Origin of the sequence: Citrobacter sp. CtB7.12, assembly GCF_001297795.1 — a bacterium.
In the GTDB taxonomy this organism is placed as follows: domain Bacteria; phylum Pseudomonadota; class Gammaproteobacteria; order Enterobacterales; family Enterobacteriaceae; genus Citrobacter_A; species Citrobacter_A amalonaticus.
This window is the reverse complement of sequence record NZ_LIFT01000007.1, coordinates 113,647-330,124: the sequence shown is the minus strand read 5'-3', so window position 1 is coordinate 330,124 and position 216,478 is coordinate 113,647. Positions and strand designations below refer to the sequence as shown.

The 216,478-nt window shown below is 54.2% G+C and carries 218 protein-coding genes, 2 tRNA genes, 1 other RNA gene, 3 pseudogenes and 1 other annotated feature (1 of these 225 cut by a window edge); of the genes and pseudogenes, 122 read left to right on the top strand and 102 right to left on the bottom strand.

Annotated elements, in window-relative coordinates; all coding sequences use genetic code 11:
* From AOY24_RS11895 to AOY24_RS25380, 8 genes and pseudogenes are all read left to right on the top strand, one after another.
* A partial coding sequence (locus AOY24_RS11895) for a DMSO/selenate family reductase complex B subunit (RefSeq protein ID WP_072185390.1) occupies nt 1-609 on the top strand: 609 nt, incomplete at its 5' end.
* A gap of 1 nt (nt 610) precedes the next feature.
* The gene (locus AOY24_RS11890) at nt 611-1,468 is read left to right on the top strand and encodes a dimethyl sulfoxide reductase anchor subunit family protein (RefSeq protein WP_054176680.1); all 858 of its coding nucleotides are present in this window, start codon (nt 611-613) and stop codon (nt 1,466-1,468) included.
* Nucleotides 1,469-1,510: 42 nt separating this feature from the next.
* Entirely contained in the window at nt 1,511-2,125 is a 615-nt protein-coding gene (gene dmsD / locus AOY24_RS11885; RefSeq protein WP_043000751.1) for a Tat proofreading chaperone DmsD, read from the top strand.
* A gap of 293 nt (nt 2,126-2,418) precedes the next feature.
* Nucleotides 2,419-3,129: an osmoprotectant ABC transporter permease OsmY gene (gene osmY, locus AOY24_RS11880; RefSeq protein WP_043000752.1), complete on the top strand. Its 711-nt coding sequence runs from the start codon at nt 2,419-2,421 to the stop codon at nt 3,127-3,129.
* Between the two features lie 28 nt (nt 3,130-3,157).
* Nucleotides 3,158-4,060, top strand: a complete 903-nt coding sequence (osmX, locus tag AOY24_RS11875) for an osmoprotectant ABC transporter substrate-binding protein OsmX (RefSeq protein WP_043000753.1) — start codon at nt 3,158-3,160, stop codon at nt 4,058-4,060.
* A 9-nt stretch (nt 4,061-4,069) separates the two neighbouring features.
* Nucleotides 4,070-4,717 carry an osmoprotectant ABC transporter permease OsmW gene (osmW, locus tag AOY24_RS11870; protein ID WP_043000754.1) on the top strand — a complete coding sequence of 216 codons (648 nt, stop codon included), beginning with the start codon at nt 4,070-4,072 and terminating at the stop codon, nt 4,715-4,717.
* Nucleotides 4,717-5,862, top strand: coding sequence for an osmoprotectant ABC transporter ATP-binding protein OsmV (gene osmV, locus AOY24_RS11865; RefSeq protein ID WP_043000755.1), 1,146 nt, complete (start codon nt 4,717-4,719; stop codon nt 5,860-5,862). The genes osmW and osmV overlap by 1 nt, the downstream gene beginning before the upstream one ends.
* 2 nt (nt 5,863-5,864) lie before the next feature.
* Nucleotides 5,865-5,990, top strand: a pseudogene (locus AOY24_RS25380) (hypothetical protein); the annotation flags it as partial.
* On the opposite strand, the gene bioD reads toward AOY24_RS25380, so the two are convergent.
* From bioD to AOY24_RS11850, 3 genes are all read right to left on the bottom strand, one after another.
* Nucleotides 5,946-6,641, bottom strand: coding sequence for a dethiobiotin synthase (gene bioD / locus AOY24_RS11860; protein ID WP_043000756.1), 696 nt, complete (start codon nt 6,639-6,641; stop codon nt 5,946-5,948). The pseudogene AOY24_RS25380 and the gene bioD overlap by 45 nt on opposite strands.
* A gap of 125 nt (nt 6,642-6,766) precedes the next feature.
* Complete coding sequence (gene mlc, locus AOY24_RS11855) at nt 6,767-7,987, bottom strand: sugar metabolism global transcriptional regulator Mlc (RefSeq protein ID WP_043000757.1); 1,221 nt, start codon at nt 7,985-7,987, stop codon at nt 6,767-6,769.
* 128 nt (nt 7,988-8,115) lie between these two features.
* Nucleotides 8,116-9,015 (bottom strand): LysR family transcriptional regulator, encoded by a 900-nt coding sequence (locus tag AOY24_RS11850; RefSeq protein ID WP_044254605.1) that lies wholly within the window; start codon nt 9,013-9,015, stop codon nt 8,116-8,118.
* A 121-nt stretch (nt 9,016-9,136) separates the two neighbouring features.
* On the opposite strand from AOY24_RS11850, the gene AOY24_RS11845 reads away from it, so the two are divergent.
* Nucleotides 9,137-10,390: an MFS transporter gene (locus tag AOY24_RS11845; RefSeq protein ID WP_043000759.1), complete on the top strand. Its 1,254-nt coding sequence runs from the start codon at nt 9,137-9,139 to the stop codon at nt 10,388-10,390.
* Between the two features lie 53 nt (nt 10,391-10,443).
* Here the strand turns inward: AOY24_RS11845 and AOY24_RS25645 are convergent, their stop codons facing one another.
* On the bottom strand, nt 10,444-10,536 hold the full coding sequence (locus AOY24_RS25645) for a KPN_01571 family protein (RefSeq protein ID WP_224267594.1): 93 nt from the start codon (nt 10,534-10,536) through the stop codon (nt 10,444-10,446).
* A 132-nt stretch (nt 10,537-10,668) separates the two neighbouring features.
* On the opposite strand from AOY24_RS25645, the gene AOY24_RS11840 reads away from it, so the two are divergent.
* The 4 genes from AOY24_RS11840 (at nt 10,669) to AOY24_RS11830 (ending at nt 13,730) form a co-directional block, all read left to right on the top strand.
* Nucleotides 10,669-12,153 carry a carboxypeptidase M32 gene (locus tag AOY24_RS11840; RefSeq protein ID WP_054176679.1) on the top strand — a complete coding sequence of 495 codons (1,485 nt, stop codon included), beginning with the start codon at nt 10,669-10,671 and terminating at the stop codon, nt 12,151-12,153.
* A 149-nt stretch (nt 12,154-12,302) separates the two neighbouring features.
* A complete protein-coding gene (asr, locus tag AOY24_RS11835; RefSeq protein WP_043000761.1) occupies nt 12,303-12,629 on the top strand; it encodes an acid resistance repetitive basic protein Asr in 327 nt (108 codons plus the stop codon).
* A gap of 94 nt (nt 12,630-12,723) precedes the next feature.
* Nucleotides 12,724-12,807 carry a hypothetical protein gene (locus AOY24_RS24935; protein ID WP_099434124.1) on the top strand — a complete coding sequence of 28 codons (84 nt, stop codon included), beginning with the start codon at nt 12,724-12,726 and terminating at the stop codon, nt 12,805-12,807.
* Nucleotides 12,808-12,908: 101 nt separating this feature from the next.
* Complete coding sequence (locus AOY24_RS11830) at nt 12,909-13,730, top strand: serine protease (protein ID WP_044254610.1); 822 nt, start codon at nt 12,909-12,911, stop codon at nt 13,728-13,730.
* A 39-nt stretch (nt 13,731-13,769) separates the two neighbouring features.
* Here the strand turns inward: AOY24_RS11830 and mdtI are convergent, their stop codons facing one another.
* Together mdtI and mdtJ are read right to left on the bottom strand one after the other, a co-directional pair.
* Nucleotides 13,770-14,099, bottom strand: coding sequence for a multidrug/spermidine efflux SMR transporter subunit MdtI (gene mdtI, locus AOY24_RS11825; RefSeq protein ID WP_043000763.1), 330 nt, complete (start codon nt 14,097-14,099; stop codon nt 13,770-13,772).
* Nucleotides 14,086-14,448 carry a multidrug/spermidine efflux SMR transporter subunit MdtJ gene (mdtJ, locus tag AOY24_RS11820; RefSeq protein ID WP_043000764.1) on the bottom strand — a complete coding sequence of 121 codons (363 nt, stop codon included), beginning with the start codon at nt 14,446-14,448 and terminating at the stop codon, nt 14,086-14,088. Before mdtJ ends, mdtI begins: the two co-directional genes overlap by 14 nt.
* A 417-nt stretch (nt 14,449-14,865) precedes the next feature.
* On the opposite strand from mdtJ, the gene AOY24_RS11815 reads away from it, so the two are divergent.
* Nucleotides 14,866-15,900 carry an AI-2E family transporter gene (locus tag AOY24_RS11815; protein WP_044265334.1) on the top strand — a complete coding sequence of 345 codons (1,035 nt, stop codon included), beginning with the start codon at nt 14,866-14,868 and terminating at the stop codon, nt 15,898-15,900.
* Nucleotides 15,901-15,948: 48 nt separating this feature from the next.
* Here AOY24_RS11815 and pntB read toward each other — a convergent pair whose 3' ends face one another.
* A complete protein-coding gene (gene pntB, locus AOY24_RS11810) occupies nt 15,949-17,337 on the bottom strand; it encodes a Re/Si-specific NAD(P)(+) transhydrogenase subunit beta (RefSeq protein ID WP_043000766.1) in 1,389 nt (462 codons plus the stop codon).
* A 10-nt stretch (nt 17,338-17,347) separates the two neighbouring features.
* Nucleotides 17,348-18,877, bottom strand: a complete 1,530-nt coding sequence (pntA, locus tag AOY24_RS11805) for a Re/Si-specific NAD(P)(+) transhydrogenase subunit alpha (RefSeq protein WP_044254616.1) — start codon at nt 18,875-18,877, stop codon at nt 17,348-17,350.
* Nucleotides 18,878-19,403: 526 nt separating this feature from the next.
* Here pntA and ydgH point away from each other — a divergent pair.
* The 3 genes from ydgH to folM all read left to right on the top strand — a co-directional run bounded on the left by ydgH (nt 19,404) and on the right by folM (nt 22,698).
* Complete coding sequence (ydgH, locus tag AOY24_RS11800) at nt 19,404-20,348, top strand: DUF1471 family protein YdgH (RefSeq protein ID WP_043000768.1); 945 nt, start codon at nt 19,404-19,406, stop codon at nt 20,346-20,348.
* A 186-nt stretch (nt 20,349-20,534) separates the two neighbouring features.
* Nucleotides 20,535-21,917, top strand: coding sequence for an amino acid permease (locus AOY24_RS11795; protein WP_044265337.1), 1,383 nt, complete (start codon nt 20,535-20,537; stop codon nt 21,915-21,917).
* A gap of 58 nt (nt 21,918-21,975) precedes the next feature.
* On the top strand, nt 21,976-22,698 hold the full coding sequence (folM, locus tag AOY24_RS11790; RefSeq protein ID WP_054176678.1) for a dihydromonapterin reductase: 723 nt from the start codon (nt 21,976-21,978) through the stop codon (nt 22,696-22,698).
* Here the strand turns inward: folM and AOY24_RS11785 are convergent.
* Complete coding sequence (locus AOY24_RS11785) at nt 22,695-23,030, bottom strand: GlpM family protein (RefSeq protein WP_042319174.1); 336 nt, start codon at nt 23,028-23,030, stop codon at nt 22,695-22,697. The genes folM and AOY24_RS11785 overlap by 4 nt on opposite strands.
* 126 nt (nt 23,031-23,156) lie before the next feature.
* Here AOY24_RS11785 and rstA point away from each other — a divergent pair, with 126 nt between their 5' ends.
* The 3 genes from rstA (at nt 23,157) to tus (ending at nt 26,208) form a co-directional block, all read left to right on the top strand.
* A complete protein-coding gene (rstA, locus tag AOY24_RS11780) occupies nt 23,157-23,903 on the top strand; it encodes a two-component system response regulator RstA (RefSeq protein ID WP_043000771.1) in 747 nt (248 codons plus the stop codon).
* Nucleotides 23,904-25,205, top strand: a complete 1,302-nt coding sequence (rstB, locus tag AOY24_RS11775; protein ID WP_054176677.1) for a two-component system sensor histidine kinase RstB — start codon at nt 23,904-23,906, stop codon at nt 25,203-25,205. It begins immediately after the preceding gene.
* A gap of 73 nt (nt 25,206-25,278) precedes the next feature.
* Entirely contained in the window at nt 25,279-26,208 is a 930-nt protein-coding gene (gene tus, locus AOY24_RS11770; protein ID WP_054176676.1) for a DNA replication terminus site-binding protein, read from the top strand.
* Here the strand turns inward: tus and fumC are convergent.
* The gene (fumC, locus tag AOY24_RS11765; protein WP_054176675.1) at nt 26,205-27,608 is read right to left on the bottom strand and encodes a class II fumarate hydratase; all 1,404 of its coding nucleotides are present in this window, start codon (nt 27,606-27,608) and stop codon (nt 26,205-26,207) included. The two genes, tus and fumC, sit on opposite strands and share 4 nt — an antisense overlap.
* Nucleotides 27,609-27,749: 141 nt before the next feature.
* On the bottom strand, nt 27,750-29,396 hold the full coding sequence (fumB, locus tag AOY24_RS11760; RefSeq protein WP_044254633.1) for a class I fumarate hydratase: 1,647 nt from the start codon (nt 29,394-29,396) through the stop codon (nt 27,750-27,752).
* A gap of 217 nt (nt 29,397-29,613) precedes the next feature.
* Between fumB and manA the strand changes: the two genes are divergently transcribed.
* Both manA and AOY24_RS11750 read left to right on the top strand, forming a co-directional pair.
* Nucleotides 29,614-30,789 (top strand): mannose-6-phosphate isomerase, encoded by a 1,176-nt coding sequence (manA, locus tag AOY24_RS11755; protein WP_044254636.1) that lies wholly within the window; start codon nt 29,614-29,616, stop codon nt 30,787-30,789.
* A gap of 101 nt (nt 30,790-30,890) precedes the next feature.
* Nucleotides 30,891-32,372: a YdgA family protein gene (locus AOY24_RS11750; protein ID WP_043000777.1), complete on the top strand. Its 1,482-nt coding sequence runs from the start codon at nt 30,891-30,893 to the stop codon at nt 32,370-32,372.
* Nucleotides 32,373-32,398: 26 nt separating this feature from the next.
* Here AOY24_RS11750 and AOY24_RS11745 read toward each other — a convergent pair whose 3' ends face one another.
* Complete coding sequence (locus AOY24_RS11745) at nt 32,399-33,427, bottom strand: Mal regulon transcriptional regulator MalI (RefSeq protein WP_054176674.1); 1,029 nt, start codon at nt 33,425-33,427, stop codon at nt 32,399-32,401.
* A 176-nt stretch (nt 33,428-33,603) separates the two neighbouring features.
* Here AOY24_RS11745 and malX point away from each other — a divergent pair, with 176 nt between their 5' ends.
* The 3 genes from malX to add all read left to right on the top strand — a co-directional run bounded on the left by malX (nt 33,604) and on the right by add (nt 37,483).
* Nucleotides 33,604-35,196, top strand: a complete 1,593-nt coding sequence (gene malX / locus AOY24_RS11740) for a PTS maltose transporter subunit IICB (protein WP_043000779.1) — start codon at nt 33,604-33,606, stop codon at nt 35,194-35,196.
* Between the two features lie 10 nt (nt 35,197-35,206).
* Nucleotides 35,207-36,379, top strand: coding sequence for a MalY/PatB family protein (locus tag AOY24_RS11735; protein WP_043000780.1), 1,173 nt, complete (start codon nt 35,207-35,209; stop codon nt 36,377-36,379).
* 102 nt (nt 36,380-36,481) lie between these two features.
* Nucleotides 36,482-37,483, top strand: a complete 1,002-nt coding sequence (add, locus tag AOY24_RS11730) for an adenosine deaminase (protein WP_054176673.1) — start codon at nt 36,482-36,484, stop codon at nt 37,481-37,483.
* 40 nt (nt 37,484-37,523) lie between these two features.
* Here the strand turns inward: add and AOY24_RS11725 are convergent, their stop codons facing one another.
* The gene (locus AOY24_RS11725) at nt 37,524-38,564 is read right to left on the bottom strand and encodes an oxidoreductase (protein ID WP_043000782.1); all 1,041 of its coding nucleotides are present in this window, start codon (nt 38,562-38,564) and stop codon (nt 37,524-37,526) included.
* A gap of 240 nt (nt 38,565-38,804) precedes the next feature.
* Here AOY24_RS11725 and blr point away from each other — a divergent pair, with 240 nt between their 5' ends.
* From blr to gstA, 12 genes are all read left to right on the top strand, one after another.
* Nucleotides 38,805-38,930, top strand: coding sequence for a division septum protein Blr (gene blr, locus AOY24_RS11720; protein WP_043001937.1), 126 nt, complete (start codon nt 38,805-38,807; stop codon nt 38,928-38,930).
* Nucleotides 38,931-39,213: 283 nt separating this feature from the next.
* Nucleotides 39,214-39,429, top strand: a complete 216-nt coding sequence (gene ydgT, locus AOY24_RS11715; RefSeq protein WP_043000783.1) for a transcription modulator YdgT — start codon at nt 39,214-39,216, stop codon at nt 39,427-39,429.
* A 78-nt stretch (nt 39,430-39,507) separates the two neighbouring features.
* Nucleotides 39,508-39,948 carry a DUF2569 domain-containing protein gene (locus AOY24_RS11710; RefSeq protein WP_043000784.1) on the top strand — a complete coding sequence of 147 codons (441 nt, stop codon included), beginning with the start codon at nt 39,508-39,510 and terminating at the stop codon, nt 39,946-39,948.
* Between the two features lie 76 nt (nt 39,949-40,024).
* On the top strand, nt 40,025-40,606 hold the full coding sequence (rsxA, locus tag AOY24_RS11705; protein ID WP_003029144.1) for an electron transport complex subunit RsxA: 582 nt from the start codon (nt 40,025-40,027) through the stop codon (nt 40,604-40,606).
* A complete protein-coding gene (gene rsxB, locus AOY24_RS11700) occupies nt 40,606-41,184 on the top strand; it encodes an electron transport complex subunit RsxB (protein ID WP_043000785.1) in 579 nt (192 codons plus the stop codon). Before rsxA ends, rsxB begins: the two co-directional genes overlap by 1 nt.
* On the top strand, nt 41,177-43,420 hold the full coding sequence (gene rsxC, locus AOY24_RS11695; protein ID WP_054176672.1) for an electron transport complex subunit RsxC: 2,244 nt from the start codon (nt 41,177-41,179) through the stop codon (nt 43,418-43,420). Before rsxB ends, rsxC begins: the two co-directional genes overlap by 8 nt.
* Nucleotides 43,421-44,479: an electron transport complex subunit RsxD gene (gene rsxD, locus AOY24_RS11690; protein WP_054176671.1), complete on the top strand. Its 1,059-nt coding sequence runs from the start codon at nt 43,421-43,423 to the stop codon at nt 44,477-44,479.
* Nucleotides 44,480-44,482: 3 nt separating this feature from the next.
* The gene (gene rsxG / locus AOY24_RS11685; RefSeq protein WP_044254656.1) at nt 44,483-45,103 is read left to right on the top strand and encodes an electron transport complex subunit RsxG; all 621 of its coding nucleotides are present in this window, start codon (nt 44,483-44,485) and stop codon (nt 45,101-45,103) included.
* Between the two features lie 3 nt (nt 45,104-45,106).
* Nucleotides 45,107-45,805 (top strand): electron transport complex subunit E, encoded by a 699-nt coding sequence (locus AOY24_RS11680; RefSeq protein WP_043000790.1) that lies wholly within the window; start codon nt 45,107-45,109, stop codon nt 45,803-45,805.
* Nucleotides 45,802-46,437: an endonuclease III gene (nth, locus tag AOY24_RS11675; protein WP_054176670.1), complete on the top strand. Its 636-nt coding sequence runs from the start codon at nt 45,802-45,804 to the stop codon at nt 46,435-46,437. Before AOY24_RS11680 ends, nth begins: the two co-directional genes overlap by 4 nt.
* A 607-nt stretch (nt 46,438-47,044) precedes the next feature.
* Nucleotides 47,045-48,550 (top strand): dipeptide/tripeptide permease DtpA, encoded by a 1,506-nt coding sequence (dtpA, locus tag AOY24_RS11670; protein ID WP_044328051.1) that lies wholly within the window; start codon nt 47,045-47,047, stop codon nt 48,548-48,550.
* A gap of 105 nt (nt 48,551-48,655) precedes the next feature.
* On the top strand, nt 48,656-49,261 hold the full coding sequence (gene gstA / locus AOY24_RS11665) for a glutathione transferase GstA (RefSeq protein WP_054176669.1): 606 nt from the start codon (nt 48,656-48,658) through the stop codon (nt 49,259-49,261).
* Between the two features lie 48 nt (nt 49,262-49,309).
* Here the strand turns inward: gstA and pdxY are convergent, their stop codons facing one another.
* From pdxY to anmK, 5 genes are all read right to left on the bottom strand, one after another.
* Nucleotides 49,310-50,170, bottom strand: coding sequence for a pyridoxal kinase PdxY (pdxY, locus tag AOY24_RS11660; RefSeq protein WP_054176668.1), 861 nt, complete (start codon nt 50,168-50,170; stop codon nt 49,310-49,312).
* Between the two features lie 66 nt (nt 50,171-50,236).
* The gene (tyrS, locus tag AOY24_RS11655; RefSeq protein ID WP_043000795.1) at nt 50,237-51,511 is read right to left on the bottom strand and encodes a tyrosine--tRNA ligase; all 1,275 of its coding nucleotides are present in this window, start codon (nt 51,509-51,511) and stop codon (nt 50,237-50,239) included.
* A gap of 126 nt (nt 51,512-51,637) precedes the next feature.
* Nucleotides 51,638-52,294 (bottom strand): pyridoxamine 5'-phosphate oxidase, encoded by a 657-nt coding sequence (gene pdxH, locus AOY24_RS11650; protein ID WP_043000796.1) that lies wholly within the window; start codon nt 52,292-52,294, stop codon nt 51,638-51,640.
* A gap of 58 nt (nt 52,295-52,352) precedes the next feature.
* Complete coding sequence (mliC, locus tag AOY24_RS11645) at nt 52,353-52,676, bottom strand: C-type lysozyme inhibitor (RefSeq protein ID WP_044254665.1); 324 nt, start codon at nt 52,674-52,676, stop codon at nt 52,353-52,355.
* Nucleotides 52,677-52,768: 92 nt separating this feature from the next.
* Nucleotides 52,769-53,890 carry an anhydro-N-acetylmuramic acid kinase gene (gene anmK / locus AOY24_RS11640; RefSeq protein WP_054176667.1) on the bottom strand — a complete coding sequence of 374 codons (1,122 nt, stop codon included), beginning with the start codon at nt 53,888-53,890 and terminating at the stop codon, nt 52,769-52,771.
* A 271-nt stretch (nt 53,891-54,161) separates the two neighbouring features.
* On the opposite strand from anmK, the gene slyB reads away from it, so the two are divergent.
* Nucleotides 54,162-54,629: an outer membrane lipoprotein SlyB gene (slyB, locus tag AOY24_RS11635; protein WP_043000799.1), complete on the top strand. Its 468-nt coding sequence runs from the start codon at nt 54,162-54,164 to the stop codon at nt 54,627-54,629.
* A gap of 44 nt (nt 54,630-54,673) precedes the next feature.
* Here the strand turns inward: slyB and slyA are convergent, their stop codons facing one another.
* Nucleotides 54,674-55,114, bottom strand: a complete 441-nt coding sequence (gene slyA, locus AOY24_RS11630; RefSeq protein WP_080343305.1) for a transcriptional regulator SlyA — start codon at nt 55,112-55,114, stop codon at nt 54,674-54,676.
* A gap of 222 nt (nt 55,115-55,336) precedes the next feature.
* On the opposite strand from slyA, the gene AOY24_RS11625 reads away from it, so the two are divergent.
* The 3 genes and pseudogenes from AOY24_RS11625 to AOY24_RS11615 all read left to right on the top strand — a co-directional run bounded on the left by AOY24_RS11625 (nt 55,337) and on the right by AOY24_RS11615 (nt 58,480).
* Nucleotides 55,337-55,546: a DUF1656 domain-containing protein gene (locus AOY24_RS11625; RefSeq protein WP_043001939.1), complete on the top strand. Its 210-nt coding sequence runs from the start codon at nt 55,337-55,339 to the stop codon at nt 55,544-55,546.
* A 2-nt stretch (nt 55,547-55,548) separates the two neighbouring features.
* Complete coding sequence (locus AOY24_RS11620) at nt 55,549-56,406, top strand: HlyD family secretion protein (RefSeq protein WP_054176666.1); 858 nt, start codon at nt 55,549-55,551, stop codon at nt 56,404-56,406.
* Nucleotides 56,407-58,480: pseudogene (locus tag AOY24_RS11615) on the top strand (FUSC family protein).
* Here the strand turns inward: AOY24_RS11615 and sodC are convergent.
* From sodC to AOY24_RS11600, 3 genes are all read right to left on the bottom strand, one after another.
* Nucleotides 58,423-58,944, bottom strand: coding sequence for a superoxide dismutase [Cu-Zn] SodC (gene sodC / locus AOY24_RS11610; RefSeq protein WP_043000802.1), 522 nt, complete (start codon nt 58,942-58,944; stop codon nt 58,423-58,425). The pseudogene AOY24_RS11615 and the gene sodC sit on opposite strands and share 58 nt — an antisense overlap.
* A gap of 78 nt (nt 58,945-59,022) precedes the next feature.
* On the bottom strand, nt 59,023-59,919 hold the full coding sequence (locus AOY24_RS11605) for an aldo/keto reductase family oxidoreductase (protein ID WP_043000803.1): 897 nt from the start codon (nt 59,917-59,919) through the stop codon (nt 59,023-59,025).
* A 49-nt stretch (nt 59,920-59,968) separates the two neighbouring features.
* Complete coding sequence (locus AOY24_RS11600; RefSeq protein WP_043000804.1) at nt 59,969-60,208, bottom strand: DUF1289 domain-containing protein; 240 nt, start codon at nt 60,206-60,208, stop codon at nt 59,969-59,971.
* Between the two features lie 101 nt (nt 60,209-60,309).
* Here AOY24_RS11600 and AOY24_RS11595 point away from each other — a divergent pair, with 101 nt between their 5' ends.
* The 5 genes from AOY24_RS11595 to AOY24_RS11575 all read left to right on the top strand — a co-directional run bounded on the left by AOY24_RS11595 (nt 60,310) and on the right by AOY24_RS11575 (nt 68,141).
* Nucleotides 60,310-60,909: a TetR/AcrR family transcriptional regulator gene (locus AOY24_RS11595; RefSeq protein ID WP_054176664.1), complete on the top strand. Its 600-nt coding sequence runs from the start codon at nt 60,310-60,312 to the stop codon at nt 60,907-60,909.
* A 57-nt stretch (nt 60,910-60,966) separates the two neighbouring features.
* A complete protein-coding gene (locus tag AOY24_RS11590; protein ID WP_044265372.1) occupies nt 60,967-62,064 on the top strand; it encodes an alkene reductase in 1,098 nt (365 codons plus the stop codon).
* Nucleotides 62,065-62,162: 98 nt separating this feature from the next.
* The gene (gloA, locus tag AOY24_RS11585) at nt 62,163-62,570 is read left to right on the top strand and encodes a lactoylglutathione lyase (protein WP_043000807.1); all 408 of its coding nucleotides are present in this window, start codon (nt 62,163-62,165) and stop codon (nt 62,568-62,570) included.
* Nucleotides 62,571-62,674: 104 nt separating this feature from the next.
* On the top strand, nt 62,675-63,322 hold the full coding sequence (gene rnt, locus AOY24_RS11580; protein WP_043000808.1) for a ribonuclease T: 648 nt from the start codon (nt 62,675-62,677) through the stop codon (nt 63,320-63,322).
* 145 nt (nt 63,323-63,467) lie between these two features.
* Nucleotides 63,468-68,141 (top strand): ATP-dependent helicase, encoded by a 4,674-nt coding sequence (locus AOY24_RS11575; protein ID WP_054176663.1) that lies wholly within the window; start codon nt 63,468-63,470, stop codon nt 68,139-68,141.
* Nucleotides 68,142-68,206: 65 nt separating this feature from the next.
* Here AOY24_RS11575 and grxD read toward each other — a convergent pair whose 3' ends face one another.
* Nucleotides 68,207-68,554, bottom strand: coding sequence for a monothiol glutaredoxin 4 (grxD, locus tag AOY24_RS11570; protein WP_042319226.1), 348 nt, complete (start codon nt 68,552-68,554; stop codon nt 68,207-68,209).
* A gap of 335 nt (nt 68,555-68,889) precedes the next feature.
* Here grxD and AOY24_RS11565 point away from each other — a divergent pair, with 335 nt between their 5' ends.
* The gene (locus AOY24_RS11565; protein WP_043000810.1) at nt 68,890-69,723 is read left to right on the top strand and encodes a C40 family peptidase; all 834 of its coding nucleotides are present in this window, start codon (nt 68,890-68,892) and stop codon (nt 69,721-69,723) included.
* Between the two features lie 126 nt (nt 69,724-69,849).
* The gene (gene sodB / locus AOY24_RS11560) at nt 69,850-70,431 is read left to right on the top strand and encodes a superoxide dismutase [Fe] (protein WP_043000811.1); all 582 of its coding nucleotides are present in this window, start codon (nt 69,850-69,852) and stop codon (nt 70,429-70,431) included.
* A 46-nt stretch (nt 70,432-70,477) separates the two neighbouring features.
* Here the strand turns inward: sodB and AOY24_RS11555 are convergent, their stop codons facing one another.
* Entirely contained in the window at nt 70,478-71,644 is a 1,167-nt protein-coding gene (locus tag AOY24_RS11555; RefSeq protein ID WP_044265379.1) for an MFS transporter, read from the bottom strand.
* Nucleotides 71,645-71,811: 167 nt separating this feature from the next.
* The gene (locus AOY24_RS24925) at nt 71,812-71,901 is read right to left on the bottom strand and encodes a YnhF family membrane protein (protein WP_086512609.1); all 90 of its coding nucleotides are present in this window, start codon (nt 71,899-71,901) and stop codon (nt 71,812-71,814) included.
* A gap of 293 nt (nt 71,902-72,194) precedes the next feature.
* On the opposite strand from AOY24_RS24925, the gene purR reads away from it, so the two are divergent.
* Nucleotides 72,195-73,220, top strand: a complete 1,026-nt coding sequence (purR, locus tag AOY24_RS11550) for an HTH-type transcriptional repressor PurR (RefSeq protein WP_044265381.1) — start codon at nt 72,195-72,197, stop codon at nt 73,218-73,220.
* Here the strand turns inward: purR and punR are convergent.
* Complete coding sequence (gene punR / locus AOY24_RS11545; RefSeq protein WP_054176662.1) at nt 73,217-74,149, bottom strand: DNA-binding transcriptional activator PunR; 933 nt, start codon at nt 74,147-74,149, stop codon at nt 73,217-73,219. The genes purR and punR overlap by 4 nt on opposite strands.
* Nucleotides 74,150-74,260: 111 nt before the next feature.
* Here punR and punC point away from each other — a divergent pair, with 111 nt between their 5' ends.
* Together punC and cfa are read left to right on the top strand one after the other, a co-directional pair.
* Complete coding sequence (gene punC, locus AOY24_RS11540) at nt 74,261-75,466, top strand: purine nucleoside transporter PunC (RefSeq protein WP_043000815.1); 1,206 nt, start codon at nt 74,261-74,263, stop codon at nt 75,464-75,466.
* A 292-nt stretch (nt 75,467-75,758) separates the two neighbouring features.
* Entirely contained in the window at nt 75,759-76,907 is a 1,149-nt protein-coding gene (cfa, locus tag AOY24_RS11535) for a cyclopropane fatty acyl phospholipid synthase (protein ID WP_054176661.1), read from the top strand.
* 41 nt (nt 76,908-76,948) lie between these two features.
* On the opposite strand, the gene AOY24_RS11530 is transcribed toward cfa, so the two are convergent.
* Nucleotides 76,949-77,590 (bottom strand): riboflavin synthase, encoded by a 642-nt coding sequence (locus tag AOY24_RS11530; RefSeq protein ID WP_043000817.1) that lies wholly within the window; start codon nt 77,588-77,590, stop codon nt 76,949-76,951.
* A 219-nt stretch (nt 77,591-77,809) separates the two neighbouring features.
* On the opposite strand from AOY24_RS11530, the gene mdtK reads away from it, so the two are divergent.
* From mdtK to AOY24_RS11510, 4 genes are all read left to right on the top strand, one after another.
* Nucleotides 77,810-79,183 carry a multidrug efflux MATE transporter MdtK gene (mdtK, locus tag AOY24_RS11525; RefSeq protein ID WP_043001940.1) on the top strand — a complete coding sequence of 458 codons (1,374 nt, stop codon included), beginning with the start codon at nt 77,810-77,812 and terminating at the stop codon, nt 79,181-79,183.
* 151 nt (nt 79,184-79,334) lie between these two features.
* A tRNA-Val gene (locus AOY24_RS11520) sits at nt 79,335-79,411 on the top strand.
* 4 nt (nt 79,412-79,415) lie between these two features.
* A tRNA-Val gene (locus AOY24_RS11515) sits at nt 79,416-79,492 on the top strand.
* A 353-nt stretch (nt 79,493-79,845) separates the two neighbouring features.
* Nucleotides 79,846-80,151: a monooxygenase gene (locus tag AOY24_RS11510; RefSeq protein ID WP_043000818.1), complete on the top strand. Its 306-nt coding sequence runs from the start codon at nt 79,846-79,848 to the stop codon at nt 80,149-80,151.
* A gap of 36 nt (nt 80,152-80,187) precedes the next feature.
* Here the strand turns inward: AOY24_RS11510 and AOY24_RS11505 are convergent, their stop codons facing one another.
* Nucleotides 80,188-80,985 (bottom strand): MBL fold metallo-hydrolase, encoded by a 798-nt coding sequence (locus AOY24_RS11505; RefSeq protein WP_043000819.1) that lies wholly within the window; start codon nt 80,983-80,985, stop codon nt 80,188-80,190.
* A 166-nt stretch (nt 80,986-81,151) separates the two neighbouring features.
* On the opposite strand from AOY24_RS11505, the gene AOY24_RS11500 reads away from it, so the two are divergent.
* Together AOY24_RS11500 and AOY24_RS24920 are read left to right on the top strand one after the other, a co-directional pair.
* A complete protein-coding gene (locus AOY24_RS11500) occupies nt 81,152-82,762 on the top strand; it encodes an FAD-NAD(P)-binding protein (protein WP_054176660.1) in 1,611 nt (536 codons plus the stop codon).
* A gap of 83 nt (nt 82,763-82,845) precedes the next feature.
* On the top strand, nt 82,846-82,986 hold the full coding sequence (locus AOY24_RS24920; protein WP_090050030.1) for a hypothetical protein: 141 nt from the start codon (nt 82,846-82,848) through the stop codon (nt 82,984-82,986).
* A gap of 118 nt (nt 82,987-83,104) precedes the next feature.
* On the opposite strand, the gene AOY24_RS25265 is transcribed toward AOY24_RS24920, so the two are convergent.
* Nucleotides 83,105-83,296, bottom strand: coding sequence for a hypothetical protein (locus AOY24_RS25265; RefSeq protein WP_044254704.1), 192 nt, complete (start codon nt 83,294-83,296; stop codon nt 83,105-83,107).
* Between the two features lie 232 nt (nt 83,297-83,528).
* Between AOY24_RS25265 and AOY24_RS11490 the strand changes: the two genes are divergently transcribed.
* From AOY24_RS11490 to AOY24_RS11475, 4 genes are read left to right on the top strand one after another with little or no spacing between them, the layout of a single operon-like run.
* Nucleotides 83,529-84,362 carry an ABC transporter substrate-binding protein gene (locus tag AOY24_RS11490; protein WP_043000822.1) on the top strand — a complete coding sequence of 278 codons (834 nt, stop codon included), beginning with the start codon at nt 83,529-83,531 and terminating at the stop codon, nt 84,360-84,362.
* A 1-nt stretch (nt 84,363) separates the two neighbouring features.
* Entirely contained in the window at nt 84,364-85,182 is an 819-nt protein-coding gene (locus AOY24_RS11485; protein ID WP_054176659.1) for an amino acid ABC transporter ATP-binding protein, read from the top strand.
* A complete protein-coding gene (locus AOY24_RS11480; protein WP_161804584.1) occupies nt 85,179-85,961 on the top strand; it encodes an amino acid ABC transporter permease in 783 nt (260 codons plus the stop codon). The genes AOY24_RS11485 and AOY24_RS11480 overlap by 4 nt, the downstream gene beginning before the upstream one ends.
* Complete coding sequence (locus AOY24_RS11475; RefSeq protein ID WP_043000825.1) at nt 85,951-86,628, top strand: amino acid ABC transporter permease; 678 nt, start codon at nt 85,951-85,953, stop codon at nt 86,626-86,628. The genes AOY24_RS11480 and AOY24_RS11475 overlap by 11 nt, the downstream gene beginning before the upstream one ends.
* A gap of 4 nt (nt 86,629-86,632) precedes the next feature.
* Here the strand turns inward: AOY24_RS11475 and ydhT are convergent, their stop codons facing one another.
* The 9 genes from ydhT to ttrS form a co-directional block, all read right to left on the bottom strand.
* Nucleotides 86,633-87,442, bottom strand: a complete 810-nt coding sequence (ydhT, locus tag AOY24_RS11470; protein ID WP_043000826.1) for a protein YdhT — start codon at nt 87,440-87,442, stop codon at nt 86,633-86,635.
* 3 nt (nt 87,443-87,445) lie between these two features.
* The gene (gene phsC / locus AOY24_RS11465; RefSeq protein WP_054176657.1) at nt 87,446-88,231 is read right to left on the bottom strand and encodes a thiosulfate reductase cytochrome B subunit; all 786 of its coding nucleotides are present in this window, start codon (nt 88,229-88,231) and stop codon (nt 87,446-87,448) included.
* Nucleotides 88,228-88,896: a 4Fe-4S dicluster domain-containing protein gene (locus tag AOY24_RS11460; RefSeq protein ID WP_044326967.1), complete on the bottom strand. Its 669-nt coding sequence runs from the start codon at nt 88,894-88,896 to the stop codon at nt 88,228-88,230. The genes phsC and AOY24_RS11460 overlap by 4 nt, the downstream gene beginning before the upstream one ends.
* 50 nt (nt 88,897-88,946) lie before the next feature.
* Nucleotides 88,947-89,597, bottom strand: a complete 651-nt coding sequence (locus tag AOY24_RS11455) for a YdhW family putative oxidoreductase system protein (RefSeq protein ID WP_044254721.1) — start codon at nt 89,595-89,597, stop codon at nt 88,947-88,949.
* 9 nt (nt 89,598-89,606) lie between these two features.
* Nucleotides 89,607-91,709: an aldehyde ferredoxin oxidoreductase gene (locus AOY24_RS11450; RefSeq protein WP_043000828.1), complete on the bottom strand. Its 2,103-nt coding sequence runs from the start codon at nt 91,707-91,709 to the stop codon at nt 89,607-89,609.
* A gap of 20 nt (nt 91,710-91,729) precedes the next feature.
* Nucleotides 91,730-92,356 carry a ferredoxin-like protein gene (locus tag AOY24_RS11445; RefSeq protein ID WP_043000829.1) on the bottom strand — a complete coding sequence of 209 codons (627 nt, stop codon included), beginning with the start codon at nt 92,354-92,356 and terminating at the stop codon, nt 91,730-91,732.
* A gap of 446 nt (nt 92,357-92,802) precedes the next feature.
* Nucleotides 92,803-93,012, bottom strand: a complete 210-nt coding sequence (gene fumD / locus AOY24_RS11440; RefSeq protein ID WP_044254724.1) for a fumarate hydratase FumD — start codon at nt 93,010-93,012, stop codon at nt 92,803-92,805.
* Between the two features lie 93 nt (nt 93,013-93,105).
* Nucleotides 93,106-93,708 (bottom strand): tetrathionate respiration response regulator TtrR, encoded by a 603-nt coding sequence (gene ttrR, locus AOY24_RS11435; RefSeq protein ID WP_054176656.1) that lies wholly within the window; start codon nt 93,706-93,708, stop codon nt 93,106-93,108.
* Nucleotides 93,683-95,455, bottom strand: coding sequence for a tetrathionate respiration histidine kinase TtrS (gene ttrS / locus AOY24_RS11430; RefSeq protein WP_200906162.1), 1,773 nt, complete (start codon nt 95,453-95,455; stop codon nt 93,683-93,685). Before ttrS ends, ttrR begins: the two co-directional genes overlap by 26 nt.
* Nucleotides 95,456-95,634: 179 nt before the next feature.
* Between ttrS and ttrB the strand changes: the two genes are divergently transcribed.
* From ttrB to ttrA, 3 genes are read left to right on the top strand one after another with little or no spacing between them, the layout of a single operon-like run.
* Nucleotides 95,635-96,363, top strand: coding sequence for a tetrathionate reductase subunit TtrB (gene ttrB / locus AOY24_RS11425; protein ID WP_054176654.1), 729 nt, complete (start codon nt 95,635-95,637; stop codon nt 96,361-96,363).
* Nucleotides 96,363-97,385 carry a tetrathionate reductase subunit TtrC gene (gene ttrC, locus AOY24_RS11420; protein ID WP_152967198.1) on the top strand — a complete coding sequence of 341 codons (1,023 nt, stop codon included), beginning with the start codon at nt 96,363-96,365 and terminating at the stop codon, nt 97,383-97,385. The genes ttrB and ttrC overlap by 1 nt, the downstream gene beginning before the upstream one ends.
* Nucleotides 97,378-100,443 carry a tetrathionate reductase subunit TtrA gene (gene ttrA, locus AOY24_RS11415; RefSeq protein WP_054176652.1) on the top strand — a complete coding sequence of 1,022 codons (3,066 nt, stop codon included), beginning with the start codon at nt 97,378-97,380 and terminating at the stop codon, nt 100,441-100,443. Before ttrC ends, ttrA begins: the two co-directional genes overlap by 8 nt.
* A gap of 92 nt (nt 100,444-100,535) precedes the next feature.
* Here the strand turns inward: ttrA and AOY24_RS11410 are convergent, their stop codons facing one another.
* Genes AOY24_RS11410 through AOY24_RS11400 form a run of 3 tightly spaced genes read right to left on the bottom strand, consistent with a single transcriptional unit; the run spans nt 100,536 to nt 103,053 of the window.
* Nucleotides 100,536-101,348, bottom strand: a complete 813-nt coding sequence (locus AOY24_RS11410) for a MetQ/NlpA family ABC transporter substrate-binding protein (RefSeq protein ID WP_054176651.1) — start codon at nt 101,346-101,348, stop codon at nt 100,536-100,538.
* A gap of 21 nt (nt 101,349-101,369) precedes the next feature.
* Complete coding sequence (locus AOY24_RS11405; RefSeq protein WP_054176650.1) at nt 101,370-102,038, bottom strand: methionine ABC transporter permease; 669 nt, start codon at nt 102,036-102,038, stop codon at nt 101,370-101,372.
* Nucleotides 102,031-103,053 carry a methionine ABC transporter ATP-binding protein gene (locus AOY24_RS11400; protein ID WP_054176649.1) on the bottom strand — a complete coding sequence of 341 codons (1,023 nt, stop codon included), beginning with the start codon at nt 103,051-103,053 and terminating at the stop codon, nt 102,031-102,033. The genes AOY24_RS11405 and AOY24_RS11400 overlap by 8 nt, the downstream gene beginning before the upstream one ends.
* A 523-nt stretch (nt 103,054-103,576) precedes the next feature.
* On the opposite strand from AOY24_RS11400, the gene pykF reads away from it, so the two are divergent.
* The gene (gene pykF / locus AOY24_RS11395) at nt 103,577-104,989 is read left to right on the top strand and encodes a pyruvate kinase PykF (RefSeq protein ID WP_043000839.1); all 1,413 of its coding nucleotides are present in this window, start codon (nt 103,577-103,579) and stop codon (nt 104,987-104,989) included.
* 308 nt (nt 104,990-105,297) lie between these two features.
* The gene (lpp, locus tag AOY24_RS11390; protein ID WP_001082307.1) at nt 105,298-105,534 is read left to right on the top strand and encodes a murein lipoprotein Lpp; all 237 of its coding nucleotides are present in this window, start codon (nt 105,298-105,300) and stop codon (nt 105,532-105,534) included.
* A 76-nt stretch (nt 105,535-105,610) separates the two neighbouring features.
* Here lpp and AOY24_RS11385 read toward each other — a convergent pair whose 3' ends face one another.
* The 8 genes from AOY24_RS11385 to AOY24_RS11350 all read right to left on the bottom strand — a co-directional run bounded on the left by AOY24_RS11385 (nt 105,611) and on the right by AOY24_RS11350 (nt 113,565).
* Complete coding sequence (locus tag AOY24_RS11385) at nt 105,611-106,606, bottom strand: L,D-transpeptidase family protein (RefSeq protein WP_054176648.1); 996 nt, start codon at nt 106,604-106,606, stop codon at nt 105,611-105,613.
* 97 nt (nt 106,607-106,703) lie between these two features.
* The gene (gene sufE, locus AOY24_RS11380; RefSeq protein ID WP_043000841.1) at nt 106,704-107,120 is read right to left on the bottom strand and encodes a cysteine desulfuration protein SufE; all 417 of its coding nucleotides are present in this window, start codon (nt 107,118-107,120) and stop codon (nt 106,704-106,706) included.
* A 12-nt stretch (nt 107,121-107,132) separates the two neighbouring features.
* A complete protein-coding gene (gene sufS / locus AOY24_RS11375) occupies nt 107,133-108,353 on the bottom strand; it encodes a cysteine desulfurase SufS (RefSeq protein WP_044254740.1) in 1,221 nt (406 codons plus the stop codon).
* Nucleotides 108,350-109,621: a Fe-S cluster assembly protein SufD gene (gene sufD / locus AOY24_RS11370; RefSeq protein ID WP_054176647.1), complete on the bottom strand. Its 1,272-nt coding sequence runs from the start codon at nt 109,619-109,621 to the stop codon at nt 108,350-108,352. The genes sufS and sufD overlap by 4 nt, the downstream gene beginning before the upstream one ends.
* On the bottom strand, nt 109,596-110,342 hold the full coding sequence (sufC, locus tag AOY24_RS11365; RefSeq protein ID WP_043000844.1) for a Fe-S cluster assembly ATPase SufC: 747 nt from the start codon (nt 110,340-110,342) through the stop codon (nt 109,596-109,598). The genes sufD and sufC overlap by 26 nt, the downstream gene beginning before the upstream one ends.
* A 9-nt stretch (nt 110,343-110,351) precedes the next feature.
* Complete coding sequence (gene sufB / locus AOY24_RS11360; RefSeq protein ID WP_054176646.1) at nt 110,352-111,839, bottom strand: Fe-S cluster assembly protein SufB; 1,488 nt, start codon at nt 111,837-111,839, stop codon at nt 110,352-110,354.
* Nucleotides 111,840-111,847: 8 nt separating this feature from the next.
* Entirely contained in the window at nt 111,848-112,216 is a 369-nt protein-coding gene (gene sufA / locus AOY24_RS11355) for a Fe-S cluster assembly scaffold SufA (protein ID WP_043000846.1), read from the bottom strand.
* Between the two features lie 473 nt (nt 112,217-112,689).
* Nucleotides 112,690-113,565 (bottom strand): LysR family transcriptional regulator, encoded by an 876-nt coding sequence (locus tag AOY24_RS11350; RefSeq protein ID WP_054176645.1) that lies wholly within the window; start codon nt 113,563-113,565, stop codon nt 112,690-112,692.
* Between the two features lie 123 nt (nt 113,566-113,688).
* Between AOY24_RS11350 and AOY24_RS11345 the strand changes: the two genes are divergently transcribed.
* Nucleotides 113,689-114,540 carry a Vmh family MBL fold metallo-hydrolase gene (locus tag AOY24_RS11345; protein ID WP_054176644.1) on the top strand — a complete coding sequence of 284 codons (852 nt, stop codon included), beginning with the start codon at nt 113,689-113,691 and terminating at the stop codon, nt 114,538-114,540.
* A gap of 68 nt (nt 114,541-114,608) precedes the next feature.
* Here the strand turns inward: AOY24_RS11345 and AOY24_RS11340 are convergent, their stop codons facing one another.
* From AOY24_RS11340 to AOY24_RS11330, 3 genes are all read right to left on the bottom strand, one after another.
* Nucleotides 114,609-114,797: a YdiH family protein gene (locus tag AOY24_RS11340; protein ID WP_042282711.1), complete on the bottom strand. Its 189-nt coding sequence runs from the start codon at nt 114,795-114,797 to the stop codon at nt 114,609-114,611.
* 99 nt (nt 114,798-114,896) lie between these two features.
* Complete coding sequence (menI, locus tag AOY24_RS11335) at nt 114,897-115,307, bottom strand: 1,4-dihydroxy-2-naphthoyl-CoA hydrolase (RefSeq protein WP_043000849.1); 411 nt, start codon at nt 115,305-115,307, stop codon at nt 114,897-114,899.
* Nucleotides 115,304-118,360, bottom strand: a complete 3,057-nt coding sequence (locus tag AOY24_RS11330) for an FAD-binding and (Fe-S)-binding domain-containing protein (protein ID WP_054176643.1) — start codon at nt 118,358-118,360, stop codon at nt 115,304-115,306. Before AOY24_RS11330 ends, menI begins: the two co-directional genes overlap by 4 nt.
* Before the next feature lie 206 nt (nt 118,361-118,566).
* On the opposite strand from AOY24_RS11330, the gene ydiK reads away from it, so the two are divergent.
* The 9 genes from ydiK (at nt 118,567) to AOY24_RS11290 (ending at nt 127,956) form a co-directional block, all read left to right on the top strand.
* Complete coding sequence (gene ydiK, locus AOY24_RS11325; RefSeq protein ID WP_043000851.1) at nt 118,567-119,679, top strand: AI-2E family transporter YdiK; 1,113 nt, start codon at nt 118,567-118,569, stop codon at nt 119,677-119,679.
* A 186-nt stretch (nt 119,680-119,865) separates the two neighbouring features.
* Nucleotides 119,866-119,973: antisense sRNA RprA (gene rprA, locus AOY24_RS23835), an RNA gene on the top strand.
* Nucleotides 119,974-120,168: 195 nt separating this feature from the next.
* The gene (locus tag AOY24_RS11320) at nt 120,169-120,525 is read left to right on the top strand and encodes a YdiL family protein (protein WP_054176684.1); all 357 of its coding nucleotides are present in this window, start codon (nt 120,169-120,171) and stop codon (nt 120,523-120,525) included.
* Nucleotides 120,526-120,654: 129 nt separating this feature from the next.
* Entirely contained in the window at nt 120,655-121,878 is a 1,224-nt protein-coding gene (locus tag AOY24_RS11315) for an MFS transporter (RefSeq protein ID WP_043000852.1), read from the top strand.
* Nucleotides 121,879-122,124: 246 nt separating this feature from the next.
* Nucleotides 122,125-123,369, top strand: coding sequence for an MFS transporter (locus tag AOY24_RS11310; protein ID WP_043000853.1), 1,245 nt, complete (start codon nt 122,125-122,127; stop codon nt 123,367-123,369).
* 23 nt (nt 123,370-123,392) lie between these two features.
* A complete protein-coding gene (gene ydiB, locus AOY24_RS11305) occupies nt 123,393-124,259 on the top strand; it encodes a quinate/shikimate dehydrogenase (protein WP_044328161.1) in 867 nt (288 codons plus the stop codon).
* A gap of 33 nt (nt 124,260-124,292) precedes the next feature.
* Nucleotides 124,293-125,051, top strand: a complete 759-nt coding sequence (aroD, locus tag AOY24_RS11300; RefSeq protein ID WP_054176642.1) for a type I 3-dehydroquinate dehydratase — start codon at nt 124,293-124,295, stop codon at nt 125,049-125,051.
* A 144-nt stretch (nt 125,052-125,195) separates the two neighbouring features.
* A complete protein-coding gene (locus tag AOY24_RS11295; protein ID WP_044254768.1) occupies nt 125,196-126,791 on the top strand; it encodes an acyl CoA:acetate/3-ketoacid CoA transferase in 1,596 nt (531 codons plus the stop codon).
* Nucleotides 126,792-126,804: 13 nt separating this feature from the next.
* Nucleotides 126,805-127,956, top strand: a complete 1,152-nt coding sequence (locus AOY24_RS11290) for an acyl-CoA dehydrogenase (RefSeq protein ID WP_042319326.1) — start codon at nt 126,805-126,807, stop codon at nt 127,954-127,956.
* 70 nt (nt 127,957-128,026) lie between these two features.
* Here the strand turns inward: AOY24_RS11290 and AOY24_RS11285 are convergent, their stop codons facing one another.
* On the bottom strand, nt 128,027-128,917 hold the full coding sequence (locus AOY24_RS11285) for an AraC family transcriptional regulator (RefSeq protein WP_044328159.1): 891 nt from the start codon (nt 128,915-128,917) through the stop codon (nt 128,027-128,029).
* Between the two features lie 328 nt (nt 128,918-129,245).
* Between AOY24_RS11285 and AOY24_RS11280 the strand changes: the two genes are divergently transcribed.
* From AOY24_RS11280 to fadK, 5 genes are all read left to right on the top strand, one after another.
* A complete protein-coding gene (locus AOY24_RS11280) occupies nt 129,246-130,013 on the top strand; it encodes an electron transfer flavoprotein (protein WP_054176641.1) in 768 nt (255 codons plus the stop codon).
* A gap of 20 nt (nt 130,014-130,033) precedes the next feature.
* Nucleotides 130,034-130,969 (top strand): electron transfer flavoprotein subunit alpha, encoded by a 936-nt coding sequence (locus AOY24_RS11275; RefSeq protein ID WP_054176640.1) that lies wholly within the window; start codon nt 130,034-130,036, stop codon nt 130,967-130,969.
* A gap of 56 nt (nt 130,970-131,025) precedes the next feature.
* The gene (locus tag AOY24_RS11270; RefSeq protein WP_054176639.1) at nt 131,026-132,315 is read left to right on the top strand and encodes an FAD-dependent oxidoreductase; all 1,290 of its coding nucleotides are present in this window, start codon (nt 131,026-131,028) and stop codon (nt 132,313-132,315) included.
* Nucleotides 132,312-132,605 carry a ferredoxin family protein gene (locus AOY24_RS11265; protein ID WP_043000861.1) on the top strand — a complete coding sequence of 98 codons (294 nt, stop codon included), beginning with the start codon at nt 132,312-132,314 and terminating at the stop codon, nt 132,603-132,605. Before AOY24_RS11270 ends, AOY24_RS11265 begins: the two co-directional genes overlap by 4 nt.
* 94 nt (nt 132,606-132,699) lie before the next feature.
* Entirely contained in the window at nt 132,700-134,340 is a 1,641-nt protein-coding gene (fadK, locus tag AOY24_RS11260; RefSeq protein ID WP_043000862.1) for a medium-chain fatty-acid--CoA ligase, read from the top strand.
* A 37-nt stretch (nt 134,341-134,377) separates the two neighbouring features.
* Here the strand turns inward: fadK and ppsA are convergent, their stop codons facing one another.
* Nucleotides 134,378-136,756, bottom strand: a complete 2,379-nt coding sequence (ppsA, locus tag AOY24_RS11255; RefSeq protein ID WP_043000863.1) for a phosphoenolpyruvate synthase — start codon at nt 136,754-136,756, stop codon at nt 134,378-134,380.
* A gap of 333 nt (nt 136,757-137,089) precedes the next feature.
* Here ppsA and ppsR point away from each other — a divergent pair, with 333 nt between their 5' ends.
* The 3 genes from ppsR (at nt 137,090) to hemP (ending at nt 139,451) form a co-directional block, all read left to right on the top strand.
* The gene (gene ppsR, locus AOY24_RS11250) at nt 137,090-137,923 is read left to right on the top strand and encodes a posphoenolpyruvate synthetase regulatory kinase/phosphorylase PpsR (RefSeq protein WP_043000864.1); all 834 of its coding nucleotides are present in this window, start codon (nt 137,090-137,092) and stop codon (nt 137,921-137,923) included.
* 156 nt (nt 137,924-138,079) lie between these two features.
* Nucleotides 138,080-139,126 carry a 3-deoxy-7-phosphoheptulonate synthase AroH gene (aroH, locus tag AOY24_RS11245; RefSeq protein WP_043000865.1) on the top strand — a complete coding sequence of 349 codons (1,047 nt, stop codon included), beginning with the start codon at nt 138,080-138,082 and terminating at the stop codon, nt 139,124-139,126.
* A gap of 142 nt (nt 139,127-139,268) precedes the next feature.
* Nucleotides 139,269-139,451, top strand: coding sequence for a hemin uptake protein HemP (hemP, locus tag AOY24_RS11240; RefSeq protein WP_043000866.1), 183 nt, complete (start codon nt 139,269-139,271; stop codon nt 139,449-139,451).
* 4 nt (nt 139,452-139,455) lie between these two features.
* On the opposite strand, the gene selO is transcribed toward hemP, so the two are convergent.
* From selO to thrS, 14 genes are all read right to left on the bottom strand, one after another.
* Entirely contained in the window at nt 139,456-140,898 is a 1,443-nt protein-coding gene (gene selO / locus AOY24_RS11235) for a protein adenylyltransferase SelO (protein ID WP_054176638.1), read from the bottom strand.
* Nucleotides 140,899-140,959: 61 nt separating this feature from the next.
* A complete protein-coding gene (locus AOY24_RS11230; RefSeq protein WP_043000868.1) occupies nt 140,960-141,673 on the bottom strand; it encodes an EAL domain-containing protein in 714 nt (237 codons plus the stop codon).
* Between the two features lie 222 nt (nt 141,674-141,895).
* A complete protein-coding gene (locus AOY24_RS11225; RefSeq protein WP_043000869.1) occupies nt 141,896-142,360 on the bottom strand; it encodes a C40 family peptidase in 465 nt (154 codons plus the stop codon).
* Between the two features lie 77 nt (nt 142,361-142,437).
* Nucleotides 142,438-143,187 carry a vitamin B12 ABC transporter ATP-binding protein BtuD gene (gene btuD / locus AOY24_RS11220; protein WP_044254789.1) on the bottom strand — a complete coding sequence of 250 codons (750 nt, stop codon included), beginning with the start codon at nt 143,185-143,187 and terminating at the stop codon, nt 142,438-142,440.
* Nucleotides 143,187-143,738, bottom strand: a complete 552-nt coding sequence (locus AOY24_RS11215) for a glutathione peroxidase (protein ID WP_054176637.1) — start codon at nt 143,736-143,738, stop codon at nt 143,187-143,189. The genes btuD and AOY24_RS11215 overlap by 1 nt, the downstream gene beginning before the upstream one ends.
* Nucleotides 143,739-143,801: 63 nt before the next feature.
* Nucleotides 143,802-144,782, bottom strand: coding sequence for a vitamin B12 ABC transporter permease BtuC (btuC, locus tag AOY24_RS11210; RefSeq protein WP_043000872.1), 981 nt, complete (start codon nt 144,780-144,782; stop codon nt 143,802-143,804).
* A 100-nt stretch (nt 144,783-144,882) separates the two neighbouring features.
* Nucleotides 144,883-145,182: an integration host factor subunit alpha gene (gene ihfA / locus AOY24_RS11205; RefSeq protein WP_001229265.1), complete on the bottom strand. Its 300-nt coding sequence runs from the start codon at nt 145,180-145,182 to the stop codon at nt 144,883-144,885.
* 4 nt (nt 145,183-145,186) lie between these two features.
* The gene (gene pheT, locus AOY24_RS11200) at nt 145,187-147,574 is read right to left on the bottom strand and encodes a phenylalanine--tRNA ligase subunit beta (protein ID WP_054176636.1); all 2,388 of its coding nucleotides are present in this window, start codon (nt 147,572-147,574) and stop codon (nt 145,187-145,189) included.
* A 15-nt stretch (nt 147,575-147,589) separates the two neighbouring features.
* Nucleotides 147,590-148,573 (bottom strand): phenylalanine--tRNA ligase subunit alpha, encoded by a 984-nt coding sequence (pheS, locus tag AOY24_RS11195; protein ID WP_044265459.1) that lies wholly within the window; start codon nt 148,571-148,573, stop codon nt 147,590-147,592.
* 62 nt (nt 148,574-148,635) lie between these two features.
* Nucleotides 148,636-148,759, bottom strand: a sequence feature (Phe leader region).
* Nucleotides 148,710-148,754 (bottom strand): pheST operon leader peptide PheM, encoded by a 45-nt coding sequence (gene pheM, locus AOY24_RS24915; protein ID WP_001386830.1) that lies wholly within the window; start codon nt 148,752-148,754, stop codon nt 148,710-148,712. (Overlaps the previous feature by 45 nt.)
* A gap of 120 nt (nt 148,760-148,879) precedes the next feature.
* Entirely contained in the window at nt 148,880-149,236 is a 357-nt protein-coding gene (rplT, locus tag AOY24_RS11190; protein WP_000124850.1) for a 50S ribosomal protein L20, read from the bottom strand.
* 88 nt (nt 149,237-149,324) lie between these two features.
* The gene (gene rpmI / locus AOY24_RS11185) at nt 149,325-149,522 is read right to left on the bottom strand and encodes a 50S ribosomal protein L35 (RefSeq protein WP_003030583.1); all 198 of its coding nucleotides are present in this window, start codon (nt 149,520-149,522) and stop codon (nt 149,325-149,327) included.
* Between the two features lie 95 nt (nt 149,523-149,617).
* Nucleotides 149,618-150,160 carry a translation initiation factor IF-3 gene (infC, locus tag AOY24_RS11180; RefSeq protein ID WP_043000875.1) on the bottom strand — a complete coding sequence of 181 codons (543 nt, stop codon included), beginning with the start codon at nt 150,158-150,160 and terminating at the stop codon, nt 149,618-149,620.
* Between the two features lie 3 nt (nt 150,161-150,163).
* The gene (thrS, locus tag AOY24_RS11175; protein WP_043000876.1) at nt 150,164-152,092 is read right to left on the bottom strand and encodes a threonine--tRNA ligase; all 1,929 of its coding nucleotides are present in this window, start codon (nt 152,090-152,092) and stop codon (nt 150,164-150,166) included.
* 366 nt (nt 152,093-152,458) lie between these two features.
* Between thrS and yniD the strand changes: the two genes are divergently transcribed.
* Nucleotides 152,459-152,566: a small membrane protein YniD gene (gene yniD / locus AOY24_RS24910; RefSeq protein ID WP_086512613.1), complete on the top strand. Its 108-nt coding sequence runs from the start codon at nt 152,459-152,461 to the stop codon at nt 152,564-152,566.
* Nucleotides 152,567-152,689: 123 nt separating this feature from the next.
* Here the strand turns inward: yniD and AOY24_RS11170 are convergent, their stop codons facing one another.
* The gene (locus AOY24_RS11170; RefSeq protein ID WP_043000877.1) at nt 152,690-153,448 is read right to left on the bottom strand and encodes a YdiY family protein; all 759 of its coding nucleotides are present in this window, start codon (nt 153,446-153,448) and stop codon (nt 152,690-152,692) included.
* Between the two features lie 286 nt (nt 153,449-153,734).
* Here AOY24_RS11170 and pfkB point away from each other — a divergent pair, with 286 nt between their 5' ends.
* The 3 genes from pfkB to AOY24_RS11155 all read left to right on the top strand — a co-directional run bounded on the left by pfkB (nt 153,735) and on the right by AOY24_RS11155 (nt 156,024).
* Nucleotides 153,735-154,667: a 6-phosphofructokinase II gene (gene pfkB / locus AOY24_RS11165; RefSeq protein WP_043000878.1), complete on the top strand. Its 933-nt coding sequence runs from the start codon at nt 153,735-153,737 to the stop codon at nt 154,665-154,667.
* 99 nt (nt 154,668-154,766) lie between these two features.
* On the top strand, nt 154,767-155,057 hold the full coding sequence (ghoS, locus tag AOY24_RS11160; RefSeq protein WP_043000879.1) for a type V toxin-antitoxin system endoribonuclease antitoxin GhoS: 291 nt from the start codon (nt 154,767-154,769) through the stop codon (nt 155,055-155,057).
* 106 nt (nt 155,058-155,163) lie between these two features.
* The gene (locus AOY24_RS11155; RefSeq protein ID WP_043000880.1) at nt 155,164-156,024 is read left to right on the top strand and encodes a fructosamine kinase family protein; all 861 of its coding nucleotides are present in this window, start codon (nt 155,164-155,166) and stop codon (nt 156,022-156,024) included.
* Nucleotides 156,025-156,232: 208 nt separating this feature from the next.
* Here AOY24_RS11155 and AOY24_RS11150 read toward each other — a convergent pair whose 3' ends face one another.
* The gene (locus tag AOY24_RS11150) at nt 156,233-156,769 is read right to left on the bottom strand and encodes a YniB family protein (protein WP_043000881.1); all 537 of its coding nucleotides are present in this window, start codon (nt 156,767-156,769) and stop codon (nt 156,233-156,235) included.
* Nucleotides 156,770-156,906: 137 nt separating this feature from the next.
* On the opposite strand from AOY24_RS11150, the gene hxpB reads away from it, so the two are divergent.
* The 4 genes from hxpB (at nt 156,907) to tcyP (ending at nt 160,689) form a co-directional block, all read left to right on the top strand.
* Entirely contained in the window at nt 156,907-157,575 is a 669-nt protein-coding gene (hxpB, locus tag AOY24_RS11145; protein ID WP_043000882.1) for a hexitol phosphatase HxpB, read from the top strand.
* Nucleotides 157,576-157,717: 142 nt separating this feature from the next.
* A complete protein-coding gene (gene kduD / locus AOY24_RS11140; RefSeq protein ID WP_043000883.1) occupies nt 157,718-158,479 on the top strand; it encodes a 2-dehydro-3-deoxy-D-gluconate 5-dehydrogenase KduD in 762 nt (253 codons plus the stop codon).
* A 95-nt stretch (nt 158,480-158,574) separates the two neighbouring features.
* Complete coding sequence (locus AOY24_RS11135) at nt 158,575-159,165, top strand: metal-dependent hydrolase (protein ID WP_043000884.1); 591 nt, start codon at nt 158,575-158,577, stop codon at nt 159,163-159,165.
* A 132-nt stretch (nt 159,166-159,297) separates the two neighbouring features.
* The gene (gene tcyP / locus AOY24_RS11130; RefSeq protein ID WP_054176635.1) at nt 159,298-160,689 is read left to right on the top strand and encodes a cystine/sulfocysteine:cation symporter; all 1,392 of its coding nucleotides are present in this window, start codon (nt 159,298-159,300) and stop codon (nt 160,687-160,689) included.
* A gap of 51 nt (nt 160,690-160,740) precedes the next feature.
* Here the strand turns inward: tcyP and cedA are convergent, their stop codons facing one another.
* Nucleotides 160,741-160,995 carry a cell division activator CedA gene (gene cedA, locus AOY24_RS11125; RefSeq protein WP_071888400.1) on the bottom strand — a complete coding sequence of 85 codons (255 nt, stop codon included), beginning with the start codon at nt 160,993-160,995 and terminating at the stop codon, nt 160,741-160,743.
* A 202-nt stretch (nt 160,996-161,197) separates the two neighbouring features.
* On the opposite strand from cedA, the gene katE reads away from it, so the two are divergent.
* Complete coding sequence (gene katE / locus AOY24_RS11120; RefSeq protein ID WP_054176634.1) at nt 161,198-163,456, top strand: catalase HPII; 2,259 nt, start codon at nt 161,198-161,200, stop codon at nt 163,454-163,456.
* A 52-nt stretch (nt 163,457-163,508) separates the two neighbouring features.
* Here the strand turns inward: katE and chbG are convergent, their stop codons facing one another.
* The 7 genes from chbG to osmE form a co-directional block, all read right to left on the bottom strand.
* Entirely contained in the window at nt 163,509-164,267 is a 759-nt protein-coding gene (chbG, locus tag AOY24_RS11115; protein WP_044327540.1) for a chitin disaccharide deacetylase, read from the bottom strand.
* Between the two features lie 11 nt (nt 164,268-164,278).
* Nucleotides 164,279-165,634, bottom strand: coding sequence for a 6-phospho-beta-glucosidase (locus AOY24_RS11110; RefSeq protein ID WP_043000889.1), 1,356 nt, complete (start codon nt 165,632-165,634; stop codon nt 164,279-164,281).
* A 119-nt stretch (nt 165,635-165,753) separates the two neighbouring features.
* Entirely contained in the window at nt 165,754-166,596 is an 843-nt protein-coding gene (gene chbR, locus AOY24_RS11105) for a transcriptional regulator ChbR (RefSeq protein ID WP_080343308.1), read from the bottom strand.
* 10 nt (nt 166,597-166,606) lie between these two features.
* Entirely contained in the window at nt 166,607-166,954 is a 348-nt protein-coding gene (gene chbA, locus AOY24_RS11100; protein WP_043000891.1) for a PTS N,N'-diacetylchitobiose transporter subunit IIA, read from the bottom strand.
* A gap of 52 nt (nt 166,955-167,006) precedes the next feature.
* Entirely contained in the window at nt 167,007-168,365 is a 1,359-nt protein-coding gene (gene chbC, locus AOY24_RS11095) for a PTS N,N'-diacetylchitobiose transporter subunit IIC (RefSeq protein ID WP_044265468.1), read from the bottom strand.
* 81 nt (nt 168,366-168,446) lie between these two features.
* Complete coding sequence (gene chbB, locus AOY24_RS11090; protein ID WP_042319411.1) at nt 168,447-168,767, bottom strand: PTS N,N'-diacetylchitobiose transporter subunit IIB; 321 nt, start codon at nt 168,765-168,767, stop codon at nt 168,447-168,449.
* A 294-nt stretch (nt 168,768-169,061) separates the two neighbouring features.
* Nucleotides 169,062-169,406, bottom strand: a complete 345-nt coding sequence (osmE, locus tag AOY24_RS11085; RefSeq protein WP_043000893.1) for an osmotically-inducible lipoprotein OsmE — start codon at nt 169,404-169,406, stop codon at nt 169,062-169,064.
* 219 nt (nt 169,407-169,625) lie between these two features.
* Here osmE and nadE point away from each other — a divergent pair, with 219 nt between their 5' ends.
* Both nadE and cho read left to right on the top strand, forming a co-directional pair.
* Entirely contained in the window at nt 169,626-170,453 is an 828-nt protein-coding gene (nadE, locus tag AOY24_RS11080; protein ID WP_044254823.1) for an ammonia-dependent NAD(+) synthetase, read from the top strand.
* 93 nt (nt 170,454-170,546) lie between these two features.
* On the top strand, nt 170,547-171,461 hold the full coding sequence (gene cho, locus AOY24_RS11075) for an excinuclease Cho (RefSeq protein WP_080721763.1): 915 nt from the start codon (nt 170,547-170,549) through the stop codon (nt 171,459-171,461).
* Here cho and ves read toward each other — a convergent pair.
* The 7 genes from ves to AOY24_RS11040 form a co-directional block, all read right to left on the bottom strand.
* Nucleotides 171,421-171,996, bottom strand: coding sequence for an environmental stress-induced protein Ves (gene ves / locus AOY24_RS11070; RefSeq protein WP_043000895.1), 576 nt, complete (start codon nt 171,994-171,996; stop codon nt 171,421-171,423). The two genes, cho and ves, sit on opposite strands and share 41 nt — an antisense overlap.
* A 167-nt stretch (nt 171,997-172,163) precedes the next feature.
* Entirely contained in the window at nt 172,164-172,649 is a 486-nt protein-coding gene (gene spy / locus AOY24_RS11065) for an ATP-independent periplasmic protein-refolding chaperone Spy (RefSeq protein WP_043000896.1), read from the bottom strand.
* A gap of 344 nt (nt 172,650-172,993) precedes the next feature.
* Nucleotides 172,994-173,962, bottom strand: a complete 969-nt coding sequence (gene astE / locus AOY24_RS11060) for a succinylglutamate desuccinylase (protein WP_054176633.1) — start codon at nt 173,960-173,962, stop codon at nt 172,994-172,996.
* Nucleotides 173,955-175,298 carry an N-succinylarginine dihydrolase gene (gene astB / locus AOY24_RS11055; protein ID WP_054176632.1) on the bottom strand — a complete coding sequence of 448 codons (1,344 nt, stop codon included), beginning with the start codon at nt 175,296-175,298 and terminating at the stop codon, nt 173,955-173,957. Before astB ends, astE begins: the two co-directional genes overlap by 8 nt.
* Nucleotides 175,295-176,773: a succinylglutamate-semialdehyde dehydrogenase gene (gene astD, locus AOY24_RS11050; protein WP_054176631.1), complete on the bottom strand. Its 1,479-nt coding sequence runs from the start codon at nt 176,771-176,773 to the stop codon at nt 175,295-175,297. The genes astB and astD overlap by 4 nt, the downstream gene beginning before the upstream one ends.
* Nucleotides 176,770-177,804: an arginine N-succinyltransferase gene (gene astA / locus AOY24_RS11045; protein WP_054176630.1), complete on the bottom strand. Its 1,035-nt coding sequence runs from the start codon at nt 177,802-177,804 to the stop codon at nt 176,770-176,772. Before astA ends, astD begins: the two co-directional genes overlap by 4 nt.
* Nucleotides 177,801-179,021 (bottom strand): aspartate aminotransferase family protein, encoded by a 1,221-nt coding sequence (locus tag AOY24_RS11040; RefSeq protein ID WP_054176629.1) that lies wholly within the window; start codon nt 179,019-179,021, stop codon nt 177,801-177,803. Before AOY24_RS11040 ends, astA begins: the two co-directional genes overlap by 4 nt.
* Nucleotides 179,022-179,466: 445 nt before the next feature.
* Between AOY24_RS11040 and xthA the strand changes: the two genes are divergently transcribed.
* From xthA to AOY24_RS11010, 6 genes are all read left to right on the top strand, one after another.
* A complete protein-coding gene (gene xthA, locus AOY24_RS11035) occupies nt 179,467-180,273 on the top strand; it encodes an exodeoxyribonuclease III (RefSeq protein WP_043001945.1) in 807 nt (268 codons plus the stop codon).
* Nucleotides 180,274-180,282: 9 nt separating this feature from the next.
* Nucleotides 180,283-180,957: a TVP38/TMEM64 family protein gene (locus AOY24_RS11030; protein ID WP_044254837.1), complete on the top strand. Its 675-nt coding sequence runs from the start codon at nt 180,283-180,285 to the stop codon at nt 180,955-180,957.
* A gap of 2 nt (nt 180,958-180,959) precedes the next feature.
* Nucleotides 180,960-182,123, top strand: a complete 1,164-nt coding sequence (locus tag AOY24_RS11025; RefSeq protein WP_044254841.1) for an ABC transporter substrate-binding protein — start codon at nt 180,960-180,962, stop codon at nt 182,121-182,123.
* The gene (locus AOY24_RS11020) at nt 182,096-183,631 is read left to right on the top strand and encodes an ABC transporter permease subunit (protein ID WP_054176628.1); all 1,536 of its coding nucleotides are present in this window, start codon (nt 182,096-182,098) and stop codon (nt 183,629-183,631) included. Before AOY24_RS11025 ends, AOY24_RS11020 begins: the two co-directional genes overlap by 28 nt.
* Nucleotides 183,631-184,263 carry an ATP-binding cassette domain-containing protein gene (locus tag AOY24_RS11015; protein ID WP_044265474.1) on the top strand — a complete coding sequence of 211 codons (633 nt, stop codon included), beginning with the start codon at nt 183,631-183,633 and terminating at the stop codon, nt 184,261-184,263. The genes AOY24_RS11020 and AOY24_RS11015 overlap by 1 nt, the downstream gene beginning before the upstream one ends.
* A gap of 87 nt (nt 184,264-184,350) precedes the next feature.
* Complete coding sequence (locus AOY24_RS11010) at nt 184,351-185,658, top strand: rhodanese-like domain-containing protein (protein WP_054176627.1); 1,308 nt, start codon at nt 184,351-184,353, stop codon at nt 185,656-185,658.
* A 39-nt stretch (nt 185,659-185,697) separates the two neighbouring features.
* Here AOY24_RS11010 and AOY24_RS11005 read toward each other — a convergent pair whose 3' ends face one another.
* Nucleotides 185,698-186,315 (bottom strand): CDP-alcohol phosphatidyltransferase family protein, encoded by a 618-nt coding sequence (locus AOY24_RS11005; RefSeq protein ID WP_054176626.1) that lies wholly within the window; start codon nt 186,313-186,315, stop codon nt 185,698-185,700.
* The gene (locus tag AOY24_RS11000; RefSeq protein WP_044254855.1) at nt 186,308-186,877 is read right to left on the bottom strand and encodes a carboxymuconolactone decarboxylase family protein; all 570 of its coding nucleotides are present in this window, start codon (nt 186,875-186,877) and stop codon (nt 186,308-186,310) included. The genes AOY24_RS11005 and AOY24_RS11000 overlap by 8 nt, the downstream gene beginning before the upstream one ends.
* Before the next feature lie 78 nt (nt 186,878-186,955).
* Between AOY24_RS11000 and AOY24_RS10995 the strand changes: the two genes are divergently transcribed.
* Complete coding sequence (locus AOY24_RS10995; protein WP_044327844.1) at nt 186,956-187,369, top strand: pyrimidine (deoxy)nucleoside triphosphate diphosphatase; 414 nt, start codon at nt 186,956-186,958, stop codon at nt 187,367-187,369.
* Here the strand turns inward: AOY24_RS10995 and AOY24_RS10990 are convergent.
* Nucleotides 187,329-187,589, bottom strand: coding sequence for a YnjH family protein (locus tag AOY24_RS10990; protein ID WP_172961335.1), 261 nt, complete (start codon nt 187,587-187,589; stop codon nt 187,329-187,331). The two genes, AOY24_RS10995 and AOY24_RS10990, sit on opposite strands and share 41 nt — an antisense overlap.
* A 252-nt stretch (nt 187,590-187,841) precedes the next feature.
* On the opposite strand from AOY24_RS10990, the gene gdhA reads away from it, so the two are divergent.
* Nucleotides 187,842-189,185 carry an NADP-specific glutamate dehydrogenase gene (gene gdhA, locus AOY24_RS10985; RefSeq protein ID WP_044254857.1) on the top strand — a complete coding sequence of 448 codons (1,344 nt, stop codon included), beginning with the start codon at nt 187,842-187,844 and terminating at the stop codon, nt 189,183-189,185.
* Between the two features lie 17 nt (nt 189,186-189,202).
* Here the strand turns inward: gdhA and topB are convergent, their stop codons facing one another.
* From topB to AOY24_RS10970, 3 genes are all read right to left on the bottom strand, one after another.
* Nucleotides 189,203-191,149, bottom strand: a complete 1,947-nt coding sequence (gene topB, locus AOY24_RS10980; protein WP_054176625.1) for a DNA topoisomerase III — start codon at nt 191,147-191,149, stop codon at nt 189,203-189,205.
* A 4-nt stretch (nt 191,150-191,153) separates the two neighbouring features.
* Nucleotides 191,154-192,197, bottom strand: a complete 1,044-nt coding sequence (gene selD / locus AOY24_RS10975) for a selenide, water dikinase SelD (protein WP_043000913.1) — start codon at nt 192,195-192,197, stop codon at nt 191,154-191,156.
* Between the two features lie 116 nt (nt 192,198-192,313).
* Complete coding sequence (locus tag AOY24_RS10970) at nt 192,314-192,865, bottom strand: NAD(P)H nitroreductase (RefSeq protein ID WP_043000914.1); 552 nt, start codon at nt 192,863-192,865, stop codon at nt 192,314-192,316.
* 165 nt (nt 192,866-193,030) lie between these two features.
* Between AOY24_RS10970 and sppA the strand changes: the two genes are divergently transcribed.
* Genes sppA through pncA form a run of 3 tightly spaced genes read left to right on the top strand, consistent with a single transcriptional unit; the run spans nt 193,031 to nt 196,611 of the window.
* Nucleotides 193,031-194,887, top strand: a complete 1,857-nt coding sequence (gene sppA, locus AOY24_RS10965) for a signal peptide peptidase SppA (RefSeq protein ID WP_054176624.1) — start codon at nt 193,031-193,033, stop codon at nt 194,885-194,887.
* 55 nt (nt 194,888-194,942) lie between these two features.
* On the top strand, nt 194,943-195,959 hold the full coding sequence (gene ansA, locus AOY24_RS10960; protein WP_043000916.1) for an asparaginase: 1,017 nt from the start codon (nt 194,943-194,945) through the stop codon (nt 195,957-195,959).
* Between the two features lie 10 nt (nt 195,960-195,969).
* Entirely contained in the window at nt 195,970-196,611 is a 642-nt protein-coding gene (gene pncA / locus AOY24_RS10955) for a bifunctional nicotinamidase/pyrazinamidase (RefSeq protein WP_054176623.1), read from the top strand.
* A 31-nt stretch (nt 196,612-196,642) separates the two neighbouring features.
* Here pncA and AOY24_RS24900 read toward each other — a convergent pair whose 3' ends face one another.
* On the bottom strand, nt 196,643-197,074 hold the full coding sequence (locus AOY24_RS24900; RefSeq protein WP_152967197.1) for a hypothetical protein: 432 nt from the start codon (nt 197,072-197,074) through the stop codon (nt 196,643-196,645).
* Between the two features lie 175 nt (nt 197,075-197,249).
* On the opposite strand from AOY24_RS24900, the gene yajD reads away from it, so the two are divergent.
* On the top strand, nt 197,250-197,594 hold the full coding sequence (gene yajD / locus AOY24_RS10945) for an HNH nuclease YajD (protein ID WP_042319478.1): 345 nt from the start codon (nt 197,250-197,252) through the stop codon (nt 197,592-197,594).
* A gap of 54 nt (nt 197,595-197,648) precedes the next feature.
* On the opposite strand, the gene AOY24_RS10940 is transcribed toward yajD, so the two are convergent.
* Together AOY24_RS10940 and msrB are read right to left on the bottom strand one after the other, a co-directional pair.
* Nucleotides 197,649-197,924, bottom strand: coding sequence for a YeaC family protein (locus tag AOY24_RS10940; RefSeq protein ID WP_043000919.1), 276 nt, complete (start codon nt 197,922-197,924; stop codon nt 197,649-197,651).
* Between the two features lie 41 nt (nt 197,925-197,965).
* On the bottom strand, nt 197,966-198,379 hold the full coding sequence (gene msrB / locus AOY24_RS10935; RefSeq protein WP_043000920.1) for a peptide-methionine (R)-S-oxide reductase MsrB: 414 nt from the start codon (nt 198,377-198,379) through the stop codon (nt 197,966-197,968).
* Between the two features lie 343 nt (nt 198,380-198,722).
* Here msrB and gapA point away from each other — a divergent pair, with 343 nt between their 5' ends.
* Together gapA and AOY24_RS10925 are read left to right on the top strand one after the other, a co-directional pair.
* Complete coding sequence (gene gapA, locus AOY24_RS10930; protein ID WP_043000921.1) at nt 198,723-199,718, top strand: glyceraldehyde-3-phosphate dehydrogenase; 996 nt, start codon at nt 198,723-198,725, stop codon at nt 199,716-199,718.
* 85 nt (nt 199,719-199,803) lie between these two features.
* Nucleotides 199,804-200,688 carry a D-hexose-6-phosphate mutarotase gene (locus tag AOY24_RS10925; protein ID WP_054176621.1) on the top strand — a complete coding sequence of 295 codons (885 nt, stop codon included), beginning with the start codon at nt 199,804-199,806 and terminating at the stop codon, nt 200,686-200,688.
* 106 nt (nt 200,689-200,794) lie between these two features.
* Here AOY24_RS10925 and AOY24_RS10920 read toward each other — a convergent pair whose 3' ends face one another.
* Entirely contained in the window at nt 200,795-201,649 is an 855-nt protein-coding gene (locus AOY24_RS10920; RefSeq protein ID WP_054176620.1) for an aldo/keto reductase, read from the bottom strand.
* A gap of 250 nt (nt 201,650-201,899) precedes the next feature.
* Between AOY24_RS10920 and AOY24_RS25370 the strand changes: the two are divergent.
* Both AOY24_RS25370 and AOY24_RS10915 read left to right on the top strand, forming a co-directional pair.
* Nucleotides 201,900-202,266, top strand: a pseudogene (locus tag AOY24_RS25370) (hypothetical protein).
* Complete coding sequence (locus tag AOY24_RS10915) at nt 202,266-202,769, top strand: YbjP/YqhG family protein (protein WP_054176619.1); 504 nt, start codon at nt 202,266-202,268, stop codon at nt 202,767-202,769. The pseudogene AOY24_RS25370 and the gene AOY24_RS10915 overlap by 1 nt, the downstream one beginning before the upstream one ends.
* A 60-nt stretch (nt 202,770-202,829) precedes the next feature.
* Here the strand turns inward: AOY24_RS10915 and AOY24_RS10910 are convergent, their stop codons facing one another.
* Nucleotides 202,830-203,576 carry a MipA/OmpV family protein gene (locus AOY24_RS10910; protein WP_043000925.1) on the bottom strand — a complete coding sequence of 249 codons (747 nt, stop codon included), beginning with the start codon at nt 203,574-203,576 and terminating at the stop codon, nt 202,830-202,832.
* Nucleotides 203,577-204,020: 444 nt separating this feature from the next.
* Between AOY24_RS10910 and yeaG the strand changes: the two genes are divergently transcribed.
* The 4 genes from yeaG (at nt 204,021) to AOY24_RS10890 (ending at nt 209,616) form a co-directional block, all read left to right on the top strand.
* Entirely contained in the window at nt 204,021-205,955 is a 1,935-nt protein-coding gene (gene yeaG, locus AOY24_RS10905) for a protein kinase YeaG (protein ID WP_043000926.1), read from the top strand.
* Between the two features lie 205 nt (nt 205,956-206,160).
* Nucleotides 206,161-207,444 (top strand): YeaH/YhbH family protein, encoded by a 1,284-nt coding sequence (locus AOY24_RS10900; RefSeq protein ID WP_043000927.1) that lies wholly within the window; start codon nt 206,161-206,163, stop codon nt 207,442-207,444.
* 137 nt (nt 207,445-207,581) lie between these two features.
* The gene (dgcJ, locus tag AOY24_RS10895; protein WP_054176682.1) at nt 207,582-209,072 is read left to right on the top strand and encodes a diguanylate cyclase DgcJ; all 1,491 of its coding nucleotides are present in this window, start codon (nt 207,582-207,584) and stop codon (nt 209,070-209,072) included.
* Nucleotides 209,073-209,112: 40 nt separating this feature from the next.
* Nucleotides 209,113-209,616, top strand: a complete 504-nt coding sequence (locus AOY24_RS10890) for a YbaK/prolyl-tRNA synthetase associated domain-containing protein (RefSeq protein ID WP_044328181.1) — start codon at nt 209,113-209,115, stop codon at nt 209,614-209,616.
* A 4-nt stretch (nt 209,617-209,620) separates the two neighbouring features.
* Here AOY24_RS10890 and yoaI read toward each other — a convergent pair whose 3' ends face one another.
* Together yoaI and AOY24_RS24890 are read right to left on the bottom strand one after the other, a co-directional pair.
* A complete protein-coding gene (gene yoaI / locus AOY24_RS24895) occupies nt 209,621-209,725 on the bottom strand; it encodes a small membrane protein YoaI (RefSeq protein WP_086512617.1) in 105 nt (34 codons plus the stop codon).
* Nucleotides 209,726-209,754: 29 nt separating this feature from the next.
* Nucleotides 209,755-209,943 carry a hypothetical protein gene (locus AOY24_RS24890; protein ID WP_104010318.1) on the bottom strand — a complete coding sequence of 63 codons (189 nt, stop codon included), beginning with the start codon at nt 209,941-209,943 and terminating at the stop codon, nt 209,755-209,757.
* On the opposite strand from AOY24_RS24890, the gene AOY24_RS10885 reads away from it, so the two are divergent.
* Nucleotides 209,930-210,376, top strand: coding sequence for a DUF441 domain-containing protein (locus tag AOY24_RS10885; protein ID WP_043000929.1), 447 nt, complete (start codon nt 209,930-209,932; stop codon nt 210,374-210,376). The two genes, AOY24_RS24890 and AOY24_RS10885, sit on opposite strands and share 14 nt — an antisense overlap.
* On the opposite strand, the gene AOY24_RS10880 is transcribed toward AOY24_RS10885, so the two are convergent.
* Nucleotides 210,357-211,151: a helix-turn-helix transcriptional regulator gene (locus tag AOY24_RS10880; protein ID WP_054176618.1), complete on the bottom strand. Its 795-nt coding sequence runs from the start codon at nt 211,149-211,151 to the stop codon at nt 210,357-210,359. The two genes, AOY24_RS10885 and AOY24_RS10880, sit on opposite strands and share 20 nt — an antisense overlap.
* Nucleotides 211,152-211,250: 99 nt before the next feature.
* On the opposite strand from AOY24_RS10880, the gene AOY24_RS10875 reads away from it, so the two are divergent.
* A complete protein-coding gene (locus AOY24_RS10875; RefSeq protein WP_054176617.1) occupies nt 211,251-212,432 on the top strand; it encodes a CynX/NimT family MFS transporter in 1,182 nt (393 codons plus the stop codon).
* A 35-nt stretch (nt 212,433-212,467) separates the two neighbouring features.
* Here the strand turns inward: AOY24_RS10875 and AOY24_RS10870 are convergent, their stop codons facing one another.
* Complete coding sequence (locus AOY24_RS10870; protein ID WP_044265505.1) at nt 212,468-213,175, bottom strand: CTP synthase; 708 nt, start codon at nt 213,173-213,175, stop codon at nt 212,468-212,470.
* A 154-nt stretch (nt 213,176-213,329) separates the two neighbouring features.
* On the opposite strand from AOY24_RS10870, the gene AOY24_RS10865 reads away from it, so the two are divergent.
* Together AOY24_RS10865 and AOY24_RS10860 are read left to right on the top strand one after the other, a co-directional pair.
* Entirely contained in the window at nt 213,330-213,839 is a 510-nt protein-coding gene (locus AOY24_RS10865) for a DUF523 domain-containing protein (protein ID WP_044265507.1), read from the top strand.
* Nucleotides 213,823-214,170 (top strand): DUF488 domain-containing protein, encoded by a 348-nt coding sequence (locus AOY24_RS10860; protein WP_054176616.1) that lies wholly within the window; start codon nt 213,823-213,825, stop codon nt 214,168-214,170. The genes AOY24_RS10865 and AOY24_RS10860 overlap by 17 nt, the downstream gene beginning before the upstream one ends.
* On the opposite strand, the gene AOY24_RS10855 is transcribed toward AOY24_RS10860, so the two are convergent.
* Complete coding sequence (locus tag AOY24_RS10855; protein ID WP_044254899.1) at nt 214,156-214,467, bottom strand: hypothetical protein; 312 nt, start codon at nt 214,465-214,467, stop codon at nt 214,156-214,158. The genes AOY24_RS10860 and AOY24_RS10855 overlap by 15 nt on opposite strands.
* A 188-nt stretch (nt 214,468-214,655) precedes the next feature.
* Between AOY24_RS10855 and AOY24_RS24885 the strand changes: the two genes are divergently transcribed.
* Together AOY24_RS24885 and yoaJ are read left to right on the top strand one after the other, a co-directional pair.
* A complete protein-coding gene (locus AOY24_RS24885; protein ID WP_042287604.1) occupies nt 214,656-214,754 on the top strand; it encodes a YoaK family small membrane protein in 99 nt (32 codons plus the stop codon).
* A gap of 3 nt (nt 214,755-214,757) precedes the next feature.
* Nucleotides 214,758-214,832, top strand: a complete 75-nt coding sequence (gene yoaJ / locus AOY24_RS24880; protein ID WP_086513017.1) for a protein YoaJ — start codon at nt 214,758-214,760, stop codon at nt 214,830-214,832.
* Nucleotides 214,833-214,894: 62 nt separating this feature from the next.
* Here the strand turns inward: yoaJ and AOY24_RS10845 are convergent, their stop codons facing one another.
* The gene (locus AOY24_RS10845; protein ID WP_043000937.1) at nt 214,895-215,143 is read right to left on the bottom strand and encodes a GlsB/YeaQ/YmgE family stress response membrane protein; all 249 of its coding nucleotides are present in this window, start codon (nt 215,141-215,143) and stop codon (nt 214,895-214,897) included.
* Between the two features lie 462 nt (nt 215,144-215,605).
* Here AOY24_RS10845 and fdhF point away from each other — a divergent pair, with 462 nt between their 5' ends.
* Nucleotides 215,606-216,478, top strand: the beginning of a protein-coding gene (gene fdhF / locus AOY24_RS10840) for a formate dehydrogenase subunit alpha (protein WP_054176615.1). 1,275 nt of this gene lie beyond the right edge of the window; 873 of the gene's 2,148 nt are visible here — the first part of the coding sequence; it begins with the start codon at nt 215,606-215,608; its stop codon lies beyond the right edge, outside the window.

Here is a 216,478-nt window from a genome sequence, read left to right as displayed (position 1 = left end):
CAGTATGGATTTTTTATTGATTCCAGCCGTTGCACCGGTTGTAAAACCTGCGAACTGGCCTGTAAAGATTACAAAGACTTAACCCCGGATGTCAGCTTCCGCCGCATTTATGAATATGCGGGCGGAGACTGGCAGGAAGACAACGGCGTCTGGCACCAGAACGTGTTTGCCTATTATCTCTCTATTGCCTGTAACCACTGTGAAGATCCGGCCTGTACCAAGGTCTGTCCGAGCGGGGCGATGCACAAACGGGAAGACGGCTTTGTGGTGGTGGATGAAGATGTCTGCATCGGCTGTCGTTATTGCCATATGGCCTGTCCGTACGGCGCGCCGCAGTACAACGCCGCCAAAGGCCACATGACCAAATGCGACGGCTGTCATGACCGGGTGGCGGAAGGCAAGAAACCGATCTGTGTCGAATCTTGTCCGCTACGTGCGCTGGATTTCGGTCCTGTCGACGAACTGCGTCAGAAACACGGCGATCTGGCGGCGGTTGCTCCGCTGCCTGGCGCGCACTTTACGAAGCCAAGTATTGTGATCAAACCGAATGCCAACAGCCGTCCGACCGGGGATACCACCGGTTATCTGGCGAATCCGAAGGAGGTGTAAAATGGGAAATGGATGGCATGAATGGCCGCTGGTGCTGTTTACCGTACTCGGCCAGTGCGTCGTAGGCGCGCTGATTGTTAGTGGACTTGGCTGGTTGGCAATGAAAGACGATGCCGCCGCCCGGCAACGTCTGGTTCGCAGCATGTTTTTCCTCTGGCTGGTGATGGGGCTGGGATTCCTGGCGTCAATCATGCACCTGGGGTCGCCGATGCGGGCATTTAACTCCCTCAATCGCATTGGCGCATCCGGGTTGAGTAATGAAATTGCCGCTGGCTCCGTCTTTTTCGCCGTGGGTGGAATCTGGTGGCTGGTCGCCGTTCTGGGTAAAATGCCGCTCGCGCTGGGGAAATTCTGGCTGCTGGTCAGCATGGTACTGGGGATCGTCTTCGTCTGGGCGATGACCCGCGTTTACCTGATTGATACCGTGCCGACCTGGTATACTGGCTATACGACGCTGGCGTTCTTCTTGACGGCGTTGCTCAGCGGCCCGCTATTCGCAGCATTGCTGCTGCGGGCGTCCCGCGTCACCTTTAATGGTACCCTGTTTGCCAGTATCAGCGTGCTGGCCTTGCTGGTCAGCGTGGCGGTCATCGTCCTGCAGGGCATGTCGCTGGCAACCATCCACAGTTCGGTTCAGCAGGCTTCCGCGCTGGTGCCGGATTACGCCTCTCTGCAGGTATGGCGCGTGGTGCTGGTCGCTGCCGGACTGGGCTGCTGGATCTGCCCGCTGGTACGCCGTAAAGAGCCGCATGTCGCCGGGTTGCTGTTGGGGCTGCTCCTCGTGCTTGGCGGCGAAATCATTGGCCGCGGCCTGTTTTATGGCCTGCATATGACCGTCGGTATGGCGGTGGCAGGTTAACAAATCCGTGCGGGGAAACCCGCACTTTTCAGGATGTTTCAGATGACTGATTTTACTCAACGTGATGATTTTGCGATGACGGCACGCGTGCTGGGGGCGCTGTTTTACTACGCCCCCGACAGCGCCGAAGCCGCGCCTCTGGTGTCAGCGTTAACCGCTGATGACTGGCAGACACAATGGCCGCTGGCAGCGGAAACCCTGTCCCCGCTGGCAACGGACTTTACACGCGTCAGCGATGAGTCACTTCCCAAGGCATTCCAGCGCCTGTTCGTGGGACCCTACGCGTTACCGTCGCCGCCCTGGGGATCGGTCTGGCTAGATCGTGAAAATGTCCTGTTTGGCGAATCGACGCTGGCCCTGCGTCAGTGGATGCGCGACAACGGTATTCACGTCGAGACAGAGCAGAACGAACCCGAAGATCATTTCGGCTCGTTGTTACTGATGGCGGCGTGGCTGGCGGAAAGTGGCCGACACAGCGAATGCGAACAACTGCTGGCGTGGCATCTGTTCCCCTGGTCATTCCGCTTTCTCGACGTGTTCATTGAGAACGCCGGACATCCTTTTTATCAGGCGCTTGGTGAACTGGCCCGCCATACTCTGGCACAGTGGCAGTCTCAGTTATTGATGCCGATCGCGGAAAAAACGCTGTTCCGCTAACGTTTATAAGGCAGGTTTTTCCTGCCTTTTCTGATACCTGCATTATTTTTAATTGTTACAGTGTCACTTTTTATCAGCGTTTTTAAGACAATTCTTTACATACCCTGCTTATCCTTTACGGCATAAGGCCAAATCGCGTTTGACGATTAATCGTCTGCGTATCTAATTCACCTTCCCGCTGGAATCCTTCCCACCCTGTTGCTATAGCTCAAAACACCCTGCCAAACCATGGCATAACAACATGCGACGATTTTTCGCCGCCATAACGCATGCAAACAGGGAGACACACTGCAATGCACACATCCACGTTAACCCGCGTGCTGGGCTTTAGTATTGCCATCATTCTGCTACTGGCGCTGCTGGTATGGGGAATTGGCATCGATACCCTCAAATCGCGTCAGGTTGATTTGCTTTATCTCGGTCAACAGCACCTGATTTTAGTCCTTACCTCGATGTTTTTTGCCCTGCTGGTCGGTATTCCAAGCGGTATTTTGCTTAGTCGCCCCGCCGCCCGCGGTATTGCCGAATATGTCATGCAGATCTTCAATATTGGCAATACCTTGCCCCCGCTGGCCGTTCTCGCGCTGGCGATGGTGATTATCGGCATTGGTGACATGCCTGCCATCGTTGCGCTGTTTCTGGCGTCGTTGCTGCCGATTGTGCGTAACACCTGGGCAGGATTGAGTTCTGTACCGTCGTCGCTGATTGAAGCGGCAAACGGCATCGGTATGACGAAATGGCAACGGTTGCGTCAGGTAGAAATCCCCAACGCCTGGCCGGTAATACTTTCCGGGATCCGCATTGCCACGGCGATCAACGTCGGTACTGCCCCGCTGGCGTTTCTGATTGGCGCCAGCAGCTACGGCGAACTGATTTTCCCTGGCATCTATCTTAACGACTTCCCGACATTGATTCTGGGAGCCACCGCCACCGCGCTATTCGCCCTGATCCTCGACAGTCTGCTCGCCTGGCTTGGGCGCGTCCTGAGCCCACATACGGCCTGATGGCAATGATAAGAACAAGGAGCGCTAAATGAATCTCAAGAAAAAATGGCTGGGATGGTTCGCCGCCGCGCTGTTCATCAGCACCCAGGCTCAGGCGGCCCCGATTATTCTTGCCACCAAAAGTTTTACCGAGCAGCACATTCTCTCGGCAATGACCGTTCAGTATCTGCAAAAAAAAGGATTTCAGGTTCAGCCGCAGACCAATATCGCCACAGTGATTTCGCGTAATGCGATGATCAATAAACAGATTGATATGACATGGGAATACACCGGCACTTCACTGATTATTTTCAACCACATCAATAAGCGAATGAGCCCGCAAGAGTCGTACGACACGGTAAAACGCCTTGATGCCAAACTGGGACTGGTATGGCTGAAACCGGCAGATATGAACAACACCTACGCCTTCGCCATGCAGCGCAAACGTGCCGAAGCGGAGAACATCAACACCATGTCGGAGATGGTGGCGAAAATTGAACACATTCGCCAGACCGATCCCGATAACAACTGGCTGCTGGGTCTCGACCTGGAATTTGCCGGACGTAGCGACGGAATGAAGCCGTTGCAGCAGGCTTATCAGATGGATCTCGACCGGCCGCAAATCCGCCAGATGGACCCCGGACTGGTTTACAACGCCGTACGCGATGGCTTTGTTGACGCCGGTCTCATCTACACCACTGACGGCCGTGTGAAAGGGTTTGATCTCAAAGTACTGGAGGATGATAAGGGCTTCTTCCCAAGTTACGCTGTCACGCCGGTGGTGCGTAAAGAGACGCTGGAAGCCCATCCGGGACTTGCTGAGGCGCTCAATACCCTCTCGGCCCAGTTGAACAATGACGTGATCAGTTCGCTGAATGCGAAGGTCGATATCGATCACCAGTCACCTCAGCAGGTTGCTCGTGAATTCCTGCAACAAAAGAACCTGCTGTAAGGAGCGCATATGGATACGATTCACTACATGATGGATAACGCGGGTTATCTGGCGATGCTCACCTATCAGCATCTGTGGCTAGTGGCGCTGGCGGTTGGGTTGGCGATTGTGATTGGCGTGCCGCTGGGGATCCTGATTGTCCGCCACAAATGGCTGGCAACGCCGGTGTTAAGCGTCGCGACGCTGCTGCTGACGATCCCCTCTATCGCCCTGTTCGGGTTGATGATCCCCCTGTTTTCGCTGATCGGTCACGGAATTGGCGCACTGCCCGCCATTACCGCTGTGTTTCTTTACTCGCTGCTGCCTATCGTGCGTAACACCCATACCGCGCTGGACAACCTCCCACCGGGCTTACGCGAAGCGGGTCGCGGTATCGGCATGACCTTCTGGCAGCGCCTGCGTTGGGTGGAGATCCCGATGGCATTACCGGTGATTTTCGGCGGTATCCGCACCGCCGTGGTCATGAATATCGGCGTCATGGCAATTGCCGCGGTGATTGGCGCAGGCGGCCTGGGATTACTGTTACTGAACGGCATCGGCGGCAGCGACATTCGCATGCTGATTGCCGGTGCATTGATGATTTGTTTTTTAGCGATTGTGCTCGACTGGCTGTTACACCGCCTGCAAGTCGTTCTGACACCTAAGGGGATACGATAATGATAAAACTGGAAAACCTCACCAAACAATTTTCACAGAAAAAGGGTCAGCCGCTGAAGGCCGTCGATAACGTTAATCTGAACGTGCCGGAGGGAGAAATGTGTGTTTTGCTGGGGCCGTCGGGCTGCGGTAAGACCACCACCCTGAAGATGATTAACCGTCTGATTACCCCGAGCAGTGGCAACATCCTGATAAACGGTGAAAATACCAATGAGATGGATACCGTGACCCTGCGCCGTAATATTGGCTATGTGATCCAACAGATTGGCCTGTTTCCCAATATGACGATTGAAGAGAACATCACGGTCGTCCCCCGCATGCTGGGCTGGGACAAAGCCCGCTGTAAAAGCCGCGCCGAAGAATTAATGGAGATGGTGGCGATGGATGCCAAAAAGTTTCTGCATCGCTATCCAAAAGAAATGTCCGGCGGTCAGCAACAGCGTATTGGCGTGATTCGCGCCCTGGCGGCGGATCCGCCGGTCCTGCTGATGGACGAGCCGTTTGGCGCCGTCGACCCCATCAACCGCGAAGTGATCCAGAATCAGTTCCTTGAGATGCAACGTGCGCTGAAAAAAACCGTGATGCTGGTGAGTCATGATATCGATGAGGCGCTGAAACTTGGCGATCGCATTGCCGTGTTCCGTCAGGGACGGATTGTCCAGTGCGCCAGCCCCGATGAACTGCTGGCCAAACCGGCCAACGATTTTGTCGGTTCATTCGTCGGTCAGGACCGCACGCTTAAGCGTCTGCTGCTGGTTTCGGCGGGCGATGTGACCGATCAACAACCGACGCTGACTGCTCAGCCATCCACGTCGCTGAAGGAAGCCTTTGGCATTATGGATGACAACGATATTCGCGCCATTACGGTGGTGGATGGCGAAGGAAAACCACTGGGCTTTGTGAAACGTCGCGAGGCGCGCCAGGCCAGCGGCACCTGCGCAGATATCCTTCATCCCTTCCGCATTACCGGTAAAGCCGAAGATAACCTGCGGATTGTGCTCTCCAAACTGTATGAAAGTAATACCAGTTGGATGCCGATCGTTGACGAGGAAGGACGCTACAACGGTGAGATCTCACAGGATTACATCGCCGATTATCTCAGCTCAGGACGCACCCGCCGGGCGTTGAACATTCACGAAGAGTGAGGGTTTGTGAAATGACCGGGGAGTATCGTTTGCTCCCCGGTTTATTGAAGGCCTGGGTGTTTGCGTCTGTCCTGTCGGGGACGTTACGCCATGATTCTGTCGACCGACAGGACGCTACCCAGCATTGACAGGCGAATGTACTGTCCGAGTTCACGCTGCTCGGCACGCGGTAAATAAGGCAGTTCGCCAATCAGCGGTGCTGGCAGTTTTTTGCTCAGTACATCGATAATCTCTGCGTAATGTGCCAGACCCGGATTAATACGGTTAGCGACCCAACCGATCAGCGGTAAACCGTCATTGGCGATCGCCTGAGCCGTCAGCAGCGCATGGTTAATACAGCCTTCCTGAATACCGACCACCATCAACACCGGTAACTGCTCCTGCACCACCCATTCGGACAGTGGACGCAGATCGTTCATCAGGCTGCGCCAGCCACCCGTGCCTTCAACCACGACATGATCAACCTTTTCGCTCAGGCTAGCCAGCCCGTTAGAAAGCAAGGTGTAATTGATTGGGCCACTGTGGGCCACGCTACTTTCATCTTCGCTCAGGGCGATGGGGTTAACCGCCTCATAGGGTAATTCCAACGTCGACACGCTTTGCAGCACCAGCGCATCCCGGTTGCGCAACCCTTCGGGCGTCTCTTTACTGCTCTTCGCAACCGGTTTATATCCTGCAACGCTTTTCCCCCCCGACGCTAACGCTTGTAGCAATGCGCGGGAAACAACCGTCTTCCCAACAGAAGTGTCTGTACCTGTAATAAAGAAACGCTTCAGCATCACCAACTCCACCGTTATGCTTCGAAAATATAAGCCAGGAAAATAATACAGTGGAGAAAGTCTAAGGTATGCCCGGTGGAATCAGCTTGAGTTAGCGCAATTTTTGGTAGAACAGTTAAAAAATGTTAACCCTGTAATAGACGAATCAACAAAGAACCATTATACATCGCGTCTTTTACCAGCGCGGCTCCCGCCATTGTCCCCTGATTAGAGAACTGTGTGCTCTCAACGACCATATTTTTGCTGTAGGCCGGTAGCGCCTGCTGGCGGATGCTGTCCGCAATCGCCGGAAACAACACGTCTGCAGCTTTACTGAGCGGCGATCCAATCAGTATTTTTTGCGGATTGAACAGATTGACCATAATGGCAAGGATACGGCCAACGTGGGTCCCCACACCGCTGATAATGTCTTTTGCCAGCAAGTCGCCCTGCAACGCCGCCTGACACAGCGAATCGACCGTCAACGGCTGGCCGTGAAGCGAAGAGCTCATGGATTGCGCCAGTCGCAGTTGCGCCAGCTCCAGCACACTTTCCACGCTGGCGATGGTTTCCAGACAGCCGTGGTTGCCGCAGTAGCAGCGTTTTCCGTAAGGATCGACCTGGGTGTGGCCAATCTCCACCAGGCTGCTGCTACCCGCATGCAGTAAATGACCGTCGGTAATCACCCCGGCGCCAACGTTATGATCGATGACCACCTGAATGACATCGCGCGCACCGCGGGACGCGCCAAACAGCGCCTCTGCCATCGTCCAGGCACTGATATCATGCTGAATGTAGACCGGCACGCCGGTGTGCTGCGCCAGCGTATCACCGAGCGGCATCTCTTTCACATCGGCATAAAACGGCATACGATGCACGATCCCATTCTCGGTATCGATAATGCCGGGTAAGGTAATGGCAATGGAAGTCAGACGTTCGAGCTTCTGCTGATGACGAATAAAAAACTGATCGACCAGCGTGACAATACGCGCCAGCAACGGCGTTTCATCGTTGAGCGGCAGTTCAAGACAGTCTTCTACGACCAGCTTGCTGCTGAGATCGCGCAGGGCGAGAAAGATTTCTCCACGACTGATGCGAAGGGACAGATAGTGCCAGGCTTCGGTTTCCACCACCAGCCCCACTGCCGGGCGTCCGCGACTCCCCGCTTCTTTAATTTCCAGTTCCTGGACCAGATGCGCTTCCAGCATTTCACGCACAATCTTCGTGATACTGGCGGGTGCCAGTTGCGCAAGACGCGAAAGATCAATACGCGATACCGGTCCCAGCTGATCAATCAGCCGATAAACGGCGCCCGCATTGGTCTGCTTTATTTGATCGATGTGCCCAGGCTGACTATCAGCAACCACCTCTGACTCCCTTTATTTTCGCGCTCCGAAATAATCTGTAGGCTATGGTGAAGCACTTCAATACACAACGTCAACTTTTTACTTAGCCGTGTGATTAACTGCACATTTTCAGCCGTTATTAAATTAATTTAAGCGTTCCTGACGGCCTGAATTAATTGCTGACGAAAGCGTAGCGCCGCCTGGCTTGGTTCATGATGCGCCGACCAGACCAGCCACATTTCCGAAACCGCATCGTCTTCCGCAATCGGTACCCAACACATCTCATTGAGCTGCACTTTTTTAAACGAGGCCGGAAGGATCGACACCCCTAATCCGGCAGCGACCAGCCCAATGATCGTCATCGCCTCACCGACCTCCTGGGTAATCACCGGCGTCAACTGGTAACGGCGCATCATGCCGAGAATATCGTCATAAAGACCCGTTCCGACGTGCGGGTCAAAGAAGACAAACGGCTCTTTCGCCAGTTCGGCCAGCGTCACCACCGGCTTTTGCGAAAGCGGGAAAACCCTGGGGATCATCGCCATCAGCGGTTCATGCAAAATCACCTCATGATGCAAGCTCTCTGGCAACGGGGTATTGCGCATCAGGCCCAGATCCAGCGCCCCTTCGCTCAACGGCGCCAGCTGTTCGCGGGTGTTCATCTCGCGGGTCTGCAAATGCATATCCGGGTATTTCTGGCGGAACAGCGACAGGGTATCCGACACCGCGCGGATAAACGGTGCCGACGAGGTAAAACCGATGCGCAACTCTCCGGCTTCCCCCTGATGCAGACGCTCCGCACGGGCGGCGGCATCATTGACCAACCCGAGGATCTGCCGACTGTCGGCGAGAAATTGCTTGCCAGCGGCGGTCAGGGCGACGCTACGGTTAGTTCGCGCGAGCAGGCGCGCGCCGACCTGCTGCTCAAGCATCTGTATTTGCTGGCTCAGCGGTGGCTGCGAAATGTTCAGTCGGGTTGCGGCGCGCCCAAAATGCAGTTCTTCCGCCACGGCAACAAAGTAACGAAGGTGACGCAGTTCAATATTCATATTTTAAACGTATTATTTGAGACTATTAATATATTAGACAGAATAATGAGATTTTCCTACTCTACTCAACAAGGTTATGCCCGTCCCCTCAAAACACGGGTTTGTTGCGCAAGGATTTCCAGTGAGTCGTACTACTACTGTCAATGACGCGACGGCGAGCGATATTGACGACCAACGCATTTCTCAGCCGGTTCAGTTTATTCAACGCGGTACTTCTGCCTTTATGCGCGTCACGCTGGCGCTCTTTTCTGCCGGACTGGCGACTTTCGCCCTGCTGTACTGCGTCCAGCCTATTCTGCCGGTGTTGTCCCATGAGTTTGGCGTATCTCCCGCCAGCAGCAGTATTTCACTGTCGATCTCCACCGGAATGTTAGCCGTTGGCCTGCTGTTTACCGGTCCGCTTTCGGATGCCATCGGGCGCAAGCCGGTGATGGTGACCGCGTTGCTGCTCGCCTCCTGCTGTACGTTGCTCTCGACAATGATGACCAGCTGGCATGGCATTCTGGTGATGCGCGCGCTGATCGGCCTTTCACTCAGCGGCGTGGCGGCGGTCGGGATGACCTATCTGAGTGAGGAGATTCACCCCAGTTTTGTCGCATTTTCAATGGGGTTGTACATCAGCGGCAACTCGATTGGCGGGATGAGCGGACGTCTGATTAGCGGCGTGTTTACCGATTTCTTTAGCTGGCGTATTGCGCTGGCTGCTATTGGCTGCTTTGCGCTGGCATCAGCCCTGATGTTCTGGAAAATACTGCCAGAATCACGCCACTTCCGGCCCACGTCGCTGCGCCCCAAAACGCTGTTTATTAATTTCCGGATCCACTGGCGCGACCAGGGACTGCCGCTGCTGTTTGCCGAAGGCTTTCTGTTGATGGGGTCGTTCGTCACCCTGTTTAACTACATCGGCTATCGTCTGATGCTTTCACCGTGGGAACTCAGTCAGGCTGTGGTCGGTTTGCTTTCCGTCGCCTATCTGACCGGAACCTGGAGTTCACCGAAAGCTGGTTCGATGACGGTACGTTACGGGCGCGGTCCGGTGATGCTCTTTTCCACCGTCGTGATGCTGTTCGGTTTGTTAATGACGTTGTTCAGTTCGCTGTGGCTGATTTTCGCCGGAATGCTGCTCTTTTCAGCCGGATTCTTTGGCGCGCATTCGGTGGCCAGTAGCTGGATTGGGCCGCGTGCGCGTCGCGCCAAAGGCCAGGCCTCTTCGCTGTATCTGTTCAGCTATTATCTGGGGTCCAGTATCGCCGGTACGCTCGGCGGTGTGTTCTGGCATAACTATGGCTGGAACGGCGTTGGGGGATTTATCGCGATTATGCTGGTACTGGCTATTCTGGTCGGCACACGACTGCATCACCGTCTTCACGTCTAGTCTGAAAGAAAAGCCCGGGCTCACCGGGCTTCTCGCCTCTCAACCAACAGTGGTTACCACATTCCTAAGATTGATGAAAAGCCCATCAATTCTCTGACGGCATCCAGTGCCAGAAGAGCAAAGACAACCCAGTGGAGTGGATTCATTTTGCTGTGTGTGTTTATTGTTATTGAACGGGTACGATGTTCCCGTTGGCTACTATAAAAAAGGCTATCGATAAACATAACTACCCATTATGGTGGGGGAACTCACCCCGCCTGTTACGTCGAAGAGGTTACATGGACAACAAAAACTATCAACAACTTACCCGCACCTTCCTGCGTCTCTCTCGCTTCTCGCACCTCTCTGCCATCGCCAGTTGGGATATGTTCGCCATGATGCCACCCGGCGGCAGTGCGGCGCGGGGTGAAGCGCTGGCGGAACTGAGCGTTCTGGAACATCAAATCCTGGCCGAACCGAAAGTGGCGCAATGGCTTGCCGCTGCCGCCCAGGAGGATCTCAATGATGTGGAACAGGCCAATCTGAGGGAAATGACGCGTCTGCATACCCAGGCCGCGTTGTTACCGGAGTCGTTGGTGGAGGACAAATCTCTCGCCGGCAGTCGCTGTGAGCACGCCTGGCGCAGTCAGCGTCCTGCCAACGACTGGCAGGGATTCTCTGCGAATTTAAAAGAAGTCGTGAAACTGAGCCGCGAAGAGGCCAGACTGCGCGCCGACGTGAAAGGTTGTTCTCCCTATGACGCGCTGCTGGACATTTACGAGCCGGACATGACCAGCGCGCAGCTGGACGGCCTGTTTGCCGATCTCAAATCGTGGCTGCCGGATCTGCTTAACCGCGTGGTTGCCCGCCAGTCGCCACAGTCGCTGATTGCCCCTGTTGGCCCCTTCCCGACTGCCGTTCAGCGCGAACTGGGACTGGAGACAATGTCTGTACTCGGTTTCGATTTTAACGCCGGTCGCCTCGACATCAGCGCACATCCCTTCTGCGGCGGCGTGCCGGAAGATGTGCGCATCACGACGCGCTATGACGAAAACGAATTACTCAGCGCCCTGTTTGGCGTGATCCACGAAACCGGCCACGCCCGCTATGAGCAAAACCTGCCGCGTAACTGGCTGGGTCAGCCCGTCGCCCTTGCCCGCTCCACCGCGATCCACGAATCCCAGAGTCTGTTTTTTGAAATGCAGGTAGGACGCAGCAATGCATTTTTAAGGCGGCTGCTACCTGCCGTGAAGCGTCATTTTGGCGATCAGGCTGCCTTTGAAGAGCAAAATTTCATTGCCTGGAACCAGCGAGTGAAACCCGGTTTTATCCGCGTGGATGCGGATGAAGTCAGCTACCCGGCGCACGTCATCCTGCGCTATGAGATTGAGCGCGCATTGATCAATGGCGATATTGAGGTGGACGACATTCCGGCGCTGTGGGACGAAAAAATGCAGACCTGGCTGGGCCTGTCAACAAAAGGGAACTATCGCGACGGCTGCATGCAGGACATTCACTGGACGGACGGCGGGTTTGGTTACTTCCCTTCTTACACGCTGGGCGCGATGTATGCCGCACAGTTGTTCAGCGCCGCGAATCGCGCATTGCCGGATCTTAGTCAGCAGATTGCAGGCGGCGATTTCAGCGCCTTGTTTGACTGGCTGCAACAGAACATCTGGCAGCACGGCAGTCGCTTTACCACGGCGCAGTTGATTACTCAGGCTACCGGAGAAGCATTGAGCAGCCGTCATTTCCGCGCCCATCTTGAATCTCGCTATCTGTAAATCCCCTCGCCGGGCCGCTGCGCCCGGCGTTGTACATATCGTTACACGCCGAAACCAATGACTCACGGAAGCGCACAGCATCCAGCGATATAGTGATTTCAACGGCCCCGCAGTGGGGTTGAATGAAAAACCAAATCGAGGGTATGAGAATGAAAAAAGTATTAGCTCTGGTTGTTGCCGCTGCTATGGGTCTGTCTTCTGCGGCGTTTGCGGCTGACACTACATCAACTGCACCGGCTGCAGCGCCTGCTGCAAAAGCGGCGCCGGCCAAAACCACACATCATAAAAAACATCACAAAGCGACTACCGAGAAAGCGCCAGAACAAAAAGCGCAGGCCGCGAAAAAACACGTGAAAAAAGCCAAAGCCACGACTGAGCAAAAGGCCCCTGAACAGAAAGCTCAAGCCGCTAAAAAGCACACCAAAAAACACAGCCAGAAACCGGCCGCTAAACCTGCCGCTCAACCGGCTGCTTAAATCCTGACTGTGTAAACTGGCGCGAACCCTTGCGCCATTCTTCAACGGCGCTGAACGCTTTCCCGGTTTAGCGCCGTCCTTTTCGGAGGGTAACATGGTGCGCCGTTATCGCTTTGAGTTCATCCTTATCACGCTTATTTTATGTGCGCTCATAGCCGCCCGCTTTTATCTTTCCTGATCGTAGTACTCTGATTTTTCTCTCACTTTTACGCCGTTACGTCTATAGTAATTACTGAGGGTTCTCTTTTAATAATCATAATTACCCACACAGAGTGTGATATGCGTAAAACCGTTACTGTATTACTGGGTTCGTTGTGCTTTTCATCGGGTATTGCGCATGCGGATAAGCCTGACGCGGATACCGGGACCAGTGAAATCAAAACGTTATTTTTTGGTCAGGACGATCGCGCGCCGGTAAGCGATCCTACTCAATCGCCGTGGGATGCCATCGGACAACTGGAAACCGCCAGCGGTAACCTCTGCACCGCGACGCTCATCTCCCCGCATCTGGCGCTCACTGCCGGACATTGCTTGTTAACGCCGCCAAAAGGGAAACCGGATAAAGCCGTCGTCCTGCGTTTTGTCTCGAAAAAAGGTCTCTGGCGTTATGAAATTCACGGTATTGAAGGCCGGGTGGATCCCGGTCTGGGAAAACGTCTGAAGCCCGATGGCGACGGCTGGATTGTGCCACCGGCAGCCGCGTCTTGGGACTTTGGTCTGATCGTTCTGCGCTATCCCCCTTCCGGCATCACGCCGTTACCGTTGTTTGAGGGCGATAAAGCGGCACTAACCGCCGCACTCAAAGAGGCCGGACGCAAGGTCACGCAGTCGGGGTATCCGGAAGATCATCTGGATACGCTCTATTCTCATCAGGATTGTATCGTCACCGGCTGGGCGCAAAGTTCGGTGTTATCTCACCAGTGCGACACGCTGCCGGGCGACAGCGGTTCACCGCTGATGCTGAAAACCGAGGCGGGCTGGCAGTTAATCGGCGTTCAGAGTTCCGCCCCGGCGGCGAAAGATCGCTGGCGCGCAGATAACCGGGCGATCTCGGTGACGGGATTTCGGGAAAAACTGGATGCGCTGGCCGGGGAACAATAAGGCGCATCGTGCTGCCCGCGAATCGCGGGCAGCGATACATCAGGCCAGTTTAATCATCACCATGCCAGCCAGCAGCAGCACAACGCCTATCCAGCCTTTATGATTCAGACGTTGCCCGAACAGTATCCATCCGGCAGCCAGCGTCGCGGCGATACCAAATCCCCCCCACAGCGCGTAGGCAACGGACAGGTCAATGCCCTTTACCGCCTGTGAAAGCGCACTGAAGGCGGCGAGTACCGCGACCAGCGAGAGAATGCCGTACAATTTCCGACGAAAGCCGTCAGAGAATTTTAAAAAGACGTTGGCGATAATTTCCAGCACGATCGCCATCCCTAACCAGGCGGCGTGAACCCATTCAAACTGTTGCATGGGTCACCTCTTTCGTTGACTGACGCGCCTTGCGGGTACCGGATTTGATCAACACGATCCCCACTACCAGCGTCGCCAGACCGGCAATTTTCATGACCGACAGCGGCTCATCAAATAACAACACGCTAAACAGCGTAATAAATAAAATACCGATCCCTTCCCACAATGCGTAAGCCACACCGAGGGCGATTTTTTTAACGGCAAAAGAGAGGAAAATATACGAGGCGGCGATCATCACCAGCATTAAAATAAACCCGCTGTTGTCATCGCTTACGCTTGCCCATTTCATCGACAATGTGCCGGTAATTTCAGCGGCAATCGCCAGACCTAATAAAATCCAGTAAAACATGGTGCTTCTCCTGCTTGAGAATATAATCCTGTGGGCTTGCACAACGCTGCAAACCAGAAAATAAAATCAGTTAGCCAGACGCGTAGCGTCAACTCGAACAGAAGAAGGGACTAAAGCGCGTTGCGCCAGTGCTGCTCACCTGCAAGCAGAAAAGAGGAGGAAGTGCGAAGAAGAATTTGTGTAGAAAAAAACGTCCTGAACATATTGTCCATAATATTACAATTATCCGCAGTGTTGCTTCTCGTCATCGCGGATGATAATTGTCCTCGGTAGTTGAACACGCCTGATTTGTATCATAGGCCAGGAATTAACTCAAAACCTTTTCACTTCTTTACCCGAATCGTTTGATTTTTCACAGGACGATTCGCCCACAATCACATTATTATACGCGGCAAGCAGAAAAATACAGGACGCTCCATGGCAAAACCAATCATCACGCTGAACGGTCTTAAGATCGTCATTATGCTGGGAATGCTGGTGATCATTCTTACCGGTATCCGCTTTGCGGCGGATATTATTGTGCCATTTATTCTGGCGTTATTTATTGCCGTCGTCCTCAGCCCGCTGGTACAGCGGATGGTGAAACTGCGCGTTCCGCGCGTGCTGGCGATATCCTTGCTGGTGATCATCATCGTCATGGCGATGGTGTTACTGCTGGCTTACCTCGGAACGTCCCTCAACGAACTGGCGCGCACCCTGCCCCAGTATCGTTCCTCACTGGTCATTCCGCTGAAAAACCTCGAGCCCTGGCTGGTCCGCTTAGGCATCGGCGTCTCAGTGGATGAGATGGTGAAGTATATTGACCCCAACGCGGCGATGACCCTGATCACCAATTTGCTGGCGCAATTAACCAATGCCATGTCATCGATATTTTTACTCCTGCTGACAGTGGTCTTTATGCTGCTGGAAGTGCCGCAACTCCCCACTAAATTCCAGCAGATTATGGTCCGTCCGGTCGAGGGGATGGCCGCCATTCAGCGCGCCATTGATAGCGTATCGCACTATCTGGTGCTGAAAACGGCAATCAGTCTGGTCACCGGACTGGTGGTCTGGGGCATGCTGTCGGCACTGGACGTTCGATTCGCCTTTATCTGGGGGTTGTTGGCCTTTGCACTCAACTACATCCCAAACATTGGTTCAGTGCTGGCAGCGATCCCGCCCATCATTCAGGTGTTGGCGTTTGGCGGCCTGTACGATGCGCTGGTGGTGCTGGCGGGCTATCTGATCATCAACCTGGTGTTCGGCAATATCCTTGAACCACGCATCATGGGACGCGGTCTGGGGCTCTCTACGCTGGTGGTGTTTCTGTCGTTGATCTTCTGGGGTTGGCTGCTGGGTCCGGTGGGGATGCTGCTTTCGGTACCGCTGACCATTATCGTCAAGATTGCGCTGGAACAATCCATTGGTGGGCAAAGTATTGCCATTCTGTTAGGCGATGCAAATAAAAAGTGACCGACGTAAAAACGGCCTCCGCAGAGGCCGTTTCAACAGAACAACGGATTACAGCGCTTTCAGAATCGCATCCACGCTGGCTTTGGCATCGCCAAACAGCATATGGGTGTTCTCTTTGAAGAACAGCGGGTTCTGCACACCGGCGTAGCCGGTATTCATCGAACGTTTGAAGACAATTACGTTCTGCGCTTTCCACACTTCCAGCACCGGCATCCCAGCGATAGGACTGTTTGGATCGTCCTGCGCCGCCGGGTTCACGGTATCATTCGCGCCAATAACCAACACGGTGTCGGTATCGGCGAAATCATCGTTGATCTCGTCCATTTCCAGCACGATGTCGTAAGGCACTTTCGCTTCCGCCAACAGTACGTTCATGTGACCAGGCAGACGACCTGCCACCGGGTGGATGCCGAAACGTACCTTGATACCGCGCGCGCGCAGCTTCTCGGTAATTTCCGCGACCGGATACTGTGCCTGCGCCACCGCCATGCCGTATCCCGGGGTGATGATCACCGTATGCGAGTTTTTCAGCATATCCGCAGTCTCTTCTGCGCTGATCTCACGGTGTTCGCCCACTTCTTCATCACCACTGGACGCTGTACCATCGGTGCCAAAGCCCCCTGCAATCACGCTGATGAACGAGCGGTTCATCGCCTTACACATGATGTAAGACAGAATCGCACCGGAAGAACCCACCAGCGCACCGGTCACGATCAGCAGATCGTTGCTCAGCATGAAGCCCGCCGCCGCTGCCGCCCAACCCGAATAGGAATTCAGCATGGAGACCACGACCGGCATATCCGCCCCGCCAATGGACGCCACCAGGTGCCAGCCAAACGCCAGCGCAATAATGGTCATCACCAGCAGTGCCAGGACCTGCAAGCCAACGCTTTCGGTACGGACAAAAACCACCAGCAGCAGGAAAGAGACCACCAGCGCCGCGAGGTTCATTTTGTGACGGTTCGGCAGCATCAGCGGTTTAGAAGAGATCTTGCCGCGCAGCTTACCAAATGCCACCACTGAACCGGTAAAGGTCACCGCACCGATAAAGATGCCAAGGAACACTTCGGTCAGGTGAATATTAACCAGAATCGGCTCAAGGCCCGCTTCGTGATACAGATAGCTGTTGAAGCCGACCAGTACCGCAGCCAGGCCGACGAAGCTGTGCAGAATCGCCACCAGTTCCGGCATTTCGGTCATTTCAACTTTCTTCGCCAGACGAATACCAATCGCGCCGCCGATGATCATTGCCACCAGGATCCAGGCAACGTTGCCGGTGTCCGGGCCAAAAATCGTGGCAATCAGCGCAATCGCCATCCCGGCGATACCGAAGTTGTTACCCTGCTGAGACGTTTCATGTTTTGAAAGTCCCGCCAGACTGAAAATAAACAGGATCGCGGCAACAATGTATGCAGCTGTAACTAATCCTCCAGACATGTGTTACCCCTTAGTTTTTCCGGAACATTTTCAGCATGCGCTGAGTCACGGTGAAGCCACCGAAAATATTGATGCTGGCAATCAGGACCGCGATGAAGCTCAGGAAGCTAACCCAGCCGCCCTGGCCAATCTGCAATAGCGCGCCAACCACGATGATCCCCGAAATGGCGTTGGTCACGGACATCAGCGGCGTATGCAGAGCATGAGAGACGTTCCAGACCACGTAGTAGCCCACCACGCAAGACAGTGCGAACACCGTAAAGTGACCGAGGAACTCTTTCGGCGCGACGTCTGCCAGCCAGCCGAACAGAATGATCACCAGCGCCATCAGCGCGTATTTACGCCACGGCGATGCCGGTTTTTCCGGCTCTTTTGCAGCCGGTGCGGCTTTCGCAGCGGCCTGCGGTTGAGCAGATACCTGAATCGGCGGCGCCGGCCAGGTAATTTCGCCGTCACGCACGACCGTGACGCCACGCACGACGACGTCGTCGAAATCAACGGTGATATTGCCGTCTTTCTCTTTGCACAGCAGTTTAAGCAGGTTAACAAGGTTGGTGCCGTACAGCTGTGAAGACTGTGTCGGCAGACGCCCTGGCAAGTCGGTATAACCGATCACCTTAACGCCGTTGGCCGTGGTTGTGACCTGATTGGCGACGGTGTATTCGCAGTTCCCGCCGTTTTGCGCCGCCAGATCGACAATCACGCTGCCCGCTTTCATGGAATCAACCATTTCGCGGGTGATCAGTTTCGGTGCTGGTTTACCCGGAATCAGCGCAGTGGTGACAATAATGTCGACCTCTTTTGCCTGCGCAGCAAACAGCGCCATTTCCGCTTTGATAAACGCTTCAGACATCACTTTGGCGTAACCGTCACCGCTTCCCGCTTCCTCTTTGAAATCCAGTTCGAGGAATTCAGCGCCCATACTCTGGACCTGTTCTTTCACTTCCGGACGGGTGTCAAAGGCACGCACAATCGCGCCCAGGCTGTTCGCAGCGCCTATGGCGGCCAGACCAGCAACACCGGCCCCGATCACCATCACTTTGGCTGGAGGGACTTTACCCGCAGCGGTGATCTGCCCGGTAAAGAAGCGGCCAAACTCGTGCGCGGCTTCCACAATCGCCCGATAACCGGCAATGTTTGCCATCGAGCTTAATGCATCCAGCGACTGCGCACGTGAAATACGCGGTACAGAATCCATTGCCATCACCGTCACATTACGCTCGGCGAGCTTTTGCATTAACTCTGGATTCTGCGCAGGCCAGATAAAGCTGACCAGCGTGGTGCCCGGATTGAGTAACGGAATTTCTGCATCTTCCGGTGCGTTAACCTTCAGAATGATCTCTGATTGCCAGACAGCGCTGCTATCGACAATTTCCGCGCCCGCTTCTACAAAAGCTTTATCGTCAAAACTCGCCAGTCCACCCGCGCCGCTCTCAACCGCGACGGTGAAACCCAACTTCAGCAGTTGCTCAACCGTTTTCGGCGTCGCTGCTACGCGGGTTTCATTGGTAAACCGTTCTTTTGGTATGCCAATTCGCATAATGTTCCCTTCCATCGGTATTTTTGATGATGGTTTGTCAGTTAACGTGGAATTGCGCAGGCAATTTCACGCAGGAGGTATAGGTTACCCCGGAAAAATAAAACAGTAACAAACTCTCTATAACGTACTAAAAATAGCGCTTGTGATCTAGCGCCAAAAAACAGTATTTGTCGGGTTATCAGCAAAACAGGAACGATTCAGCCTTCTGACCGGGATAATGACCTTCAATTCGTGGTGAAAGGCCCATAAATCGCTCATACGATGCGGCAAAACATGATTAAGCGCCACGGCAGATCAACTAATTAACATTAAATTAACTTATAAAATTCAGTACGTTCATCAGTTTTTACTGTGAAATGACCATTTTTTCGACATATCATAATTTGTTATCGACCTTGTGACCTCATCTGTTGTGTCGATTGAAAAATCACGCAGACAGTCACCGGGTTTAAATGCAATAATCAGCCACGTTTCTAGTCAATAACAATACCAGTACCTGGTTTGCGCAAGGCGAAGGATTATTTTTATGAAGCTTAAGAACACACTCCTGGCGTCCGCACTTCTTTCTGCGACGGCTTTTTCCGTAAACGCAGCAACAGAATTGACGCCGGAGCAAGCGGCAGCACTGAAACCTTACGACCGTGTCACGGTCACAGGCCGTTTTAATGCGATTGGCGATGCGGTGAAGGCCGTTAACCGCCGCGCAGATAAAGAAGGCGCCGCCTCATTTTATGTTGTCGATACATCTGATTTTGGTAACAGCGGTAACTGGCGTGTTGTTGCAGACTTCTACAAAGCCGACGCCGAGAAAGCGGAAGCCAGCAAGAACCGCGTGATCAATGGCGTGGTTGAATTGCCAAAATCAGAAGCCGTCATGCTGGAACCGTATGATACCGTTACGGTACAGGGTTTCTACCGCAGCCAGCCGGAAGTGAATGATGCCATCACCAAAGCGGCAAAAGAAAAAGACGCTTACGCCTTCTACATCGTGCGTCAGATCGATGCGAACCAGGGCGGTAACCAGCGCATTACAGCTTTTATCTATAAAAAAGATGCGAAGAAACGCGTGGTGCAGAGCCCTGACGCGATCCCGGCGGATTCCGATGCCGGTCGCGCAGCGTTAGCTGCCGGTGGCGAAGCGGCGAAAAACGTCGAAATTCCTGGCGTTGCAACTACCGCGTCGCCGAGTTCTGAAGTTGGACGTTTCTTCGAAACGCAATCCACGAAAGGTGGGCGTTACACTGTCACTCTTCCGGATGGCACCAAAGTTGAAGAGCTGAACAAAGCCACGGCGGCCATGATGGTGCCGTTCGACAGCATCAAGTTCACCGGCAACTACAGCAGCATGACTGAAGTCTCTTACCAGGTTGCCAAGCGTGCAGCGAAGCAAGGGGCTAAGTATTACCACATTACCCGCCAGTGGCAGGAACGTGGTAACAACATGACCATCAGCGCCGATCTGTATAAATAAGGCTCTCCGGTCATAAAATAAGGCGGCTTTATGCCGCCTTTCGCTTTATCAGGCACAAATTTTCCTCTGATCATTGCATGCAGTCTCTTCTCTCCGTAAAATCCCGCGCCTTAGTGGCTTTCACCATTTTTATGCGCTTTGCCACAATAATTATTCTCCATCGATCGTTTGTACCACGGGATAACCATGGAAAAGAAACTGGGACTGAGCGCTCTCACCGCGCTGGTTTTAAGCTCAATGCTTGGCGCAGGTGTTTTCAGTCTGCCGCAGAATATGGCCGCTGTCGCCAGCCCGTCGGCGTTACTTATTGGCTGGGCGATTACCGGGGCCGGGATATTGCTGCTGGCGTTTGCCATGCTAATCCTGACCCGTATCCGTCCCGAACTGGATGGCGGCATCTTCACCTATGCCCGCGAAGGTTTCGGTGAGCTGATCGGGTTCTGCTCGGCCTGGGGCTACTGGCTGTGCGCGGTGATTGCCAACGTCTCCTATCTGGTCATTGTCTTCTCTGCTCTCAGTTTCTTCACCGATACGCCGGAGTGGCGTCTGTTTGGCGACGGCAATACCTGGCAGGCGATCGTCGGTGCGTCGATTCTGCTGTGGGTGGTGCATTTTCTGGTGCTGCGCGGCGTACAAACGGCGGCCAGCATCAACCTGGTGGCAACGCTGGCGAAATTGCTGCCGCTCGGTCTGTTTATCCTGCTGGCCTTTATGGCGTTTAAGCTTGAGGTTTTCAGCCTCGACTTTACCGGCCTCGCGCTGGGTGTCCCGGTCTGGGAACAGGTTAAGAACACGATGCTCATCACGCTGTGGGTATTCATCGGTGTGGAAGGCGCGGTCGTCGTCTCGGCGCGGGCGCGTAACAAACATGATGTCGGTCGCGCCACGCTGTTAGCGGTGCTCTCTGCGCTTGCCGTTTATCTGCTGGTCACTCTGCTCTCGCTTGGCGTAGTTGCCCGCCCGGAACTGGCGGAGATCCGTAACCCGTCAATGGCAGGTCTGATGGTCAAAATGATGGGGCCGTGGGGTGAGATTATCATTGCGGCGGGTCTGATTGTCTCCGTTTGTGGAGCCTATCTGAGCTGGACGATTATGGCGGCGGAAGTCCCGTTCCTTGCCTCAACGCATAAAGCCTTCCCGCGGATTTTCGCCCGTCAAAATGCGCAAGGCGCGCCATCGGCTTCACTGTGGCTCACCAACCTCTGCGTTCAGGTCTGTCTGGTGCTTATCTGGCTAACCGGTTCGGATTACAACACGCTGCTGACCATCGCCTCAGAGATGATTCTGGTCCCCTATTTCCTCGTCGGCGCCTTCCTGCTGAAAATCGCCACCCGTCCGCTTCATCAGGCGGTAGGTGTCGGTGCATGCATTTATGGCTTATGGTTATTGTATGCTTCCGGGCCGATGCACCTGCTGCTCTCCGTGGTGCTTTATGCTCCAGGTCTGCTGGTGTTCCTGTATGCTCGTAAGACGCATACGCATGATAACGTTTTGAACCGACAGGAAATGGTTCTGATTGGTCTGTTGCTGGTTGCCGCCGTACCGGCGACCTGGCTGCTGGTGGGGTAAACGCATCCCATCGTTTGACGCTAATAGCCTGATTCGCAGGCGCATAAGGAGTTTTTCGATGGGAACCCAACACCCTCTGCCCATTTTAGTGACCGGTGGTGGCCGCCGTATCGGCCTCGCCATTGCCTGGCACTTTATCAACCAGAAACAGCCGGTGATCGTCAGTTACCGTACGCATTATCCGGCGATTGACGGGCTGACCAAAGCGGGCGCCCTGTGCATTCAGGCTGATTTCTCCACCAATGAAGGCATTCTGGCCTTCGCCGATACGGTAAAAGAACGCGCCAGCGGTCTGCGCGCCATCGTCCACAATGCCAGCGCATGGATGGCAGAGAAGCCGGGAACACCGCTCTCTGATGTCCTGGCCTGTATGATGCAAATCCACGTCAATGCCCCCTATCTGCTTAACCATGCGCTCGAAGGCATGCTACGCGGGCATGGTCACGCCGCCGCTGACATCATTCACTTTACCGACTACGTTGTGGAGAAAGGCAGTGACAAGCATATCGCTTATGCCGCCAGTAAAGCGGCGCTGGATAATATGACCCGTTCATTTGCCCGCAAGCTCGCGCCAGAGGTGAAGGTCAACGCCATAGCCCCTTCGCTGATCCTGTTTAACGAGGGGGATGACGCCGAGTACCGCCAGCAGGCGCTAAACAAATCGCTGATGAAAACGGCTCCGGGGGAAAAGGAGGTGATCGATTTAATCGATTATCTTCTAACCAGTTGTTTTGTGACGGGTCGTAGCTTCGCCGTAGACGGTGGCCGTCATCTGCGTTAGTGCAGTTTGACCCAGCAAAAGATCAGCAGCCAGGCGCTCAGGCACCAGCAGATCACTGCCCCGCCCAGCGCCACTGGCAGCTTCAGAAAACCGGTGAAATACCACAGCGAAACGAGATAGACAAAATAGGGAATAATCGACCACATGCTGAAGACAATGGTCGTTCTTAGCGCGTCAATGCCCCGCTCGCTGGCCACGATATAATGGGCAATCAGCGCGAATGTCGGGAACAGCGGGATGAGCCCTGCAATGTAGTAATTCTTCGTTTTTGCCAGCAACCCAATCAACACCACAACCAGCGCACCCAGCGCGGCTTTAATCACGAGTCCCATTACCTTGCCTTTACACATCAATAACATCAGCAACCAGCATAACGGAAGCATCACCGTTTAGGAAAGATTAATGGAAGGTAACGCCCCGGCGGTGTATGTTGACGTTTTTGATCGGCAATCAAGACGATGAACACGATTGTATTTGTTGAAGACGATCCTGAGGTCGGCGCGCTCATTGCGGCCTATCTGGCTAAACACGATTTCGATGTGATTGTCGAGCCGCGTGGCGATCTGGCTGAAGCGCGGATCCTCCAGGTTCAGCCGGACCTGGTATTGCTGGATATTATGCTCCCCGGTAAAGACGGCATGACCCTCTGTCGTGACCTGCAAGGGCAATGGCAGGGCCCGATCGTCCTCCTCACTTCGCTGGACAGCGACATGAACCACATCCTGGCGCTGGAAATGGGCGCCTGCGATTACATCCTGAAGACCACGCCACCAGCGGTCTTGCTGGCCCGTCTGCGGCTGCATCTGCGACAGAGCGATCAGTCAGGCCATAGCAAAGGGATTCAGCCTGCCGCCGTCACGCCGCATAAAACGCTGCGCTTTGGTTCCCTGACTATCGACCCCATCAACCGTGTCGTTTTGCTCAGTGGTGAACAGGTTATACTTTCCACCGCGGATTTCGAGCTGCTATGGGAACTCGCCACGCACGCCGGTCAGATTATGGACCGCGATGCACTGCTGAAAAATCTGCGCGGTGTAAGCTACGACGGCATGGATCGCAGCGTCGATGTCGCCATTTCGCGTCTGCGTAAGAAACTGCTCGATAATGCGGCTGAACCCTATCGTATTAAAACGGTACGCAATAAAGGCTATCTGTTTGCCCCGCACGCCTGGGATGATGTGCCATCACGGCATTCGGGGATGTAAATGAAGAAACTGTTCGTGCAGTTTTATCTCCTGCTGTTTGTCTGCTTTCTGGTGATGACCCTGCTGGTCGGGCTGGTGTATAAATTCACCGCAGAGCGGGCTGGCAGGCAGTCGCTCGATGACCTGATGAAAAGCTCGCTGTATCTGATGCGCAGCGAGTTACGCGAGATCCCGCCGCGCGACTGGGGTAAAACGCTCAAAGAGATGGACCTCAATCTCTCTTTTGACCTGCGCGTTGAGCCACTGACAAAATTCACGCTGGATGATCAGAGTATGCAGCGTCTGCGTGAAGGCGACATCATTGCACTCGACGATCAGTACACCTTCATTCAGCGCATTCCGCGCAGTCATTACGTGCTGGCCGTGGGTCCCGTACCCTATCTCTATTTTCTCCATCAGATGCGCCTGCTGGATATCGCGCTGATGGCGTTTATCGCCATCTCACTGGCTTTTCCGGTATTTATCTGGATGCGTCCTCACTGGCAGGAAATGCTGCGACTGGAAGCCGCCGCCCAGCGGTTCGGTAAAGGTCATCTCAGTGAACGACTGCATTTTGACAGCGGCTCCAGTTTTGAACGGCTGGGCATTGCTTTTAATCAGATGGCGGACAATATCAATGCGTTGATTGCCAGTAAAAAACAGCTGATCGACGGGATTGCCCATGAATTGCGCACCCCGCTGGTTCGCCTGCGCTACCGACTGGAGATGAGTGAAAATCTCACGGAACAAGAATCTCTGGCGCTCAATCGCGATATCGGACAGCTCGAAGCCTTAATTGAGGAGCTGTTAACTTACGCCCGCCTCGACAGGCCGCAGAATGAACTGCATCTTAGCGAGCCGGACCTCCCGGCCTGGCTCACAGCGCATATTGATGATGTGCAAAGCGTGTATCCTGATCGAACATTGCAGGTTCCGCATCTCGCCCGGGGCAACTACGGTGCGCTGGATATGCGACTGATGGAGCGCGTGCTGGATAATCTGCTGAACAACGCGCTGCGCTACTGCCAGTCCACGGTGCAGATAAGCCTGCAGCTCAGCGATCGTTTCGCCACGCTGACCGTCGACGATGACGGGCCGGGCATTGCCCCGGAAGCCAGGGAGACTGTTTTTGAGCCTTTTGTCCGTCTGGATCCGAGTCGGGACCGCGCCACCGGCGGGTGCGGCCTGGGTCTGGCGATTGTCTATTCCATCGCCCAGGCGATGGGTGGCACGGTGAGCTGCGGGGAAAGTGAACTGGGTGGCGCTCGCTTCAGCTTTTGTTGGCCGATCTGGCACACACTTCCGGAATTAACCGCTGGCTGACGCTATTCGCACGGTAGTCGCAGGCGAGATAACGTGCTATATATAGAGTATGTTGTAACTAATGAGGTGCGCAATGGCCCGTTACGATCTTGTCGACAGACTGAACACCACATTTCGCCAGATGGAGCAGACGCTGGCTGAACTAACGCAAGCGCTCGGAGAACATCATCTGATGATTGCCCGTGTCTTTTCGCTGCCGGAGGTGACCAAAGAGGCCGAGCACGCCCCGCTGGATACCATTGCGGTGAAGCAGCATCTGAGTAAAGAGGCCGAAGCGTTGGCGCTGGCGCACTATCGCCACCTGTTTATTCAGCAGCAGTCCGAAACCCGTAGCAGTAAAGCGGCGGTGCGTCTGCCGGGCGTGCTGTGCTATCAGGTGGGTAGTGCCAGCCAGGCGGCGCTGGAAAATCAGGTACAGCGCATCAATCAGTTGAAAACCACTTTTGAGCATATTGTCACCGTGGAGTCCGGTTTGCCGTCTGCGGCGCGCTTTGAATGGGTCCATCGCCATCTGCCGGGGCTGATTACGCTCAATGCCTATCGGACGCTGACGGTGATAAACGATCCGGCGACGTTGCGTTTTGGCTGGGCGAATAAACATATCATCAAGAATTTGCAACGCGATGAGGTACTGGCGCAACTGGAAAAGAGTCTGAATACGCCGCGCAGCGTACATCCCTGGACCCGCGAGGAGTGGCAGGCAAAACTGGAGCGTGAATATCAGGATATCGCCGCCCTGCCACAACAGGCAAAACTCAAAATTAAGCGTCCGGTCAAAGTCCAGCCCATTGCCCGGGTCTGGTACAAAGGCGAGCAAAAGCAGGTACAGCATGCCTGCCCTACGCCGCTTATCGCGTTGATCAATACGGAAAACGGCGCAGGTATGCCGGATATTGGCGAGCTACTGAACTACGATGCCGAAAACATACAGCATCGCTTTAAACCGCAGGCACAGCCGCTGCGTCTGATAATTCCGCGGCTGCACCTCTATGTGGCGGATTAACGACCTGGTTTCATACTGCCGACCATCTGCTCTGGCCGCACCCAGCTGTCAAACTCCACTTCGGTGAGATAGCCCAGCGCCAGAGCCGCAGCTTTCAGCGTCAGCCCCTCTTTATGTGCTTTCTTGGCGATTTCCGCCGCGTTGTCGTAGCCGATATGGGTATTCAACGCGGTGACAAGCATCAGTGATTCATTGAGCAACTGATTAATCCGCTCACGATTGGGTTCGATACCGACCGCACAATGCTCGTTGAAACTTTCCATACCGTCCGCCAGCAGACGCACCGATTGCAGGAAGTTGTGGATCACCATCGGACGGAAGACGTTCAGTTCGAAGTTACCTGATGCGCCGCCGATGTTAATCGCCACATCGTTCCCCATCACCTGACAACACAGCATCGTCAGCGCCTCACACTGGGTCGGGTTAACCTTGCCCGGCATGATCGAGCTGCCCGGTTCATTTTCCGGGATGGCGATTTCGCCAATGCCACAGCGTGGCCCCGACGCCAGCCAACGCACATCGTTGGCGATTTTCATTAGCGACGCCGCCAGCCCTTTCAGCGCGCCGTGAGCATGAACCAGCGCATCACAGGTCGCCAGCGCTTCGAACTTGTTCGGCGCGGTGACAAAGGGAGCCTGGGTGATGGCCGCCAGTTCGTCGGCGACGCGACGGGCATATTCCGGATGCGTATTCAGCCCGGTGCCGACCGCTGTGCCGCCCAACGCCAGTTCCGCCACGTGCGGCAGACTGTTTTCAATGTGCCGCAGGTTATGTTCTAACATCGCCACCCAGCCAGAAATCTCCTGTCCCAGCGTCAGCGGCGTGGCGTCCTGGAGATGAGTACGGCCAATTTTGACAATATCGGCGAAAGCGTCTGATTTCTCGTTCAGCGTCTTCATCAACACCTGCAACTGCGGAACCAGATGATTGCGCAACGCCAGCAGCGCAGCCACATGCATTGCCGTCGGGAAGACGTCGTTCGAACTCTGGCTCTTGTTGACGTCATCATTTGGATGGACTTTGCGCTCCATGCCGCGAACGCCGCCCAACAACTCACTGGCCCGGTTTGCCAGCACTTCGTTCATATTCATGTTGCTTTGCGTACCCGACCCGGTCTGCCAGATAGCCAGAGGGAATTCTTCCGCGTGTTTATCTGCCAGCACCTCATCCGCGGCCTGCATAATGGCGGCAGCTTTGTCGGCGGCCAGCAACCCTAAATCGTCGTTAACCTTTGCCGCTGCGCGCTTGGTGAGCGCCAGCGCGTGGATCAGCGAGACGGGCATTTTCTCGGTGGAGATCCGAAAATGCTCAAGTGAACGTTGGGTTTGTGCCCCCCACAGTTTATCTGCCGGGACATCAATCGCGCCCATCGAATCTTTCTCGCTGCGTACCGTTACCATGACCTGCTCCTTAGATAATGAATTGATTAGGTTATGTTCGACATTGCCCACATGCTTGCGGTCTTATGAGTATCAACGATGACAGCACCACCGTTTGGTGGTTTGTGCGATAAAAAAAACCGCCCCGAAGGGCGGCTGACGTTACTTAACGCAGCGTGCGCACTGCGACGTCTGAATCTGCTGGAAGAAGTCGTTTCCTTTATCGTCAACGAGAATAAAGGCCGGGAAATCTTCGACTTCGATTTTCCAGATCGCTTCCATTCCCAGTTCCGGATACTCCACGCACTCCAGGCTCTTGATGCTGCCCTGCGCCAGTACGGCCGCCGGACCACCAATGCTGCCGAGGTAGAATCCGCCGTGTTTTTGACAGGCGTCAGTCACCTGCTGACTGCGGTTACCCTTCGCCAGCATGATCATACTCCCGCCCTGCGACTGAAGCTGATCAACATACGAATCCATACGCCCGGCGGTGGTCGGACCGAGTGAACCGGAGGCATAGCCTTCTGGCGTCTTCGCCGGACCGGCGTAGTAAATCGGGTGATCTTTTACATATTGCGGCAGCCCTTCGCCATTATCCATCCGCTCTTTTAATTTAGCGTGCGCGATATCACGAGCAACGATGATCGTGCCGTTCAGGGAAAGACGTGTCGACACCGGGTATTGCGACAGCTGTTCGAGGATCGCTTTCATTGGACGATTCAGGTCAACGCGAACCGCTTCCCCTTCGCCCGCTTTACGCAGTTCTTCAGGAATGTATTTACCCGGATTGTGCTCCAGCTTCTCGATCCAGATGCCTTTACGGTTGATCTTCGCTTTGATGTTACGATCTGCCGAGCAGGAGACGCCCATCCCGACCGGACAGGATGCGCCGTGGCGCGGCAGACGGATCACGCGAATATCGTGGGCAAAGTATTTGCCGCCAAACTGCGCGCCTAAACCAAGGTTTTGCGCCTCCGTCAGCAGTTCATTTTCCAGCTCGACGTCACGGAACGCCTGACCATGTTCATTCCCTTCGGTCGGCAGTTCGTCATAGTATTTCGCCGACGCCAGCTTCACGGTTTTCAGGTTCGCCTCTGCCGACGTCCCACCGATCACAAAGGCGATGTGGTATGGCGGACATGCTGCGGTTCCCAGCGTCCGCATCTTCTCAACCAGGTAGTTTTTCAGTTTGCCCGGCGTGAGCAGCGCTTTGGTTTCCTGATAGAGATAAGTCTTGTTCGCGGAGCCGCCGCCCTTCGCGATGCAAAGGAATTTGTATTCATCGCCATCGACGCTGTAGAGGTCAATCTGCGCTGGCAGGTTGGTGCCGGTGTTCACCTCTTTATACATATCCAGCGCGGCGTTTTGCGAGTAGCGCAGGTTATCTTCGATGTAGGTGTTGTATACCCCACGCGCCAGTGCCGCCTCATCACCACCACCGGTCCAGACGCGCTGGCCTTTTTTGCCGACAATAATCGCCGTGCCGGTATCCTGGCAGGTTGGCAAAATACCCTTCGCTGCGATGTCAGAGTTGCGCAGGAACTGCAGCGCCACATATTTGTCGTTTTCGCTGGCGTCCGGGTCGCGCAGAATATCAGCAACCTGTTGTTGGTGTGCGGGGCGCAGCATAAATGAGGCGTCATGGAAGGCCTGGCGCGCGAGCAGTGTTAACGCTTCCGGATCGACTTTAAGGATCTCTTGTCCTTCAAATTCGGCGACGGAGACGTATTCACTGGTCAGCAGGGTGTATTCGGTATCATCCTTTTTAAGGGGAAAAGGATCCTGATAATGAAAGGGTTTGTTTGACATTGTTCTCTCACTTACTGCTCGGTCTGATTTTCTTAGGCTTCAGGGCAGATATTCCATTGCCCTCGTTAAAAGCGAGTTACACTATCCTACACAATTTTTTAACAAAAACTGAGACAAGTACGACTTTTTGCGCCCACAGGTTACTTCCCACAGGTTTCTTGCTTTAATAGTCGAATTAAGTTCCCACTGATTTCCAACTTGCAACAGGGCATTGAACATGCAAAAACTCATCAACTCCGTGCAGAACTACGCCTGGGGAAGTAAAACGGCGCTGACGGAACTCTATGGTCTGGCGAATCCGCAGCAGTTACCTATGGCAGAGCTGTGGATGGGCGCCCACCCGAAAAGCAGTTCGAAAATTGAAGATGCCAACGGTCAGGTCGTCTCGCTGCGTGATGTGATTGACGGCAATCAATCCGCGCTGCTGGGTGATGCCGTGGCAGAGCGCTTCGGCGAATTGCCGTTCCTGTTCAAAGTGCTGTGCGCCGCGCAGCCGCTGTCCATCCAGGTGCATCCGAACAAGCGCAATTCTGAAATTGGCTTCGCTAAAGAGAACGCCGCCGGTATCCCGATGGATGCCGCAGAGCGCAACTACAAAGATCCCAATCACAAGCCGGAGCTGGTCTTCGCGCTGACCCCGTTCCTTGCCATGAACGCGTTTCGCGAGTTCTCTGAAATCGTTTCGCTGCTGCAACCGGTGGCTGGCGCACACACTGCCATCGCTCATTTTCTCGAACAGCCCAACGCCGAGCGGCTGAGCCAGTTGTTTGCCGCTCTGTTAAGTATGCAGGGTGAGGAGAAATCCCGTGCGCTGGCGATTCTGAAAGCGGCGCTGGAAACCCAGCAAGGCGAGCCGTGGCAGACCATCCGTCTTATCGCGGAGTTTTACCCGGACGACAGCGGCCTCTTCTCACCTCTGCTACTGAACGTGGTGAAGCTCAATCCAGGTGAAGCGATGTTCCTGTTCGCCGAAACGCCGCATGCCTATCTGCAAGGTGTGGCGCTGGAAGTGATGGCCAACTCCGATAACGTGCTGCGCGCGGGTCTGACGCCGAAATACATCGACATTCCGGAACTGGTTGCCAATGTGAAGTTTGAAGCAAAACCGGCGAACCAGTTGTTGACCACGCCGGTGAAACATGGCGCGGAACTTGATTTCCCGATCCCGGTTAATGATTTCGCGTTCTCCCTGCACGACCTGTCTGCGCAAGAAACCGCGATTGACCAGCAAAGCGCCGCGATACTCTTCTGCGTTGAGGGCGAAGCTATCCTGCGCAAAGGCGAGCAGCGCCTGGTGCTGAAACCGGGAGAATCGGCATTTATCAGCGCCGAAGAGTCGCCGGTGAGCGTCAGCGGCGTGGGCCGTGTGGCGCGGGTTTACAACAAACTCTAGCAACTTACTGAATTTTGTAGTTACTCTTGCTAAGCTTGTAATCGGCTTATGACTTTGCCAGGCGGTCTCTACCGCCTGGTTTCATTTTATGGATAAACAATATGAAAAAATCGCTGGTAGCTGCAGGTGTGATTGTCGCACTCGGCGTCGTCTGGACGGGCGGTGCGTGGTACACAGGTAAAAAGCTGGAAACCCATCTTGCTGAGATGGTCGACCAGGCCAATGCTCAGATTAAACTCACCGCGCCGGAAGCAAACGTGGAACTCGCTTATCAGAACTATCAGCGTGGCATCTTCAGCAGCCAGTTACAGTTGGTGCTCAAGCCGGTGGCCGGAAAAGAAAATCCCTGGCTGAAAGCTGGCCAAAGCGTGGTGCTTGACGAATCCGTCGATCACGGCCCCTTCCCGTTCGCGCAACTGAAAACCTTTAATCTTCTGCCGTCGATGGCCTCGGTGAAGACGACCCTGGTCAACAATGACGTCAGCAAACCGCTCTTTGAGATGGCGAAAGGTGAAACGCCTTTTGAGATCAATTCGCGAATCAGCTACAGCGGCGATACCCGTTCCGCAATGTCGCTGAAACCGCTGAACTACGAAAAAGGGGCGGAGAAAGTCGCCTTCAGCGGCGGCGAATTTATTTTCAATGCCGATAAAGAAGGCAACGTGGTTTCCCTTTCCGGTGAAGCGAAGAGCGGTCTGGTCGATGCGGTGAACGAGTACGATCAAAAGGTCCAGCTCTCCTTTAACGACCTGAAAACAGAAGGTTCCAGCACGCTTGCCAGCTTTGGTGAGCGCGTCGGCGATCAGAAAGTCACGATTGGGAAAATGGCCCTCGCCGTTGAAGGCAAAGAGATGGCGCTGCTGGAAGGCATGGAGATCAGTGGGAAGACCGATCTCGTGGATGACGGTAAAACCATCAACAGCCAACTGGATTACACCCTGAACAGCCTCAAGGTTCAGAATCAGGATCTGGGAAGCGGCAAGCTGACGCTGAAAGTCGGTCAGATTGACGGCGCGGCATGGCATCAGTTTAGCCAGCAGTATAATGCCCAGACCCAGGCGCTGTTATCGCAGCCGGACGTGGCGGACAACCCGGAACTGTATCAGCAGAAAGTGACCGAAGCTTTCTTTGGCGCCCTGCCGCTGTTGATGAAAGGCGAACCGGTCATTACCATTGCGCCGTTGAGCTGGAAAAATCCCAAAGGCGAAACGGCGCTGAATTTGTCCCTGTTCCTGAAGGATCCGGCCACCGCGCAAGGTGAACCGCAAACGCTGGCCGACGAAGTCGACCGCTCGGTGAAATCGCTCGACGGTAAGCTGTCGATTCCGGTGGATATGGCCGTTGAGTTTATGACTCAGGTCGCCCGTCTGGAAGGTTATCAGCAGGATGAAGCCGCTAAACTTGCCAACCAGCAGGTGAAAGGCCTGGCCGCGATGGGACAGATGTTCCGCATTACCACCCTTGAAGACAACACCATTGGCACCAGCCTGCAGTACGCGAATGGTCAGGTGACCTTAAACGGGAAGAAGATGCCGCTGGAGGAGTTTGTCGGAATGTTCGGCATGGTGCTGCCCCAGCCGTAATCACCAGAACCCCTCTGCGGAGGGGTTTATTCTTGCACCACCAGTCGCGCAGATAGCGTCTGACTGCGGGTGTGACTTTCCTCACGCGCAATGCGTTGCAGGATGCGTTCCGCCAGACTGTAGCCCATTTCCCGCGCCGGCATTGTCGCCCAGACGATTGGCAGATCGTCCAGCGCGTTTTCCGCCACATCGGCAAAGGCGCCTAATGAAACCTGCTGCTCAAAGTAGCGATCAACCCCCACTTCACCGCTCTGCCGTCCCGCCCGCATCAGGCCAAACCATGCGCCCATCGCAATCGTTTCGTTGTAGCACACCACGGCGCTGATGGTCGGATTGCGTCGTAGTAACGCGCCGATGGCCTCGGCGGCCTGCTTCTGGCTGGATGCGCATTCCATGACCCAGTCGCTGTGAAACGGTAAACCGTATTTCAGCAGTGTCGCACAGTAGCCGCCGACGCGTTCCGCACGCGTTAATGATGAACTCTGCCCACCCAACCATGCAATGCGCTGATGACCGTGACGAATCAGATGCTCCGTCAACAGTTGCGCGGCCTGCATATTGTCCGGACGCACGGTATCCACGTCGTCCAGATAACTGGCTCGCGAGGCGAAAACCACCGGAATGCCCTTTTCTTCCGCCATCAGGCGCAGGTCATCGCTGCTGCCCGCCGCCCCGGCGATCACCACGCCGTCAACGCCCTGATTCAGGAGCATGGCAAAACGCTGCGCCAGTTGTTCACCATCCTGACCACCATGCAACAAAAACGCCATCCGGCCCTGTGCTTCCAGTGCTTCCGTTAATCCCGCCGTCAGTTCAGCATAAAACGGAGCCGACAGATCGCGGACAATCAATCCAATCACTCCGCTCTGGCCCCCCCGTAACACCGAAGCCTGACGGTTACGCACAAAACCGAGTTGTTCTATCGCCGCATTCACCCGTTCGCCGGTGGTGGTTGAAATACGACCTTTGCCGCTGAGTACCAGTGAAACCGTGCTGACGGAGACGCCCGCCGCCAGTGCAACATCGTGGATAGTGATTTTTTTGGCTATGGCCATAAAAACGCCAGACTCCCTGATAATGTGACAGATAAAACGTTTTATCTATTACCTCTATTTATACGCGTTAATATCGTCTGATAATGTGATTTTCACCGCACTAAAAAGTGATAAAACGTTTTATCTTCTTGATCAAATTTTCTCATTACCGATGGATTTGCACAAGGAGTCGTTAGATGACGGCGAAAACAACACCAAAAATTACGCTGTGGGAATTTTTCCAGCAGTTAGGGAAAACGTTTATGCTGCCCGTGGCGCTGCTTTCGTTTTGCGGGATTATGCTGGGGATTGGCAGTTCGCTAAGCAGCCACGATGTGATCACCCTGCTTCCGGCACTGGGTAATCCGGTGCTACAGGCCATCTTTACCTGGATGAGCAAAGTTGGCTCCTTTGCCTTCAGTTTCCTGCCGGTGATGTTCTGTATTGCGATTCCGCTCGGGCTGGCGCGCGAAAACAAAGGCGTGGCGGCGTTTGCCGGTTTTGTCGGTTACGCGGTAATGAACCTCGCCGTTAACTTCTGGCTGACAGCAAAGGGTATTCTGCCGACCACCGATGCGGCGGTCCTGAAAGCCAACAACATCCAGAATATCCTCGGTATTCAGTCAATTGACACCGGGATCCTCGGTGCGGTAATCGCCGGTATTATCGTGTGGATGCTGCACGAGCGTTTTCATAACATTCGTTTGCCGGATGCGCTGGCCTTCTTCGGCGGCACCCGCTTTGTCCCAATCGTCTCCTCAGTGGTGATGGGACTGGTTGGTCTGGTGATCCCGTTAGTGTGGCCGGTTTTCGCGATGGGGATCAGCGGTCTGGGTCATATGATTAACAGTGCGGGCGACTTTGGTCCGATGCTGTTTGGTACGGGCGAACGCCTGCTGTTGCCGTTTGGTTTGCATCACATTCTGGTGGCGTTAATTCGTTTTACCGACGCCGGGGGCACCCAGGAAGTGTGCGGTCATACGGTGAGCGGCGCGCTGACCATTTTCCAGGCGCAACTGAGTTGCCCGACCACGCAGGGCTTCTCAGAAAGCGCCACCCGCTTCCTGTCACAGGGTAAAATGCCGGCATTTCTCGGCGGCTTGCCAGGTGCGGCCTTAGCGATGTACCACTGCGCGCGTCCTGAAAATCGTCACAAGATCAAAGGGCTGCTGATCTCGGGTCTGATTGCCTGCGTCGTTGGCGGCACCACGGAACCACTGGAATTCCTGTTCCTGTTTGTCGCTCCGGTGCTGTATGTCATTCACGCATTGCTGACCGGTCTGGGCTTTACCATGATGTCGGTTCTGGGTGTGACTATCGGTAATACTGACGGCAATATCATTGACTTTGTGGTGTTTGGGATCCTCCACGGACTGTCCACCAAATGGTATCTGGTACCGGTCGTCGCGGCAGTCTGGTTCGTGGTGTACTATGCTATCTTCCGCTTCGCTATCACTCGCTTTAACCTCAAAACACCGGGTCGTGACAGTGAGATTGCCAGCTCGATCGAAAAAGCCGTTGCCGGTACGCCGGGAAAATCAGGTTATAACGTACCTGCTATTCTGGCTGCGCTGGGCGGTGCGGATAACATCGTTACTCTGGATAACTGCATTACCCGACTGCGTCTTTCTGTTAAGGATATGTCGCAGGTTGATGTGCAGGCGCTGAAGGACAATCGTGCCATTGGTGTCGTGCAGTTGAATCAACATAACCTGCAGGTGGTGATTGGCCCGCAGGTCCAGTCGGTTAAAGATGAAATGGCCGGTCTGATGAACACCGTTCAGGCATAAGGACACGCACATGTTTGATTTTTCACAGGTTGTTGACCGTCACGGTACATGGTGCACGCAATGGGATTACGTAGCCGATCGCTTCGGCACTGCCGACCTGCTGCCGTTTACTATCTCTGATATGGATTTCGCGACGGCTCCCTGCATCCTGGAGGCGCTGAATCAGCGCCTCGCTCACGGTGTGCTGGGCTACAGTCGCTGGAAGAATGAGGCGTTTCTCGGCGCGATTGCCCACTGGTTTGCCCGGCGCCACAATACGCGTATCGATACCGGATCGCTGGTGTATGGCCCTTCCGTGATCTATATGGTGTCACAGCTCATCCGCCAGTGGTCTTCTGTCGGTGACGGCGTGGTGCTCCATACCCCAGCCTATGACGCGTTCTATAAGGCTATCGAAGGCAATCAGCGCCATGTTGTTCCGGTGGCACTGGAACAGCGCAATGGCCACTGGCATTGCGATATAGAGAAACTGGATGCGGCGCTGGCGCGTCCGGAAAGTAAAATTTTGCTGCTGTGCAGTCCGCATAACCCGACCGGTAAAGTCTGGACGCGCGAGGAACTGGAAGCGATGGCGGAACGCTGCCAGCGTCACGGCGTGCGGGTCATATCTGATGAAATTCATATGGATATGGTCTGGGGCGAACAGCCGCACATCCCCTGGAGCAATGTGGCGCGTGACAATTGGGCGCTGTTTACCTCTGGCTCCAAAAGCTTCAATATTCCGGCGTTAACCGGCGCTTACGGGATGATTGAAGACGCTGACAGTCGTGATACGTATCTCAACGCGTTGAAAGGTCGCGACGGTCTGTCCTCTCCCGCCGTGCTGGCACTGACTGCTCATATCGCGGCCTATGAACAGGGTGAGCCGTGGCTGGACGCGCTACGGGCGTATCTCCGGGACAATCTACACTACATTGCAGATACGCTGAACGACGCTTTTCCTGAACTTAACTGGCCGGTGCCGCAGTCGACCTATCTCGCGTGGATCGATCTGCGGGCATTAAACGTTGATGATAATGCATTGCAGAATGCGCTGATTCAGCAGGAAAAAATCGCCATCATGCCCGGCTTTACTTACGGTGATGAAGGACGCGGTTTTGTACGACTGAATGCCGGTTGTCCACGTTCAAAACTCGAAAAAGGCGTGAACGGATTAATTAACGCGATCCGATCAGTACGCTGACCCCGGTTGCGCAATGGAATTAATCATTGCGCAACATAGCTTTTCTCCTGCTTTTGTTTTTATAATAGCGCGCACTTTTATATACGAATAATGAGTGCGACCATGATTGATAATTCCCTGCCGTTAACTGACATTCATCGCCACCTTGATGGTAACATCCGGGCACAAACCATTCTGGATCTTGGCCGCCAGTTCAATTTGCCCCTCCCCGCGCAAACCCTTGAAACGCTGATCCCTCATGTACAGGTCACGGCCACTGAACCGGATCTGGTTAGCTTTCTGTCGAAACTGGACTGGGGCGTGAAAGTCTTAGCGTCCCTCGACGCCTGTCGCCGCGTCGCGTTTGAAAATATCGAAGACGCCGCCCGCAATGGCCTGCACTATGTAGAACTGCGTTTTTCTCCGGGCTACATGGCAATGACACATCAGCTGCCGGTTGCTGGCGTGGTGGAAGCGGTCATCGCTGGCGTACATGAAGGCTGTAAAACCTTTGGCGTGCAGGCGCAACTGATCGGCATCATGAGCCGGACCTTCGGCGAGGTCGCGTGTCTACAGGAGCTGGAAGCACTGCTGGCGCACCGCGATCGGATCACCGCGCTTGACCTTGCCGGTGATGAACTGGGCTTCCCCGGCAGCCTGTTCCTGTCCCATTTCAACCGCGCGCGTGACGCAGGCTGGCACATTACGGTGCACGCCGGAGAAGCTGCCGGTCCGGAAAGCATCTGGCAGGCCATTCGCGAACTGGGTGCGGAACGCATCGGCCACGGCGTGAAAGCGGTTGAGGATCCGGCGCTGATGGATTTCCTCGCGGAACAACGGATTGGCATCGAATCCTGTCTGACGTCGAATATTCAGACCAGCACCGTGGCATCATTGTCCGCGCATCCGCTGAAAACGTTCCTCGAGCATGGCGTCCTCGCCAGCCTGAATACTGACGATCCGGCGGTTCAGGGAGTGGATATCATTCACGAATATACCGTTGCGGCACCGGCAGCAGGACTGAGCCGTGAGCAGATTCGTCAGGCACAGATTAACGGACTGGAAATCGCCTTCCTGAACGCGGCGGAAAAACAGGCGCTGCGAGAAAAAGTGGCGGCGGCATAGCGAAAAGAGGCCCGATGTGATTCATCGGGCCTTTCAGACATCAGGCAAGGCATAACGTCGAACGATGTTTCGCCGACTCAATTCCCAGCTCAATCAGTTCCATAATCTGGATAGCCTGGCTCGCCGGTACCGGGTTCTCTCCGTGACCATTCAACGCATCGCGGATCCCGGCATAGTACGCCGGATAATTCCCCGGCACGGTCAGCCAGGTCTCTTCCACCCGTGTTTCGCCTTCAACGCGTGTGACGATGCCATCACGCATATCGTAGCCCCAGTCTTCTTGCGGCAGGCGCTCGCCATTTTTCAGACGCTCTTCCTGCGGATCCAGACCGTACTTCACATAGCTGCCTCGCGAACCATGCACGATGTAACGCGCCGATTCCGCTGCCGCCAGCATCGTACCGTGTAAGATCACCCGACGCTGCGGGTAGGAAAGCGTGGCATGGAAGTAGTCCGTTGACTGTGCCCCCGGGCGCAACTGGGCCAAATCTACCGTCATGCTGACAGGCAGACCGAACAGATTGATCGCCTGATCAAGCAGATGCGGTGCCAGATCGTACCAGATACCGCTTCCCGGTCCCCCTTGCTCACGCCAGCGATCCCGTACCTGCGGACGAAAGCGGTCGAAATGCGATTCAAAATAGGCGACCTCACCCAAAACGCCTTCCGCCAGCATCGCTTTCAGGGTCAAAAAGTCACTGTCCCAGCGACGGTTGTGGAAAACAGAGAGCACCCGTCCCAGACTGCGTGCCAGCGCATCCAGTTCGCGCGCTTGTGACAGTGTCACGGTGAAAGGTTTATCAACCACCACATGTTTACCCGCTTCCAGCGCCGCTTTGGCCAGCGGGAAATGGGTATCGTTTGGTGTGGGTATGACGATCAGATCAATATTAGGGTCGTTAAACAGATGCTTCGGCTCAGAGACAACGGCCACGGAAGGCCAGTCCGCCTTCACTTTCGCTGCATCGCTACTGGAAACGACGGCCAGTTCCAGTCCCGGCGTGCCATCAATCAGGGGGGCATGGAACGTTTTACTGGCGTATCCGTAGCCAATCAGTCCTACACGGATGTTGTCACTCATATATATGCCTCTCGTTTCAGTCTGTGACTATTTCACACTATCCATGAACCACTCACAATAGTTTAATAACCCTGAGGCTATAAAGGTCGTTATTTAACTTAAGTCAAATAAATGTCACTTTCGGGCAGTTTGTCGGTATAAAGTCGCTGAAATCGTTCCCGAAACACTTGCCGGGATAATTATTGCTAAGTAACATCTGCTGCCGGTATTTAAGGATAAATCAAGCAAATGTCGTCAGTCATCAATCGTCTTATTGAATTAACAGGTTGGGTGGTTCTTGCGGTGTCCGTGGTCCTCCTTGGCGTTGCCAATCATATCGATAATTATCAGCCTCCCGAACCGACTGCCGCTGTTCAGCAGAAATAGCGCACCAGGCGGCGTATGTCGCCTGGAAAGTCGGTTTTCCCGAATTATTTGCAGAAAAAGCCGAAAAATTATCTGAAAAAGCGAATTGTGCGGCCTCCCATGCCGGCGCTTATTGCCAGTGATGGCGAAGCGCGTTACCCTTCGCTCTGGTGTCGTCTGGCACTGCAAACACCATTTAAGAAAATACTTTTTCGGCCTTTACCTGCCGGTTCCTTTCACCGGGACAGGTTTATTTTACCTTCACCACTCGTGGCTTTATTTTTATATATAGGGATCCCTGTTTATGACTGTTCAGGATTATTTATTAAAATTTCGCAAAATTAGCTCGCTCGAAAGCCTGGAAAAGCTGTTTGACCACCTGCACTACACCCTGACCGACGATCATGACATTATCAATATGTATCGCGCGGCCGATCATCGCCGCGCAGAACTGGTCTCCGGCGGTCGCCTTTTTGATGTTGGTCAGGTACCGAAATCCGTCTGGCACTACGTGCAATAAGAAAGTAGCGCTTGCCGGTAAAAGCTTTATAATAATTGCCCCAAAAACAACGGTACGTCTGGCAATTCCGGAGATTTTATGACCACAACACCGGCACAGCGCATTGGCGGTTGGTTACTGGGCCCGCTGGCCTGGCTTTTAGTCGCCTTGCTGAGTGCGTCGCTGGCCTTGTTCCTGTATGCTACGGCGCTCGCCTCGCCTAAAACGTTGGCGATGCTGGCGGAGCAAAGTACCGGCAACCTGCTGTTGTGGGGCGTCTCTTTTCTCACCGCGATTGCCATGTGGTATTACACCCTGTGGTTGACGATTGCGTTCTTTAAGCGCAGACGCAGTGTGCCGAAGCACTATATTATCTGGCTGCTGGTCTCCGTCTTACTGGCGGTCAAGGCTTTTGCCTTTTCACCGGTGCCCGACGCCTTAGCTGTGCGTCAGTTACTCTTCCCGTTGCTGGCGGCAGCACTGTTAGTGCCCTATTTCAAGCGTTCCTCGCGTGTGAAAACGACCTTTGTGAACCCGTAATAACCTTACAGTTAACCTGTTGTCGCCTGCTGTAGATTGTCAGATAATAGGCGGCTTTTTTATTTCAGGCCGAAAAATGACTGATTACCTGCTGCTGTTTGTCGGAACTGTACTGGTCAATAACTTTGTACTGGTTAAGTTTCTGGGGCTTTGTCCTTTTATGGGCGTTTCCAAAAAGCTGGAAACCGCGATGGGGATGGGGCTTGCGACCACGTTTGTGATGACGCTGGCCTCAATCTGCGCCTGGCTGATTGACACCTGGATCCTGATCCCGCTCAATCTCATTTATCTGCGCACGCTGGCCTTTATTCTGGTTATCGCGGTCGTGGTGCAATTTACTGAAATGGTGGTGCGCAAAACCAGCCCGGCGCTCTATCGCCTGCTGGGGATTTTCTTACCGCTGATCACCACCAACTGCGCGGTTCTCGGTGTCGCGCTGCTGAATATCAATCTCGGCCATAACTTTTTACAGTCGGCGCTGTACGGTTTTTCCGCCGCCGTCGGCTTCTCGCTGGTGATGGTGCTGTTTGCGGCGATTCGCGAGCGTCTCGCCGTTGCAGATGTCCCGGCACCGTTTCGCGGTAACGCCATTGCGCTGATTACTGCCGGGTTAATGTCTCTGGCCTTTATGGGCTTTAGTGGTTTGGTGAAGTTGTAATGAATGCTATCTGGATTGCCGTTGCCGCCGTGAGCCTGCTGGGCCTGGTGTTCGGCGCTATCCTGGGTTACGCCTCCCGTCGTTATGCGGTGGAGGATGATCCTGTCGTTGAAAAAATCGATGAGATTCTGCCGCAGAGCCAGTGTGGGCAATGCGGCTATCCCGGCTGTCGCCCCTATGCGGAAGCGATTGGCAGTCAGGGTGAAAAAATTAACCGCTGTGCGCCTGGCGGCGAAGCGGTGATGTTAAAAATCGCTGAACTGCTGAACGTGGATCCCCAGCCGATTGATGGCGATGAACAGGATGTGGCGCCGGTCCGCATGCTGGCGATGATTGATGAAGCCAACTGTATCGGCTGCACCAAGTGTATTCAGGCCTGCCCGGTGGACGCCATTATTGGCGCAACGCGTGCCATGCACACGGTGATGAGTGATTTGTGCACGGGCTGCAATCTGTGCGTGGATCCCTGCCCGACTCACTGCATTGAACTGCGTCCGGTCGCCGAAACACCTGACAGCTGGAAGTGGGATTTGAACACGATCCCCGTGCGTAATATCCCCGTGGAACAACATGCTTAAGTTATTCTCTGCTTTCAGAAAAGATAAGATCTGGGATTTCAACGGCGGTATCCATCCGCCGGAAATGAAAACCCAGTCAAACGGCACGCCGCTGCGTCAGGTTCCCCTCGCGCAGCGCTTTGTTATGCCGCTCAAACAACATATCGGTGCCGAAGGTGAACTGTGCGTCGCCGAAGGGCAACACGTATTGCGCGGACAAGCGCTGACCCGTGGATGGGGAAGAATGCTCCCGGTTCATGCGCCCACTTCCGGGACGGTGGTCGCCATTGCGCCCCACTCAACGGCGCATCCTTCGGCATTAGCTGAACTTAGCGTGATCATCGACGCCGACGGCGAAGACCGCTGGATTGAACGCGAAGGTTGGCAGGATTACCGTTCGCAGAGCCGCGAAGCCCTAATCGAACGTATTCACCAGTTCGGCGTCGCTGGACTGGGCGGTGCCGGCTTTCCAACCGGCAATAAATTAAAGGGTGGCGGCGACAAAATTGAAACGCTGATCATCAACGCGGCGGAATGTGAACCCTATATCACTGCCGACGATCGGCTGATGCAGGATTGTGCGGCGCAGGTTGTCGAGGGTATCCGCATCCTGGCGCATATTCTGCAACCTCGTGAAGTCCTCATCGGTATCGAAGATAACAAACCGCAAGCCATCTCAATGCTGCGTGCGGTGCTGGCCGACGCGCGGGATATCTCACTGCGTGTCATCCCGACGAAATATCCGTCAGGCGGCGCAAAACAGCTGACCCAAATCCTGACCGGGAAGCAGGTTCCGCACGGCGGTCGTTCTTCCGACATCGGCGTACTGATGCAAAACGTCGGTACGGCGTATGCGGTAAAACGCGCGATCGTCGATGGAGAACCGATTACTGAACGGGTTGTGACTCTCACCGGTGAAACGGTCAGTCGTCCAGGCAACGTCTGGGCGAGGCTGGGTACACCAGTGAAACATCTGTTAAATGATGCCGGTTTCTGCCCTTCTGCCGATCAGATGGTGATTATGGGCGGCCCGCTGATGGGCTTCACCTTACCGTGGCTCGATGTGCCGGTCGTAAAGATCACCAACTGTTTGCTGGCGCCGTCAGCGACAGAGATGGGTGAACCACAGGAAGAGAAAGGCTGCATTCGCTGTAGCGCCTGCGCCGACGCCTGCCCAGCAGATCTTCTGCCCCAGCAGCTTTACTGGTTCAGTAAAGGGCAACAGCATGACAAAGCCACGGCGCATAACATTGCCGACTGCATTGAATGCGGTGCCTGTGCCTGGGTTTGCCCGAGCAATATTCCGTTGGTGCAATATTTCCGTCAGGAGAAAGCCGAGCTTTACGCAATAAGTCAGGAAGAGAAACGCGCGGCAGAGGCTAAAGCGCGCTTTGAAGCGCGTCAGGCTCGCCTGGAGCGAGAGAAAGCGGCGCGTCTGGAACGTCACAAGAAAGCCGCCGTGCAGCCTGCGGCAAAAGATCAGGATGCCATTGCCGCCGCCCTGGCTCGCGTCAAAGAGAAACAGGCGCAAGCGACTCAACCGGTGATGATCAAAGCCGGTGAAAAACCGGACAATAGTGCGGTGATAGCCGCTCGCGAAGCGCGCAAAGCGCTGGCACGAGCAAAACAGGCCGGGAACGTCACCGCAGTGGATGCCGATCCGCGCAAAGCCGCCGTCGAGGCCGCTATCGCCCGCGCGAAAGCGCGCAAGCAGGAACAGCAGACCAGCGGCGAACCTGCTGCACCAACTGAACCGGTGGATCCGCGCAAAGCCGCCGTTGAGGCCGCGATCGCCCGCGCGAAGGCGCGCAAACAGGCTCAGCAGGCCAGCAGCCAACCTGCCGCACCGGCTGAACCGGTGGATCCGCGCAAAGCCGCCGTCGAGGCCGCTATTGCCCGTGCGAAGGCACGCAAACAAGAACAACAGGCCAGCAGCGAACCTGCCGCACCGGCTGAACCGGTGGATCCGCGCAAAGCCGCCGTCGAGGCCGCAATTGCCCGTGCGAAGGCGCGTAAACAGGAACAGCAGGCCAGCGACGAACCTGCCGCACCGGCTGAACCGGTGGATCCGCGCAAAGCCGCCGTCGAGGCCGCTATTGCCCGTGCGAAGGCACGCAAACAGGCGCAGTTGGCCAGCGACGAACCAGCTGCCCCCTCCCTGGAACCGGTCGACCCACGCAAGGCGGCCATCGCCGCTGCAATAGCGCGCGCAAAAGCTAAAAAAGACGCTCAGCAGCAGGTTGTTAACGAGGAATAAATGGTATTCAGAATCGCAAGTTCTCCCTACACGCATAATCAGCGTCAAACCTCGCGCATTATGCTGCTGGTCTTACTGGCTGCGGTGCCAGGCATCGCCGTGCAATGGTGGTTTTTCGGCTGGGGGACGCTGTTCCAGATCGTACTCGCCTGCGCCAGTGCGCTGCTGGCGGAGGCCGCCGTACTCAGATTGCGTAAACAGCCGGTAGTGGCGATTTTAAAAGATAACTCCGCGCTGCTGACCGGTCTGCTGCTGGCCGTCAGTATTCCTCCCCTCACCCCCTGGTGGATGGTGATCCTCGGTACGGTATTCGCGGTGATCATTGCCAAGCAATTGTATGGTGGTCTGGGACAAAACCCATTCAACCCGGCGATGATTGGTTATGTGGTGCTGCTAATCTCCTTCCCGGTGCAGATGACCAGTTGGTTGCCCCCGCAGGATATTGCCGCCAGCGCGCCGGGACTGGTCGATGCGCTGCAGGTCATCTTTACCGGGCATACCGCCAGCGGCGGTGATATGAATACGTTGCGTATGGGGATTGACGGGATAAGCCAGGCCACGCCGCTGGATACGTTCAAAACCTCTCTGCATGCAGGTCATTCCGTTGAGCAGATCATGCAGTACCCCATTTACAACGGTATGTTTGCCGGTGCGGGCTGGCAGTGGGTCAACCTGGCCTGGCTGGCTGGCGGTGTTTTTCTGCTACAGCAAAAAGCCATTCGCTGGCATATTCCGGTAAGCTTCCTGCTCTCATTGGGCGTCTGTGCGACGCTGGGCTGGCTGTTTGCCCCCGAGTCGCTGGCTTCCCCGCAGATTCATCTGCTCAGTGGGGCAACGATGCTTGGCGCATTCTTCATTCTGACGGACCCGGTGACGGCCTCGACGACCAATCGCGGTCGTCTGGTGTTTGGCGCACTGGCGGGCCTGCTGGTGTGGTTAATCCGTAGCTTCGGCGGCTATCCGGATGGCGTGGCCTTTGCCGTACTGTTAGCCAATATTACGGTGCCGCTGATTGACTACTACACGCGCCCGCGCGTGTACGGACACCGCAAAGGATAATCCATGCTGAAAACGATTCGTAAACATGGCATCACCCTGGCGCTGTTTGCCGCTGGCTCGACCGGACTCACCGCCGCCATCAACCAGTTGACCAAAACCACCATTGATGAACAGGCAGCCATTCAGCAAAAGGCGCTGTTTGATCAGGTCTTGCCTGCCGATCGCTATAATAACCGTTTGCAGGATCGCTGCGTCGTGGTCAGCGCCCCTGAGCTGGGCAAAGGCGAGCATCGCGTTTATATCGCTGAGCAGGACGGGACTCCCGTGGCGGCGGTACTTGAGGCGACGGCACCGGATGGTTATTCCGGTGCCATCCAGTTGTTGGTCGGCGCCGATTTCAGCGGTACGATTTTAGGCACTCGCGTGACGGAACACCATGAAACGCCGGGTCTGGGCGATAAAATAGAACGGCGTCTGTCTGACTGGATCACCGGTTTCAGCGGAAAAAAAATCCAGAGTGATAACGACAGCCACTGGGCCGTGAAAAAAGACGGCGGGGATTTTGACCAGTTTACCGGGGCGACGATTACGCCACGTGCGGTGGTCAATGCCGTCAAGCGTGCCGGACTGTATGCCCGGACGCTGCCGGCACAACTTCCTCAACTTCCGGCCTGCGGAGAATAAATCATGAGCGAAATTAAAGACGTCATCGTTCAGGGATTGTGGAAAAACAACTCGGCACTGGTACAACTGTTGGGACTGTGCCCTCTGCTGGCGGTAACCTCTACGGCGACCAATGCGTTGGGACTGGGTCTTGCCACCACGCTGGTATTGACCCTGACTAATCTGGCGGTCTCGACATTACGTCGCTGGACGCCGGCAGAAATTCGTATCCCAATTTATGTGATGATTATCGCGTCGGTCGTCAGTGTGGTACAGATGCTGATCAACGCCTATGCCTTTGGCCTCTACCAGTCGCTGGGGATTTTTATCCCGCTGATCGTGACCAACTGTATTGTGGTGGGACGTGCTGAAGCCTTCGCCGCCAAAAAGGGTCCGGCGCTCTCTGCGCTCGACGGGTTTTCCATCGGGATGGGCGCAACCGGCGCTATGTTTGTGCTGGGCTCTCTACGTGAGATTATCGGCAACGGAACCTTGTTTGACGGTGCGGATGGGCTGCTCGGTAGTTGGGCAAAGGTGCTGCGCGTGGAAATTTTCCACACCGACTCTCCTTTCCTGCTGGCAATGCTGCCCCCCGGCGCCTTTATTGGCCTGGGACTCATGCTGGCGGTGAAATATCTCATTGATGAGAAGATGAAAAAACGTCGCGCCAGTGCGTCTGTCGCAACGGAGTTGCCCTCCGCTGAACCAGGGAATGTCTCATGAATAAAGCAAAGCGGTTAGAAATTTTAACCCGATTACGCGCGAATAATCCGCATCCGACGACCGAACTGAATTTCAGCTCGCCCTTTGAACTGTTGATCGCCGTGCTGTTATCGGCCCAGGCGACAGATGTCAGCGTGAACAAGGCCACGGCGAAACTCTACCCGGTTGCCAATACCCCCGCCGCCATGCTGGAACTCGGCGTTGAGGGCGTGAAGTCCTATATCAAAACGATCGGCCTGTTTAACAGCAAAGCCGAAAACGTGATTAAGACCTGCCGCATCCTGCTTGAGCAACATCATGGCGAGGTGCCTGAGGACCGTGCGGCGCTTGAAGCCCTGCCGGGCGTGGGTCGCAAGACGGCAAACGTCGTGCTGAATACCGCCTTCGGCTGGCCCACCATCGCCGTCGACACGCATATCTTTCGCGTCTGTAACCGTACCCACTTTGCGCCCGGCAAGAACGTTGAGCAGGTGGAAGAGAAATTGCTGAAAGTGGTTCCCGAAGAGTTTAAGGTCGACTGCCACCACTGGCTGATCCTGCACGGTCGTTACACCTGTATTGCCCGCAAGCCGCGCTGTGGCTCCTGCATCATCGAAGATCTTTGTGAATACAAAGAGAAGGTCGATATCTGACTCGTCGGGGCAACCCCATCCGCCCCGCCATAACTTTTTGTTATCCTCTACTTCTTCCTCTTCATTCCGTCAATGATTCCACGTCACCAGGTTTAGACAAATGAATAATCCTGGTGATTAGTGCTTATTCAGGTTAATCCTTTTTTTAATAACGAAAATTTCTATCCAACTGTGATCCCGATCATAGTGATAACCCTATGTAAATTATTTTGTTGAATTTGGTTAATTCTACAATCAGATGACAAGGAGTCAGTTTTTATACACAAAACATTACACTGGCTATTTTTTAGATACTGGCCTTTATCACTACGTTAAACGGCACATAGCAGAACATATCGCCATGCAGCGATTTTCAGGGCCCGTTGACAGCGTAAAAAACTGCCATTACGCAATTAAAAAAATTTAACGCTAGATAACATTTATCTACCCCGATGAATTCACCAGATGAGATATATGTAACAGGTTATTACAAAAGACTTGTCTGAAAGTGCAAGATAGTGAACATTACTTGCCGTTTCCCCTCCCACTATAACAATTTCACGGCTACCCAGTGGTATCACGTGACAGAACACCCCCGTTAATATGGGATGTAAAAAAAGAGGCTAAAGTGTCTACTGCAAACAAGAAACCAACGGAAAGCGTCAGTCTTAACGCTTTCAAACAACCGAAGGCGTTCTATCTCATCTTCTCGATTGAGCTCTGGGAGCGTTTCGGTTATTACGGCTTACAAGGAATTATGGCCGTTTACCTGGTTAAACAACTGGGTATGTCTGAAGCGGATTCAATCACTCTTTTCTCGTCTTTTAGCGCCCTGGTTTACGGTCTGGTCGCCATTGGTGGCTGGTTAGGCGATAAAGTTCTCGGTACCAAGCGCGTCATTATGCTTGGTGCGGTAGTCCTGGCTATTGGTTATGCCCTGGTGGCATGGTCCGGACACGACGCTGGCATCGTTTATATGGGGATGGCCGCCATTGCCGTGGGTAATGGTCTGTTTAAAGCTAACCCGTCCTCGCTGCTCTCGACCTGCTATGCAAAAGATGACCCGCGTCTTGATGGTGCATTTACGATGTACTACATGTCCGTCAATATCGGTTCATTCTTCTCAATGCTGGCAACGCCGTGGCTGGCCGCGCATTACGGCTGGAGCACCGCGTTCGCGTTGAGCGTTGTCGGTATGCTGATCACCGTGGTGAACTTCGCGTTCTGCCAGCGTTGGGTGAAGAACTACGGTTCTAAACCTGACTTTGAGCCGATTAACTTCCGCAACCTGCTGCTGACCATCGTCGGTGTTATCGCGCTCATCGCGATCGCCACCTGGCTGCTGCATAACCAGCAAATCGCCCGCATGGTTCTGGGTGTGATCGCGCTTGGTATCGTGATTATCTTCGGTAAAGAAGCCTTCTCTATGCAGGGTGCGGCTCGTCGTAAAATGATCGTGGCGTTCATTCTGATGCTGGAAGCGATCATCTTCTTTGTGCTGTACAGCCAGATGCCGACATCGCTGAACTTCTTCGCTATCCGTAACGTTGAGCACTCCATTCTTGGCATCGCGTTCGAACCTGAACAGTATCAGGCGCTGAACCCGTTCTGGATCATCATTGGTAGTCCTATCCTCGCGGCTATCTATAACAAGATGGGCGACACTCTGCCGATGCCGACGAAGTTTGCCATTGGTATGGTGCTGTGTTCAGGCGCGTTCCTGATCCTGCCGCTGGGTGCCAAATTCGCCTCCGATGCGGGCATCGTTTCCGTTAACTGGCTGATCATCTGCTACGGCCTGCAAAGTATCGGTGAGCTGATGATTTCCGGTCTGGGCCTGGCCATGGTGGCGCAGCTGGTTCCACAGCGTCTGATGGGCTTCATCATGGGTAGCTGGTTCCTCACCACTGCCGGCGCCAACATCATTGGCGGTTATGTCGCCAGCATGATGGCGGTTCCGGAAAACGTAACGGACCCGCTGATGTCTCTGGAAGTGTATGGTCGCGTGTTCCTGCAGATTGGCGTGGCGACCGCAGTGATCGCTGTTCTGATGTTGCTGACGGCGCCGAAACTGAACCGCATGACTCAGGACGACGAACCTCGCGAGAAAGCGTCTAAAACCGCTACCGCGTAAATTTCTGGGAAACGCATAATGAAGCTGCTAACGTTGCGTTAGCGGCTTTTTTTTTGCCTGAACCCGAACCAGGATACGTTAAACCTCAGTTGAAAGGAGTTATCGATGAAACTGTTCTACAAGCCAGGCGCCTGCTCTCTTGCCTCCCATATTACCCTTCGCGAGAGTGGGAAAGATTTCACGCTGGATGGCGTGGATTTGATGAAAAAGCGTCTGGAAAACGGCGATGATTTTTTCGCGGTCAACCCGAAAGGACAGGTTCCCGCTTTGCTGCTCGATGATGGTACGCTGCTGACCGAAGGCGTGGCGATAATGCAATATCTCGCCGACAGCGTTCCTGATCGCCAGTTGCTGGCTCCCGTAAGCAGCATTTCACGCTACAAGACGCTGGAATGGCTTAACTACATTGCGACTGAACTGCATAAAGGCTTCACGCCGCTGTTTCGCCCTGACACTCCAGAAGAGTATAAACCGACCGTTCGCGCGTTTCTTGAAAAGAAAATGCAGTACGTTGATGCCGCTCTCAAAGAGGGACAATGGATTTGTGGCTCGCGTTTCACTATCGCGGATGCCTACCTTTTCACCGTACTGCGCTGGGCGTATGCGGTAAAACTCAATATGGACGGCTTAGAGAATATTGCGGCATATATGAAACGAGTGGCTGAGCGTCCGGGCGTTGCGGCAGCGCTGAAGGCGGAAGGAATACAGTAAGCGAATCAGGCCGGATGGCGGCGGTCAACGCCGCATCCGGCAGGCAAGTCAAAGCTGTGTGGCGCTAAAGTAGTGGTCTGGTTGAGCGATACGATCCTGCGCCGCCACCACCTGCAGTTCATATTCCTGCATTGCTTTGGTGGCAATCATAATCTCATACACCGCCGCCGTCACATGTTCCAGCGCCTGCTGGATTGTCGCCCCCTGCAGCAATTTCACTAACAGTAAACCACTGGTCACATCGCCCACACCGACCGGCTGACGGACACCGAAATCCACCAGCGGACGACTGATGTGCCAGGCGTCATCGGCAGTAACCAGCAGCATTTCAAAACGATCCTGACTGTAACCCGCACGCGCCAGGTGTTTGACCAGCACAATTTCCGGCCCCTGCGCAATGAGCTCGCGGGCGGCGGTAACCGCTTCATCCACGGTGTTCACCGCGTGTTCACAGAGAATTTCCAGCTCAATCAGATTCGGGGCGATGATGTCGCTGGCAGGTAACGCGTGGCGAACATGAAATTCGGCGACGCCAGGCGCGACAATACACCCCTTTTCCGGATGTCCCATCACCGGGTCACAAAAATATTTCGCCGTCGGATTCGCCGCTTTCACCTGACGCACAATCCCCAGAATATGCTCGCCCTGCTCGGCAGAACCCAGATAACCGCTCAGCACCGCATCACAGCGCTTCAGCTGATCGATATCGGCAATGCCCTGCACAATCTCCGTCAGATGAGAGGGCGGCATGACGCAGCCAGTCCATTTGCCGTATTGCGTGTGATTAGAGAATTGAACCGTATTGAGGGGCCAGACGTTGGCACCGAGGCGGCGCATCGGAAACTCCGCGGCGCTATTGCCAGCATGTCCAAAAACAACGTGGGACTGAATGGCGAGGATATTCTTCATTTTTTGCTTACCACAACCCTGAAAAAATAAAGGGGCGTGGTTTCCCACGCCCCTGCTAACTTTCGATTACTTCCAGCACACCAGACAGTAATTCTTCTTACCGCGACGCAGCAGCGTGTAGCGGCCGTACAGACGATCGCCTTCGGTGAAGGTGTACTCCGGATCCGACTGCTTCTCGCCGTTAATGGTGATCGCGTTTGACGCAATGGTCTTACGCGCCTGACCACGAGACGGCTGCAGTTCGGAATCCACCAGCGCCTGCATCAGATCTGCGCCTTTTTCCATCTCGACCATTGGCACACCGTCCTGCGCCAGTTGTTCGAAGTCCGCTTCACTCAAATCGCTCAGCGTACCGTTGAACAGGCTCTCGGTGATGCGTTTCGCCGCGATAAGGCCCTCTTCGCCATGCACCAGACGCGTGACCTGCTCGGCCAGCACGTACTGCGCACGCGGCGCTTTACCGCTGTTCTTGTCTTCTTCTTCCAGCGCATTGATCTCTTCAATGTCCATGAAGGTAAAGAACTTCAGGAAGCGATACACGTCGGCGTCCGCCGTGTTGATCCAGAACTGATAGAATTTGTACGGACTGGTTTTCTTCGGATCCAGCCATACTGCGCCGCCTTCGGTTTTGCCGAACTTGGTACCGTCCGCTTTGGTGATCAGCGGAACGGTCAGACCGAAGACCTGATTCTGATGCAGACGACGCGTCAGGTCTATCCCGGAGGTGATGTTACCCCACTGATCGGAACCACCGATTTGCAGTGCCACACCATGCAGTTTATTCAGACAGGCAAAGTCATAACCCTGTAACAGGTTGTAGGAGAACTCAGTGAAGGAGATCCCTTGATCGTCACGGTTCAGACGCTGCTTCACCGCTTCTTTGTTGATCATCTGGTTGACAGAGAAATGCTTACCGATATCGCGCAGGAAGGTCAGCACGTTCATGTTGCCGAACCAGTCATAGTTATTCGCCGCGATAGCGGAGTTGTCGCCGCAGTCGAAATCCAGGAACGGAGCAACCTGTTTACGGATTTTGTCTACCCACTCCTGAACGGTGTCTTCGGTGTTCAGTTTACGCTCGGCGGCTTTAAAGCTCGGGTCGCCAATCAGACCGGTCGCGCCACCGACCAGCGCCACAGGTTTATGACCTGCCTGCTGGAAGCGTTTCAGGCATAACAAGGGAACCAGATGCCCCAAATGCAAGCTGTCAGCGGTAGGATCGAAGCCGCAATAGAGCGCGATCGGGCCTTGCGCCAGTCGCTCTGCTAACGCTTCCTCGTCCGTCACCTGGGCAACCAGCCCCCGCTCTTGCAATTGTTTAATCAAGTTACTGCTTGCCATCAAAATCTCCATGTATAAAACGACTGCACCTTTGCCGGTACACGACTTTTCGCCAGACGCGAAAGCTCTATAGAATAAAGCGCTGGCGCACACAGCGCTAGCGCTTAACGCAACAATTTTCCGGGTTTATGGTGCGAGACGGTCAATTTTCCATGCATCATTTTCACGCTGGTATAAAAAGCGGTCATGCAGTCGGTGCTCACCGCCCTGCCAGAACTCCATCTGTTCTATGCTGACGCGGAATCCGCCCCAGAAACTGGGCAGCGGCACTTCGCCTTGCTGGAATTTCTGTTTTAATTCGAGGAATTTACTTTCGAGGATCCCGCGCGCGGAAATGCGGCTGGACTGTTTCGAGACCCAGGCGCCAATCTGGCTGTCACGCGGACGGCTGTGGAAATACTTCACCACTTCCAGGGTCGATAAGCGTTCGGCTTTACCCGTCACCATCACCTGACGTTCCAGCATATGCCAGGGAAACAGCAGGCTGATGCGGGGATTTTTTTCGATTTGATGCGCTTTACGGCTGCCGAGGTTGGTATAGAACACCAGCCCTCTTTCATCGTAGTGTTTCAGCAACACAATACGCTGATACGGTTGGCCATTTTCGTCAACGGTCGCTACAACCATGGCGGTGGGATCCGCCAGTCTGGCGTCACATGCCTGAGCCAGCCAGCGTTCGAAAAGCGTTAACGGCTCAGCGGGAAGATCGCGGCGGCGCAGACCGCCTTTGGTGTATTCACGGCGCAGATGCGCGATTTGCTGCAATTCGTCGTTATCAGACATGGGGTTCGCTACGGATTGTCAGTGGGTGGCGCTATTGTGCGCCGCCCTGCTGGAAATCTCAACGCTTCGGGTTTTGTAACTGGCAGTTATTCAGCACGATACGGTCACGTTTGTAGACGGTCGCGCCGTCGCCTTTCGACCAGAACACATAGATTCCGTCGGTATAGCGCGCGCCTGACGCCGAAATACCCTGCTTCAGATTAAGCAGTTTGTTGTCATAAACAAAATTCACCTCCTGACGGGTATTATTCAATTTTACCGTCAGCGGTTTTTCATCACACTGGTATTCCAGCGTATCCGTTTGCATGCGTTCAACAAACTGGTTGTAGACGCTACAACCAGAGAGCATAAGCGGAAAACAGATGAGTAGCAGTTTTTTCATAGACGTATCCTGTAGACTTTCCTGGTCCAGGAGGGTGAATTCACCCTCCTAATCTCCACAGTGTAACGGCAGAAGACAAAAGAAAAATTCAGTTAACTCTGAGTTCGTGGGGTGGCGGGAAACACCGCGCCCAGAATGCTTGCTTCAGAGGCGCCGGTCACCGAGGGCAAATTGCCCGGAAGACCAGCCAGCGTGCGCCACGCCAGCCAGGCAAATGCCAACGCTTCCATATCATCGCCGCTGATCCCGGCCTCATCGGTGGTCGTCACTTCCGTTCCCGGCAGCAGTCCCGCCAGTCGGGTCATTAACAAAGGATTACGACTACCGCCGCCGCAGACCATCAGACGTTCACAGCCCCCACTCAGCAACACCTGTTCAGAGATGGTGACCGCCGTCAGCTCCGTCAACGTCGCCTGAACATCGCGCGGCGCAATCCCCGGGAACGCCGTCAGTTGTCGTTCAATCCAGCCGTAGTTGAAGTATTCACGCCCGGTACTTTTCGGTGCCGGTAGCGAGAACCAGGGATCGCTGAGCATCGTTTGTAACAACGGAATAATCACCGTCCCACCGCAGGCCCATTGCGCATCTTTATCATAGGGTTTGCCGCACTGCCGCCAGATCCAGGCATCCATCAGCATATTGCCGGGTCCGGTGTCGTATCCACGCACGGGCTGCCCTGGAATCAGCAGCGACAGATTCGCGATGCCGCCAATATTGAGCACCATTCTCCGCTCGGTCGGATGCGCGAGCAGCGCCTGATGAAATGCAGGTACCAGTGGCGCGCCCTGTCCGCCCAGCGCGATATCACGACGACGGAAATCGCCGACTACCGTGATTCCGGTATGCGCCACAATTTGATTGTTATCGCCGATCTGCAGCGTATGCGGCGCCGCGCCGGTGGGTTCATGCCACACCGTTTGCCCGTGGCAACCGATAGCGATAATGTCTTGCGGACGCAGTTTTTCCTGCGCCAGTAGCGCGTTGACCGCCTCGGCAAACAGTTTGCCCAACCGAACATCCAACTGCCCCAACTGGGAAAGCGTCAGAGATTGCCCCTGGCAAATATCGAGAATCGCCTGTTTAAGGGAAACAGGCATCGGCCAGGTGAGACTCCCCTGTTGGGCCACCATCGTGTCATCTATCGTCGCCAGTACGACATCAACACCATCAAGGCTGGTTCCTGACATCACGCCAATGTAACGGCCCGATTTCATACATGTTCCTTTTTAAGCATGACTTTTTGCCAACACTCCATCATAAACGCGCAGTCAATGCTACGCTTCATTCACGTTTTTCCCGAAAGCACCCTCGCCGCGTTGATTTAATAAATTCACTGAATAGTTCGTTTAAAGTTGGTTAAGCTGCCTGTTATTATGATTTCTGCATCATTCAGACAGAACATGTGACCTTAAACGCGCAAATGCCATATAATTTGACCATGAGGGATGCTTGGGTAGCGTTTCATGGTGAACAGGAGATTTTTAAATGATTAAACGTGTACTGATCGTTTCACTGGCTGGCTTATCTTTAGTGGGTTGTGCCAACACGGATAGCCTTTCAGGCGATGTCTATACCGCTTCTGAAGCGAAGCAGGTTCAGAACGTTACCTACGGGACGATTGTAAACGTGCGTCCGGTAAAAATTCAGGCTGGTGATAATGATAACGTGATCGGCGCCATTGGTGGTGCTGTGCTCGGTGGCTTCCTGGGTAACACTGTGGGTGGTGGTACGGGTCGTTCTTTGGCAACGGCGGCGGGTGCTGTCGCCGGTGGTGTCGCCGGACAAGGCGTGCAGGGTGCGATGAATAAAACGCAGGGTGTTGAACTGGAAATCCGTAAGGATGATGGCAACACCATCATGGTTGTTCAGAAACAAGGTGATACGCGTTTCTCTGCCGGACAGCGTGTCGTACTGGCCAGCAACGGTCGTCAGGTTACCGTTTCTCCGCGCTAAGTGAATTAACGTGTGGTCAGGTCCTGACCACACGTTTCATGACATTAATCGTGCGACTGTAGCTCAATAATATTGTGTTCAAGTCGGGTGATCAGTTTAATCAGCAGGTCAATTTCCTGCGCAGAAATCCCTTCCAGAATTTCACCACGCGTTTTGTTGATAACCGCTTCCATATCAGCAATCAGCGGCTCTGCCTTTTCTGTCAGTTTAATCCGTTTGGCCCGGCGATCGCTGACACAGGTCTGACGCGAAATAAGCCCTTTCTCTTCGAGCTGATCCAGCGTACGTACCAGTGACGGCTGTTCGATGCCAATCGCTTTTGCCAGTTGTATCTGTGATTGATCCGGTGGCAGTTGATGAATATTATGCAGCGTAACCCAGTGCGTCTGCGTCAATTCCAGAGGCTTAAGACGGTGGTCTATCAAAGCACGCCAAATGCGCACCAACCGTGCCAGATCAGAACCTAGTGGCGATTCCAATTTCATCTCCTTATAATTAGCTTGCTAAGATATTATACTGATTTTAGAATAGTGTGCAGCAATTGTATTGCTAAAACAAATGTATTGCTGCATTTGGTTACCGACAGACATATTTTTCAGACATTACGCGAAAAAAGCACGCTTCGTACCAGTTTTTGCTAAACCTGGATAAACGTAGCCTGACGCAAAGGACTATTGCTTGTGACCTCCGCACACAATACAACAGGGATGCCCTTACAGGATTTAGTGATTGGCGCATCTGTTTATTTCCCGCCGCTGTTCAAGGCCTTTGCGCTGGGATTTCTCCTCTGGCTTTTCATCCATCGCCTGCTGCGCGAACGGATTTACTCGGGTGAAATCTGGCATCCTTTATTGATGGATCTGTCAATTTTTGCCCTCTGCGTCTGTTTGGGTCTTCTTTTATTGGTTGCATGGTAATTATGACGCTGAAAACACTGAAATATTTCTCCACCATTGTGGTTGCTACCCTCGCCGTTCTGGCGGGATGGTTTATGTGGAATTATTACATGCAATCCCCGTGGACGCGTGACGGAAAGGTGCGAGCCGAACAGGTCAGCGTTACGCCGCAGGTGTCCGGCGCCATCGTCGATCTCCCGATAAAAGATAACCAGTTCGTCAACGCCGGCGATCTGCTTTTTCGTATCGATAAGACCCCTTTTCATATCGCCGAGCTCAACGCGCAGGCGCAACTGGCTAAAGCACAATCGGAACTGGCGAAAGCCAATAACGAAGCCACTCGCCGTCGTCACTTATCGCAGAATTTTATCTCCGCTGAAGAGCTGGATACCGCCAATCTGAACGTCAAAGCGATGCAGGCAAGCGTAGACGTCGCTCAGGCGACGCTCAGACAGGCGCAGTGGCAACTGGCGCAGACGGATGTCCACGCCCCGGTCTCCGGGTGGATAACCAATCTGTCGACGCGTACCGGTGACTTCGCCACCTCCGGTCAACCGTTGTTTGCCCTGGTGGACAGCCACTCCTTCTATGTGATGGGTTATTTTGAAGAAACCAAGCTGCGTCATATCCGCGAAGGCGCACCTGCCCAGATTACACTTTACAGCGGCAATATTAAGTTACAGGGTCACGTATCCAGCATTGGCCGCGCGATTTACGACCAAAGCGTGGAGAGCGATTCCGGTCTGGTGCCGGATATTAAACCCAACGTGCCCTGGGTGCGTCTGGCGCAGCGCGTTCCGGTGCGTATCGAATTTGACCAGTTTCCACGTGACGTAACGCTCGTTTCCGGCACGACCTGTAGCGTAGCGATCGCCAACTAAATGAAGCGACTGCGCGTGTCTCTGGGCAATACGCCGTGGCTGAAAGCGACGGCCGGGCAGTGGCGCTATGCCCTGCGTAATACCCTCGCGATGTGCCTGGCGCTGACGTTTGCCTACTATCTCAATCTGGATGAACCCTATTGGGCGATGACCTCCGCCGCCGTGGTCAGTTTTCCCACCGTCGGCGGCGTAATCAGTAAAAGTTTCGGGCGCATTGCCGGCAGTCTGCTGGGGGCGACCGCAGCGTTAATTCTTGCCGGGCATACGCTCAACGAACCGTGGCTGTTTTTGTTGAGCATGTCCGCTTGGATTGGTTTCTGTACGTGGGCCTGCGCGCAGTTTACCAACAATGTGGCTTATGCCTTCCAGCTCGCGGGATACACCGCCGCCATTATTGCCTTCCCGATGGTGAACATTGTCGACATCACTCAACTCTGGGATATCGCCCAGGCGCGTGTTTGCGAAGTGATTGTCGGGATCCTCTGCGGCGGCACGATGATGATGATTTTGCCCAGCACCTCCGATGGCACCGCGCTACTGACTGCGCTGAAGAACATGCACGCGCGCCTGTTGGAACACGCCAGCCTGCTGTGGCAACCTGAGTCTACTGACGCCATCCGCTCGGCCCACGAAGGGGTGATCGGGCAGATTTTGACAATGAATTTACTGCGTGTTCAGGCATTCTGGAGCCATTACCGCTTCCGGCGTCAGAATGCGCTGCTGAACGTCCTGCTGCACCATCAACTGCGCCTGACCAGTGTCATCTCGAGCCTGCGCAGAATGTTACTGAACTGGCCGACTCCTCCGGCCCACACACGTGATGTTATTGACCAACTGTTGACAGCACTGGCCCGTTCACAAACTGACACTTATGCCGTCGCGCGGATTATTGCGCCACTCGCCCCCACCGACGTAAGCGACTATCGTCACGTCGCCTTCTGGCAGCGGTTACGTTATTTCTGCCGTCTCTATCTGCGTACCAGCCGTCAGCTACGCGTGATTGAAAATGGCGGGCCGCTTACTACCGTTAACATTCCGCGCGCGCCGGCGCTGGCACGGCATACCGACCACGCAGAAGCCCTCTGGAGCGGCCTGCGCACCTTCGTCACGCTAATGGTGATTGGCACATGGAGCATTGTTTCACAGTGGGAATCGGGATCGGCGGCGCTGACCCTGGCGGCCATCAGCAGCGTGCTTTACTCCGTCGTCGCCACACCTTTTAAATCACTCTCACTGCTGATCCGCACGCTGGTATTGCTCTCGCTGTTCAGTTTCGTGGTCAAGTTCGGGCTGATGGTGCAGATTAGTGACCTGTGGGAGTTCCTGCTGTTTTTGTTCCCCTTGCTGACCACCATGCAATTATTGAAATTGCAGATGCCAAAACTGGCGGGGCTTTGGGGGCAACTGATTGTCTTTATGGGTTCGTTTATCGCCGTGACCAACCCGCCGGTCTATGACTTTGCCGATTTTCTGAATGACAATACGGCGAAGATTGTCGGCGTGGCGTTGTCATGGCTGGCGTTCGCGATTTTGCGTCCCGGTTCGGATGCACGCAAAAGCCGGCGTCATATTCGGGCGCTGCGCCGGAGCTTTGTCGATCAGTTGAGCCGTTATCCGACGTACAGTGAAAATGAGTACGAGTCGCTGACCTATCACCACATCAGTCAGTTAAGCAACAGTCAGGATGCGCTGGCACGCCGTTGGCTGCTACGCTGGGGCGTGGTGTTGCTCAACTGTTCGCACGTCGTCTGGCAACTGCGCGGCTGGGAATCGCGTTCTGACCCGCTGTCGCAGGTCAGGGACATCTGTATTGCTTTACTGCATGATGTGATGAGCGAACGCGGCGTCCAGCAACGACCGCTTGCCGCGACGCTGGCTGAACTCCTGCGGATTTGCCAGACGCTGTCTCACCATCATCAACCCGCCGCGCAAGAACTGGCGGCGATCGTCTGGCGACTGTATTGTTCGCTTTCCCAACTGGAACAAGCGCCGCCAGAAGGGTCGCTGACGTCCTGATTATTTGATCACGCCACAAGCGAAACGCGCCCCACCACCGCCCAGGGGTTTGGGCTGATCGGACATATTATCGCCACCGACGTGGATCATCAGCGCTTTGTCTTTGATGTCGTTAAGAGATTTCAGGCGCGTTGCCGTGACAGGAACAATGGCTTTACCTTCGTCATTCACCACCAGCACGGGCAAATCGCCCAGGTGCCCTTCGCCATCCGGTCCGGCGTGTTTACCGGTTTTGTGCGGGTCAAAATGTCCCCCCGCAGACTCAGCAGCAGACGCTTTACCGTCTTTAATGGCAGGCTGACAGCTGCCGTTGGCATGGATATGAAAACCATGTTCTCCCGGCGGCAACGCTTTCAGATCCGGTGTAAACTCCAGTCCGTTCTCGGTTTCCGCAATGGTGACTTCCCCGATGGACTGCCCGACACCTTGCGGGGTAACCAGATTCATCTCCACTGTTTCACTGGCGGCTTGCGCCCCCGCACAGGCTAACAGGGTTAACACAGCCAGACTCAATCGCTTCATGGGACCTCCGTTCTGTATGTATGTCGGTTAAGTGTAAACCAGTGACGCGATTTTGAACGGAGATCCTCGATTTTACGTTTACGGGACGTCGTAACCCAGTGCAGCTTTACGGATACGGAACCACTGCTGACGACTCATTTTCAGAGACTCGGCTTTCACTGCCGCACGTACACGCTCGATTTTTCCGGAGCCTATGATCGGCAGCGGCTGCGACGGCAGACGCAGTATCCAGGCGTAAACCACCTGCTCAATAGAAGAGGCATTCAGTTCTTGCGCAATGACCGCCAGTTCGTTACGCAGCGGCTGGAACGCATCGTCATTAAAGAGACGTCCGCCACCAAGGCAGGACCAGGCCATTGGGCGAATACGCAGTTGCTGAAGCTGATCGAGGGTGCCGTCTAACAGCAGCGGTTGGTGAACCGGAGAGATCTCCACCTGGTTGGTCGCCAGCGTGAACGGAAGGCGCGATTGCAGCAGCGTAAACTGCGCCGGGGTGAAGTTGGAGACGCCGAAGTGACGCACTTTTCCACTCTGATGCAGATGTTTGAAGGCTTCGGCGACCTCATCGGCATCCATCAGCGGGTCCGGGCGGTGGATCAGCAGCAGATCCAGATGGTCGGTCGCCAGATTGATCAACGACTGTTCCGCACTTTTCACAATATGATCGCGGTCGGTGATGTAGTGGCCGAGCGCGTTTTCCGCACGGGCGGTGGTGGCGATCCCGCATTTGGTGACGATCTGCATCCGCTCACGCAGATGAGGAGCCAGTTTCAGCGCTTCGCCAAAGGCGGCCTCGCACAGATAACCCCCGTAAATATCCGCATGGTCCACGGTCGTGACACCTAAATCCAGGTGCTCTTCAATAAAGCTCACCAGCTCCCGGGGGGACATATTCCAGTCCATCAGTCGCCAGTATCCCATGACAAAGCGGGAGAATTCCGGGCCTTGTGGCGCAAGAGTAATACGCTGAACCATAACTGCTTCCTCGTGAAGTAAATTACAGCGAGTATATACAATTAGTGGCTTAAAAGAGTGAAGGCTGTTGAGGTTCTTCTGGCGCGGCGGGTTTATTTGCGCGTAATTTACGCAGCAGACGCTGGCGGCATAACCGCAGCACATCTTGTTTTTGTGCGTCGCTCATTTTTTGCCAGTTGAACCGCTCATCCCGACTGCGCAGGCACCCCCGGCAAAAACCGCGTTCATCTGACTGGCAAATTCCCCGACATGGGCTCTGAACGGGGAAAAACTCTAACTGCTCTGCCACGCCCTTTCCTCTTCATTAGGTCTTCACTCTATTGAAGACGTAAACACGATTTCTGGCAACCTGTCTTGCATTAGACCGACTGGTCTATTACACTCCCTGCCATGAACAAGCAAACTGAGTACGATACCCGCGAACACTTACTGGCTACCGGTGAGCATCTTTGCATGCAGCGAGGCTTTACCGGTATGGGACTGAGCGAGTTGCTCAAAACCGCCGGGGTGCCGAAAGGATCGTTTTATCACTACTTTCGCTCTAAAGAAGCCTTTGGCGTCGCCATGCTGGAACGGCATTTTGCCGGTTATCATCAGCGGCTGACGGTGCATTTTGACACGGGTCCAGGCAATTACCGCGATCGCATTCTGGCTTATTATCAGGAAACCCTGAATCAGTTTTGCCAGCAAGGAATCATCAGCGGCTGCCTGACGGTTAAACTCTCCGCCGAAGTGTGCGACCTGTCGGAAGATATGCGCACCGCAATGGACCAGGGGGCCGGGAAAATTATGGTCATCCTGGCGCAGGCGCTGGAAAAAGGACGTGATAGTCATTGTTTGACGTTTGCAGGAGAACCACTGCAGCAGGCGCAAATCCTTTATGCGCTGTGGCTGGGAGCGAATCTGCAGGCCAAAATTTCTCGCAGTGCCACCCCGCTGGAAAACGCGTTGGCGCACGTGAAAAATATCATCGAAACGCCTGGTGCTTAACAGGCGTTTTATTTAACTGCTTACTAGACGACCGGTCTATTCATAACGGAAAACATTATGTCATCAGATAAACTGTTTACCCCACTGAAAGTGGGCGCGATCACCGCACCAAACCGTATTTTCATGGCCCCGCTGACGCGTCTGCGCAGCATTGAGCCTGGCGACATCCCGACTCCGTTAATGGCCGAGTATTATCGCCAACGCGCCAGCGCGGGTCTGATCATCAGCGAAGCGACGCAGATTTCCGCACAGGCGAAGGGTTATGCCGGCGCGCCGGGCCTGCACAGTGATGAGCAGATCGCCGCATGGAAGAAAATCACCGCCGGTGTTCATGCTGAAAACGGCCACATCGCCGTTCAGTTATGGCACACAGGCCGTATTTCTCACGCCAGCCTGCAACCGGGTGGACAGCCGCCGGTATCCGCATCCGCTATCAGCGCCGGGACCCGTACTTCCCTGCGTGATGAAAATGGTCAGGCTATCCGAGTGGATACCTCTATGCCACGCGCGCTGGAAACCGATGAAATCCCGGGAATCGTCAATGATTTCCGCCAGGCTATCGCCAATGCGCGTGAAGCCGGTTTCGATCTGGTTGAACTGCACTCCGCTCACGGTTATCTACTGCATCAGTTCCTTTCCCCTTCTTCTAACCATCGTACCGATCAGTACGGCGGTAGCGTGGAGAATCGCGCGCGCCTGGTGCTGGAAGTGGTCGATGCCGGTATTAAGGAATGGGGTGCGGACCGTATCGGGATTCGCGTTTCGCCTGTTGGCACCTTCCAGAATGTCGACAATGGTCCGAACGAAGAAGCCGATGCGCTGTATCTGATTGAAGAACTGGGTAAACGCGGCATCGCCTATCTGCACATGTCTGAACCAGACTGGGCTGGCGGCAAGCCGTATACCGACGCGTTCCGCGAAAAAGTACGCGCTCGTTTCCACGGTCCGATTATCGGTGCCGGCGCCTATACGCGTGAAAAAGCAGAGACCTTAATTGAGAAGGGTCTGATCGATGCCGTCGCGTTTGGTCGTGATTACATCGCTAACCCGGATCTGGTGGCGCGTCTGCAACGTAAAGCTGAACTCAACCCGCAACGCAGTGAAAGTTTCTACGGCGGCGGTGCGGAAGGCTACACCGATTACCCGACGCTCTAATTCCCTCCATCGCATTCCTTCATTGATAGCGGCGTAAAAACGCCGCTATACTAAAACAACATTTTGAATGTATTGACCATTTTTTAAGGGGACAAAACATGCGTTTACTTCATACGATGCTGCGCGTTGGCGATCTTCAACGTTCTATTGATTTTTACACTAAAGTGCTCGGCATGAAGCTGCTGCGCACCAGTGAAAACACTGAATACAAATACTCACTGGCATTTGTCGGTTACGGCGAAGAAAGTGACGAAGCGGTGATTGAACTGACCTATAACTGGGGCGTTGACAAATACGAGCTGGGTACGGCTTATGGTCATATCGCCCTGAGCGTCGATAACGCGGCTGAAGCCTGTGAGCGCATTCGTCAGAATGGCGGTAACGTCACTCGTGAAGCTGGTCCGGTTAAAGGCGGCACGACCGTGATCGCTTTTGTTGAAGATCCGGACGGTTACAAAATCGAGCTGATCGAAGAGAAGGACGCCGGGAAAGGACTCGGTAACTGATTCCTGCCGGGCGCAGTGGCTTTCTGCGCCCGTTGTTTTACTGCATCACTCCGCTTTTTTTGGCATAATGCGCGCTGCAATTTTTTCCGTACTAAGAGACCCTGATGTCCGATAACGCTCAACTTACCGGTCTGTGCGACCGTTTTCGTGGTTTCTATCCTGTCGTCATTGATGTTGAAACGGCCGGATTTAACGCCAGAACCGATGCGCTGCTTGAAATAGCTGCCATCACGCTGAAAATGGATGAACAAGGCTGGCTGATGCCGGACAGCACGCTGCAATTCCACGTAGAACCGTTTGAAGGCGCAAATTTGCAGCCTGAAGCACTGGCGTTTAACGGTATCGATCCATCCAACCCGCTGCGTGGCGCGGTGAGTGAATATGACGCCCTGCACGCCATTTTCAAAATGGTCCGCAAAGGCATTAAAGACAGCGGTTGCAGTCGCGCCATTATGGTCGCCCATAATGCAACGTTCGATCATAGCTTTATGATGGCTGCCGCTGAGCGTGCGTCGCTCAAACGCAACCCGTTCCATCCGTTCGTGACGTTTGATACTGCCGCCCTGAGCGGACTGGCTCTGGGACAAACGGTGCTCTCCAAAGCGTGTCTGGCGGCTGGCATGGAGTTTGACGGTACCCAGGCGCACTCAGCGCTGTACGATACCGAGCGCACCGCCGTGCTGTTTTGTGAAATTGTTAACCGCTGGAAGCGTCTCGGCGGCTGGCCGTTACCTCTGCCCGAAGAAGCCTGATTTGGTGACCTGATAACGTCGGTTATCAGGTCGCTCCCCCTTTCACTCATACTGTATATTTGACCAGTATCAATACACCCTGCGCATTTCCCGCTATTCTGTAAAAAGGTCTTGATTCGCCAACATCGCAAAAGGGACAGGGAACATGTCAGCAAAAAATGCGCCGCCTCCGCTGCCGGATATTTTCTCACCGGCAACCCGCGACTGGTTTACCTCGGCATTTCAGCATCCTACGCCGGTGCAGTCGCAAACGTGGGCCGTGACCGCCGCGAATCAGCACGCGCTGGTGATCGCCCCGACCGGTTCGGGGAAAACCCTTGCCGCGTTTCTCTATGCCCTGGATAGCCTGTTTCGTGAAGGCGAGGCAGCGCACGCCACCTCCTCCTCCGGCAAAGAAAAGAAAGTCACCCGAATCCTCTATATTTCCCCGATAAAAGCCCTGGGTACGGATGTCCAGCGCAACCTGCAAATTCCCCTGCTGGGGATTAGCGAAGAACGGAAGAAATCCGGCGCGCCAGAGGTGGCTATTCGGGTTGGGATCCGCACCGGCGATACATCGCCTCAGGAGCGTGCGAAGCTGAGTCGTCATCCGCCCGATATTCTGATCACCACGCCGGAGTCGCTTTATCTGATGCTCACCTCCCGCGCCAGAGAGACGCTGCGCGGCGTTGAAACGGTGATCGTCGATGAAGTACATGCGGTAGCAGGCACAAAACGCGGCGCGCATCTTGCGCTGAGTCTCGAACGTCTGGATGCGCTTCTGGCAACGTCGGCGCAGCGCATTGGTTTGTCGGCGACCGTGCGTTCGGTTACAGCCGTTGCCGCTTTTCTGGGCGGCGATCGTCCGGTTACCGTTATCAATCCGCCTTCTACCCGTCACCCGGATATCCACATCGTCGCTCCAGCCGCCAATCTTGATGAGGTCTTAGCGGACAATAGCGACAGCGGCGAGGCCATTCACAAGGGGCGAGAAGGTTCCATCTGGCCGCGCATTGAAGCCGGTATTCTCGATCAAATCCTTAGCCATCGTTCCACCATTGTTTTCACCAACTCGCGTGGGCTGGCGGAAAAGCTGACGGCCCGCCTGAACGAGCTGTATCTCTCGCGACGACAAGCGTTGCCCCAACCGCAGGCAGAGCTGGTGCACTTTGACTCGCTAACCGGGTCCACCAGTAACCGGGCGCAGGACGCCGCAGAATACATTGCCCGTTCGCATCATGGTTCGGTGTCCAAAGAACAGCGTGCCGTCACCGAACATGCGCTGAAATCCGGCGAACTTCGCTGCGTGGTGGCGACCTCCAGTCTGGAACTGGGGATCGACATGGGGGCGGTTGATCTGGTGATTCAGGTGGCGACGCCCCTTTCTGTCGCCAGCGGCCTGCAGCGCATCGGGCGCGCCAGTCACCAGGTCGGCGGGGTATCAAAGGGGCTGTTCTACCCCAGAACCCGTCGGGATCTGATTGACTCTGCCGTCATCGTCGAGTGTATGTACGCCGGACAACTGGAAACGCTGACGCCGCCACGCAACCCGCTGGATATTCTGGCGCAGCAAACCGTTGCTGCCGTATCAATGGATCCACTCAATGTTGATGACTGGTATGCCCTCGTCCGCCGGGCTTCACCGTGGCAGGATTTGCCGAGAAGCGCATTTGACGCCACGCTGGATATGCTGGCAGGGCGCTATCCCTCCGGCGATTTTGCCGTCTTCCGACCGCGCATAATCTGGAACCGCGAAACCGGGTTATTAACGGCCCGTCCTGGCGCGCAGCTTCTGGCGGTAACCAGCGGCGGTACCATTCCGGACCGCGGCACGTTCAGCGTGCTGCTTCCCGAAGGGGATGAACAAGCCGGATCGCGTCGCGTAGGCGAGCTGGATGAAGAAATGGTGTACGAATCACGCGTCAACGACATCATCACGCTGGGTGCTACCTCGTGGCGAATTCAACAAATCACCCGCGATCAGGTTATCGTTGTCCCCGCGCCCGGACGCTCGGCCAGACTGCCGTTCTGGCGCGGCGAAGGCGTCGGGCGCCCGGCGGAACTGGGAGAACGCATTGGTGATTTTATCCATACCATGTCCGATGACAACGCAGAACGCCGGCTCTCACCCCGACTGCGCGTTGACAATGTTCTGTCGAATATCAAAGGGTTAATTGACGATCAAAAAAATGCCACGGGCGTGCTCCCCTGGAGTCGTCATCTGGTGCTTGAGCGCTGTCGCGATGAAATGGGTGACTGGCGGGTTATTCTGCATTCCCCTTATGGTCGTCGGGTACACGCGCCCTGGGCGCTGGCGATTGCCGGACGCCTCCATGCGCAGTGGGGGGCTGACGCGTCGATTGTTGCCAGTGATGATGGGATTGTCGCGCGCATACCGGACAGCGACGGGAAACTGCCCGATGCCGCTATTTTCCTGTTTGAACCGGAAAAACTGCTGCGCATTGTCCGGGAGGCCGTCAGCAGTACGGCGCTGTTTGCTGCCCGCTTCAGAGAATGCGCCGCCCGCGCCCTGCTGATGCCGGGCCGCACGCCAGGGCGTCGTTCGCCGCTCTGGCAGCAACGCCTGCGCGCCAGTCAGCTTCTGGAAATCGCGGCGGGCTATCCTGATTTCCCCATTATTCTGGAAACAGCTCGTGAGTGCCTGCAGGACGTTTACGATCTCGACGCACTTGAGCAGGTCATACGCCGGTTGAACACCGGCGAGATCCAGATGTCTGAAGTGACCACGCCAACCCCCTCACCCTTCGCCACCGATCTACTCTTCGGCTACGTCGCGGAATTTATGTACGCCACCGACGCGCCGTTGGCGGAACGTCGGGCTTCGGTACTGGCGCTGGACAGCGAACTGCTGGGCAACCTGTTAGGCCAGGGCGATCCACTGGAGTTGCTTGACCCGGAAATTATCCGCCAGGTTGAAGATGAACTTCAGCGGCGGGCGGCGGGCAGGAAAGCCCAGGGGATGGAAGGCGTTTACGATTTACTGCGCGAACTGGGACCAATGAGCGTCGACGAAATTGCCGCCAGACACGAAGGAACGCTCGCTGACATCAGGACGTGGCTTGATGAGCTGTCCGCTGAAAAACGTATCTTCCCGGTCGTTATCGCGGACACGGCGCAGATGGCCTGCACGGACGATGCAGCCAGACTTCGTGACGCGCTGGGTATTCGCCTGCCTGCGACGATTTCACCGGCGTGGCTGCATCCGGTGAACGCGCCGCTGCGCGATCTTTTCCTGCGCTTCAGCCGTACCCACACGTTGTTTACTCGCACCCAGATTGCGCAGACGTTCGGGGTGGGGGTAGCCGTCGCCGGCGATCAACTGCGTCAATTGCGCTATGACGGTGTCCTCATTCCGTTGCGTGCCGGTACATCTTCCACACCTGACGAAGCGTCAACGTGGGTGAATGAGGACGTATTTCATCGTCTTCGCATCCGCTCGCTGCATGCGGCAAGAGAGGCAACCCGTCCGGTTCCGGCAACGAGCTACACCCGACTGTTGCTGGAGCGTCAGGGACTTATTTCATCCGCCGACGGCAGCCCTGCGCGCCTACCGCCCTCCTCCACGGGTACGCTGGAAGGAAGTGACGGCGTCACGCGTGTTATTGAACAACTGGCCGGAGTCGGCCTGCCTGCCTCGTTGTGGGAAAGCCAGATTTTCCCTGCTCGTGTCCGCGATTATTCACCGGATATGCTCGATGAGTTGCTGGCGACGGGTGAAGTCATCTGGTCAGGACAAAAAAAACTGGGCGACGATGATGGACGGGTGGTACTGCATTTACGGGATTACCTGGCAGAAACGCTTTCCCCGCCATCCGGTGACAGCGAGGCGCTTTCAGACTTACAGCGCGCAATTTTGGACGTTCTTTCTGGTGGTGGCGCATGGTTTGCGCAGCAACTTAGCGCGTTGATTCAGACGCGTGCGGCAGACGCTGGCGGTGACGAATGGTTAACGCCAGCCACGCTGCATGAGGCACTTTGGGGTCTGGTCTGGCAAGGGTATATCACGACCGATATCTGGGCTCCGCTGCGTGGCCTGTCGCGTACTGTCGCCGCATCGCGCCAGCCGTCACGACGTTCGCCGCGTATGCGTCGTGGACGCCCGGCTTATGCCGCGCCGCGCCTCTCGTCCATCGCTGTACCGGTTTCTTACACCACGCCTGCGCTGGCCGGTCGCTGGTCGCTGCTGCCGCGAGAGACGTTGAATGATACTGAAAGGATGCTGGCCTGTGCCGAGAATATGCTCGATCGCTACGGCGTAATTGGTCGCCAGGCCGTGATTGCCGAGAATGTGCCTGGCGGCTTTCCCGCCATGCAGACGCTGTGCCGAAGCATGGAAGATTCTGGGCGAATTCTGCGTGGGCGGTTCGTGGAGGGAATGGGCGGCGCGCAGTTTGCCGAGCGGGACACTGTCGATCGTCTGCGCGATCTGACGCCGTCGACGTCTGAACAACAGGCGTTTACGGCGGTGGCGCTATCTGCGAACGATCCCGCTAATCCCTGGGGAACGCTACTACCGTGGCCGACGCATCCGTCATCTCTGGTCCCCGGGCGGCGTAACGGCGCGTTTGTCGTGATTTCCGCTGGACAGTTGCGGCTGTACCTTGCTCAGGGAGGAAAAAAGATGATGATCTGGACAGAAAATGAGGAAATGCCTTCGCCGGAGATTTTCAGGGCGCTGGCGAGCGCCTTACGCCGTGAACCGCGACTGCGTTTCACACTGTCGGAAGTTAACGATAAACCGGTACGGCAACCCCCTATCTTTACCCTGCTACGGGAAGTCGGGTTTTCCAGTTCGCCGCAGGGGCTGGACTGGGGATAGGAAGCGCAGAAATGAAAAGGAGCTTAACCTGAGTCAGGAAAAGCTCCCCTTTAACCGTCTACTGATTACTCAGCGTCTGATTCTTCAGATTTGTATTTTGCAGCGGTCTCTTTGATCAACTGCTGCAGTTCGCCGCGCTGGTACATTTCGATCAAAATGTCGCAGCCGCCAACCAGTTCACCATCAACCCACAGCTGTGGGAAGGTCGGCCAGTTTGCATATTTTGGCAGTTCTGCGCGAATATCCGGGTTTTGCAGAATATCCACATAGGCAAAACGCTCACCACAGGCGGAAAGTGCCTGCACAGCCTGGGCGGAGAAGCCGCAGCTTGGCAGTTTTGGAGAACCTTTCATATACAGGAGAATCGGGTTTTCAGCGATCTGGCGCTGGATTTTTTCGATAGTGGTGCTCATTGTCTTGCTTCCTTAACTTCTTTTACGGCAGTCGACTGACATTGTAGCGTTTCAGAGCGACATCGGAAAATAACATTTTCATTACGCTTTACTATTTTATCGTCTGAACGCATAAGTTGCATTCCCAATAATAGTTTCCTCAGTGCCTGTGTCGAAAGTGTGCGCTAAATAAGCAGATTTAGCTTTGGCTGCTGTTTTTTTTTGCACTCAATAGCGAAACCGTATTTTTAACAATAAAAGCTATTAACTTTATTCGTTTCTATAGATTAGAATCATCAGGTTTTGTAAATCACACGCAGGTATGATTGCGACCTGCCTTAACAGAGGAATGCTCAGTGGCGCGGATAAACCGACTTTCCCTCACGCTCTGTGCTTTGCTATTTACAACGATTCCCTTTATGCCGATGGCACATGCGTCCAAGCAAGCCAGGGATACGGCTGGTCTTACGGATAGTAAGAAAACCAGCAACAAAAAGAAAAGTACGGCAACAGCAAAAAAAACGAATAAAACCAATCAAAAAACCGCCAGGAAAACGACCAGCAAAACCAGCACGAAAACCGCCTCTTCTTCTAAGAAAAAAATCACCGCCTCTGCCAAAACCAGCAAAACAGCCAGTCGCAAAAGTAAAACCGTCGCTGCGAAAAAGACAGCCGCTGTCAGCTGGAGTGAAAAGTGCACCCCGCGTAAAGGACACAAGCCGACGTGTGTGAAAGTGAAGAACACGGCGTCAGGAAAGATTGCGGATGCCCATAAAGTGAAAGTGCAAAAAGCGACCAGCACGGCGATGAACAAATTAATGAGTCAGATTGGCAAGCCGTACCGCTGGGGTGGTACGTCTCCGCGCACCGGTTTCGATTGCAGCGGTCTGGTTTATTACGCTTATAAAGATCTGGTTAAATTCCGTATTCCGCGCACAGCAAATGAAATGTATCACCTGCGTGATGCCGCACCGATTGATCGTGGGGAATTGAAAAATGGCGATCTGGTGTTCTTCCGCACTCAGGGACGTGGTACTGCCGATCACGTCGGCGTTTATGTCGGCAACGGCAAATTTATTCAGTCACCGCGCAGCGGTCAGGAAATCCAGATCACATCGCTCAGCGAAGATTACTGGCAACGCCACTATGTCGGCGCTCGCCGGGTCATGACGCCCAAAACCATTCGTTAAAACTTTACCCTGTTGTTAACGCAACAGGGTAAGTTCATCTTTTGTCTCACCTTTCAATTTGCTACCCTATCCTTACGCACAATAAGGTTATTGCGCGAAATACTATTAATAATAAGGAGAGAAGCAATGTCGTTCGAATTACCTGCACTACCGTATGCCAAAGATGCGCTTGCGCCGCACATTTCCGCCGAGACGCTGGAATATCACTATGGCAAACACCATCAGACCTATGTCACCAACCTGAACAACCTGATCAAAGGCACCGCCTTTGAAGGGAAATCACTGGAAGAGATCGTACGCAGTTCGGAAGGCGGCGTGTTCAATAACGCTGCTCAGGTCTGGAACCACACGTTCTACTGGAACTGCCTGGCACCGAATGCTGGTGGCGAGCCAACCGGCGAACTGGCTGACGCGATTACCGCCTCTTTCGGCAGCTTTGCCGAGTTCAAAGCGCAATTTACCGACGCGGCGATCAAAAACTTCGGCTCTGGCTGGACCTGGCTGGTTAAAGGAAAAGAGGGCAAGCTGGCTATCGTTTCCACCTCCAACGCTGGCACGCCGTTGACCACCGACGCCACGCCGTTGATGACCGTCGACGTATGGGAACATGCGTACTACATTGACTACCGCAATGCGCGTCCTGGCTACCTTGAACACTTCTGGGCGCTGGTAAACTGGGAGTTTGTAGCGAAGAACTTCGCCGCGTAAAAAAGATAACGCAGAAGGGAATCCCTTCTGCGTTTTTGTCCTGCCATTAACTGGCGACGCACACCTGTTCAGGTTGTTTTCTCGCCGAGATAAACACCAGCAACAGCGCCATACCCGCCACAATCGCCCCCATCACAGGAACAAAGCTGTAGCCTAATCCACCTGAAATGACGGCCCCGCCAGCCGCAGCGCCCAGCGCATTTCCAAGGTTAAACGCGCCAATGTTCACGGAAGATGAGAGACCCGGCGCTTCATGAGCCACACGCATGACGCGCATTTGTAACGGAGGGACGACCGCAAAGGTTGCCGCCCCCCAGACCACCATGCTGACCGCCGCGCCCAGTTCATTCTGCGCCAGGAAAGGGATCGCCAGCATAATTACCATCAGCAGCAGCAAAAAGCCCTTCAGCGTGCCGTTAACCGAGCGATCGGCCAGTTTCCCTCCGAGGTAGTTGCCAATGGAGAAGCCCACACCGATCAGAACCAGCATCCCGGTCACAAAGGCCGGTGTCGCATGGGTGATGCTTTGCAGAACAGGCGAAATATAGGTATAGAGCGTGAACATGGCGCCCGCTCCCAGTACGGTAGTCAGTAGCGCGGAGAGCACCTGAGGACGCATCAGCACCGCCAGCTCTTTTTTCACTTCCGGGCGCGCCCCGGCACCGCCTTTTGGCAATGATAAGAAGAGACTCAACATCGAGATAACCCCCAGCCCCGCTGTCGCCATAAACGACATTCGCCAGCCGATGGTTTCACCCAGCCAGGTCGCCGCCGGCACACCGCCGATATTGGCGATGGTCAGCCCCATAAACATGGTCGCAACGGCGCTCGCCTGTTTGTGCTTCGGCACCACGCTTGCCGCCACCACCGAGCCCAGGCCGAAGAATGCGCCGTGGTTAAGGCTGGTTAAAATACGTGACAACATCAGCGTGGTGTAATCCGGTGAAATCGCCGAGAGCACGTTACCGAGCGTAAAGATAGCCATCAGAAAAATGAGCGCATTACGGCGTCCGCGATGTGACAGCAACAGCGTCATCAACGGCGCGCCGACCATCACGCCAACCGCATAGGCACTAATCAGCATACCTGCCGCGGGAATAGACACATCAACGCCACGCGCGATGACGGGCAGCAGACCCATTGGCGAGAATTCGGTGGTACCGATGCCAAACGCACCAATGGCCAGCGCCAGTAACGGATAATTGATTTTCATGCAGTGATGACTCCGGCTCTTCGCGACAGGGCGCGATGCTTAACAAAGAGTCAAAAGCATGACATCAATCACAAAAAAAGAGAAGTTAACAAAAATACAAAAGACTTTTGCAGATTCAATAACAATATGGCGGGAGGTTCGAGGGAGCAGGAACTCCCCCGAGGGGATCAGTGCAGTGCCGCCGTCAGGCCGCCCGCAACGATTAAAGCCAGGACAATAAACGTGGTCACTAATGAAAATTTCAGATCGGTGCTCATCAACTTTTCTCCTTTTTATACCCACACAAAAAGTGATATAGCGCATTTTTACACACTTGAGTGTAAAAATCTCCCACGATTTAGAGTGATATGTGCTTTTAATACTTCCCCTTTTCGTAAAGATCAGACAAAATTCGACGCTTACTTGATTAGCGTACCGGCCATTGACCCCTTCCTGACGTTCCGTGTCGTTTCCCGGCGTGCCGCAGCCCTGACGTTGGGCACAGGATGAGTAAAGGCAAACGTTTACTTGGCGTAATTTAATGTTCAGGTTGGGTCTGGAGTGAGATTTAATGGCAACAATTAAAGATGTAGCGAAGCGCGCAAACGTTTCCACTACAACCGTGTCACACGTAATTAACAAAACGCGTTTCGTCGCTGAAGAAACACGCAATGCAGTGTGGGCGGCAATCAAAGAATTGCACTATTCCCCCAGCGCGGTTGCCCGTAGCCTGAAAGTTAACCATACCAAATCTATCGGTTTGCTGGCGACGAGCAGCGAAGCCCCCTATTTTGCTGAAATTATTGAAGCGGTTGAGAAGAACTGCTTCCAGAAGGGCTATACCCTGATCCTCGGCAACGTCTGGAACAACCTGGAAAAGCAGCGTGCCTATCTGTCGATGATGGCGCAAAAACGCGTTGATGGCCTGTTGGTAATGTGTTCCGAATACCCCGATCCCCTGCTCTCGATGCTGGAAGAATATCGTCATATCCCAATGGTGGTGATGGACTGGGGCGAAGCCAAAGCCGACTTCACTGATACGGTGATTGATAACGCCTTCGAGGGCGGCTACATGGCAGGCCGTTACCTCGTCGAGCGTGGACATCGCGAAATTGGCGTGATCCCAGGACTGATGGAGCGTAACACCGGCGCAGGCCGTTTGGCCGGATTTATGAAAGCGATGGATGAAGCGCTGATTAAAGTGCCTGAAAACTGGATTGTTCAAGGCGACTTCGAGCCGGAATCCGGCTACCGCGCCATGCAGCAAATTCTGTCGCAGGCGCATCGCCCAACGGCGGTCTTCTGTGGCGGCGATGTCATGGCGATGGGCGCCCTTTGCGCCGCTGATGAGATGGGTCTGCGCGTCCCGCAGGACGTGTCGCTGATAGGCTACGACAACGTGCGCAACGCCCGCTTCTTTACACCAGCGTTGACCACCATCCACCAGCCGAAAGATTCACTGGGTGAGACGGCCTTTAATATGTTACTGGACCGTATCGTCAATAAACGCGAAGAGTCGCAGTCTATTGAAGTCCACCCGCGCCTGGTGGAGCGCCGCTCCGTGGCGGATGGCCCGTTCCGCGACTACCGTCGTTAAGCCTCTTCTGCGGGAGTCTCATCGGGCTCCCGCAGCCACTCTTTGTTCAGCGTTTCACTGTCTCCCAGATAATCCAGCAGCCAGATCAGCGCAGGTGACATATCATTCTGCTGCCAGGTCAGGCAACAGGCCGCATCCGGGAAAGGATTATCCAGATTTAACGCGACCCACTGCCCCTTGTTGAGATACGGCTTGGCGAAATGTGTCGGGACCATGCCGACACAGAGTCCGGCGCTGATACAGGTCGCGGAAGAATCCCAGTCCGGCACCACCACCCGCTTCTGATTGTCCAGCAGCCAGGTCACGCGTTTCGGCAGCGTGCGGGAGGTATCTTCCAGCACCAGCGACGGCCAGTTGCGCAACGTGTCATCGCTTAACGGCCCGCTCATGGCGGCCAGCGGATGCGTACTGGCAACGACACAACACCAGCTCAGCTTACCCATATCGCGGAAAGTGTATCGTCCGCCAACCGGGATCGCCTGGGTTGCCCCGATGGCGAGTTCGACCCGACCATCTGACAGCGCGTCCCAGACGCCATTAAACACCTCCTGGAAGACCAGTAGTTCCACGTCATCAAAGTGGCGGTAGAAATCGACAATCAATTGCCGCGTGCGTTCCGGGCGCACGATATTGTCCACCGCAATGGGGAGTTGCCCACGCCAGCCGTTAGCGATCTGCTGACACTGTTGACGCGTGATCTGCATTTTTTTGATGACAGAGCGGCCTTCTTTCAAAAACCAGGCGCCCGCCGGCGTTAACACCACATCACGATGGCGACGTTCAAAAAGCGGGACGGCCAGCCACTCTTCCAGTTGGCGAACCGTATAGCTGACCGCTGAAGGCACCCGGTGCAACTCCTGGGCCGCGGAACTGAAGCTCCCGTTGCGTGCCACGGCATCGACCACTTCCAGCGCATATTCTGACCACATAATCTGCCTACAAAATTTTTGAATGCAATAAACAAATATTACCGTTTCACAAGCCCAAATTCACTCCCTACACTCTGCGCCAGTGTGATTAATCAAAATTAGAGAACAACTATGCAACCAGGAAAAGGGTTTTTAGTCTGGCTGGCAGGGCTCAGCGTGTTGGGTTTTCTGGCAACCGACATGTATTTGCCCGCTTTTGCCGCCATTCAATCTGACCTGCAAACACCGGCCTCTGCCGTAAGCGCCAGCCTGAGTCTGTTTTTAGCAGGCTTCGCCGTCGCCCAACTGCTGTGGGGACCCCTCTCTGACCGTTATGGCCGTAAACCGATCCTGTTGCTGGGTCTGTCTGTCTTCGCCCTCGGTAGCCTGGGTATGCTGTGGGTGGAGAGCGCAACGGGCCTGTTAGTACTGCGTTTTATTCAGGCCGTGGGAGTCTGCGCGGCGACCGTCATCTGGCAGGCGCTGGTTACCGATTACTATCCTTCGCATAAAATTAACCGCATTTTCGCGACCATCATGCCGCTGGTCGGGCTGTCTCCTGCACTGGCGCCGTTATTAGGCAGTTGGATTCTGACCCATCTTTCCTGGCAGGCGATCTTTGCCACGCTGTTTTTCATCACGCTGCTGCTGATGCTGCCCGCCCTGTTTTTAAAGCCCACCACCCGAGCTCGCGATGACAGCAAGGACAAACTGACGTTCACCACCCTGCTGCGTGCGAAAGCGTACCGCGGCAACGTCCTGATTTACGCCGCCTGTTCTGCCAGCTTCTTTGCGTGGTTGACCGGTTCCCCGTTTATTTTGAGTGAAATGGGCTACAGCCCGGCGGTGATTGGGCTGAGCTACGTACCGCAGACCATTGCTTTTCTGATTGGCGGCTATGGCTGTCGCGCCGCGTTGCAAAAATGGCAGGGACAACAGCTCCTGCCCTGGCTGCTGGTTATCTATGCGCTGAGCGTGGTGGCAACCTGGGCGGCAAGTTTTATCCATCACATCACGCTTGCAGAGATCCTGATCCCCTTCTGCATAATGGCGATTGCCAACGGGGCTATTTACCCGATTGTGGTTGCCCAGGCGCTGCGTCCATTCCCGCAGGCGACGGGTCGTGCCGCAGCCCTGCAAAATACCCTGCAGTTGGGTCTGTGCTTCCTGGCAAGCCTGGTCGTTTCCTGGCTTATCAGCACACCGCTGTTGACCACGACCAGCGTGATGTTGTCTACGGTGGTACTGGCTGGACTGGGCTATAAGATGCAACTGCAGCCTTCTAACGACTGTGCGCAGCATGATAATTGCGGGATTGCCCACAGCGAATCCCATTGATATCACTCATAATCACCGTTAATTAGTCGGCTAACAATTTTTGGTTGTATCATCGTTTTTTGAGGCCTATACTAAATTTAGGTTGTTAAAAATTACGATAATTATTATGTGTTAACGGGAACCGGAGCGTTCCCGGTTCCCCATGGATGGCCTTTTCGGCAAGGGGTCCTCCCTTCCTCTGTTCTACGTCGGATAATAGACTCGCGGAATGTTTCCGTGAGATTTCTCACAAAGCCCAAAAAGCGTCTACGCTGTTTTAAGGTTCTGATCACCGACCAGTGATGGAGAAACTATGAGTTCATCGTGTATAGAAGAAGTCAGCGTACCGGATGACGACTGGTACCGTATCACTAACGAATTATTAAGCCGCGCGGGCATTGCCATCAACGGCTCTTCACCAGCAGATATACGCGTTAAAAACCCCGATTTTTTCAAACGCGTTTTACAAGAGGGGTCGCTCGGTCTGGGTGAGAGTTACATGGATGGCTGGTGGGAATGCGATCGGCTGGACCAGTTTTTTAGCAAAGTTCTGCGAGCAGGACTGGAAAACCAACTTCCCCATCATTTCAAAGATACCCTCCGCATCGCGGCCGCTCGCCTGTTCAATCTGCAAAGTAAAAAACGAGCGTGGATCGTCGGTAAAGAACATTACGATCTCGGCAACGATCTGTTCAGCCGTATGCTCGACCCCTTTATGCAGTATTCCTGCGCGTACTGGAAAGACGCGGATACTCTGGAGGCGGCGCAGCAGGCCAAACTGCGGTTAATCTGCGAGAAATTGCAACTGCAACCCGGTATGCGTGTGCTGGATATTGGCTGCGGCTGGGGGGGGTTATCGCACTATATGGGGACGCATTACGGCGTCAGTGTGGTTGGCGTGACGATTTCAGCCGAGCAGCAGAAAATGGCTCAGGCCCGCTGTGCCGGGTTGGATGTGTCGATTCTGTTGCAGGATTATCGTGATTTGCACGATCAGTTTGACCGCATTGTCTCGGTAGGCATGTTTGAGCACGTCGGCCCTAAAAATTACGCGACCTATTTTGACGTGGTTGATCGCAATCTGAAACCCGAAGGGCTGTTCTTATTACATACCATCGGTTCGAAAAAAACCGACAATAATGTCGACCCGTGGATCAACAAGTATATCTTCCCGAATGGTTGCCTCCCGTCAGTACGTCAGATAGCCAACGCCAGTGAATCGCACTTTGTGATGGAAGACTGGCATAACTTCGGCGCGGATTACGACAAGACGCTGATGGCATGGTACGAGCGTTTTCTCGCTGCCTGGCCTGAAATTGCCGAGAACTATTCCGAGCGTTTTAAACGGATGTTCAGCTACTACCTCAACGCCTGCGCCGGCGCGTTTCGCGCCCGCGATATTCAGCTCTGGCAGGTGGTATTCTCGCGCGGCGTCGAAGACGGCCTGCGCGTAGCCCGCTAAACTTTCTTATGCCCCCGCCGTCTTGCGGGGGCTGGAGGGTTTTACGCTTCGCTGGCGGTTTTCGTTACCGCCGCTTCACGCGCAGCCAACACGCGTTCTACCGTATCCACCACCGCCTGCGTTTGCGGATCGATTTCGATATTGACGCGCGCGCCCAGTTTTTTCTTACCCAGCGTCGTGCGTTCCAGGGTTTCCGGAATGAGATGCACGCAAAAACGCGTCGCGGTGACTTCTCCGACGGTCAGGCTGATCCCATCAATCCCGATAAAACCTTTGTACAAGATGTATTTCATTAGCGTCGGATCCTGGACTTTGAACCAGATCTGACGGTTGTTTTCGGAGGTTAAAATCTTTGACACTTCCGCGGTGGTCATGATGTGACCGGACATCAGATGCCCGCCAATCTCATCGCTGAATTTTGCCGCACGCTCGACGTTAAGCAGGTCGCCCACCTTCAGATCGCCCAGATTGGTGATCCGCAGCGTTTCTTTCATCAAATCAAAACTAATGCGATTGCCGTTAATTTCTGTGACGGTCAGGCAGCAGCCGTTATGCGCCACCGACGCGCCCGTTTCCAGCGCGTCCAGCATGTATTCAGGTAATTCCACTACATGGGTGCGAAAATTGGGTTTTTCATCGATCGACACCAGTTTTGCGGTGCCCTGCACAATACCTGTAAACATACCTACAACTCCTGAATTCAGTTAAGCCATTTCTGCCTGCCACAATAGCAGTTGGAAAATCAGGTTGCCAGTGAAGTGCCCCTTGGCCTGTTTTTTTCACTGGTGAAATTAGCATTCATCGCTACAATAGACTGAAATTTCCCCTTACATCTTCTTCTTGCTGCCACCCGTGGCGGCTTTTTTAGTCTCTCAAATAAAAACAAAATGATAGGTGTACACGTGCAGAAGTATATCAGTGAAGCGCGTCAGTTATTGGCTCTGGCAATACCGGTGATTCTTGCGCAAATCGCCCAAACCGCAATGGGGTTCGTCGATACCGTGATGGCGGGTGGTTACAGCGCCACCGACATGGCGGCCGTCGCCATTGGCACCTCCATCTGGCTGCCCGCCATTCTGTTCGGCCACGGGTTGCTGCTGGCGCTGACTCCGGTGATTGCTCAGCTCAATGGTTCCGGACGCCGCGATCGCATTGCGCATCAGGTGCGTCAGGGCTTCTGGCTGGCGGGTTTCGTCTCACTGCTGATTATGATTGTGCTGTGGAACGCCGGTTATATCATCCGCTCTATGCATAACATCGATCCGGCCCTGGCGGATAAAGCCGTCGGTTACCTTCGTGCATTGTTATGGGGCGCACCGGGCTATCTGTTCTTCCAGGTTGCGCGTAACCAGTGCGAAGGTCTGGCGAAAACCAAACCCGGCATGGTGATGGGTTTTCTTGGCCTGCTGGTCAACATCCCGGTGAACTATATCTTTATCTATGGTCACTTCGGCATGCCGGAACTCGGCGGTGTCGGCTGCGGTGTGGCGACTGCGGCGGTCTATTGGGTGATGTTTAGCGCCATGCTCTGGTACGTGAAACATGCGCGTTCAATGCGCGATATCCGCAATGAACAGCGTTTCAGCAAGCCGGATAACGTAGTAATGAAGCGTCTGGTGCAACTGGGTCTGCCGATTGCGCTGGCACTGTTCTTTGAAGTCACATTGTTCGCCGTGGTGGCGCTCCTGGTTTCTCCGCTGGGCATTGTCGATGTCGCTGGTCACCAGATCGCCCTGAACTTCAGTTCGCTGATGTTTGTTTTGCCGATGTCACTGGCGGCGGCGGTCACTATTCGCGTGGGCTATCGTCTCGGACAAGGTTCAACGCTGGATGCGCAAACCGCCGCGCGTACTGGTTTAGGCGTTGGCGTCTGCATGGCGTGTCTGACGGCTATCTTTACCGTGACGCTGCGTGAGCACATCGCCCTGCTCTATAACGACAATCCTGAAGTGGTGACGCTGGCGGCGCAACTGATGCTGCTGGCGGCGGTTTATCAGATTTCGGACTCCATCCAGGTCATCGGCAGCGGGATCCTGCGTGGTTACAAAGATACGCGTTCGATTTTCTTTATCACCTTTACCGCCTACTGGGTGTTGGGATTACCGAGCGGTTATATTCTCGCCCTGACCGACCTGGTGGTGGACAGGATGGGGCCGGCTGGATTCTGGATGGGCTTTATCATCGGCCTGACGTCGGCGGCGGTTATGATGATGCTGCGAATGCGCTTCCTGCAACGTCTGCCTTCTACGGTGATTCTGCAGCGCGCTGCGCGATAAAGCGACGATAGCCGCCAGCTGGCGGCTATTCTCTCGACATTTTGCGCACTTCCTCCGCAATCGAGTGAAATCCGGAAGAAAATTACCATTTCCCTCTTGCCACCTCCCGGCTCTGCCGCTAATATTCGTCCCCGTTGTCACACACAACGTTGCGTTCATAGCTCAGTTGGTTAGAGCACCACCTTGACATGGTGGGGGTCGTTGGTTCGAGTCCAATTGAACGCACCATTTTGCGTCCGTAGCTCAGTTGGTTAGAGCACCACCTTGACATGGTGGGGGTCGGTGGTTCGAGTCCACTCGGACGCACCATTTCACCGCCTGGTGATAGGGTGCCTGTTCTCTTTCCCTGCTCTCCTATTTTTCTCTGGTATTATTTCTCATCACTCAGTTTCGCGTAATAAAAATCAATAAATTACCCATTCATTGATTCATATTCCTGACTTGCGGGTGTGGGGGAAGTCTTCGCTTACCTTCCCATTAACCGTGTTGTATTGATGCAGCTTATTAACTACTTTCACTCCTCGCTTGCCATGACCTCCACTGCAGCATGAATGGGGTTTGCGCGCCCTGATTCTGGTACACTCCCCGACATAGTGTCAGGGAGAAGAGTTCAGTTCATTGTCACTGTGAATGATCATTACGTCGTTGAATGGAGAATGGATATGCCGAAATTGTTACAACTTCACTTCGCTTTTACTGGCCCATTTGGCGCAGAAATGGCTGAGCAACTGCGTGGTCTGGCGGAGTCGATTAACCAGGAGCCGGGATTTATCTGGAAGGTGTGGACGGAGAGTGAGCAAAACAAGGAAGCGGGAGGGATCTATCTTTTCGAAAGCGAGGAGACCGCGCTGGCTTATCTGGATAAACATACCGCGCGTTTAAAAAACCTTGGCGTTGACGAAGTCATCGCGAAAGTGTTTGACGTGAATATTCCGTTGAGCAAAATCAACAACGCCAGAGTGGGTTAATAATGCCGCAGAGGGGGATTTTCCCCCTCTGCGGATTTAACGTGACGCCAGGCTGGAGAGATATTTTTCCCCCGAGCGTTGCACGATTTGACTGGCATTGTGGGTAATATTCTGCCCTTCAAATGCCCCGTACAGACTGGAAAACGTCACCGTGTTTAACCGCTGGATGATCCCACCGACGGTTTTCGATGACAGCGGCAACATGTTCGGATAGCTCCACATAAACGACACCGCGTCAGCACCGGGAGTGACCTGCAAGATATCTCCGGCGAGGATCGTCCCTTCCCCCTCCTCCAGATACAGAACCGTTCCCCCCGCAAAATGGCCGCCCAGACGCAATAAGCTGACGCCAGGAAGCACGTTGTGTTCTTCCCCTTCCCATAGCCGAATCCAGGGGCTGTCGCGCATGATCCAGTCCCTGTCAGCCGCGTGGAGCCAGACGGGAGCGTCAAACGCCTCCGCCCAGTCCTGCATGGTGGTGTAGTAATGAGGATGCGAAATCGCGATGGCGCTCAATCCCCCCATAGCGCGGATGAGCGTTCGGGTTGCCGGATCCAGATTCGCAACGCAATCCCAAAGGATATTTCCCACCGGCGTCCTGAGCAGAAACGCCCGCTGGTTTATGGCAAAGGAAGGAACCGTTTTCAGACTGAAAAGTTGCGGCGTATGCTGCTGCCACTTATTGGTATGGCTGGCGATGAGCTCATCAAAGTCCATCCAGGCCTGCCCGGATACAGGGATATATTGCCGCTCATCGTCGCAGATTTTACAACGTTTAACGTTGCCGTGGTGGTTATCGTATGAGGTGCCACAGGCTTTACACAGCGTTATCATCGTCACTCCTTTCCTCACAATAAACACCGTTAAGTATGGCAGAGGACACCGCTCGTCAGGCACGTAAGCGATTCCAGACCGAAACATCCGGGCCTTCCTCAACTACACTGACATGATGTAACCGCAATCCCAGCGGCAAAATAAAAATAACAGGACGGACAGGAGTATGAAAAAAATCGCGATTATCGGAGCTGGCCCCACAGGCGTCTATACCTTTTTCTCATTACTAAAAGAGGAGCAGCCACTGGAGATCGTCGTTTTTGAACGCGGAAACCGGGCAGGAATTGGTATGCCTTACACCCATTCTGATAATAGTCCAATGATGTTGGCAAATATTGCCAGTATTGAGGTCCCACCTCTTTTTGACACCTGGCTTGAGTGGTTGCAAACCCAGGAAGCGCAGTACCTTGCACAGTTTGCCGTTAAGAAAGAAACGCTGCACCAGCGTCAGTTTCTGCCACGCATTCTGCTCGGCGACTATTTTCGCGCGCAGTTTTTGCAGGCCGTCCACCACGCAGAAAATCGAGGATTTAAGGTGAGATTGTACGAATCCTGTGAAGTCACGGATGTCTCAGCTGTGTCCACTGGCGTACAACTCTGGACCGATCAACACACGGAGCCGCTGCATGTCGACTTAGCAGTGATTGCCACGGGACACGTCTGGCCGGACGATGACGAATCCACGCACGCATTTTATCCCAGCCCCTGGTCCGGCTTGATGGACGCGGACGTGCCCGCCGCCAAAGTGGGCATTCTTGGAACCTCATTGAGCGCTCTGGATGCCGCAATGGCGGTTGCGGTACAGCATGGAACCTTTCACGAAACAGAGGAACATCAGGTCAATTTCACACTGAATAAAGGCAGTGAAGCGCTGGAGATTACGCTGATGTCCCGTTCCGGCATTTTGCCGGAAGCCGACTTCTATTGTCCTATACCCTATGAACCGCTGGAGTACGTTACCGATGAGGCTATTCAGCGCGAAATCGCTGCCGGTTCAACAGAACTCCTCGATCGCGTTTTTAGACTGATGCAGCAAGAACTCGCCTTAGCCGATCCCAAATGGGCCAGGCAAATGTCGCTCTCCTCACTGGATGCGGATAGCTTTCCCGTCGCGGTGTTTGCCGACAGAGCGCGCAGCGATCCGTTCGAATGGGCGGCCGCAAATCTGAAAGAGGTCGACGAGAATAAGCGTAACAAACACACCGTTGCCTGGCGCTATACCTTGCTGCGTTTACATGAAAAGGTTCAGGAGATCGTTACGCACCTGAATGAACAGGATAGTGAACGATTTAACATCGGTCTCGCTCGCGTATTTATTGATAATTATGCGGCGATCCCCTCAGAGTCAGTTCGCCGAATGCTGGCGTTGCACGCAGCCGGTATTCTGCGCATTCTCACGCTGGGACAGGATTACAGGAAGGAGATAAAAGCGGATCGCACTGAGATTACGACGCACAACGATCGCCTGTCCTTTGACGTATTCATCGATGCACGTGGCCAAAAACCCCTGAAGACCAAAGACTTACCGTTCCCGCGATTACGCCAGCAATTACTGTCGTGTGGAGATGCAATTCCGGACGTTGGCGATGATTACACGCTTCAGGCACCAGAGAACGTTCGCGGACGAATTGCCTTTGGTGCCTTGCCCTATTTAATGCACGATCGGCCCTTTATCCAGGGACTCGTCGCCTGCCAGGAAATTGGCAACGCGATGGCCAGGGCAGTATCAAAACCGGCTTCCCGCCTGCGCAGACGTTTATCGATTTACGATCGCTAACGCCGCACGCATTGTGGATGCATCCAGATTCCTATTTGCTCTATACTTGTCGGAAGTCAAAAACGAGCGAAGAAAGGTGAATAATGGAAATTGATCTCGATAATCTGGTCTTTAACGGACTGGAAGAGGCGCAGGAACGTAACGCTGAACGTCTGGACGATGCGGACAAAAAAGCAGAATCGGTGATTGCCGATGATGACTGCGGCGACGCCTGCAAAATCTGATTTGTTTCAGCCTACCGCGCAGTTCTGCGCGGTAGTTCCTTCAACGTCTTTTATTTCCTTTGCATCTCCGTGGTGAGTGCAGATTTCATTCCAGTACACCTCGCGCATCCGACGGTGTTCAGCGTGTTGTTTGATCACGAAACCACTCCGGGTCAATGTTAGCAATGTCCACGCCGTACAGGCTGGCGACAGGAAGAATGGACTCCACAACGCGCTGCAGATTGACCTCTGCACCGGGCTGTCGGGTCCACTTTGGCGTGATGGCAACTCGCATCCAACGACGCGCCATCTGCATGTTTACCTTCTCCATCTCCGGCTCCTCTGTTTTGTCAGGTGCTTTTCATTGCAGCGCAAACCGCACAAAAAATGAAATGCGAATTCTGCGCACCGTTATCTGTTTTTGTTCGTTAGTAACCCTTCGTTAACACACTGTTCACTAATAACTTTTTGCATATAAATAAGATTTTTTTCTTCTTTTGCTGCGGGTTCGGGTTGTGGGAGCGTAAAAGGACAAACCAATAATTTCAGGGATATCAAAGAAAATGATGGCAACGAAAACACAACGTACGAAAAAAACGATTCTCGCCCTCGGCGTCATGCTCGCCACGAGTTTTTTGAGCATTCAGGCGCAGGCCGATCAACTCGCTGATATCAAGGCCGCAGGCGTGGTCAAGGTTGCGACGTTTGACGCTAACCCGCCGTTTGGCTCCGTCGATGCGAAAACCCATCAGATCGTGGGTTACGATGTTGATTTCGCTCAGGCGCTGGCAGCATCGCTGGGTGTGAAACTGGAACTGGTCGCCACCAATCCCGCTAACCGTATTCCGCTGCTGCAATCGGGGAAAGCCGATCTGATCGTCGCTGATATTACGATCACCCCCGAGCGCGCCCAGGTCATCGACTTCTCTGTGCCCTACTTTGTCACCGGTCAGCAATTCCTGGTGCCTGCCTCGTCACCCGATAAGCTGGATGAGTACAGCCGCGCACGCATTGGCGCAGTGAAAGGAACCACCGGTGAGCAGGCGCTACATCAGCGGTTCCCGCAATCCCGCGTGCTGGCCTATGACGATATCCCGCTGGCGTTAACTGCCCTGCGCAACGGCAACGTGCAGGCTATCACTCAGGACTCCACTATCCTGGCGGGTTTGCTCAGTGGCGCACCGGACAAAGCGCAGTTTAAAATCCTGCCGGATTTACTCAGCAAAGAGGAAATCGGCGTGGGCGTGAAGAAAGGCGAACCGGCGTTGTTGAAAGCGGTTAACGATGAATTATTGCGACTCGAATCCAGTGGGCAGGCAGGCAAAATTTATGATGTCTGGTTTGGCCCGGAAACGAAAAATCCGCAGCCGCGCGCCTTTAAAATTGAGGCCAGATAAGATGCTGGCTGGTTTATTCACCCCGTCCGCAGCCGGAGCTGCGGATTTCCACACATTGCGCCAGGCGCGAGTTGAGTTACGCGACGTGGTGAAAGCGTACGGCGATCACCGGGTACTCAACGGCGTCAGTCTCACCGTCGAACCCGGTGAAGTTGTGACTATTCTTGGCCCCTCGGGATCGGGGAAATCGACCCTGATCCGCCTGATTAACCAACTGGAATCATTGAGTGGCGGCGATATCTTTATTGATGACAAACCGGTCGGTCAACTTATGGGGGCCGCGCTGCGACAGTTGCGTAGCCGCATTGGTTTTGTATTCCAGCAGTTCAATCTGTATGCCCATCTGACGGCGCAGCAGAATATCACCCTCGCGCTGGAGTACGTCCACGGCTGGAATAAAACCGACGCCACACAACGCGCTTATGCCCTGCTGGAACAGGTTGGGCTGGAAGAGAAGGCTGGCGCTTATCCGGCACAGCTTTCCGGCGGTCAACAGCAGCGGGTGGCGATTGCCCGCGCGCTGGCCTCTTCGCCGCAAATTCTCCTGTTTGATGAGCCCACCTCTGCACTCGATCCGGAAATGATCGGTGAGGTGTTACAGGTCATGAAACGTCTGGCGCACAGCGGTATTACAATGATTGTGGTCACCCACGAGATGCATTTTGCCCGTGAAATCGCCGACCGGGTGGTGTTTATCGACGGCGGCGATATTCTCGAAATCGCCTCCCCGGAGGCCTTTTTTACCCGGCCGCAGCACCCGCGCACCCAGCGTTTTCTGCAAAAAGTGCTGGATCCGTTGCATCAGGAGTTATCACGATAATGCCGTCAATGGACTGGCAGGGAGTGCTCACCGGCCTGCCCCTGCAATGGATCCTCTCCGGATTTCTCACCACGCTGTGGGTCAGCGCCGCAGGCATTTTCCTCGCCACGCTGTTGGCCATCTTGCTGTTAGCCCTTCGTCTTTCCGGCCATCGCATGGGCCGTCGCCTGGTGGCTGGTTGGGTATCGCTGTTTCGTAACACCCCGCTGCTGGTCCAGTTGCTGTTCTGGTACTTCGCTGGCTGGAACCTGCTGCCGCGCAGTTTTATTGCTTTTGTCAACGCAGAGCATGGCTGGTCAATCCTGCCCGGCAACGTCTGGTGGCTGACCCCCGAGTTTCTTTGCTCAGCGTGGGGACTCGGCGTCTTTACCTCCGCATTCCTGGTCGAAGAGGTCGCCTCCGGGTTACAGGCAGTCTCCGCCGGGCAACGCGAAGCCGCGATCTCACAGGGATTTTCCTCATGGCAGACCTTCCGCCATATCCTGCTGCCGCAGGGACTAACCAATGCCTGGCAACCGGTGGTGGGGCAATATCTCAACCTGATGAAACTATCGTCATTAGCCAGCGGGATTGGCTTTGCGGAACTGACCTACCAGGTTCGCCAGATTGAAAGCTACAACGCCCATGCGCTGGAGGCCTTTGCCGTGGGCACTGCGCTTTATCTGTTCACCGGCGTGACGTTCGGTCTGCTGTTGACCCATCTGGGGCCCGCCCCCCGACTGGAAAAAAAGCCGCAACTCCGCCGGTTCCGGTTCAGGAGTCCCCAGCATGATCGCTAATATTGCGGTGATAACCGACAATCTGGATTATCTTCTGTGGGGACGACTGGCCGACGGTCAACCTGGCGGTGTATTGTTGACCCTGATGATGGCGCTGGGTGCGGCGGTGCTGGCCTTACCTGCCGGTATTGCCCTTGCCGCTCTCGCCTGGCGTTTTCCGGGCGTTATCCGTAAGGGATTATTCATCTGGGCAGAGCTCATACGCGGGATACCACTGATCTTCGTTATTTTCTGGATGTGGTATCTGCTCCCTATGCTTACCGGCAGCGATCTGCCCGGTGCGGCAACGGTGACGCTGGCGCTGGCCTGGTTTACCGCTGCGTCGGTGATGCATTCTGTGTACGCGGGACTCAACGCACTACCCGCCGGACAATATGATGCGGCAGTGGCGCAGGGTTTTAGCCCTGTTCAGGCATTAAGAAGGGTTCTGCTACCGCAGGTGTTACGCCATATCCTTCCCTCCCTGACCGGGATATGCATTGGTCTGCTGAAGGACACATCGCTGGCGTTTATCGTCAACGTGCCGGAACTGACGACGGTGGCGGGACAGGTTAACAGCCGGGAACAGATTTACCCGGCGGCTATCTTCATCTTTACAGGCCTGGTCTACTATCTGCTTTGCTACGGGCTGGAGAAAGCGACCCGGCGAGGGTTTGCGCTTCGTTGAACGATCAGCACTCAACAAACTGGTGCGCGTCGTCGAGTCGGTATTTCACGCCGGCGCGGATCCCGGCTTCACCTTCAACCGCGACGGCGAAACGCATGCGTTTGCCGTCATGATACGCCAGCGCCGCGCAGCCGCCCGGTCCCAGCACGACGGAATCCACCACCCCGGTACTGGCAACGATCGCGTTATCGCCGTTACAGATGATATGCACATTATCGCCGCTGTTAGCGATTTTCGCATTGGCGCCAAAGCTCACTATCTGGCTCAGGTCACCGTTACTGGCGACATGATTTCTTTCACCGAGCGAACTCACCCGCACACGCATCCCGCTGCTGGCGATCCGCGTTCCGTTACCGGCGCTGCTGATTCGCGTGGAATTTCCTGCGGCGGCCAGCCGCGCGCGATCCCCGGAACTGCTGATATGGCTGTTGTAGCCAACGCTGCCAATGCGCACGCAGTATCCCGCACTGGCAATTTGTGACGCATAGCCTGCGCTGGCGATCTTCATGTTATCACCCGCACAGCCCAGATTCGCGTTATCACCCGCGTTCGCCACCTGCTGATCGCCCATTGAGATATCTGGCCGCGCCAGTCGCGACATGGCGGAGATATCCTGGCGGGCAAAATTTTCTTCATCCAGCCAGCGCGACCAGGCGTATTCCACCAGGCTGTTCGCCCAGTCGAGATAACCTTCGCGACTCAACGCCCGATGCACATCAGCGTAGTTGCCGCCTTCAGGAAAACGGCGCAGAAACCAGCGGTACATCACCGCGCCAACCCGCCAGTTGCGTATATCTTCTCGCGTGATCAGCATACGTTAATGCCGGTGATAGCCATCGACCATGCAGCGGAACGTTTCGCCAGGCGTGCGGCCCGTAGTGCACAGGTAGAGGTGACCAAAAATAAAGAACAGGCTGATGATTGCCAGCGCAAAATGCGCCTGCAACAACCAGTAGCGTACGCCGGGGAACAGATCGCCCACGACCTGCGGATAGAGCGCCAACAATCCGCTCAGCAGCAACAATGGCAACAATCCGTACATCACCACGACATAGGCCGCCTGCTGTAACGGATTAAACTTCGAACGCGGTGTTGCCGGGAACGGATGCGCTTCCCCCTGCATAATGCCAAACAGATAGAAACGGGTCTGTTTCATCGCTCGCGCCACCCAACCCTGGGGACGGATAATGTAATGATGACCGTTCCCCCCCAACGCATTGATCAGCACGAAACCGACCCAGCACGCCAGCAGCAAAAATCCGCAGACTTCGTGCACCGTCAGCAAGCTTTTCATTACCGCCGCGCTGACCAGAGAGAAATGGTTGATTAGCCCGCTACCGAGCAGGAGTAGAAACAGCAAGGCATTCGACCAGTGCCACAAGCGTACCGCGCGAGAATACAGGTAAACCTTCTCACCATGCCCGGCGGCTGCCTTGTTGGCCGCGCGAAAGCGAAGCCAGGCGTGTAACCCCAGCACCAGCCACATCGCCACCAGCAGAAGTCCGGCGATCACCAGCCAGACGGGCCAATACTCGGGAGAAAATACCGGCACATAATTTGCCAGTTGGGCCTGGAACTGTTCAGCATTCTGCGACGCGTTCATACATTATCCTTTTTAATCAAATGTTGACCGAACCGACGATACAGATGGGGCTTGCCCGCGCCCGGAAGTTGATACTGGTAATAGTTATTTTCCTGTAGCCAACGCTGGATGTCCGGGCTGTCTTCGCGTCCAAACAGCAGCGCATGTTCCGGGCAGGCGGTCACGCAAATGGGCGGAAAACCTTTTGCCAGTCGCGACTCGGCGCAAAAATCGCATTTGTCCGCCACTTTGGTTTGCGGATTCAGGTAACGCACCTGATAGGGGCACGCGCCGATGCAGTAACTACAGCCAATGCAGCGCGAACTGTCGACACGAACGATCCCGTTCTCATCGCGCCACGACGCACCGGTCGGGCAAACCTCAATGCAGGGGGCATCATCGCAGTGCTGGCAGGACTGACGGAAGTAGTGATACAGCGTCTCGTTGTCATTATCTGAAACGGGAATATGCGCAATCGACAGGCGACTTCCCTGCGCGGGAACATGATTCGTTTTGCGACAGGCGCGGGTACAGATGTTACAGCCATTACATCGCGATTCATCATGGATCATGACGTAACGAACGGGGCCGCTGGCTGTTGTCTTCGCCAGCAGCGTCTGGCCGGGTCCGCTGAAGAAAATGACCGTTCCCATGCCAAGCACAAATTTTCGTCGAGTGAAGGACATCTTGTTATCCTCTAATGCTGTGGTCGCGCTCGTCCACGCTTTCCATGAATTCAGGGATTCTGAAACTGCTCAACTTCCAGCCATTCGCACAAGCCGTATGCTTTGCCGTAACTCATAAAGCGTTCGCTGAATAAATACGGCACGTCGTTCGACGACGAGACCGGGCGAATATCGGCATAGTCGGGGTGCGTTTCAATCGCGGCCAGCGCGGCTTCTATCTGCTCAGGCGCGAAACCGTAAGGCGATTGTTCCAGCATGGCGATTTTGTACGGACGCGGATAGGTCTGACAGTCAAAGCGCACCGCCAGTGCGATTGCCCGACAGATATCCTTTTCCACCACCTGAACACACATGCCGGCATAGTTGGCGGTCATGGTCTGGGTTGAGTAGTAATATTCATCCTGAGAGCCCTGCACACAGGCGATATCCTCGCCGGCGAGCCCCTCTTTGAGCGTGTCCAGTAGCGGTGTGAGCGCCGCCTCTTCTACGGAGTACGGCGGCTGCAAGAACAGCTCGCGCGCGACAAGCTGGCCGTTCGCCGAATGCTGGCGGATAAAATCCGCCATAATCTCAGCAGGGCTTTCTGCTACCGCCTGTTCATCCGCGCAGGCTATCGGCTCATGTCGCCCCTGCAACCACTGCCGCTTTTCGAGATCGACATCCGGCGCGATAAGTTGGCTCACTTCCTCTGGTTGGCTCATTTTATTTCCTTACGCCGGCAACAGATTCTGCGCGGCCAGGTCATCGGCGACATCTTCCAGGCCGAGTCGATTCAACGTCTCACGCGTCGGGCAGCCCAATTCAGGGTGCCAGCCCATCTCTTTATAAAACAGCGTCAGGGATTCACGCATATCGTCGCGGTCCATCTTGTCGGTGCCTTCGCTAAAGACCGGAATCTTCGGATCCTTATCAAACACCCACGAGCAGATCAGATCGTGCGCATTGCGCATATCGTTGGTCTGCATCAGTTTCACCGTGTAGGCGCGATGTAGAGTGAAAATACGTTCTGCGGCTAAATCGAGACTGGCCTGAGTGGTTTCATCACCGGTTACGGCCTGAAAGAATTTGGCTTCCAGATCGAGATCCCCGCGATAGTTGCGACTTTTCAGCGGCGACACGGTCATCGGCCAGACCCAGTTACACAGCGTGACGGCGTTATGCAGGCACACTTTCAGCAACGTCCATTTGGCATATTTAATTTTTGCCGCGTTGATGGGCGTGTAATTTTTCGTTTCATCGTAGGCGTCTGGTGAACCAAACAGTTCCGCGGCGACTTCCCGCTGGAGTGTTAAAGGCAAACCCGAGCCGATGAAATTGATGTGGGTGTGGGTCATACAATCGCGGTTGAACATGCAGTTAGTGATGGCCCCCACCTGCGCCGAGGCTTCGTTGGCGTGGTGAACCGGAAAACCAAACGGTGACCACAGTTTATTTTTTTCATACGCCCAGTATTCATCACCCAGTTGCCAGCGCTCGGCAATGGCATACGACCCATCCGCCAGATGGCTAAGTTCACCCACGCGATGCGCCAGACGATAATAGAAATCCTTGATGAAATTCGGATCGCCCGCTTCCAGTTGATCCCAGCGGATCTGGGCATATTCTTCCGCCGGCAGGACGCGTTTAAACACCCCTTTGCTGTAGCAATACGTAAAGTCGCGGTGCAACTGGCCGTAGTTACACCAGATGCCGTAGTCATCAAACAGATTCAGACCCACCAGGTTGCCGATGACCCGGCCATCGCCTTTGTCTTCAAAGTCCTTCGGACCGTTCGGGAAAATGGTGGTATGGACGAAGTTCGCCACGCAGGTATTCCCGCCGGTGCTCGGCACGCCAAAGTCCTTCACGCGAGGAATGTTCATCTGCGTCATGCAGCGAATCGGACAAGAATGGCAGCCGCTCATTTTCACCGTGTACTTTTCCGCTGCCGGACCTAAATCGAAGACCGATTTGTAGGTCCTGAAGCCGACGGTGTTCTGATTACCCGGCGGGATCTCGCCGGTCTCGATCGGCCCACCTTCCGCCGCGCCCCAGAACAACCCTTTGCGTGCAGTCCAGCGTGACGCGGGCGAGGAATATTCCGCCCATGCCTGCGGTGTGCTGGGCACAACATGGTTATTATTCGCGCCAATCAGCTCCGTCATCATGTAATCATTCAACCGCTTCATCTCTTTGCGATCGGCAATGTTGACGCCTTTGGTCCCTTCCACGGCGATGGCTTTCAGATTTTTCGACCCCATCACCGCGCCGGTCCCTGCGCCACCGCTGTGGTTGCGGCTATTGAGCATACAAGAGAGCGGCACGAGGTTTTCACCCGCCTGACCAATCGCCGCCACGCAGGTTTCTGGTGACGTCATCCGGCAAATTTCTTCCGTGGTTGCACGGGTGCCTTTCCCCCACAGAAAATCGGCTTTTTCAATCGTGACCTTGTCGTCTTTAATATTGAGCCAGACGGGGGATGCCGCCTTGCCTTCAATGATGATGGCGTCATAGCCGGCAAATTTCATTTGTGCGGCAAAAAAACCGCCCATATGTGCATCGACAACCAGATTGCCTTTTGTGAATGTAGAGAGCGACGTGATATTAACGCGAGAACTGCATGGAGCGCCGGATCCGGTAAGCGGTCCCGTCGCAAAAACTAATTTATTGCCTTCATCAAAGGGTTTAGTGCCAGCGGGAACTTCGTCGTACATAATTTTGTAGCCGAACCCCATACCGCCGACAAATTTTTTAAATTTACTGGAATCTTCAAGGGTAATATCGCCTGTTGTAAGATTGACCCGTAAAATATTACCTGTCCAACCGTTAGCCATAATGTTTTCCTTTGCAAGATTCAAACAGTAATATCTTTCCACTCGATGATTTTTAATGCCCCGGTCGGGCAGGCACTGGCGCACTCACCGCATAACACACATTTTGATGATTTCTTCGTTTCGGTATTGACGGTGGCCATCATCCAGGGACACGCGGTAGTACAGGCGCTGCACCCGATACAGCGTCGGTGGTCAACGGCAATGCAACCGTCTTCCTGGCTCCAGGTAATCGCCCCAATGGGGCACACCTTCATGCACTGCGGATCTTTGCACTGACGACAGGTGTCCGGGGTGTAGTTCAGATCGCCATACAGGCCGCCGCCGGAGCCTGGCCCCTTGTCGCCAAAGAAATAATGACGGTGAATTTTAATGCGGGAAAAGAAGGTGCCGACGGCACCATCATTGTAATTGGTACAAGAAATTTCACAGCGATGGCAACCGGTACAGCGGGCGCGTTGGGTTACCAGCACCCCTTTCGGCGTGGAGATCAACCCCACGGTGCCGCTATCGATATCTTCTTGCTTACAGCCAAAAAGCGACAGTAACGCGGGCGCGATGGTTAACCCTGCCAGGCCTTTTCCTGATATACGCAGGAATTCCAGCCGCGTTAAGCCAGTATCTAATAATGGACGATCAACCTGGTTCATTTATTTTGCATCCTCTTCGCAAACGCAGTGCCGACAACACGTCCCAGGCTGATGCTAATTATGCTGAAACAGAGCCTCTGATGTTGCCTCCCACAGCTGAAGTTCTGCCATAACCGGATTGCATAAATAACGCAATTTAACGCAAATAAACTAATCCTTTAGGGTTAGGCGAAATAAATAATGGGAGTTATTGGTAGGTATAACTTTGATCATTATCAATTAAAAATGGGAAGGGAAATATTAAATGCGTAGTGATATTTATTATCATAAAGACAGTGAAACACTGTTCCACAAGATTACAAATAAATGTGAAATTGTTCCCAACTATAAATTAAAAAGCAGTCGTGATATATTAACAAATATAGCGAATTAGCCAATAACGGTAATATTGTCCCTGAATAATTCGCGTTTCAGGAAATAAGGGATGCGTTCATCCCCTAATGCGGTTAGCTGGCCAGCGCTTTGATTACCGTTTCCATTGCCTGTTTTTCGAGGTCGCTACGCTGAATACGCTGGTTCGCCAGTGCGGTTCTCAGTACCCCGGCAATCACGATATGTTTGGGTTCCTGTCCCAGATCGCGCATTTCCAGCACCACTTTGCCAACCACTCTGCACATCTCACGGTACAGTTCATCGTCTTTTGTCAGGTTTCCCATTATTGTCTCTCATTGCTGGTCCAGTTAAACAGCATATATCAGACTGCAGGTGATGACAAAAAACAAAGAAAATCAAATAAATAACTCACGGTACTATTCAACGATATGCGTTTCTTTCAATTGTTGCCATTTGTTGACCAGTGCCGCCAGATTTGCCGCCTGCATTTTTTCCATCACCCTGGCGCGATGTACTTCTACCGTGCGTACCGCGATGTTCATCACCTGCGCAATCTCGCGGTTCATCAGTCCATTAACGACGAAACCTGCTAACTCACGTTCTTTTGCCGTAAGTGCGCGATAACAGGTGATGATCTGTTGTCGGGCTACGGCCTGTTCCGATACCACCAGCGCACGCTCCAGCGCCGTTTGCAGCGGTTTGGCGCTGACCGGTTTTTGCAAAAAGTCTACCGCCCCCTGCTTCATCTGCTCGACGGCCATCGGCACGTCGCCATGTCCGGTCAGAAACACCACTGCCAGCGTACTTTCGCGCTGGCGCAACACCGCATGGACATGCTTACCGTCCATGACCGGCATCCGCATATCCAGCAACAGTACGCCCGTCTGATACAAATCGGCCTGCGCAAGAAAAACAGCCCCTTCTTCCCAGCACGTGACCGGATAGCCCAGGCTCTCCAGAAGAAAGGCGCAGGCATCGGTGACCGCCACATCATCATCCAGTAAATGAATTATCGCCATTGCCGCTCCTGTCCTCCTGTTGAGTAAAATCCAGTACAACCGCCACGCCAGGCAGCCCGTCAGGCGCGGTCTGATTTCGCAGGTTAATCTCTCCCTGACCGTAACGTACCAGCCGCTGACAAATCACCAGCCCCAGTCCCATCCCCTCTTTCCGACTGGTTTTGAAGGGCTGAAAGGCTTGCTGCAATAAGGCATCGTTGATACCGCCGCCATTATCCTGCAACGTCATGTGCACGCCCTGTGTCGACGCTGAGGCGTCAATCCACAACGCGGTGGCACCCGCCTGCGCCGCGTTGAGGATCAGATTAGCCAGCACCTGCTCCAGCAAAACCGGCGGCAGCAACATCGTCAACGCGCGATCGATATTGCTGTGTAAAATTAACATCGGAAACTGCTGTGCCATGCGTAACAGTTGCCAGACATGTTGAACCGCCTCGCGAATGCTGATGTTCTCCCACTCTTCCGTGCGGATCGGGCTTCCCTGAGCCTGACTCACCCAGCGCCGCAAATTACGCAGCGTCTCGGCCCCGCGCTGCGCCTGCCGATCGATATGCTCGAGCGCAGGCAGTAACGCGTGCGCCGGATCCTGAGACTGCAGGCGAATCAGGCTGCCCTGCGCGTAATGGCGAATAGCCGACAGCGGTTGATTCAGTTCGTGCGCGAATCCGGAGGTCATTTCGCCGAGAACGCTCATCTGCCTGGCCGTTTCCAGCGCCTGCTCCTGCTGGCGCAACTGGACGCTGTTGCGTTCAAGTTGTTTACCACGGCGACGAACCAGCAGCATCACCCAGATGTAGTTCAGGGTCAGCAAAAGCAGGATCAGCGCAGTCCCGCCCATCAGCCACTGATGTTGTATCAGCCAGCTTTTCACATCCAGCCATAAGCGTCGCTGCTGTGGATGCTGCTGTACGTCGCGCAGTAACGCCTCCACCTGGCTGGTCGACGCCGGCGCTCCCCAATGGAACGCGGAGGTGTCATGTGCAGCCAGCAGCGCGCGGGTGACGCGATCGGCCAGCGCATCACTGACCGCAGGCAACGCGGCAAACGACCAGTCAGGATAGAGCGGCGTACTGGCTAAACAGGCAATATTTCCGGGACGGTTGAGCACCGCGACAAAATCGGTTTTATCAACCAGTCCCTCTTCGTCCATTTTTTCCAGCAGGCAGACCGGAACAATCACCGCCTGCACCGCGTTTTCACGGAGTAAATAAAGAAGCGCATCGGCTGGAAAACCAGTAAAACGCAGGTTGAGGTCGCGCTCCGGGCGCAGGCCGGCGTCGCTCAACGCTTTGTATCCCAGCAGGTAGCCGCCGAACGCCTGAGGATCAATGGCCCCCACTGTTTTACCGATCAGATCATGCACGCTGGTGATACCGCTGTCGCGCCGGGCAAGGATCGCACTGCCAATGACGTTCCCCGTGCCGCGCGCAGAACGCAGAGACGCCAGCCAGCGCAGCGGTGAATGGCTGTTCAGTTGCACAAACTGTGCTGGGTTGGTCACCACAAATTGTACGCTTGCGTTGTTGACCGCCACCTGCATCTGGTGCAGATCCAGCGGCAGAATGTGGAACCGTTCTCCGGGAATCTGCTGATTAAGCTGCGTTTCCAGCGCCTGCCAGTGGTTACGGGTGGAGACCTCACCCCGCATCGCCAGAATCCCGATATTCCATGCGCCCGCCAGCGAAGCGCCGCTGAACATTAAGGCCGACGCCAGCAGCGTCAGCCTCATCACCTTTTTACCTCTCACACCCTTATCCCCGTTGATTATGTTGTTTTAGATCAACAACCCGCCGGGTATGTGGTTAACCACAATAGAGCTGCCCCCGCCACGATTTTTACACTGTAAATCATCGACATTCTTTATTCATCACACGCAACCCAACGGCGTGACAAATGTTTCGTTGTTGCCTTGAGACGGGAGAAAAAATGGACAGCAGTAAACGGCAGTTTCTCCAGCAACTGGGCGTCCTGACCGCAGGCGCGTCGCTGGTTCCACTGGCGCAGGCGAAATTTTCTTTTTCACCTGAACGCCGCGGTGGTTCCACACAGCAGCGTTACGCGATGCTTGTCGATCTGCGCCGCTGCATCGGCTGTCAGGCCTGCACCGTCAGTTGCGCGATTGAAAACCAGACGCCGCAGGGCGAGTTCCGTACCCATGTGAATCAGTATCAGGTCCAGGTGGCGGATGAAGTGACCAATGTGCTGTTACCGCGTCTGTGCAACCACTGCGACAATCCGCCCTGCGTACCGGTTTGTCCGGTGCAGGCCACCTTTCAACGCGAAGACGGTATCGTCGTGGTCGATAACACCCGCTGCGTCGGTTGTGCCTACTGTGTGCAGGCGTGTCCTTATGACGCCCGTTTTATCAATCATGAAACGCAGACCGCCGATAAATGCACGTTTTGCGTCCATCGTTTAGAGGCCGGACTTCTCCCCGCCTGCGTGGAGTCCTGTGTTGGCGGCGCGCGCATCATCGGCGATATCCGCGATCCGCAAAGCCGTATTTCGCAATTAATCCGCACCCATCATGACACCATCAAGGTGTTGAAACCGGAAAACAACACCGTGCCCCATGTCTTCTATCTGGGACTGGATGAGGCGTTTGTCTCCCCGTTGATGGGCCGCGCACAACCCGCACTCTGGCAGGAGGTCTGATAATGTCACCCTTAATCATTGAAGAGGTGCTGACCCGTCCACAGGCGGTGAGTTGGCTTCCCTGGGCAGTACAGTATTTCTTTTTCATCGGTATTGCCGCCTGCGGGGCGCTGTCTGGTGCCGTCCTGCACTGGCGGAAAAAGGATAATCCCGCCCTGGAAAACCTGACGCTGCTGATTACGCTAACCTGCGCAATCACCGCACCGCTGGCGCTAACCGCCGATCTCCACCAGACAGCCCGTGTCTGGCATTTCTATGCGTACCCTACGCCGTGGTCATGGATGCCGTGGGGCGCCCTGTTTTTGCCGCTGTTTACCGCGTTCCTCGGACTCTGGTTTCTGGCGCAGGTTTACAGGCAACTCACTGGTAAAAGTTACGCTGTCACAAAATGGTTCGCGTGTGCCAGCGCGCTGATCGCGATAGGATTGTTGCTCTATACCGGGCGGGAGGTCTCTGTGGTGCAGGCTCGCCCCGTCTGGTTCAGTTATGCCTTTGTGCTGGTGATGTTCCTGAGTGCGCTACAAACCTTTTTAGCGTTGTTAATCGTCGGGCTGCGCGATGATTTTCCAACGCAAAAGCGCCTCGCGCTCGGACAACTGCTGACACTGCTCGCCCTTGCAGCCGTCATTATTTTCTGGGTCTGCGGCGATACGCTTTCCGGTATGACCATCCGCCAGTGGCTGGCAATCTCCGCATCGGCACGCCATTACGCCTCAGGCTGGCTGGCATTCTGGCTGATCTCATTGCTGTTTAGCGTTATCGCCCTGCGTCGTCCGCTGTCATTGCCTCTGCGTAGCCTGCTGGCGTTGAGCGCGATGGCGCTATGCTGGCTCATGCGCTGGACGCTGCTGATTCAGGGGCAGACGCTGCCGAAATTCAACGCCCAGTTTAACCCATACGCCCTGCCCGCCGGAACCGACGGTTGGCTTGCCATCCTCGGCACCTTCGGCCTGTGGATAGCGCTGCTTATTATTATTCGCGAAAGCGTGAACGGACTCGCAAGGAGACTGCAACATGGCTAATTTAACCCGTCGTCAGTGGCTCAAAGTCGGCCTGGCCGTCGGCGGTATGGCGACGTTCGCTCTCAGCTATCGTGACGTCGCGAAGCGCGCCATTGACGGCTTGATCAACGGCACCTCGGGTAAAATCACCCGCGACCACATCACCGGTAACGCGCTGATCCCGGAAGCCAACGCGCACCCGCGCTGGCAGCAGAATACGCAGCAAACCATCGCCATGACCCAATGTTTCGGTTGCTGGACACAGTGCGGCGTCAGGGTACGCGTTGATCAACAAACCAACCGGGTGCTACGTATTGCCGGCAACCCGTATCATCCGCTTTCTCATGAGCATCATATTGACGCGTCGGTGCCATTCAGTACGGCGATGGCGCAACTGGCGGGCGAGAACGGTCTTAATGCTCGCTCGACGGCCTGCGCCAGGGGCGCGACGCAACTGGAAGGCCTGTACAGCCCGTTGCGTATTCTTGAGCCGATGAAACGCGTCGGTAAACGCGGCGAAGGTAAATGGCAGCGCATCAGCTTTGAACAATTGATCAATGAAGTGGTGGAAGGCGGCGACCTGTTTGGCGAGGGTCACGTTGACGGCCTGCGCGCCATTTACGCCCCGTCGACCCCCATTGATCCGCAACATCCGGGGTTTGGTCCTAAATCCAACCAGCTTCTGGTCACCAATACCAGCGACGATGGGCGAGATACATTTTTACGCCGCTTTGCTCTCAACAGTTTCGGTAGCAAGAACTTTGGCGCGCATGGCTCCTATTGTGGACTGGCCTATCGCGCAGGTTCCGGCGCGCTGATGGGCGATCTCGATAAAAACACCCACGTAAAGCCCGACTGGGATAACGTCGAGTTCGCGCTGTTTATGGGCACCTCGCCCGCACAGTCGGGCAACCCGTTTAAACGCCAGGCCAGACAGCTTTCCAGCGCACGCCTGCGCGGTGATTTCAGCTATGTGGTCGTCGCCCCGGCGCTGCCGTTAACCACCGTGTTAGCTGACGATCACGGTCACTGGTTACCCGTGATCCCCGGCAGCGACTCTGCGCTGGCGATGGCAATGATCCGCTGGATTATCGAAAACCAACGCTACAACGCCGATTATCTGGCGCTGCCCGGCGCAAAGGCCATGCAACACGCTGACGAGAAGAGCTGGACCAACGCCACGCATCTGGTGATCGCCGACGATCTTCCCGGACTGGCGGGACAGCACTTAACGCGTCGCCATCTGGACCCTTCCGCGGCCAATGATCCACTGGTTGTTAATGAACACAACGAGCTGGTCCCCGCCAGTGATTGTCTGCACGCCACGCTGTTTGCCACGCGCCAGGTCACGCTCGCCGACGGACGTAGCGTGACGGTGAAGAGCAGCGTCCAGTGTCTGAAAGAATCGGCGGAAAAAATGACGCTCACGCAGTACAGCCAACAGTGCGGTGTGGCTGAGGACAACATCATCGCGCTGGCGGATGCCTTTACCCGTCACGGACGTAAAGCGGCGGTCGTCACCCACGGCGGCATGATGGCAGGAAATGGTTTCTATAATGCGTGGGCGGTGATGATGCTGAACGCGCTGATCGGCAACCTCAGTCTGGAAGGCGGCGTCTTTGTCGGCGGCGGAAAATTCAACGGCGCAACGGACGGCCCACGCTACAACATGGCGAGTTTTCAAGGAAAAGTGAAGCCTAAAGGGCTGAGCATCGCGCGAAGCAAAACGGCGTATGAATCTTCTGAAGAGTACCGTGACAAGGTCGCCGCCGGGCGTTCCCCCTTCCCGGCCAAAGCACCGTGGTATCCGTTTGTCGCCGGTCAACTGACTGAGTTGCTGAGTTCCGCGCTGGAAGGGTATCCGTACCCGCTTAAAGCGTGGATCTCCAACATGACCAATCCCTTGTATGGCATACCCGGTTTGCGCGCGGTGGCCGAAGAAAAGCTGAAAGATCCGGCACGGTTGCCGCTGTTTATTGCCATCGACGCGTATATGAACGAAACAACGGCCCTTGCGGATTACATCGTACCGGACACGCATAATTTCGAAAGCTGGGGATTCAGCGCGCCGTGGGCTGGCGTCGCCAGTAAAGCTACCACCGCTCGCTGGCCGATTGTTACCGCTGCCACCGCCACAACCGCCGACGGTCAGCCGGTTTCGATGGAGGCATTCTGCATCGCGGTGGCAAAGCAACTGCATCTGCCGGGGTTTGGCGACAATGCGATATCCGACAGCGCAGGGAACCATTATCCGCTCAACCGTGCCGAAGACTACTATTTGCGCGTTGCCGCCAATATCGCGTTTATGGGGAAGGCCCCGGTCGCCGAAGCGGTAACGGAAGATATTGAACTCACAGGCGTCCGCCGCATTATGCCCGTCATTGAGCAGACGCTAAAGGCAGAAGAAGTGCGTCGGGTGGCGTTTATCTACTCACGCGGCGGGCGTTTCGCACCGGACAAGAGCGGACGGGCCGAAAACCGGGTCGGCAACGCGTGGGAAAAACCGCTGCAAATCTGGAACGCCGAGGTTGCCGCTCATCGTCATGCTATCACTGGCGAGCGCTACAGCGGCTGTCCGGCGTGGTATCCGGCAAGACTCTCTGACGGACGTTCGGTGGACGACCTGTTCCCGCTGGCACAGTGGCCGCTCAAACTTATCTCGTTTAAGTCCAATACCATGGCCAGTGCGTCTGCGGTAATCCCACGTTTGCACCACGTTAAGCCGGTCAATCTGGTGGCGTTGAACCCGCAGGACGGTCAGCGTTTCGGGCTTTCCCATGGCGACACGGTGCGGATCACCACACCGGGTGGACAGGTTGAGGCGCAAATTAGTTTGCTGCACGGCGTAATGCCTGGAGTCATCGCGATCGAGCACGGCTATGGGCATCGGGAGATGGGCGGCGCGCAACACACGCTGGACGGTGAACCGCTGCCGTTTGATGCGAAAGTGAAATCGGGGATTAACCTGAATGACCTGGGATTTGCCGATCCGACGCGAAAAATCAGTAACACCTGGCTGGACTGGGTGTCCGGCGCCGCGGTCCGTCAGGGGCTGCCAGCAAGAATTGAGCGGGTCTGACACTTGCCCGGATGGCAATGCTCGCGCGTTTTACCCGGCCTACAGGACAACGTAGGCCGGGTAAGGCGAAGCCGTCTCCCGGCAAAAACGGATCAGTTATTCACCGGAATGACCGCACCTTTGTATTTGGTGCGGATCCACTCCTGAATCTCTTTTGAGTGCAGGACGTCAACCAGTGCGACGATATCCTTTTTCTTCTCGTCGCCACGATGCACAGTAATGATGTTGGCATACGGGTTGTTCTCACCGCTTTCCACCGCGATCGGGTCGTGTACCGGATCCAGACCAGCGTCGATAGCGTAGTTGGCGTTAATCACCACCGCATCACCTTCATCGTTGTTGTACATTTGCGGCAACAGCGCGGCTTCCACGTTAGGCAGGAACTTCAGCTTCTTCGGGTTATCCACGATGTCGCTGATGCGTGCGGTCACTTTGTCCACGCCCGGCTTCAGTTTGATTACGCCCTCTTTCTCGAAGATAGACAGAATACGCCCCTCTTCCGACACCGCATCACGCATGATGATTTTGCCGCCTTCCGGCAGATCCTTCAGTGATTTAACTTTTTTCGAATAGATGCCGATAGGCTCAATGTGGATGGCGCCCGCACTGACAAAATCGTAGGTCTTATCCCCGGCATGGTCTTTCAGCACGCTGTTCAGATAGGGAATATGCTGGAAGTAGTTGGCATCAATCTCACGGCCCGCCAGCGCGGTGTTCGGCAGGATGTAGTCCTGGAACGGTTGAATCTCCAGATCGATCCCCTGTTTCGCCAGGATCGGTTTGGCCTGTTCGAGGATTTCGGCATGCGGTACGTTAGACGCGCCCACGGTCAACGTGTCCGCCCAGGAGGCGAAGCTCAGGGCACTTAAGGTGGCTGCGGCGAGAAGTGTCAGTGATTTTTTCATGATAATGGTTTCCGTATTTTATTAGCGTTTATCTAACAGAGAAGTGATCACATCGCCGCAGAACTGGATAATGAAGACGATAACCAGAATGGTCACTGTCGCCACCAGCGTGACGTCGTTGTGGTTGCGCTGGAATCCTTCCAGATAAGCCAGATTCCCTAAACCACCTGCCCCGATCACCCCAGCCATCGCGCTGTAACTGACCAGCGCAATCAGCGTCACGGTGATACCGGACACCAGAGCGGGTGACGATTCAGGTAACAAAACCCGAAAAATTAAGGTGCTGAGACGAGCGCCCATTGAACGTGTGGCTTCAATGACGCCCTTATCCACTTCGCGCAGGGCGATCTCAACCAGGCGCGCGTAGAATGGCGCGGCACCGACAATTAGCGCCGGTAAGGCGGCATTCGCGCCAAGAATGGTGCCGACAATCGCTTTGGTAAACGGGATCAGTAAGACGATCAAAATAATGAACGGGATCGAGCGGAAAATATTCACCACCAGCGAAATGCCGCTGTACAGCGCACGGTTCTGGAACAGCCCGCCGCGTGCGGTAAGAAACAGCGCCAGTCCGAGGACGATACCGAGAACAAAGGTCGCAATCCCGGAGAGCGCGGTCATGTACAGCGTCTCCTGGGTAGCGGCAAACAGTTGATCCCATTTCAGATGGGGAAACAGATTCTCAGCCATGTTGAATCACCTCACCGTCAATGCCGCTTTTTTGCAGGTCGTCCAGAATGTTATTGAGTTGCTCTTCCGACGCCACCACGTGCAGCCACAGCTGGCCGAACACGCCATGCGCCGTCTGGGTCATTTTGCCGTGCAGGATATTGAATGGCAGACCGTAGCGCAGGGTCAGTTCGCCAACGATCGGCTGATGCGTGCTGTGCCCGGTAAAGGTTAATTTAATTACCGTGCCGCCCAGTTCGCTCGCCAGTTGTGGGTTAAAGGCTTCTTCATCAGCATACTGTCCCACCTGGCGGACAAACTGCCGGGTAATCGGCTGTTGCGGATGCGTGAAGACGCTCAAGACGTCGCCCTCTTCCACCACCTGACCGTTCTCCATCACTGCCACACGATCGCAGATTTTGCGCACCACGTGCATTTCATGGGTGATCAACACAATCGTCAGTTGGAAGCGGCGGTTGATATCAAGTAGCAGATCAAGAATTTGATCGGTTGTTTGCGGGTCCAGCGCCGACGTGGCTTCATCGCACAGCAATACATCCGGGCTGTTGGCCAGCGCGCGTGCAATCCCCACGCGCTGCTTTTGCCCGCCGCTCAGCTGTGACGGAAAGGCATTTTCGCGCCCCGTCAACCCTACCAGTTCAATCAGTTCCGCCACGCGAGCCTGAATTTTTGCTTTTGGCGCACCGGCGATTTGCATTGAAAAGGCGATGTTGTCGCGCACGGTGCGCGACCACAGCAGATTAAAATGCTGGAAGACCATGCTGATTTTCAGGCGCGCCTGGCGCAGCGATTCGCCGCGAGCGGCAGTAATATCATGACCGTTGATGGTCACGCTGCCCGTGGTTGGTTTTTCCAGCCCGTTGAGCAGACGAATCAGGGTGCTTTTCCCGGCACCGCTGTAGCCAATAATTCCGTAAATCTGTCCCTGCTCCACGGTCAAATTGACATTATCAACCGCAGTAATGGATAGCCGGCCTGGCGTGAACACTTTCGAAATATTTTTCAGGACAATCATGTCGTTTGGGTATCCGCGGCTGCTTATTGTTATCCTGCCAGCGCTTTCAGCTATTTAGCAGTATGGATGTCCAAACGAGTGTAATCAGGGTAATTTAGATTTGAAATGATTTAAAAGTCATTTGTTATAACTTGAAGGAATAAGTTGGGTTGCGCAACACAGCCTGGTTTTTGCGTTTGCGCAATTGGCAGACACGACTTGTTTAATAACAATTTGTTGTGTAACTGCCTGGATGTATTCTGAAACACCGTTTCCATTTTCCTTTTGTGTCTGTTTCAGCGTATAATGCGTGACAATTGTCACTTGAATGGTTTCAGCACATTGACCTGTCATACTCAGAGACTACAAAACGTCCCTTTTTGTCGGGCTGAACGACGAGCACACATTCCTCTGCACGCTCTATCGATGTCACCTATCCTTAGTGCGAGGCATCACAACTTTCGTAATACAGGTTTAGCTTCCAGTCAGTGCGTTCCGGAAGCCGGCTTTCCATATCCTTCTCAACTTAAAGACTAAGACTGTCATGAAAAAGACGAAAATTGTTTGCACCATCGGTCCAAAAACCGAATCTGAAGAGATGTTAACCAAAATGCTGGACGCGGGCATGAACGTCATGCGTCTGAACTTCTCTCACGGTGACTATGCAGAACACGGTCAGCGTATCCAGAACCTGCGCAACGTGATGAGCAAAACCGGCAAGAAAGCGGCCATCCTGCTCGACACGAAAGGTCCGGAAATCCGTACCATCAAGCTGGAAGGCGGTAACGACGTTTCCCTGAAAGCGGGCCAGACCTTTACCTTCACCACCGATAAATCCGTGGTGGGGAATAACGAAATCGTTGCCGTGACCTACGAAGGTTTCACCTCCGATCTGTCCGTGGGTAATACCGTACTGGTCGACGATGGTCTGATCGGTATGGAAGTCACCGCGATCGAAGGCAACAAAGTCATCTGTAAAGTGCTGAACAACGGCGACCTCGGCGAAAACAAAGGTGTTAACCTGCCAGGCGTTTCTATCGCCCTGCCGGCGCTGGCAGAAAAAGACAAACAGGACCTGATCTTTGGTTGCGAACAAGGCGTTGACTTTGTTGCGGCCTCTTTTATCCGTAAGCGTTCTGACGTGGTTGAAATCCGTGAGCACCTGAAAGCGCACGGCGGCGAGAAGATCCAGATCATCTCCAAAATTGAAAACCAGGAAGGCCTGAACAACTTCGACGAAATCCTCGAAGCGTCTGACGGTATCATGGTTGCCCGTGGCGACCTGGGCGTTGAAATCCCGGTTGAAGAAGTGATCTTCGCGCAGAAGATGATGATCGAAAAATGTATCCGTGCGCGTAAAGTGGTTATCACTGCGACCCAGATGCTGGATTCCATGATCAAAAACCCGCGTCCGACTCGCGCTGAAGCGGGCGACGTGGCGAACGCCATCCTCGACGGCACCGATGCGGTGATGCTGTCAGGCGAATCCGCAAAAGGTAAATACCCGCTGGAAGCGGTCACCATCATGGCGACCATCTGTGAGCGTACCGACCGTGTGATGACCAGCCGTCTGGACTTCAACAATGACAGCCGCAAATTGCGCATCACTGAAGCCGTCTGCCGTGGCGCGGTGGAAACCGCGGAAAAACTGGAAGCACCGCTGATCGTGGTGGCCACTCAGGGCGGTAAATCCGCTCGCGCAGTGCGTAAATACTTCCCGGACGCCACCATTCTGGCGCTGACCACCAACGAAGTCACAGCCCGTCAGCTGGTGCTGAGCAAAGGCGTTGTGGCGCATCTGGTGAAAGAAATCGCGTCTACTGATGATTTCTACCGTCTGGGTAAAGAGGTTGCTCAGCAGAGCGGTCTGGCTCAAAAAGGTGACGTTGTGGTGATGGTTTCTGGTGCTCTGGTACCGAGCGGCACGACTAACACGGCATCTGTTCACGTACTGTAATAATTCTCGAGTGAATTAATTCGATTAAAAAGCGCCCTCGCGGCGCTTTTTTTATTTTTCCAATAGCCACTATTAATAAAAATGCAAATCGGATTGAGCTATCTAATTACAGATTATCTAAGACGAATCCGATGGAAGCAGCCTGTTTTCACACGGTTTTTTAGCCGTTTTTGCGCATTTCGATGCTTCTTTGAGCGAACGATCAAAAATAAGCGTCTTCTCATCAAAAAAATATTCTCAACATAAAAAAGTTTGTGTAATACTTGTAACGCTACATGGAGATTAACTCAATCTAGAGGGTATTAATAATGAATCGTACTAAACTGGTACTGGGCGCGGTAATCCTGGGTTCTACTCTGCTGGCTGGTTGCTCCAGCAACGCTAAAATCGATCAGCTGTCTTCTGACGTTCAGACTCTGAACGCTAAAGTTGACCAGCTGAGCAACGACGTGAACGCAATGCGTTCCGACGTTCAGGCTGCTAAAGACGACGCAGCTCGCGCTAACCAGCGTCTGGACAACCAGGCTACTAAATACCGTAAGTAATAGTACCTGTGTAATAGAAATGGCGCACATTGTGCGCCATTTTTTTGTCTCGCGTTCTTCCTTCCCGCTACTCTCACTACTGCGTCTGCGTCTCTTCCTGTACTGATCCATTTTGCGCTGACTGAACAGCAGGTGTAGCTTCAACCGTTGGCGTTTGCCCGGCAGAGACCTCCACCGGATAACCCGCGCGACGATACAACGCTTTATCCACCAGTCCATCATCCACCTCTTTCATCGCCTTAAACTGGCTGAACCCGGCAGGCAGCACATACGGCATCGTCTGTACGTTTTGTTCTTCTTCCGGCGACAGTGGTCGGTGGACCTCAACGTAGCGCAGTCCGCTCGGCTCCACAGAATATTTCACCGGTTCATTAATCACTCTCACCGGCGTTCCCGTGCGAACCTGGGAGAACAGCGCTTTGATGTCCGGGGCATTCATCCGGATACAGCCGGAACTGACGCGCAGACCCACGCTGTCTGGTTGACTGGTGCCATGAATGAGATACTCGCCATTACCGTGCGCCAGACGAAGTGCAAAGAGCCCCAGCGGGTTATTCGGCCCGGCGGGGACCACCGGCGGCAACGTAATGCCTCGCTCCAGAGAGCGCTTACGGATGCCTGCCGTTGGCGTCCAGGTCGGATTCGGGATTTTCTGCCCAACGCGGGTTTCCATCACCGGCGTTTCCAGTCCCTGTAAACCAATACCGATCGGATAGACCTGGACGATATTTTCGCCCGGCGGATAGTAGTACAGCCGCAGTTCAGCCAGATTAACGATGATGCCTTCTCGGGGCGCATCGGGCAGCAATAGCTGTGACGGGATCGTTACCAGGGTGCCCGGCTTTGGCACAGGCGCAATGGTATTATTTGCCTCCAGAATAAGCATCGCGGCAGTATCAAAACGACGGGCAATGGCCTGCAGGTTTTTATCGCCTTCCTGCACCGTATACGTTTGATTCTGTCCAACAAGGCGACTGCCTGCTGGCGGTAAGGGGTAATCCACCGCCCAGGCAGCCTGTATGGCGCTGTAAGCGCCGATAAGCATTAGAGTAATAAGAGACGCGCGTTTCATACCCAACCTCCTGTATTCACTGGCATGGCCAGAATGCTGATAATCCTGTAAGACAGCCGGCTGCCTTACCTGACAGGATGAAAGCTGTCTATTGAGTTTAGCTAAGCGTTGCTGCTTTGGTACGGATCGCGCGAATCATCGCTTCCAGACCCTGCGACCGAGACGGTGTGAGATGCTGCGCGAGCGCCATCTGTTCAAACCACGGCCGCACATCAAAATTCACGATATCCTGAGCCGTCATCTGGTGATACAGAATGAAGACGACCGCAATCAGCCCTTTCACAATGGCAGCATCACTGTCGCCCTGCAGTTCAATAACGCCTTGCGCATTCTGGCGCATCACTATCCAGACCTGACTCTGACATCCCTGAATCGTATTTTCAGGACAACGGTCCGCTGCGGATATTTCCGGCAATCGCTGTCCCAGCTCAATGATGTACAGATACTTCTCTTCCCAATTAGCGCAACGCTGAAAATTACGCAACAATTTTTCTCTATCCGGCAGCGCAGCCATAGTGCCTCCCTGTTACCCCAGTAAGCGATGAATTCGTTGCAAGCCTGTCACCAGGCGATCCACTTCTTCATGGGTGTTATACATTGCCAGCGACGCCCGGCACATCGCCGGCACCTGATAAAAAGCCATCAGCGGCATCGCGCAATGGTGTCCGGTCCGCACGGCGATCCCGTAATTGTCGAGAAAACTGCCGACGTCATAGGCGTGATGTTTGCCGAGATTAAAGGCAATCACGCCCAGACGGTCAGTGGGGCCGTACAGCGTGAGATCCGGCACCGCCTTCAGTTGCTCCAGCGCATAGTGCATCAGGTTCTGTTCGTATTCGTTAATCGCCTCCAGTCCCAGCGCTGAAACATACTCCAGCGCGGCACCAAAGCCGATAATCCCGCCGGTATTCGGCGTCCCCGCTTCGAAACGCCACGGCGCTTTCGTCCAGGTCGTCCCCTGCGTCAGGCTGACAGTGGCGATCATCGACCCGCCCCCTTCCCAGGGCGGCATCTGTTGCAACAGCGCCTCTTTGACATAGAGCACACCAATACCGGTCGGGCCATACAGCTTGTGACCCGAGAAGACGTAAAAATCGCAGTCCAGCGCCTGAACGTCTACCGGGTGGTGCATCACCGCCTGAGCGCCATCCACCAGCACCTTCGCGCCATGCTGATGCGCCAGCGCGATCATTTCGGCGACAGGGTTTTCCGTACCCAGCACATTAGAGACGTGCGTTATCGCCAGCAGCCGGGTTTTCTCATCAAATAGGGTGGGCAGGATCTCCTGTTGCAATGTGCCGTCGGCGTTCAGCGGGATCACCCTCAGCTCAGCGCCCACCCGCGCGCACAGCATCTGCCACGGCACGATGTTGGCATGATGCTCCATCTCACTGATGATGATGTTATCGCCCGCGTGGACGTTCTCTGGCCCCCAACTGTTGGCGACCAGGTTAATGCCTTCCGTTGTACCGCGCACAAACACCAGCTCTTCCGCAGAGCGTGCGTTAATAAACAGCGATGCCAGCTTGCGCACATTCTCCATTTTTTCGGTGGCCTGAGCGCTGAGGGTGTGGATCCCCCGGTGCACCGCCGCATAACCGTGACGATAAAACTCAGCTTCCGCGTCAATCACCTGCGCCGGTTTTTGCGCGCTGGCGGCGCTGTCGAGATACGCCAGCGGCAGACCATTCACTTCGCGCGTGAGGACTGGAAAATCCGCACGTACTGTGTCGATGGGAAATGTCATGCTACGCCTCCCGGCAGACGTTGGCCGATCCGCGCCAGCACCTGTTGTTTCAATGCCTCGTCGCTCAGCGCTTCCGTCAGTTCTGCGGCAAAGGCATAAAGAATCATCTGTTGCGCATCCCGTTGAGCAATCCCGCGCGAGCGCAGGTAGAACATCTGCTCATCGTCAATACGCCCTACCGTCGCCCCGTGACTACACTTCACGTCATCGGCGTAAATTTCCAGCTGCGGTTTGGTATCCACTTCTGCAAGCTTGCCGAGCAGCAGATTATTGTTCGTCATCTGCCCGTCCGTTTTGATCGCGTGTTGGGCAACGTTAATCAGCCCGTTAAATACCGCCCGCCCCTTATCGCTGACGATGGTTTTATGCAACTGACGACTGTTGCAATAGCCTTTGTTGTGCTCAAGCCATGTGCGGGTATCGCAGACCTCATTTTTCACCGGCATCGCCAGGCTGTTGATCCTGAGGGTCGTATTCTCGCCGTTCAGTTGTGTGCTGGTGTTGTGACGCAACACCGCATCGCCGAGCAGAAAGCTGTGGCTGTGCGCCGACGCGTCTGCCGCCAGCAAGATGTCGTTATGGGCGAAGTGATGGCTGAGCGGGTTTTCAAATACCAGCTTGATGTGATGCAGGTGCGCGTTTGCCGCCACGTTCATGGTCAGGCGCGCGCCGGTGAAATGTCGGGCATCATTCAGACTGACGTAATGCTCGATAATCGTCGTCTCCGCCCCTTCCGCCAGCTCAAGATGGTGACGATAGTGCGCCGTGTTCACCTCTTCTGCGGATACGCCCTGGGTGATGTGCATCAACAGCAGCGGTTTTGCCGGGCGCTGGTTACGCTTAACGCGAATATGGGTCACGCTACGCGCCAGGCTTTCGGTGAGATGCAAAAACACTTCCGGTTGTACCGCGACCGGCAGGGTCTGGCGCTCGTCGTTGATCGCCACCTCAAAACCGCTGTTCTCCCAACTGTCGCTGAGCGTCGGGTTGAACTGCCCGTCGACAAACACCAGTCGCAATGCCTCCACGTTAAGCGCTAACGCATCGCGCTGTGCCGGGGAAACATCGGCATAACGACTGACGAACAAGCTGTTGCTGAGTCCTTCCAGCGGTGTGTATTTCCAGTTCTCATGTTTGCGCGTTGGCAGCCCCAGACGCAGAACCTGCTGGAGATGCTGTTGTGCCTGTTCAGAACGCGTCTCACCCTGTGCTTCAAACAGGTGATGCCATTGTTGCAGCGCATTACTGCTGTTCGGTAAGCCAGCCATATCCCTGCTCCTCCAGTTGTTTGACCAGCGTGAAATCGCCAGACTTCACAATCCGTCCCTGATACAGGACGTGGACAAAATCCGGCTTGATATAGTCAAGGATGCGCTGATAGTGGGTGACAATAATGAACGAGCGCTTACCGTCACGCAGTGAGTTGACCCCATCGGCAACCACTTTCAGGGCATCAATATCCAGCCCGGAGTCCGATTCATCGAGAATGCACAGTTCCGGCTCAAGCACCGCCATTTGCAGAATGTCATTCCGCTTCTTCTCGCCGCCGGAAAAACCGACGTTTACCGAGCGGGTTAGCAGATCTTCCGGCATCTTCAGCAGCGCGATTTTCTCTTCCATCAGATCCTGAAAATCGAAACGATCAAGCGATTCCTGGCCGCGATACGTACGCACCGCATTGAGCGCTGTTTGCAGGAAAAACTGATTGCTGACGCCGGGGATTTCCACCGGATACTGGAAGGCCATAAAGATACCTTCGCCTGCTCTTTCTTCCGGCGCCAGGTCCAACAGGTCTTTCCCTTTAAACATCACCGACCCGCCGGTGACCTCGTAATCTTCACGCCCTGCCAGCGTCGCAGAAAGCGTACTTTTCCCGGAGCCGTTCGGTCCCATAATGGCATGCACTTCCCCCGGACGAACCTCAAGGTTCAACCCACGCAGGATGGCTTTTTCTTCCACACTGACCTGTAAATCTTTAATCGTTAACATGTTTCTTCCTTAACCGACGCTGTGTTCAAGGCTAATGGCTAAAAGTTTTTGTGCTTCGACGGCAAACTCCAGCGGCAACTCGGAGAACACGTCTTTACAGAACCCGTTGACGATCATTGAGATCGCATTTTCTTCGCTGATACCGCGCTGCAGACAATAGAACAGCTGATCTTCACCAATCCGTGAAGTGGTCGCTTCGTGCTCCAGCTGCGCGCTGTTGTTGCGGCATTCAACATACGGGAAGGTATGCGCTCCGCAGTCGGCGCCAATCAGCATCGAGTCGCACTGGGTAAAGTTACGGGCATTGGTGGCGGTCGGCATAATTTTGACCAGTCCGCGGTAGCTGTTCTGGCTGTGTCCGGCGGAAATCCCCTTCGAAATAATGGTCGAGCGGGTGTTCTTACCGATGTGGATCATCTTGGTACCGGTGTCCGCCTGCTGATGACCGCTGGTTAACGCCACCGAATAAAATTCGCCGATCGAGTTGTCGCCGCGCAGAATACAGCTGGGGTATTTCCAGGTGATGGCTGACCCCGTCTCCGACTGGGTCCATGACATTTTGCTGTTCTCACCCTCGCACAACGCGCGTTTGGTGACGAAGTTCAGAATGCCGCCGGTGTTGTTATCGCCAGGGAACCAGTTCTGGACGGTGGAGTACTTCACCTCGGCGTCTTTGTGGATGATGACCTCCACGACCGCCGCGTGCAGCTGATAGCTGTCGCGCACTGGTGCGGAACAGCCTTCGATATAGCTTACATAGCTGCCTTCATCCGCTACCAGGATCGTGCGTTCAAACTGCCCGGTCTTTTCGGCGTTAATGCGAAAATAGGTTGAAAGCTCCATCGGGCAGCGCACGCCTTTCGGCACATAGATAAAAGTGCCATCAGAGGCGACTGCGGCATTCAACGCGGCGAAGAAGTTATCGTTGCCGGGCACGACGGTGCCAAGATACTGTTTCACCAGTTCGGGATGATCGTGTATCGCCTCACCAAAGGAGCAGAAAATGATCCCCTGCTCCGCCAGTTTTTCACGATAAGTGGTGGCAACAGAGACGGAGTCAAAAATGGCATCCACCGCGACTTCACGGCCTTCGCGTACCGGTACGCCAAGTTGTTCAAACGCAGCCTCAACTTCTTTGCTGAGAAAGGCGTTTGCCCCGGTTTGCTGGACCGCCCCCGGCTCAGAGGCGCAGGTCTCATCGCAATTCCCGCACGACGGCGCGGAATAGTAGCTGTAATCCTGATAATTCAGTTTCTCGTAGTGCGCCTTCAGCCAGTGCGGCTCCGGCATGTCGACCCACGCTCTGTACGCATTCAGGCGAAACTCCAGCATCCACTCCGGTTCATTACGTTTAGCCGAAATGGCGCGCACCACCTCTTCGTTGATCCCTTTCGCCAGCTCGTCTGTTTGCAGTTGGGTAAAGAAACCCTCTTTATAATTCAGGGGGCCGCCGGTCCAGGTTTTGACATCGTCAGTTGCTTCAGTATTACGAGACATAGTACCGCCTATACCCCAAAGCTTTCGCCACAGCCGCATTCGTTCTGGGCTTTCGGGTTATGAAATTTGAATAACTGGTTTAATCCTTCACGGACGTAATCCACTTCCGTGCCGTCGATAAACGGCATCGCCTGTAACGGGACATAGAGCTTCGCGCCTTCAACCTCAAACAGCAGATCGTCTTTTTCCGGATCGCTGACGGTATCCAGCACATAGCCAAAACCCGCGCATCCCGTCTGTTTAACGCCCAGGCGCACGCCCAGCATGCCCGGCTGCTTTGCGACCAGTTCGCGAATATGGGCCGCTGCCGCCGGGGTTAGCGTCAATCCGCGCCAGGCAAAATCGTCCGGATTAAATGTTCCTGAATGCAATTCCATAGGGTTACCTCGCATAGTGAGCCATCAGGCTATAACACCATGTTAGTGATAACGATTCTCACTTCAACCCCTCAACAGCAGGGGCATTACGGTGTTTCACCTGTTTTGACCGCTTTTATTAAGCATAGACCCTGCCACGTGGGTTAAAAGGAATGGATGAATTTGTTCAATGTACTGATTAATAATGACTTTATCGTCTGTCATCGACCGGACTGGTCAAAACAGTAAAGATGTATAGAAAATGACTATTTCAGGGATAGGAATGACGTGAGAAGCGTGAAAGCACAGAAAAACAAAACCCTTAAGGTTGTCAGTAACAGCCCTAAGGGTTCCGGCCCCATCCGGCGCTTATCTCCGGCACTCATGATGGCTTAGCTCTTGAAGGGGCGATAAGAATAGTCTCATATCGGCAAAGGTCATTTTTAACACAAATTGCTATCTGCTGTTTTATACGTCAGATCAATTCATGGATTTTACGGCATGGCGGTCTGGATCGCCTCCAGAAACAACCGAAGCCCGGCGGGCTGATGTTCACGGGAAAGATACAGGCCGTACACGGCAAGGCGTCGGGGTTGCAAGGTTGGTAGCAGGCGAACCAGTCGTCCCTGAGCCAGTCCGTCACGCGCTTCCTTTTCCGGCACCAGCGCTATCCCCATGCCTGCCAGCGCGGATTCACAAAGTAAAGACGAGATCCCGGCACTCAAATTCCCCTTGATCGCCACCGAGACCGCCTCGCCCTGCTCGTTGAGAAAGTGCCACGTTTTTCCTGCAAACCCACTGTAATACAGACAGTTATGCTGAGTGAGATCCTCCAGCGTCTGTGGGGTGCCGTGCTGACGCAAATACGCCTCTGATGCGCAGAGAACCGATTCGCAATCGCCAAGTCGGCGGGCAATCGCGCCAGGCTCCGGGTTATCGGTAATGCGAATGGCGACATCAATACGTTCACCGACCAGACTGACTGGCTGATTGTTTATCTCAACTTCAATGCGCAGTTCGGGATAACGCGCTAAAAATCCCGGCAGCATCGGGGCGAGAATATGCATTGCCGTAAAGTGCGCGCAGGCGACGCGTAGCGTTCCGCTGGGAATGTCTGCCGCCGACGCCGCGCCAATCGCTTGTGAGAGCTGCGCCAGAGTTCGCGTCTTCACCAGCGCCTCCTCCCCGGCGGGGGTAATTGTCAGCCTGCGCGAGGTGCGATGAATCAGCCGCGCCCCGGCCCATTTCTCCATCTCATCAAGATAGCGGCTCACCATCGGCCGGGAGAGACCCAGTGCCCGCGCCGCCGCACTCAGACTGCCTAAATCGCAGATATGATTGAATACCGTCGCCGCCATCACTCTGTCCATCGCCACCCATCCGATCGTTTTATGAAACTCAGCATGTTCTGATACGGGAATTCTAACAGATCTCAATTCCCTTAAAATACAGACCACACACAAGACCATTTCATCTGCATAAGGCTATTCCTCATGAAAAGTAAACTGCTGGCCCTGCTGTTGCCTGCTGTCGCCTCCCCCCTGTTTGCCGCGCCGCTGCAACTTGACGTCTATAACCCGCAGGAGAACGCCATTTTCCCTGTCTCCTCAACGTTAGTATCCGGTCCGACGGAAGCGATATTGTTTGATGCGCAGTTCAGCACTAAAGACGGTGAAAAGCTGGTGGAGATGATTAAATCCCGTGGCAAGACGCTGAAAGCCATCGTGATTACCTCCGGCGATCCGGATTTCTATTTCGGCCTGCAGCAGATTGTGAAAGCCTTTCCTGACGCGAAGGTACTGGCCACGCCACGGGTCGTTGAGCATATTCAAGCCACCAAAGAGGCTAAGTTGCAGTACTGGGGACCCCAGATGAAAGAGGGTGCGCCAACGGCGCTGACCGTCCCGCAGGCAACCACAGAAACGCGTTTTCGCATCGATGGTGAAACGCTGGAACTGCGTCATCCCAGTGATTACGCGGCCTATGTTTGGGTGCCAGCGAACCGGACCATTCTCGGCGGCACGGGCGTGGCGTCAGGCATTCACGTCTGGACCGCTGACACCCAGACACCAGCGCAACGCGCATCATGGCGTCATGTTCTGACTGAAATGGATAGTCTAAAGCCTGCACAGGTTATTCCGGGTCATTACCTTGGTGAGCGCCCTGAAGGCGATCGGGCCATCCGCTTCACGCAGGATTATCTGCAATCGTTCGAACAGGCGCTGGCGGCGAAGCAAGGTTCGCCCTGGGTCATTAAAACGATGAAAGCGGCGTGGCCGGGACTGGCAGAGGAAAGTTCGCTGGAATTGAGCGCGAAAGTGAATTCGGGCGAGATGGCGTGGTAATACCGCCAGTGAGGAACAAAAAAACCCGACGCGCATGTCGGGTTCTTTTTACGTTAACGATCGCTGAATCAATGAACGCCAAGGCGCCAGGCAAAGTAGATCTCTTCTTTTAATTCAGTGGAAGAGAGCGTCAGTAAATCGGCAAATTCCAGCTCAAGTTGTTTCAGTCTTTTGAGATACTGGGCTGGAGAAAGCTCTGTTTTATCACGACGTAAAAACTCAATTGCCAGTTGGGCCGGGTCTAGTTGGCTAGTCATATCATCCTCGCTTATGGTCAAAACCTGCACAGTATATCACCTTTCGCTGTGCAGATTATGACCAAAAGCAATACTGATCACACTTTTTTGGTGACAACGTCACACAACTGCCGTGGTCAGCCGCGAAGTACAGCACAGTCGCTGCTGCTCATCATAGATGTCAATCTGCCAGACCTGATGACGGGCGCCGGTATGAATCGCCTTACAGATCCCCTTCACGCGCCCTTCCCGCGCAGAGCGAACATGGTTAGCGTTAACTTCCAGCCCCACCACTTTCTGCTCACCCTGGGTGCACAGATAACCGGCAACCGAGCCGATGCTTTCTGCCAGCACGACAGAAGCGCCGCCGTGCAGCAGACCGAACGGCTGCTTCGTGCGTCCGTCGACGGGCATTGACGCTTCAAGCGTATCGTCGCCGATATGCTCAAAGCGAATATCCAGCAGGCCAACCATATTGCCTTCACCCATCGCATTGAGGGCGTCGAGGGTCACTTCACGTTTCCAGATCATCCAATAATCTCCAGTAATGCCTGTACAGGATGACGCACGCCCGTGCCTTCAACCCGTTTCACCTGGCTGCGACAGGAATATCCCGTTGCAAGGCAACGGCTACGCGGTAGCCGTTCCATCGCCTGATGCCATGACAGTTCATAAATGCCCAGCGAACTCGCATGGTTCTTCGCCTCATGACCGTAAGTACCGGCCATGCCGCAACAGCCCACGCTCACGTTTTCCAGCTTCGCGCCAACGCGGGCAAAGATCGACGCCCATTGCGCGGGCGCGCCGGGCAGCGCGGTCACTTCGGTACAATGGCCAAAGAAATACCAGGATTCGCCGCTAACCTCGCGCGGTTCCTGCGAAGCCAGCGCGGTTGCCAGCCACTCATTGGCGAGCTGGACGTGGAAATCGCCGCGCGCGTCGCCTAACGCCAGCTTGTACTCATCGCGATAACAGAGCACCAGCGCCGGATCAACACCGACCATCGGCATCCCCAGTTTTGCCACGCGGTTCAAAAACTCAGAGGTCTTTTTGGCGGTCTTCGCAAAGCGGGTCAGGAATCCTTTAATGTGCTGCGCTTTACCGTTTGGCGAGAACGGCAACAGAACCGGCTGCATCCCCAGCTTCTCAATCAAACGGACGAAATCAGCCACCACCTGCGCATCGTAATAGCTGGTGAACGGGTCCTGCACCACCAGCACCGTATTGGCTTTCTGCACATCCGACAGCGCTTCAAGCTGTTCCAGCGTCATGTTCGCCGATCGATGCCCGACCATCTGTTGTTGCAGCGACGGCGTCGAGAGCAATGGCAGATCGACCATGCCGATATGCTTTGCGGACAGCTTGCGCACCAGCGGCTGATTAATAAAGAAGTTAAAGGTTTTCGGCGCCCGGGCCATCAACGGCGCATAGGTTTCAACCGTCGCCACCAGATGGTCACGCAGCGGACGCAGGTAGCGGGTATGGTAAAGTTGCAGGAAACGCGAACGGAATTCCGGCACATCGATTTTGATCGGACACTGCGTCGAGCACGCCTTACAGGCCAGACAGCCGGACATCGCCTCTTTTACTTCATGCGAGAAATCATACTCGCCCTTGTTGGCGTGCCAGGTGTTACGAGTACGCGCGATCAGAGAACGCAGGCTGGGTCGTTTACTTGCCAGCGCATTTTCCAGTCGCACCGGATCGACACCGCGATCCGCCAACAAACGTAACCATTCGCGCACCAGCGTCGCACGCCCTTTGGGTGAGTGGATACGATTGAGGCTGATTTTCATCGATGGGCACATCGGGCTCTTCGCATCGAAATTAAAGCACAAACCGTTGCCGTTACATTCCAGCGCGCCGCGCCAGGTCTGGCGCACGGCCAGCGGAATTTGCCGGTCCCAGGTGCCGCGTTTGACCGCGTCGACTTTCATCATGGGTGCGTCAATGCCTTCAGGCGGACATATTTTCCCCGGATTCAGCCGGTTTTGCGGATCGAACGCCGCTTTAATCTTCCGCAATTCCGCGAAAAGTTCATCACCGAAAAACGCCGGGCTGTACTCAGCGCGGAAACCTTTGCCGTGTTCCCCCCACAGCAGACCGCCATATTTTGCCGTCAGCGCCACCACTTCATCGGAGATTTGCTTCATCAGCACCTCCTGCTGTGGATCGCACATATCCAGCGCAGGACGCACATGCAGCACCCCGGCGTCAACGTGACCGAACATGCCGTAGCTCAGACCGTGACCATCAAGCAGCGCGCGGAACTCCGCGATGTAATCAGCAAGATGTTCCGGCGGCACACAGGTGTCCTCGGCAAAGGGAATCGGTTTTGCCGCCCCTTTCGCATTACCCAGCAGGCCCACCGCTTTTTTACGCATGGCATAGATACGCTCAACGCCCGCCAGTTCAGTGCATAGCTGCCAGCCAATCACGCCCGCCTCTTCGCGGGCAATCAGTTCGTCAAGCCGTTCGCACAGGGAAGCCACCTGCGCGTCGATAACTGTTTCATCATCCCCGGCGAATTCGACAATGTTCAGGCCGAGCATCTCTTTGTCCGGGACATCGGTAATCAATTCGCTCACTGAATGCCAGACGATGTCTTCACGCGCCAGGTTCAGCACTTTTGAATCAACCGTCTCCACCGACAGCGCGCGCGCGTCCACCATAAACGGCGCATTGCGCAGCGCGGAGTCAAAAGAGTCGTATTTCACGTTCACCAGTCGACGCACTTTCGGCAGCGGCGTAATGTCCAGTCGCGCTTCCGTAATGAACGCCAGCGTCCCTTCCGAGCCGGTGAGAATACGGGTCAGATCGAATTCGCTCATGTCATCGTTAAATACATGACGCAAATCGTAGCCCGTCAGGAAGCGGTTCAGTTTGGGAAATTTATCAATAATTAACTGACGGTTATCGCGGCAGCGTTCAAACACAGTGCGATAGATACGACCAATCGTGGTGTTGCTCTGACCGAGCGTTTCCGCCAGTGCGACCGGCAGCGGCTGCGTGTCGAGAATATCGCCGCCCAGCAGCACGGCCCGCACCCCCAGCACGTGATCGGATGTCTTCCCGTAGACCAGAGAACCCTGTCCGGAGGCGTCGGTATTAATCATCCCGCCCAGCGTTGCCCGGTTACTGGTGGACAGTTCCGGGGCAAAGAAATAGCCATACGGCTTCAGAAACTGGTTCAGTTGATCCTTGATCACCCCCGCTTCCACCCGCACCCAGCCCTCTTCCGGGTTGATTTCGATGATGCGGCTCATATAGCGGGACATATCGACAATGATGCCCTGATTGAGCGCCTGTCCGTTCGTGCCGGTACCGCCGCCGCGCGGCGTGAAAATCAGCGAGGCAAAGCGCGGCAGCGCCGCCAGGCGGGCAATGAGCGCCACATCAGCCGTTGAACGAGGGAAAACCACGGCATCGGGGAGAAGTTGATAGATACTATTATCTGTCGACATTGTCAGACGATCGGCATAACTGGTTGCCGTATCGCCGGTAAATCCTTGTTGCTCCAGCTCTTGCAAAAAATTGAGCACCAGCTGAACGACGCCGGGTGCCTGAGAAATTTGTGGAATCATTATCGTGACCCTTTCCTGCGGTCTGTGTGTTGTGGGAGTTAATCGTTTGCTTATTGTTGTATCACATTTTTTTCTAATACACCCAACAGAAATACTGGCAGAATCCGCCTGTCAAAAACCGCTGAAATTGCTCATCATTATGAGACGTGTTTCGAGCGGTCGCGTCGCGTCAACGATCTGACGCACTACATAGGTGAAAAGAGTTTATGGTCAATATTCGTCAGCCCAGGGATATCGCACAAGTGCTGCTGTCGGTGCTGTTTTTAGCCATCATGATTGTGGCGTGTCTCTGGATTGTTCAACCTTTTATTCTGGGCTTTGCCTGGGCCGGGACGATCGTCATTGCGACCTGGCCCGTTCTACTGCGCCTGCAAAAATTACTCTGGGGCCGCCGTTCGCTGGCGGTTCTGGTGATGACACTTTTATTAGTACTGCTGTTTGTGATCCCGATTGCCCTGCTGGTCAACAGTATCGTTGACGGTAGCGGACCGCTGATCCACGCCGTCACGAGCGGGGATATGACGTTGCCGGACCTGGCCTGGTTGAACAGCATTCCGCTGGTTGGCGCCAAACTGTATGCCGGCTGGCATAACCTGCTGGATATGGGCGGTACGGCGATTATGGCGAAGGTTCGCCCGTACATCGGCACCACAACAACCTGGTTTGTCGGTCAGGCCGCTCACATCGGTCGTTTTATGATGCACTGCAGCCTGATGCTGTTATTCAGCGCCCTGCTGTACTGGCGTGGAGAGACGGTGGCGTTGGGTATTCGTCATTTTGCCTACCGTCTGGCGGCAAAACGCGGAGACGCAGCGATGCTGCTGGCCGCCCAGGCGATCCGCGCGGTGGCGCTGGGCGTGGTTGTCACTGCCCTGGTGCAGGCGGTGCTGGGCGGCATCGGTCTGGCCGTGTCCGGCGTACCCTATGCCACACTGCTCTCCGTGGTGATGATCCTCTCCTGTCTGGTTCAACTGGGGCCGTTACCGGTATTGATTCCGGCTATTATCTGGCTTTACTGGAGTGGCGATACGACCTGGGGCAGCGTGCTGCTGGCCTGGAGTTGCGTGGTGGGCACACTGGATAACGTCATTCGCCCGATGCTGATTCGTATGGGCGCGGACTTGCCGCTGATCCTGATCCTTTCCGGCGTTATTGGCGGCCTGATTGCGTTTGGCATGATTGGGCTGTTTATCGGTCCGGTACTGCTGGCCGTTTCATGGCGACTGTTCTCGGCCTGGGTTAACGAAGCGCCTGTGCCGACCAGCGAACCTGAAGAGATCCTCGAAGAACTGGGTGAAATCGAAAACCTTAAAAAATAGCACGACAGCAGGCGACTGTGGTCGCCTGAATGTTTAGCACGGCTAATCAATAGTGTAGCGCGATGCCTCTGTCTTTCCTGTTCCCGCTTCGTTGTCCCTGATTTGTATCGCAAATTCTTTACAGTCTTTAAACTATTGAGACGAATCTGATCGACGCTAAAACACCCCATACCCTATTATTAGCTCACGGTTATAGATCAAGACATTGATTTATAAGTATGGAAATCCCCTGAGTGAAACAACGAATTGCTGTGTGTAGTCTTTGCCCATCTCCCACGATGGGCTTTTTTTTTATCCTGACATGGCGGCTGTCTCACCGCAAAATAATCCTTCCCTCTGCCTTTATCCCTCTTTTTTTCATGGGAATTCCCCTTTTCACATGCCGATAACAAATAATATTGCACAAGATACTGCGACTCTCTTCACGCCGAAATCAGCCTGATAATGTTATTTATGCTTTACTGTTTTTTTATATGAGGTCATTCAATGATGAACGCTTATGAGCTACAGGCATTACGTCATGTTTTTGCAATGACCATTGAAGAGTGCGTATCGTGGATTGCGCCAGATTATAATGCCGCCGACTGGCAGCAGTGGGAAAATGGCGAATGTGACCCCCCTCCCGCCATTACCGAAACGCTGCTGGAAATGCGTAGAAAAAGAAAATTACGTATTAATGCTATTATAGAGAAGATAAACAATCGCATTGGTAATAATACCATGCGTTTCTTTTCTGATTTAACCGATTTTCAGTCGGTCTATCGTGATGGCAGTTTTCTTGACTGGAAGATTTATCAATCCGTTGCTGCCGAACTCTATGCCCACGACCTGGAACGATTGTGTTAGACCACATATTTCCTGCCACTGGCGATTCATACTAAGAAACTTCAAATATAGAGACCCATTGTACTTTTAAGGCACGGGTATTTACCCCGTACCAGGGAAAATCATTAGCCATTTCGCTGAGCAGGCATCATGAAAAATCACTATTTCCCCACTGCGATGGGGCTGTATCTCAATTACCTGGTGCACGGTATGGGAGTCATCCTGATGAGTCTCAACATGGCATCGCTCGAACAACAGTGGCAGACCAATGCCGCTGGGGTGTCAGTCGTGATCTCCTCATTAGGCATCGGGCGCTTAAGCGTGCTGTTTTGCGCCGGATTATTATCCGATCGGTTTGGCCGCCGCCCCTTCATCATTCTGGGGATGCTTTGTTATGTGACGTTCTTTTTCGGTATTCTGACGACCCATAATATCATCATCGCTTATGCGTTCGGCGTCCTCGCGGGCATGGCGAACAGTTTCCTGGACGCCGGGACCTATCCCAGCCTGATGGAGGCCTTTCCCTCTTCGCCGAGCACCGCCAACATTCTGATTAAGGCGTTTGTCTCCGGCGGACAGTTTTTACTGCCCATCATCATCAGTCTGCTCGTCTGGGCAGAACTGTGGTTTGGCTGGTCATTTATCGTTGCCGCCGCCATCATGCTGGTTAACGGTCTGTTTTTACTGCGCTGCGCCTTTCCACCGCATCCTGGACGCCGCCTCGCGCCGGTCACACCGACACACGAACCGCACCAGCGCCCGGCTGAAAGACATCGCTGCGCATTTATCGACCTTGCCAGCTATACGCTGTACGGCTACATCTCAATGGCGACGTTTTATCTCATCAGCCAGTGGCTGGCGCAGTATGGTCAGTTTGTCGCCGGGATGTCGTATACCCTGTCGATCAAACTGCTGAGTATCTACACCTGCGGTTCGCTGCTTTGCGTTTTGATTACCGCCCCGCTGGTGCGCAAAACGGTGCGTTCAACCACCTTGCTGATGCTGTACACTTTTGTTTCGTTTGTCGCGCTATTGACGGTGTGCCTGCATCCCACGATGTATGTCGTGATCGTCTTTGCCTTTGTGATCGGCTTTTCATCAGCCGGGGGCGTAGTGCAAATCGGTCTGACCCTGATGGCCGCCCGCTTTCCGCATGCCAAAGGGAAAGCCACCGGCATTTATTACAGTGCGGGCAGCATTGCTACCTTTACGATCCCGCTGGTCACGGCCCATCTCTCACAAAGGAGCATCGCCGATATTATGTGGTTCGATACCGGTATTGCCGCCGTGGGGTTCTTGTTGGCGCTATTTATTGGCTACCGCAGTCGTCTCGAAACGAAACGTCAATTGATGATGTCACCGGTGGCGGAATAAGGCTGAATCCGCCGAATGCAATATTCTTATCACTGACTGCAATATAGTTTGTTTAACGCCGTTATTAACAATTAAACGTCGCAGGATACGTGGGTTTTCACACTTTCGTCTGCAATATACCTGGTAACGAAAACGTCATGTTATGTAGTTCATGTCGTTTCACCATCGTATATTAATAAAAAATCGCCGGATATAAAAACGCTGGCGAAAGCAGAATTAAATTAACCGGCAAGGAGCTTTGAAAAAATGTCACAGAATAAGGCTTTCAGCACGCCATTTTTCCTGGCGGTCATCTGTATTTATCTTAGCTATTTTCTCCACGGTATTAGCGTCATTACGCTGGCGCAAAATATGACCTCACTCGCCGCGAAGTTTTCTACCGACAGCGCAGGGATCGCCTATTTAATTTCCGGCATCGGACTTGGTCGACTGGTGAGTATTCTGTTTTTTGGCGTCCTGTCGGATAAATTCGGTCGTCGGGCGATCATTTTGTTGGGTGCCGCGTTATATATTCTCTTTTTCTTCGGCATCCCTGCCAGTCCTAACCTGATGGTGGCCTTTGTCCTCGCCGTCTGCGTTGGCGTGGCCAACTCTGCGCTTGATACCGGAGGCTACCCGGCACTGATGGAATGTTTCCCGAAAGCGTCAGGTTCCGCGGTGATCCTCGTCAAAGCAATGGTCTCCTTCGGACAGATGCTCTATCCGATGCTGGTCGGCTATATGCTGCTCAACAACATCTGGTACGGCTATGGCGTGATCATTCCTGGCATTCTGTTTGTACTGATCACCCTGATGTTACTGCGCAGTCAATTCCCCGGCCAGTTGGTGGATGCCAGCGTCGCTAAAGAGTTACCGCAGATGAACAGCAAACCGCTGGTCTGGCTGGAAGGAGTGGCTTCCGTCATGTTTGGCGTGGCGGCGTTTTCCACCTTTTACGTTATCGTGGTCTGGATGCCGAAATACGCCATGGCCTTCGCCGGAATGGAAGAAGCGGATGCGCTGAAAACCATCACGTATTACAGCCTGGGTTCGCTGGTCTGCGTCTTTATCTTTGCCGCACTGCTGAAAAAAATGGTTCGCCCCATCTGGGCTAACGTCTTTAATGCCGGACTGGCCACCGTTACCGCGGCCGTCATTTATCTCTGGCCGTCACCGCTGGTGTGTAACGCGGGCGCGTTTGTGATTGGCTTCTCTGCCGCGGGCGGGATTTTACAACTGGGCGTGTCGGTGATGTCGGAATTCTTTCCGAAGAGCAAAGCCAAAGTCACCAGCGTTTATATGATGATGGGCGGCCTCGCGAATTTTGTTATTCCGCTGATTACCGGTTACCTCTCCACCATCGGCCTGCAATACATCATTTTACTGGATTTCGCTTTTGCCCTGCTGGCCTTTATCACCGGCATTATCGTTTTTGTTCGCTATTACCGGGTCTTTAATATTCCACAAAACGATATCCGTCTGGGCGAACGTTATTTCTCAACAAAAAGTTAAGCGACAATTTAAGGAGTCATGTTATGGATGTAACCGCGAAATATGAACTGATCGGCTTAATGGCTTATCCCATCAGACACAGTTTGTCGCCTGAAATGCAAAATAAGGCGCTGGAGAAAGCCGGATTGCCGTTTACCTATATGGCCTTTGAGGTCGACAACAGCACCTTCGCTGGCGCTATCGAGGGGCTGAAAGCGTTAAAAATGCGCGGGACCGGCGTATCGATGCCCAATAAACAGCTGGCCTGTGAATTTGTTGATGAACTGACCCCGGCGGCGAAACTGGTTGGCGCGATTAATACCATCGTCAATGATGACGGCTACCTGCGTGGTTACAATACCGACGGCACCGGTCACATTCGCGCAATTAAAGAGAGTGGTTTCGATATCAAGGGTAAAACCATGGTATTACTGGGTGCGGGTGGCGCCTCCACGGCCATTGGTGCGCAGGCAGCCATTGAGGGGATCAAAGCGATTAAACTCTTTAACCGCAATGATGAATTTTTCCAGAAAGCGCTGGACTTCGCTAAGCGGGTGAATGAAAACACCGACTGCGTGGTGACGGTGACAGACCTTGCTGACCAGCAGGCCTTCGCTGACGCGCTGGCGACAGCGGATATCCTGACCAATGGCACCAAAGTCGGCATGAAGCCGCTGGAAAATGAATCGATTGTCAGTGACGTGAGCCTGCTACGTCCGGAACTGCTGGTTACCGAATGCGTTTACAACCCGCATATGACGAAGTTATTGCAACAAGCGCAACAGGCCGGTTGCAAAACAATCGATGGTTACGGCATGTTGTTGTGGCAAGGCGCTGAACAGTTCAAACTGTGGACCGGCAAAGATTTTCCGCTGGAATACGTAAAACAGGTGATGGGGTTTGCGGCCTGACGGCCAGGAACTAAGACTGATAAAAGGTATTAAATGAAAACCGTAACCGTAAAAAACCTCGTGATTGGCGAAGGGGCTCCAAAAATAATCGTCTCGCTGATGGGCAAAGATATCGCCAGCGTCCGCGCAGAAGCGCAGGCCTATCGCGACGCGGATTTCGACATTCTGGAATGGCGCGTTGACCATTTCGCCGATGTCGCCTCTGCCGATGCCGTCCTGGAGGCTGTCCGCGCAATCCGCACTGAACTGCCCCAGACTCCCCTGCTGTTTACGTTCCGTAGTGCGAAGGAAGGGGGTGAACAGGCCATTTCAACCGACGCCTATCTCGCGCTGAATCGCGCAGCGGTCGATAGCGGCCTGGTGGATATGATCGATCTCGAACTGTTTACCGGTGATGAGCTGGTCAAGGCGACGGTAGACTACGCGCACAGCAAAAACGTCAGCGTGATCATGTCCAACCATGATTTCCACAAGACGCCAGCAGAAGAAGAGATCGTTGCACGGCTGCGCAAAATGCAGGAACTGGGTGCCGATATTCCGAAGATCGCCCTGATGCCGCAGAACCACAGAGATGTTCTGACGCTGCTTTCCGCTACGCTGAAAATGCAGGAACAGTACGCTGACCGTCCGGTGATCACCATGTCGATGTCCAAAACCGGTGTGATTTCACGGCTGGCCGGTGAAGTCTTCGGCTCCGCGGCGACCTTTGGCGCGGTTAAAAAGGCTTCGGCACCGGGACAAATATCCGTTAGCGATCTGCGTACGGTATTAACGATATTACATCAGGCGTAATTAACGAAATAAAGGCGGGACAGATTCTCTCCCGCCATTAAATATATATTTTATTCCACAGTGAATATTCCACATGAATATTCAGCGGAGGCCTGCGCCTGAACACAGCGGCGTAGGGCTTCTGTCGGGTATCCAGGAGTTTATATGAAACCTGAAAGACCACCACGCGTTAATGGTCGCGTGCCTGTGCTCTCGGCCCAGGACGCGGTAAATTATATTAAAGATGAAGATGTACTGTGTATATTAGGCGCAGGCGGCGGTATTCTGGAAGCCACCACCTTAATTACCGCTTTAGCTGATAAATATAAGCAAACGCAAACGCCACGGAATTTATCGATTATCAGTCCGACGGGTCTGGGCGATCGCGCCGATCGCGGAATCAGCCCGCTGGCCCAGGAAGGCCTGGTGAAATGGGCTCTGTGCGGGCACTGGGGGCAGTCGCCACGCATTTCGGATTTAGCGGAACAAAATAAGATTGTCGCCTATAACTATCCACAAGGGGTGCTGACTCAGGCTCTGCGTGCGTCTGCCGCCCACCAGCCGGGGATCCTCAGCGATATCGGGATTGGCACCTTCGTCGACCCGCGCCAACAGGGGGGCAAGCTCAATGAGGTCACCAAAGAAGACCTCATCAAACTGGTGGAGATTGATAACAAAGAATATCTCTACTACAAAGCGATTGCGCCTACCGTCGCGTTTATCCGCGCCACCACCTGCGACAGCGAAGGCTATGCCTCGTTTGAAGATGAGGTGATGTACCTCGACGCGCTGGTGCTGGCTCAGGCGGTGCACAACCACGGTGGCATCGTGATGATGCAGGTGCAGAAAATGGTCAAGAAAGCCACGCTGCATCCTAAATCCGTACGTATCCCCGGCTATCTGGTGGATATCGTGGTGGTCGACCCAGACCAGACGCAACTGTACGGCGGCGCGCCGGTGAACCGGTTTATCTCGGGCGATTTCACCCTCGACGACAGCACCCAGCTCTCTCTGCCCCTCAACCAACGCAAACTGGTTGCCCGTCGCGCCTTGTTTGAAATGCGTAAAGGTGCGGTCGGTAACGTTGGCGTCGGCATCGCGGATGGCATTGGACTGGTGGCCCGTGAGGAAGGCTGTGCAGATGACTTTGTACTGACCGTTGAAACCGGCCCCGTGGGTGGGATCACCTCCCAGGGTGTCGCTTTTGGCGCAAACGTCAACACTCGCGCCATACTTGATATGACTTCACAGTTTGACTTCTACCATGGCGGTGGGCTGGACGTCTGCTATCTGAGCTTTGCGGAAGTTGACCGCCACGGCAACGTCGGGGTGCACAAATTCAACGGCAAAATCATGGGAACTGGCGGCTTTATCGATATCAGCGCGACCTCAAAGAAAATTGTTTTCTGCGGCACGCTAACCGCTGGCAGTCTGAAAACAGAAGTGGCCGACGGTAAATTAACCATCGTCCAGGAAGGCCGGGTGAATAAATTCATCAGCGAACTGCCGGAAATCACCTTTAGCGGAAAAATCGCCCTCGAGCGCGGTCTGGACGTGCGCTACATCACCGAACGCGCGGTATTTACGCTAAAAGAGGACGGTCTGCATCTTATTGAAATTGCCCCTGGAGTGGATCTGGAGCGCGATATTCTGGCGAAAATGGATTTCGCACCGGTTATTTCACCAGACCTGAAACTGATGGATGAAAGATTATTTATCGACGCCACCATGGGTTTTGAACTGCCGGAAGCGGCGAATTAAAAGGAGTATGATGATGGACTTTTCTTTAACCGAAGAGCAAGAGCTGCTGCTTGCCAGTATCCGGGAACTGATCACCAGCAATTTTCCGGAAGAGTATTTCCGCACCTGCGACCAGACGGCGACCTACCCCAGAGAGTTTATGCGTGCGCTGGCGGATAACGGGATTTCCATGCTGGGCGTACCGGAAGAGTTCGGCGGTATTCCGGCAGACTATGTCACCCAAATGCTGGCCCTGATGGAAGTGTCAAAATGCGGCGCCCCGGCCTTTCTGATCACCAACGGGCAGTGTATTCACAGCATGCGCCGTTTCGGCTCGCCAGAACAACTGCGGAAAACGGCGGAAAGCACGCTGGAGACCGGCGATCCGGCCTATGCCCTGGCGTTAACCGAGCCAGGTGCGGGTTCTGACAACAACAGCGCCACCACCAGCTACACGCGCAAAGACGGCAAGGTGTACCTGAACGGCCAGAAAACGTTTATTACCGGCGCCAAAGAGTACCCATACATGCTGGTGCTGGCGCGCGATCCCGAGCCAAAAGATCCGAAGAAAGCCTTTACCCTCTGGTGGGTGGAGTCCAACAAGCCTGGGATCAAAATCAATCCGCTGCACAAAATCGGCTGGCATATGCTCAGCACTTGCGAAGTCTATCTCGACAACGTTGAGGTGGATGAAAGCGACATGGTGGGCGAAGAAGGCATGGGCTTTCTCAACGTGATGTATAACTTTGAGATGGAACGTCTGATCAACGCTGCGCGCAGTACCGGCTTCGCCGAATGCGCCTTTGAGGATGCCGCACGTTATGCCAACCAGCGCATTGCGTTTGGCAAACCGATTGGACACAACCAGATGATCCAGGAAAAGCTGGCGCTGATGGCAATCAAAGTCGACAACATGCGCAATATGGTGCTGAAGGTGGCATGGCAGGCCGATCAGGAGCAGTCACTGCGTACCAGCGCCGCGCTGGCGAAACTGTATTGTGCCCGCACCGCGATGGAAGTGATTGACGATGCAATTCAGATTATGGGCGGGCTGGGTTATACCGACGAAGCGCGTGTCTCCCGATTCTGGCGCGATGTCCGTTGTGAACGGATTGGCGGCGGGACGGATGAGATCATGATTTATGTCGCAGGTCGGCAGATCCTGAAGGATTATCAGAACAAGTAATCGACAGGCCGGATACGGTACTTGCATCGTATCCGGCCATTCAAACGCTTACCGATGATGACACATAAACTCAGACGTCGGACAACAGGCAGGCCTGCTCTGTCAGGCTGTTTTTAAACTGTTTACGATAATCGCCTGGCGAACAGCCGACGTGGCGCAAAAACAGCTTCGCGAAGTGGTCGACATTTTCATACCCGACACGCCAGGAAATTTCGGCCTGTGAAGAATCAGTATTGGTTAAGGCAAATTTCGCTTCGGTCATCCGCCGCTGAATCACATAATTAATCGGTGAAATATGGTACTCGCGGGTGAATTCGTGACAAATATAGCTGACGCTGGCACGAAATTTTTTTGATAACTGCTCAAGCGTAATTTTCTCCCGATAATTATTATTGAGATAGACCAGAATATCTTTAATCAGAACATCTTTTTTAATATGTCCTTGTTCCGAACGATATGCATTTTTAAAGTTCTCAAAGAAGAGCACCGTCAACGCATAGGCAAAAGCATCGCAGACGGACGACGTCAGGCCATTTTTACTTTGCGGCAGCATCACCCCGAGCTCATTAAAAATACTTTTGATCACTTCTTTTCCCTGGCCGACGGCAACCACCGGACAGGAATGCGATTGTAGCAGTTGGTTTTCCTCCCAGCCCTGAAAGCGAAAGCCATACAGCGCGCAGGTGTAGGTGGTGGCTGGCACGTTCACATCCGATGTCACGGCATGTAACCGCCCCCGCTCCACCACGACAATATCATCTTCGTGAGCCACATAAAGGGAAGAGTCGATCGTTAATCTGACGATGCCTTTTTTGACATAAATCAGCTCGGTCTCATTGTCATGAACATGATGACCGGACTCCCAACGGGGATCATCACTAATGACAAATCGGGAAAATCGCGGGGTTTTGCCCTGGTCAAAAAGGCTTTCCATGGCATTATCAAAGCAGCGTTGATACATGACAACCTCCACAAGCAGAAATTTATCCTGAACAATATAATGAGGATAAAATAAAGCGAGTATGGCGGTTATACAACTGTATTTAGTAAAGGCAAAACAAGATTATTTCCCTCACCTGCAAGATAATACGTTTAATTCTCTCAAATGATTTTCTACTCATTTCTTTTGTACGAGCGATCCCACTTTTTTTGCAAGATACCTGGTAACGAAAACAGATTGCTCCGTCGATAAAAAGCCGCCGTCTGTCGCACACTATTTCCAGTCAATTTTCACTTTCCGCCGGGGTGGCCTGATTGTCACTGTCGGTATGCGACTCACAGGAGATGCCATGAAAATAATAACCTGCTTTAAGCTGGTGCCTGAAGAACAGGACATTGTTGTTACGCCCGAGCAAGCGCTGAGCTTTGACAATGCGGACGCCAAAATCAGTCAGTTCGATCTCAACGCCATTGAGGCCGCAACGCAGTTGGCCACCGAGGCAGAGGATGAGATCGCGGCACTGACGGTGGGCGGCTTATTATTGCAAAACTCTAAAGTGCGTAAGGATGTGCTCTCCCGCGGGCCACATGCACTGTATCTGATGCAGGATGCACAACTGGAACACGCGCTGCCAAAAGACACGGCGCAGGCCATTGCCTCCACGGTGGAAAAAATCGGATTCGATCTGCTCCTGTTTGGTGAAGGGTCTGGCGACCTTTATGCACAACAGGTTGGTCTACTGGTCGGTGAGATCCTGCAACTGCCAACCCTTAACGCCGTCAGCAGCCTCCAGCGTCAGGGCGATAAGCTGCTTGTAGAGCGTACGCTGGAAGAGGACGTTGAGGTGATAGAACTGACACTTCCGGCCGTTATCTGCGTGACATCGGATATTAACGTGCCACGCATCCCCTCAATGAAAGCCATTCTTGGCGCCGGGAAAAAGCCCGTACACACATGGCAGGCAAGCGATATCGGCTGGAGTCAGGGCGAGCTGCGAGCAGAACTGGTTGCCATTACCGTACCGCCACAAACGGCGCGTAAGCACATCATTCTGGATAACGATTCGCCGGAAGCCATCGCCGAACTGGCTGAACACCTGAAAAAAGCCCTGAACTGAGCCCAACGGAGAACACAATCATGAGTCAATTAACCCACGTCTGGGTATTTAGCGATAACGTTGAACGCTACGCAGAGTTGATGGCTGGCGCACGTCAGTGGGGTCAACAGGTCTATGCCATTGTTCAGGGTTCTGAGCAGGCGGCGCAGGTTAAGCCGCTCGGTGCTGACGGCATCATCGTACTGGATAAACCCTCCGACCTGCAGCGAATCGAAAATTACGCTGAAACGCTGGCCGCGCAAATCCGGGAAAAAGGCGACGGTCTGCTGCTGATGGCAGCAACCAAGCGCGGCAAATCGCTGGGCGCGCGTCTGAGTATTCAGTTGGATGCTGCCATGGTTAACGATGCAACGGCAGTGAGCGTTGAAGAGAACGCACTGTTTGCCGAGCATCGTATGTATGGCGGCCTGGCGTTTGGCAAAGAAAAACTGAACAGCCCGCTGGCCATTATCACTCTCGCCCCTGGTGTACTGGAGCCGATTGAGGCGGATCACATGCATGACTGCCCGGTGGTTACCGCCGAGTGGGTGGCCCCGCGCCAGGAGATCTTGTGTCAGGAACGTCGCGCCAAATCGCTCAGCAGCGTTGATTTAAGCAAAGCAAAACGCGTGGTAGGCGTCGGTCGCGGCCTGGCGGCACAAGACGACCTGAACATGGTGCGCGAACTGGCCGCCGTACTCGGCGCGGAAGTGGGCTGTTCACGCCCTATCGCCGAAGGGGAAAACTGGATGGAGCGCGAGCGTTACATCGGCGTTTCCGGCGTACTGCTGAAGTCCGAACTGTATCTGACGCTGGGTATTTCCGGACAGATCCAGCATATGGTGGGCGGCAATGGCGCGAAAGTGATTGTCGCCGTGAACAAAGATAAAAACGCGCCAATCTTTAACTATGCCGATTACGGACTGGTGGGCGATATCTACAAAGTGGTCCCTGCCCTGATCGCGCAGTTGCGCTAATTCTCACCTTGACCCACATCTCCCGCTGTGCAAACGGCGGGAAGGGAGCTTTAAGCATGTCGGATGAAAAATTTGATGCCATCGTCGTCGGTGCTGGCGTAGCGGGCACGGTGGCGGCGTACATCATGGCAAAAGCCGGACTCGATGTTCTGGTCGTCGAGCGCGGTAACAGCGCGGGCAGTAAAAATATGACCGGGGGGCGTCTCTACGCCCATGTGATTGAGCGGATTATGCCCGGATTTGGCGAGAAGGCGCCCGTTGAACGCAAAGTCACCCGCGAGAAAATCTCGTTTATGACGGAAGAAAGCGCGATCACGCTGGATTACCATCGCGAACAGCCGGATGTACCGACTCAGGCATCGTACAGCGTGTTGCGCAACCGTCTCGACCCGTGGCTGATGGAGCAAGCCGAAGCGGCTGGCGCACAATTTATCCCTGGCGTGCGCGTGGATGCGCTGATTCGTGAAGGCAACCAGGTCACAGGCGTACAGGCTGGCGACGATATTCTCGAAGCCAACGTGGTGATCCTCGCTGATGGCGTCAATTCAATGTTGGGCCGTTCGCTGGGCATGGTACCTGCTTCATCGGCTCACCATTACGCTGTCGGTGTGAAAGAGTTGATTGGCCTCTCCCCGGAGCAAATCAACGACCGTTTTAATCTGTCCGGAAATGAAGGCGCGGCGTGGTTATTCGCAGGATCACCGTCAAACGGCCTGATGGGCGGCGGGTTCCTTTATACCAATCGCGATTCCGTCTCCCTCGGTCTGGTATGCGGGCTGGGCGACATGGCCCATGCGCAGAAAAGCGTACCGCAGATGCTGGAAGATTTTAAACAGCACCCTGCCGTTCGTCCGTTGATTCAGGGCGGCAAATTGCTGGAGTACTCGGCACATATGGTGCCAGAAGGCGGACTGGCGATGGTGCCGGAGCTGGTAGGCGACGGTGTGATGATTGTCGGTGACGCTGCGGGCTTTTGTCTGAACCTCGGTTTTACGGTACGCGGAATGGATTTAGCCATCGCCTCTGCCGAAGCGGCGGCACACGCCGCGATTGGGGCCAAAGAGCGCAAGGACTTCTCTGCCCGCACGCTTGCGCAATACAAACACGATCTGGAGAAAGGGTGCGTTATGCGTGATATGCAGCATTTCCGTAAGATCCCGGCGCTGATGGAGAATCCGCGCCTGTTCACCCAGTACCCGCGAATGGTGGCGGACATCATGAATGACATATTCACCATTGATGGCAGCCCGAATCAACCGATGCGCAAAATGATCCTGTCACATGCAAAACAGATCGGGCTGATGAATCTGCTCAAAGATGGCATTAAGGGAGTCACGGCGCTATGAGCCAGGAAAATCGCGTTAACGTCGACGTCAAACTGGGCGTCAATAAATTCCATGTTGATGAGGGCCATCCGCACATCATTCTGGCGGCGAACCCGGACAGCAAAGAGTTTCAAAAATTGCTGAATGCCTGCCCTGCCGGACTCTATAAGCAGGATGAGGCAGGTACGATTCACTTTGATTCCGCGGGCTGTCTGGAGTGTGGAACCTGCCGGGTGCTGTGTGGTGAGACGATCCTCGAAAAATGGGAGTACCCCGCAGGCACGTTTGGCGTGGATTTCCGCTACGGCTGAAACGACGGATGGACGCAAATGCCGAAGAGTGACGCCAGGCGTCTTATCCGGCCTGCAATCCCCTACTCCCCCCTTGATAGACCGGGAACCTCCGATGAGTGTCACATTAACGTTTGACGCCGGGCGGCGGGACGCATACCGCAAGCTTGGCTTTTGGGGCGATGCCTCGCTGGGAGACTACTGGCAACATACCGCACGCAGCGTGCCAGACAAAATCGCCGTCGTGGATAACCACGGTACGGAATTCACTTACGCCGCCCTCGACCACGCGGCAAGCTGTCTGGCGAGCTGGATGTTGGCGAACGGCATTCAGCCCGGCGACCGCGTCGCTTTTCAGCTTCCCGGCTGGTGCGAATTTACCGTTATCTATCTCGCCTGTCTGAAAACCGGCGCCGTATCCGTTCCCCTGCTGCCCGCCTGGCGCGAAGCCGAGCTGGTGTGGGTGCTGAACAAATGTCAGGCAAAACTGTTTTTCGCCCCAACCGTGTTTAAACAGACGCGCCCGGTCGATTTGATCTTGCCCCTGCAAAACCAGTTGCCACATCTGCAACACGTTATCGGCGTCGATAAACTGGCACCGGCGACAACCTCGCTCGCCCTCAGCCAGATCGTTGCGGACAACGCGCCACTTGCCCGTCATATTCAGGTTCACGGCGACGAGCTGGCCGCCGTGCTGTTTACCTCTGGCACCGAGGGACTGCCAAAAGGCGTCATGCTCAGCCACAACAATATTCTCGCCAGCGAGCGGGCCTACTGCGCGCGTCTGAATCTGACCTGGCTGGACGTCTTTCTGATGCCAGCGCCGCTGGGACACGCCACCGGTTTTTTACACGGCGTGACGGCACCGTTTCTGATCGGCGCGCGCAGCGTGCTACTGGATATTTTTACCCCAACGGCCTGCCTTGCGCTTCTGGAGCAACAGCGCTGTACCTGCGTCTTAGGGGCGACGCCGTTTGTGTACGACCTGCTCTGTACTGTGGAACGGCAGCCTGCCGATCTCTCTTCGCTGCGTTTCTTTTTGTGCGGAGGAACGACCATTCCGCAGCGCATTGCTCGCGACTGCCAGCAGCGCGGCATTAAACTGCTCAGCGTTTATGGTTCGACGGAAAGCTCGCCGCATGCGGTAGTGAATCTCGACGATCCCCCTTCCCGTATGATGAATACCGATGGCTACGCGGCGGCAGGCGTGGAGATCAGAATTGTTGATGAGGCGCGTAATCCCGTGCCTCCGGGCGTTGAAGGGGAAGAGGCATCGCGCGGACCGAACGTCTTTATGGGCTATCTTGACGAGCCTGAGCTAACCGCTCGGGCGCTGGATAGCGAGGGCTGGTACTACAGTGGCGATCTCTGTCGGATGGACGAGGCGGGCTACATTCAGATAACCGGGCGCAAGAAAGATATTATCGTTCGGGGCGGAGAAAACATCAGCAGTCGCGAAGTGGAAGATATTCTGTTGCAGCACCCCCGCATTCACGATGCCTGTGTGGTTGCTATGCCGGACGAACGTTTAGGCGAGCGTTCCTGTGCCTACATCGTGCTGAAAGCGCCGCATCATTCACTGTCGCTGGAAGAAGTGGTTGCCTTCTTTAGCCGTAAACGGGTAGCGAAATATAAGTATCCAGAGCACATTGTGGTGGTCGAAAAGTTACCCAGAACGGCATCCGGGAAGATCCAAAAGTTCCTGTTACGCCAGGATATTATTCAACGATTAGCGTCGGAATGCCGTGAGGCATAAATTGCCGGATGGCGGCGCATCGCCATCCGGCAGTACCTTACTTCTTCAATTCCGCCAGGCTCAGCCAGGTCTGGACAACGGTATCCGGGTTCAGCGACAGGCTGTCGATCCCCTCTTCCATCAGCCAGGCGGCAAAGTCTTCATGGTCAGACGGACCCTGACCGCAAATCCCGACGTATTTACCCTGTTTCTTCGCGGCGCGAATCGCCATCGACAGCAGCGCTTTCACCGCGTCGTTACGCTCATCAAACAGCTCTGATACCACACCAGAGTCACGATCCAGACCCAGCGCCAACTGTGTCATGTCGTTAGAACCGATCGAGAAGCCGTCAAAGTATTGCAGGAACTGTTCAGCCAGCAGGGCATTGGACGGGATCTCACACATCATGATGATCTTCAGACCATTTTCGCCACGTTTCAGCCCCTGACGCGCCAGCTCTTCCACGACCGCTTTTGCCTGCTCAACGGTACGGACGAACGGGATCATGATTTCGACGTTAGTCAGTCCCATCTCATTACGCACGCGTTTCACCGCGTCGCATTCCAGCGCAAAGCAATCACGGAAGCTGTCCGACACATAGCGACCCGCGCCACGGAAGCCCAGCATCGGGTTCTCTTCCTCTGGCTCGTAGCGTTCACCACCCACCAGGTTTGCGTACTCGTTCGACTTAAAGTCGGACAAACGCACAATCACGCGTTTCGGCCAGAACGCCGCGCCGAGGGTGGCGATCCCTTCCGTCAGGCGACCTACGTAAAATTCACGCGGAGAATCAAAGCCTTTCATCATCTCGCGGATTTCGTTTTGCAGTTTGGCATCTTGATCGTCAAACTCCAGCAGCGCACGCGGGTGGACGCCAATCATACGGTTGATGATAAATTCCAGACGCGCCAGGCCAACGCCTTCGTTTGGCAGACAGGCGAAGTCAAACGCCCGATCCGGGTTACCGACATTCATCATCACCTTCAGCGGCAGATCCGGCATCGTATCGACGCTGGAGCTCTTAACGCTGAAGTCGAGCATGTCGGCGTACACGTAGCCTGTATCGCCTTCTGCGCAGGAAACGGTGACCTTCTCGTCATCCTTCATGCGCTCAGTGGCATCGCCGCAGCCCACCACCGCCGGGATCCCCAGTTCACGCGCGATAATGGCCGCGTGACAGGTACGACCGCCACGGTTAGTGACAATCGCCGCCGCTTTTTTCATGATCGGTTCCCAGTCCGGGTCGGTCATGTCGGTGACCAGCACGTCGCCAGGCTCAATGCGGTTCATCTCGCTGATATCATGAATGACTTTTACCGGGCCTGCCCCGATGCGGTGACCGATAGCACGGCCTTCCGCAATGATTTTGCCCTGCGCGTGCAGCGTGTAACGCTCCATCACCTGGCCGCGAGAACGCACGGTTTCCGGACGAGCCTGGACGATGAACAGTTTGCCGGTATGACCATCTTTCGCCCACTCGATGTCCATCGGACGACCGTAGTGTTTTTCAATCTGTACCGCCTGCTTCGCCAGTTCCTGCACTTCGTCGTTGGTGAGGGAGAAAATATCACGGCTTTCCTGCGGCACATCTTCAATGGTGACCTGTTTGCCGTGTTCCTGGGTCGGCGCATAGACCATGCGGATTTTTTTCGAGCCCATCGTGCGGCGCACAATAGACGGGCGATTGGCCGCCAGCGTCGGTTTATGGACATAGAACTCATCCGGGTTTACCGCGCCCTGCACCACCATCTCGCCCAGCCCCCACGCGGAGGTGATAAACACCACCTGGTCAAAGCCAGATTCAGTATCAATGGAGAACATCACGCCGGACGACGCCAGATCGGAACGCACCATCCGCTGGACACCCGCAGAGAGCGCCACGCCACGGTGGTCATAGCCCTGGTGAACGCGATAGGAGATTGCGCGGTCGTTAAACAACGAGGCAAACACGTGCTTCACGGCGACCAGTACGGCGTCAAAGCCCTGGACGTTGAGGAAGGTTTCCTGCTGCCCGGCAAAAGAGGCATCCGGCATATCTTCCGCAGTAGCAGATGAACGCACGGCGAAAGAAGCATGTTGATCGTCCGCGGAGAGTTGTGCGTAGGCATCGCGGATAGCATTTTCCAGCTCAGGCTGGAAAGGAGTGTCGATAATCCACTGGCGGATCTGCGCGCCGGCCTTCGCTAACGCGTTAACATCGTCAATATCCGTTTGATCCAGCAGTTCATAGATGCGCTGGTTTACACCGCTCTGGTCCAGAAACTGGTTAAACGCATCGGCGGTTGTGGCAAAACCATTCGGTACCGATACACCCATACCGGAAAGGTTAGTAATCATTTCACCCAGGGAGGCATTTTTGCCCCCAACTCTGTCTACATCATTCATGCCGAGTTGGTTATACCAAAGCACCAGCGGTGACGAGCCATTGTTGGACATCGAACAATCCTTTTGTGATAAATGAACGAGTTTAGGAAACGCTTAATTACGTATTTATCTTTGCATATTTAACCCGCTTAAAAAAACGGTGAATCGTTCAAGCAAATATATTTTTTATTTTTTCGGACAGTTTACCCATTTGCGCAAACCCGCGAATGGCGGGCGATCCCCACAAAATGTGTCGGTATAAACATCTGTTCCATAAAATGAAATGCACTTTTCATAAAATATAAAAATACCATTTCATTTTCAAAATAAGCGTTATTTTCTACGCTTCAGAGTAATTTTAATTTATGCTTTCAGAGAATTATGACTGACTTTCAGGGTGTGAAAATGGATAATGCTGTAGATCGTCACGTGTTTTATATTTCCGATGGAACGGCAATTACCGCTGAAGTGTTGGGCCATGCGGTGATGTCACAGTTCCCCGTCACTATCAGCAGTATTACGCTGCCGTTTGTTGAAAATGAGAACCGCGCCCGCGCCGTTAAAGACCAAATCGACGCCATTTATCAACAAACCGGCGTGCGCCCTTTGGTGTTCTATTCGATTGTATTACCGGAGATCCGTTCCATCATTCTGCAAAGCGAAGGCTTCTGTCAGGATATCGTGCAGGCGCTGATCACCCCGCTACAGCACGAGATGAAACTCTACCCCACGCCGATTGCTCACCGGACGCACGGGCTGAATCCGGGTAACCTGAACAAGTACGATGCGCGAATCGCCGCCATTGATTATACCCTTGCCCACGATGACGGCATTTCGTTGCGCAACCTGGACCAGGCGCAGGTGATTTTGTTAGGCGTCTCGCGCTGCGGCAAAACGCCCACCAGCCTCTACCTGGCAATGCAGTTTGGCATCCGCGCGGCAAACTATCCTTTTATTGCCGACGACATGGACAATCTGGTTCTGCCTGCATCGTTAAAACCCCTGCAACATAAGCTGTTTGGTCTGACGATTGACCCTGAACGTCTGGCCGCCATCCGCGAAGAGCGCCGGGAAAACAGTCGCTATGCCTCCCTGCGTCAGTGCCGTATGGAAGTGGCCGAAGTCGAGGCGCTCTACCGTAAGAACCAGATCCCGTGGTTGAACAGTACTAACTATTCAGTTGAAGAGATTGCCACCAAAATCCTCGATATCATGGGATTAAGTCGACGCATGTACTAACAAACTAGTTCATGAGTTCTGTTTTTTTGTTATCATACCGTTCTGCCGCGAGGTGTGACGCACCTCGCACTTGAAATCAGCAGGGATTGGTTTAAGGTTGTGCCCATCACTTCCCGGTACCTCTGCCGTAGAAGCCACAAATTTCTGAGAATTGTCATGAACAGAACCGATGAACTGCGTACCGCGCGTATAGACAGTCTGGTCACGCCCGCTGAACTTGCGCAACGGCATCCTGTGTCGCCCGCCGTCGCCAGCCACGTCACCGACTCCCGACGCCGGATAGAAAGAATATTGAATGGTGAAGACCGCCGCTTGCTGGTTATTGTAGGTCCGTGCTCCATTCACGATCTCGATGCCGCACTGGAGTATGCCACGCGTTTACAGGCGCTGCGCACGCAGCATCAGGCGCGCCTGGAAATCGTCATGCGCACCTATTTTGAAAAACCACGTACCGTTGTCGGCTGGAAGGGACTCATTTCCGACCCGGATCTCAACGGCAGCTATCGCGTGAATCACGGCATTGAACTGGCGCGTAAACTGCTGTTGCAGGTCAATGAGCTGGGCATCCCAACCGCGACGGAATTTCTCGATATGGTGACCGGTCAATTTATTGCCGACCTGATCAGTTGGGGCGCCATTGGCGCGCGGACCACCGAAAGCCAGATCCACCGCGAAATGGCCTCGGCGCTCTCCTGCCCGGTCGGCTTTAAAAACGGGACCGACGGAAATACCCGTATCGCCGTTGACGCGATCCGCGCTTCCCGCGCCAGCCATATGTTCCTCTCACCCGATAAAACCGGTCAGATGACCATTTATCAGACCAGCGGCAACCCTTATGGCCATATCATTATGCGCGGTGGCAAAAAGCCGAACTACCATGCTGAAGATATTGCTGCAGCTTGTGATACGCTGCATGAATTTGATTTACCAGAACATCTGGTCGTCGATTTCAGCCACGGCAACTGCCAGAAGCAGCATCGCCGTCAACTGGATGTCTGTGATGATATTTGCCAGCAAATCCGTAACGGATCGACAGCCATCGCCGGCATTATGGCGGAAAGCTTCCTGCGTGAAGGTACGCAGAAAATTATCAGCGGGCAGCCGCTGGTTTATGGTCAGTCGATAACCGATCCTTGCCTTAATTGGGAAGACACTGAACTGCTGCTGAGCAAACTGGCCTCGGCGGTGGACAGCCGCTTCTGAACGTCCGCCCATCCGTACAGGGTGGGCATATTCTCCCCCCTTTTCGCAAACTACCACATTTAATACTTGTTGTTATCGTGTACTTTATTGATAATAAAAATCATTGTTACATTAATTATTATTAATAAATCGTGATACCCGTATGGATAACATTGAGTCCACCCGCCTTAAGGAACGAGAAAACGCGGCTCTCCCACCTGCGCCCATCCGCAAGATCAGCAGTCAGAAACTGTTAGGTGATGACGGTAAAGTGATTATCGATCACAACGGTCAGGAATACCTGCTGCGTCAAACGCAGGCAGGTAAACTCTTGCTGACCAAATAGCGCTTCAGCTTGAACAGCTGACTTCCAGGCGTTTGCCCCAGTCCGGCGGACGCTGGCTGTAGTCATCATCGCGATCGCGGAAAGGCTCGCGCAATATGGCATGTAAGCGATGCAGTTCACTCATATCGCCTTTCTCCGCCGCCGCAATCGCCCGCTGCGCCAGCCAGTTACGCAGCACCACCGCAGGATTGGCGCTCAGCATTAGCGACTGACGCGCAGCATCATCGACTGCATCGCGCTGCAAACGCGTTCTGTAACGTGTGAACCAGTCATCAAAGGCGGCGCGATCGATAAATTCGTCGCGCAGTGGAGAGGCGGCATTCTGCTGCTCTGTCATGCTTAGCATGCGGAAAGTACGGGTATAGTCACTGTGCTCGCGGGCCATCAGGCTGAACAATTCGTTCAACAGATCGTTGTCATCTTTTTGTTCGGTCATGAACCCCAGTTTCTGCCGCATCCGCTGACCGTAGCGCGTCAGTAGCGCCACCTGGTACCCGTCGAGGGCATCATTGAGCGCCTCAACGGTGATGAAGGGCGACAGACTTTGCGCAAGGCGCTGAAGATTCCACAAACCTACCGCCGGTTGATTGTCAAAGCTGTAGCGCCCCTGGTGGTCAGAATGGTTGCAAATGAAGCCCGGTTCATAGTCGTCCAGGAACCCAAACGGACCGTAGTCCATCGTCAGCCCGAGGATCGACATGTTATCGGTGTTCATCACCCCGTGCGCGAAACCCACGGTTTGCCAGTCGGCGATCAGTGACGCGGTCCGCGCGACCACGTCGCGAAACCAGAGAATGTACTTATCGGCGTCTTGCTGGAGATGCGGCCAGTAATGACGAATGGCGAAATCCGCCAGTTGCTGAACTTTTTCCGGCTCGCGACGGTAATAGAAATGCTCAAAATGACCGAAGCGCAAGTGGCTTTGCGCCAGTCGCATCAGCATCGCCCCCGCCTCCACCGTTTCGCGGTAAACTGGTGTTTCACTGGTGACAATCGTCAGCGCCCGCGTCGTTGGTATCCCCAGGTAGTGCATCGCTTCACTGGCAAGGCTTTCTCGGATCGTGGAGCGCAATACCGCACGACCATCACCCATGCGCGAATACGGCGTCAAACCCGCGCCTTTCAGGTGCCAGTCCATTGTGCTGCCATCGGCAAGCAACTGCTCACCGAGCAGAATACCGCGCCCGTCACCCAGTTGACCCGCCCAGACGCCGAACTGATGACCGCTATAGACCTGCGCCAGCGGAGACATCCCCGGCAACAGCGCCTCGCCGCCCCAGACACCCGCCGGGCTGTCAGGATGAAAAAGGGAATCGGGGATGCCCAGTTGTTCGGCAAGCGCATCGTTGTGCCAAATCAGTCGCGAGTGATTCAGCGGTGTTGGCGACAGTGCGGTAAATGTTGCTGGCAGTTCATCGCGCCAGCGGGCTGTGAAAGACAGGGTCATAGGGCCTCCTGCCTGTAGTGTAGACGGTTAATTCCGTCATAAACACCAGCAAACAGAAAGGTTATCCGTGGAGTAATTGGGTGACCTGACTGGCCGAGACGGCAGGCCACAGCCCGCCCTGCATACCGCTAAAACCGAATGGCGTCACGCGGGTCAACATCGCTTCGCTGTCGATACCGGCGATCATCAGCGATTCGCAATAAGGCGACACTTGCGTAAGGATGGCGCGCATGAACGGTTCGAAGGAAAGACGAGTGGCCCGACGATGGACAAAATTCCGGTCCAGGATAATTCGTTTAAATAATCCATCGAATATGGCTTTGTTGGCACTTTCCCCTGCACCGAAATTGGCCAGTACCAGAGGAAAACGTTCAGCCAGCGCATGCAACGTTTTATTCTCTTTGCCTTCAGACAGTTCGGGAAAATTCTCATTAATCATGAGTTCGAGAAACGAAAACCGTTTAACGGCAGAAACGCACTCACTATTGGTTAATAATAACGGTACAACTGCCGGGGTTATATAAATCCAGGCGACAAGTTTATGTTGAATAAAAAAATGTTGGCACGTTTCGATCAGCGCCAGCTTTTCGATAAATAACTGGCACTGTTCTTCGGGAGAAAGTCGCGGAAGCACCAGTTCAGTTGGGATACGAACGTCACCGTCTTCACTGACAAAGTTTGCGATAACGCTTAAACCGATAAGTTTTCGTTGTACATTCCTGGCGGGCTGAAAATAGAGTTCAGAATGATACACATTATCCAGTGAAACATTCATCACGGCAGTCCCACATACAGGGAGTGATTCGGCAACCTATTACACAGGATGTCGTCATCCATCTTTTTTAATGCCAGAAGGAAAATGTTCATGTTGTCCTTTTCACCCGGAGCCCCGGTTCCTTAGTATTCAGCTTATCCTGATTATAAACGCTTATCCAGCATTGTTCTTTTTTCGACAATAAAAGCGAGGGACATCCTCAATCGAAATAACGCCCTACGACTAAATGCGTCTCGCCTGCCAAAAGTTTTTCCGCCAGTAGACATTATCCAGCGACGAACGCATCACACCACGACTGGTTGATGCATGAATAAACTGACCGTTAGTATCATAAATACCCACATGTAAACCGCTCTCTCCCGACCCGGTTTTGAAAAACACCAGATCGCCAGGCAACAAGTCGTCCTTATCGATTTCCGTCCCCAGTTTTGCCTGTTGACGGGTTTCGCGCGGCAGCTGCAAAGAGAACTGATCGCGCATGGTCATCAGCACAAAACCGGAACAATCCACACCACCGCGACTCATGCCGCCGTAACGATAGGGCGTCCCGCGCCAGGTCTGGAGTTGATCATTTAAGCCGGCAATCACGGTAATGGAATCAGAGAGCCGGGCATTGGGCGGCGGCGCTCGGTGGCTACTACATCCGGCCAACAACAGTGCTGTGCAAAAAAGAAACCAGAAACGCATTCAGGCGAATCCTCTGTATTTTTATTCTTCACCCCTTATAGCGGGTATTTACGCGGGTTTTCAAGAAACCATTTCGTTTAAGTGGTTGATATAATCATTCTGTGACCTTCGATGTCAAGACGCCGGAAGTGCAGACCATACGCCTGCGCTAAATGCGCTGGCGTCAGCACTTCATCACGTGGACCGCTGGCGAGCAGTTTCCCCTGTTTGAGCAACCACGCCCGGTGCGCGTGGCGCAAGGTATGATTCAGGTCGTGACTGCTCATCACGATGGCAATCCCCTGCTGGCACAGGCGGTGCAGAATGCGATCCAGCGCATTTTGCTGCGCGACATCAAGGCTGTTCATGGGCTCATCGAGGAGCAATAGCTGCCCCTGTGGGTTGGTCTCTGGCGCGATTTGCAGGATCACCGCGGCAAGACGGACGCGCTGCCATTCCCCACCTGAGAGCTCCTTCGCATTGCGTTCAAGTTTGTCCGCCAGCCCCAGCGACTCGGCCACCGCCATCAACTGGTCTGTGCGCGTTTTGTCTGGCTGATGTAGCGTCAGGAAGTGCCATACCGGCATCGCGAAGGGCGGATTTTGCTGCTGCGCCAGATAAGCACGATGGCGGGCAAGTTTAGCGGCGGGCCACAATGCCAGCTCAGTCCCCGCCAGAGCGATCGTTCCCGCCCCACTGGTTAACCCTGCCATCCGCGCCAGCAGCGTGCTCTTTCCGGCGCCGTTCGGCCCCACAAGATGCAGGATCTCCCCTGCCCGAATCTCGCCGGACAGAGGCCCTAACCGGGTCGATTCCGCCACATCCTGTAACTGCATCACTGAAGACATTATTTAGCCAACGCGAGTTTGATGCTTTCCATCACAATCGGATCTTCCGGCGTCATATCCGGAGAGAAACGCTGTATCACTTTGCCATCACGGCCTACAAGAAACTTCTCAAAGTTCCACAGGATATCGTCAGGATAGAGCGGCGCACGCCCTTTGCTGGCCATTCGCTCATAGAAACCACTCTCTTCAGGGGCTACAGCCGTCGGTGCCGCCTCAATCAGCTTCTGGTACAGCGGATGACGCCCCTCCCCGTTTACCTCAATCTTGCTGAACATCGGGAAGGTCACGCCCCAGGTCATCGCGCACCAGGTTTTGATCTCGTCATCACTGCCAGGTTCCTGCCCAAGGAACTGATTGCAGGGAAAGCCCAGCACAATAAAGCCACGGTCGGCCCACGCTTTCTGAATATTTTCCAGTTGCTCATACTGTGGGGTAAGTCCGCATTTTGAAGCTACGTTAACAATCAGCAGAACATTACCTGTGTATTTCTCAAGCGTGGTCACTTCGCCATCAATCGTTGTCACTACCGTGTTCAGAATCGAGTCTTGCATAGCCTCTCCAGGATCGTGAGTGATTCAAATACCAGCTTCTAATCATAGACTGTCTTGTCGTACCTAACGTCCGGCTTTGAGTAACAGCCAGATAAAAACCGGTGCGCCGAGCGTCGCGGTGACCACGCCAATCGGCAATTCGGCGGAGGCCAGCGCCAGGCGAGCGACCACATCGGCCAGCAGCAGCGCAATGGCCCCCGCCAGCGCACAGGCAGGTAACAGCACGCGATGGTCCGTTAAGCCGCACAGGCGTAAAATATGGGGGATGACCAGGCCAATAAAACCAATGGCCCCGGCCAGCGCCACGCTGACACCGACCATCCATCCGGTGGCAACCACCAACAGATTTCGCCAGAACCACAAGGGGAGTCCCAGTTGTCGGGCAGAGGTTTCCCCCAACGCCAGCATGTTCATCGCCTGCGACTGGCAGCAGATCCACACCAGCACCGGAATCAGGGCCAGCATCAGCCAGGACTGCTCCCAGTTAACGCCACCGAATCCCCCCATCATCCAGTACATCAACTGACGCAGATCGAATGAGGTAGAAAAATAGATGGCCCAGGTCATCAGCGCACTACAGATAATCCCCAGCGCCACGCCGGCAAGCAGCAGGCGGCTGGTCGAAAGATGACGACGGGCAAAACGCAGGAGGATCAACGTGATAACCAGCGCACCGGCAATCGCGCACAGTCCAAGCGCCCAGTGCGGCAGTATGCCCTTCCCCAGCAGCACGGCGGCGATCAGCCCCACGCCCGCACCGTTGGAGACACCGAGCAACCCCGGCTCCGCAAGCGGGTTTTCAAACAGCGCCTGCATCACTGCGCCGGACAAAGCCAGCGCCGCGCCCACCAGCAGAACCGCAAGCGCGCGCGGAAGGCGAATTTGCCAGACAAAGAGTTCACCACGCGGCGTCAGCCAGTCAGCGGGCGATATCCACTGCTCTCCGGCGCACAGGCTCAACCACAGTGTCAGTAACATCAGTACCGACAGACTCAGGATCCAGCGCACATGTTGTCGCTGTTGTTGACGGGCAAAAGTCAGCATGATTTCCGTTCAACTGAAAAGGATGTCATTGATTCTACGGTGCGATACCCCCGCAGAAAAGAAAAAAGGCCGCAAAAGCGGCCTTTTTGGTTAGATCTGATTACTCATCTTTGGGCGAAGCGTTTTCGACTCGGCTCTTTAACTTCTGTCCGGGTCTGAAGGTCACCACGCGCCGTGCTGTAATGGGAATATCTTCGCCCGTTTTCGGGTTACGTCCCGGACGTTGATTCTTATCACGCAGATCGAAGTTACCAAAACCAGAGAGTTTTACCTGCTCACCGTTTTCCAGAGCACGACGGATCTCTTCGAAAAACAGTTCGACCAGTTCTTTGGCATCCCGCTTGCTAAGCCCAAGCTTATCAAACAGATATTCTGACATTTCAGCTTTTGTAAGCGCCATAGGTTCAATCCCTCAATGATGCCTGGAATCGCTCTTTTAATGCCTCTACACATTTGGCGACGGTAGCGGCAATCTCCTCTTCTTCGAGTGTACGGCTGGTATCCTGAAGGATCAGGCTAATGGCGAGGCTCTTATACCCCTCCGCAACACCCTTACCACGGTACACGTCAAATAAGTTTACGCCAACTACCTGATTTACGCCAACTTTCTTACACTCGGATAAAATATCAGCAGCGGGAACGTTTTCGGCGACGACCACAGCGATGTCGCGACGGTTCGCCGGGAAGCGTGAAATCTCGCGCGCCTGAGGCACCACGCGGTCTGCGAGCTTGTTCCACTCCAGTTCGAACACCAGAGTACGGCCATTGAGATCCAGCTTACGTTCCAGCTCAGGATGAACAACACCAATGAAACCAATGCGTTCACCTTTCAGATAAATCGCGGCTGACTGTCCCGGATGCAGTGCCGGATTGGCTTCTGCTCTGAACTGAATGTCACCGAGTTTACCGGTCAGATCCAACACCGCTTCCAGATCGCCCTTCAAATCATAGAAATCAACGGTCTCTTTTGCCAGATCCCAGTGCTCATCATAGCGGTTACCGCAAATAACCCCCGCCAGCATCAGATCCTGACGAATGCCCAGATTGGCCTGGGTATCCGGTACAAAACGCAGCCCACTTTCAAAAATACGTACGCGGTTCTGTTGACGATTCTGGTTATAGACCACCGTTGCCAGTAACCCCGTCCACAACGACAGACGCATTGCCGACATTTCACTGGAGATCGGGCTTGGCAGCAGCAGCGCCTCTTCACCCGGATGGAGCAACTGCTGCACTTTCGGGTCAACAAAGCTGTAAGTAATGACTTCCTGGTAGCCTTTGTCATTCAATAGCGTTTTCACACGCTTCAGCGACAAATTCGCTTCACGGTGCGTCCCCATAATCAGACCCGCCTGGATCGGTTCATCAGGGATGTTGTCGTAGCCATACACGCGGGCGACTTCTTCAACCAGGTCTTCTTCAATTTCCATGTCGAAGCGCCAACTTGGCGCAACGGCTTGCCACTCGCCTTGACCTTCGGTCACTTCACAGCCCAAACGGCGCAGGATATCGCTGACCTGTGCATCGGCAATGTGATGGCCAATCAGACGATCCAGCTTGCTGCGACGCAGCGTAATGGTCGCGCGCTTCGGCAGCGTGGTTTCATCCGTCACATCAATGATCGGACCAGCTTCGCCGCCGCAGATGTCAATCAGCAAACGGGTAGCACGTTCCATCGCTTTGTACTGCAGAGCCGGATCCACACCGCGCTCATAACGGTGAGACGCATCGGTATGCAGACCATGACGACGTGCGCGACCGGTAATTGACAGTGGGCTGAAGAAAGCGCATTCCAGCAGCACATTTTGCGTTTCATCATTCACGCCAGAATGCTCACCACCGAAGATACCGCCCATCGCCAGCGCTTTATGATGATCGGCAATCACCAACGTATCAGCGTTAAGCTTTGCTTCTGTGCCATCAAGCAGTACCAGCGTTTCGCCCTCTTTCGCCATGCGCACGACAATCCCGCCTTCAATGCGGTCTTTATCAAAGGCGTGCATCGGCTGACCCAGCTCAAGCAATACATAGTTGGTCACGTCAACCACGGCATCAATGGAGCGGATACCGCAACGGCGCAGTTTTTCTTTCATCCACAGCGGGGTTGGCGCTTTCACATTGATGCCTTTGACGACGCGCCCCAGATAGCGCGGGCAGGCGTCGGTGGCGTCTACGGTAATCGGCAGGACATCAGTGATGGTTGCCGCTACCGGCGTGATTTCCGGCTCAACCAGCGGCGCTTTGTTCAGCACAGCCACGTCACGGGCGACACCGATGATGCCTAAGCAGTCAGCACGGTTAGGGGTCACGCTGATCTCAATGGTGTTGTCATCAAGCTTCAGGTATTCGCGGATGTCGGTACCGATCGGCGCATCGGCCGGCAGTTCAATAATGCCGCTGTGATCGTCTGAAATCCCCAGCTCGGAGAAGGAGCACAGCATGCCTTCAGACGGCTCGCCACGCAGCTTAGCGGCTTTAATTTTGAAATCGCCCGGCAGAACGGCACCGATGGTGGCAACCGCCACTTTCAGCCCCTGACGGCAGTTTGGCGCGCCGCAGACGATGTCCAGCAGACGCTCACCACCGACATTCACTTTCGTCACGCGCAGTTTGTCCGCATTCGGATGCTGGCCGCATTCAACCACTTCACCCACAACCACACCGTTAAAGACGCCGGCAACAGGCTCAACGCCATCAACTTCCAGGCCTGCCATCGTGATTTGATTCGACAGCGCGTCGCTATCGATAGCCGGGTTAACCCACTCGCGTAACCACAGTTCACTGAATTTCATTGTTTTATCCTGCCTTTATTTAAACTGTTTGAGGAAACGCAGATCGTTTTCGAAGAACGCACGCAGGTCAGTCACACCGTAACGCAACATGGTCAGACGCTCCATCCCCATCCCAAATGCGAAACCTGAGTAGATTTCCGGGTCGATACCAACGTTACGCAGAACGTTCGGATGCACCATGCCGCAGCCCAGCACTTCCAGCCATTTACCGTTTTTCCCCATCACGTCCACTTCGGCGGACGGCTCAGTAAACGGGAAATAGGAAGGGCGGAAACGAATCTGCAAATCTTCTTCAAAGAAGTTACGCAGGAAGTCATGCAGCGTCCCTTTCAGATTGGTAAAGCTGATGTTGGTATCCACAATCAGGCCTTCCATCTGGTGGAACATCGGGGTGTGCGTCTGATCGTAGTCGTTACGATACACGCGACCCGGCGCGATAATGCGAATCGGCGGCTGCTGATCTTTCATGGTACGGATCTGTACGCCGGATGTCTGGGTACGCAGCAGGCGCGTGGCATCAAACCAGAAGGTGTCGTGATCGGCGCGAGCCGGGTGGTGACCAGGAATATTCAGCGCATCGAAGTTGTGGTAGTCATCTTCGATTTCCGGGCCGGTCGCCACGGTAAAGCCAAGCTCGCCAAAGAAGCTTTCAATGCGATCGATGGTACGGGTGACCGGATGCAGACCGCCATTTTCAATGCGACGCCCCGGCAGAGAAACGTCGATGGTTTCCGCTGCCAGACGCGCATTCAGCGCGGCGTTTTCCAGATCTGCCTTACGCGCGTTGAGTGCCTGCTGTACCTGCTCTTTCGCTTCGTTAATCACCGCACCGGCGGCAGGACGTTCTTCAGCTGGCAGCTCGCGCAGCGTCGTCATCTGAAGGGTCAGGTGCCCTTTTTTGCCCAAATATTCGACGCGCACATTGTCTAACGCGGCAACATCTGACGCCTGGTTAATGGCCGCCTTCGCACTGGCTACCAGTTCTGCGAGATGTGACATGGTTTTCCTCATTGTGTCGGTGAAGACACCGGTTCGTTGAACGTAATCTCTCGATTTCGGGCACAAAAAAAGCCTCCATCAGGAGGCTTTTTTGCGCTGTTTTTCGTTTCTTCTTTCACGCGCTAGCCTCCTGAAGTCAGGTGCTAAAGTAAAAAAAGAAGCGGAAAATAGCAGCATTCATGCTTGCGTTACCTTGTGTGGTAAAAACCGGAGAACCTTTATTGAAAAGGGTTACGGATCAATTGTCAACTTATTGACGGAACAACAAATAAAAGAGAGGGAGCCAGGCTCCCTCTTTTCACTGGCTTATGCCAGAGCTGCTTTCGCTTTTTCGACCAGAGCGGTGAACGCTACTTTGTCGAATACGGCGATGTCAGCCAGGATCTTACGGTCGATTTCAACAGAGGCTTTTTTCAGGCCGTTGATGAATTTGCTGTAAGAAATACCGTTCTGACGTGCTGCTGCGTTGATACGCGCAATCCACAGTTGACGGAACTGACGCTTACGTTGACGACGGTCACGGTAAGCATACTGACCTGCTTTGATGACGGCCTGGAAGGCAACGCGGTATACGCGAGAACGCGCACCGTAGTAACCTTTGGCTTGTTTCAAAATTTTCTTGTGACGTGCGCGTGCAATTACACCACGTTTTACGCGAGCCATAGTGCTCTCCTGTATCTATTCTGATTTGCCCCCCTTTCACCACAGTGAAATCGGTTGGGCATTAAAAATTTAAAAAAACGTTAACGGCTTATGCGTACGGCAGGCACGCGATAACCAGACCCAGATCGCCTTTAGAAACAAGGCCTTTTGGACGCAGGTGACGTTTACGCTTAGTTGATTTTTTGGTCAGAATATGACGCAGGTTTGCGTGCTTACGCTTAAATCCACCACCACCGGTTTTTTTGAAGCGCTTAGCAGCACCGCGTACGGTCTTAATTTTTGGCATTTTAATAACTTCCACTTCGCATTGTTAATAAATGAAACCCAGGCGAGCAAAACCTGTGAAGCCCAAAGGCTTCACAGGAAATACTACTTGAAGGCCTACTGTTTCTTCTTGGGAGCGAGCACCATGATCATCTGGCGGCCTTCGATCTTCGTTGGGAAGGATTCGACTACTGCCAGTTCACTCAGATCGTCACGAACGCGCGTCAGCACTTCCATACCAATCTGTTGGTGGGCCATCTCACGACCGCGGAAACGCAGTGTGATCTTGGCCTTATCGCCATCTTCCAGAAAGCGAATCAGGCTGCGGAGTTTTACCTGATAATCGCCATCGTCGGTACCAGGACGGAATTTAATTTCCTTAACCTGGATAACTTTTTGCTTTTTCTTCTGTTCCTTAGAAGACTTACTCTTTTCATAAAGGAACTTGCCGTAGTCCATGATACGACAAACTGGCGGTTCGGCGTTAGGGCTGATTTCAACTAAATCTACTCCAGCCTCTTCAGCTTTTTCGATTGCTTCTCTCAGACTCACAATACCCAGCTGCTCGCCTTCCAGACCTGTTAAGCGAACTTCCTGGGCGCGAATCTCGCCATTGATACGATTCGGACGTGCCGTTTGAACTCGTTTTCCGCCTTTAATACCTTATTCCTCCAGTTGTTGAAGACTGCGGCTGCGAATCTCTTGTTGCAGCTTCTCAATCACTTCACTTACGTCAAGGCTGCCCAGGTCTTTCCCGCGGCGAGTGCGAACGGCAACTTTGCCTGCTTCCACTTCTTTATCACCACAGACCAACATATAAGGGACACGACGTAAAGTGTGCTCGCGGATTTTAAAGCCTATCTTCTCATTTCTCAAGTCTGCTTTTACACGAATGCCCGCATTTTGAAGTTTCTGCGTCAATTCGTTAACGTATTCAGACTGTGAATCAGTAATGTTCATCACCACTACCTGAACCGGCGCAAGCCAGGTCGGGAAGAAGCCAGCGAACTCTTCAGTCAGGATACCGATAAAACGTTCCATAGACCCAAGAATTGCGCGGTGAATCATTACCGGTACCTGACGCTCATTGTTTTCGCCCACATAGGAGGCGCTCAGACGAGACGGCAGGGAGAAGTCCAGCTGTACTGTACCGCACTGCCATGCGCGATCGAGGCAGTCATACAGGGTAAATTCAATTTTCGGACCGTAGAAGGCGCCTTCACCCAGTTGATATTCAAATGGGATATTGTTTTCTTCCAGCGCAACGGCCAGGTCCGCCTCAGCACGATCCCACATTTCGTCGCTACCGATACGTTTTTCGGGGCGAGTGGAGAGTTTGACAACGATTTTCTCGAAGCCAAATGTGCTGTACATATCGTAGACCATACGGATGCAGGCGTTAACTTCATCGCGGATTTGCTCTTCAGTACAGAAGATATGCGCATCATCCTGGGTGAAGCCGCGTACACGCATCAGACCATGCAACGCGCCTGACGGCTCGTTACGGTGGCAGCTACCAAACTCTGCCATACGCAGCGGCAGGTCGCGGTAGGATTTCAGGCCCTGATTAAAGATCTGTACGTGACCCGGACAGTTCATCGGCTTGATGCAGTATTCACGGTTCTCTGAAGAGGTGGTGAACATCGCATCTTTGTAGTTGTCCCAGTGCCCGGTTTTTTCCCACAGCACGCGGTCCATCATGAACGGCCCTTTCACTTCCTGATACTGATACTCTTTGAGCTTGGAACGCACAAAGACTTCCAGTTCGCGGAAAATTGTCCAGCCGTCGTTATGCCAGAACACCATACCCGGCGCTTCTTCCTGCATGTGATACAGGTCAAGCTGCTTACCAATTTTACGGTGGTCACGTTTTGCCGCTTCTTCCAGACGTTGCAGATAAGCGCTGAGGGCCTTTTTATCTGCCCAGGCCGTTCCGTAGATACGCTGCAACATCTTATTGTCGCTGTCGCCACGCCAGTACGCGCCTGCGGTTTTCATCAGTTTAAAGTGATGGCAGAAGCGCATATTCGGCACGTGCGGACCGCGGCACATGTCGACATATTCTTCATGATGATACAAACCAGGTTTGTCATCATGGGCAATGTTTTCATCAAGAATGGAGACTTTATAGATCTCGCCACGCTTCACGAAGGTTTCACGCGCTTCGTGCCAGCTGACTTTCTTCTTAATGACGTCGTAATTTTTCTCAGCGAGCTCGTGCATCCGCTTCTCGAGCGCATCGATATCTTCCTGGGTCAACGTACGGTCAAGGTCTACGTCATAGTAGAAGCCGTTGTCGACAACCGGACCGATAGCCATTTTGGTATTCGGCCAAAGTTGTTTGATCGCATGACCTAACAGGTGCGCGCAGGAGTGACGAATAATCTCCAGCCCTTCTTCATCTTTTGCGGTGATGATAGAGAGCGTCGCATCATTTTCGATCAGGTCAGAAGCATCAACCAGCTCGCCATTAACACGGCCAGCAAGGGTGGCTTTCGCCAGACCTGGACCAATGTCCAGCGCAACATCCATAGGGCTTACAGCGTGGTCGTAATGGCGTTGACTGCCATCAGGAAGAGTAATAACAGGCATGTTATGTCCTTATTTGCAGTGGTGACCCATACGCAAGATCACATACAAAGAGAAAATTTATTTGTTTACAGTTAGTTGTGCAGCCATCTAACCAACAATTGCTAAATTGGCGCACAATCTGGTACACATCCGCTTTCGCTACGCAAGCGCGGCAATGTGGTCGAACGATGGTAACACTAAAAAAAGGGAGAATGCACCCTTCTGTTTTATATTGGGCCGGATCATGACGTCAGCAAGCGTTTTTCGCCTCCTCCTCTCACCTGCCCTGAAGGATTGTCCTGGAGACAGAATGAATATCCATTCACTGACTGGCTGACAGTTTTGTTACACTAGGATTAACCGTCTGAAATCGACAGGATATAAATGATGCCATCAAATCGCTTCGCCAAAAAACACTGGAAAATGGTGGTCGTCCTGATCGTCATCTGTGGCGCAATGTTATTGCTACGCTGGGCGGCAATGATTTGGGGATAGCCGTGAAACGCTGCGCCGTCGTGATTCAGGCAGCGTGCACATTCTGGACAAAAGCGCTGACGGGTAAATCGACGTCAGACACCGTAATAAAAAAGCCAGACTGGCGAACAGTCTGGCCTCAGTTTACATCCGGTAGCCCAGAGAGACGGTAGTACGTCTGTCCGTATGCTCCGGTGCCGTTTCCGGCGGTTCGGAGTTCCACGTCACGTTGTACGCCACCTTCAAACCAAAGTGCTCATTGATTGCCACATTCAGCGCCGTCTCGGAGTTCAGCGTCGTATCTTCAGCACCGAACACCGACACGCCTTGCGTAAATTTGGTGTTGTCTGAAATCTGCCAGGCATACGCGCCAGAGGCATAGCCCAGCGGCTGCGTTTCCGTCGTGCCATCCGTATGTTCGTCGTACCGTACGCCCGGACCGAATTCAAAACGGAAACTGTGTACGGGACCGTTAAGGAACTGGCGACCATAACCGGCAGTGAACACGTCGCGCTCACGGTAGCCGTTATAACGGTCCGTCAGCCAACTCGCCTGGCCAAAAAGATAGTCATAATCGGTCACGTTGTAACGACTACGACCGCCAACCGCATATTTCTCTGAAGAGCGTTCATCATTGGAAGAAGTGTTGCTCGCGTTCCCCCACAGTGACCAGGCCGTTGTTTGGCCGTACCAGGTCATGGTCGTGTCCGCGGTCAAAGAAGAACTTTTCGTGTTGCCTGACTGCGCAAGATAACCGGCATTAAGATTGCCTTCGAAGGGTTTCTTCGCACTTGAGGGGTCATCCATGACAGTAAAAACGGAATCATCGGCAGTTGCATACATCGACGCAAACATGCCCCCCGCCAGCAGAACGGCAGCGGGAACTGTCTTTAAAAGCTTCATTTATAAAGAGTCCGTACAACAAAAAAAGAGACCATTACGGTCCCGGAAACTTTCAGAGGGATCAATGACAAACGCCCCAGGAAAGGTAACAAATTATAAAAAGGCTCGAATAACATAGCAATGAATTCTTATTTCATTTTTTGAATAAGAGAGCTCTCAAAACAATTAAATATTTATATATCCTTACGGTAAATTAAATAAATAAACTTTAATTAATCATATTGTTAATGACTTCACTTTAGGGCTATTCGGTGCCAGACTGAACATAGCCTAACAGGAGGTAACGATGGTACGTATCTATACGTTGACGCTTGCGCCCTCTCTCGATAGCGCAACGATCACTCCGCAAATCTATCCCGAAGGGAAACTCCGCTGTACTGCCCCGGTATTTGAGCCTGGCGGCGGTGGCATAAATGTCGCTCGCGCCATCGCCCATCTGGGCGGAACGGCAACCGCTATTTTCCCCGTCGGGGGGGCAACCGGTGAACACCTGGTGACCCTGCTCGCTGACGAAAACGTTCCGGTCGCAACCATTGATGCAAAAGACTGGACGCGTCAGAACCTGCACGTTCATGTCGAATCCAGCGGAGAACAGTATCGCTTTGTGATGCCCGGCGCGGCTCTGAATGACGATGAGTTTCGCCAGATAGAAGAGCAGGTTCTGGAGATCGAGTCCGGTGCCATTCTGGTGATCAGCGGTAGTCTGCCGCCAGGCGTTAACGTTGAAAAACTCAGCCAGTTAATTACCGCCGCGCAGAAACAGGGGATCCGTTGCATCATTGACAGCTCCGGCGAGGCGCTGACGGCCGCGTTAGCGATTGGCAATATCGAACTGGTTAAACCCAATCAGAAAGAACTCAGTGCCCTGGTTAATCGCGAACTGACGCAACCTGATGACGTGCGCAACGCGGCACAGGAAATTGTCCGCAGCGGCAAGGCACAGCGCGTCGTCGTCTCGCTCGGTCCTCAGGGCGCACTGGGCGTGGACAGTAAAACCTGCGTACAGGTTGTGCCGCCGCCGGTTAAAAGCCAGAGCACCGTGGGTGCGGGCGACAGTATGGTGGGGGCAATGACACTCAAACTGGCTGAAGGCGCCTCGCTTGACGATATGGTGCGCTTCGGCGTGGCGGCCGGTAGCGCCGCGACCCTCAACCAGGGAACACGCCTGTGTTCCCATGACGATACACAAAAAATCTACGCTTACCTTAGCCAGCCATAATGAATCCCCCTCTCTTCGAGGGGGAATTTTGCGTAAACCTGTCGGCTTACGCGTTCACCGTCTATGCTACAAACTCATGAGCTTACAAAGGGGTGTCAAATGGCCAGTGGGGAAATCACCCGATATGTTGTTACTATCACGTTCCACGAGGACTCCTTAACGGAAATAAATGAACTGAATAATCATCTTACCCGTGCCGGTTTTCTACTCACCCTTACGGATGATGACGGTAATGTGCATGAACTGGGAACCAATACCTTTGGGTTGATTAGCGCCCAGAGTCCGGACGAGGTCAAAGCTCTGGCCGCGGGACTGGCTGAAAGTGCGTTAGATAAAATGCCGGAGGTCAGCGTGGTGACCTGGGACGAGTGGGATCTCAGCGGACAATAAATGCCATTACCATGAAAACACGTCCACGGTGTGCGTTAGTTCGTGTTTTTTTACCGCATCTTTGCGCTAACCTTATGATCTGGCAGACAACATGGGGAGAGACATCATGTGGCAGGCTATCAGTCGCCTTTTAAGCGAGCAACTCGGTGAAGGCGAAATCGAACTGCGTAACGAACTGCCTGGCGGAGAAATTCATGCCGCGTGGCATTTACGCTATGCGGGACGCGATTTCTTCGTTAAATGTGATGAGCGAGAACTGCTTCCAGGCTTCACGGCAGAAGCCGACCAATTAGAACTGTTATCACGCAGCCATACGGTGACGGTCCCCAAAGTGTGGGCGGTGGGTGCGGATCGTGATTACAGCTTTCTGGTGATGGATTATCTCCCTCCCCGCCCCCTGGATGCGCACAGTGCATTTATTCTGGGGCAGCAGCTTGCCCACCTGCATGAATGGAGCGATCAGCCGCAGTTTGGGCTGGACTTCGATAACGCGCTCTCGACCACGCCGCAACCCAATGCCTGGCAGCGCCGCTGGTCTACCTTCTTCGCCGAACAGCGCATTGGCTGGCAACTCGAACTGGCGGCGGAAAAAGGGATTGCCTTTGGTAATATCGACGCCATCGTCGAGCACGTGCAACAGCGTCTCGCCTCCCACCAGCCACAACCTTCTTTATTACATGGCGATCTGTGGTCCGGGAACTGCGCGCTCGGGCCAGACGGTCCGTATCTGTTTGACCCAGCCTGTTACTGGGGAGACAGAGAGTGTGACCTGGCGATGTTGCCGCTGCATACTGAACAGCCGCCGCAAATTTATGATGGTTATCAGTCAGTGTCGCCGCTGCCGTTAGATTTTCTCGACCGGCAACCGGTATATCAACTGTATACCTTGCTCAACCGGGCAAGACTGTTTGGCGGCCAGCACCTGGTGATTGCGCAGAAGGCAATGGACAGACTACTCGCGGCGTAATCATGGTTGACATCAATTGGCCGCCGGATGGCGGCCTTTCAGGCCGCTAACAAAGAAGGAAAAAACGTGGTTTTTCCTTTTTTGTGGTTATCAGCCGAAAATCAATGAATTGATTTTCCTCGTTTATAATCAGGCGCTCTCGGCTTGTCCGGTAACGGAACGAGGTTTGTCATCACTCTCAAAGACCGCCGGATGGCGGCCTTTTTGTTCAGACAAATCCCAGCAGGGAAAAAAACACATAGCCGGCAATGATGATAATCACCGGCAGGATGTAGAGCGGGAAAAACTGCAGAAAAATCGTGTGATGCGGCACCACGATCCGTGACTCGATCTGCTCGCGTGACAACCCTTCGCTGCCCTTGGCTTTCTCCAGAATCAACTGGTCTTCAACGCCTTCACGTAAAAACCGCGCCTGGCGGCTCATGCGCGCGCCGGAATCCTGCATCGCCAGCCCGATAAAAATCAGCGCAAAAATCAGCCAGAACAGAATGTTCAGGCTATTCTGGAAATCCGGCGTCGGCGAGTTGTACCAGAAGAGGTTCAGAAACGGGGTATTCACTCGCATCATGTCGATCATGACGTGGGCAAAATCGAGCATCACTGCGTTAATCCCTTCCTGCTTTTCGCTGTGCGCGTACATAAATTTCAGGGCTGAAATCAGCGTGGAGAGAAGCGCCGGGATAAATATCACCCATCCTAAGATCCTTTTTAACACTGCAATGCGTCCAGCTTGTTGATACGTCATGAGTTCCCCTTGATGAAGACGCGTCGTTTTGGCTTAAGTCTACCTGCTGATAACCCTTTTCGCCCGATCTTTAAAAACGTTATGATAGCGGCTAACGCTGAATACCCTACATTTAATGCTCAACAGGAGAGGTTGTAATGTCAACCCCGCGTCAAATTCTTGCGGCCATATTCGATATGGATGGATTGCTGATTGATTCCGAGCCGCTGTGGGATCGGGCTGAACTGGACGTGCTGTCCAGCATCGGCGTCGATATCACTCGTCGTCACGAACTCCCGGATACGCTGGGACTGCGCATCGATATGGTTGTCGATCTCTGGTTTGCTCAGCAGCCGTGGAACGGGCCGAGCCGCCAGGAGGTCACCGATCGCGTCATTACCCGTGCCATCACGCTGGTTGAAGAGACGCGTCCGCTATTACCGGGCGTCAAAGAAGCGGTCGCGTTGTGTAAAGCGCAAGGTTTGAAAGTCGGACTGGCGTCAGCATCCCCTCTGCATATGCTGGAAAAAGTACTGGCGATGTTCGACCTGCGGGAGAGCTTTGACGCTATCGCTTCAGCGGAGAAACTACCCTACAGCAAACCACATCCCCAGGTTTACATCGACTGCGCGGCGAAACTGGGCGTTGACCCGTTATGTTGTGTAGCGCTGGAAGATTCCGTCAACGGTATGGTGGCATCGAAAGCCGCGCGGATGCGCTCCATCGTCGTACCGGACAAAGAGGTGCGACACGATCCGCGCTATATCCTCGCTGACGTCAGGCTCAACACACTCACGGAACTGACCATCGCCGATTTACTTGGCTAACCGGGATCGGGCAATGGCCACATTGCCCGTCTTGCCAAGAGTCAAAATTAAAACGACGTTTCATTTTTATTGTATTCTTTCGGTTCCTCTCCTATCCTTCTTTCAGGCACATAACAGATAAAAACGGATAGCCGAGGTCATTATGATTCTGGATGCATTTCGTCTCACAGGTAAAGTCGCCATTGTCACCGGTTGTGATACCGGGCTCGGGCAAGGGATGACGGTTGCGCTGGCGCAAGCCGGTTGCGATATCATCGGCGTGAACCGCAAAGTCCCTCATGACACCGCCGCCAAAGTTGAAGCGCTGGGTCGCCGCTTTTTCGCCATACAGGCCGATCTAAGCCAACAGGAAGTCATCGCGGACGTTATCGCCCAGGCGGTAGAGAAATTCGGTCGCATCGACATTCTGGTGAATAACGCCGGGACCATTCGTCGCGAAGACGCACTCAGTTTTACTGAAAAGGACTGGGACGACGTGATGAACCTGAATCTCAAGTCGCTCTTCTTTCTCTCCCAGGCCGTTGCACGCCAGTTCATCGCCCAGGGCCAGGGCGGAAAAATCATCAACATCGCGTCAATGCTGTCGTTTCAGGGCGGTATTCGCGTCCCGTCCTATACGGCCTCAAAGAGCGGTGTTCTGGGCATTACCCGACTGTTAGCGAATGAGTGGGCGCAGCATCAGATTAACGTCAACGCTATCGCCCCCGGTTACATGGCAACCAACAACACCCAACAACTGCGGGAAGATGCTGAACGCAATAAAGAGATTGTCGATCGTATCCCGGCGGGCCGCTGGGGAACGCCAGACGATCTGCAGGGTCCGGTCGTTTTCCTCGCCTCGAAGGCAGCAGATTACATCAACGGTTATACGCTGGCCGTCGATGGCGGTTGGTTAGCGCGTTAAACGCGCATTATTGACAAAGAGTTACAACGTCACCACTTCCGCCCACTGTATAAAAATCCTATACTGTACGAATTCACAGTTTATCAGGTTTTATCATGACGGCGGAAGGTCACCTCCTCTTTTCCATTGCCTGCGCGGTGTTTGCTAAAAACGCGGAACTCACGCCCGTACTCGCACAGGGTGACTGGTGGCATATTGTTCCTTCCGCTATTCTGACCTGTCTGTTACCGGACATTGATCACCCAAAGTCATTTCTCGGTCAGCGACTAAAATGGATTTCGAAACCGATCGCCCGTGCGTTCGGCCATCGCGGATTCACTCACAGTCTGCTGGCCGTCTTTGCGCTGCTGGCGACCTTCTACCTGAAAGTGCCGGAGAGCTGGGTTATCCCCGCCGATGCCTTGCAGGGTATGGTGATAGGCTATCTGAGCCATATCGCCGCCGATATGCTGACGCCAGCGGGCGTCCCCCTGCTCTGGCCCTGTCGCTGGCGCTTTCGCCTGCCGATTCTGGTCCCGCAGAAAGGTAATCAACTGGAGCGATTTCTCTGCATGGCGCTGTTTGCCTGGGCGGTATGGATGCCCCAGACCTTGCCCCAGAACAGTGCAGTTCGCTGGTCATCCGATATGATTAATACACTGCAATGGCAGTTCAATCGCTTTATAAAGCATCAAATCGACCAGTAAAGCAGCGAAATTATCGTTTTTGGCATAAACAATTCCATTTGAATATAAGAGCCAGGTCACAGTTCTGCTAACCTTGCGGCAACAGGATCGCTGTGACACAGCGGGACGAATAATAAAATCAGGAGAACGGGGATGAATTTTCCATTAATCGCGAACATTGTGGTGTTCGTCATTCTGCTGTTTGTGCTGGCGCAAGCCCGTCATAAACAGTGGAGTCTGGCAAAGAAAGTGCTGGTCGGTCTGGTCATGGGTGTGGTCTTTGGCCTTGCGCTGCACACCATCTATGGCTCTGACAGCCAGGTGCTGAAAGATTCCGTCCAGTGGTTCAACATTGTTGGTAACGGCTATGTGCAACTGCTGCAAATGATCGTCATGCCGCTGGTATTTGCCTCGATTCTGAGCGCGGTCGCCCGTCTGCATAACGCCTCACAGTTGGGGAAAATCAGCTTTCTGACCATCGGGACCCTGCTGTTTACCACATTGATTGCCGCACTGGTCGGTGTGCTGGTGACCAATCTGTTTGGCCTGACCGCTGAAGGTCTGGTTCAGGGCGGTGCCGAAACGGCGCGACTGAATGCCATTGAAACCAACTATGTCGGTAAAGTGGCCGATCTCAGTGTCCCGCAGTTGGTGCTCTCCTTTGTACCGAAAAACCCGTTTGCCGATCTGACCGGCGCGAACCCGACGTCCATTATTAGCGTGGTCATTTTTGCCGCCTTCCTCGGCGTCGCCGCGCTGAAACTGCTCAAAGATGACGCGCCGAAAGGTGAACGTGTGCTGACCGCAATCGACACCCTGCAAAGCTGGGTGATGAAACTGGTCCGCCTGGTCATGCAGTTAACGCCTTACGGCGTTCTGGCGCTGATGACTAAAGTGGTAGCGGGTTCTAACCTGCAGGACATCATTAAGCTGGGTAGCTTCGTCATTGCCTCGTATCTCGGTCTCGGCATTATGTTCGTTGTCCACGGTGTACTGCTGGGTGTTAACGGCGTGAGCCCGCTCAAGTACTTCCGCAAAGTGTGGCCGGTTCTGACCTTCGCGTTTACCAGCCGTTCCAGCGCCGCCTCTATCCCGCTGAACGTGGAAGCGCAAACCCGTCGTCTGGGCGTGCCGGAATCTATCGCGAGCTTTGCCGCCTCCTTTGGTGCAACGATTGGTCAAAATGGCTGTGCTGGTTTGTATCCGGCCATGCTGGCCGTTATGGTGGCGCCGACGGTCGGTATTAACCCGCTGGATCCTCTCTGGATTGCGACGCTGGTCGGCATTGTGACCGTCAGCTCTGCCGGGGTAGCCGGTGTCGGTGGCGGCGCCACGTTCGCCGCGCTGATCGTACTGCCTGCGATGGGGCTGCCTGTCACGCTGGTGGCGCTGCTCATCTCCGTTGAGCCGCTGATTGACATGGGCCGTACCGCGCTGAACGTCAGCGGGTCAATGACCGCCGGTACGCTGACCAGCCAGTGGCTGAAGCAAACCGATAAAACCATTCTGGACAGTGAAGACGACGCCGAACTGGCGCATCACTAAACGTCCCCAAAACAGAAAACCGCCCTTCGAGGCGGTTTTTTTATGCCGGAATTAATCCGCTATTTCGTTTTCCTGACGAATCTGATTTGCCCAGCGCTGGGCAGATTCCGCCTCGCTGAACGCCGGCGAGCGCTGGAACGACTCCCCCATTAAGACAAACGCGACATACTTCCCGCGCAAGATCCACACGTCACGAAACGCGTCCATTTTTATTGCATGTTCGGGCGGTGCAGGTTCAACACGCGGAACATAACTAATAACCGGGCGATTTTGTTGGCGAAGAGGTTTCATCATTAATTGCTTCACTAAGACAAATTCAAAAATCAGAAAAGAACTATCTTAGCCGATTTTACCCCCGCCCGTCCTGCTCCTGGCGTGCGCTTTCTCCTGTCAACCAACGCTGGCATCCGCGTTCTGCTCGGCGGGATCACACGAGTGGACTATAGTTAGAGGGTTTTTGACAAAAAAACATCGACCCTTTCAGCAATGAAAAATGGAGACGAGTTCAATGTCGCATAATGAGAAAAATCCCCATCCACATCAATCACCGGTGCACGATCCGCGCGAAGCAAAACCGGGTCTGGACTCTCTGGCTCCTGATAATGAGTCGTATCGCCCTGTTCCTGAACCGACGCCTCCAGGCGCGCAACCTACCGCGCCCGGCAGTCTGAAAGCCCCGGATACCGGCAATAAAAAGCTGAGCGATCTGGAAACGGTACGCAAGGGCAGCGAGAATTTTGCCCTCACTACTAACCAGGGCGTACGCATTGCTGATGACCAGAATTCATTGCGTGCAGGCAGTCGTGGACCTACGCTGCTTGAAGATTTCATCCTGCGCGAAAAAATCACCCATTTTGACCACGAGCGCATTCCCGAGAGGATCGTCCATGCACGCGGCTCGGCAGCTCACGGCTATTTCCAGCCCTACAAAAATCTGAGCGACATCACCAAAGCCGACTTTCTCTCTGACCCGGATAAAATCACCCCGGTCTTCGTACGTTTTTCCACTGTTCAGGGCGGCGCAGGCTCGGCGGATACGGTGCGTGATATCCGTGGTTTTGCCACCAAGTTTTATACCGAAGAAGGCATTTTTGATCTGGTTGGCAATAATACCCCTGTCTTTTTTATTCAGGACGCGCATAAATTTCCTGACTTTGTGCATGCGGTAAAACCGGAGCCGCACTGGGCGATACCGCAGGGACAAAGTGCGCATGACACCTTCTGGGATTACGTGTCGTTACAGCCAGAAACCCTGCATAACGTCATGTGGGCGATGTCCGATCGCGGCATTCCGCGCAGTTATCGCACCATGGAAGGCTTTGGCATTCACACTTTTCGGCTGATCAACGCCGAGGGTAAGGCCACCTTCGTTCGTTTCCACTGGAAACCTCTGGCAGGTAAAGCCTCACTGGTATGGGATGAAGCGCAGAAGCTGACCGGTCGCGACCCGGACTTCCATCGCCGGGAACTGTGGGAAGCCATTGAAGCCGGTGATTTCCCGGAATATGAACTGGGACTGCAATTGATCCCGGAAGAGGACGAGTTGAAATTCGACTTTGACTTACTGGATCCGACCAAACTGATCCCCGAAGCGCTGGTTCCGGTGCAGCGCGTCGGTAAAATGGTACTCAACCGCAACCCCGATAATTTCTTCGCCGAAAACGAACAGGTCGCCTTTCATCCCGGCCATATCGTTCCCGGCATTGATTTCACGAACGATCCGCTGTTGCAGGGGCGTTTGTTCTCCTATACCGATACGCAGATTAGTCGTCTTGGCGGACCTAACTTCCACGAAATCCCAATCAACCGCCCGACCTGCCCGTATCACAACTTCCAGCGTGACGGCATGCACCGCCAGGATATTGATACCAACCCGGCCAACTATGAACCCAACTCCATCAATGACAACTGGCCGCGTGAAACGCCGCCGGGACCGAAACGCGGCGGCTTTGAGTCATATCAGGAACGCATCGAAGGTAACAAAATCCGTGAACGTAGCCCCTCGTTTGGCGAATATTACGCCCATCCGCGTCTGTTCTGGTCAAGCCAGACGCCCGTGGAACAGTTGCATATCATCGATGCCTTCAGCTTTGAACTGAGTAAGGTTGTTCGTAGCTGGATCCGTGAACGGGTGGTCGACCAACTGGCGCATATCGACATTAACCTCGCGCAGGCGGTCGGGAAGAATCTGGGGATCGCGTTAAGCGATGAACAGACACAAATTGCACCGCCGCCAGAGGTGAACGGACTGAAGAAAGATCCTTCACTCAGTTTGTATGCTGTGCCGGACGGAGATATCAAAGGCCGCGTCGTCGGGATTTTGCTCAACGGAAAAGTGAAATCCGCCGATCTGCTTTCAATACTCCAGGCGCTTAAGGCGAAAGGCGTCCACGCGAAACTGCTCTACTCCCGCATGGGCGAGGTGGTCGCAGATGATGGTTCAACGCTGACCATCGCCGCCACTTTTGCCGGAGCACCGTCTCTCACCGTGGATGCAGTCATTGTGCCGTGCGGTGACATCGCCGATATTGAGGACAACGGCGACGCGCAGTACTACCTGCTGGAAGCCTATAAGCATCTCAAACCTATTGCACTCGCCGGTGAAGCACGACGCTTTAAAGCGCGACTTCATATCGACAGTCAGGGAGAGGAAGGCGTTGTTGAAGGCGCTGATGCGGATAGCCGTTTTATGGATGAGCTGTTTACATTGATGGCAGCTCATCGCGTCTGGTCGCGCACGGCTAAAATCCCGACCGTACCAGCCTGAGGCAACTCGCGGGCAAAAAAAAGCGGCGCACCACGCGCCGCAAACTCAGGAGTCAGACATCAAGAAAACTGCCCAGACGGTAGCCACGTTCTGCAATCGCATACTTGAGCGAGGCCGACGTCAGCACGTCCAGTTCAGTCAAGCGGGGGTAACAATAGGCGCTCTGACGGATAATATTGTCAATAAACGCCGGGTGACACATCACTTCCAGTGAGGATTCTCCACGTTTTGCTGAAGCATCGAGAGCCTGCAGGAACAACGCTTCCGAAATCGCATCTCCGTAAAACTCACTGCTGAACCCTTGCGAGCTACGCAGCGTCGCCGGAAGATCGCCTGCCTGGAACACCGGCTGACGATCAATGCGCAGCGCAAGATTACGCTCTGCGGCAAATCGCGCGACAAGGGGGAAGATCTGCGGGAACATATGCACATGGTGATGGCTATCCAGGTGCGTCGGCTCCCGTCCGAACAGGTCGATGAAACGCTGGTACTGACTGGCAAGCTCACGGGCGATTGCATCCAACGGCAGCGTATCTTCCTCTGCCATCTGCCAGATCCATTTTCCCAGACGCCCTTCACGGGTTAATCCCGGCATCTCGGTCAGCGGTTTTCCCAGCGTCAGAACAAAGTGCATCCCTACCGCCAGCGTCGGCAGATCGCGGCTTAAGGCGACCGCATGCTCAATGGCATCACCGTTCACCAGCGCCGTGGTCGAGGTCACCACACCGTGGCGACAGGCCTCCACGATGCCGTAGTTTTGCCCTTTGCTCAGACCAAAATCATCCGCGTTTACAATCAATAAGCGTTCCATAGCCGACCTCTTTAGTGTTGTGCGTCTTTAAGCTTCGCAATGCACCCGGCAAAGTTTGGCAGCCACTTTTCGTGCGCCAGAATCAGTTCACGCGCCAGCCCTTCTGCGTCGTGGTCTGAGTGCACCAGCGGGCTCAGGTTCAGCGCCAGCAACACATCGTTAAACTCACCACTCAGCGCCGCGTTACTGGCAGCGACTTCAAAACCTTTGATGGTATAGATCAATCCCAACACTTTCTCGTCAAAATGGGTGATACGCGGCGTCGGCGTTGCCCCATTGCGACCCAGCGTACAGGTCATCTCTACCGCCCAGTCGGCCGGAATGTTATCGACGTGGCCGTGATGCGGAATGTTGACGTAATGCTCGGTTTGCTTGTCATTAAAAATGGCATTGATGACTTCACAGGCGGCGTCAGAGTAGTACGCGCCACCGCGCTGCTCCAGCTCCTTCGGCTTGACGTTCAGCTCCGGGTTCTTATACAGATCGAACAGCTGTTTCTCGACCTTCTGTACCACCTGAGCCCGCGCGCCCCCCTTGTAGTATTCGCCTATCTCGATCGCCAGCATCTCTTTTTGCTTGAAGTAGTACAACAAATACGAGCATGGCAGCAGATTCAGAGAGCGAATCAGCCCTTCGCTGAACGGCAGATCGAAAATGTTTTTCACCGTGGAGGCTTTAAGTTGGCCCGAGGCTACGCCATCCAGCAGTTCGGCAAAGCGTGACTGCCCGTTGACGATCACGTCTTTAATGAACACCATGTGGTTGAGACCAAACAGGTCGATCGACAGGTCATCACTCTCTTTCAGTGCCAGCACATCGTGGATGAACATCTTCATCCCGACCGGAATGTTGCACACGCCAATAAAGCGTTTGAAGTTCGTATGACGATAGACCGCTTCGGTCACCATGCCTGCCGGGTTAGTAAAGTTGATCACCCAGGCATTCGGGCACAGTTCTTCCACATCGTTAATAATGTCGAAAATCACCGGGATCGTGCGCAGCCCTTTGAACAGACCACCGGCACCGTTGGTTTCCTGGCCCAGGTAGCCGTGACTCAACGGAATACGCTCATCCAGTTCACGCGCTTTCAACTGTCCTACGCGCAACTGCGTGGTTACGAAATCGGCATCTTTCAGTGCTTCGCGGCGATCCAGAGTTTTAAACACCTTCATCGGCACGCCTGCTTTTTCGATCATACGCTGGCAAAGTTGATAAATAATATCCAGTTTCTCTTCACCGCCTTCGACGTCAACCAGCCACAATTCGGAAACCGGCAGCTCGTGGTAGCGTTTAATAAATCCTTCCAGCAATTCCGGGGTATAGCTGCTGCCACCACCAATGGTGACGACTTTTAATTTCTGGCTCATCGTTTCTCCCTTCAGTGCTTAACACTGGCGTGAATGATGCTCTGCCCTTCTGTCAGATATGACGCAGACGTCCCGCGTCACTAATGGGCAAGCGTAAACCTGGTTGTTGAGTAAAATAATTACTGATTATATTGCGTGAGTTTTTTTCTGTAGCTATTAGGCGTAAATGACGTCATTTTTTTAAACGTCTTAATAAACAGACTTGGACTACTGTATCCCGCTTCATACGCAATATCTGTTACGGAGTAGTTAGTCATCTCCAGCTGTTTCTTGGCAAAGTTAATGCGAATTTCATTAATTAATTGCATCGGCGTTTTGCTGTAATAACGCTGGGTCGCTCGCGTCAGGTATTCCTGAGATTTTGCCGACAGGGAAACCATATTTTCCAGCGCGTTTTCACCAAACTGCGCTTTATCATGCATGGTTTCCACGGTGGCTTTCAGCCACTGCGGAATATCATCCAGAACCTGTTCTTCACGATAATGGCGCAGGCGGTTGATAATGTAGAAGGTGACCACTTCGACAAACTCTTCCAGCCCGGTATCACGAAAGTTGAGCGAGGCAATAACCGTTTCGACATAGGTTAAAAATGCGCTGTTGGTGCGATAGACCTGCGATGCCACGAAACAGAACGGCATGAGCGGGCTGTAGTGCTGTTCAAAAAAACGTTTACTGATGCCAACGTTGAGAATGCGCGTCGAGCCGAACTCGTAGAAGCTCTGATGGTGCGAACCGAGCGGAACAAACACAAAGTCACCCCGTTCCAGCAGCACGCGTTTACCGTTGATCTCCTGGTAATAGCGCCCCGTGAGCACCAGTGTAAACTCATAGTAATCGTGCTGATGCAGACCACAGGCGCTCTCTGTCTTGTTGTAGATAAAGACATGGAAATTTTTACCGTTAAACAACTGTTGTTCACGGGCAATGGTGATTTCCGGTGCGGTCGCCTGATGTTGCATCATCAACTCCTTACTATTTCAGCTTCTCGTGAAGCTCAATCAACTCTGCCACCAGTTCGCGTGCCAGCATTGACGTCATCAGGTGATCCTGTGCGTGAACCAGAACCAGACTGACTTTCATTTTACCTTCGCCCTGATCGCCTTCAATCAGTTTCGTCTGCACCAGATGGGCTTCGTTCAACGCCATGCGCGACTGCTCCATCATCGTTTTCGCGGCGTCGAAGTCGCCCTGCTTCGCCTGTTTTAAGGCCGCGTAGGCCAGGCTGCGCGCCTGTCCGGAGTTGATGATAAGCCCCATCACCACTTCTTCGAGCTCTTCGGCTTCGGTTTGGGTATCAGTAATATTCTCGAGATCCATCATAAATCATTCCTCTTTGACGGCCCGGCATGCGTTGCCACATGCCGGGTTAAACTTAGAATTTCAGTGCGTTAGCGATATCTTCTTCGCTCTCTTCTTTGTCGATTGCGTTTTGCGCTTTGTTCGCAACCACCACGAACGGCAGGTAAATCAGCGTCGCAATCCCTAAGTTGAACAAGGCGACCAGCAGAGCCGCAACGCTCCCGTTGGTGTTAAAGAACGCCCCCAGCCCGGTTGGCATGGTCCACGGTGCGATGTTCGTAATTGGTGGGATGATCCCCAGGTAATACGCTATCAGCGTGATCGCGGCCAGAATCGGCTGAACCAGAATGAACGGGATGAACATCACCGGATTCATGATGATCGGCAGACCAAACAGAATCGGTTCGTTAATCTGGAAGATACCTGATGGCAGAGCCAGTTTCGCCACCTGACGGTAATCCGCGCGGCGAGAGGCGATAAAGATAGCCAGGATCAGACCCAGCGTTGCACCACTACCGCCGAGGAAGATAAAGGAGTCGAGCATCGGCTTCGCCCAGACGTGGAACGTCTTACCGGCAGCCAGCGCGGCATCCACTGAACCGTACTGCTGATAGATAGCGATGTTTTCCAGCGCCCATGGGGTCATGATACCGCTGTCGAGCGCCGTCAGCGCCAGGGAACCGTGGATACCGAAGAACCACAGCAGCGGAACAAAGAGTACATACGCCCAGCCTACCACACTGCCCAGCGAAGCCAGCGGTGTCGAGATGGTGTCCATAATAATCTGGTGGAAGTTAGTTCCCCAGGTCGTCAGCGCCCAGGCGATGATCCCCATAATAGAGAGGATAATAAAGCCTGGAATCAATGCTGAGAATGAACGAGAGACAGATGCCGGTACGCTATCGGGTAATTTAATGACCCAGTTGCGATGGACAATAAAGGTAAACATTTCGGCGACCACCAGACCGATAATAATACCGGAAATGATATTCGCGCCGCCCAGCCAGTTCGCCCCAACCGCATAGGCTTCACCCACGCTATAAGGCGTGACGGTCATAAAGGCCGCGACCGATAACAGGCCGGCCGCCAGGGCGTCGACTTTACGCTCTTCCGCCAGCGCCATACCGATAAAGAATGGCGCCATCAGTGACATAATACCCAGCGTACCGTTATAGACGTTTCCGCCGATGCCCTTCAGACTATTGAGATTTTCAATGGTTGACGCATCCAGCCGAATACCGAGGGAATAAAAAAACGACCCCTCCCCAAAGCTCAGGAAAACGTTATTGATTAATACAAACATAGCCCCCGCGAGGGTTAATGGCATTAAACGAATAAAACCGTTTTTGATTGCATTAACGTGTGGCTGCTTTCCTATTTTGACAGCAAAAGGAAGGAGTACCTTTTCAAGTGAAGCAATGACGTTACTCATAGAAAAATACCCTTAAAAACCGCAATTAATTATTGCGGTATATGTAAATGAAATAACTCTTTGACGGGAAAATTTAAAATATTAATTTGCAGCGGCTTTTTTAATTGCTGCAACTGCAGCCTTAAGCACGCCTAAACCATCGACTTTGCCATACAGCAGCGAGTCAATCACTTCTACAGGTTTGTTCGGTAACAAACGCTGAATTTCGGGCAACATATAACCAATTTGTGGACCTAATAATACAACGTCAGCATTGGGTCCTTTTTCTCCGGCAAGGGTTTCCGGGAATGCTTCAATAATAACCGGGACTTCATACTTTTCTGCCTGCGCGCGCATCTTTGACACTAACAAAGAGGTAGACATACCCGCAGAGCAAAACAGATAAATGTGTTTCTTTTCCATTCAGACCTTCCTCATGTGCGATTATCTGTCAACCAGCCACGCCGCAAGTCTCTACCTGCTTCTATGCTCTGGATAACCTGCGTAACCGAAAACTTATTTCTGTGTCTGAAATGAGTATACGGCATCGCACCTGCTGATGGTATTTCCTTGACCAACTAAATTGTCTCTCATTGACCTGGCGTTATGACCCCCTTCACACTTCGGGTAAATAATTCGCATCAATAAATAAGATCATCTTCGTTACAAAAAAACCGGCCAGGGGCCGGTTCGTTGACTTGTACAGGCAGTAGACAGTTATTGTGACTTCGCTGCCTGCGGGTCGGTATCGTATTCAGCGCAGCTCTGGTAGCCTGAGTTGATCACATGACCGGTATCATCCAGCGCCACGAAATAGGTCTCTGCTTTACCATCACGTTGACCCAGGATGTAGGTCTGGCAGGTACCACGAGCATGGATCATGCTCACCTCAGACGACGGTTTTCCGGCAATCTGTGCAACCTGCGCGCGGCTCATGCCTTTTTTCACATCTTTGACCACAGGCTGGACAAATTGGTCTTTGGTACGGTCGTACGCCGTACACCCTGCCAGCATCGTTAATACAGCTGCTGCACTGAAAATTCCTGCAATAGTCCTGTTCATTTTCCGTCCTCTTGTTTATCAGCGTGTTATATAAGCCTGGAATACATTTTGACATTTTTCAAGCTAACGCTTAGCACGCGAATATTTTGCCAGATTCCGTTCAGACGGCAGGATGTCGTTTTAAGCGCCACTCAGCCTGCGTTCACTTGTCGTTTTCACAGCAAAGGGTTAGCTTTAACACAGTCTGATTTTATTCTTTATACATTGGGGAGGGGGTAAATGACTCTGCAACACGAGATCATCAAAGCGCTTGGTGCAAAACCGCACATTAATCCAGAAGAGGAAATTCGCCGCAGCGTGGATTTCCTGAAGGCATATCTGCAACGTTATCCCTTCCTGAAAAGTCTGGTGCTGGGCATCAGCGGAGGACAAGACTCGACTCTGGCAGGCAAACTTTGCCAGACCGCCATTAGCGAGTTGCGTGCTGAGACCGGTAACGACGCACTGCAGTTTATCGCCGTTCGCCTGCCTTATGGCGTTCAGGCTGATGAGCAGGATTGTCAGGACGCCATCGACTTTATCCAGCCGGACCGCGTGCTGACCGTCAATATCAAAGGTGCGGTACTGGCGAGCGAACAGGCTTTGCGTGAAGCCGGTATTGAACTGAGCGATTTCGTTCGTGGCAATGAAAAAGCCCGTGAGCGCATGAAAGCACAGTACAGTATCGCGGGCATGACCAGCGGCGTGGTGGTGGGTACCGATCATGCGGCGGAAGCCATTACCGGTTTCTTCACCAAATACGGAGACGGCGGTACGGATATTAACCCGCTGTTTCGCCTCAACAAGCGCCAGGGGAAACAACTACTGGCGGCATTAGGTTGCCCGGAGCACCTTTATAAGAAAACACCCACCGCGGATCTCGAAGACGATCGCCCTTCTCTGCCGGATGAAGCCGCGCTGGGCGTGACCTATGAGAATATTGATGACTATCTGGAAGGAAAAGCGGTGGATGCCGCTATCGCGAAAATCATTGAAGGCTGGTATCTGAAGACAGAGCATAAACGCCGTCCGCCGATTACCGTGTTTGATGACTTCTGGAAACAGTAAGCATGAACCGGCCGGATGGCAACGTCATCCGGCTTTCGCGCCGCAGTCGCCCACGCCCTCTCTTTTTTCATCGTAATAGCACTGCTATACTGGATGCATAACCAGCATCCGGAGTTTACCGTGGCACGGCGTCAATCAGTTCCTCGTCTTGAGTTTGAAGCAGCAGCAGTTTACGAATATCCTGAACATCTGCGCCCTTTCCTGGAGTCGCTCCCGAGCGTGCCTGGTGTTTACCTGTTTCACAGCGAAAGCGACACCCTGCCACTTTACATTGGTAAAAGTGTCAATATCCGCAGTCGGGTACTGTCGCATTTACGCACACCGGAAGAAGCCGCCATGCTGCGCCAGTCCAGGCGTATCTCCTGGATCGGTACCGCCGGTGAAATCGGCGCACTATTACTCGAGGCACGGCTGATTAAAGAGCAACAGCCGCTATTTAATAAACGCCTGCGCCGCAACCGCCAACTCTGCGCATTAACGCTCCGGGATGGAAAAGTGGATGTCGTCTATTCGCGTGACGTTGATTTCTCCCACGCTCCGGATCTGTTCGGTCTTTTTGCCAACCGCCGCGCCGCGCTTGCCGCCTTACAGTCACTCGCTGACGAACAAAAATTGTGTTACGGGCGACTGGGTCTTGAACCCCTGAGCCGTGGCCGAGCCTGCTTTCGCGCTGCGCTAAAACGCTGCGCTGGCGTCTGCTGTAATAAAGAATCGCCACAGGAGCACGACGCCCGTTTGCAGGCATCGCTGGAAAAACTGCGCGTTATCTGCTGGCCGTGGAAAAACGCCATTGCGCTCAAAGAGAGTCGTGCGCAAATGACCCAGTATCACGTCATTAACAACTGGCTGTGGCTGGGAGCGGTCGATACGCTGGAGGATGCGGCGACGCTGGTCCAGACGCCAGCCGGTTTTGATCATGACGGTTACAAGATTCTCTGTAAGCCGCTCGTTGCCGGAACCTGTGAAATTATTGAACTGAATCCGGGGAATACCCCTGCAGCCAGGTGATCTCGCTGAATAACAGTTTCCCTTCTGCTTTCAACAGCCGTAGCGTATGTTTTCCGTCGTGCCAGCAGGCGCCCTGATCGGCAGTCAGGAGTTTATCGCCCAGTTGCCAGGCTCCGCTAATAACAAACACCACGCCGCCGCGTGAGCCAAACGTGGTAAAGGTTCGGTCGGCCACCCGCACTTTCGCCTGGCAGGAGTCACGCCGGGTCATGATATTAAAATCCATCGACATCTGTCCTTCCGTCAGTCTGGCCTTCACCACACGCTCGCCGGCAAAGGTAAACGGCTGGTGCTGCTTAAGGGTATGGCTGAAGGCGCCCTGACTTTCCAGCGTCACTTCGCTGCCTTCCAGCAGGGTAATCACCCGCTCGATACCAGGAAAGAGCGAAAACTCGCCATTACCGGCGATAGAAGCAATGCTGGCACGCCAGTGAAAATCGCGGGTCGCCGGAGGAAAACAGCAAATTTCACGCGTTTCACCAGCACCGTTGCGCCAGAGACTGACCGGCATCTTGCGGATATCAAAGTATTCCATCATCGCTCCTGATAAACATTATGCGGCATAATAAAGCACAACGTCGTTATCGGCAGCCATGATGATTTTCCATAGGGTATGAAAAAGAAAAAACCGCCGATCCTGTCCATCGCCTCAGTGGAGAGGATGGACAAGACCGGCGGTCTTCGAATAAGTCTGCTCAGCGATTACTCAGCAGGTACAGGCATTTTACCGTCACGCGCCGGACGTTCTGTCAGACGCTTCTCAAAATTGGCATTAAACTGTTTTTTCTGTTCCGGGGTCAGAATGTTGTAGATCTTATTCTGCGTTTCCATGTGTGCCAGCATGTTCGCTTTGCGCTGTTCTTCCATCTTCGTAATCTGCGCTTCTGCTTTCGCTTTATCGAAGGTATCGCTGGCAATGATGTCGTGCATTGCGCGGCGTTCTTCAACCGGCGGACGCTTCATCTGGTCACGCTTATCTTTCATGATGTCGCGAATCTGTTGTTTCTGAGCATCGGTCAGATTCAGGTCTTTAAACATCATGTCATGATGTGGGCCGAATTTACCTTTATGCTGCATCATCGGTTTGGCGTCTGCCGGTGCCGCGGTGGTGGTATCCGCTGCGTGAGCCAGGTTCGCAGCGCCCAGTGCCAGAGTTGAAGCCACAAACAGTGCAGTTAATTTACGCATAATCTTTATCCTTCCTTTCAGTTATTTTACGGCTTTCTTGTCACTTATGAAGAAGTACAGTGCCGTGTTGACGAGATTAACTTTAACGGCTTAATCGTCAATTAGTCAGAGCATCAGTAAAACAATGAAAGTGTAAAAAACATTTTTTCGCCAATTGTGGAGAAAAAAAGAAATTATTGCGAAGAGTTGAAAGAAAAAATGACAACAGCATGATTTTGCAGGGAATATGAAGAACTATACCTGAGCGCTGATGATAAATAAAGCAGCTCTCCAGGAATAGTCCGGATTAATTTCCTGGCGCACGATAAATTAACACCCACAGGCCCTCGCCTGCGGGAAACAGGTTAGCGCAATTTCTCCAGCATCAGGCCCGCACGTAATCCCGGCGCCACGCCAGGGTTGGGAAAAAGAACGTATTCCACGTCATGAGTGACGACAAAGCGCTCGTCGCCCTCTTCCGCCAGCAGCGTTCCGGCGGTAAAGGGAGTGAAGTTGAGCGTCTGGCTGTCCATGTGCAGTACAAATGCGTCGCTGCGTCGGGTGATCTGCGACACCACCTGATAGCGGACTGGCGGAGTGCCGTCTGCCTGGTCAATTTGCCCCGACAGTAAACAGGTCAGCGCGGCAGACGTCGGCGCAAACTGGCGGAGATCGTTGTGACCGAATGGCAAGGCTTTGCCAAGCTCCAGGGTACAGGCGAGCGCACCGAAGTGTTGAGCACTAAAGTGGGTAAACGTGCCTCCCGGCGTTTGATGAAACACCAGCGCTTCCAGTCCTGCGGCACCCAGCCAGCCAAGAAACGTCTCATCCCAGGGGATGGGACGCTGTGGCAACACGCCGAAGCGCAAATGGTAAGAACCACGGATGGCGGTATGTAAATCGAGATGCCAGCGCACCGACTCCGTGCCCGTCGCATAAAAATTTTCCAGACACTGTTCCAGTTGACGTGCGCGCTGCGTCTCACCGCTTTCGGCACACTGTTGCCAGCGCCCGCCAAACATCCGGTTCATATCGCTGTGGCAGTAGCGCTTCCCGGCAGCCAGCGCCTGTGGGTTGCCGAGGATCACCAACAGCCGCCAGCGTAGCGTTATCTCCCCCTTAGACAACGCCAACAGCAGCGTATTGAGCATCTCCACCGGCGCGGTTTCGTTGCCATGAATACCGGCGGAGATCACCAGCGCACGGTCGGTCACCGTGACGGGGGTGAGTTCGAGAATACCGGCGTCAACCCAATGCCAGCGAAATCCCGCGCCTTCGCCTTCCCGAACCTCCGGCATCGTTCCCGCCAGCGTGGCGGCGAGGAAATCATCCATGCCCGCCTCCCGATTGCTGGAACGGATAGACAGAACCAAGCTGCAACAGTTGAGTCAGTGAATCCAGCGCTTCGCGCCCTTCACGCAGCAGTTGCGGGTCGGCGAGATCCGCGGCGGTCAGGCGATCGCGATAGTAGCGATCCACCCAGTCGTTGAGCGTCGTAAACAGAACGTCATTCATTATTACCGCCGGATTGACCGCCTGGTATTCTTCTGCGGTCAACACCACTCGCAGCCGCAGGCAGGCTGGCCCACCGCCGTTTGACATGCTCTCACGCAGGTCAAACACCCGCATGTCGCGGATCGGGTTATCGGCTTCCAGCAGGTTCGTCAGATAGCGCCATACGCCCGCGTGTTCGCGGCACTCCTGTGGCAGGACCAGCATCATCGAACCGTCATCGCGGCTCAACAATTGACTGTTAAACAGATACGTCGCGACCGCATCCGGCACCGACACGTCAGCTGCTGGCACCACAACAGGGGTAAAGCCGGGCACCCGGGCGCGCAGTTGATTCATAACCTCATTTTGTCTCGCAAAGGACTGTTCATGACAGAACAGCACCTCCCGGTTCGCGACCGCAATTACATCGTTATGAAACACACCAAGGTCGATGACCTCCGGATGCTGCTGAGCAAAAATACACTGCTGTGGATTCACCTGATTCAGGCGAGCTACCGCCTCGCTGGCTTCACGGGTTTGACGCGCCGGATAGCGGGAAGGTCGCGTATTGCTGCCCTCTTCACGCCCGTAGACAAACAGCTGCGTTCCCGGCTCACCATACTCCCCGCCGAGGCGATTATGGTTAGCCGCCCCTTCATCGCCGAGCATCGCCACCTGCGGCAGCGCGGAATGCACGGCGAAATAACGTTCATCGCGGAAGATCGCCCGCAGCAACGCCTCCGTGGTGGGCGCCTCGAGTGAACGGTGGAATTTATTATTGAGGTTCGCGACCGTCAGGTGCACTTTGCCATCCAGCGTATCCGCCGACGGCGCCACCGTCGCCGCGTTGGCTACCCACATCGGCGATGCGGAGCTGACGCTGGAGAGCCAGTGCGGCGCCTGACGCGCCACTTTCTCAATCACCTGCTCATCGCTACCGCTAAATCCCAGCTGGCGTAATGCAGGAATAAACGGCCGTTCGTGCGGCGGGATCACCGCCTGCGGATATCCCGCATCCGCCAGCGCCTTCATTTTAAGCAGTCCCTGTTTCGCCGCCAGACGGGGATTTGAAACCTGATGACGATGCCGGGTGGACGCCTCGTTGCCGAACGACAGCCCGGCATAATGATGCGTCAGCCCTACCAGCCCATCGAAATTGACCTCACGTGCTTTCATACGGACTCCTCACGCGAAAAATCGAGGCCGGGGCTCAGCGTGGCTGGCAACGTCAGCGCCGGGGATTCCAGACTGGCCATCGGCCAGGCGCAATAATCGGCGGCATACCACGCGCTGGCGCGATGGTTTCCGGAAGCGCCTACGCCACCAAACGGCGCGGTGCTGGCAGCGCCGGTGAGCGGCTTGTTCCAGTTGACGATCCCCGCGCGTGCTTCCAACAGTAACTGGTCGAACTGCGCACGATCGGGCGAAACCAGTCCACATGACAAACCAAAGCGGGTGTTATTGGCCATCGCGATCGCCTCGTCGAAACGCTCATAGCGCCAGACGCCAAGCAGCGGACCGAAGACCTCTTCATCGGGCAGATTTGCCACGCCCGTCAGCTCAATAATGCCAGGTGACAGCAGTGAGGTACCGGCCTGTAACAAACGCGGCGCCAGCAGCGTCTGTCCGCCGAGAGATTCAAGCTGTTGCCAGGTATCAAACACATGACGCGCCGCCTGTTCGGTGATCAGACCGCCGATAAACGGCTGTGGCTCATCGTCCCAGCGACCTGGCTGGATACGCTGGCTGACGGCCACCAGCCGGGCGAGAAATGCGTCACCCTGCGCGCCTTTTTTTACCAGCAGGCGACGTGCGCAGGTACAGCGCTGTCCCGCCGTCACAAACGCGGACTGAATAGTCAGGTGCACCGCCGCATCGATATCCTCTGGATCCTCAATAATCAGCGGGTTGTTGCCGCCCATTTCGAGAGCAAGGATTTTTTCCGGTTGTCCGGCAAGCTGGCGATGCAGTTGATAGCCCGTATTCGCACTGCCGGTAAACAGCAGTCCGTCGAGAGCATCCAGCGCGCTCAGCGCCTGTCCTGTTTCCCGACCGCCCTGCAACAGATTCAGCACGCCATTCGGTAGACCGGCCTGTTCCCAGAGCCGCATCACCGCTTCTCCGGTCCACGGCGTCAGTTCGCTGGGCTTAAAGAGGATGGTGTTACCCGCCAGCAGTGCCGGCACAATGTGTCCGTTCGGCAGATGTCCCGGAAAGTTATAAGGGCCAAATACCGCCAGCACGCCATGCGGGCGGTGACGAAGCGTCGCCGCGCCGTCGGGCAACTCACTCTGATGCTCGCCGGTGCGGGCGTGATAGGCCTTGATGGAAATCGAGATTTTGTTGATCATCGCCGTCACTTCCGTCGCCGCTTCCCAGCGTGGCTTGCCGGTTTCACGGGCGATAATGGCGGTCAGATCCGCTTTATTGCTCTCCAGCAGCCCGGCGAATTTTTCCGCAATCGCCTGCCGCTCGCTGAAGGGGCGTCTGGCCCAGGCCGGAAACGCGGTGCGGGCAGCACGAGCCGCCTGCATCACCTGCGCGGCATCGGCATCGTGACCTTCCCAGAGCACGTTGCCCTGCACAGGATCCTTCTTCACCCGACGTTCACCCTGACCGGTCACCCAGTCACCGTTAATCCATAAAGTCATACCGTTTTCTCCTCTGCGCAGAGACGGACAAAACGAACCCGATCGCCTGCGTGACATTTCAGGGCATCCAGCTGCGCGGCGGTCAGTACCAGCCTTTCTGTATGAGGATCGGCGCGCACCAACATGACGCGGAAGTGGTGGTAGTTTTCATTCGCCACCAGGCAGGCCGGGAAATCACCGGTTGCGGGCTGCCCTTCGACGACCTCTATCAGCCGACTTTTGCGGATCGCCCGCACCCGGTCGATATCACACTCCAGCGTCGGGCCACCGTCGAAAATGTCGATGTAGTTACGATAGCGAAACCCTTCTTTCTCCAGCACCGCGCGCGCCGGAGCGGTTTGCGGGTGCACTTCGCCAATGACTGCCTGCGCCTCGTCAGAGAGGAAGTGGGTATAAATCGGATGCTTGGGCATCAGTTCGGCGATAAACGCTTTCTGCCCGGTACCGCAGAGAAAATCAGCTCGCGTAAACTCCATCGAGAAAAAGCGTTTCCCCAGGCTTTGCCAGAACGGGGAATAGCCGTGCTCGTCGATCACGCCGCGCATTTCCGCGACCACTTTTTCATTAAAATGGTCGCGAAACGCGGCCATAAACATGAAGCGCGATTTCGACAGCAAATAGCCGTTGCCCTCTTTGCGCCAGTCGGGATCGAGGAACAGCGTGCACAGCTCACTGCTGCCGGTGTGATCGTTACTGAGAAACAGCGTCGGCAGCGCGTTATAAACGTTCAGCTCTTTTGAAGCATGCACCAGCGTCCCTACGCGATAGTTATACCAGGGGTCGTTAAGCCCCACGGCGACTTCAATCGCGCAAATCCCCGCCACAGTGCCGGTTTCCAGATCCTCCAGCACAAAGACATAGCCTTGTTCACTTTTCGGCAATTCGCCCCGCCAGGTTTTCAGGGAGCGATCAATACGCGCCGCCAGCGTGGCTTCATTCGCGGGTAATGAGGTCAGCCCACCACCGGTTTTACTGGCCAGTTGCATCAGCGCGCTAATATCAGCATGCTCAATGGGACGGATCACCATCATGATGAACCTCCGGCTTTAATCTGTTCGCAGGCCAGCGCAAAACGGTCGAGCCCGCTGGCGACCTCTTCCTGCGTGACGTTCAATGCCGGTGCAAAACGCACCACGTTGCCCCCGGCAATCAGCACCATTACGCCCGCGTTCGCCGCTTCCTGGGAAATCTGTTTGGCTTTTCCGGCGAACGTATCATTCAGCACGCAGCCAATCAGCAGTCCCAGACCGCGGATTTCACTGAACAGTCCGGTGTGCAGGTTAATGGCGTTCAGACGCTCCACAAACCAGTCATGGCGCTGTTTCACCCCGTTCAGCATCGCAGGCGTATTGATGATATCGAGTAATTTCCCGGCAACGGCAGTCGCCAGCGGATTACCGCCATAGGTTGTGCCGTGTGTCCCGACGGTCATCACGCTGGCACATTTTTCACTGGCCAACAGCGCGCCAATCGGGAACCCGCCGCCCAGCGCTTTGGCGGTAGTCAACAGATCCGGCGTCACGCCATAGTGCATGTAAGCGTACAGTTCGCCGGTGCGCCCCACGCCAGTCTGTACTTCATCAAAAATCAGCAACGCATTATGTCGATCGCACAGCTCGCGAAGCCCTTGCAGGAAGGCCTGGGTTGCAGGTACAACGCCCCCTTCCCCCTGCACCGGTTCGACGATGACCGCACAGGTGGTATCGTCAATCAGCGTGCTGGCAGAGTTAATGTCGTTGTAGACGGCGTGGCGGATATCCGGCGGCAGCGGCGCGAAATCCTGCGAATAGGCCGGTTGTCCTCCGGCGCTGACCGTGAACAGCGTACGACCGTGGAAGGCGTTCTTGAACGCGACAATGCCGCTCTTATTGCTGCCGTAGTGGTCGTGCGCATATTTGCGCGCCAGTTTCAGCGCCGCCTCGTTGGCCTCAGCCCCGGAGTTGCAAAAGAAGATGCGATCGGCAAAGGTGGCGTCGATTAGCTTTTTCGCCAGTCGTAACGCTGGCTCGTTGGTGTAGCCGTTGCCGGTGTGCCAGAATTTGCTCGCCTGCACATTCAGCGCTTCACGCAGTTCCGGATGCGCGTGTCCCAGGGCATTGACCGCAATGCCTCCCGCGAAGTCGATATACTCTTTACCCTGCTGATCCCACAAGCGTGAACCTTCGCCACGGACCGGAATAAAAGGCACCGGTGCATAAACGGGCATCATCCATTCATCAAAATTTTCACGCGTAATTGACTGAGACATAGCGACCTCATCGGTAAATAAATAGTTATTTATATGTTAATAAAAAGTAGTGTTTGCGCTGTAAATGTAGATTGCAGTCTTCGTGCCAGCCAGTGGAAAAAATGCATAAACGGGTGTGTGGAACGGAAAATCAACGAGTTATAGCCCAGCGATATTCACTATATGTGCATAGAAAGTGAATATGTTTGCGTGAAAGAGGAATAAATAGAGGAAAAACCGCAATATTATGCACAGTCCAGATATAATTCTGGAAATGTGATCATCTACGAAATTTACAGGAAATTACTGCGCCATTTTGACGCAATCCGCCCTAAAACAGGGCAAGCATTGCCCCATTGTTAACACCACTCACACCCATTGCCGGAATCTCACCATTATGGGCAGTCAGTTTGCGGAAATTCTGCTACCATCCATGCACTATTCATCCTGTAAAATGGCAGCGACTATGAAATTTGTCTCTTTTAATATCAACGGCCTGCGCGCCAGACCACATCAACTGACAGCCATTGTCGAAAAACACCAACCCGATGTCATTGGCCTGCAGGAGACAAAAGTTCACGACGACATGTTCCCGCTCGAAGATGTCGCAAAACTCGGCTACAACGTTTTCTACCACGGGCAAAAAGGTCACTATGGCGTGGCGCTGCTGACCAAAGAGACCCCCATCGCCGTGCGCCGGGGTTTTCCCGATGATGGCGAAGAGGCGCAGCGCCGCATCATCATGGCGGAAATCCCCTCTCCGCTGGGCAACCTGACGGTAATCAACGGCTACTTCCCGCAGGGTGAAAGCCGCGACCATCCGATTAAATTCCCGGCCAAAGCGCAGTTTTATCAGAACTTACAAAACTATCTCGACAACCAACTGAAGCGCGACAATCCGGTGCTGATCATGGGGGATATGAATATCAGTCCGTCCGATCGGGATATCGGCATTGGCGAAGAGAACCGCAAGCGCTGGCTGCGCACTGGCAAATGTTCGTTCCTGCCGGAAGAGCGTGAATGGATGGACCGCCTGCTGAACTGGGGCCTGGTTGACACCTTCCGCCACGCGCACCCGGAAACCACCGACAAATTCTCGTGGTTTGATTACCGTTCGAAAGGGTTTGATGATAACCGCGGTCTGCGTATCGATTTGCTGCTGGCAAGCCAGCCGCTGGCGGACCGTTGTCTGGAAACCGGTATCGACTATGAAATTCGCAGCATGGAAAAACCGTCTGATCATGCGCCGGTATGGGCGAAATTTAAGGTCTGATGCTCAACCGTGAACGCCAGAAAAATAGGGCTTGCGGGCGCACTGATCCTCTGTCTTGCCGGGGTGCTCTGGGTGTTGCCCCCCGGCCTGCTCACGCTGGAGACGCTTAAGCGCGAACATTCACTGTTGGCGGACTGGCAACGCCTGTCCCCTTTTCTCAGTGCAAGCCTCTATTTTCTGCTCTATACCGTCGTCGCGGCGCTGTCGATTCCTGGCGCGGCGCTGCTGACGCTGCTTGGCGGCGCGCTGTTTGGCCTCTGGCAAGGCACGTTGCTGGTCTCTTTTGCCTCAACGCTGGGCGCCACGCTCGCCATGCTCACCAGTCGTTACCTGCTGCGTGACTGGGTAGCGCGGCGGTTTTCCCGGCATATGGCCACGGTGAATCACGGGATGGCGCGGGACGGCGTCTTTTATCTTTTTGCGCTACGCCTGATACCCTTGTTTCCATTTGTTGTCGTCAACCTGCTTGCAGGTCTCACCACCGTTGGCGTGCGCCGCTACTGGTGGGTCAGCCAGTTGGGGATGCTGCCTGCCACCGTGGTTTATCTGAATGCCGGACGCCAGTTAAGCCAGTTAACATCAATACGTGACATTATTTCTCCCGCTATGCTGACCGCTTTTGCTCTGTTAGGGCTATTACCACTGGCCTCCCGTTGGCTGGTCACACATTTTTTTCAGGAGTAATTATGCGCTGGGGATTACTACTCGCGAGTCTGTTGCTGGCCGCTCCGGGACACGCCGAACAACGCTGGCAGCAGATCCAGAATGAGGCCAGAGGCCAGACTGTCTGGTTCAACGCCTGGGGCGGTGACAGCGCCGTTAACCAGTATCTTGACTGGGTCAGTGGCGAGATGAAAACCCACTATGCGGTCAATCTTAAAATCGTGCGTCTCGCCGATGCCGCTGATGCCGTGAAGCGCATCCAGACGGAAGCCGCCGCCGGGCGAAAGACCGGTGGTTCTGTCGACCTGTTGTGGGTTAACGGCGAAAATTTTCGCACATTGAAAGAGGCTGGATTGCTGCAAACCCAGTGGGCGGAAACGCTGCCCAACTGGCGCTATGTTGATACGCAAAAACCGGTACGTGAAGATTTTTCAATTCCCACTGACGGGGCTGAGTCTCCGTGGGGGGGCGCGCAGTTGACGTTTATTGCAGATCGCGACGTGACGCCGCAGCCGCCTCAAAGTCCGCAGGCGCTGTTGGCATTTGCCCGGGCACATCCAGGCACCGTCAGTTACCCGCGACCGCCGGACTTTACCGGCACGGCGTTTCTGGAACAGTTATTAATCTCGCTGACTGACAATCCGCACGCGCTCACCGTCGCGCCAGACGCCGCCACCTTTGCCGATGTAACCGCGCCGCTGTGGCGCTATCTCGACGCGCTGCATCCGAGTCTGTGGCGAGAAGGGAAAGATTTCCCGCCATCTCCGGCGCGGATGGACGCGCTACTTAAGAGCGGGACATTGCGCCTGTCGTTGACCTTTAACCCGGCGCACGCTCAGCAAAAGATCACCCGCGGTGAATTGCCAAAACACAGCTACAGCTTTGGTTTTACCGCGGGGATGATTGGCAACGTGCACTTTGTCGCCATTCCGGTTAACGCCCGTGCCAGCGCCGGAGCGAAACTGGTCGCCAACTTCCTGCTCTCTCCTGACGCACAGCTGCGTAAGGCCGATCCAACAGTCTGGGGCGATCCGTCGGTGCTGGATGCGAAAAAACTGCCCGCCGCACAACAGGCCGCGCTGGAAGCGCGCATTCCGGACGGGCTACCCGCCGTGCTGCCTGAACCTCATGCGGCCTGGGTTAACGCACTGGAGCAAGAATGGCTGCGCCGCTACGGATCGCGCTAATGTTTCTCGCCTGGCTGGGCATGGCGGCGATTTATGCGCCAATACTGCCTGCCGGTATGTTGCTGATCGCGCCCGCGCTGTCACTGACGAACTGGCAGGCTCTTTTTACCGATCCGCAGTTACCGCAGGCGTTGCTGGCGACCGTGGTGTCGGTATTCATCGCCGCCGCTGGCGCGCTGTTTATTGCGTTAACAATCGTGGTGGCGCTCTGGCCCGGCTTACGCTGGCGACGGTTGAGTACCCGCCTGCCGTGGTTGCTGGCGATTCCCCATGTCGCGTTTGCCAGCGCCGCGCTACTGCTTTTCGCTGAAGGCGGACTGCTCTGGCACGCCCTGCCGTTTCTCTCGCCTGCGATTGATCGCTACGGCATCGGGCTGGGCGTGACGCTGGCCGTGAAAGAGAGCGCTTTCGTGCTGTGGATTTTATCCATTTTACTGAGTGAGAAACGCCTCGCTCAGCAGATCATCGTCCTGGATTCGCTGGGCTACAACCGCCGACAGACGCTCTGCTGGTTGATCTTACCCACTATCGCCCCCGCACTGGGAGCCGTAATGCTGGCCGTGGTAGCGTGGACGATTTCGGCGGTGGATGTTGCCATCATCCTCGGCCCCGGCAATCCGCCGACGCTGGCGGTCCTCTCCTGGCAATGGCTTAGTCAGGGAGACAGCGAACAGCAGATCAAAGGCGCGCTGGCTAGCCTGCTCTTGCTGGCGCTGCTCGCCCTCTTTGCACTCGCGGGTTATCAGCTCTGGCGTAGCTGGCGACGCACGCTTCCTGACGTCAGTGGCGTACGTCAACACCGCGTTTCGCCCCTAACGGGGAAAACGCTGTCATTGTCGCTGCCCGCGACGGGAGTGCTCTGCACGGTATTACTGGCCTTTCTGGCGCAGCAATCTACGCTCAATCTCGACGCGTTAACCCACAGTGTAACAATCGGAGTGGCCGCCAGCGTGCTGGGACTGGTCATTTTGCTGCTATGGCTGGAATGGGGACCGCAGCGCGGACATCGTTGGGTCTGGCTGCCAATCCTTCTTCCGGCGCTGCCGCTGGTGATGGGCCAATACGCGCTGGCGTTGCATCTTGAACTGGACGGTCAGTTTGCCTCGCTCATCTGGGGACATCTGCTGTGGGTGGTGCCGTGGATGTTGTTTGTCCTGAAACCGGCCTGGCAACGCATCGACCCTCGTCTGCTGCTGATTGCCCGGACGCTGGGCTGGTCACCGATGAAAATCTTTTGCTGCGTAAAATGTCCGCAGATTTTGCGTCCTGTACTCGTGACGCTGGCCGTCGGTTTCTCCGTCAGCATCGCGCAGTATATGCCGACCCTGTGGCTGGGCGCAGGCCGTTTCCCGACGCTGACGACGGAAGCGGTGGCCCTCAGCAGCGGCGGCAGTACCGGTATTCTGGCCGCGCAGGCGCTCTGGCAATTGCTGTTACCGCTGGTCGTGTTTACGCTAATGGCCGGACTCTCGTTATGGGTCGGCCACCGCCGACAAGGATTGCGCTAATGCTCACCGTTCGCCATCTTTCCCTGTTTCTCCATCAGACCCCGCTGTTTGGCCCGTTAACTTTCGAAGTGGCAAAAGGTGACATTGTCACATTAATGGGTCCCTCCGGCTGCGGCAAGTCTTCGCTGCTGGCCTGGATGGTGGGTGCGTTGACGCCACCGCTGCATGTCCGCGGTGAACTGTGGCTGGGTGAGCAGCGTCTGGATGCGCTCCCCACCGCCCGTCGGCAGATCGGTATTTTATTTCAGGATGCCCTGCTGTTTGATCACTTTACGGTGGGACAAAACCTGCTATTAGCGCTTCCTGCCAGTCTGAAAGGCACAGCGCGGCAGGATGCGGTTCAGCACGCGCTTGACCGTGCGGGCATGGCGGGATTGTCTTCTCGCGATCCCGCCACGCTATCCGGTGGTCAGCGCGCACGGGTTGCGCTGCTTCGCGCCCTGCTGGCGCAGCCTAAAGCGTTGCTGCTGGATGAGCCGTTCAGCCGTCTTGATGCTGATCGTCGGGCAGACTTTCGTCAGTGGGTCTTTGATGAAGTGCGTCGGCTGGACATTCCCGTTGTTCAGGTCACCCATGACGCGCAGGATATTCCGCCGGGCGGTCACGTTTTGCCGTTATCTTCCGCCTTGTGAAACTGCTTACATGCTGCGTTAACGCAAAGTTTTTCCGCTACCGCGAGCACAGAATGGCACTTTCTTATCTCAACGTCGGGCAATTCGATGAAACGTGTTTCTCAAATGACCGCGCTGGCTCTGGCTTTAGGGCTCGCTTGCGCTTCCACCTGGGCTGCTGATATGGCGCAGGTACTTAACTTCCAACAACTGGCGCAAAAACAGGGTACGGCTATCGATACCCGTCCCTCCGCGTTTTATAATGGCTGGCCACAGTCACTAAACGGTCCGTCCGGACACGAACCTTCCGCCCTCAACCTCTCTGCCCGCTGGCTTGATACCATGAGCGACGAACAGCTCGCGACCTGGATCCAACAGCATCAACTGAAGGCCGACGCCCCTGTCGCGCTGTACGGCAACGACAGCGACGTGCAGGCGGTGAAAAACCGGCTGAAAAAGGCAGGACTGCAACAGGTTGCCACGCTGAGCGACGCGTTGCAGGATCCGGCGCGTCTGCAACGACTGCCGCATTTCGAGCAACTGGTTTATCCGCAGTGGCTGCATGACCTGCAACAGGGTAAAGCGGTCACCGCGAAACCGGCCGGCGACTGGAAAGTGATAGAAGCCGCCTGGGGTGCGCCGAAGTTTTATCTGCTCAGCCATATTCCAGGCGCGGATTACATCGACACCAACGAGGTGGAAAGTGAACCGCTGTGGAACAAAGTGCCTGATGACAGTCTGAAAGCGATGCTGGCGAAACACGGTATCCGTCATGACACGACGGTGATCCTGTACGGACGCGATGTTTACGCGGCCGCGCGGGTGGCGCAGATCATGCTGTATGCCGGAGTGAAAGACGTGCGTCTGCTCGATGGCGGCTGGCAGACCTGGTCCGACGCCGGGCTGCCGGTCGAGCGCGGCACGCCTGCGAAAGTTAAACCGGAGCCCGATTTTGGCGTGACCATTCCGGCGCAACCCCAGCTGATGCTTAATATGGAACAGGCGCGCGGACTGTTGCACCGTCAGGATGCGTCGCTGGTCAGTATTCGCTCCTGGCCAGAATTTATCGGCACCACCAGCGGCTACAGCTATATCAAGCCAAAAGGTGAAATTGCTGGGGCGCGCTGGGGACATGCCGGTAGCGACTCGACGCATATGGAAGATTTCCATAACCCGGACGGCACCATGCGCAGCGCAGATGACATCGCCAGCATGTGGAAGCAGTGGCACATTCTGCCGGATCAGCACGTCGCCTTTTACTGTGGCACCGGCTGGCGCGCGTCAGAGACGTTTATGTACGCCCGGGCGATGGGCTGGAAAAACGTCTCGGTTTATGACGGCGGATGGTACGAATGGAGCAAAGACCCGAAAAACCCGGTCTCCGCAGGTGAGCGCGGCCCGGACAGCAGTCTGTAATGGATTGCCGGATGGCGGCGCTTGCGCGCCATCCGGCGTTCACTGTTGTAACCCCTTCAGCGTCAGATAACCATTCCAGACGCGGGTCAACGTCGTCATCCAGCACAGTGTGCCGAAGATCCACGCCAGCACGGCAAACTTCTCCGGGAAAAGACACGCCAGTACAAACACCAGGATCGTTTCCGTTCCCTCGGTCAATCCCCCCAGATAATAAAACGATTTATGCGCATAGCCGGGGTTGTCGATATTGTGCTTCGCGGCCAGCGCGGCAAAGGCGAGAAAACTGCTGCCGGTGCCGATAAACGCAAACAACAGCCAGCTCCCTGCCAGCGCATTCTGCTGTGGGTCGGCCAGAATGAAGCCGAACGGCACCAGCGCGTAAAACAGAAAATCGAGAGAGATATCAAGAAAACCGCCCGCATCGGTCAATCCTCTGCGTCGCGCCAGCGCGCCGTCAAGCCCGTCCAGCAGACGATTCAGGACAATCGCCACCAGCGCCGCCAGATACCAGCCCAGCGCCAGAAACGGCAACGCCAGTACGCCGAGGCCAAACCCAACCAGCGTCAGACCGTCCGGGGAAACCCCCGGCCTGTCGAGCCCGCCTGCGCAACGGTGAAGCAGCGGTTTAAGCCGTGGATGCAGATGCCGGTCAAGCACGCGGCGCTCCTTTGAGACTGTCGCACAGTCCCTGCGAAGGGATATCCAGCGCGGCATTAAAACGCGCCGAGAGGTTCTGAAAAGCCAACAACGCGGTCATCTCGCTAATAACGTCATCGCTGAAATGCTGCTTCATTTGTGCTTTCAGGGCATCATCTACCCGCGGTGGCGTGGCGGTCACCGCGTCAGCATAAGCCAGCGCAACGCGCTCTTCTGGTGTAAAAAGCGACGATGCCTGCCAGTCCGCCACGGCCAGCACTTTGTCCATCGCGCCGCTACGCTCTGCCAGTCGCAGGCTGTTGGCATCCACGCAGAATGCGCAGTGGCAGACCTGCGACACGCGCGTCATCAATAATGCCCGCATCACCGGCGTCAGACGCGCACGTTTACGCTCAAGAAACCCGACAAACAGCGCCACCAGCCAGAACAAAAACGGCATCCGCCCCCACCAGCGCGTCGGATGTAATACCTCTCCGTAGTGTTTTCTTTGCGTCATCACGAGAGGATTGAGACTGGCGGGGAGACGGGTCAACGGCGTTACCCACGGTTGCGGATCGTTCAAGGCAGACTCCTGGGACTTCAGGTCAATCAAAGATGACGATAGTATGTCACTTTCTGCTGTTGAACATTGACGAATATGATGAAAACCCTCGACGTTGTTGCCGCGATTATTGAACGTGATGGCAAAATTTTGCTCGCCCAGCGCCCGCCGCAGGCGGATCAGGCAGGTTTATGGGAATTTGCCGGTGGCAAAGTGGAAGCGGGCGAAACGCAGCCGCAGGCGCTGGTCCGCGAACTGCGCGAAGAGTTAGGCATTGAGGCCACGGTGGGGCGCTATATTGCCAGCCACCAGCGTGAAGTCTCCGGGCGGTTGATTCATCTGCATGCCTGGCATGTCCCGGCGTTCAGCGGAGAAATGATGGCGCATGAGCATCAGCAACTGGTGTGGTGCGAGCCGCACGTCGCGCTGGACTATTCGCTCGCCCCCGCTGATATTCCGCTACTTAACGCCTTTATGGTTTTACGCGACGCCAGACCAGCGGATTCGTACTGAGCGTTTTCTCGTCGCGCTGGCACTGCAACAGCACGCCATCGGCTTTAATTACCGCCCCTTCTGAATAATTCTGATCCTGATAAATGCAGCACTGATTACAGGGCTGCGCGCGCTGTCCACCGGAACTGAAGACCTCCGGCGGCACGTTCACCTGCACATCCGGGCGAAGGTTTTGGTTCGCCAGGCTGGATAAAGAGAGTGTCATCAACGCTGCCGCCATCGCGATAAAACGCATAGGGTTTCCTTACTATTTCGGGTCTGTTCTTAGTATAACGGTAACCCGCGCGGGAAACTTTACTCTCTTCTGTCATCGTTTTTCGTTATGACAGCCGTCTGGTTATTAATTTGTCTGGCACCGGCATTTTTTTCTTGCTATCCGTCACATTCCTGATGGTATAGTCAAAAACTGCAAACACATATCCACAAAAAACACAATTACAACCACATTTAAATATAAGAGGTTTTTATATCTATGGATCAGACATGCTCTCTGGAATCATTCCTCAACCATGTACAAAAGCGCGACCCGAATCAAACCGAGTTCGCGCAAGCCGTCCGTGAAGTTATGACCACCCTGTGGCCATTCATTGAGCAAAACCCGCGCTATCGTGAAATGTCGTTGCTGGAACGGTTGGTTGAGCCAGAGCGTGTGATTCAGTTCCGTGTCGTGTGGCTGGACGATCGTAATCAGGTCCAGGTTAACCGCGCCTGGCGCGTGCAGTTCAATTCGGCAATAGGCCCGTACAAAGGCGGGATGCGCTTCCACCCTTCCGTTAACCTGTCGATCCTGAAGTTCCTCGGCTTTGAGCAAACCTTTAAAAACGCACTGACCACCCTGCCGATGGGCGGTGGTAAAGGCGGTAGCGATTTTGATCCGAAAGGCAAAAGTGAAGGCGAAGTGATGCGTTTCTGTCAGGCGCTGATGACGGAACTGTACCGTCATTTGGGTCCGGATACTGACGTTCCTGCCGGTGATATCGGCGTGGGTGGCCGTGAAGTGGGCTTTATGGCCGGGATGATGCGTAAGCTCTCCAACAACAGCGCCTGCGTGTTTACCGGCAAAGGGCTCTCCTTCGGCGGCAGTCTGATCCGTCCGGAAGCAACCGGTTACGGTCTGGTCTACTTCACCGAAGCGATGCTCAAGCGTCATGGTCTGGGCTTTGAAGGGATGCGCGTAGCGGTTTCCGGTTCCGGTAACGTGGCGCAGTTCGCCATTGAAAAAGCGATGGAATTTGGCGCTCGCGTGGTGACGGCCTCCGACTCCAGCGGCACCGTCGTGGATGAAAGCGGCTTTACGAAAGAGAAACTGGCGCGTCTGTGCGAAATTAAAGCCAGCCGTGACGGCCGCGTGGCGGACTACGCCCGTGAGTTTGGCCTGACCTATATGGAAGGCAAACAGCCGTGGTCAGTGCCGGTCGATATCGCACTGCCGTGTGCCACACAGAACGAGCTCGACGTCGAAGCGGCTCGCGTGCTGATTGCTAACGGCGTGAAAGCGGTGGCGGAAGGGGCAAACATGCCAACCACCATCGAAGCGACCGATCTGTTCCTCGAAGCCGGCGTGCTGTTTGCACCGGGCAAAGCGGCGAACGCCGGTGGCGTTGCCACCTCCGGCCTGGAAATGGCACAGAACGCGGCGCGTCTGAGCTGGAAGGCGGAGAAAGTGGATGCCCGTCTGCACCACATCATGCTGGATATTCACCATGCCTGCGTCGAGTACGGCGGTGAAAGCAAACAGACCAACTATGTCCGTGGGGCGAACATCTCTGCCTTCGTGAAGATTGCCGACGCCATGTTTGGTCAGGGTGTGATTTAAGTCCCCCCCAAACCGAATTACAGGCCCGCCTCTGCTGATGGCGGGCTTTTTTTCGCCGCACGTTTACGAGGCGCGCTCTTCTTCTTCTCTCCACCATCACCACCAGGCGCGACAATGCCACGGAAGCGACGCACCGGCGTACTGCGCGCCTGATCGATCAATTGATACAGCGTGCCCACCAGCGGCTGCATGAAATCCTGATAGCGGCACTGCTTTTCGCTGATTTGCGTCAGAATTGACTCCCAGTGGGCAGTCATGTCCGGACGGGTCGCCATCTCCGGCAGCGAGTGGAACAGCGCTTTCCCGGCATCGGTTGAGTGGATATAGCGCCCTTTTTTGACCAGAAAACCGCGCTTAAACAGCAGTTCGATGATCCCGGCGCGGGTGGCCTCGGTGCCCAGCCCGTCCGTTGCACGGAGGATCTTTTTCAGATCTTTATCCTGCACGAAGCGCGCAATCCCTGTCATCGCCGACAGCAGCGTGGCATCGGTAAAATGGCGTGGCGGCTGGGTCTGACGTTCAACCACTTCGCCCTTTTCACACAGCAGTTCATCGTCTTTCGCCACCACCGGCAGCGGCGTGCCGTCGTTCTCTTCATCCCGCTCTTTACTGCCCAGCAGCGTTCGCCAGCCCGCTTCGGCAAGGAATCGGGCCTTAGCGACGAATTTACCCTTCGCGATATCCAGTTCAATCACGCATTTACGGAATACCGCATCCGGGCAAAATTGCATCAGGTATTGACGGGCTACCAGGTTATACACCTTCGCTTCATTGTCCGTCAGCGTGATACTGTTGCTGCGCGCAGTAGGAATAATGGCGTGGTGAGCATCAACCTTTTTATCATCCCAGCAGCGATTACGGGTATCGGGATTTACCGCCGGTTGCGGCAGCAGATCCGGCGCATGCACGCCGATGGCGTTCATTACCGCATGCCGTCCAGCGAAGTGCTCTTCCGGCAGATAGCGACAGTCAGAACGCGGATAGGTAATCAGCTTGTGGGTTTCATACAGCTTCTGGCAGATGTCGAGCACGTTCTGCGCGCTCAGGCCAAAGCGTTTCGCCGCTTCAATCTGTAAAGCTGACAGCGAGAACGGCAACGGCGCAGATTCTGATTCCCGTTTATCGTTATAGCTGGTGACTATCGCCGGTTGGCCGTTGATGCGGTTGACCACATGCTCCGCCAGCGGACGGTGTAACAATCGTCCCTCTTCGTCCTGATACGGTTCGCACGCTTCGCTCGGCTGCCAGATCGCGGTGAAGCGTTCCTCTGCAGGGGTCACGATATGTGCTTTCACTTCAAAAAAATCTTTGGCAACGAAGTTTTCGATCTCTTCATCGCGTCGGACAACCAGCCCGAGTACCGGCGTTTGTACGCGCCCGACGGAGAGCACCCCCTGATAACCGGCGTTACGCCCGAGAATGGTATACGCACGGGTCATGTTGATGCCGTACAGCCAGTCCGCGCGGGCACGGGCCAGCGCCGACACGCATAACGGCACAAATTCGCTGTTTGAGCGCAGACGTTCAATCGCACGTTCAACGGCCTGTGGGTTGAGATCGTTAATCAGACAGCGCTGCACCTGCTGACGCTTTTCCGGCGCCAGTTGCAGGTAATCCAGCACCTCGTCCACCAGCAGTTGCCCCTCGCGATCCGGGTCTCCCGCATGGATTACCTCACTGGCCTCATGCAGAAAACGCTTAATCACGTTGAGCTGTTTGGTCACGGAAGGACGCGGCTGCAATTGCCACTTTTCCGGCACGATCGGCAGATCGGCCAGGTTCCAGCGCGCATAACGACTGTCATAGACATCAGGCTGCGCCTGTTCCAGCAGGTGACCAATACACCAGGTCACCACCTGGCCGTTACCGCATTCAATAAAGCCATCGCCCTTACGGTGCGGTTTAGGCAACACATCAGCAATGGCGCGCGCCAGACTCGGCTTTTCGGCAATAAACAACAGCATTGGGTTAACGGATCTCAACCATGGCGCGACCGCCACGGGCTTCAACCAGTTCACCGATCGCCGTCAGGTCAATGCCAAACTCGGCGGCGGTGGCTTTCACTTCTTCTTCGGCCTCTGGCGTTACCGCCAGCAGCAGACCGCCGGAGGTTTGCGGATCGCACAGCAGGGAGCGCACCGCCTGCGGCATTTCCCCCATCAGGTGGCCGTAGCTGGCAAAGTTACGCTCGGTGCCACCCGGCACAGCCCCCAGGCGGATGTACTCTTCGACGCCCGGCAGTTTAGGGATGTCCTGATAGCGGATCTGCGCCTGGACGCCTGCACCCTGGCACATCTCGCTGAGGTGGCCCAGCAGACCAAAGCCGGTGACATCGGTCATCGCTTTCACGCCGTCAATGTTGGCAAATGACGCTCCGGCAATGTTCATGCGACACATGACTTCCGTCGCCAGCCCCTGATGTTCAGGTTTTAGCAGCGACTTTTTCTCTGCGGTAGTCAACACGCCAATGCCTAGCGGTTTTGTCAGGAACAGTTTGCAACCGGCCTCGGCGGTGCTGTTTTTCTTCACCCGCTCAGTGGGAACAATGCCGGTGACGGCCAGACCGAAGATCGGCTCCGGCGCGTCAATCGAGTGGCCGCCCGCCAGCGCAATGCCTGCCTGACGACAGGCAAAGCGTCCGCCTTCAGTCACCTCGCGGGCGATTTCCGGCGACAGCTTGCTGATAGGCCAGCCCAGGATCGCGATTGCCATAATCGGTTTGCCGCCCATCGCGAAAATATCGCTGATGGCGTTGGTCGCCGCAATGCGGCCAAAATCAAACGGATTATCGACAATCGGCATAAAGAAGTCGGTGGTACTGATGACGCTGGTACCATTGCCCAGATCGTACACCGCCGCGTCGTCACGGGTTTCATTTCCCACAAGCAGGTTCGGGTCGACAAACTTCGCCTGCTCGCTGTGCAGGATGGTTTCCAGCACTTTCGGGGAAATTTTACAACCGCAACCCGCTCCGTGGCTGTACTGTGTTAAACGAATAGCATGCTCGCTCATGGACATCTCCTGTCATTGCAATCGGGCTATGGTAGCGCTCATTCCATGACGTGATAAGAGAGAGTGTCCGAATTCCGGCGTCTTTGCTCAGAATCCAGACAGTTTTGCCTGATTAACTAAAATTTCGTCACGAAAGGTGCGGTATCCGGCACGCTAATGGTGGTGGAGGCTTTCAGTTGCGGTGTGCCGAGATAAAGAAATCCGACAATTTTATCCTGTGGGCGACAGTCAAACGCGTCGCGCACCACCGGACTGTCGGTTAAGGCTCCGCTACGCCAGATCCCGCCGAAGCCCTGTGCGATAGCCGCCATTTGCATCGCCATCACCGCGCAGCCTGCAGACATCTCCTGCTCCCAGACCGGGACCTTATGATTTTCATCGCATTTTGCGACCACGGTGATGATAAGAGGCGCGCGAAACGGTGCGCTACGCGCTTTTTCTATCCCTTTTTCATCACTTCCGGCGGCAATCGCCCCCTTTTCCAGCACCGCGCTGAAGCGTTCGCGCCCCTCGCCTTCGATAACGAAGAAGTGCCACGGTTGCAGGGTCTTATGATCCGGCGCGCGCATGCCCGCACGGAGAATATTTTGCAGTTGCTCACCGGCAGGTGCAGGCTCGGCCAGGCGAGAAGCGCTACGGCGGTTAACAAGTAATTCAAGTGCATCCATTTGGTTAACTCCTGTCAGGGTGAATATTCACAAAATTAACACGAGAGCAGATTTTGTTACAGCGCCGACAGTGATTCCTGCTGACAAGAGACGGCAGGGTCATTAGGATAGCCACATCTCATACACCTGACTCAGGTGTAGTATTGGTAACGGTAGGGAGAATACATGCGAACCCTGTGGCGATTCATTGCCGGTTTTTTTAAATGGACGTGGCGACTGCTTAATTTTGTCCGCGAGATGGTGCTTAACCTGTTCTTTATCTTCCTTGTCCTGGTGGGTGTCGGGATCTGGATGCAGGTCAGCAGCAATAACACCAGCGATAAAGTCGGTCGCGGTGCCCTGATGTTAGATATTTCCGGGGTGATCGTCGATAAGCCGTCCAGTACCAGTCGTCTTGGCGCTCTTAGCCGTCAACTGCTCGGTGCCAGTTCCGACCGCTTACAGGAAAACTCCCTGTTCGATATCGTCAATACCATTCGTCAGGCCAAAGACGATCGCAATATCACCGGTATTGTGATGGACCTGAAGAACTTCGCCGGTGCCGATCAGCCGTCAATGCAGTATATCGGTAAAGCGCTGCGTGAATTCCGCGACAGTGGTAAGCCAGTCTATGCCGTTGGCGATAATTTTAGTCAGGGTCAGTATTACCTTGCCAGCTTCGCCAATAAAATCTGGCTTTCGCCGCAGGGTTCCGTTGATATCCACGGTTTTGCCACTAACGGACTGTATTACAAGTCCCTGCTGGATAAGCTGAAAGTGTCGACGCATGTGTTCCGCGTGGGCACATATAAATCTGCCGTCGAGCCGTTTATTCGTGACGACATGTCGCCTGCGGCGCGGGAAGCAGATAGCCGCTGGATTGGCGAACTGTGGCAGAACTACCTGAATACCATTGCCGCCAACCGTCAAATCCCGGCAGAGCAGGTCTTCCCTGGCGCTCAGGGCGTGCTTGATGCGCTGACGAAAGCCGATGGCGATACGGCGAAGTATGCGCTCGACAGCAAACTGGTCGACGCCCTGCTTTCCAGTGCCGAAGTGGAAAAAGCACTGACGAAAGAGTTTGGCTGGAGTAAGGCAGAGAATAACTATCGCGCGATCAGCTACTACGATTACACGCTTAATCCGCCTGCGGATACGGGCAGCGCCATCGGCGTGGTCTTTGCCAACGGAGCCATCATGGATGGTGAAGAAACACCGGGGAATGTCGGCGGAGATACCACCGCCTCGCAGATTCGCGATGCGCGCCTGGATCCGAAAGTGAAAGCCATCGTTCTGCGCGTCAACAGCCCTGGCGGTAGCGTGACGGCGTCGGAAGTGATTCGTTCGGAACTGGCCGCTGCACGTGCTGCCGGTAAACCGGTGGTCGTATCGATGGGCGGAATGGCCGCCTCTGGCGGCTACTGGATCTCTACGCCTGCCAGTTACATTGTGGCTAACCCGAGCACGCTGACCGGTTCGATTGGTATCTTCGGCGTGATTAATACCGTTGAGAACAGCCTTGACTCAATCGGCGTACACACCGACGGCGTTGCCACGTCACCGCTGGCCGATATTTCGCTGACTAAAGCCCTGCCGCCTGAAGCGCAGCAGATGATGCAGTTGAGCATTGAGAATGGCTATAAGCGCTTTATCACCCTGGTGGCGCAGGCACGTAAATCCACACCTGAGCAGATTGATAAAATCGCGCAGGGCCACGTCTGGACGGGTCAGGACGCCAAAGCGAACGGCCTGGTCGACAGCCTGGGTGACTTCGATGATGCGGTGGCTAAAGCGGCTGAACTGGCGAAACTCAAAGAGTGGCATATCGACTATTATCAGGATGAGCCAACCTTCTTTGATATGATCATGGACGGTATGTCAGGTTCTGTCCGCGCCATGCTGCCACAAGCGATTCAGGCGATGCTCCCTGCGCCGCTGGCCTCAGCGGCCAGTACGGTCAAAGCGGAAGGCGATAAGCTCGCCGCGTTCAACGATCCGCAAAACCGTTATGCGTTCTGTCTGACCTGCGCGAACGTGCGTTAATCCTCACGCCCTCTTCCTGCGAAGAGGGCTTTTCTCTGAGCGACAAGATACTAGCATGCAGAAGAAATCGATTTACGTTGCCTATACCGGCGGGACCATTGGTATGCAGCGCTCCGAACAGGGTTACATTCCGGTCTCCGGACACCTTCAGCGCCAGCTGGCGCTGATGCCTGAATTCCATCGTCCTGAAATGCCCGACTTCACCATTCATGAATATGCCCCGCTGATGGATTCGTCAGATATGACGCCGGAAGACTGGCAGCATATCGCCGATGACATCAAAACCCATTACGATGAGTACGATGGTTTTGTGATCCTACATGGTACCGACACCATGGCGTTTACCGCCTCTGCGCTCTCGTTCATGCTGGAGAATTTGGGTAAACCGGTGATTGTGACAGGGTCACAAATCCCGCTGGCGGAGCTGCGTTCTGACGGACAAATCAATCTTCTCAACGCGCTTTACGTCGCGGCAAATTATCCGATCAACGAAGTCACGCTGTTTTTTAACAACCGTCTGTTTCGCGGCAACCGCACGACAAAAGCGCATGCCGACGGTTTTGACGCTTTCGCCTCCCCTAACCTCCAGCCGCTGCTGGAAGCGGGTATCCACATCCGCCGTCTGGGGACGCCGCTGGCTCCCCGTAGTGAAGGCGAGCTGATTGTTCACCCGATCACGCCACAACCCATTGGGGTCGTCACCATTTATCCGGGTATCTCCGCCGATGTGGTGCGCAACTTCCTGCGCCAGCCGGTAAAAGCGCTGATTCTGCGTTCCTACGGCGTCGGCAATGCGCCGCAGAATAAAGAATTTCTGAAAGAACTTAGCGAAGCCAGCGAACGCGGCATCGTGGTTGTGAACCTCACGCAGTGCATGTCGGGGAAAGTGAACATGGGCGGTTATGCCACTGGCAATGCTCTGGCGCATGCTGGCGTCGTTGGCGGTGCTGATATGACCGTAGAAGCAACCCTGACCAAACTGCATTATCTGCTCAGCAAAGGGCTGGATACGGATGCGATTCGCGAGGCGATGACGCAAAACCTGCGTGGCGAACTCACGCCGGACGACTAAGGAGGATCGAATGACACACCGTGCGCTGTTACTGGTCGATTTACAAAACGATTTCTGCGCCGGCGGCGCGCTGGCGGTCCCGGAGGGCGACAGCACCGTTGATATTGCAAACCAGCTGATTGCATGGTGCCAGACCCGCGGTGATGCGGTCCTCGCAAGCCAGGACTGGCACCCTGCGAACCACGGGAGCTTCGCCAGTCAGCATCGGGCAGAACCTTACAGCCAGGGTCAACTCGACGGCTTGCCGCAAACCTTCTGGCCCGATCACTGCGTGCAGAATACGGACGGCGCGGCGTTTCATCCGTTGCTGAACCGCAAGGCAATAGAGGCCGTTTTTCATAAGGGCGAGAATCCGCTGGTCGACAGCTACAGCGCTTTTTTTGATAACGGACGTCGGCAGACAACCGGACTCGACGCGTGGCTTCGCCAGCATGACGTGAATGAACTGATCGTCATGGGGCTGGCCACCGACTATTGTGTCAGGTTTACGGTGCTGGATGCGCTGCAACTGGGCTATACGGTGAATGTCATTACCGATGGCTGTCGCGGCGTGAACATTCAGCCACAGGACAGTGCCCATGCCTTTATGGAGATGGCAGCAGCAGGCGCTACGTTGTATACCCTCGCTGACTGGGAAGAAACTCAGAGTTAACAGCCTGTTTTGCTGGCCACTGAGTATTACGTTACCCGAGTGGCCATTTTCCCATAAGAAAATTGAAGTAAATTTCACCACCCTTAGCAAAAAGCAGGAAGGCAAAAAAACGCCATAAATGAAAGTTTTCATATTGAATCGCAGTATTAGCGATAGCAACCAGACAGACTGGAGTATAAATCAGAAATAGAAACTCGATAATTAGCTGAATCCGGTTTTCCGTAGGCAAACTGATTTGTTTTTCAAAGTAAAATGTATGAGCTGATAAATGTATCTGGAGTAACAGCATATAAGGTATAACACCAGTTACCCAGCATACGAACCACAATGGACTATGGCCAGTAATCCAACGATAAAGTGCCTGCCTGCTTCTTTTTCTCATACAGTAGTAAACTCTTGTTGGCAGAATGCCTCTTGCACTGCGTATCTGTCGTATCCGCATTTCTGGGTTGTATGGACTCATACGGAAACGCGCTCCGTCCAATGCGAATAATGCCCTGCATGTCCGCATGGGGCATTTTTTTCGTAAGCGGTGGGATGAGGTGTGTCACACGAAACGGGATCGGTTATGATGGCCCCAACCCGTTGCGTCAGCGTTTGACGCATCGTTTCATTTTCAACTGGAGGCATGGGATTGTATGGCTTTTATCCCTAAAAATTACGCCCGTCTGGAAGTAGGTTACCGGGAAAAGGCGCTGAAACTTTTCCCGTGGGTCTGCGGCCGCTGCTCCCGCGAGTTTGTTTACTCAAACCTTCGCGAACTGACGGTGCACCATATCGATCACGATCATTCCAATAACCCGGAAGATGGCAGCAACTGGGAAATGTTGTGCCTGTACTGCCACGATCATGAGCATTCCAAATATACGGAAGCCGACCAGTATGGTTCCACGGTTGTAGCGGGCGAGGATGCGCAAAAGAGCGTCGGCGAAGCCACGTATAACCCTTTCGCAGACCTGAAAGCCATGCTGAATAAAAAATGATCCGCCGCGTTAGCCCGGCAGAGCGACAGAATGCCGGGCTTCCACGGTGCGCTATCAGGATTTGAACGTCGCAATTGGTTCTGGCGTGATGCCGAAATCCACTTTCAGCTGCTGTTTGCTCTTCATCACCATCTGCCCATTGGTGTCGATCGTCATATGTTGCGCATCCGTATTGTGGCGCGCCTGCCAGAGCATCACCAGTTGCAGACTATTATCTTTTTGCTCCGGGGTCAGCGCGACGCCGTCCGGCCATTTTCCCAGTTCAACGGCGGTGGATAAACGCTGATACACTTCCGGCGTCATGCTGTTAATTATCTCATCAAGATTCATGATAAGTCCGCTCCTATGGAATAATTTGCTGAATCGTTTTTTCAACCTTTCGTCTGGGCACCGTTTTCGTCGTCGATGAAGCTCAGAGAAGCTGAATTGACACAGTAACGTTCGCCGGTGGGTTGCGGACCATCGGGGAAGACATGCCCCAGGTGCGCATCGCAGTTTCCACAGCGAATTTCAATGCGTTGCATACCGTGTGAAAAGTCCTTGATGTAACGAATCGACTCTTCACTTACCGGCTCGTAGAAGCTCGGCCAGCCACAGCCGGAATCGTATTTGGACTGGGAGGTAAATAGCGGCGCATCGCAGATCAAACAATGATAGACGCCGTCACGTTTGTTATGCAGTAACTGCCCGGTAAACGGCGGTTCTGTACCGTGATTCTGCGTCACGTAGAACTGCATTTCAGACAGGTTTTTTTTCAGATCTTCTGCAGAAGGTTTGTTCGCCATTTTGCTCACATCTCACTTTTCATGACGCTGACATTGCGCGACAGATTCTAACAAAACATTAACACCTGAGTGCAGACTTTTGTTCTAAACTTGATCCTTGCGAAATGGCAGCTTGTGAATCGTGATGCGAATCACATTTTTATCTCAGTTGCCCTTTAAAATTCGGGGCGCCGCCCCCATGTGGTTTCAAGCCCAATGGAAGAGTGAGGCGAGTCAGCCGTGCAAAGCTTGTACAGAGGATTGATTTGTCGCAATGATTGACACGATTCCGCTTGACGCTGCGTAAGGTTTTTGTAATTTTACAGGCAACCTTTTATTCACTAACAAATAGCTGGTGGAATATATGACTATCAAAGTAGGTATCAACGGTTTTGGCCGTATCGGTCGCATTGTTTTCCGTGCTGCTCAGAAACGTTCTGACATCGAGATCGTTGCAATCAACGACCTGTTAGACGCTGATTACATGGCTTACATGCTGAAATATGACTCCACTCACGGCCGTTTCGACGGTACCGTTGAAGTGAAAGACGGTCATCTGATCGTTAACGGTAAAAAAATCCGTGTTACCGCTGAACGCGATCCGGCTAACCTGAAATGGGACGAAGTTGGTGTTGACGTAGTAGCTGAAGCGACCGGTATCTTCCTGACCGACGAGACTGCTCGTAAGCACATCACTGCTGGCGCGAAAAAAGTCGTACTGACTGGTCCGTCCAAAGATAACACTCCGATGTTTGTTAAAGGCGCTAACTTTGACAAATATGCTGGCCAGGACATCGTTTCCAACGCATCCTGCACCACCAACTGCCTGGCTCCGCTGGCTAAAGTCATCAACGACAACTTCGGCATCATCGAAGGTCTGATGACCACTGTTCACGCAACCACCGCTACTCAGAAAACCGTTGATGGCCCGTCTCACAAAGACTGGCGTGGCGGCCGTGGCGCGGCTCAGAACATCATCCCGTCCTCTACCGGTGCAGCTAAAGCTGTAGGTAAAGTACTGCCAGAACTGAATGGCAAACTGACTGGTATGGCGTTCCGTGTTCCGACTCCGAACGTATCCGTTGTTGACCTGACCGTTCGTCTGGAAAAAGCGGCTTCTTACGAAGACATTAAGAAAGCCATCAAAGCAGCTTCCGAAGGCCCGATGAAAGGCGTTCTGGGTTACACCGAAGACGACGTTGTATCTACCGATTTCAACGGCGAAGTTTGCACTTCCGTGTTCGATGCTAAAGCAGGTATCGCTCTGAACGACAACTTCGTGAAACTGGTTTCCTGGTACGACAACGAAACTGGTTACTCAAACAAAGTTCTGGACCTGATCGCTCACATCTCCAAATAAGTTGAGATGAGAATCTGATCTAAAATGGCGACTTCGGTCGCCTTTTTTTATGGCTTTTCGCTACGGTTGAATCAAGGATTGCATCATGATTAACAAAATTTTCGCTCTCCCTGTCGTTGAACAACTCACCCCTGTCCTCTCCCGTCGTCAGCTTGACGATCTGGAACTGATTGTCGTCGATCACCCACAGGCGAAAGCCTCTTTCGCTTTACAGGGGGCGCACCTGCTCTCCTGGAAACCAGCTGGCGAGGAAGAAGTTCTGTGGCTGAGCAACAACACTCCGTTTAAAAATGGCATCGCGCTGCGCGGCGGCGTGCCGATTTGCTGGCCGTGGTTTGGTCCGGCGGCACAGCAAGGACTGCCTTCTCACGGCTTTGCCCGTAACCTGCCGTGGACGCTGAAAGCACATAATGAAGACGACAACGGCGCAGTGCTGACGTTTGAACTGCAAAGCACTGAAGAGACACTGAAACTGTGGCCACATGATTTCACCCTGCTGGCGCGCTTTAAAGTAGGCAAAACCTGTGAGATTGAGCTTGAAGCGCACGGTGAATTTGAAACGACCTCTGCACTGCATACCTATTTCAACGTTGGCGATATCGCGACGGTGAAAGTCAGCGGCCTGGGCGATCGTTTCATCGATAAAGTGAATGATGCGAAAGAAGACGTCCTGACTGATGGCGTACAGGCGTTTCCGGATCGTACTGACCGTGTCTATCTGAACCCGGAAGCCTGCAGCGTGATTCACGATGCCGCACTGAACCGTAACATCGACGTTGTACATCATCACCACCTCAACGTGGTCGGCTGGAACCCTGGCCCGGCGCTGTCTGTGAGCATGGGCGATATGCCGGATGATGGCTATAAAACCTTTGTGTGCGTAGAAACGGCGTATGCCACCGCCGCACAGAAGGCCACCGAAGAAAAACCTTCTCGCCTGGCGCAAACCATTCGCGTTGCGAAGCGCTAAGCATGATTGTGGTTGAGATGTCACAGGCCTGACAGGTCGTCATCTGGCATTGTTTGCCGGATGGCGATGCCAGCGCATCTTATCCGGCCAACGAGTCAAAACCTCATCAGACCATATCCAGCGCCGTTTTGCCTCTCGGCGCGGGATACGCCTTATCCAGTGCGGCGAGTTCCTGAGCGGAAAGCGTGATGCTCAGCGCCGCCGCATTTTGCTGTACATGCTCCACACTTGCCGCTTTTGGAATCGCCATCACTCCGTGATGACTGATGACCCACGCCAGCAGGATCTGCGCAACTGATGCATTGTGCGCATGCGCAATCTCATTGACCACCGGATGATTCAATAAACCGCTGCGTAAACGTCCGGCCTGCGCCAACGGGCTGTAAGCCATTACGGGAAGCTGATGTTGCTGACACCACGGTAATAAATCGTATTCAATGCCGCGTGAAGCCAGATGATACAGCACCTGATTGGTCGCACACTGCCTGCCGCCCGGAATCTGCCACAGCGCCTGCATATCGTCGACGTCAAGATTGGACACTCCCCAGCGACGAATTTTACCCTGAGCCATCAGAGTTTCCATCGCCTTGACCGTCTCGGCGAAGGAGAAATTGCCTGACCAGTGCAATAAATAGAGATCCAGATAGTCGGTTTTCAGACGACGCAGACTGGCCTCACAGGCGGCAATCGCTTTTTGCCCACCCGCGTTCCATGGGTAAACCTTCGACACCAGGAACACGTGTTCACGCAGTCCGTTGAGCGCCTCACCGACCACCTCTTCCGCTCCGCCATCGGCATACATTTCAGCGGTATCGATGAGCGTTAGCCCCAGATCCACGCCCGCACGAAGTGCAGACACTTCCGCCCGGCGGTAACCGGCATTTTCACCCATGTACCATGTCCCCTGCCCGATCGCAGGTAGAACAACGCCACCAGCGAAGACAACCTGTTTATCTGTCATCACGTTCTCCTTAGTTGTGCACCACCGTAATGCAAAACAGGGCGCAAGTGCCCTGTTTTGATGCACAGATTGCACTCTCAGGGCTCAGTTAAAACTTAGGCATATTCACACTTCCAGGGAAGCGCAATTTATGTTGGACAATATTTTTCAGGAGCATCCCCATAATACCACCCGGCACAAAATGACTAACCCTGCTAATTAATAAAGGTGTCTATTGGTTATTCCACATGTTTACTATGGATAATACTTTATGGGATGGAATACCAGGAATGCTGGAAACTGGGCAAAAAACCACGCCGAACCGGGTCCAACCAATAACTGCGCAACATACGTGCGTAGAGCAATTCAGGCGGGCGGAGTTATTGTGACCAATACACATAATGCTAAAGATTACGGCTCAATGCTGGAGGCAGTTGGCTTTAGAAAAATTGCACCGACACACCCCTCAGGCTGGTGACGTTGGCGTTATCCAGCCATAAAAAGGCGGACATGCCGCTGGCCACATGGCGATATTCGATGGTCAGGACTGGTACTCTGACTTCAAACAAAGGGACTTCTGGGGAGGACCTGGCTATCGCTCATCGAAACCGCCTTATCAAATGTACAGGAAAAAGTAATGCGCCTCTTTTTTGTCGTATCCATGGTGTATTTACTCGCGTCCTGCGTTTCAGGAGGCGATGATGCCGAAAAACGCGTAGCTGATTTTTATCGCTACTATTTACCTGTTTTTGCCAATAGCCCCGGCAAAATAAAGCCAGATCCTGAGAAAATGCATGATTACGTCTCCCGCGAAACGTTAATTCAACTTGATGTTATTTCACATATTTATGAACAAGAAATCATCGACACTGACTATTATACGTACGCGCAGGACTATTCGGTCGACTGGATCCCTTTATTGAAGGTGGGCAAAGCACAAGACGTTGACGGTAGTAAATACGTTACGGTTTGGCTTGGATGCGAAAACGACAGAATCTATCAGATAGGCGTCTATCTGAAGAAAGAAGACAGGAGATGGAAAATCTACAGAGTCAAAAACATCACCGATGGCTATGAGCACTTTATATTTGACAGGCAGTCTATTGAAAAAGCAAAGCAACATGCCAAAGAGGTCGAATGACTCTGTGACAAAAAAGCCCGCGCTGCGGGCTTTTATCGATTGCACTGTGATAACGCACAATCAGAACTTATAGGTGATTCCGGTAGAAATCAGACCAGTCCAGGATTTATCCACCATCGGGCTGTCGGTAATTTCATCAGACAGACGGGTGTAGCGTGCGGTACCGTAAACGCTCCAGTCACCGAGGAAGTTGTAGTTCGCGCTCAGTTCCAGGTACGGATTCCAGCTATCGTCCGGGTTGTAACCCCGCATACCACTGCGTGAGGATTCTTTACGTGACACGCCGTAGTAGTAGTCGTTCTGATTTTCACTGTTCCACTCCACACCGATACCCGGCGTCAGGGTCAGGCCGCCGTTGGTATAGCGGTACAGCCAGGCCAGATCCCAGACGATGCCGTTACTGTTGTCCAGCGTATCCCCGGCGAGCGTGGTACGCAGGAAACCATATTCGGTATGGTGAGAGTATGATAAGCCCGCCATCATGGTGCTCTTACGCTTATCAAGACGACGCATCTGACGATCGTCGCTGTCACCCGGTTTGAAATACATCGGGGACCAGTAAGCGGTGATCGACAATTTGTCGGCGGCGTCGTTCCACAGGTAGTACCCACCACCCAGACCACGGAACCAGAAGTTATCGCCTTCGTAATTAATCACCGGAACCGGATAAACATCCGCGTCGTAATCTTTATATGGGTGTTCAACCACACCAACGCCAGCGCCAAGCGTCAGGTTGCTTTCAGCATGCACCACGGTAGCAGACGATGCGATTAACACGCCAAGTGCCAGAAGTTTGAGTTTGGTCACAATCCATCTTTCCTTTTTCAAATGTTCAGCGGCAAAAGTGTAACCGCCAATACGTTACAACCCAACCATTTTACAAATTAATGAAAGAATGTAACCGTCTAATTTTGCAGGCTGAGATGACACTTGGCTTACAGTGCGGTGAAAACGGTGTGATCTTCCACTGCATTATTTACATTTGCTATGCACTTTTTGCGGATGAGTTATTGATATGCCATTGAAAATCATTTGCGGGTGCATGCAAGTTTTGCAAATGCCATCTACGCTTTAGTTTAGAAGTTGTATCGCCGGGCACGTTGGTCTCACGCGGTGAAAGCTGGCATGAGAGTTGCTGTTTTTTTGATACGAGACAGTAAATGACGTCGTTCAGTCTACCTCTTCCGGGAGCCTCTACTATTCATATGAACGGCTCTTAACCTGTGCTAAAAAACGAAAGGACGGCATATCATGAATATATTCGATCACTATCGCCAGCGTTATGAAGCTGCCAAGGACGAAGAGTTCACACTGCAGGAGTTTCTTACCACTTGTCGGCAAGATCGCAGTGCTTATGCCAACGCGGCAGAACGGCTATTGATGGCTATTGGTGAACCCGTCATGGTCGACACTGCCCAGGAACCCCGACTTTCTCGCCTCTTCTCGAACCGGGTCATTGCACGTTACCCGGCATTTGAAGAGTTTTACGGCATGGAAGACGCGATCGAACAGATTGTCTCTTATCTGAAACACGCGGCTCAGGGGCTGGAAGAGAAGAAACAGATCCTGTATCTGTTGGGGCCTGTAGGGGGCGGGAAGTCATCGCTTGCCGAACGACTGAAATCGTTGATGCAGCGTGTCCCGATTTATGTGCTGAGCGCCAACGGTGAACGCAGCCCGGTGAACGATCATCCGTTGTGCCTGTTTAATCCGCAGGAAGATACCCAGATTCTGGAAAAAGAATACGGTATTCCGCGCCGTTATCTCGGCACCATTATGTCACCGTGGGCGGCCAAACGCCTGCATGAGTTTGGTGGGGATATCACCAAATTCCGCGTGGTGAAAGTGTGGCCGTCGATTCTTGCGCAAATCGCGATTGCCAAAACGGAACCGGGCGATGAGAACAACCAGGACATTTCCGCGCTGGTCGGGAAAGTGGATATTCGTAAACTCGAACATCACGCTCAGAACGATCCGGACGCGTATGGCTATTCCGGCGCATTGTGCCGGGCCAACCAGGGGATCATGGAATTCGTCGAGATGTTCAAAGCACCGATTAAAGTGCTGCATCCGCTGCTGACCGCCACTCAGGAAGGTAACTACAACGGCACTGAGGGGATTTCCGCCCTGCCGTTTAACGGCATCATTCTTGCCCACTCGAACGAATCGGAATGGGTGACGTTCCGTAACAACAAAAACAACGAAGCCTTCCTCGACCGTGTTTACATCGTGAAGGTACCGTACTGCTTACGCATTTCCGAAGAGATCAAAATCTACGAGAAATTGCTAAACCACAGCGAATTGACGCATGCGCCGTGCGCGCCGGGAACGCTGGAAACGCTGGCACGTTTCTCGATTCTCTCCCGCCTGAAAGATCCGGAAAACTCGAGTATCTATTCGAAAATGCGCGTCTATGATGGTGAGAGTCTGAAAGATACCGATCCGAAAGCGAAGTCGTATCAGGAATACCGCGACTACTCCGGCGTCGATGAAGGGATGAACGGTCTGTCGACCCGTTTCGCGTTTAAAATCCTCTCGCGCGTCTTTAACTTTGACCATGTCGAAGTCGCTGCGAACCCGGTTCATCTGTTCTATGTACTGGAACAGCAGATCGAGCGCGAACAGTTCCCGCAGGAGCAAGCTGAGCGTTATCTCGAGTTCCTGAAAGGCTATCTGATCCCGAAATACGCCGAGTTTATTGGTAAAGAGATCCAGACTGCCTATCTCGAATCCTACTCGGAATACGGACAGAATATTTTCGACCGTTATGTCACGTATGCCGACTTCTGGATTCAGGATCAGGAATACCGCGATCCGGATACCGGTCAGCTGTTTGACCGTGAATCGCTGAACGCGGAGCTGGAGAAAATTGAGAAACCGGCGGGGATCAGCAACCCGAAAGATTTCCGTAATGAAATCGTCAACTTTGTGCTGCGTGCGAGAGCGAACAACAGCGGACGAAATCCGAACTGGACCAGCTATGAAAAACTGCGCACGGTCATTGAGAAAAAAATGTTCTCCAATACCGAAGAGCTGCTGCCGGTCATTTCGTTCAATGCCAAAACCTCGACCGATGAGCAGAAGAAACACGACGACTTTGTCGACCGGATGATGGAGAAAGGCTACACCCGTAAACAGGTGCGTTTACTGTGCGAATGGTATCTGCGCGTACGTAAATCGTCTTAACAGCATAAATGACCCGGAAGATTTTCTCCGTTTACCGGGCAAATAGTTCGTTTGTACGCGAAATCATTCAAGGTGTATCAAGGCGGCAAATGAGTGAATCCCCAGGAGCGTACATAAGTACGTGACTGGGGTGAGCGAATGCAGCCAACGCCGGGATAACGTGAAGGATGAAGCGTAAAGTTGGCAAATGCAGTACGGGGGGCATATGACCTGGTTCATTGACCGACGACTTAACGGCAAAAATAAGAGCACGGTTAACCGCCAGCGCTTTTTACGCCGTTATAAAGCACAAATTAAACAGTCGATCTCCGAGGCCATTAACAAGCGTTCGGTGACCGATGTAGACAGCGGTGAATCTGTCTCCATTCCGACGGAAGATATCAGCGAACCGATGTTTCATCAGGGGCGCGGCGGCCTGCGCCATCGCGTTCACCCAGGTAACGACCATTTCGTACAAAATGACCGTATCGAGCGTCCGCAGGGCGGAGGCGGCGGTTCAGGTAGCGGACAGGGCCAGGCCAGTCAGGACGGTGAAGGCCAGGATGAATTCGTCTTTCAGATCTCTAAAGACGAATACCTGGATCTGCTTTTCGAAGACTTAGCGCTGCCTAACCTGAAGCAAAACCAGCAGCGCCAGCTTACTGAGTATAAAACGCACCGGGCGGGTTATACCGCCAACGGCGTTCCGGCTAATATCAGCGTCGTGCGTTCGCTGCAAAATTCTCTCGCCCGGCGCACGGCCATGACGGCCGGCAAACGACGCGAGTTACACGCGCTGGAACAGGATCTCGACACCATCAGCAAAAGCGAACCAGCGCAACTGCTGGAGGAGGAACGATTACGCAAAGAGATTGCTGAGCTGCGGGCCAAGATAGAACGCGTGCCGTTTATCGACACCTTCGACTTGCGCTACAAAAATTACGAGAAGCGTCCCGATCCGTCCAGCCAGGCGGTGATGTTCTGCCTGATGGACGTCTCCGGCTCCATGGATCAGTCGACAAAAGACATGGCCAAACGCTTTTATATTCTGCTCTACCTGTTTTTGAGCCGAACCTATAAGAATGTGGAAGTGGTCTATATTCGTCACCACACCCAGGCAAAAGAGGTCGATGAGCATGAGTTCTTCTACTCTCAGGAAACCGGGGGAACCATTGTTTCCAGCGCCCTGAAGTTGATGGATGACGTTGTGAAAGAACGTTACGATCCTGCGCAGTGGAACATCTACGCCGCACAGGCATCGGATGGGGATAACTGGGCAGATGACTCTCCGCTGTGCCATGAGATTCTGGCGAAGAAACTGCTGCCGGTGGTTCGTTACTACAGTTATATCGAAATTACCCGCCGCGCGCATCAAACCCTGTGGCGCGAATATGAACATCTGCAAGCCACGTTTGATAATTTTGCAATGCAACATATTCGCGATCAGGATGATATTTACCCGGTGTTCCGCGAACTTTTTCATAAACAAGGTGCCACCAGCACCAATTAAACGACAGCCAGCCAGGAAAATAATCTCCTGGCTGGTTCATTTCATGCCTTTTGCACTTCATATCCCCGCTGGCCGGTAGGTTGCACCTGTGACGTATGATAAAATAGATTATCTGACCTGGAGAGTTGTTGTTTATCATGAAATTGCCCCATAAAGCGCTCAGGCTCTTTATTTCCGCAAGCGTTGTCGTTTTGACATCTTCCTTTTTGATCTATGAACTTATTGCCAGCTATAAGTCAATGAATGGCTATATGCGCTATATCATCGAAAAAGCAGACTCCTCATTTCTGTATGATAAATACCAGAATCAGAGCATTGCCGCCCATCTGATGCGCACACTGGCAACACCCGAGAAAACGCTCCCGGCGGATACCCGCCATACCCTTTGCCAGTCGTTTGAAAGTGTTAACTCGGTGTATGGTTTGAATCTGACGCAGCATAATTATCCCGCGCTCCACGGTACGTTACAAACCTCCATTGATGACTGTGCGCGTATCGCGGACGATGTGCTGTTGCTTCCTGCTTTTGATCAGGCCGTGAAGGTTAACCGGGAACAGGTTGATTATGGAAAAGGCCTCGCCACGTCAGAAGAGAAATTTCATTATTATCTGGATTTACAAAATCAATATATTTATTTCTATGATCCGATCAATACGCGGCAGTTTGCCATGCATCACTGGGCTTTTTTACAGAAAGGCTCATTAGGTATTCATCAGGCCGATATTGATGAATTGTTTTCTGGACGTACTGTGCTGTCGAGTATCTATCAGGATGATCGTACCGAACTTAACGTGATGAGTTTTTTAACACCGGTCTATCTGCACGGTAAGTTAAAAGGCATCGTGATGGTGGATATTAATAAGCACAACTTGCAAAATATTGTTTTTACCCACGACCGCCCACTGGTATGGCGTTATCTCAATGCCAGCGTCACCGATACCGACTCGGATAAGACGATTATTATTCATCAAAGCGAGAATAATCTTTTCCCGTACGTCAATTACATCAGCGATCTTCCTGGTGGTCTGCACGTCGAACTGTCACTCGATATCTTGTATTTCATTGTCTCGTCCTGGAAGCTGTTTCTGTTTTACCTTCTGGCAACTGCCCTGCTCCTCAATATGGTCCGGCTGCATTTTCGCCTTTACCATAATGTTACCCGTGAAAATATCAGCGATGCGATGACAGGCCTGTATAACCGTAAAATTTTAACTCCGACGCTTGAGCAGCGATTACAGCGTTTTGTCAGCACCGGAACGCCAGTGACCTTTATCGCTATCGATCTCGATAAGCTGAAGATGATTAACGATACGCAGGGACACCACGAGGGGGATCGGGCGATCACCTTACTGGCAAATGCGATTGAGGCGTCGGTGCGCAAAAGTGATTACGCCATCCGTCTGGGCGGCGATGAATTTTGCATCATTCTGGTGGACGCAGAGCCAGATATGGCGGCTCGTCTGCCGGAACGGATAGCCAACCACCTGCGGACCGTGGCACCTGAGAAGGATATTCGTTTTTCATCAGGCAGCTACAGCATGCAGCCGAACGATTCGCTGCATGATGCCTACACCGCTTCTGACGAGCAACTCTACCTCAACAAGCACCAAAATCGTCAGCGTTCATGATAATCTTTACCGTGTTTTTTCGCGCAAACAGGAGTAAAAAATGAGCGAAATGGAGAAAGGCAGCGAAACCCATCAGCGTTTACTCGATTTATTGTCTCTGGAGGGCGCCCGTTATCGCGTCGTCAGCCATGAGGCCGTCGGGAAATGTGAGGCCGTATCAGAAATTCGGGGGACAGCACTGGGTCAGGGAGCAAAGGCGCTTGTCTGTAAAGTGAAAGGGAATGGGGTAAATCAGCATGTACTGGCTATTTTACCTGCCGACCAACAGGCCGATCTTGGTCAACTGGCGACGTATCTTGGCGGTCTGCGTGCGTCCCTTGCCAGCCCGGCAGAAGTGGACGAACTCACCGGTTGCGTATTTGGCGCGATCCCGCCTTTCAGTTTTCATCCACAGTTAATGCTGGTCGCCGATCCGCTGCTGTTCGAACGTTATCGTGAAATCGCCTTTAACGCCGGTGTGCTCACGAAATCGATTATTCTCAATACTGACGATTATCTGCGTATTGCCCGGCCAGAGTTGGTGGCATTTCACCGCGCATCGTAAGCGTTCAGCTACCACGTTCGAGAATTAAAACAGAAATCACGATAACGGCGGCGATGGCGAAAAAGGATGAACTAATAATGAGCGTTTCAATAAACATCTGATCGTTCATGGCTACACCTAAAAATGAGCGAGACCGGTTCATCTGCTATTGATAGTCCGCAATAATGGCAATTTGATGACAAAATAAAAAATTGCCTGTTTTTCGCCGTCAGGCATTTGCCCGAAATAGCCAGCAGATTCTAAAAAAGTCTGTTCTGCGTGGCGTTTGGGCGTAAAGTAAACAGGCTTAACTTTTTTTGGCAAGGAAACCACGATGTTTGATGTCACTCTGCTGATCCTGCTCGGACTGGCAGCTCTGGGCTTTGTCAGCCATAACACCACTGTCGCCGTTTCAATTCTGGTGCTGATTATTGTCCGCGTTACCCCGCTCAATACCTTTTTCCCGTGGATTGAAAAACAGGGGCTGACCATCGGGATTATTATCCTGACCATCGGCGTCATGGCGCCTATCGCCAGCGGGACACTGCCACCTTCCACCTTGATCCACTCTTTCCTTAACTGGAAATCGCTGGTGGCGATTGTGGTTGGCGTGGTGGTCTCCTGGCTCGGCGGCCGCGGCGTGACGCTGATGGGCAGCCAGCCACAGCTGGTCGCCGGTTTGCTGGTCGGCACCGTGCTTGGCGTGGCCCTGTTTCGCGGTGTACCTGTTGGTCCGCTTATCGCGGCCGGTCTGGTCTCGCTTATTGTGGGAAGGCAGTAGTCAATCCCGCCAGATAACGGCCTGGCGTCTGTCCCAGGCCTTTTTTGAACATGGTGATAAACGCCGTGGTCGAATCATACCCCAACAGTTGCGCCACCTGCTGCACGTTCTGCCCGCCGACCAGGGCCTGTAGTGCCAGAATGAGCTGTAGCTGATGTCGCCAGCGACGAAAGCTGAGCCCTGTCTCTTTCGCCACCAGTCGGGCAAGGTTACGCTCGCTCATCGCAAATACGCTGGCCCACTGCCCCAGCGTTTGCCATTGCGCCGGTTCGCGCGCCATGGTGTCAACCATCCGGCGGATCTTCGGGTGCGCAGAAACCGGCAGCTGCATCTGCTCCTGCGGTTGTTGCGGAAGTTCATCAAATAAGACCTGCGTCAGGCGCTGCGTTTGCGGCTCTGCCCGCTGAGCGTCACTACGCCTCGCCAGCGAGAGGATCAGCTCCCGACAAAGCGGAGAAATTTTTAACGTACAGCAACGTCCCGGTAGTGTGACGGCCTCCGGTTCGATAAAGAGAAAGCAGAGCTCCGCGCCTGCCGTTACGTGATTACTGTGGGGAACGCCGCCGGGGATCCAGACCGCGTACTGCGGCGGCACCATCCACATAGCGCACTCAACATCACAGGTGATAGCCCCATGCAGTGCCATAATCAGTTGCCCTTTACGATGCTGGTGCTGCGCGCTAAACAGCTCATCAGGGCGAGCGCGGATACGAAACGCCACGGCGGCATCGTGGTGCAGATCGGGGTCATATCCGTCGAGTCGCAGGCTGTACATCATTTTGTCCGAATTTAGCGATAAACTGTCATTTTAGCTTGATTCACAACACAAATAAACGCGGTAAGGTACGGCCTCACCTGTTGATATGAGAGAACAATGACTTCTTCACCACCACGCGGCAACCACGGTGCCCTGCTGATTGCCGGTATCCTGATGATTGCCACCACGCTGCGCGTGACGTTTACCGGCGCCGCCCCTTTGCTGGAAGCGATTCGCACGGACTATGGTCTTACGACTGCCCAGACGGGATTATTAACCACCCTGCCGCTGTTGGCGTTTGCGCTGGTTTCTCCGCTTGCCGCTGGCATTGCCCGCCGTATTGGCATGGAACGCAGTCTCTTCGCGGCAATGCTGCTGATTTGCGCCGGGGTTGCCGTGCGCTCACTGCCGGACGCCTCTTTACTGTTTCTTGGCACTGCCATCATCGGCTGCGGTATCGCCCTCGGCAACGTGCTGCTGCCAGGGCTTATCAAACGCGATTTCTCGCAGCACGTCGCCAGACTGACCGGTGCTTATTCCCTGACGATGGGGGCTGCCGCCGCGTTGGGCTCCGCGCTGGTGGTTCCGCTGGCGCTAAGCGGGTTTGGCTGGCGCGGGGCGTTGCTGCTGTTGATGGTGTTTCCGCTACTGGCGTTGCTGATCTGGCTGCCGCAGTGGCGTCATGCCGCCCACGCGAACGTAACCACCTCGCGCACCCTGCACGCACGCGGCATCTGGCGTTCACCGCTGGCCTGGCAGGTGACGTTATTTCTTGGAATTAACTCGCTTATCTATTACGTGATTATCGGCTGGCTGCCAGCAATCTTAATCAGCCACGGCTACAGCGAGGCGCAGGCCGGTTCGCTGCATGGTTTGCTCCAGTTAGCAACCGCCTCTCCCGGTTTACTCATTCCGCTGGTGCTGCACCGTTTTCACGATCAGCGCTGCATCGCCGCACTGGTGTCGTTGATGTGCGCTGTGGGTGCCGCTGGCTTCTGGTTTATGCCGGATCAGGCGGTGCTATGGACGCTGCTGTTTGGATTCGGCTCCGGTGCAACGATGATTCTGGGGCTGACCTTTATCGGCCTGCGCGCCAGTTCTGCGCATCAGGCAGCAGCGCTTTCCGGCATGGCGCAATCCGTCGGTTATCTGTTAGCCGCTTGCGGGCCGCCGCTAATGGGCAGGATCCATGACGCCCAGGGAGACTGGCAGATCCCGCTGCTGACCGTTGCGGCGCTGGCGATAGCGATGGCGATATTCGGTTTCTATGCGGGACGAAATAAAGAGATTACCGCCTGATAAGCTCAGGGCAGACGTGATGTCTGCCCTACTGATTAGCCTCGCGCAGCGCGCAGCATCGCTTGCGCCAGGGGAACCGGTTTCCCCGTAAGAGCGCCACGTTCGGGCTGGAAAAGCGTGGCGACAAAGAACGGATGCGTCACCAATTCCACCGCCCGAATATCCCCGTTATCATCCCAGCCGGTCACCCGCAGATCACCGCTATCCAGTTCAGCCGCAAACGCCTCAGCAATGCCGTAGTTACACTGATAGCCCTCCGAAATCACCGGCTGACCATAGGCTTTAGCAATCAGCGTATTGGGCCGCAGTTCAACATCGTCGGTTTTTTCCACCAGCGAACAGGCAAGTGGCGCAATAACCATCCGGCCCGTTGTGTCAGTTTCCGCATGGGCAGCATCTGACCAGCCCAGCACATTACGCGCATATTCAAGGATGGCGTGTTGAAAACCGCCACAGGTTCCCAGGAAAGGAATGCTGTTTTCGCGGGCATAACGGATGGCCGTCAACGCGCCTTCGGTATTTTTATAGGGGCTGCCAGGCACCACCCAGATGGCGTCATAGCCCACCAGATCTTCTGCACTGGTGATTTCAGTGCTGGACAGCCAGTCGTAATCCGCCAGCAGTTCCAGAACCGCAGCAGCGTCGTCGATGGCCAGAGGAATCGCCTGATGCGCCGTGATGCCAGCGTTGTAATCACCCACCAGCGCAATACGCAGCGTATCTTTTACAGGGGATATTTCCATGGAGAATTCCTTACGTCAGAACAATTGGGGACAACATAAGGAACCTCAGCCTACCGATCTTTTACTGCCATCACAATCCCTTAATTTAGGGATGAACGCGTGCGAAGTGATATAGTGATCGAGAGCAGTATTTCTGCCGGACGAGGCAAATGCGATGAAAAGTAAGGTTTTAGTGAGCGCTTGCCTGATGGGGCTGAAGGTGCGTTATAACGGCAGCGAGAAAGCGCATCCCGCTGCGATACTGGCGCGTTTGCAGGCAGAACAGCGTCTGGTCATCCATTGCCCTGAACTGGCCGCAGGCTTGCCGACACCACGCCCATCGGCGGAAATTGTTCGGGCCGATGGCAACGATGTGATGTACGGGCGCGCATCCATTGTGGAAAAGAACGGTCAAGATGTCACCGGGCACTATCAGCTTGCCGCCTGGCTGGCGCTGCGCACGGCACAGGAGACCGGCTGTGACGTTGCGCTACTCACCGACGGTAGTCCGACATGCGGCAGTCAGTTTATCTACGACGGCAGCTTCAGCGGACAACGTCATCCCGGTATGGGAGTGGCCACCGCGCTGCTACGCCAGCACGGAATCACGGTTTTTTCCGACCAACAGCTCGATGAGTTTTGCGCCTGGATTGAGGAGAATGACAAACATGAATATTCAGTGTAAACGCGTCTACGACCCGGCAGAAGACAGCGACGGCTACCGGGTGCTGGTTGACCGACTGTGGCCACGCGGGATCAAAAAAGCGGATCTCGTGTTCAATGAGTGGGTCAAAGCGCTCGCTCCCTCGACAGAGCTGCGCAAAGCTTTTCACGCAGAAACGATCGATTTTCAGCATTTTACTGAGCAGTACCGCGCGGAACTTGTCACGCAGAAGAAGGAAGGCGAGCGGCTGGCGCAGATTGCCCGCCAGCAGACACTGACGCTGCTGTACGCCGCCAAAAACAGCGAACAAAATCACGCCCTTGTGCTGGCAGACTGGCTACGCGAGTTGTGATTCGCGGGTAACCGTCGATTCAGGCTGAATATCCGGCAACAGAGGCATCAAGTGTTCCGCTCTGACCCAGGCAAAACCCTGCTGCCCGTTTGCCGACACCACCTCCCCCGTCACCAGCCAGAGCGCACGTGGCGTCTCTTTCGGCAGCATGGTGGTAAATCCATTTATGGGATTAATAAATACCTCACCCGGCTGGCAGAGATGGAACAATTCCACCGTCTTGCCGATATTGCCGCGTCCGGCCGATGTTTTCGCACCAATAATCAGCGCCAGGGTGCCCGGCTTTAGCTGGAACATACTTCTCTCGTTGCGCGCTTGCGACTGTGTTTAAGATAATTCTGAGAAATAATAGCCTGCCGAAAGCGTACTTGTCACGTCCTGGCGACTCGCAGAATAAGCGAAAAGCGTGAGGACAAAACCCCTTTTGTCACCCATTAACCCCTGTTATCCTTGCAGCTCTTTGCATAATTCAGACAGGTGATCGCATGAGACTGGGCATACTGTTTCCCGTCGTCATTTTTATTACGGCCGTGGTTTTTTTGGCCTGGTTTTTTATCGGTGGCTATGCCGCACCGGGGGCGTAAATCATGAAAAAAACGACGCTGATTATGATTGTCGTCGCGATAGTCGTGGTGCTGGGTACCGAACTGGGTTGGTGGTAACGCCAGGCCTGAAATGACAAAGGCCACCCTCAGGTCGCCTTTTGTCAGTCAATTATTGCGCCTTAGCTTTTGATTTTTCTGTAAATAAGCAGGACGACGATAGCACCAATAACCGCCACCACAAAGCTGCCGAAATTAAAGCCATCGACTTTCCCAAAACCAAGCAGCGTACTGATCCAGCCGCCCACTACGGCACCGACGATCCCCAGGATGATCGTCATAAAGAATCCACCACCATCCTTACCAGGCATAATCCACTTCGCCAGAATACCTGCAATCAGACCAAAAATAATCCATGAAATAATGCCCATTTTTTCCTCACTTATCGATTTTACAGTAGCGGTTTATTCGCCGTTAAAAAGGATAGCACATCGTCAGGAAATTGAAGTTTGTGATGAACATCACTTAATTGAACGTGCTGATTTCTCCCATGAAAGATGGGGTTGCAAACTTAGATGATAAAGATTATCTTTCTCATCACTGAATAGTTGAGTAAATAACTCGGGTATTCAGTACGACATTGCTCACATTGCTTCCAGTATGTCTTGCCCGCCTCTGTGCGGGCTTTTTTTTGACGTCCGTTCGTCATTTATGTCGAATCCGCTGTCATTTTTCCTGCAGCTTGTGCCTCGTTCCGCGTCAGCCCAGGCTTTGCCACTCTGGCACGTATTGTGCTTATCCCCTGCGTCATGACGACAACCCGAAGCTTCAGCGGCTCCGCTCAGGCTTCGTCACAATTCGCGCTATTTCAGCTTTTAACAGGTCTGTTATTGATGAAAAAAATCACCAGTGTCTGTCCCTACTGTGGGGCCGGGTGCAAGCTCAAGCTTGTTGTTGAAAATAACAAAATCATCCGTGCTGAAGCGGCTGAGGGGGTGACTAACCAGAACCAACTTTGTCTGAAAGGGTACTATGGTTGGGATTTCCTTAACGATACCCGCCTTTTGACCCCCCGCCTCACCCGCCCATTGATCCGCTACCAGAAAGGCGACAAATTTACCCCGGTCACCTGGGATGAAGCCATCCGCTATACCGCCCGACGTTTACTGGAAATCCGCGACAACGCGGGCCCTCGCGCCATTATGACAACCGGTTCTTCTCGCGGTACCGGCAATGAAACCAACTATGTGATGCAGAAATTCGCCCGCGCGGTTCTCAACACCAACAACGTGGACTGCTGCGCCCGCGTGTGTCACGGGCCTTCGGTCGCTGGCCTCCAGGAAACGCTGGGCAATGGTGCAATGAGTAATTCCATCAGCGACATCGAAAACTCAAAATGTCTGCTGATCTTCGGTTATAATTGCGCAGACTCTCACCCAATTGTGGCGCGCCGGGTGATCAAAGCGCGGCAGAATGGCGCGAAGATCATCGTCTGCGATCCCCGCCGTATTGAAACCGCACGCATTGCTGACCAGCATCTGCAACTGAATAACGGGTGCAACATGGCGCTGGTGAATGCGTTTGGTTACGTCCTCATTGACGAACTGCTTTACGACAAGGAGTACGTGAATAAGCACACGCAGGGGCTGGATGCTTACTGGCAAACGGTTAAAGACTATGCGCCGGAAGCAGTCGAGCATTTAACCGGCGTTCCGGCGTCGCAGGTTCGTCAGGCGATGCGGACCTTTGCCGCCGCCCCTTCCGCG

Coding starts and splice junctions, on each gene's coding strand:
- AOY24_RS11010 (WP_054176627.1), top strand. CDS start 184,351: ATGAAACGTGTTTCTCAAATGACCGCGCTGGCTCTGGCTTTAGGGCTC.
- pheT (WP_054176636.1), bottom strand. CDS start 147,574: ATGAAATTCAGTGAACTGTGGTTACGCGAGTGGGTTAACCCGGCTATC.
- ydgT (WP_043000783.1), top strand. CDS start 39,214: ATGACTGTTCAGGATTATTTATTAAAATTTCGCAAAATTAGCTCGCTC.
- AOY24_RS10940 (WP_043000919.1), bottom strand. CDS start 197,924: ATGAATCTTGATGAGATAATTAACAGCATGACGCCGGAAGTGTATCAG.
- sodB (WP_043000811.1), top strand. CDS start 69,850: ATGTCGTTCGAATTACCTGCACTACCGTATGCCAAAGATGCGCTTGCG.
- yeaG (WP_043000926.1), top strand. CDS start 204,021: ATGAATATATTCGATCACTATCGCCAGCGTTATGAAGCTGCCAAGGAC.
- selD (WP_043000913.1), bottom strand. CDS start 192,197: ATGAGCGAGCATGCTATTCGTTTAACACAGTACAGCCACGGAGCGGGT.
- AOY24_RS10845 (WP_043000937.1), bottom strand. CDS start 215,143: ATGGGCATTATTTCATGGATTATTTTTGGTCTGATTGCAGGTATTCTG.
- AOY24_RS11040 (WP_054176629.1), bottom strand. CDS start 179,021: ATGTCTCAGTCAATTACGCGTGAAAATTTTGATGAATGGATGATGCCC.
- ves (WP_043000895.1), bottom strand. CDS start 171,996: ATGGAATACTTTGATATCCGCAAGATGCCGGTCAGTCTCTGGCGCAAC.
- hxpB (WP_043000882.1), top strand. CDS start 156,907: ATGTCAACCCCGCGTCAAATTCTTGCGGCCATATTCGATATGGATGGA.
- AOY24_RS10920 (WP_054176620.1), bottom strand. CDS start 201,649: ATGACAGATAAACAGGTTGTCTTCGCTGGTGGCGTTGTTCTACCTGCG.
- AOY24_RS11710 (WP_043000784.1), top strand. CDS start 39,508: ATGACCACAACACCGGCACAGCGCATTGGCGGTTGGTTACTGGGCCCG.
- gapA (WP_043000921.1), top strand. CDS start 198,723: ATGACTATCAAAGTAGGTATCAACGGTTTTGGCCGTATCGGTCGCATT.
- mliC (WP_044254665.1), bottom strand. CDS start 52,676: ATGAAAAAACTGCTACTCATCTGTTTTCCGCTTATGCTCTCTGGTTGT.
- slyA (WP_080343305.1), bottom strand. CDS start 55,114: ATGAAATTGGAATCGCCACTAGGTTCTGATCTGGCACGGTTGGTGCGC.
- AOY24_RS11405 (WP_054176650.1), bottom strand. CDS start 102,038: ATGGCTGAGAATCTGTTTCCCCATCTGAAATGGGATCAACTGTTTGCC.
- rplT (WP_000124850.1), bottom strand. CDS start 149,236: ATGGCTCGCGTAAAACGTGGTGTAATTGCACGCGCACGTCACAAGAAA.
- AOY24_RS10990 (WP_172961335.1), bottom strand. CDS start 187,589: ATGGCGGCAGCGTTGATGACACTCTCTTTATCCAGCCTGGCGAACCAA.
- ansA (WP_043000916.1), top strand. CDS start 194,943: ATGCAGAAGAAATCGATTTACGTTGCCTATACCGGCGGGACCATTGGT.
- btuC (WP_043000872.1), bottom strand. CDS start 144,782: ATGCTGACTTTTGCCCGTCAACAACAGCGACAACATGTGCGCTGGATC.
- sufA (WP_043000846.1), bottom strand. CDS start 112,216: ATGGAATTGCATTCAGGAACATTTAATCCGGACGATTTTGCCTGGCGC.
- AOY24_RS11310 (WP_043000853.1), top strand. CDS start 122,125: ATGTCACAGAATAAGGCTTTCAGCACGCCATTTTTCCTGGCGGTCATC.
- fumD (WP_044254724.1), bottom strand. CDS start 93,012: ATGGGAAACCTGACAAAAGACGATGAACTGTACCGTGAGATGTGCAGA.
- AOY24_RS11280 (WP_054176641.1), top strand. CDS start 129,246: ATGAAAATAATAACCTGCTTTAAGCTGGTGCCTGAAGAACAGGACATT.
- AOY24_RS10900 (WP_043000927.1), top strand. CDS start 206,161: ATGACCTGGTTCATTGACCGACGACTTAACGGCAAAAATAAGAGCACG.
- AOY24_RS24925 (WP_086512609.1), bottom strand. CDS start 71,901: ATGAGCACCGATCTGAAATTTTCATTAGTGACCACGTTTATTGTCCTG.
- AOY24_RS11110 (WP_043000889.1), bottom strand. CDS start 165,634: ATGAGCCAGAAATTAAAAGTCGTCACCATTGGTGGTGGCAGCAGCTAT.
- spy (WP_043000896.1), bottom strand. CDS start 172,649: ATGCGTAAATTAACTGCACTGTTTGTGGCTTCAACTCTGGCACTGGGC.
- fadK (WP_043000862.1), top strand. CDS start 132,700: ATGAGTGTCACATTAACGTTTGACGCCGGGCGGCGGGACGCATACCGC.
- AOY24_RS11315 (WP_043000852.1), top strand. CDS start 120,655: ATGAAAAATCACTATTTCCCCACTGCGATGGGGCTGTATCTCAATTAC.
- aroD (WP_054176642.1), top strand. CDS start 124,293: ATGAAAACCGTAACCGTAAAAAACCTCGTGATTGGCGAAGGGGCTCCA.
- AOY24_RS11555 (WP_044265379.1), bottom strand. CDS start 71,644: ATGAAAATCAATTATCCGTTACTGGCGCTGGCCATTGGTGCGTTTGGC.
- rstB (WP_054176677.1), top strand. CDS start 23,904: ATGAAGAAACTGTTCGTGCAGTTTTATCTCCTGCTGTTTGTCTGCTTT.
- AOY24_RS25265 (WP_044254704.1), bottom strand. CDS start 83,296: ATGGAGAAGGTAAACATGCAGATGGCGCGTCGTTGGATGCGAGTTGCC.
- astE (WP_054176633.1), bottom strand. CDS start 173,962: ATGGATGATTTCCTCGCCGCCACGCTGGCGGGAACGATGCCGGAGGTT.
- ppsA (WP_043000863.1), bottom strand. CDS start 136,756: ATGTCCAACAATGGCTCGTCACCGCTGGTGCTTTGGTATAACCAACTC.
- astA (WP_054176630.1), bottom strand. CDS start 177,804: ATGATGGTGATCCGTCCCATTGAGCATGCTGATATTAGCGCGCTGATG.
- AOY24_RS11455 (WP_044254721.1), bottom strand. CDS start 89,597: ATGAGCCAACCAGAGGAAGTGAGCCAACTTATCGCGCCGGATGTCGAT.
- bioD (WP_043000756.1), bottom strand. CDS start 6,641: ATGCTGAAGCGTTTCTTTATTACAGGTACAGACACTTCTGTTGGGAAG.
- pncA (WP_054176623.1), top strand. CDS start 195,970: ATGACACACCGTGCGCTGTTACTGGTCGATTTACAAAACGATTTCTGC.
- AOY24_RS11735 (WP_043000780.1), top strand. CDS start 35,207: ATGTTTGATTTTTCACAGGTTGTTGACCGTCACGGTACATGGTGCACG.
- AOY24_RS10925 (WP_054176621.1), top strand. CDS start 199,804: ATGATTAACAAAATTTTCGCTCTCCCTGTCGTTGAACAACTCACCCCT.
- nadE (WP_044254823.1), top strand. CDS start 169,626: ATGACTCTGCAACACGAGATCATCAAAGCGCTTGGTGCAAAACCGCAC.
- sufC (WP_043000844.1), bottom strand. CDS start 110,342: ATGTTAACGATTAAAGATTTACAGGTCAGTGTGGAAGAAAAAGCCATC.
- AOY24_RS11450 (WP_043000828.1), bottom strand. CDS start 91,709: ATGGCTAACGGTTGGACAGGTAATATTTTACGGGTCAATCTTACAACA.
- AOY24_RS11155 (WP_043000880.1), top strand. CDS start 155,164: ATGTGGCAGGCTATCAGTCGCCTTTTAAGCGAGCAACTCGGTGAAGGC.
- rsxC (WP_054176672.1), top strand. CDS start 41,177: ATGCTTAAGTTATTCTCTGCTTTCAGAAAAGATAAGATCTGGGATTTC.
- lpp (WP_001082307.1), top strand. CDS start 105,298: ATGAATCGTACTAAACTGGTACTGGGCGCGGTAATCCTGGGTTCTACT.
- astB (WP_054176632.1), bottom strand. CDS start 175,298: ATGAAAGCACGTGAGGTCAATTTCGATGGGCTGGTAGGGCTGACGCAT.
- sufB (WP_054176646.1), bottom strand. CDS start 111,839: ATGTCTCGTAATACTGAAGCAACTGACGATGTCAAAACCTGGACCGGC.
- AOY24_RS11680 (WP_043000790.1), top strand. CDS start 45,107: ATGAGCGAAATTAAAGACGTCATCGTTCAGGGATTGTGGAAAAACAAC.
- chbR (WP_080343308.1), bottom strand. CDS start 166,596: ATGATGCAACATCAGGCGACCGCACCGGAAATCACCATTGCCCGTGAA.
- AOY24_RS11595 (WP_054176664.1), top strand. CDS start 60,310: ATGAACAAGCAAACTGAGTACGATACCCGCGAACACTTACTGGCTACC.
- AOY24_RS10995 (WP_044327844.1), top strand. CDS start 186,956: ATGAAAACCCTCGACGTTGTTGCCGCGATTATTGAACGTGATGGCAAA.
- mdtI (WP_043000763.1), bottom strand. CDS start 14,099: ATGCAACAGTTTGAATGGGTTCACGCCGCCTGGTTAGGGATGGCGATC.
- AOY24_RS11215 (WP_054176637.1), bottom strand. CDS start 143,738: ATGCAAGACTCGATTCTGAACACGGTAGTGACAACGATTGATGGCGAA.
- ttrR (WP_054176656.1), bottom strand. CDS start 93,708: ATGGCGATAATTCATTTACTGGATGATGATGTGGCGGTCACCGATGCC.
- cho (WP_080721763.1), top strand. CDS start 170,547: ATGCATAACCAGCATCCGGAGTTTACCGTGGCACGGCGTCAATCAGTT.
- AOY24_RS11485 (WP_054176659.1), top strand. CDS start 84,364: ATGCTGGCTGGTTTATTCACCCCGTCCGCAGCCGGAGCTGCGGATTTC.
- mdtJ (WP_043000764.1), bottom strand. CDS start 14,448: ATGTTTTACTGGATTTTATTAGGTCTGGCGATTGCCGCTGAAATTACC.
- AOY24_RS11785 (WP_042319174.1), bottom strand. CDS start 23,030: ATGGGACTCGTGATTAAAGCCGCGCTGGGTGCGCTGGTTGTGGTGTTG.
- AOY24_RS11620 (WP_054176666.1), top strand. CDS start 55,549: ATGACGCTGAAAACACTGAAATATTTCTCCACCATTGTGGTTGCTACC.
- osmV (WP_043000755.1), top strand. CDS start 4,717: ATGATAAAACTGGAAAACCTCACCAAACAATTTTCACAGAAAAAGGGT.
- sufD (WP_054176647.1), bottom strand. CDS start 109,621: ATGGCTGGCTTACCGAACAGCAGTAATGCGCTGCAACAATGGCATCAC.
- pykF (WP_043000839.1), top strand. CDS start 103,577: ATGAAAAAGACGAAAATTGTTTGCACCATCGGTCCAAAAACCGAATCT.
- AOY24_RS10870 (WP_044265505.1), bottom strand. CDS start 213,175: ATGGAAATATCCCCTGTAAAAGATACGCTGCGTATTGCGCTGGTGGGT.
- AOY24_RS11340 (WP_042282711.1), bottom strand. CDS start 114,797: ATGACTAGCCAACTAGACCCGGCCCAACTGGCAATTGAGTTTTTACGT.
- AOY24_RS11745 (WP_054176674.1), bottom strand. CDS start 33,427: ATGGCCATAGCCAAAAAAATCACTATCCACGATGTTGCACTGGCGGCG.
- asr (WP_043000761.1), top strand. CDS start 12,303: ATGAAAAAAGTATTAGCTCTGGTTGTTGCCGCTGCTATGGGTCTGTCT.
- gstA (WP_054176669.1), top strand. CDS start 48,656: ATGAAACTGTTCTACAAGCCAGGCGCCTGCTCTCTTGCCTCCCATATT.
- ydhT (WP_043000826.1), bottom strand. CDS start 87,442: ATGCTGATCACGCGAGAAGATATACGCAACTGGCGGGTTGGCGCGGTG.
- phsC (WP_054176657.1), bottom strand. CDS start 88,231: ATGAACGCGTCGCAGAATGCTGAACAGTTCCAGGCCCAACTGGCAAAT.
- AOY24_RS11270 (WP_054176639.1), top strand. CDS start 131,026: ATGTCGGATGAAAAATTTGATGCCATCGTCGTCGGTGCTGGCGTAGCG.
- yoaI (WP_086512617.1), bottom strand. CDS start 209,725: ATGAACGATCAGATGTTTATTGAAACGCTCATTATTAGTTCATCCTTT.
- AOY24_RS10970 (WP_043000914.1), bottom strand. CDS start 192,865: ATGGATGCACTTGAATTACTTGTTAACCGCCGTAGCGCTTCTCGCCTG.
- AOY24_RS11320 (WP_054176684.1), top strand. CDS start 120,169: ATGAACGCTTATGAGCTACAGGCATTACGTCATGTTTTTGCAATGACC.
- xthA (WP_043001945.1), top strand. CDS start 179,467: ATGAAATTTGTCTCTTTTAATATCAACGGCCTGCGCGCCAGACCACAT.
- kduD (WP_043000883.1), top strand. CDS start 157,718: ATGATTCTGGATGCATTTCGTCTCACAGGTAAAGTCGCCATTGTCACC.
- menI (WP_043000849.1), bottom strand. CDS start 115,307: ATGATCTGGAAACGTGAAGTGACCCTCGACGCCCTCAATGCGATGGGT.
- slyB (WP_043000799.1), top strand. CDS start 54,162: ATGATTAAACGTGTACTGATCGTTTCACTGGCTGGCTTATCTTTAGTG.
- AOY24_RS10875 (WP_054176617.1), top strand. CDS start 211,251: ATGACTTCTTCACCACCACGCGGCAACCACGGTGCCCTGCTGATTGCC.
- AOY24_RS11330 (WP_054176643.1), bottom strand. CDS start 118,360: ATGATTCCACAAATTTCTCAGGCACCCGGCGTCGTTCAGCTGGTGCTC.
- tus (WP_054176676.1), top strand. CDS start 25,279: ATGGCCCGTTACGATCTTGTCGACAGACTGAACACCACATTTCGCCAG.
- rsxD (WP_054176671.1), top strand. CDS start 43,421: ATGGTATTCAGAATCGCAAGTTCTCCCTACACGCATAATCAGCGTCAA.
- AOY24_RS11830 (WP_044254610.1), top strand. CDS start 12,909: ATGCGTAAAACCGTTACTGTATTACTGGGTTCGTTGTGCTTTTCATCG.
- AOY24_RS11530 (WP_043000817.1), bottom strand. CDS start 77,590: ATGTTTACAGGTATTGTGCAGGGCACCGCAAAACTGGTGTCGATCGAT.
- ttrB (WP_054176654.1), top strand. CDS start 95,635: ATGGACAGCAGTAAACGGCAGTTTCTCCAGCAACTGGGCGTCCTGACC.
- ydiB (WP_044328161.1), top strand. CDS start 123,393: ATGGATGTAACCGCGAAATATGAACTGATCGGCTTAATGGCTTATCCC.
- AOY24_RS11265 (WP_043000861.1), top strand. CDS start 132,312: ATGAGCCAGGAAAATCGCGTTAACGTCGACGTCAAACTGGGCGTCAAT.
- AOY24_RS11460 (WP_044326967.1), bottom strand. CDS start 88,896: ATGTCCTTCACTCGACGAAAATTTGTGCTTGGCATGGGAACGGTCATT.
- astD (WP_054176631.1), bottom strand. CDS start 176,773: ATGACTTTATGGATTAACGGTGACTGGGTGACCGGTCAGGGTGAACGT.
- AOY24_RS11025 (WP_044254841.1), top strand. CDS start 180,960: ATGCGCTGGGGATTACTACTCGCGAGTCTGTTGCTGGCCGCTCCGGGA.
- ghoS (WP_043000879.1), top strand. CDS start 154,767: ATGGCCAGTGGGGAAATCACCCGATATGTTGTTACTATCACGTTCCAC.
- AOY24_RS11625 (WP_043001939.1), top strand. CDS start 55,337: ATGCCCTTACAGGATTTAGTGATTGGCGCATCTGTTTATTTCCCGCCG.
- yajD (WP_042319478.1), top strand. CDS start 197,250: ATGGCTTTTATCCCTAAAAATTACGCCCGTCTGGAAGTAGGTTACCGG.
- rpmI (WP_003030583.1), bottom strand. CDS start 149,522: ATGCCAAAAATTAAGACCGTACGCGGTGCTGCTAAGCGCTTCAAAAAA.
- folM (WP_054176678.1), top strand. CDS start 21,976: ATGGGAACCCAACACCCTCTGCCCATTTTAGTGACCGGTGGTGGCCGC.
- rsxG (WP_044254656.1), top strand. CDS start 44,483: ATGCTGAAAACGATTCGTAAACATGGCATCACCCTGGCGCTGTTTGCC.
- AOY24_RS25645 (WP_224267594.1), bottom strand. CDS start 10,536: ATGAATCCACTCCACTGGGTTGTCTTTGCTCTTCTGGCACTGGATGCC.
- gdhA (WP_044254857.1), top strand. CDS start 187,842: ATGGATCAGACATGCTCTCTGGAATCATTCCTCAACCATGTACAAAAG.
- grxD (WP_042319226.1), bottom strand. CDS start 68,554: ATGAGCACCACTATCGAAAAAATCCAGCGCCAGATCGCTGAAAACCCG.
- punC (WP_043000815.1), top strand. CDS start 74,261: ATGCAACCAGGAAAAGGGTTTTTAGTCTGGCTGGCAGGGCTCAGCGTG.
- rstA (WP_043000771.1), top strand. CDS start 23,157: ATGAACACGATTGTATTTGTTGAAGACGATCCTGAGGTCGGCGCGCTC.
- AOY24_RS11170 (WP_043000877.1), bottom strand. CDS start 153,448: ATGAAGCTTTTAAAGACAGTTCCCGCTGCCGTTCTGCTGGCGGGGGGC.
- chbG (WP_044327540.1), bottom strand. CDS start 164,267: ATGGAACGCTTATTGATTGTAAACGCGGATGATTTTGGTCTGAGCAAA.
- sodC (WP_043000802.1), bottom strand. CDS start 58,944: ATGAAGCGATTGAGTCTGGCTGTGTTAACCCTGTTAGCCTGTGCGGGG.
- sppA (WP_054176624.1), top strand. CDS start 193,031: ATGCGAACCCTGTGGCGATTCATTGCCGGTTTTTTTAAATGGACGTGG.
- nth (WP_054176670.1), top strand. CDS start 45,802: ATGAATAAAGCAAAGCGGTTAGAAATTTTAACCCGATTACGCGCGAAT.
- malX (WP_043000779.1), top strand. CDS start 33,604: ATGACGGCGAAAACAACACCAAAAATTACGCTGTGGGAATTTTTCCAG.
- AOY24_RS11510 (WP_043000818.1), top strand. CDS start 79,846: ATGCCGAAATTGTTACAACTTCACTTCGCTTTTACTGGCCCATTTGGC.
- msrB (WP_043000920.1), bottom strand. CDS start 198,379: ATGGCGAACAAACCTTCTGCAGAAGATCTGAAAAAAAACCTGTCTGAA.
- katE (WP_054176634.1), top strand. CDS start 161,198: ATGTCGCATAATGAGAAAAATCCCCATCCACATCAATCACCGGTGCAC.
- yniD (WP_086512613.1), top strand. CDS start 152,459: ATGCCATCAAATCGCTTCGCCAAAAAACACTGGAAAATGGTGGTCGTC.
- AOY24_RS11400 (WP_054176649.1), bottom strand. CDS start 103,053: ATGATTGTCCTGAAAAATATTTCGAAAGTGTTCACGCCAGGCCGGCTA.
- AOY24_RS11815 (WP_044265334.1), top strand. CDS start 14,866: ATGGCAAAACCAATCATCACGCTGAACGGTCTTAAGATCGTCATTATG.
- ihfA (WP_001229265.1), bottom strand. CDS start 145,182: ATGGCGCTTACAAAAGCTGAAATGTCAGAATATCTGTTTGATAAGCTT.
- rsxB (WP_043000785.1), top strand. CDS start 40,606: ATGAATGCTATCTGGATTGCCGTTGCCGCCGTGAGCCTGCTGGGCCTG.
- osmX (WP_043000753.1), top strand. CDS start 3,158: ATGAATCTCAAGAAAAAATGGCTGGGATGGTTCGCCGCCGCGCTGTTC.
- ppsR (WP_043000864.1), top strand. CDS start 137,090: ATGGATAATGCTGTAGATCGTCACGTGTTTTATATTTCCGATGGAACG.
- AOY24_RS11850 (WP_044254605.1), bottom strand. CDS start 9,015: ATGAATATTGAACTGCGTCACCTTCGTTACTTTGTTGCCGTGGCGGAA.
- AOY24_RS24920 (WP_090050030.1), top strand. CDS start 82,846: ATGGAAATTGATCTCGATAATCTGGTCTTTAACGGACTGGAAGAGGCG.
- AOY24_RS11750 (WP_043000777.1), top strand. CDS start 30,891: ATGAAAAAATCGCTGGTAGCTGCAGGTGTGATTGTCGCACTCGGCGTC.
- manA (WP_044254636.1), top strand. CDS start 29,614: ATGCAAAAACTCATCAACTCCGTGCAGAACTACGCCTGGGGAAGTAAA.
- punR (WP_054176662.1), bottom strand. CDS start 74,149: ATGTGGTCAGAATATGCGCTGGAAGTGGTCGATGCCGTGGCACGCAAC.
- AOY24_RS10890 (WP_044328181.1), top strand. CDS start 209,113: ATGAGCGAAATGGAGAAAGGCAGCGAAACCCATCAGCGTTTACTCGAT.
- osmW (WP_043000754.1), top strand. CDS start 4,070: ATGGATACGATTCACTACATGATGGATAACGCGGGTTATCTGGCGATG.
- purR (WP_044265381.1), top strand. CDS start 72,195: ATGGCAACAATTAAAGATGTAGCGAAGCGCGCAAACGTTTCCACTACA.
- dgcJ (WP_054176682.1), top strand. CDS start 207,582: ATGAAATTGCCCCATAAAGCGCTCAGGCTCTTTATTTCCGCAAGCGTT.
- ydgH (WP_043000768.1), top strand. CDS start 19,404: ATGAAGCTTAAGAACACACTCCTGGCGTCCGCACTTCTTTCTGCGACG.
- pntB (WP_043000766.1), bottom strand. CDS start 17,337: ATGTCTGGAGGATTAGTTACAGCTGCATACATTGTTGCCGCGATCCTG.
- pdxH (WP_043000796.1), bottom strand. CDS start 52,294: ATGTCTGATAACGACGAATTGCAGCAAATCGCGCATCTGCGCCGTGAA.
- AOY24_RS24935 (WP_099434124.1), top strand. CDS start 12,724: ATGGTGCGCCGTTATCGCTTTGAGTTCATCCTTATCACGCTTATTTTA.
- AOY24_RS11590 (WP_044265372.1), top strand. CDS start 60,967: ATGTCATCAGATAAACTGTTTACCCCACTGAAAGTGGGCGCGATCACC.
- AOY24_RS11385 (WP_054176648.1), bottom strand. CDS start 106,606: ATGAAACGCGCGTCTCTTATTACTCTAATGCTTATCGGCGCTTACAGC.
- osmY (WP_043000752.1), top strand. CDS start 2,419: ATGCACACATCCACGTTAACCCGCGTGCTGGGCTTTAGTATTGCCATC.
- thrS (WP_043000876.1), bottom strand. CDS start 152,092: ATGCCTGTTATTACTCTTCCTGATGGCAGTCAACGCCATTACGACCAC.
- AOY24_RS11575 (WP_054176663.1), top strand. CDS start 63,468: ATGTCAGCAAAAAATGCGCCGCCTCCGCTGCCGGATATTTTCTCACCG.
- rnt (WP_043000808.1), top strand. CDS start 62,675: ATGTCCGATAACGCTCAACTTACCGGTCTGTGCGACCGTTTTCGTGGT.
- AOY24_RS11225 (WP_043000869.1), bottom strand. CDS start 142,360: ATGCGTTTCTGGTTTCTTTTTTGCACAGCACTGTTGTTGGCCGGATGT.
- topB (WP_054176625.1), bottom strand. CDS start 191,149: ATGCTGTTGTTTATTGCCGAAAAGCCGAGTCTGGCGCGCGCCATTGCT.
- AOY24_RS11490 (WP_043000822.1), top strand. CDS start 83,529: ATGATGGCAACGAAAACACAACGTACGAAAAAAACGATTCTCGCCCTC.
- AOY24_RS10885 (WP_043000929.1), top strand. CDS start 209,930: ATGTTTGATGTCACTCTGCTGATCCTGCTCGGACTGGCAGCTCTGGGC.
- AOY24_RS10865 (WP_044265507.1), top strand. CDS start 213,330: ATGAAAAGTAAGGTTTTAGTGAGCGCTTGCCTGATGGGGCTGAAGGTG.
- ttrA (WP_054176652.1), top strand. CDS start 97,378: ATGGCTAATTTAACCCGTCGTCAGTGGCTCAAAGTCGGCCTGGCCGTC.
- AOY24_RS11605 (WP_043000803.1), bottom strand. CDS start 59,919: ATGGTTCAGCGTATTACTCTTGCGCCACAAGGCCCGGAATTCTCCCGC.
- aroH (WP_043000865.1), top strand. CDS start 138,080: ATGAACAGAACCGATGAACTGCGTACCGCGCGTATAGACAGTCTGGTC.
- gloA (WP_043000807.1), top strand. CDS start 62,163: ATGCGTTTACTTCATACGATGCTGCGCGTTGGCGATCTTCAACGTTCT.
- AOY24_RS11135 (WP_043000884.1), top strand. CDS start 158,575: ATGACGGCGGAAGGTCACCTCCTCTTTTCCATTGCCTGCGCGGTGTTT.
- AOY24_RS10915 (WP_054176619.1), top strand. CDS start 202,266: ATGCGCCTCTTTTTTGTCGTATCCATGGTGTATTTACTCGCGTCCTGC.
- pntA (WP_044254616.1), bottom strand. CDS start 18,877: ATGCGAATTGGCATACCAAAAGAACGGTTTACCAATGAAACCCGCGTA.
- AOY24_RS11795 (WP_044265337.1), top strand. CDS start 20,535: ATGGAAAAGAAACTGGGACTGAGCGCTCTCACCGCGCTGGTTTTAAGC.
- rsxA (WP_003029144.1), top strand. CDS start 40,025: ATGACTGATTACCTGCTGCTGTTTGTCGGAACTGTACTGGTCAATAAC.
- fumC (WP_054176675.1), bottom strand. CDS start 27,608: ATGGTAACGGTACGCAGCGAGAAAGATTCGATGGGCGCGATTGATGTC.
- chbB (WP_042319411.1), bottom strand. CDS start 168,767: ATGGAAAAGAAACACATTTATCTGTTTTGCTCTGCGGGTATGTCTACC.
- fumB (WP_044254633.1), bottom strand. CDS start 29,396: ATGTCAAACAAACCCTTTCATTATCAGGATCCTTTTCCCCTTAAAAAG.
- AOY24_RS11290 (WP_042319326.1), top strand. CDS start 126,805: ATGGACTTTTCTTTAACCGAAGAGCAAGAGCTGCTGCTTGCCAGTATC.
- chbA (WP_043000891.1), bottom strand. CDS start 166,954: ATGATGGATCTCGAGAATATTACTGATACCCAAACCGAAGCCGAAGAG.
- tyrS (WP_043000795.1), bottom strand. CDS start 51,511: ATGGCAAGCAGTAACTTGATTAAACAATTGCAAGAGCGGGGGCTGGTT.
- dmsD (WP_043000751.1), top strand. CDS start 1,511: ATGACTGATTTTACTCAACGTGATGATTTTGCGATGACGGCACGCGTG.
- AOY24_RS11230 (WP_043000868.1), bottom strand. CDS start 141,673: ATGAATGTTTCACTGGATAATGTGTATCATTCTGAACTCTATTTTCAG.
- AOY24_RS24885 (WP_042287604.1), top strand. CDS start 214,656: ATGAGACTGGGCATACTGTTTCCCGTCGTCATTTTTATTACGGCCGTG.
- add (WP_054176673.1), top strand. CDS start 36,482: ATGATTGATAATTCCCTGCCGTTAACTGACATTCATCGCCACCTTGAT.
- AOY24_RS11020 (WP_054176628.1), top strand. CDS start 182,096: ATGGCTGCGCCGCTACGGATCGCGCTAATGTTTCTCGCCTGGCTGGGC.
- AOY24_RS11505 (WP_043000819.1), bottom strand. CDS start 80,985: ATGATAACGCTGTGTAAAGCCTGTGGCACCTCATACGATAACCACCAC.
- AOY24_RS11150 (WP_043000881.1), bottom strand. CDS start 156,769: ATGACGTATCAACAAGCTGGACGCATTGCAGTGTTAAAAAGGATCTTA.
- AOY24_RS11445 (WP_043000829.1), bottom strand. CDS start 92,356: ATGAACCAGGTTGATCGTCCATTATTAGATACTGGCTTAACGCGGCTG.
- AOY24_RS11345 (WP_054176644.1), top strand. CDS start 113,689: ATGAAAAGTAAACTGCTGGCCCTGCTGTTGCCTGCTGTCGCCTCCCCC.
- AOY24_RS10880 (WP_054176618.1), bottom strand. CDS start 211,151: ATGTACAGCCTGCGACTCGACGGATATGACCCCGATCTGCACCACGAT.
- AOY24_RS11725 (WP_043000782.1), bottom strand. CDS start 38,564: ATGAGTGACAACATCCGTGTAGGACTGATTGGCTACGGATACGCCAGT.
- AOY24_RS11890 (WP_054176680.1), top strand. CDS start 611: ATGGGAAATGGATGGCATGAATGGCCGCTGGTGCTGTTTACCGTACTC.
- AOY24_RS11275 (WP_054176640.1), top strand. CDS start 130,034: ATGAGTCAATTAACCCACGTCTGGGTATTTAGCGATAACGTTGAACGC.
- AOY24_RS10855 (WP_044254899.1), bottom strand. CDS start 214,467: ATGTTCCAGCTAAAGCCGGGCACCCTGGCGCTGATTATTGGTGCGAAA.
- AOY24_RS11285 (WP_044328159.1), bottom strand. CDS start 128,917: ATGTATCAACGCTGCTTTGATAATGCCATGGAAAGCCTTTTTGACCAG.
- sufS (WP_044254740.1), bottom strand. CDS start 108,353: ATGACATTTCCCATCGACACAGTACGTGCGGATTTTCCAGTCCTCACG.
- AOY24_RS11500 (WP_054176660.1), top strand. CDS start 81,152: ATGAAAAAAATCGCGATTATCGGAGCTGGCCCCACAGGCGTCTATACC.
- anmK (WP_054176667.1), bottom strand. CDS start 53,890: ATGAAATCGGGCCGTTACATTGGCGTGATGTCAGGAACCAGCCTTGAT.
- AOY24_RS11350 (WP_054176645.1), bottom strand. CDS start 113,565: ATGGACAGAGTGATGGCGGCGACGGTATTCAATCATATCTGCGATTTA.
- hemP (WP_043000866.1), top strand. CDS start 139,269: ATGGATAACATTGAGTCCACCCGCCTTAAGGAACGAGAAAACGCGGCT.
- AOY24_RS10860 (WP_054176616.1), top strand. CDS start 213,823: ATGAATATTCAGTGTAAACGCGTCTACGACCCGGCAGAAGACAGCGAC.
- pfkB (WP_043000878.1), top strand. CDS start 153,735: ATGGTACGTATCTATACGTTGACGCTTGCGCCCTCTCTCGATAGCGCA.
- cfa (WP_054176661.1), top strand. CDS start 75,759: ATGAGTTCATCGTGTATAGAAGAAGTCAGCGTACCGGATGACGACTGG.
- AOY24_RS11295 (WP_044254768.1), top strand. CDS start 125,196: ATGAAACCTGAAAGACCACCACGCGTTAATGGTCGCGTGCCTGTGCTC.
- tcyP (WP_054176635.1), top strand. CDS start 159,298: ATGAATTTTCCATTAATCGCGAACATTGTGGTGTTCGTCATTCTGCTG.
- AOY24_RS11410 (WP_054176651.1), bottom strand. CDS start 101,348: ATGAAAAAATCACTGACACTTCTCGCCGCAGCCACCTTAAGTGCCCTG.
- pdxY (WP_054176668.1), bottom strand. CDS start 50,170: ATGAAGAATATCCTCGCCATTCAGTCCCACGTTGTTTTTGGACATGCT.
- chbC (WP_044265468.1), bottom strand. CDS start 168,365: ATGAGTAACGTCATTGCTTCACTTGAAAAGGTACTCCTTCCTTTTGCT.
- btuD (WP_044254789.1), bottom strand. CDS start 143,187: ATGTCTTCAGTGATGCAGTTACAGGATGTGGCGGAATCGACCCGGTTA.
- selO (WP_054176638.1), bottom strand. CDS start 140,898: ATGACCCTGTCTTTCACAGCCCGCTGGCGCGATGAACTGCCAGCAACA.
- AOY24_RS24900 (WP_152967197.1), bottom strand. CDS start 197,074: ATGAGTCCATACAACCCAGAAATGCGGATACGACAGATACGCAGTGCA.
- AOY24_RS11015 (WP_044265474.1), top strand. CDS start 183,631: ATGCTCACCGTTCGCCATCTTTCCCTGTTTCTCCATCAGACCCCGCTG.
- ydiK (WP_043000851.1), top strand. CDS start 118,567: ATGGTCAATATTCGTCAGCCCAGGGATATCGCACAAGTGCTGCTGTCG.
- AOY24_RS11840 (WP_054176679.1), top strand. CDS start 10,669: ATGGACAACAAAAACTATCAACAACTTACCCGCACCTTCCTGCGTCTC.
- osmE (WP_043000893.1), bottom strand. CDS start 169,406: ATGAACAGGACTATTGCAGGAATTTTCAGTGCAGCAGCTGTATTAACG.
- sufE (WP_043000841.1), bottom strand. CDS start 107,120: ATGGCTGCGCTGCCGGATAGAGAAAAATTGTTGCGTAATTTTCAGCGT.
- AOY24_RS11475 (WP_043000825.1), top strand. CDS start 85,951: ATGATCGCTAATATTGCGGTGATAACCGACAATCTGGATTATCTTCTG.
- pheS (WP_044265459.1), bottom strand. CDS start 148,573: ATGTCACATCTCGCAGAACTGGTAGCCAGTGCGAAGGCGGCCATTAAC.